Source organism: Sagittula sp. SSi028, assembly GCF_048553715.1.
Lineage (GTDB): Bacteria > Pseudomonadota > Alphaproteobacteria > Rhodobacterales > Rhodobacteraceae > Sagittula.
Genome location: NZ_JBLZNC010000001.1, coordinates 112,982 through 339,942, shown reverse-complemented (window position 1 = coordinate 339,942; position 226,961 = coordinate 112,982). Strand labels below are relative to the sequence as shown.

213 protein-coding genes, 2 tRNA genes and 1 pseudogene (2 of these 216 running past the window's edge) are annotated in these 226,961 nt (G+C 61.0%); 66 read left to right on the top strand and 150 right to left on the bottom strand.

Annotated features, from left to right (window positions below):
- Both ACN5AZ_RS01590 and ACN5AZ_RS01585 read right to left on the bottom strand, forming a co-directional pair.
- On the bottom strand, positions 1-148 hold the 5' portion of the coding sequence (locus tag ACN5AZ_RS01590) for a glycosyltransferase (protein ID WP_419427092.1). The gene continues 1,013 nt to the left of window position 1, outside the view; the window shows 148 of its 1,161 coding nt (coding positions 1-148); the start codon lies at positions 146-148; its stop codon lies off the left edge, out of view.
- A gap of 2 nt (positions 149-150) precedes the next feature.
- Positions 151-2,190, bottom strand: a complete 2,040-nt coding sequence (locus ACN5AZ_RS01585; RefSeq protein WP_419427091.1) for an HAD family hydrolase — start codon at positions 2,188-2,190, stop codon at positions 151-153.
- A 202-nt stretch (positions 2,191-2,392) separates the two neighbouring features.
- Between ACN5AZ_RS01585 and ACN5AZ_RS01580 the strand changes: the two genes are divergently transcribed.
- Positions 2,393-3,190 (top strand): sulfotransferase family protein, encoded by a 798-nt coding sequence (locus tag ACN5AZ_RS01580; protein WP_419427090.1) that lies wholly within the window; start codon positions 2,393-2,395, stop codon positions 3,188-3,190.
- Here ACN5AZ_RS01580 and ACN5AZ_RS01575 read toward each other — a convergent pair.
- Positions 3,166-3,951 (bottom strand): hypothetical protein, encoded by a 786-nt coding sequence (locus ACN5AZ_RS01575; protein ID WP_419427089.1) that lies wholly within the window; start codon positions 3,949-3,951, stop codon positions 3,166-3,168. The two genes, ACN5AZ_RS01580 and ACN5AZ_RS01575, sit on opposite strands and share 25 nt — an antisense overlap.
- 151 nt (positions 3,952-4,102) lie before the next feature.
- On the opposite strand from ACN5AZ_RS01575, the gene ACN5AZ_RS01570 reads away from it, so the two are divergent.
- Complete coding sequence (locus ACN5AZ_RS01570) at positions 4,103-4,432, top strand: DMT family transporter (protein WP_419427088.1); 330 nt, start codon at positions 4,103-4,105, stop codon at positions 4,430-4,432.
- 87 nt (positions 4,433-4,519) lie between these two features.
- On the opposite strand, the gene ACN5AZ_RS01565 is transcribed toward ACN5AZ_RS01570, so the two are convergent.
- Positions 4,520-5,113 (bottom strand): outer membrane protein, encoded by a 594-nt coding sequence (locus ACN5AZ_RS01565; protein WP_419427087.1) that lies wholly within the window; start codon positions 5,111-5,113, stop codon positions 4,520-4,522.
- Between the two features lie 329 nt (positions 5,114-5,442).
- On the opposite strand from ACN5AZ_RS01565, the gene typA reads away from it, so the two are divergent.
- Entirely contained in the window at positions 5,443-7,260 is a 1,818-nt protein-coding gene (typA, locus tag ACN5AZ_RS01560; protein WP_419427086.1) for a translational GTPase TypA, read from the top strand.
- A gap of 87 nt (positions 7,261-7,347) precedes the next feature.
- Here the strand turns inward: typA and ACN5AZ_RS01555 are convergent, their stop codons facing one another.
- The 6 genes from ACN5AZ_RS01555 to katG form a co-directional block, all read right to left on the bottom strand.
- A complete protein-coding gene (locus ACN5AZ_RS01555) occupies positions 7,348-7,692 on the bottom strand; it encodes a hypothetical protein (RefSeq protein ID WP_419427085.1) in 345 nt (114 codons plus the stop codon).
- Positions 7,693-7,891: 199 nt separating this feature from the next.
- Positions 7,892-8,161 carry a hypothetical protein gene (locus ACN5AZ_RS01550; RefSeq protein ID WP_419427084.1) on the bottom strand — a complete coding sequence of 90 codons (270 nt, stop codon included), beginning with the start codon at positions 8,159-8,161 and terminating at the stop codon, positions 7,892-7,894.
- Positions 8,162-8,582: 421 nt separating this feature from the next.
- Positions 8,583-8,870 carry a DUF1330 domain-containing protein gene (locus ACN5AZ_RS01545; protein WP_419427083.1) on the bottom strand — a complete coding sequence of 96 codons (288 nt, stop codon included), beginning with the start codon at positions 8,868-8,870 and terminating at the stop codon, positions 8,583-8,585.
- A 101-nt stretch (positions 8,871-8,971) separates the two neighbouring features.
- Positions 8,972-11,644, bottom strand: a complete 2,673-nt coding sequence (gene alaS, locus ACN5AZ_RS01540) for an alanine--tRNA ligase (protein ID WP_419427082.1) — start codon at positions 11,642-11,644, stop codon at positions 8,972-8,974.
- Positions 11,645-11,892: 248 nt separating this feature from the next.
- Positions 11,893-12,300: a GNAT family N-acetyltransferase gene (locus ACN5AZ_RS01535; RefSeq protein ID WP_419427081.1), complete on the bottom strand. Its 408-nt coding sequence runs from the start codon at positions 12,298-12,300 to the stop codon at positions 11,893-11,895.
- Positions 12,301-12,402: 102 nt separating this feature from the next.
- On the bottom strand, positions 12,403-14,601 hold the full coding sequence (gene katG, locus ACN5AZ_RS01530; RefSeq protein ID WP_419427080.1) for a catalase/peroxidase HPI: 2,199 nt from the start codon (positions 14,599-14,601) through the stop codon (positions 12,403-12,405).
- 228 nt (positions 14,602-14,829) lie between these two features.
- Between katG and ACN5AZ_RS01525 the strand changes: the two genes are divergently transcribed.
- The gene (locus ACN5AZ_RS01525; protein ID WP_419427079.1) at positions 14,830-15,741 is read left to right on the top strand and encodes a hydrogen peroxide-inducible genes activator; all 912 of its coding nucleotides are present in this window, start codon (positions 14,830-14,832) and stop codon (positions 15,739-15,741) included.
- Between the two features lie 37 nt (positions 15,742-15,778).
- Here ACN5AZ_RS01525 and ACN5AZ_RS01520 read toward each other — a convergent pair whose 3' ends face one another.
- From ACN5AZ_RS01520 to ACN5AZ_RS01485, 8 genes are all read right to left on the bottom strand, one after another.
- Complete coding sequence (locus ACN5AZ_RS01520; RefSeq protein WP_419427078.1) at positions 15,779-16,765, bottom strand: zinc-dependent alcohol dehydrogenase family protein; 987 nt, start codon at positions 16,763-16,765, stop codon at positions 15,779-15,781.
- 141 nt (positions 16,766-16,906) lie between these two features.
- Positions 16,907-18,571 (bottom strand): S8 family serine peptidase, encoded by a 1,665-nt coding sequence (locus ACN5AZ_RS01515; RefSeq protein WP_419427077.1) that lies wholly within the window; start codon positions 18,569-18,571, stop codon positions 16,907-16,909.
- A gap of 30 nt (positions 18,572-18,601) precedes the next feature.
- Entirely contained in the window at positions 18,602-18,865 is a 264-nt protein-coding gene (locus ACN5AZ_RS01510; protein WP_419427076.1) for a hypothetical protein, read from the bottom strand.
- Positions 18,866-18,958: 93 nt separating this feature from the next.
- The gene (locus ACN5AZ_RS01505; RefSeq protein ID WP_419427075.1) at positions 18,959-19,393 is read right to left on the bottom strand and encodes a hypothetical protein; all 435 of its coding nucleotides are present in this window, start codon (positions 19,391-19,393) and stop codon (positions 18,959-18,961) included.
- A gap of 306 nt (positions 19,394-19,699) precedes the next feature.
- Entirely contained in the window at positions 19,700-20,335 is a 636-nt protein-coding gene (locus ACN5AZ_RS01500; RefSeq protein WP_419427456.1) for an ATP-binding cassette domain-containing protein, read from the bottom strand.
- A 5-nt stretch (positions 20,336-20,340) separates the two neighbouring features.
- Complete coding sequence (locus tag ACN5AZ_RS01495; RefSeq protein ID WP_419427074.1) at positions 20,341-22,053, bottom strand: ABC transporter permease; 1,713 nt, start codon at positions 22,051-22,053, stop codon at positions 20,341-20,343.
- Positions 22,050-23,237: an ABC transporter substrate-binding protein gene (locus ACN5AZ_RS01490; protein ID WP_419427073.1), complete on the bottom strand. Its 1,188-nt coding sequence runs from the start codon at positions 23,235-23,237 to the stop codon at positions 22,050-22,052. The genes ACN5AZ_RS01495 and ACN5AZ_RS01490 overlap by 4 nt, the downstream gene beginning before the upstream one ends.
- Positions 23,238-23,262: 25 nt before the next feature.
- On the bottom strand, positions 23,263-23,895 hold the full coding sequence (locus tag ACN5AZ_RS01485; protein ID WP_419427072.1) for a CDP-alcohol phosphatidyltransferase family protein: 633 nt from the start codon (positions 23,893-23,895) through the stop codon (positions 23,263-23,265).
- A 266-nt stretch (positions 23,896-24,161) separates the two neighbouring features.
- Between ACN5AZ_RS01485 and ACN5AZ_RS01480 the strand changes: the two genes are divergently transcribed.
- Positions 24,162-24,638, top strand: coding sequence for a PaaI family thioesterase (locus ACN5AZ_RS01480; RefSeq protein ID WP_419427071.1), 477 nt, complete (start codon positions 24,162-24,164; stop codon positions 24,636-24,638).
- 183 nt (positions 24,639-24,821) lie between these two features.
- Positions 24,822-27,389, top strand: a complete 2,568-nt coding sequence (locus ACN5AZ_RS01475) for an ATP-binding protein (RefSeq protein ID WP_419427070.1) — start codon at positions 24,822-24,824, stop codon at positions 27,387-27,389.
- Here ACN5AZ_RS01475 and ACN5AZ_RS01470 read toward each other — a convergent pair.
- The 7 genes from ACN5AZ_RS01470 to ACN5AZ_RS01440 form a co-directional block, all read right to left on the bottom strand.
- Positions 27,382-28,989: an ABC transporter ATP-binding protein gene (locus ACN5AZ_RS01470; protein WP_419427069.1), complete on the bottom strand. Its 1,608-nt coding sequence runs from the start codon at positions 28,987-28,989 to the stop codon at positions 27,382-27,384. The two genes, ACN5AZ_RS01475 and ACN5AZ_RS01470, sit on opposite strands and share 8 nt — an antisense overlap.
- Positions 28,990-29,004: 15 nt before the next feature.
- On the bottom strand, positions 29,005-29,820 hold the full coding sequence (locus tag ACN5AZ_RS01465; RefSeq protein ID WP_419427068.1) for an ABC transporter permease: 816 nt from the start codon (positions 29,818-29,820) through the stop codon (positions 29,005-29,007).
- Positions 29,821-29,833: 13 nt separating this feature from the next.
- A complete protein-coding gene (locus tag ACN5AZ_RS01460) occupies positions 29,834-30,790 on the bottom strand; it encodes an ABC transporter permease (RefSeq protein ID WP_419427067.1) in 957 nt (318 codons plus the stop codon).
- A gap of 108 nt (positions 30,791-30,898) precedes the next feature.
- Positions 30,899-32,467: an ABC transporter substrate-binding protein gene (locus tag ACN5AZ_RS01455; protein ID WP_419427066.1), complete on the bottom strand. Its 1,569-nt coding sequence runs from the start codon at positions 32,465-32,467 to the stop codon at positions 30,899-30,901.
- A 40-nt stretch (positions 32,468-32,507) separates the two neighbouring features.
- Complete coding sequence (locus ACN5AZ_RS01450; RefSeq protein ID WP_419427065.1) at positions 32,508-33,992, bottom strand: aldehyde dehydrogenase family protein; 1,485 nt, start codon at positions 33,990-33,992, stop codon at positions 32,508-32,510.
- Positions 33,989-35,164 (bottom strand): mandelate racemase/muconate lactonizing enzyme family protein, encoded by a 1,176-nt coding sequence (locus tag ACN5AZ_RS01445; RefSeq protein WP_419427064.1) that lies wholly within the window; start codon positions 35,162-35,164, stop codon positions 33,989-33,991. The genes ACN5AZ_RS01450 and ACN5AZ_RS01445 overlap by 4 nt, the downstream gene beginning before the upstream one ends.
- Positions 35,161-36,774 (bottom strand): GMC family oxidoreductase, encoded by a 1,614-nt coding sequence (locus tag ACN5AZ_RS01440; protein WP_419427063.1) that lies wholly within the window; start codon positions 36,772-36,774, stop codon positions 35,161-35,163. The genes ACN5AZ_RS01445 and ACN5AZ_RS01440 overlap by 4 nt, the downstream gene beginning before the upstream one ends.
- A gap of 50 nt (positions 36,775-36,824) precedes the next feature.
- On the opposite strand from ACN5AZ_RS01440, the gene ACN5AZ_RS01435 reads away from it, so the two are divergent.
- Entirely contained in the window at positions 36,825-37,142 is a 318-nt protein-coding gene (locus ACN5AZ_RS01435) for a LysR substrate-binding domain-containing protein (RefSeq protein WP_419427455.1), read from the top strand.
- Here the strand turns inward: ACN5AZ_RS01435 and cysG are convergent.
- The 13 genes from cysG to ACN5AZ_RS01370 form a co-directional block, all read right to left on the bottom strand.
- Positions 37,139-38,524, bottom strand: coding sequence for a siroheme synthase CysG (gene cysG, locus ACN5AZ_RS01430; protein WP_419427062.1), 1,386 nt, complete (start codon positions 38,522-38,524; stop codon positions 37,139-37,141). The two genes, ACN5AZ_RS01435 and cysG, sit on opposite strands and share 4 nt — an antisense overlap.
- Positions 38,525-38,546: 22 nt before the next feature.
- Entirely contained in the window at positions 38,547-39,488 is a 942-nt protein-coding gene (locus tag ACN5AZ_RS01425; protein WP_419427061.1) for a glycosyl transferase family protein, read from the bottom strand.
- Positions 39,485-42,118 carry a molybdopterin-dependent oxidoreductase gene (locus ACN5AZ_RS01420; RefSeq protein ID WP_419427060.1) on the bottom strand — a complete coding sequence of 878 codons (2,634 nt, stop codon included), beginning with the start codon at positions 42,116-42,118 and terminating at the stop codon, positions 39,485-39,487. Before ACN5AZ_RS01420 ends, ACN5AZ_RS01425 begins: the two co-directional genes overlap by 4 nt.
- Positions 42,115-42,444 carry a nitrite reductase small subunit NirD gene (gene nirD, locus ACN5AZ_RS01415; RefSeq protein ID WP_419427059.1) on the bottom strand — a complete coding sequence of 110 codons (330 nt, stop codon included), beginning with the start codon at positions 42,442-42,444 and terminating at the stop codon, positions 42,115-42,117. The genes ACN5AZ_RS01420 and nirD overlap by 4 nt, the downstream gene beginning before the upstream one ends.
- Before the next feature lie 151 nt (positions 42,445-42,595).
- A complete protein-coding gene (gene nirB / locus ACN5AZ_RS01410) occupies positions 42,596-45,031 on the bottom strand; it encodes a nitrite reductase large subunit NirB (protein ID WP_419427058.1) in 2,436 nt (811 codons plus the stop codon).
- Positions 45,028-45,450, bottom strand: coding sequence for a globin family protein (locus ACN5AZ_RS01405; protein WP_419427057.1), 423 nt, complete (start codon positions 45,448-45,450; stop codon positions 45,028-45,030). The genes nirB and ACN5AZ_RS01405 overlap by 4 nt, the downstream gene beginning before the upstream one ends.
- Before the next feature lie 5 nt (positions 45,451-45,455).
- Positions 45,456-47,141, bottom strand: a complete 1,686-nt coding sequence (locus ACN5AZ_RS01400; RefSeq protein ID WP_419427056.1) for an ABC transporter ATP-binding protein — start codon at positions 47,139-47,141, stop codon at positions 45,456-45,458.
- 28 nt (positions 47,142-47,169) lie between these two features.
- Complete coding sequence (locus ACN5AZ_RS01395; RefSeq protein WP_419427055.1) at positions 47,170-48,246, bottom strand: ABC transporter permease; 1,077 nt, start codon at positions 48,244-48,246, stop codon at positions 47,170-47,172.
- Positions 48,247-48,591: 345 nt separating this feature from the next.
- Positions 48,592-49,959 (bottom strand): CmpA/NrtA family ABC transporter substrate-binding protein, encoded by a 1,368-nt coding sequence (locus ACN5AZ_RS01390; protein ID WP_419427054.1) that lies wholly within the window; start codon positions 49,957-49,959, stop codon positions 48,592-48,594.
- A 63-nt stretch (positions 49,960-50,022) separates the two neighbouring features.
- Positions 50,023-50,172 carry a hypothetical protein gene (locus ACN5AZ_RS01385; RefSeq protein WP_419427053.1) on the bottom strand — a complete coding sequence of 50 codons (150 nt, stop codon included), beginning with the start codon at positions 50,170-50,172 and terminating at the stop codon, positions 50,023-50,025.
- Positions 50,173-50,220: 48 nt separating this feature from the next.
- Entirely contained in the window at positions 50,221-51,390 is a 1,170-nt protein-coding gene (locus tag ACN5AZ_RS01380) for an ABC transporter substrate-binding protein (protein ID WP_419427052.1), read from the bottom strand.
- On the bottom strand, positions 51,387-51,971 hold the full coding sequence (locus ACN5AZ_RS01375; RefSeq protein WP_419427454.1) for an ANTAR domain-containing response regulator: 585 nt from the start codon (positions 51,969-51,971) through the stop codon (positions 51,387-51,389). Before ACN5AZ_RS01375 ends, ACN5AZ_RS01380 begins: the two co-directional genes overlap by 4 nt.
- Positions 51,972-52,082: 111 nt before the next feature.
- A complete protein-coding gene (locus ACN5AZ_RS01370; RefSeq protein ID WP_419427051.1) occupies positions 52,083-53,096 on the bottom strand; it encodes a YHYH protein in 1,014 nt (337 codons plus the stop codon).
- Positions 53,097-53,287: 191 nt separating this feature from the next.
- On the opposite strand from ACN5AZ_RS01370, the gene ACN5AZ_RS01365 reads away from it, so the two are divergent.
- Positions 53,288-53,488, top strand: coding sequence for a hypothetical protein (locus ACN5AZ_RS01365; protein WP_419427050.1), 201 nt, complete (start codon positions 53,288-53,290; stop codon positions 53,486-53,488).
- 31 nt (positions 53,489-53,519) lie between these two features.
- Here the strand turns inward: ACN5AZ_RS01365 and ACN5AZ_RS01360 are convergent, their stop codons facing one another.
- A complete protein-coding gene (locus ACN5AZ_RS01360) occupies positions 53,520-53,840 on the bottom strand; it encodes an ArsR/SmtB family transcription factor (RefSeq protein WP_419427049.1) in 321 nt (106 codons plus the stop codon).
- 117 nt (positions 53,841-53,957) lie between these two features.
- Between ACN5AZ_RS01360 and arsB the strand changes: the two genes are divergently transcribed.
- From arsB to ACN5AZ_RS01345, 3 genes are all read left to right on the top strand, one after another.
- Positions 53,958-54,971, top strand: coding sequence for an ACR3 family arsenite efflux transporter (arsB, locus tag ACN5AZ_RS01355; protein ID WP_419427453.1), 1,014 nt, complete (start codon positions 53,958-53,960; stop codon positions 54,969-54,971).
- A gap of 2 nt (positions 54,972-54,973) precedes the next feature.
- Complete coding sequence (gene arsH, locus ACN5AZ_RS01350) at positions 54,974-55,702, top strand: arsenical resistance protein ArsH (RefSeq protein ID WP_419427048.1); 729 nt, start codon at positions 54,974-54,976, stop codon at positions 55,700-55,702.
- Between the two features lie 72 nt (positions 55,703-55,774).
- Positions 55,775-56,761, top strand: coding sequence for an NADPH:quinone reductase (locus ACN5AZ_RS01345; protein ID WP_419427047.1), 987 nt, complete (start codon positions 55,775-55,777; stop codon positions 56,759-56,761).
- 40 nt (positions 56,762-56,801) lie between these two features.
- Here the strand turns inward: ACN5AZ_RS01345 and ACN5AZ_RS01340 are convergent, their stop codons facing one another.
- On the bottom strand, positions 56,802-57,449 hold the full coding sequence (locus ACN5AZ_RS01340) for a DsbA family oxidoreductase (protein WP_419427046.1): 648 nt from the start codon (positions 57,447-57,449) through the stop codon (positions 56,802-56,804).
- Positions 57,450-57,758: 309 nt separating this feature from the next.
- Here ACN5AZ_RS01340 and ACN5AZ_RS01335 point away from each other — a divergent pair, with 309 nt between their 5' ends.
- From ACN5AZ_RS01335 to ACN5AZ_RS01315, 5 genes are read left to right on the top strand one after another with little or no spacing between them, the layout of a single operon-like run.
- On the top strand, positions 57,759-58,778 hold the full coding sequence (locus ACN5AZ_RS01335; protein ID WP_419427045.1) for a BMP family protein: 1,020 nt from the start codon (positions 57,759-57,761) through the stop codon (positions 58,776-58,778).
- Position 58,779: 1 nt separating this feature from the next.
- Positions 58,780-60,327 (top strand): ABC transporter ATP-binding protein, encoded by a 1,548-nt coding sequence (locus ACN5AZ_RS01330; protein ID WP_419427044.1) that lies wholly within the window; start codon positions 58,780-58,782, stop codon positions 60,325-60,327.
- Positions 60,317-61,366, top strand: a complete 1,050-nt coding sequence (locus ACN5AZ_RS01325) for an ABC transporter permease (RefSeq protein WP_419427043.1) — start codon at positions 60,317-60,319, stop codon at positions 61,364-61,366. The genes ACN5AZ_RS01330 and ACN5AZ_RS01325 overlap by 11 nt, the downstream gene beginning before the upstream one ends.
- Positions 61,367-61,369: 3 nt before the next feature.
- Positions 61,370-62,314, top strand: a complete 945-nt coding sequence (locus ACN5AZ_RS01320; protein WP_419427042.1) for an ABC transporter permease — start codon at positions 61,370-61,372, stop codon at positions 62,312-62,314.
- Positions 62,314-63,582 carry an amidohydrolase family protein gene (locus ACN5AZ_RS01315; protein WP_419427041.1) on the top strand — a complete coding sequence of 423 codons (1,269 nt, stop codon included), beginning with the start codon at positions 62,314-62,316 and terminating at the stop codon, positions 63,580-63,582. Before ACN5AZ_RS01320 ends, ACN5AZ_RS01315 begins: the two co-directional genes overlap by 1 nt.
- Before the next feature lie 60 nt (positions 63,583-63,642).
- Here ACN5AZ_RS01315 and ACN5AZ_RS01310 read toward each other — a convergent pair whose 3' ends face one another.
- The 4 genes from ACN5AZ_RS01310 to ACN5AZ_RS01295 all read right to left on the bottom strand — a co-directional run bounded on the left by ACN5AZ_RS01310 (position 63,643) and on the right by ACN5AZ_RS01295 (position 67,828).
- Complete coding sequence (locus ACN5AZ_RS01310) at positions 63,643-64,740, bottom strand: ABC transporter ATP-binding protein (protein ID WP_419427040.1); 1,098 nt, start codon at positions 64,738-64,740, stop codon at positions 63,643-63,645.
- A gap of 4 nt (positions 64,741-64,744) precedes the next feature.
- A complete protein-coding gene (locus ACN5AZ_RS01305; RefSeq protein ID WP_419427039.1) occupies positions 64,745-65,644 on the bottom strand; it encodes a carbohydrate ABC transporter permease in 900 nt (299 codons plus the stop codon).
- Positions 65,637-66,506, bottom strand: coding sequence for a carbohydrate ABC transporter permease (locus ACN5AZ_RS01300; RefSeq protein WP_419427038.1), 870 nt, complete (start codon positions 66,504-66,506; stop codon positions 65,637-65,639). Before ACN5AZ_RS01300 ends, ACN5AZ_RS01305 begins: the two co-directional genes overlap by 8 nt.
- Before the next feature lie 80 nt (positions 66,507-66,586).
- The gene (locus ACN5AZ_RS01295; RefSeq protein ID WP_419427037.1) at positions 66,587-67,828 is read right to left on the bottom strand and encodes an ABC transporter substrate-binding protein; all 1,242 of its coding nucleotides are present in this window, start codon (positions 67,826-67,828) and stop codon (positions 66,587-66,589) included.
- Between the two features lie 243 nt (positions 67,829-68,071).
- Here ACN5AZ_RS01295 and ACN5AZ_RS01290 point away from each other — a divergent pair, with 243 nt between their 5' ends.
- The 3 genes from ACN5AZ_RS01290 to ACN5AZ_RS01280 all read left to right on the top strand — a co-directional run bounded on the left by ACN5AZ_RS01290 (position 68,072) and on the right by ACN5AZ_RS01280 (position 70,442).
- Positions 68,072-68,800 carry a response regulator gene (locus ACN5AZ_RS01290; RefSeq protein WP_419427036.1) on the top strand — a complete coding sequence of 243 codons (729 nt, stop codon included), beginning with the start codon at positions 68,072-68,074 and terminating at the stop codon, positions 68,798-68,800.
- On the top strand, positions 68,800-70,260 hold the full coding sequence (locus ACN5AZ_RS01285) for a sensor histidine kinase (protein ID WP_419427452.1): 1,461 nt from the start codon (positions 68,800-68,802) through the stop codon (positions 70,258-70,260). Before ACN5AZ_RS01290 ends, ACN5AZ_RS01285 begins: the two co-directional genes overlap by 1 nt.
- Before the next feature lie 106 nt (positions 70,261-70,366).
- Positions 70,367-70,442, top strand: a tRNA-Val gene (locus ACN5AZ_RS01280).
- Positions 70,443-70,593: 151 nt separating this feature from the next.
- Here the strand turns inward: ACN5AZ_RS01280 and ACN5AZ_RS01275 are convergent.
- The 21 genes from ACN5AZ_RS01275 to ACN5AZ_RS01175 form a co-directional block, all read right to left on the bottom strand.
- The gene (locus ACN5AZ_RS01275; protein ID WP_419427035.1) at positions 70,594-72,261 is read right to left on the bottom strand and encodes a ribonuclease J; all 1,668 of its coding nucleotides are present in this window, start codon (positions 72,259-72,261) and stop codon (positions 70,594-70,596) included.
- A gap of 24 nt (positions 72,262-72,285) precedes the next feature.
- On the bottom strand, positions 72,286-73,068 hold the full coding sequence (locus ACN5AZ_RS01270) for a type III pantothenate kinase (RefSeq protein WP_419427034.1): 783 nt from the start codon (positions 73,066-73,068) through the stop codon (positions 72,286-72,288).
- A gap of 14 nt (positions 73,069-73,082) precedes the next feature.
- Positions 73,083-73,817, bottom strand: a complete 735-nt coding sequence (locus ACN5AZ_RS01265) for a biotin--[acetyl-CoA-carboxylase] ligase (protein WP_419427033.1) — start codon at positions 73,815-73,817, stop codon at positions 73,083-73,085.
- 96 nt (positions 73,818-73,913) lie between these two features.
- Positions 73,914-75,365: an NADH-quinone oxidoreductase subunit NuoN gene (gene nuoN / locus ACN5AZ_RS01260; RefSeq protein WP_419427032.1), complete on the bottom strand. Its 1,452-nt coding sequence runs from the start codon at positions 75,363-75,365 to the stop codon at positions 73,914-73,916.
- An 11-nt stretch (positions 75,366-75,376) separates the two neighbouring features.
- Entirely contained in the window at positions 75,377-76,948 is a 1,572-nt protein-coding gene (locus ACN5AZ_RS01255; RefSeq protein WP_419427031.1) for an NADH-quinone oxidoreductase subunit M, read from the bottom strand.
- Entirely contained in the window at positions 76,948-79,035 is a 2,088-nt protein-coding gene (gene nuoL / locus ACN5AZ_RS01250) for an NADH-quinone oxidoreductase subunit L (protein WP_419427030.1), read from the bottom strand. Before nuoL ends, ACN5AZ_RS01255 begins: the two co-directional genes overlap by 1 nt.
- Before the next feature lie 4 nt (positions 79,036-79,039).
- On the bottom strand, positions 79,040-79,345 hold the full coding sequence (nuoK, locus tag ACN5AZ_RS01245; protein WP_183969833.1) for an NADH-quinone oxidoreductase subunit NuoK: 306 nt from the start codon (positions 79,343-79,345) through the stop codon (positions 79,040-79,042).
- A gap of 108 nt (positions 79,346-79,453) precedes the next feature.
- Positions 79,454-79,651: a hypothetical protein gene (locus ACN5AZ_RS01240; RefSeq protein WP_419427029.1), complete on the bottom strand. Its 198-nt coding sequence runs from the start codon at positions 79,649-79,651 to the stop codon at positions 79,454-79,456.
- The gene (locus ACN5AZ_RS01235) at positions 79,648-80,250 is read right to left on the bottom strand and encodes an NADH-quinone oxidoreductase subunit J (RefSeq protein WP_419427028.1); all 603 of its coding nucleotides are present in this window, start codon (positions 80,248-80,250) and stop codon (positions 79,648-79,650) included. Before ACN5AZ_RS01235 ends, ACN5AZ_RS01240 begins: the two co-directional genes overlap by 4 nt.
- On the bottom strand, positions 80,247-80,651 hold the full coding sequence (locus tag ACN5AZ_RS01230; protein WP_419427027.1) for a carboxymuconolactone decarboxylase family protein: 405 nt from the start codon (positions 80,649-80,651) through the stop codon (positions 80,247-80,249). The genes ACN5AZ_RS01235 and ACN5AZ_RS01230 overlap by 4 nt, the downstream gene beginning before the upstream one ends.
- Positions 80,652-80,769: 118 nt before the next feature.
- The gene (gene nuoI, locus ACN5AZ_RS01225) at positions 80,770-81,264 is read right to left on the bottom strand and encodes an NADH-quinone oxidoreductase subunit NuoI (RefSeq protein ID WP_419427026.1); all 495 of its coding nucleotides are present in this window, start codon (positions 81,262-81,264) and stop codon (positions 80,770-80,772) included.
- Entirely contained in the window at positions 81,265-81,657 is a 393-nt protein-coding gene (locus ACN5AZ_RS01220; RefSeq protein WP_419427025.1) for a hypothetical protein, read from the bottom strand. It abuts the gene before it with no gap.
- A gap of 119 nt (positions 81,658-81,776) precedes the next feature.
- On the bottom strand, positions 81,777-82,814 hold the full coding sequence (gene nuoH / locus ACN5AZ_RS01215) for an NADH-quinone oxidoreductase subunit NuoH (RefSeq protein ID WP_419427024.1): 1,038 nt from the start codon (positions 82,812-82,814) through the stop codon (positions 81,777-81,779).
- A gap of 7 nt (positions 82,815-82,821) precedes the next feature.
- On the bottom strand, positions 82,822-83,190 hold the full coding sequence (locus ACN5AZ_RS01210) for a hypothetical protein (RefSeq protein WP_419427023.1): 369 nt from the start codon (positions 83,188-83,190) through the stop codon (positions 82,822-82,824).
- 24 nt (positions 83,191-83,214) lie between these two features.
- Entirely contained in the window at positions 83,215-85,200 is a 1,986-nt protein-coding gene (nuoG, locus tag ACN5AZ_RS01205) for an NADH-quinone oxidoreductase subunit NuoG (RefSeq protein ID WP_419427022.1), read from the bottom strand.
- A gap of 243 nt (positions 85,201-85,443) precedes the next feature.
- Complete coding sequence (locus tag ACN5AZ_RS01200; protein WP_419427021.1) at positions 85,444-85,836, bottom strand: DUF5333 domain-containing protein; 393 nt, start codon at positions 85,834-85,836, stop codon at positions 85,444-85,446.
- 115 nt (positions 85,837-85,951) lie between these two features.
- Complete coding sequence (locus ACN5AZ_RS01195; protein ID WP_419427020.1) at positions 85,952-86,314, bottom strand: hypothetical protein; 363 nt, start codon at positions 86,312-86,314, stop codon at positions 85,952-85,954.
- Between the two features lie 187 nt (positions 86,315-86,501).
- Positions 86,502-87,800, bottom strand: coding sequence for an NADH-quinone oxidoreductase subunit NuoF (gene nuoF, locus ACN5AZ_RS01190; RefSeq protein ID WP_419427019.1), 1,299 nt, complete (start codon positions 87,798-87,800; stop codon positions 86,502-86,504).
- Positions 87,801-87,803: 3 nt separating this feature from the next.
- Positions 87,804-88,022, bottom strand: coding sequence for a DUF5337 domain-containing protein (locus tag ACN5AZ_RS01185; RefSeq protein WP_419427018.1), 219 nt, complete (start codon positions 88,020-88,022; stop codon positions 87,804-87,806).
- Positions 88,023-88,048: 26 nt separating this feature from the next.
- Entirely contained in the window at positions 88,049-88,651 is a 603-nt protein-coding gene (locus ACN5AZ_RS01180) for a hypothetical protein (protein ID WP_419427017.1), read from the bottom strand.
- A 161-nt stretch (positions 88,652-88,812) separates the two neighbouring features.
- Positions 88,813-89,805, bottom strand: coding sequence for an endonuclease (locus ACN5AZ_RS01175; RefSeq protein ID WP_419427016.1), 993 nt, complete (start codon positions 89,803-89,805; stop codon positions 88,813-88,815).
- Here ACN5AZ_RS01175 and ACN5AZ_RS01170 point away from each other — a divergent pair.
- Positions 89,795-90,112 carry a hypothetical protein gene (locus tag ACN5AZ_RS01170; RefSeq protein WP_419427015.1) on the top strand — a complete coding sequence of 106 codons (318 nt, stop codon included), beginning with the start codon at positions 89,795-89,797 and terminating at the stop codon, positions 90,110-90,112. The two genes, ACN5AZ_RS01175 and ACN5AZ_RS01170, sit on opposite strands and share 11 nt — an antisense overlap.
- A 37-nt stretch (positions 90,113-90,149) precedes the next feature.
- Here the strand turns inward: ACN5AZ_RS01170 and nuoE are convergent.
- The 17 genes and pseudogenes from nuoE to ACN5AZ_RS01085 all read right to left on the bottom strand — a co-directional run.
- Positions 90,150-90,863, bottom strand: a pseudogene (gene nuoE / locus ACN5AZ_RS01165) (NADH-quinone oxidoreductase subunit NuoE); the annotation flags it as partial.
- Between the two features lie 47 nt (positions 90,864-90,910).
- On the bottom strand, positions 90,911-91,240 hold the full coding sequence (locus ACN5AZ_RS01160) for a hypothetical protein (RefSeq protein ID WP_419427014.1): 330 nt from the start codon (positions 91,238-91,240) through the stop codon (positions 90,911-90,913).
- Between the two features lie 39 nt (positions 91,241-91,279).
- Complete coding sequence (locus tag ACN5AZ_RS01155) at positions 91,280-92,500, bottom strand: NADH-quinone oxidoreductase subunit D (RefSeq protein ID WP_419427451.1); 1,221 nt, start codon at positions 92,498-92,500, stop codon at positions 91,280-91,282.
- 2 nt (positions 92,501-92,502) lie between these two features.
- Entirely contained in the window at positions 92,503-92,988 is a 486-nt protein-coding gene (locus tag ACN5AZ_RS01150; RefSeq protein ID WP_419427013.1) for a hypothetical protein, read from the bottom strand.
- Positions 92,989-93,099: 111 nt separating this feature from the next.
- Positions 93,100-93,705 carry an NADH-quinone oxidoreductase subunit C gene (locus ACN5AZ_RS01145; protein ID WP_419427012.1) on the bottom strand — a complete coding sequence of 202 codons (606 nt, stop codon included), beginning with the start codon at positions 93,703-93,705 and terminating at the stop codon, positions 93,100-93,102.
- A 49-nt stretch (positions 93,706-93,754) separates the two neighbouring features.
- Complete coding sequence (locus ACN5AZ_RS01140) at positions 93,755-94,288, bottom strand: NuoB/complex I 20 kDa subunit family protein (RefSeq protein WP_419427011.1); 534 nt, start codon at positions 94,286-94,288, stop codon at positions 93,755-93,757.
- A complete protein-coding gene (locus ACN5AZ_RS01135) occupies positions 94,279-94,644 on the bottom strand; it encodes an NADH-quinone oxidoreductase subunit A (RefSeq protein WP_419427010.1) in 366 nt (121 codons plus the stop codon). Before ACN5AZ_RS01135 ends, ACN5AZ_RS01140 begins: the two co-directional genes overlap by 10 nt.
- Positions 94,645-95,044: 400 nt before the next feature.
- Positions 95,045-95,851: a crotonase/enoyl-CoA hydratase family protein gene (locus ACN5AZ_RS01130; protein ID WP_419427009.1), complete on the bottom strand. Its 807-nt coding sequence runs from the start codon at positions 95,849-95,851 to the stop codon at positions 95,045-95,047.
- On the bottom strand, positions 95,848-96,696 hold the full coding sequence (locus tag ACN5AZ_RS01125; protein WP_419427008.1) for a hydroxymethylglutaryl-CoA lyase: 849 nt from the start codon (positions 96,694-96,696) through the stop codon (positions 95,848-95,850). Before ACN5AZ_RS01125 ends, ACN5AZ_RS01130 begins: the two co-directional genes overlap by 4 nt.
- A gap of 27 nt (positions 96,697-96,723) precedes the next feature.
- Positions 96,724-97,392 (bottom strand): glutathione S-transferase family protein, encoded by a 669-nt coding sequence (locus ACN5AZ_RS01120; protein ID WP_419427007.1) that lies wholly within the window; start codon positions 97,390-97,392, stop codon positions 96,724-96,726.
- 31 nt (positions 97,393-97,423) lie between these two features.
- The gene (locus ACN5AZ_RS01115) at positions 97,424-99,358 is read right to left on the bottom strand and encodes an acetyl/propionyl/methylcrotonyl-CoA carboxylase subunit alpha (RefSeq protein WP_419427006.1); all 1,935 of its coding nucleotides are present in this window, start codon (positions 99,356-99,358) and stop codon (positions 97,424-97,426) included.
- Between the two features lie 24 nt (positions 99,359-99,382).
- Positions 99,383-99,802 (bottom strand): ASCH domain-containing protein, encoded by a 420-nt coding sequence (locus ACN5AZ_RS01110; RefSeq protein ID WP_419427005.1) that lies wholly within the window; start codon positions 99,800-99,802, stop codon positions 99,383-99,385.
- 12 nt (positions 99,803-99,814) lie between these two features.
- Positions 99,815-101,413 (bottom strand): carboxyl transferase domain-containing protein, encoded by a 1,599-nt coding sequence (locus ACN5AZ_RS01105; protein WP_419427004.1) that lies wholly within the window; start codon positions 101,411-101,413, stop codon positions 99,815-99,817.
- A 22-nt stretch (positions 101,414-101,435) separates the two neighbouring features.
- Positions 101,436-102,074: a hypothetical protein gene (locus ACN5AZ_RS01100; RefSeq protein WP_419427003.1), complete on the bottom strand. Its 639-nt coding sequence runs from the start codon at positions 102,072-102,074 to the stop codon at positions 101,436-101,438.
- Positions 102,075-102,103: 29 nt separating this feature from the next.
- Positions 102,104-102,604, bottom strand: a complete 501-nt coding sequence (locus ACN5AZ_RS01095; protein ID WP_419427002.1) for a lysozyme inhibitor LprI family protein — start codon at positions 102,602-102,604, stop codon at positions 102,104-102,106.
- A 67-nt stretch (positions 102,605-102,671) separates the two neighbouring features.
- Complete coding sequence (locus ACN5AZ_RS01090) at positions 102,672-102,950, bottom strand: hypothetical protein (protein ID WP_419427001.1); 279 nt, start codon at positions 102,948-102,950, stop codon at positions 102,672-102,674.
- Between the two features lie 90 nt (positions 102,951-103,040).
- A complete protein-coding gene (locus ACN5AZ_RS01085; RefSeq protein ID WP_419427000.1) occupies positions 103,041-104,204 on the bottom strand; it encodes an isovaleryl-CoA dehydrogenase in 1,164 nt (387 codons plus the stop codon).
- 339 nt (positions 104,205-104,543) lie between these two features.
- Here ACN5AZ_RS01085 and ACN5AZ_RS01080 point away from each other — a divergent pair, with 339 nt between their 5' ends.
- Entirely contained in the window at positions 104,544-105,791 is a 1,248-nt protein-coding gene (locus ACN5AZ_RS01080) for a sensor histidine kinase (protein WP_419426999.1), read from the top strand.
- Entirely contained in the window at positions 105,788-106,189 is a 402-nt protein-coding gene (locus ACN5AZ_RS01075) for a response regulator (RefSeq protein WP_419426998.1), read from the top strand. The genes ACN5AZ_RS01080 and ACN5AZ_RS01075 overlap by 4 nt, the downstream gene beginning before the upstream one ends.
- 4 nt (positions 106,190-106,193) lie before the next feature.
- Here ACN5AZ_RS01075 and ACN5AZ_RS01070 read toward each other — a convergent pair whose 3' ends face one another.
- From ACN5AZ_RS01070 to ACN5AZ_RS01050, 5 genes are all read right to left on the bottom strand, one after another.
- Positions 106,194-107,408 (bottom strand): DegT/DnrJ/EryC1/StrS family aminotransferase, encoded by a 1,215-nt coding sequence (locus ACN5AZ_RS01070; RefSeq protein ID WP_419426997.1) that lies wholly within the window; start codon positions 107,406-107,408, stop codon positions 106,194-106,196.
- Between the two features lie 221 nt (positions 107,409-107,629).
- A complete protein-coding gene (locus ACN5AZ_RS01065; RefSeq protein ID WP_419426996.1) occupies positions 107,630-107,962 on the bottom strand; it encodes a hypothetical protein in 333 nt (110 codons plus the stop codon).
- Between the two features lie 127 nt (positions 107,963-108,089).
- Complete coding sequence (locus tag ACN5AZ_RS01060; RefSeq protein ID WP_419426995.1) at positions 108,090-113,456, bottom strand: peptidoglycan-binding domain-containing protein; 5,367 nt, start codon at positions 113,454-113,456, stop codon at positions 108,090-108,092.
- A gap of 158 nt (positions 113,457-113,614) precedes the next feature.
- Complete coding sequence (locus ACN5AZ_RS01055; protein WP_419426994.1) at positions 113,615-114,700, bottom strand: SH3 domain-containing protein; 1,086 nt, start codon at positions 114,698-114,700, stop codon at positions 113,615-113,617.
- Between the two features lie 283 nt (positions 114,701-114,983).
- Positions 114,984-115,667 (bottom strand): HAD-IA family hydrolase, encoded by a 684-nt coding sequence (locus ACN5AZ_RS01050; protein WP_419426993.1) that lies wholly within the window; start codon positions 115,665-115,667, stop codon positions 114,984-114,986.
- 121 nt (positions 115,668-115,788) lie between these two features.
- On the opposite strand from ACN5AZ_RS01050, the gene glmU reads away from it, so the two are divergent.
- The 4 genes from glmU to ACN5AZ_RS01030 all read left to right on the top strand — a co-directional run bounded on the left by glmU (position 115,789) and on the right by ACN5AZ_RS01030 (position 120,285).
- Entirely contained in the window at positions 115,789-117,138 is a 1,350-nt protein-coding gene (gene glmU, locus ACN5AZ_RS01045) for a bifunctional UDP-N-acetylglucosamine diphosphorylase/glucosamine-1-phosphate N-acetyltransferase GlmU (protein WP_419426992.1), read from the top strand.
- A gap of 15 nt (positions 117,139-117,153) precedes the next feature.
- Entirely contained in the window at positions 117,154-118,971 is a 1,818-nt protein-coding gene (gene glmS / locus ACN5AZ_RS01040; protein ID WP_419426991.1) for a glutamine--fructose-6-phosphate transaminase (isomerizing), read from the top strand.
- Positions 118,972-119,072: 101 nt separating this feature from the next.
- Positions 119,073-119,576, top strand: coding sequence for a DUF2569 domain-containing protein (locus ACN5AZ_RS01035; protein ID WP_419426990.1), 504 nt, complete (start codon positions 119,073-119,075; stop codon positions 119,574-119,576).
- Positions 119,577-119,583: 7 nt separating this feature from the next.
- Positions 119,584-120,285: a DNA alkylation repair protein gene (locus tag ACN5AZ_RS01030; protein ID WP_419426989.1), complete on the top strand. Its 702-nt coding sequence runs from the start codon at positions 119,584-119,586 to the stop codon at positions 120,283-120,285.
- Between the two features lie 17 nt (positions 120,286-120,302).
- On the opposite strand, the gene ACN5AZ_RS01025 is transcribed toward ACN5AZ_RS01030, so the two are convergent.
- Complete coding sequence (locus ACN5AZ_RS01025) at positions 120,303-120,809, bottom strand: hypothetical protein (protein WP_419426988.1); 507 nt, start codon at positions 120,807-120,809, stop codon at positions 120,303-120,305.
- Between the two features lie 110 nt (positions 120,810-120,919).
- Here ACN5AZ_RS01025 and moaA point away from each other — a divergent pair, with 110 nt between their 5' ends.
- Positions 120,920-121,927, top strand: a complete 1,008-nt coding sequence (moaA, locus tag ACN5AZ_RS01020) for a GTP 3',8-cyclase MoaA (RefSeq protein WP_419426987.1) — start codon at positions 120,920-120,922, stop codon at positions 121,925-121,927.
- A 43-nt stretch (positions 121,928-121,970) separates the two neighbouring features.
- On the opposite strand, the gene ACN5AZ_RS01015 is transcribed toward moaA, so the two are convergent.
- Positions 121,971-122,843, bottom strand: coding sequence for an NAD(P)-dependent oxidoreductase (locus ACN5AZ_RS01015; protein ID WP_419426986.1), 873 nt, complete (start codon positions 122,841-122,843; stop codon positions 121,971-121,973).
- 101 nt (positions 122,844-122,944) lie between these two features.
- Here ACN5AZ_RS01015 and ACN5AZ_RS01010 point away from each other — a divergent pair, with 101 nt between their 5' ends.
- Together ACN5AZ_RS01010 and ACN5AZ_RS01005 are read left to right on the top strand one after the other, a co-directional pair.
- Positions 122,945-125,410, top strand: coding sequence for a penicillin acylase family protein (locus ACN5AZ_RS01010; RefSeq protein WP_419426985.1), 2,466 nt, complete (start codon positions 122,945-122,947; stop codon positions 125,408-125,410).
- Positions 125,407-126,258 (top strand): phosphotransferase, encoded by an 852-nt coding sequence (locus ACN5AZ_RS01005; RefSeq protein ID WP_419426984.1) that lies wholly within the window; start codon positions 125,407-125,409, stop codon positions 126,256-126,258. Before ACN5AZ_RS01010 ends, ACN5AZ_RS01005 begins: the two co-directional genes overlap by 4 nt.
- A 33-nt stretch (positions 126,259-126,291) precedes the next feature.
- On the opposite strand, the gene hflX is transcribed toward ACN5AZ_RS01005, so the two are convergent.
- The 10 genes from hflX to dusB form a co-directional block, all read right to left on the bottom strand.
- Positions 126,292-127,482 carry a GTPase HflX gene (hflX, locus tag ACN5AZ_RS01000; protein WP_419426983.1) on the bottom strand — a complete coding sequence of 397 codons (1,191 nt, stop codon included), beginning with the start codon at positions 127,480-127,482 and terminating at the stop codon, positions 126,292-126,294.
- Between the two features lie 80 nt (positions 127,483-127,562).
- Positions 127,563-127,799, bottom strand: a complete 237-nt coding sequence (gene hfq, locus ACN5AZ_RS00995; protein ID WP_419426982.1) for an RNA chaperone Hfq — start codon at positions 127,797-127,799, stop codon at positions 127,563-127,565.
- A gap of 128 nt (positions 127,800-127,927) precedes the next feature.
- A complete protein-coding gene (locus ACN5AZ_RS00990; RefSeq protein ID WP_419426981.1) occupies positions 127,928-129,436 on the bottom strand; it encodes a potassium transporter TrkG in 1,509 nt (502 codons plus the stop codon).
- A 39-nt stretch (positions 129,437-129,475) separates the two neighbouring features.
- Positions 129,476-130,852: a Trk system potassium transporter TrkA gene (trkA, locus tag ACN5AZ_RS00985; protein ID WP_419426980.1), complete on the bottom strand. Its 1,377-nt coding sequence runs from the start codon at positions 130,850-130,852 to the stop codon at positions 129,476-129,478.
- A 64-nt stretch (positions 130,853-130,916) separates the two neighbouring features.
- Positions 130,917-131,525, bottom strand: a complete 609-nt coding sequence (locus ACN5AZ_RS00980) for a hypothetical protein (RefSeq protein WP_419426979.1) — start codon at positions 131,523-131,525, stop codon at positions 130,917-130,919.
- Positions 131,526-131,552: 27 nt separating this feature from the next.
- The gene (locus tag ACN5AZ_RS00975; RefSeq protein ID WP_419426978.1) at positions 131,553-132,971 is read right to left on the bottom strand and encodes a sigma-54-dependent transcriptional regulator; all 1,419 of its coding nucleotides are present in this window, start codon (positions 132,969-132,971) and stop codon (positions 131,553-131,555) included.
- On the bottom strand, positions 132,968-135,238 hold the full coding sequence (locus tag ACN5AZ_RS00970) for an ATP-binding protein (RefSeq protein ID WP_419426977.1): 2,271 nt from the start codon (positions 135,236-135,238) through the stop codon (positions 132,968-132,970). The genes ACN5AZ_RS00975 and ACN5AZ_RS00970 overlap by 4 nt, the downstream gene beginning before the upstream one ends.
- A gap of 152 nt (positions 135,239-135,390) precedes the next feature.
- Positions 135,391-136,764 (bottom strand): response regulator, encoded by a 1,374-nt coding sequence (locus ACN5AZ_RS00965; protein WP_419426976.1) that lies wholly within the window; start codon positions 136,762-136,764, stop codon positions 135,391-135,393.
- A complete protein-coding gene (locus ACN5AZ_RS00960; RefSeq protein ID WP_419426975.1) occupies positions 136,764-137,837 on the bottom strand; it encodes a two-component system sensor histidine kinase NtrB in 1,074 nt (357 codons plus the stop codon). Before ACN5AZ_RS00960 ends, ACN5AZ_RS00965 begins: the two co-directional genes overlap by 1 nt.
- A gap of 10 nt (positions 137,838-137,847) precedes the next feature.
- The gene (gene dusB, locus ACN5AZ_RS00955) at positions 137,848-138,771 is read right to left on the bottom strand and encodes a tRNA dihydrouridine synthase DusB (RefSeq protein WP_419426974.1); all 924 of its coding nucleotides are present in this window, start codon (positions 138,769-138,771) and stop codon (positions 137,848-137,850) included.
- Positions 138,772-139,011: 240 nt separating this feature from the next.
- On the opposite strand from dusB, the gene ACN5AZ_RS00950 reads away from it, so the two are divergent.
- Genes ACN5AZ_RS00950 through ACN5AZ_RS00940 form a run of 3 tightly spaced genes read left to right on the top strand, consistent with a single transcriptional unit; the run spans position 139,012 to position 141,091 of the window.
- Entirely contained in the window at positions 139,012-140,142 is a 1,131-nt protein-coding gene (locus ACN5AZ_RS00950; protein ID WP_419426973.1) for a bifunctional 2-C-methyl-D-erythritol 4-phosphate cytidylyltransferase/2-C-methyl-D-erythritol 2,4-cyclodiphosphate synthase, read from the top strand.
- Positions 140,139-140,621 carry a phosphatidylglycerophosphatase A gene (locus ACN5AZ_RS00945; RefSeq protein WP_419426972.1) on the top strand — a complete coding sequence of 161 codons (483 nt, stop codon included), beginning with the start codon at positions 140,139-140,141 and terminating at the stop codon, positions 140,619-140,621. Before ACN5AZ_RS00950 ends, ACN5AZ_RS00945 begins: the two co-directional genes overlap by 4 nt.
- A complete protein-coding gene (locus tag ACN5AZ_RS00940; protein ID WP_419426971.1) occupies positions 140,621-141,091 on the top strand; it encodes a CinA family protein in 471 nt (156 codons plus the stop codon). The genes ACN5AZ_RS00945 and ACN5AZ_RS00940 overlap by 1 nt, the downstream gene beginning before the upstream one ends.
- A 45-nt stretch (positions 141,092-141,136) precedes the next feature.
- Here ACN5AZ_RS00940 and ACN5AZ_RS00935 read toward each other — a convergent pair whose 3' ends face one another.
- Entirely contained in the window at positions 141,137-141,682 is a 546-nt protein-coding gene (locus tag ACN5AZ_RS00935; protein WP_419426970.1) for a hypothetical protein, read from the bottom strand.
- Between the two features lie 162 nt (positions 141,683-141,844).
- Positions 141,845-142,288, bottom strand: coding sequence for a type II toxin-antitoxin system RatA family toxin (locus tag ACN5AZ_RS00930; RefSeq protein ID WP_419426969.1), 444 nt, complete (start codon positions 142,286-142,288; stop codon positions 141,845-141,847).
- 78 nt (positions 142,289-142,366) lie between these two features.
- Here ACN5AZ_RS00930 and hpt point away from each other — a divergent pair, with 78 nt between their 5' ends.
- A complete protein-coding gene (gene hpt / locus ACN5AZ_RS00925) occupies positions 142,367-142,912 on the top strand; it encodes a hypoxanthine phosphoribosyltransferase (RefSeq protein ID WP_419426968.1) in 546 nt (181 codons plus the stop codon).
- Positions 142,913-142,966: 54 nt separating this feature from the next.
- On the top strand, positions 142,967-143,848 hold the full coding sequence (locus ACN5AZ_RS00920) for a c-type cytochrome (protein ID WP_419426967.1): 882 nt from the start codon (positions 142,967-142,969) through the stop codon (positions 143,846-143,848).
- A 15-nt stretch (positions 143,849-143,863) separates the two neighbouring features.
- On the opposite strand, the gene lipA is transcribed toward ACN5AZ_RS00920, so the two are convergent.
- Complete coding sequence (lipA, locus tag ACN5AZ_RS00915) at positions 143,864-144,826, bottom strand: lipoyl synthase (RefSeq protein WP_419426966.1); 963 nt, start codon at positions 144,824-144,826, stop codon at positions 143,864-143,866.
- A gap of 208 nt (positions 144,827-145,034) precedes the next feature.
- Between lipA and ACN5AZ_RS00910 the strand changes: the two genes are divergently transcribed.
- Complete coding sequence (locus ACN5AZ_RS00910; protein WP_419426965.1) at positions 145,035-146,528, top strand: catalase; 1,494 nt, start codon at positions 145,035-145,037, stop codon at positions 146,526-146,528.
- A gap of 36 nt (positions 146,529-146,564) precedes the next feature.
- Here the strand turns inward: ACN5AZ_RS00910 and ACN5AZ_RS00905 are convergent, their stop codons facing one another.
- Both ACN5AZ_RS00905 and ACN5AZ_RS00900 read right to left on the bottom strand, forming a co-directional pair.
- Complete coding sequence (locus ACN5AZ_RS00905) at positions 146,565-147,155, bottom strand: hypothetical protein (RefSeq protein ID WP_419426964.1); 591 nt, start codon at positions 147,153-147,155, stop codon at positions 146,565-146,567.
- A 192-nt stretch (positions 147,156-147,347) separates the two neighbouring features.
- Positions 147,348-148,196 carry a DUF6456 domain-containing protein gene (locus tag ACN5AZ_RS00900; RefSeq protein ID WP_419426963.1) on the bottom strand — a complete coding sequence of 283 codons (849 nt, stop codon included), beginning with the start codon at positions 148,194-148,196 and terminating at the stop codon, positions 147,348-147,350.
- A gap of 519 nt (positions 148,197-148,715) precedes the next feature.
- On the opposite strand from ACN5AZ_RS00900, the gene ACN5AZ_RS00895 reads away from it, so the two are divergent.
- Positions 148,716-149,003: a DUF6477 family protein gene (locus ACN5AZ_RS00895; RefSeq protein ID WP_419426962.1), complete on the top strand. Its 288-nt coding sequence runs from the start codon at positions 148,716-148,718 to the stop codon at positions 149,001-149,003.
- A gap of 69 nt (positions 149,004-149,072) precedes the next feature.
- On the opposite strand, the gene ACN5AZ_RS00890 is transcribed toward ACN5AZ_RS00895, so the two are convergent.
- Entirely contained in the window at positions 149,073-150,617 is a 1,545-nt protein-coding gene (locus ACN5AZ_RS00890; protein WP_419426961.1) for a trimethylamine methyltransferase family protein, read from the bottom strand.
- A gap of 245 nt (positions 150,618-150,862) precedes the next feature.
- Here ACN5AZ_RS00890 and guaA point away from each other — a divergent pair, with 245 nt between their 5' ends.
- Together guaA and bmt are read left to right on the top strand one after the other, a co-directional pair.
- Positions 150,863-152,428 carry a glutamine-hydrolyzing GMP synthase gene (guaA, locus tag ACN5AZ_RS00885; RefSeq protein ID WP_419426960.1) on the top strand — a complete coding sequence of 522 codons (1,566 nt, stop codon included), beginning with the start codon at positions 150,863-150,865 and terminating at the stop codon, positions 152,426-152,428.
- Positions 152,429-152,554: 126 nt separating this feature from the next.
- Positions 152,555-153,568, top strand: coding sequence for a betaine--homocysteine S-methyltransferase (gene bmt / locus ACN5AZ_RS00880; RefSeq protein ID WP_419426959.1), 1,014 nt, complete (start codon positions 152,555-152,557; stop codon positions 153,566-153,568).
- Between the two features lie 5 nt (positions 153,569-153,573).
- Here bmt and ACN5AZ_RS00875 read toward each other — a convergent pair whose 3' ends face one another.
- Complete coding sequence (locus ACN5AZ_RS00875; protein ID WP_419427450.1) at positions 153,574-154,659, bottom strand: PA0069 family radical SAM protein; 1,086 nt, start codon at positions 154,657-154,659, stop codon at positions 153,574-153,576.
- A gap of 169 nt (positions 154,660-154,828) precedes the next feature.
- Between ACN5AZ_RS00875 and ACN5AZ_RS00870 the strand changes: the two genes are divergently transcribed.
- The 3 genes from ACN5AZ_RS00870 (at position 154,829) to ACN5AZ_RS00860 (ending at position 156,453) form a co-directional block, all read left to right on the top strand.
- A complete protein-coding gene (locus ACN5AZ_RS00870; RefSeq protein ID WP_419426958.1) occupies positions 154,829-155,539 on the top strand; it encodes a corrinoid protein in 711 nt (236 codons plus the stop codon).
- Positions 155,540-155,636: 97 nt separating this feature from the next.
- Entirely contained in the window at positions 155,637-155,813 is a 177-nt protein-coding gene (locus ACN5AZ_RS00865) for a hypothetical protein (protein WP_419426957.1), read from the top strand.
- Positions 155,794-156,453: a DUF1638 domain-containing protein gene (locus ACN5AZ_RS00860; RefSeq protein WP_419426956.1), complete on the top strand. Its 660-nt coding sequence runs from the start codon at positions 155,794-155,796 to the stop codon at positions 156,451-156,453. Before ACN5AZ_RS00865 ends, ACN5AZ_RS00860 begins: the two co-directional genes overlap by 20 nt.
- Here the strand turns inward: ACN5AZ_RS00860 and ACN5AZ_RS00855 are convergent.
- Positions 156,450-157,598: a divergent polysaccharide deacetylase family protein gene (locus tag ACN5AZ_RS00855; protein ID WP_419426955.1), complete on the bottom strand. Its 1,149-nt coding sequence runs from the start codon at positions 157,596-157,598 to the stop codon at positions 156,450-156,452. The two genes, ACN5AZ_RS00860 and ACN5AZ_RS00855, sit on opposite strands and share 4 nt — an antisense overlap.
- A gap of 417 nt (positions 157,599-158,015) precedes the next feature.
- Here ACN5AZ_RS00855 and ACN5AZ_RS00850 point away from each other — a divergent pair, with 417 nt between their 5' ends.
- The 7 genes from ACN5AZ_RS00850 (at position 158,016) to lexA (ending at position 163,494) form a co-directional block, all read left to right on the top strand.
- Complete coding sequence (locus tag ACN5AZ_RS00850) at positions 158,016-158,597, top strand: anthranilate synthase component II (RefSeq protein WP_419426954.1); 582 nt, start codon at positions 158,016-158,018, stop codon at positions 158,595-158,597.
- Positions 158,594-159,610 carry an anthranilate phosphoribosyltransferase gene (trpD, locus tag ACN5AZ_RS00845; protein WP_419426953.1) on the top strand — a complete coding sequence of 339 codons (1,017 nt, stop codon included), beginning with the start codon at positions 158,594-158,596 and terminating at the stop codon, positions 159,608-159,610. Before ACN5AZ_RS00850 ends, trpD begins: the two co-directional genes overlap by 4 nt.
- Positions 159,607-160,254, top strand: coding sequence for a uracil-DNA glycosylase (locus ACN5AZ_RS00840; RefSeq protein WP_419426952.1), 648 nt, complete (start codon positions 159,607-159,609; stop codon positions 160,252-160,254). The genes trpD and ACN5AZ_RS00840 overlap by 4 nt, the downstream gene beginning before the upstream one ends.
- Positions 160,251-161,054, top strand: coding sequence for an indole-3-glycerol phosphate synthase TrpC (trpC, locus tag ACN5AZ_RS00835; protein ID WP_419426951.1), 804 nt, complete (start codon positions 160,251-160,253; stop codon positions 161,052-161,054). Before ACN5AZ_RS00840 ends, trpC begins: the two co-directional genes overlap by 4 nt.
- 6 nt (positions 161,055-161,060) lie before the next feature.
- Complete coding sequence (gene moaC, locus ACN5AZ_RS00830) at positions 161,061-161,537, top strand: cyclic pyranopterin monophosphate synthase MoaC (protein WP_419426950.1); 477 nt, start codon at positions 161,061-161,063, stop codon at positions 161,535-161,537.
- Positions 161,534-162,700, top strand: coding sequence for a molybdopterin molybdotransferase MoeA (locus ACN5AZ_RS00825; RefSeq protein WP_419426949.1), 1,167 nt, complete (start codon positions 161,534-161,536; stop codon positions 162,698-162,700). The genes moaC and ACN5AZ_RS00825 overlap by 4 nt, the downstream gene beginning before the upstream one ends.
- A gap of 98 nt (positions 162,701-162,798) precedes the next feature.
- Positions 162,799-163,494 carry a transcriptional repressor LexA gene (gene lexA, locus ACN5AZ_RS00820; RefSeq protein ID WP_419426948.1) on the top strand — a complete coding sequence of 232 codons (696 nt, stop codon included), beginning with the start codon at positions 162,799-162,801 and terminating at the stop codon, positions 163,492-163,494.
- Positions 163,495-163,504: 10 nt separating this feature from the next.
- Here lexA and ACN5AZ_RS00815 read toward each other — a convergent pair whose 3' ends face one another.
- Positions 163,505-165,469 (bottom strand): ComEC/Rec2 family competence protein, encoded by a 1,965-nt coding sequence (locus ACN5AZ_RS00815; RefSeq protein WP_419427449.1) that lies wholly within the window; start codon positions 165,467-165,469, stop codon positions 163,505-163,507.
- Between the two features lie 165 nt (positions 165,470-165,634).
- Between ACN5AZ_RS00815 and gltX the strand changes: the two genes are divergently transcribed.
- The 3 genes from gltX (at position 165,635) to ACN5AZ_RS00800 (ending at position 170,848) form a co-directional block, all read left to right on the top strand.
- A complete protein-coding gene (gene gltX, locus ACN5AZ_RS00810) occupies positions 165,635-167,041 on the top strand; it encodes a glutamate--tRNA ligase (RefSeq protein ID WP_419426947.1) in 1,407 nt (468 codons plus the stop codon).
- A gap of 85 nt (positions 167,042-167,126) precedes the next feature.
- Positions 167,127-168,422: a citrate synthase gene (gltA, locus tag ACN5AZ_RS00805; protein WP_419426946.1), complete on the top strand. Its 1,296-nt coding sequence runs from the start codon at positions 167,127-167,129 to the stop codon at positions 168,420-168,422.
- 257 nt (positions 168,423-168,679) lie between these two features.
- Positions 168,680-170,848 (top strand): hypothetical protein, encoded by a 2,169-nt coding sequence (locus ACN5AZ_RS00800; RefSeq protein ID WP_419426945.1) that lies wholly within the window; start codon positions 168,680-168,682, stop codon positions 170,846-170,848.
- A gap of 69 nt (positions 170,849-170,917) precedes the next feature.
- Here ACN5AZ_RS00800 and ACN5AZ_RS00795 read toward each other — a convergent pair whose 3' ends face one another.
- The 5 genes from ACN5AZ_RS00795 to ACN5AZ_RS00775 all read right to left on the bottom strand — a co-directional run bounded on the left by ACN5AZ_RS00795 (position 170,918) and on the right by ACN5AZ_RS00775 (position 175,519).
- Positions 170,918-171,694: an enoyl-CoA hydratase-related protein gene (locus ACN5AZ_RS00795; protein WP_419426944.1), complete on the bottom strand. Its 777-nt coding sequence runs from the start codon at positions 171,692-171,694 to the stop codon at positions 170,918-170,920.
- Positions 171,695-171,811: 117 nt separating this feature from the next.
- The gene (locus ACN5AZ_RS00790) at positions 171,812-172,291 is read right to left on the bottom strand and encodes a cytochrome c-type biogenesis protein (protein WP_419426943.1); all 480 of its coding nucleotides are present in this window, start codon (positions 172,289-172,291) and stop codon (positions 171,812-171,814) included.
- Positions 172,288-174,252, bottom strand: coding sequence for a heme lyase CcmF/NrfE family subunit (locus ACN5AZ_RS00785; protein WP_419426942.1), 1,965 nt, complete (start codon positions 174,250-174,252; stop codon positions 172,288-172,290). Before ACN5AZ_RS00785 ends, ACN5AZ_RS00790 begins: the two co-directional genes overlap by 4 nt.
- A gap of 110 nt (positions 174,253-174,362) precedes the next feature.
- Positions 174,363-174,908 carry a holin family protein gene (locus tag ACN5AZ_RS00780; protein WP_419426941.1) on the bottom strand — a complete coding sequence of 182 codons (546 nt, stop codon included), beginning with the start codon at positions 174,906-174,908 and terminating at the stop codon, positions 174,363-174,365.
- On the bottom strand, positions 174,899-175,519 hold the full coding sequence (locus tag ACN5AZ_RS00775) for a holin-associated N-acetylmuramidase (protein ID WP_419426940.1): 621 nt from the start codon (positions 175,517-175,519) through the stop codon (positions 174,899-174,901). The genes ACN5AZ_RS00780 and ACN5AZ_RS00775 overlap by 10 nt, the downstream gene beginning before the upstream one ends.
- A gap of 101 nt (positions 175,520-175,620) precedes the next feature.
- Here ACN5AZ_RS00775 and ACN5AZ_RS00770 point away from each other — a divergent pair, with 101 nt between their 5' ends.
- Positions 175,621-176,043, top strand: a complete 423-nt coding sequence (locus ACN5AZ_RS00770; protein ID WP_419426939.1) for a cupin domain-containing protein — start codon at positions 175,621-175,623, stop codon at positions 176,041-176,043.
- Between the two features lie 48 nt (positions 176,044-176,091).
- Here ACN5AZ_RS00770 and ACN5AZ_RS00765 read toward each other — a convergent pair whose 3' ends face one another.
- From ACN5AZ_RS00765 to zwf, 4 genes are all read right to left on the bottom strand, one after another.
- Positions 176,092-176,877 carry a PRC-barrel domain-containing protein gene (locus tag ACN5AZ_RS00765; RefSeq protein ID WP_419426938.1) on the bottom strand — a complete coding sequence of 262 codons (786 nt, stop codon included), beginning with the start codon at positions 176,875-176,877 and terminating at the stop codon, positions 176,092-176,094.
- Between the two features lie 105 nt (positions 176,878-176,982).
- Positions 176,983-178,560, bottom strand: coding sequence for a glucose-6-phosphate isomerase (gene pgi, locus ACN5AZ_RS00760; protein ID WP_419426937.1), 1,578 nt, complete (start codon positions 178,558-178,560; stop codon positions 176,983-176,985).
- A gap of 29 nt (positions 178,561-178,589) precedes the next feature.
- Complete coding sequence (gene pgl / locus ACN5AZ_RS00755) at positions 178,590-179,267, bottom strand: 6-phosphogluconolactonase (RefSeq protein WP_419426936.1); 678 nt, start codon at positions 179,265-179,267, stop codon at positions 178,590-178,592.
- A 29-nt stretch (positions 179,268-179,296) separates the two neighbouring features.
- On the bottom strand, positions 179,297-180,751 hold the full coding sequence (gene zwf / locus ACN5AZ_RS00750; protein WP_419426935.1) for a glucose-6-phosphate dehydrogenase: 1,455 nt from the start codon (positions 180,749-180,751) through the stop codon (positions 179,297-179,299).
- Between the two features lie 250 nt (positions 180,752-181,001).
- Between zwf and ACN5AZ_RS00745 the strand changes: the two genes are divergently transcribed.
- The 3 genes from ACN5AZ_RS00745 to ACN5AZ_RS00735 are packed head-to-tail and all read left to right on the top strand — an operon-like array spanning position 181,002 to position 183,846.
- Positions 181,002-181,943: a nucleoside hydrolase gene (locus tag ACN5AZ_RS00745; RefSeq protein WP_419426934.1), complete on the top strand. Its 942-nt coding sequence runs from the start codon at positions 181,002-181,004 to the stop codon at positions 181,941-181,943.
- Entirely contained in the window at positions 181,940-182,386 is a 447-nt protein-coding gene (locus ACN5AZ_RS00740) for a GNAT family N-acetyltransferase (protein ID WP_419426933.1), read from the top strand. The genes ACN5AZ_RS00745 and ACN5AZ_RS00740 overlap by 4 nt, the downstream gene beginning before the upstream one ends.
- Positions 182,387-182,427: 41 nt before the next feature.
- Positions 182,428-183,846 carry a protein adenylyltransferase SelO gene (locus tag ACN5AZ_RS00735; protein WP_419426932.1) on the top strand — a complete coding sequence of 473 codons (1,419 nt, stop codon included), beginning with the start codon at positions 182,428-182,430 and terminating at the stop codon, positions 183,844-183,846.
- Position 183,847: 1 nt separating this feature from the next.
- On the opposite strand, the gene ACN5AZ_RS00730 is transcribed toward ACN5AZ_RS00735, so the two are convergent.
- Positions 183,848-184,756 carry a DMT family transporter gene (locus ACN5AZ_RS00730; RefSeq protein ID WP_419426931.1) on the bottom strand — a complete coding sequence of 303 codons (909 nt, stop codon included), beginning with the start codon at positions 184,754-184,756 and terminating at the stop codon, positions 183,848-183,850.
- 99 nt (positions 184,757-184,855) lie between these two features.
- On the opposite strand from ACN5AZ_RS00730, the gene ACN5AZ_RS00725 reads away from it, so the two are divergent.
- Positions 184,856-185,269 carry a Fur family transcriptional regulator gene (locus tag ACN5AZ_RS00725; RefSeq protein WP_419426930.1) on the top strand — a complete coding sequence of 138 codons (414 nt, stop codon included), beginning with the start codon at positions 184,856-184,858 and terminating at the stop codon, positions 185,267-185,269.
- Here the strand turns inward: ACN5AZ_RS00725 and ACN5AZ_RS00720 are convergent.
- From ACN5AZ_RS00720 to ACN5AZ_RS00695, 6 genes are all read right to left on the bottom strand, one after another.
- Positions 185,266-185,991, bottom strand: coding sequence for an alanyl-tRNA editing protein (locus tag ACN5AZ_RS00720; RefSeq protein WP_419426929.1), 726 nt, complete (start codon positions 185,989-185,991; stop codon positions 185,266-185,268). The two genes, ACN5AZ_RS00725 and ACN5AZ_RS00720, sit on opposite strands and share 4 nt — an antisense overlap.
- Positions 185,988-188,378: a DUF3772 domain-containing protein gene (locus ACN5AZ_RS00715; RefSeq protein WP_419426928.1), complete on the bottom strand. Its 2,391-nt coding sequence runs from the start codon at positions 188,376-188,378 to the stop codon at positions 185,988-185,990. Before ACN5AZ_RS00715 ends, ACN5AZ_RS00720 begins: the two co-directional genes overlap by 4 nt.
- A gap of 59 nt (positions 188,379-188,437) precedes the next feature.
- Positions 188,438-189,466, bottom strand: coding sequence for a cysteine synthase A (locus tag ACN5AZ_RS00710; RefSeq protein ID WP_419426927.1), 1,029 nt, complete (start codon positions 189,464-189,466; stop codon positions 188,438-188,440).
- A gap of 190 nt (positions 189,467-189,656) precedes the next feature.
- Positions 189,657-190,772 carry a gamma-glutamylcyclotransferase gene (locus ACN5AZ_RS00705; protein ID WP_419426926.1) on the bottom strand — a complete coding sequence of 372 codons (1,116 nt, stop codon included), beginning with the start codon at positions 190,770-190,772 and terminating at the stop codon, positions 189,657-189,659.
- A 2-nt stretch (positions 190,773-190,774) separates the two neighbouring features.
- A complete protein-coding gene (locus tag ACN5AZ_RS00700) occupies positions 190,775-191,215 on the bottom strand; it encodes a TrgA family protein (protein ID WP_419426925.1) in 441 nt (146 codons plus the stop codon).
- A gap of 3 nt (positions 191,216-191,218) precedes the next feature.
- The gene (locus ACN5AZ_RS00695) at positions 191,219-192,427 is read right to left on the bottom strand and encodes a class I SAM-dependent methyltransferase (RefSeq protein ID WP_419426924.1); all 1,209 of its coding nucleotides are present in this window, start codon (positions 192,425-192,427) and stop codon (positions 191,219-191,221) included.
- A 179-nt stretch (positions 192,428-192,606) separates the two neighbouring features.
- Between ACN5AZ_RS00695 and ACN5AZ_RS00690 the strand changes: the two genes are divergently transcribed.
- Entirely contained in the window at positions 192,607-193,029 is a 423-nt protein-coding gene (locus ACN5AZ_RS00690) for a hypothetical protein (protein WP_419426923.1), read from the top strand.
- 7 nt (positions 193,030-193,036) lie between these two features.
- On the opposite strand, the gene ACN5AZ_RS00685 is transcribed toward ACN5AZ_RS00690, so the two are convergent.
- From ACN5AZ_RS00685 to ACN5AZ_RS00615, 15 genes are all read right to left on the bottom strand, one after another.
- Positions 193,037-194,455, bottom strand: a complete 1,419-nt coding sequence (locus ACN5AZ_RS00685; RefSeq protein ID WP_419426922.1) for a cryptochrome/photolyase family protein — start codon at positions 194,453-194,455, stop codon at positions 193,037-193,039.
- 66 nt (positions 194,456-194,521) lie between these two features.
- A complete protein-coding gene (locus ACN5AZ_RS00680; RefSeq protein WP_419426921.1) occupies positions 194,522-195,046 on the bottom strand; it encodes a DinB family protein in 525 nt (174 codons plus the stop codon).
- 132 nt (positions 195,047-195,178) lie between these two features.
- Positions 195,179-195,255, bottom strand: a tRNA-Arg gene (locus tag ACN5AZ_RS00675).
- Between the two features lie 63 nt (positions 195,256-195,318).
- On the bottom strand, positions 195,319-196,332 hold the full coding sequence (locus ACN5AZ_RS00670) for a methyltransferase (RefSeq protein ID WP_419426920.1): 1,014 nt from the start codon (positions 196,330-196,332) through the stop codon (positions 195,319-195,321).
- 103 nt (positions 196,333-196,435) lie between these two features.
- On the bottom strand, positions 196,436-197,656 hold the full coding sequence (locus ACN5AZ_RS00665; protein ID WP_419426919.1) for a cysteine desulfurase: 1,221 nt from the start codon (positions 197,654-197,656) through the stop codon (positions 196,436-196,438).
- Positions 197,649-198,242: a YIP1 family protein gene (locus tag ACN5AZ_RS00660; RefSeq protein ID WP_419426918.1), complete on the bottom strand. Its 594-nt coding sequence runs from the start codon at positions 198,240-198,242 to the stop codon at positions 197,649-197,651. The genes ACN5AZ_RS00665 and ACN5AZ_RS00660 overlap by 8 nt, the downstream gene beginning before the upstream one ends.
- Entirely contained in the window at positions 198,239-198,742 is a 504-nt protein-coding gene (locus ACN5AZ_RS00655) for a YIP1 family protein (protein ID WP_419426917.1), read from the bottom strand. Before ACN5AZ_RS00655 ends, ACN5AZ_RS00660 begins: the two co-directional genes overlap by 4 nt.
- Positions 198,743-198,772: 30 nt before the next feature.
- Positions 198,773-200,050, bottom strand: a complete 1,278-nt coding sequence (locus tag ACN5AZ_RS00650; RefSeq protein ID WP_419426916.1) for a SufB/SufD family protein — start codon at positions 200,048-200,050, stop codon at positions 198,773-198,775.
- Entirely contained in the window at positions 200,051-200,806 is a 756-nt protein-coding gene (sufC, locus tag ACN5AZ_RS00645) for a Fe-S cluster assembly ATPase SufC (protein ID WP_419426915.1), read from the bottom strand. It abuts the gene before it with no gap.
- A gap of 37 nt (positions 200,807-200,843) precedes the next feature.
- Positions 200,844-201,440 (bottom strand): hypothetical protein, encoded by a 597-nt coding sequence (locus ACN5AZ_RS00640; RefSeq protein WP_419426914.1) that lies wholly within the window; start codon positions 201,438-201,440, stop codon positions 200,844-200,846.
- Between the two features lie 25 nt (positions 201,441-201,465).
- Complete coding sequence (locus ACN5AZ_RS00635; RefSeq protein WP_419426913.1) at positions 201,466-201,675, bottom strand: hypothetical protein; 210 nt, start codon at positions 201,673-201,675, stop codon at positions 201,466-201,468.
- 139 nt (positions 201,676-201,814) lie between these two features.
- Entirely contained in the window at positions 201,815-202,126 is a 312-nt protein-coding gene (locus tag ACN5AZ_RS00630; RefSeq protein ID WP_419426912.1) for a heavy metal-binding domain-containing protein, read from the bottom strand.
- Between the two features lie 130 nt (positions 202,127-202,256).
- Positions 202,257-203,777 (bottom strand): Fe-S cluster assembly protein SufB, encoded by a 1,521-nt coding sequence (sufB, locus tag ACN5AZ_RS00625; protein ID WP_419426911.1) that lies wholly within the window; start codon positions 203,775-203,777, stop codon positions 202,257-202,259.
- Positions 203,778-203,791: 14 nt separating this feature from the next.
- A complete protein-coding gene (locus ACN5AZ_RS00620; protein WP_419426910.1) occupies positions 203,792-204,943 on the bottom strand; it encodes a cysteine desulfurase family protein in 1,152 nt (383 codons plus the stop codon).
- Between the two features lie 97 nt (positions 204,944-205,040).
- On the bottom strand, positions 205,041-205,505 hold the full coding sequence (locus ACN5AZ_RS00615) for an Rrf2 family transcriptional regulator (RefSeq protein WP_419426909.1): 465 nt from the start codon (positions 205,503-205,505) through the stop codon (positions 205,041-205,043).
- 247 nt (positions 205,506-205,752) lie between these two features.
- Between ACN5AZ_RS00615 and ACN5AZ_RS00610 the strand changes: the two genes are divergently transcribed.
- The 3 genes from ACN5AZ_RS00610 to ACN5AZ_RS00600 are packed head-to-tail and all read left to right on the top strand — an operon-like array spanning position 205,753 to position 207,881.
- Positions 205,753-206,406 carry an alpha/beta hydrolase gene (locus ACN5AZ_RS00610; protein ID WP_419426908.1) on the top strand — a complete coding sequence of 218 codons (654 nt, stop codon included), beginning with the start codon at positions 205,753-205,755 and terminating at the stop codon, positions 206,404-206,406.
- Between the two features lie 15 nt (positions 206,407-206,421).
- Entirely contained in the window at positions 206,422-206,703 is a 282-nt protein-coding gene (locus ACN5AZ_RS00605) for a hypothetical protein (RefSeq protein ID WP_419426907.1), read from the top strand.
- Positions 206,700-207,881 carry an HD domain-containing protein gene (locus ACN5AZ_RS00600; RefSeq protein ID WP_419426906.1) on the top strand — a complete coding sequence of 394 codons (1,182 nt, stop codon included), beginning with the start codon at positions 206,700-206,702 and terminating at the stop codon, positions 207,879-207,881. The genes ACN5AZ_RS00605 and ACN5AZ_RS00600 overlap by 4 nt, the downstream gene beginning before the upstream one ends.
- Positions 207,882-207,884: 3 nt before the next feature.
- Here ACN5AZ_RS00600 and ACN5AZ_RS00595 read toward each other — a convergent pair whose 3' ends face one another.
- The 4 genes from ACN5AZ_RS00595 to ACN5AZ_RS00580 form a co-directional block, all read right to left on the bottom strand.
- On the bottom strand, positions 207,885-208,472 hold the full coding sequence (locus ACN5AZ_RS00595) for a DUF924 family protein (protein WP_419426905.1): 588 nt from the start codon (positions 208,470-208,472) through the stop codon (positions 207,885-207,887).
- A gap of 138 nt (positions 208,473-208,610) precedes the next feature.
- Positions 208,611-209,861, bottom strand: coding sequence for an MFS transporter (locus tag ACN5AZ_RS00590; protein ID WP_419426904.1), 1,251 nt, complete (start codon positions 209,859-209,861; stop codon positions 208,611-208,613).
- 153 nt (positions 209,862-210,014) lie between these two features.
- Positions 210,015-211,067 (bottom strand): tRNA preQ1(34) S-adenosylmethionine ribosyltransferase-isomerase QueA, encoded by a 1,053-nt coding sequence (gene queA, locus ACN5AZ_RS00585; RefSeq protein WP_419426903.1) that lies wholly within the window; start codon positions 211,065-211,067, stop codon positions 210,015-210,017.
- A gap of 18 nt (positions 211,068-211,085) precedes the next feature.
- Positions 211,086-214,367 carry a DUF3971 domain-containing protein gene (locus ACN5AZ_RS00580; protein ID WP_419426902.1) on the bottom strand — a complete coding sequence of 1,094 codons (3,282 nt, stop codon included), beginning with the start codon at positions 214,365-214,367 and terminating at the stop codon, positions 211,086-211,088.
- Between the two features lie 85 nt (positions 214,368-214,452).
- On the opposite strand from ACN5AZ_RS00580, the gene ACN5AZ_RS00575 reads away from it, so the two are divergent.
- The 4 genes from ACN5AZ_RS00575 (at position 214,453) to ACN5AZ_RS00560 (ending at position 217,790) form a co-directional block, all read left to right on the top strand.
- Positions 214,453-214,914 (top strand): peroxiredoxin, encoded by a 462-nt coding sequence (locus tag ACN5AZ_RS00575; protein ID WP_419426901.1) that lies wholly within the window; start codon positions 214,453-214,455, stop codon positions 214,912-214,914.
- An 84-nt stretch (positions 214,915-214,998) separates the two neighbouring features.
- Positions 214,999-215,799: a ferritin-like domain-containing protein gene (locus ACN5AZ_RS00570; protein WP_419426900.1), complete on the top strand. Its 801-nt coding sequence runs from the start codon at positions 214,999-215,001 to the stop codon at positions 215,797-215,799.
- 193 nt (positions 215,800-215,992) lie between these two features.
- Positions 215,993-217,300, top strand: coding sequence for a DUF5930 domain-containing protein (locus ACN5AZ_RS00565; RefSeq protein ID WP_419426899.1), 1,308 nt, complete (start codon positions 215,993-215,995; stop codon positions 217,298-217,300).
- On the top strand, positions 217,290-217,790 hold the full coding sequence (locus ACN5AZ_RS00560) for a bactofilin family protein (protein WP_419426898.1): 501 nt from the start codon (positions 217,290-217,292) through the stop codon (positions 217,788-217,790). The genes ACN5AZ_RS00565 and ACN5AZ_RS00560 overlap by 11 nt, the downstream gene beginning before the upstream one ends.
- 68 nt (positions 217,791-217,858) lie before the next feature.
- Here ACN5AZ_RS00560 and ACN5AZ_RS00555 read toward each other — a convergent pair whose 3' ends face one another.
- Positions 217,859-218,443, bottom strand: coding sequence for an HNH endonuclease (locus ACN5AZ_RS00555; protein ID WP_419426897.1), 585 nt, complete (start codon positions 218,441-218,443; stop codon positions 217,859-217,861).
- A gap of 271 nt (positions 218,444-218,714) precedes the next feature.
- Between ACN5AZ_RS00555 and ACN5AZ_RS00550 the strand changes: the two genes are divergently transcribed.
- Positions 218,715-219,410, top strand: a complete 696-nt coding sequence (locus ACN5AZ_RS00550; RefSeq protein ID WP_419426896.1) for a fumarylacetoacetate hydrolase family protein — start codon at positions 218,715-218,717, stop codon at positions 219,408-219,410.
- Positions 219,411-219,449: 39 nt separating this feature from the next.
- Here ACN5AZ_RS00550 and ACN5AZ_RS00545 read toward each other — a convergent pair whose 3' ends face one another.
- Positions 219,450-220,115 (bottom strand): alpha/beta hydrolase, encoded by a 666-nt coding sequence (locus tag ACN5AZ_RS00545; RefSeq protein WP_419426895.1) that lies wholly within the window; start codon positions 220,113-220,115, stop codon positions 219,450-219,452.
- Positions 220,116-220,207: 92 nt separating this feature from the next.
- Positions 220,208-220,840 (bottom strand): DNA-3-methyladenine glycosylase family protein, encoded by a 633-nt coding sequence (locus tag ACN5AZ_RS00540; RefSeq protein ID WP_419426894.1) that lies wholly within the window; start codon positions 220,838-220,840, stop codon positions 220,208-220,210.
- 125 nt (positions 220,841-220,965) lie between these two features.
- Between ACN5AZ_RS00540 and ACN5AZ_RS00535 the strand changes: the two genes are divergently transcribed.
- On the top strand, positions 220,966-222,183 hold the full coding sequence (locus tag ACN5AZ_RS00535) for an MFS transporter (protein WP_419426893.1): 1,218 nt from the start codon (positions 220,966-220,968) through the stop codon (positions 222,181-222,183).
- Here the strand turns inward: ACN5AZ_RS00535 and ACN5AZ_RS00530 are convergent.
- The 4 genes from ACN5AZ_RS00530 to mltG form a co-directional block, all read right to left on the bottom strand.
- A complete protein-coding gene (locus ACN5AZ_RS00530; protein ID WP_419426892.1) occupies positions 222,180-222,956 on the bottom strand; it encodes a squalene/phytoene synthase family protein in 777 nt (258 codons plus the stop codon). The two genes, ACN5AZ_RS00535 and ACN5AZ_RS00530, sit on opposite strands and share 4 nt — an antisense overlap.
- A 1-nt stretch (position 222,957) precedes the next feature.
- The gene (gene cimA, locus ACN5AZ_RS00525; RefSeq protein ID WP_419426891.1) at positions 222,958-224,574 is read right to left on the bottom strand and encodes a citramalate synthase; all 1,617 of its coding nucleotides are present in this window, start codon (positions 224,572-224,574) and stop codon (positions 222,958-222,960) included.
- Positions 224,575-224,703: 129 nt separating this feature from the next.
- Positions 224,704-226,065 carry a cysteine--tRNA ligase gene (cysS, locus tag ACN5AZ_RS00520; protein ID WP_419426890.1) on the bottom strand — a complete coding sequence of 454 codons (1,362 nt, stop codon included), beginning with the start codon at positions 226,063-226,065 and terminating at the stop codon, positions 224,704-224,706.
- A gap of 269 nt (positions 226,066-226,334) precedes the next feature.
- On the bottom strand, positions 226,335-226,961 hold the 3' portion of the coding sequence (mltG, locus tag ACN5AZ_RS00515; RefSeq protein ID WP_419426889.1) for an endolytic transglycosylase MltG. Its footprint extends 531 nt past the window's final position; the window shows 627 of its 1,158 coding nt (coding positions 532-1,158); its start codon lies beyond the right edge, outside the window; the stop codon is at positions 226,335-226,337.

Genomic DNA, 226,961 nt, shown 5'->3' with positions numbered 1-226,961 from the left:
GGAAAATATCGTCGCGCGCGCAGAAAATGGTGAGGGGGCGCGCCTCGGGCAACGCGTTGACCACGGCGGCACAGCGCTCCGCATGGCCCCGCCCCTGATGGTGGACGAAGTAGCCGAAGGGCCGCAGGCTTTGGGGAAAATCACGCATGGCTATTCTCCGGCCAGAAGCAAGGGCGTCTGGCCCACGCGGAAATGGTTCAGGCCGTCGAGCACACCCGCAGCATGGGCGCTGCGCGAGCGGTAGCCCTGCGCCAGCGTGTCGAGTTCGGCCAAGGCGTTGGACGGCAGGATCGCCTGACCAAAGGTTTCCAGCATGTCGCGGTCATTGCCGCTGTCACCGGCCACGGTCACGGCGCTGTCAGGCAGACCACGGCGGGCGGCCTCGAACCCGATGGCGGCGGCCTTGCCTGCGAACGGCGGCAAAAGATCGATGAACCGCCCGTGCGATGCCACAACCCGCACCGCCAATCCGGCCTGCGCGAGGCGTGTTTCGATCCGTTGGGCGTCTGTCTGCGTTCCGAACAGGCTGATCTTCCAGCGGCGTTGGTCGTAGACGGGTTGGAACTGCGCGCCACTGTCCTGCAGCGCGCGGCGTACCTCCTGTGCCGACCACCCGGCCGAGACATGCGCCGCGTAATCACCGCACAGCTGATACTGGTGGCCATGACGCCGCCAGATCTCTGTTCCGGTCGACGAGATGATCGTGTCCGGCTCCGGCAGGTGCCATTCCGACAGGATGCGGCGCGCCTCGGCCACGGATCGGCCGGTGGCGACGACGAACCCGGACTGCCGGTCCTCCTGCGCCAGCCAGCGGGCAAACCGCGATGCAGACGGGCCGCAACCGGTCAGCGTATTGTCGATATCGCAGGCCAGCAGGAAATCCGCGTGCCCCGCGACCGTGGACCGCTGCGCGGCACGCAGACGGCGCATCATCGGCAGGCTTTGCGCCGCCCATGTGTCCCAATCATACACACGCTCTGCCACAAGGCGCGCGGTTTGCGCGCGGGTGTCGCGTGCCGGTGATTCCAGCGAACGGCGAAGCCCTTGTGCGATGGATCGGTCATCGCGTGGATCGACCAGCTCGCCAAAGCCCAATTCGGGGAGGATATCGCTCGGGCCGCCGCTATGTGTCGCGACGATGGGCACGCCGCTTTTGGCGGCCTCGATCAATGTCAGGCCAAAGGGTTCGTGCAGGGCCGGATTGCAGAACACGCCCCCGCGCGCGGCCAAGGCATACAAATCGGCAACATCGCGACTGCTGTGTTCACGCGGCAAGGCGACCTTGCCCCACAGATCGTTGCGGTCCACCAGATCGAACAGCTCGGTGATGATTGCGTCCTGCGCGGCACCGGCAGTAATCCCCTGTCGCAGCCCCGCGACGATGACCAGATTGCAGCGTTCTTGCAGCACCGGATCGCTGGCATAAGCGCGCAGCAGGCCCGCGAGATTCTTTTTCGCGATGGGCCGCGCGATGGCCAGAATGACAGGTTTCTGCGGATCACGCAAAAACGGAGCAAGGAATTCTGTGGCGCGATCCGCGTCCCCCGAAGCCTCGAGCATTACGCCGGGCGCGATGCGGTGTGTCTTGCCCTCCGCTGCGGGATCGAGATTAGGAAGCTGGCGTTCGACCTCGTCGCGCGAGGACGCGATGATGGCATCCGCTTGCTGGATGGCGCGCCGTTCCCGCGCAATGCGCGCGGCCAAGGCTCCGGTGGCCGTCTCGCCCGGCTGCAGCTTTTCCGCAGCAAGGGAATGGGCCGTGTAGATCACCGGAATGCCAAAGCGCGCGCGCACGTCAAATGCGAGCGATGCGGCGTCGGCGAAATGCGCGTGGATCACATCGGGACGCTCACGCCCCATCCCGTCGACCAGCGCGATCAAGGCGCGCCCCAAGGCGGGAAGCTCGGCAAACAGCGCATCCTTTTCCAGATACGCCGCGCTGTCAGAGCGCAGCCGCAGAATGTGACACTTGTCGCAGACTTGCTCCTCTGCGGCGGCAAAGCCTGCCCCCAATTGCGGATCATCGAAGCCACGTGTGACGATGCTGACGCGATCAATGTCGGGCCGCGCGGCCTGTGCCATGGCGGCACCCAACACATAAGCGATGTGGCCGCCCGTATCCTCCGTCAGGCCATAGCGTACCGGCGGGGCGGTCAGGCAACCACCCAGCGCCACATGCATCACGTGCATATGAACCTCCTGCAATTGTTTGGATCGCAGCCTCCCTTGGGCGGTGCGAGGGTGTAACACCGCAAATCACGCTTGGTTCCCAAATATTTGAAATCAATTACTTGCAGGCGTGATACCCGCATGGCGGGCAATTCTGGCGGCATTTGTCGCGCAGACGCGGCGCGCTAGATCGCAGCGCTGACACCACAGGAGACAACCGCTTATGACCGGCCATCGTTATGTATTCGTGGGCGGATTGCACCGTTCCGGCACCAGCCTTGTGGCGCGGATGATCGCCAGCCTGCCGCAGGTCAGCGCCATCGAAAACGCTCCCGTTCCCGAAAACGAGGGCGTCTATCTGCAAGGAGCCATTCCCCATACCGCGCGCGACGGTGCGCCGATGCAGTTTGCCACCGACCCCGCCCAGCATCACATCGAAGGCAGCCGGTACGACAATTTAGAAACCCGCCTAAGGATCGAGGCTGACTGGGCGCCCTATTTCACCGATGCCCCGTGGCGGGTCGAGAAATCGCCGGTGAACCTGACGCGCATGCGCCTGTACCAGCAACTGTTTCCAACCGCGCAATTCGTGGTTGTGATGCGCCATCCCGAGGCGGTCGCCGCCGCCGCCGCCAAATGGGTCGATCAGACGGGGGCGGCGATGATCGATCACTGGCTGGAGGCCCATGACATCGTGGCCCGGGACCTAAGCTATCTGCATTCGGTGATGGTCCTGCGGTACGAGGATCTGGTAGTCGACCCCCAGCGGGCGCAGAACCGTCTGGCGGCCTTTTTGCAGGTGCCGGAAACCGGTCTGCGCGAACCGGTGCAGGACGGAAACCAGCGCTACGCAGGCCGGTTGACCATGACGCAAGAACAGGCAGACCGCGCGCGACGCTGGGGCTATGCCACTGGGATGATCACGCGTCCCAACCCGCTTTATGTGCGCCACGCCCTGCGCGCGGTGCGCGAGGCCACCGCTACCTGCCCGCCCAGCTACGACACAGGCGTCAGCGTGTAGCGGCGCACCCAATCGTCAAACGCCGCCTCAAAGGCATTGCCGCTCAGCCCCTCCAACCCCGGCATCTCTGACAGCAGCACCTCCAGCCGGACCTGCTGGTCCTGCGTCAGGCGAGTGTCACCGTGCAGGCGAGCCAATGCCTCTGGCAGCCGCCGCTCTGGCCGCACGGTGCTGAAATACAGGCTGAAGGGGATCGCCTTGACCTGCGCCACAAGGGTCGCGATCTGCGGCAACAGCACCGTATCAAAATGCCCCGATCCAGGCCCGTGCGTATCCGCCAGCGCAAGGATCGCCCGCCCGGTCGAGACCGCCTGCGTGGTCGAGTAGACAAAACTGACCGACAGCGTCAGCACCACCATGCCGGAAACACCGATCATCGTGGCCACAGCGCCCCAAAGCTCGGACCCCGTTTGGTGCTGCCCACCCCCCAGTGTCGACAGCAAATGCCCCGCAAAAATCGCCCGCCCTGCAAGGCTTGCGGGGCTTTGGTCGCTTTGCTGCAGCACGGCGCTGTCATCGGCCATCAGGATCATGGTCCAGCTGGCGCACATGGCCACCACCCAGACGCCCCCGACGCCGACCATAACCGCCGGTCCACAGATCCGGTGCACCACCGGACGGTCCGGCAACAGCTTTGTGACGGCAAAGACACTCTGCGCCACGCGCGGGGCCAGCGGACCCTTTGCCCCCGCCCCGAGCGAGGACAGGATAATATCGACCGCGACAAAGCCCAAAAGAACGACGCCCACCAGCGCTATCATGCCTGCTGCTCCTGTTTCCAACGCATTGAAATTATTCACCTAGTGCGGATTTCCTGCGGGAAAACCGTGCAAGACGTCAGGCATGGGTCTTAAGGCTTGACCGATAGGTAACGCGCGTCCAGACCGGAGAGGACATAAACGGAGGCGTCCCTTGCCCTATCTTATTCTCGCATTGGCTGTACTGGCGGAAACCATCGGCACCACGGCGCTGCAGGCCAGTCAGCAGTTCACGCGACCGATCCCGTCGGTGATCGTGGTCGTGGCTTATGGGGCCGCGTTCTATCTGCTGGCTTGGGTGCTGCGGGTCATGCCGGTGGGGATCGCCTACGCCATGTGGTCGGGGCTTGGGATTGTGCTGATCTCGGTCATCGGGCGTCTGGTGTTCGGGCAGAAACTGGATTTGGCGGCGGTTGCTGGCATGGCGCTGATCATCGCGGGCATTGCCGTGATCAACCTGTTCTCCAACAGCGCAACGCACTGACCCCTAGAAACGGAAATGGCCCCGACGCGCATCGCGCGCCGGAGCCACACCATCAGATCGATCCCTGATCGATCTATCTCAAGCTTATCAGAAGCGGTATGTGCCGCGCAGGGACAGGCTGTTGTTTTCCAGATCGATGGAGCTGTCGCCCACATCGTCGAAGGATTCGTAGAGATATTCGGCACCGATGCCGAACTGCTCGGTCACACGGTATTCCGCACCGATGCCGCCCACTGCGGTGGATTCGGAACCGAAGTTGGTGTCGATCTGCGACACACCTGCGGTTGCATAAAGCATGGTGTTGCCGAGGTCGTAACCGCCGCGCACTTTGAAGCGTGCGAGGTTGTCGATGTCCACGTCACCGACGCTCAGGTCATCGTTGCCGGAGTATTCGACTTCGGCACCCATGATCAGGCCGTTCTGGAACTGGTAGTCGTAACCGCCGAAGACGCCGTAGGTGGCAGCGCTTTCTTCTTCGTCATCGGTTTCCGCCTGCAGGCCGCCGAAGCTCAGACCACCGTATGCGCCGGTCCAGTTGCCGACCGGTGCCACGGGCTCGACCACAACCGGAGCTGCGGGAGCGGGCTCGACAACAGCCACATCTGCGTTGCCGGCAAATACGGCGGTGGAGGTTGCGAGGGTGGCAAATGCGGCGGTGAGGCCAAACATACGCGTTTTCATTTATCTTTCCTTTCACTGTCTACACCCGAGGTTTCCGTGTCCGCGTCTGGACTGTCGGGCGTATCGGTGCCTGATGTGGCATCCGATCGTGGGGTTACAACGGTCCTGCCCCCGGTTTTTGTTCCGCGAAATATGCTTTCCCCTGCGTCACCGGCTAAGCTCAGCCGAAGACCGCATGGATTTCAGCATAAACATGCCGGTTTCATTAAATTCTGCGACTGCATCATATCGTGACAATTCGACAACAGCGCGATTTGCGACCGTTTGCCACTGGCCTTTTGGCCCCTTTGGCGCTACGCGGAGCGCAATCCGGACAAAGGAACACAGACATGGAATTGCGCAACGTCGCGATCATCGCGCACGTCGACCACGGGAAAACCACCCTCGTTGACGAACTGCTCAAGCAATCGGGCGCGTTTCGCGCCAACCAAGCCGTCGCCGAACGGGCGATGGACAGCAACGATCTGGAACGCGAGCGCGGGATCACCATCCTTGCCAAAGCGACGTCGGTCGAATGGAAAGGCACGCGGATCAACATCGTTGATACGCCCGGCCACGCCGACTTTGGCGCCGAGGTAGAACGCATCTTGTCGATGGTCGACGGGGTTGTGCTGCTGGTGGACGCCGCCGAAGGCCCGATGCCGCAGACAAAATTCGTGACCTCAAAGGCCCTTGCCCTTGGCCTGCGCCCCATTGTGGTGCTCAACAAGGTCGACAAACCCGACGCCGAGCCCGATCGCGCGCTCGACGAGGTGTTTGATCTGTTCTCGAACCTCGACGCGGACGAAGACCAGCTGGACTTCCCGCACCTCTACGCCTCGGGCCGCTCGGGCTGGTGTGATGCAGAACTGGACGGCAAGCGCGAAAACCTCGACGCGCTGTTCAACCTGATCGTCAATCACGTGCCGGAACCCAAACAGGTCAAAAAGCGCGACGACGATTTCCGCATGCTGGCGGTGACACTGGGATCGGACCCGTTTGTGGGCCGCATGCTGACAGGCCGTGTGGAATCGGGTCGCTGCAAAGTGGGCCAGACGGTGCAGGCGATTTCGCGCATCGGTCAAAAGATCGAACAATTCCGCGTCACCAAGATCCAGGCCTTCCGTGGTCTGCAGCAACAGGACATCGATGAAGCCGAAGCTGGCGATATCGTCTCGCTGGCCGGTATGACAAAGACGACCGTGGCCGACACCATCTGTGCGCTCGCCGTCGAAGAGCCGCTGGAAGCGCAGCCCATCGATCCGCCCACCATCACCGTGACCTTTGGCATCAACGACAGCCCGCTGGCGGGCCGAGATGGCAAGCACGTGCAGTCCCGCGTGATCCGCAACCGCCTGTACAAAGAAGCCGAGACCAACGTGGCGATCCGCATCGCGGACACCCCCGGTGGCGAAGCCTTTGAAGTGTCGGGCCGTGGCGAACTGCAGATGGGCGTTCTGATTGAGAACATGCGCCGCGAAGGCTTTGAGCTGTCGATCTCGCGCCCGCAGGTGATCATGAAGGAAGAAGACGGTGTCCGTATGGAGCCCGTCGAAGAAGCCACCATCGACGTTGATGACGAATACACCGGCGCCGTGATCGAAAAGCTGACCGGCCCGCGCAAAGGCGAGCTGGTGGAAATGCGCCCCGCAGGCGCAGGCAAGACCCGCATCATCGCACATGTGCCCTCGCGCGGTCTGATCGGCTACCACGGGGAATTCCTGACCGACACCCGCGGCACAGGCGTTCTGAACCGTGTGTTCCACGGCTGGACCCCGCACAAAGGCCCGATCCCCGGCCGTCGTGCGGGCGTGCTGATTTCCATGGAAAACGGTGAGGCCGTGGCCTTTGCCCTGTGGAACCTTGAAGATCGCGGCAAGATGATGATCGGCGCGCAGGCCCCCGTCTACACCGGCATGATCATTGGCGAGCATTCGCGCGAAAACGATCTGGAAGTGAACCCGCTGAAAGGCAAGAAGCTGACCAACGTGCGGGCTTCCGGCACCGACGAAGCCGTGCGCCTGACCACGCCTGTCACCCTGTCGCTGGAAGAGGCCATTGCCTACATCAACGACGACGAACTGGTGGAAGTGACGCCCAACGCGATCCGTCTGCGCAAGAAGTATCTTGATCCGCATGAGCGCAAACGTCAGGCGCGCTCCGCTTGATTATGGTCGCGGGGGTTTCACCCCCGCACCCCCAAGGTATTTGAGCCAAGAAAAAGCAAAGCGGCGCCCCGATCGGAGGCGCCGTTTTCAGTTTATGGTCAGGGGATTGGCGGGATCTATTTCCGTGCAGCCTTTGGTGGCCAGGCATTCCTCTGCAGGAAGTCGGTCCGCCTTGCGTATGATCGCCTTTGTGCAGCGGACCTGCTTCAGAACCACATGGGCGGGGCTGATGAGGGTCTTTTTCTCGATATATATCGCGGGGAAATGGGTCATGGCGATTTGACCGGAGGCGGTTTCATCGTGGACCAGGCGCGCTTTGCGCAGCAGGCGTTTGCTGCGCTCGTAGACGGCGGGCACGTGATGTTTGCGGAAGCACTGCGGCGCGGGATCGCCTTCGGGCTGTGCCTGCGCGGCGGGCGCGAGCAGAGCCATACAACATACTGTAGCGATCCAGCGCATCGATGTTTTCCATTTCGTAATCCGCAGGGAGATTTCAACATTTTCGGTGGTTTGGCAAGTTATCCACCGATTGCGGCGATTGAAGATGCGGCCTGTCGGGCACAGATTGCAAAAAGGGCGCGAGGTGGCAGTCCTCGCGCCCTTCGTTTTTTTAGCGTCGGTTAACGCCAGATTACTTGCACGGTGCCTTTACAGCGACGTAGTGGCCGGGGGCTTTCATGTGCTTGTTTTCTTTGTACACAGCCGGGTAGTGCATCTTGACCATCTGGCCCAGAGCGTTGTGCTCCCATTCAGTGTGGGCCGCCATGATCAGCGTTTTGGAGGTGCTGTACTTGGCCGGAACCCAGACTTTGTCGTAGCAGGCCACAACCTGACCTTCCCATGCGAATGCCGGGGCAGCCAAAGCCGCCAGAACTGCTGCGCTTGCGAATACCTTTTTCATGATCTTTCTCCCAAGAAAAATTGTAGGTGCGAGAACCTTAGCCAAACATTCTTCGGTGAGGCGACAGGAATTCCTGACTTGCTGGGAGAAAAACCGCCGATCCGGCGGGAATCGGGGGGCAAACCGGTAAAATGTGACTTGTAAGCCATGATTTCGCAGCAAAGTCGGGCGCTTGGCGGGTTAAGTTCGCTCTATGTTGCGGGAAACAGCCCTCATATTCGGGAATTGACTGGGGATAAGTCGGGAAAATTGGTCCACGCATGCGAATCAGAGGCACCCGAATACGGGCACCGCAGCACAAAACCGCCGATGGCAAAGAAACTGTTGAAATGGGTAAATGCGTGGCGCGTTGAAATGCGCCGAACCTAAAAAGGTGGCAGGTAAATCTGCCGTATGCGTCAGATCGCAGAGGAATTGCGACCTATTCGGTGGTTTCGACCACCATCAGTTCCCGCTCTGACGCGTTGCGGGCATGGCTGAGCGCCTCCTGGTAGGCATCGGAGTGGTAGCAGTCTACGGCTGCCTCCACCGATGGAAACCGTGCCACCACATTACGCGCCCTGTCTTTGCCTTCAAGCTGGACGTAACGTCCACCGCGCGCGACGAATTTGCCGCCATGGGCCGCAATGGCCGGACCGGCAAGGGCCGCATATTTGCCGTAGGCCTCTTCATCCGTGACGGTGACATGAGCGATCCAGAGCGCGGGCATGGGTGTCTTCCTTTGGTATGGCTCCGGACCAACCGGTCCGGAGCGTTCTTTGTGCGGTGTTGCACGGGATCGGTCAAGGGGCGGCCGCCGCCCCTGCCCGCTTAACCCGCGATAACCTGACGCGCCGCTGCGATGGCCGCCTCGGCGTTGTCTACAGACGCGCCGCCGCCCTGTGCCATGTCGGGACGGCCGCCGCCGCCCTTGCCGCCCAGTTCCGGCACCGCCGCCTTCACCAGATCCACGGCGGACACGGTCCCCTTGAGGTCATCGGTGACACCGGCAGCCACAGCCGCCTTGCCACCGGCGTCGGCGATCAGAAGCACCGCGCCAGAGCCCAGACGCGACTTGTGCTCATCGATCAGCGGCGGAAGATCCTTGCCTGTCACACCAGAAACCACCTGCGCGATGAATTTCACGCCGTTGATCTCTTCGGCCTCTGGGGTCCCAGCACCGCCACCGCCGGACATGGCGAGTTCACGGCGCAGCGTGGCCACCTCGTTTTCCAGCTTCTTGCGATCGTCCATCAGGCTGCGCACGCGGGCGGGGACATCGGCGGCCTGCGCCTTGAGTTCGGACGCCACTTGCGCCAACAGCTTGTCCTGTGCCTCGAGATAATCGAGCGCCGCCTGACCGGTCAGCGCCTCGATCCGGCGCACGCCCGAGGACGAGGCCGTATCCCCAAGGCACACAAAGGCGCCAATATCGCCGGTCTGGCGCACATGCGTACCGCCGCACAGCTCCAGCGAATAGGTCTGGCCATCGCTGCCCTTGCCCGAGCCGGTCTTGTGCCCCATGGACACCACGCGGACCTCGTCGCCATATTTCTCGCCAAACAGTGCCTGCGCGCCGATGGCCCGTGCGTCATCGGGGGTCATGATGCGCGTGGTCACAGCCGTGTTCTGCCGGATATAGGCGTTCACATCTGCAGACACTTTGGCCACCTCTTCAGCGCTCAGCGCTTTGGTGTGGCTGAAGTCAAAGCGCAGACGGTCCGGCGCGTTAAGCGAGCCGCGCTGTGCCACGTGATCGCCAAGCGCCTCGCGCAGGGCCTCGTGCAGCAGGTGCGTGGCCGAGTGGTTGGCCCGAATGGCAGACCGGCGGGCGTGATCAACCTCCAGCGCCATGGCGTCGCCCTTGGCGAAGGTGCCTTTGTCGACGGTCACGTGATGCGCGAACACGCGGCCTGCGGCCATCCTTTGCGTATCGCTGACGGTGGCGCTGTCGCGTTCGTTTTCAAGACGGCGCAGAATGCCTGTGTCGCCCACCTGACCGCCGCTTTCGCCGTAGAATGGCGTCTGGTTCAGAACCACCCAGCCGCTGTCGCCTTCGGCCAAGCTGTCGACCAGCGCGCCGTCCTTGACCAGCGCCAGCACCTGCCCCTCGGCACGTTCTGTGTCGTAGCCAAGGAAATCGGTCGCCCCAAAGGTTTCAGCAATGTCGAACCAGACCGCGCCATCCGCAGCCTCGCCCGAACCGGACCACGCCGCGCGGGCACGCGCCTTTTGTTCCGCCATCGCCGCGTCAAAGCCGTCGGTGTCCACCTCGCGGCCCTTCTCGCGCAGCGCATCCTGCGTCAGGTCGAGCGGGAAGCCAAAGGTGTCATACAGTTTGAACGCGGTCTCGCCGGGAAGCTGGGCGCCCTCGTCCAGCGTGCCCAACTCGTCGTCGAGCAGTTTCAGGCCGCGATCCAGCGTCTGCTTGAAACGGGTTTCCTCGTTCAGCAGGGTTTCCTCGATCATCTTCTGGCCCTGCTGCAGCTCGGGATAGGCCTCGCCCATCTGGCGCACCAGCGCCGGAACCAGCTTGTGCATCAGCGGGTCCTGCGCGCCCAGCAAATGCGCATGACGCATGGCACGGCGCATGATGCGGCGCAGCACGTAGCCACGGCCATCGTTGGACGGCATCACGCCATCGGCAATCAGGAACGACGTGGAGCGCAGGTGATCGGCGATCACGCGGTGGTGCATCTTGCCGGGGCCGTCAGGGTCTGCGGAGGTCGCATGTGCCGAGGCCTCGATCAACGAGCGCATCAGATCGGTGTCGTAGTTGTCGTGTTTGCCCTGCAGCAGCGCGCCGATGCGTTCCAGCCCCATGCCGGTGTCGATGGACTGCATGTCCAGTGCCTTCATCGAGCCGTCCTCGAACTGCTCGTTCTGCATGAAAACGACGTTCCAGATTTCGATGAAGCGGTCGCCATCTTCCTCGGGCGATCCGGGAGGGCCACCCCAGATGTGGTCGCCGTGATCGTAGAAGATCTCGGTACACGGGCCGCAAGGACCGGTCGGCCCCATTTGCCAGAAGTTGTCAGAGGTATCGATGCGGATGATCCGGTCCTCTGGCACGCCGACCTTTTTCCAGATCTCGAACGCCTTGTCATCGGTGTGATACACAGTGGTCAGCAGGCGCGTCGGATCGATGCCGAATTCCTTTGTCACCACTTCCCAGGCGTAGGGGATCGCCTCGGTCTTGAAATAATCGCCGAAGGAGAAATTCCCAAGCATTTCAAAGAACGTGTGGTGGCGCGCGGTGTAGCCCACATTGTCGAGATCGTTGTGTTTGCCACCGGCGCGGACGCATTTCTGCGAGGTGGTCGCGCGGTTGTAATCGCGCTTTTCGACGCCGGTGAAGCAGTTCTTGAACTGCACCATACCGGAGTTGACGAACATCAGCGTCGGGTCGTTGCGCGGCACCAACGGGCTCGACGGCACGATCTGGTGACCCTGCTTTTCAAAATAGTTCAGAAAGGTCGAACGGATGTCGTTCAGGCTGGCCATGGCGCGCCCCTCATGCATTAGGTTTCGCGCAGGTGTATCGCCGGGCGCGCCGCATGTCCACACAGGGCAAAGCCACCTTGACCGGTTTGCCGCAACGGCGGTCTGTGATGCGCGTGGGTGGAGGTGTTGAGCGCGGTGCGTCGGCAGTTGATCTCGGCCCCTGAACACCACACAAACGCCCACTAAATTCATTTTAAATCAGAATGTTGCCACCTGTTTCTCAGCAGACGCGTGAAGCGCGGCAGATGTCACAAGCGCCGCGATGCGATCACATAGGCCTTGCCGGATTTGTGGAACACCTCTGTCCCGATCTCGAAGCCGGTTTTGCGATAAAGCCCCACCGCGCTGCAGCGCGCGTCACACCACAGCTCTGTCACATGGGCGCGGCGCAGGTCGGCAATGGCGTGATCCAACAAGGCCGTGGCCAAACCCCGCCCCTGATGGTCCGGTGACACCGCCAGTTTGCGCAACCGGCAGCGCGTGTCGGTGGTGAAGAAACTGCCAACACCGCAGAGCGCCCCGTCGACAAAGGCGCCATAGTGCCAGCCCTGCGCATCGTCCTCCAGCATGACCGCCGCGCGCGGCAGGTCAGGCCACATGACACGGTGGCGCAGGTCTATGGTTTGCTCAGGGGTGATCCGTCGAATGTCGCACATAGGCGCGTTAAGCCACAAAGACGCACGCCCGCCAATCCGAAGAAACAAAAAAGGGCCCGACCAAACGGTCGGACCCCTCTTTGACTGCGCAAGCGTGCGGGCTTAGGCGCGGTCGAAACGATCTGCGTTCATGACCTTGGTCCATGCCGCAACGAAGTCGTTGACGAACTTCGCCTTGTTGTCGTTCTGGGCGTAGACCTCGGACAGCGCACGAAGCTGCGAGTTCGAGCCAAAGACCAGATCGACGCGTGTGCCGGTCCAGCGTGCGCCACCGTCGGTGCGGTTGGTGGCCTGATACAGCCCCTCTTCACCTTCGACCTTGGCCCATTTCACGTCCATGTCGGTGATGCCTTCAAAGAACTTGGTGTCCAGAACACCGTAGTCCCCGTCAAACATGCCGTGCTGCGTGCCGCCGTAGTTGGCACCCAGCGCGCGCATCCCGCCGACCAGAACGGTCATCTCAGGTGCGGACAGGCCCAGAAGCTGCGCCTTGTCGACCAGCATTTCCTCGGCAGAGATGCTGAACTGCTGGGTCGAGTAGTTGCGGAAACCGTCAGCCTGCGGGTTGAGCGGTTCAAAGGACTCGGCGTCGGTCTGTTCGTCCGTGGCATCGGTGCGCCCCGGTGTGAACGGCACGGTCACGTCGTGGCCGCCGGCTTTGGCTGCCTTTTCGATGGCCGCGTCGCCGCCCAGCACGATCAGATCCGCGATCGAGATCTTCTCGGCGCCCTTGGCGTCGAACTCTGCCTTGATGCCTTCGTACACCGCCAGCACTTTGGCCAGCTGCTCGGGCTGGTTGACCTCCCAGTCCTTCTGGGGCGCCAGACGGATGCGCGCGCCATTGGCACCGCCGCGTTTGTCCGAACCACGGAAGGTCGAAGCCGACGACCACGCGGTGTAGACCAGCTCTTGCACGGTCAGACCGCTGTCGAGGATCTGCGCCTTGAGCTCGGCCACTTGGGCGTCGGTCACCAGCGGGTGATCCACAGCCGGAACCGGGTCCATCCAGATCAGCGTCTCTTCGGGCACTTCCTCACCCAGATACAGGCACTTGGGGCCCATGTCGCGGTGCGTCAGCTTGAACCATGCGCGGGCGAACGCCTCGGCCAGCTCTTCGGGGTTCTCGTGGAACCGCTTGGAGATCGGGCCATAGATCGGGTCCATGCGCATCGCCATGTCTGCGGTGGTCATCATCGGCTTGACCTTGTCGCCCGAGCCGTCGACTTCGGGGGCGTAGTGGTCTTCGGCCAGATCGATCGGGGTCCACTGCCATGCACCGGCGGGGGATTTGGTCAGCTCCCATTCGTAGCCGAACAGCAGGTCAAAGTAGCCGTTGTCCCACTTGGTCGGGTTCGCGGTCCACGGACCTTCGATGCCGCTGGTGATCGTGTGCTTGCCCAGCCCGGTCTCGTAGGTCGAGGCCCAGCCAAAGCCCATGGCCTCCATTTCACCGGCTTCCGGATCAACACCCACATGCGCCGCATCACCAGCACCGTGGGATTTGCCGAAGGTGTGACCACCGGCGACCAGCGCCACGGTTTCCTCGTCACCCATGGCCATACGGGCAAAGGTGTCGCGGATGTCACGGCCAGACGCGATCGGGTCGGGCTTACCATCGGGACCTTCGGGGTTGACGTAGATCAGACCCATCTGCACGGCGGCCAGCGGGTTTTCCAGCTCACGCTCGCCAGAGTAGCGCGAGTTTTCCTTGTCAGAGGTCGCCAGCCATTCGACTTCGGAGCCCCAGTAGACGTCTTCCTCGGGCTGCCAGTTGTCTACACGACCGCCGCCAAAGCCAAAGGTGCGACCGCCCATGGATTCGATGGCCACGTTGCCCGCAAGGATGAAGAGGTCGGCCCAGGACAGGGAGTTGCCGTATTTCTTCTTGATCGGCCACAGCAGGCGGCGGGCCTTGTCGAGGTTGCCGTTGTCCGGCCAGGAATTCAGCGGCGCGAAACGCTGCTGACCGGTCGAGCCACCACCACGGCCATCTGCAGTCCGGTAGGTGCCGGCCGAGTGCCACGCCATACGGATCATGAAGGGGCCGTAATGGCCGTAGTCTGCGGGCCACCAATCCTTGGAATCGGTCATCAGCGCGGTCAGGTCGGCTTTGACCTCTTTGAGGTCGAGCTTTTTGAACGCTTCGGCGTAATCGAACGACTCACCCATCGGGTTGGACGCCGGAGCATGCTGGTGCAGGATGTTCAGGTTCAGAGCATTGGGCCACCAGTCGCGGTTGCCGCGAACAGAGTGGTTGGTTGCGCCGTGAAACGGGCATCCTGCCATCTTGTTTCCGTCCATTTTCGATCTCCCTCAGATCAACGGGTTGGTGAGGAATGGCGCGTAAGCCATTCCGTTACAAAACTTTTACCTCGTGGGCCTGCGCAGCGAAGCAAGACAGCGGCGTCCCGTTCCCCGCAGGTGGCAAACAAACAAATCTTCGCCTGCCCATCAAGTCTGGAATGCTTCTAACCCGCCCGGACAATATGTTTAAGTTGAAACTTCCCATGATTGCGATAATTAAAACCTATGATAAATGTGACCCTCAAACAGCTTCGCTATTTCGAGGCTTTGGCCCAACACGGCCATTTCGGACAGGCCGCAAACGCCTGTGCCATATCGCAGCCTGCGCTGTCGGTGCAGATCCGCGATCTTGAACTGGAATTGGGCCAGCCGCTGGTGGAACGCGGCGCGCGGCAGGTGCGATTGACGGCGTTCGGGGAGAACGTGCTGCAACGCGCCTCTGCCATTTTGCGACAGACAGAGGAGCTTGGGGATTTCTCGCGCAGCGCGTCGGGCAGCATGATGGACCGGCTGCGGCTGGGCATCATTCCCACCATCGCCCCCTATCTGCTGCCGCGCCTGATCGGCAATCTCGCTGCTGAATTCCCGGGGCTAGAGGTCAGCGTGCGCGAAACCGTCACCCCGCGTCTGATCGAGGAGCTGCACGCTAGCCGAATCGACGCGGCTTTGGTGGCGCTGCCGGTGTCAGAACCGGGGCTGACGGAAATGCCGCTGTTCGACGAAAGCTTTGTTCTGGTGCGCCATCAGTCCGAGGCCAACCGCCCCGTCCCCGATGGCGAGGCACTGGCGCAGATGCGGCTGCTGCTGTTGGAAGAAGGCCATTGTTTTCGCGATGCCGCGCTGTCCTTTTGTCAGATCGGCAGCGCCATGCCGCGTGATGGCTTGGATGGATCGTCGCTCACGACGTTGGTGCAGATGGTCGGTGTGGGGCTTGGCGTGACCTTGATCCCTGAAATGGCCGTCGCCGTCGAAACCCAATCCGCGCCCGTGGCGGTCACTCGCTTCGAGGCACCGCAACCCTCGCGCAGCATCGGCTTTGTCTGGCGCAAGGCGTCACCGCTGGCCGAACAATTTGCCCGCATCGCGGATGTGGCCAAGGAAGTGGGACTGGCCCAACAAGAAACCGCCGCCCTGTGACAGGCGGCGGTATTGCCGTCCGCATGCGCGGGCGGACTTAGACCTCGACCACGACCTTGCCCAAGGCCTGACCGCTTTGCAGGCGGGCATAGGCGGCCCCGACCTGATCGAGCGTGAACTGTTCGGCGTCCAGCAGCGGCTTCACCGCACCGGCATCGACCAGTTCAGCCAGTTTTGTCAGGATCTCGCCGTGGGCGGCACGGCGGAAATCATTCAGCATCGGGATCAACATGAACACGATGTGCAGCGACAGACCTTTGAAGTGCGCGGGCGACAGGTCCAGCTCAAGCAGGGCCACGGTGGTCACGACCTGACCGTTCAGCGCCGCAGCGGCGAAGGAGTTGGTCATATTCGCGCCGCCCACAGTGTCGAACACCACGTCAAAGCCTGCGCCACCGGTATGACCCGTGACATAAGCAACGACCTCTTCCGCTTTGAAATCAATGGATTTTGCACCGTAGCCTTCGATGATGCGCATCTGGTCGTCGCCGGTGCCTGTGGCAGACACATCGGCGCCGAGATGGCGCGCAATCTGCACTGCCAGATGGCCCACGCCCCCTGCGCCGCCGTGCACCAGAACCGACTGGCCCTCGGCCACGCCACCGCGGGTCAGCCCCTCGTAAGCGGTGATGCCCACCAGCGGCAGCGCGGCTGCTTCGCGCATGGTCAGCGATTTGGGCTTGTGCGCGATCAGGCGGGCATCGGCCAGCATGAATTCGGCCAGCGCACCTTGCAGATCGGCCAGACCGCCCGCACAGCCATAGACCTCATCGCCCACGGCGAAGCCCGTCACGCCTGCGCCCACTTCGGTGATGATGCCGGCAAAGTCCATGCCCAGCACCGCAGGCAATTCCGGCGACAGCGGCAGGTCGCGGCCCATGGCGCGGATCATCGTGTCGACGGTGTTCACACTTGTCGCTTTTACCTCGACAACCACATGGCCATCGGTGGCCACAGGTTTCGGCAGCTCGGCGGCGGTAAAGGCGGCGTCGGGACCATAAGAGGTCAGGGTCATGGTTTGCATCGGTCTCTCCCGTTGTTGCCGAGAGACAGATAGATCACGCGGGATAGCAGTATAATCCGCCAATCGTGGATTTCAGTTTTCGGAAAAGCGATAGAAACGCGCGGGGAGCACAGGCGTCCCTATCGCTTCCGCGACCGGGCCTCAGGCGGGCTCGGTCAGCAGCGTGATGGCCGCGTCGATCATATCGACGGCGCGGGATTCCGCGCTGGCCACCGTGTCGGGCGTAGGTGGTGCAGGCGGCGGCGGCAGATCGCTGCGCAGGCTGGGCAGACCGGCCCCCTGATACTCGGGCGGCAGTCCCAGATCGACACAGCTGTCCTTGACCGCCTGAAACAGCGCCTTGGCGCGGCTGGCATTGCGCGGCATGTCCCGCAGATCGGACCGCTCCTGCAGCAGACGGGCGGCAAAGGCCGCCACATGCGGACAGGCCATGGAGGTGCCGCTCCACGGGGCATGGCCGCCCCCCGGAAGCGTCGACACGATGGCCACACCGGGCGCGCAGACGTCGACCTCGGGGCCAAAGCAGGTAAAACTGGCGGCGAAATAGGCTCCCGCTGTCTTGTCGCTGACCTGCCCGGCAAAGCTGCTGTCGTCAGGAAAGCTGCCAAGCTTGCCCAAGGCCGCCACGGCCAGCACCGACGCATATTTGGCCGGATACATCACATCCGTCGCCGCATTGCCCGTGGCCGCCACGCATAGGATCCCCGCATCCTGCGCATCCAGCAGAGCATCCTCGAACCCCTGATCCGAGGCTTTGCCCCCCAGCGACATGTTCACCACGTCGATCTCGTTGTCGATGCACCAGTCAATCGCGGCGATCAGCTTCGAGATGCGGGCGTTCGGGAACACGCGATTGGCAAAGACCTGCGCCCCGGCGGCGGTGCCGCCCACAACGCCCATCGCATTGTCCAGCCCCGCGATCATCCCCGCCACATGGGTGCCATGACCGGAGCCATCGTTGGACCAGCTTTGATCAGGCGCATCGCTTTCGCCGAAATCACGCCCCGTGCCGGGGGCCAGATCGGGATGGCTGGCATCAATGCCGCTGTCGATCACAGCCACTCGCACAGGGACAGCCGCAGCGGTCGAGGGTGTCAGCCCCATGTCCGTCATCCCCCAGCTTTGCAGCTGGGTTTGCGGAAAATTTGGCTGGCCCAGCCCCTCTCCCAACGGCACAAGCTTGATCGTATTGATCTGTCCCGCCACCAGCGCAGGGCGTTCCACCACCCGCGACCAGTAGCCGTCCACCGGCTTGATGATCAGGCGGCGCAGGCTGTCGGGGGTTTCCTCGTACATGACCAAGGTCACAAGGCCCTTTGCGCTGGTCAGCCCCTCGTCATACCAGATACCGCCCTGAAGCGACACTTTCGCGCCAGAGATCTTCTGCCCATCCGGCCCCTCGACGCGGATCTTGAATGACAGCTCTTGGTCGGTGTCGACGGGAAAGTGGTTCATCGGCAGGACCATTTCATCGAATGTCCCGCCGCGCATGGGATCGATCACCACGTCCTCGACCACCAACAGGCTGTCGCCATGGAGTTTTTCGATCTGGCTGCGCACCTTGTCGGTCATTTTCGCAACGATGGTATGCTTGCCACGGCGGCTGTTTTCCAGGGTCTGTTCAACCTCGGCGGCGGGGATGGTTTTGCCATCCTCGTCCAACATGCCAAAGGCCTGAGCGAGGCTTTCGATCTGGGCGGCCACCGCGTCCAGATCCACGTCATCGACGGCATGAGCCGCCTGCGCCCCGTCCACGCGGGGTTTGCTGATACGATAGGTTTTCGGAAGGGATGTAATCTCCGGCATTTCAGGTCTCCTGTTTGGCAGGTTTGGCGCTTAGCCAAAGAAATCTTCGATTGCGCTCAGCCGCTGTTCGATCTGGTCGAGCCGCGCCGCCACATCGGTGGGCGGGTCGGTGTCCGTGGGCTCTGTTTCCAGACTGGCAAGCAGGTCGCGCGCCTCGTGCAGGGCCGACAGTGCGCGCGCACGCGGGTCATCGGCGGTGTCAGGGTCGTCCCCGTCCTCGGCGAGAAACGCATCGAGATAGGCAAGCTGGTCGCCCAATGGGCTAAAGGGGGTTACGTCATCCAAGGCAGGCATGGCGGGCTCCGTTTGAATATGGGGAAAGTCGGGCCGCGTAAGGGGACGCGGCCCGATCGGTGCGCGCACAAGGCACGCACCACCAGATACGCCTCAGTCCTTGGCGCACTTCTGGATGCAGCGGAACGCGTCGTAGGCGGCCTTGATCGCGGCGGCGTATTTCTTTTGCTTGAACAGCGCGACGGCCTTGGTCACCTTGGACACGCACTGGACGCAATCGCCGTAGCGCTTCACCAGTTTGACCAGCGTCTGGATCAGCTTCTTTGCCTTGGAGGCGATGAACGAGAAAAAGAACGCGTCCACTTCGGGGTCGGCGCCAAGGCCCATCATGTCATAGGACATGCCCGACACGCCCATCGGGGCCAGATCGGTGCCCGCCAGCTCTGCGTCGAGTTCCGAGAACGCATCCGCGCTTTTGTCGTCGGTGGACATCAGATCAAAGCCCAGATCGCCAAATTCGGATTCCAGCGTGGCCAGATCCATTTCGACTTCTTTGCGCTGTTCGGCGGAGAGTTGAGAAAGGGACATAATAAGTCTCCAGAAAGATTGCTAAAAATGGTTTCGAGTTATCGGCAGGCCGGAAATTGACCCGCAGTTGCAGTCGCCAGTCTGTAATTGGCTGGCTCGGTCAGACTGTCAGACCGCGCTACCGCGCTGAAGGCGGGAAAGCTGGACTTGATCGCACAGGAAATACGTGTAGCGGCTGTGACAAAGGTACGGTTAAGCTTTAACTTAACCCCACAGCACCATGTAATTATTATGAATTTATGCGACGATCACACATCTTCAGCAAGGCAGGTCGAATCAACCCAAGTGGGCGCGTGATCGGTGAATTCACGCAAAGGGGGAAAGATTCACGCAAATTCCCCCAACGGCCTCGGCGTCGGCGTGATCATGGGTCACCAGAAGGCATGGAATACCCAACCTTGTGACCTGCGCATGGGTAAAGCCGCGCATCTCCGCCCGCAGCCCCGCATCCAGAGCCGAGAACGGCTCGTCCAATAGCAGCGCCCCGGGTTCGGCCAGCAGCGTGCGCATGAGTGCGGCCCGTGCGCGCTGTCCCCCTGACAGCGAGGCGGGATCGCGCGCGGCCATGCCAGACAGCCCCGCCTGATCCAAGGCCGCATTGACGGTGGCGCGACGGGCTTCGCGTCCGCGCAGGTCGCGCCGCAGACCAAAGGCCAGATTGTCCCCCACCGACAGGTGCGGAAACAGCGCCGCATCCTGGAACACGATCCCGATGCGGCGCGCCTCGGGCGGCAGCGCCGTCACGTCGCGACCGTCCAGAACGACACGCCCCTCGCAGTGAAAGCCATGTCCCAGATGACCGCCCACCGCATCCAGAAGCGTGGATTTGCCCACGCCCGACGGTCCCATGACGCTGGCAAAGCTGCCCGGTCCGACGCCCAGCGTCAGCGGCGCAAACAGCCCCGTCCCGTCCTTGCGGCGGACCATCAGGTTTTCCAGCATCAGGCTCACGTGTCATTTCCTTTCAGGGCGCGGCGGTTGTGATGTGCCACAGCGGGGATGGCAAAGGCCAGAGCGTAGCCCGCCAGCGGCACCAGCGCCTGCAGCACCGCGTAGACGGCGGTGATCCGTCGGTCAGAGCCCGACGACAGCGCCACCGCCTCGGTCGTGAGGGTGGCAACCCGCCCTGCCCCCATGAACAGCGTCGGCAGATATTGCGCCACGCTGACCGCAACGCCGACGGCCGCCGCCGTCAGGATCGGGCGCAGCAAAACCGGCAGTTTTACCGCAAACAAGCGCCGCCATGGTCCCGCCCCCAGCGCGCCCGCCGCCCGCACCAGATGCGGGTCGAGCGCCCGCCAAGGCCCGGTCATCGCAATCATAACGTAGGGAAAGACAAACAGCGTTTGCGCCCAGACCACAGCCCAGAAATGGATCATCACACCGGTGCGCAGAAACAGGATGTTCAAGCCATACAGAAACCCGATCTGCGGCAAAAGCAGTGGCAGATAGACCAGTGCCTCCGCCCATGTGGCGCGGCCCCGCCCGGCACGATCCTCGCCTTCGAGCCATGCAATTGTTACGATCAGGGCCAGCGCCGTGGTGGTCAGTGCAAGTCCCAGCGTGGTGCCCAACGCCTCCAGCCAGCCGTCACTGCCGCGCAGCCATGCCTTTGTCGACCAGCTTTGCGGCAGTATATGCGGCCACGACCAGCGCCATGCCAGCGACCATACCGCAAGGGCCGCAAAGCCCGCGACACCCAATCCGAACAGCGCTGTGGCGGCGGCGGCGGCGGCCTTCAGCCCCGGCTCTGCCGACGCACCGCGCCCCCCGCGCCGCAACCACCACAGACCGATGGGCCGCAGCGCGCGTTCGACCAGCCACAGCGCGCCAAAGGCCGCAACCACCAACACCAGTTGAACCAGCGCCCCGGCAGAGGCCGGCAACAGCATGGCAATGTCAGGATCGGAAAACAGCCGCATCAGCATCACCGCCAGCGTGGGCGGGTTCGACGGGCCAAGGATCAGCGCCATATCCACCACCGACAGCGCATAGGCGATGACCACCAGCATGGGCAGCCTGATCAGGGGCCAGATCTGCGGCAGGATCACCTTGATCCACACCAGCCCGCGCCCGTAGCCCAAGGACCGCCCCACCGCCATGGTCTGACGCAGCCGGATTTGCCCCAGCGCGGACAGGATCATCAACAGCAGGAACGGCATCTCTTTGAGCGTCAATCCGACCATCAAGGCTATGCCGTAGGGATCACCGACGCTGGCGATCCCCGGTGGTGCGGTCAAGCCCATCACCGGCGCGATCAGACGCGCGATCCAGCCTGATGGGGCGAGAACAAAGGCCAGCCCGATGGCAACGGCGGCATGCGGGGTGGCAAGAAACGGCACCAACAGCCGCGCGCCCAGTCCCGCTTGCAGCCTGCGCTGCGCCACAGCGGCGAGGCCAACCGCCAGCCCCAGCGCCAAGACGGATGATCCGATGCCGCTGATCAGCGTGGCGCGCAGACTGGCCCACAGACCCGGCTGCGACAGAAACACCTGCAGGGGCGCAAGGCTTGGCTCCGTGGCGCCGATGACCGGCAGCACGCCAAAGCCTGCGCGCGCCGTTTGCCACAGCCCCGCCATGATCGGGGTCAAAAGCCCCGCTGCGACCACCGCCAGCACAATGGCCCGCAGCAGCCGCCCGTTTGCGGGGCCTTGGCTCACCGGGTGTAGCGCGCCGCGAAATCGTCAACCAGACGGGTCATCCAGCTGGGATGCGGCTCGATCAGGGTCGCACCAAGATCCTCCAGCGCAGGCAGCGCCGGTGCCGTGGGCAGCGCATCAAACGCGGCCTGGCCCTCGGCATCCAGCTTGGACGGGTCCAGCACGGAGAAAGATCCCAGCACCTCGATGTTTTGCATATGCGCCTGTGTCGCTGGCGCCAGCAGGAAGTTCGCCACCACTTCGGCACCTTCGCGGTTGGCCGCGTTGTAGGGAATGCCCACAAAGCTGATGTTGCCGATGGTGCCGCCCTCGGGGACAAAAACCCGCGCGCTCTCAGGCAGCAGACCCTGTTCGATCGCAGCCGCAGTCGAGGCCGGATCAAACGACATGGCAATGTCGATCTCGCCGTCGTTCATCATCTGCTGCTGCACGGATTCATTCTCGGGAAAGGCTTCTCCGCCGAGCCACATGTTGGGACGCAAGGCATCGTACCACGCCCACAAGGGCGCAACCGTCGCGTCATAGCTGTCTTCGGTGACCGGCTGCTGCAACGCGCCCCGCTCCGGTGCCAGTTCGACCAAAGCCTGCTTCAGAAAAGTGGCCCCCATGAAATTCGACGGATCGGGATGGGTGAACCGGCCGGGATTGGCCTCGGCCCAGCTGACAAAATCGGCCATGCTGGCGGGCGGTGTCTCCACCCGCGCGGAATCGTAGGAAAAGACAAACTTTGCCAGCCGCCACGGGCTTTCCATGCCCTCGACCGGCACGGTGAAATCCACCGCAGCCGCTGCGCCGTCAGACAGGTCCAGATACTGCGCATTGGGCAGATCCGCGACAAATGGGCCATGCAGCAGCCCCTGTTCTTTCATAGTCAGAAAGTTCGGACCGTTGATCCAGATCATATCGACCGCGCCGCCCTCGTCACGGCCGGCGGCCTTTTCCGAGATCACGCGGGTCACCGCCTCGGCGGTGTCGCTCAGCTTGACCTGTTCAACGCTGACACCGAACTGTTCCTGCGTCTGTTCACTGACCCATTCGATAAAGCCGTTGGTGCGCGCATCGCCGCCCCAGGCATGCCAATACACGGTCTGGCCGCGCGCAGCCTCCAGCGTGCTTTGCCAATCGTCCGCATAGGCGGTGGTGGCCAGCGCAGCCGCCAGGGCTGCGATCATCGGTGTACGCATCAAAGTCTCCTCGGTCGTTGATGGCTTAGGTCTTGTCGTGCGGCGTGTCCTGCGGGCCAAAGGCGACCCAGCCCTGATGCCAGCGGATGGCTGTGGTCAGCGCGCAGGCGGCAGCGAACCCGTAGGCCATCGGCGCGAAATACTGCGGCAGCAGGCAGATCAGGATGAAGAATACGATGGTTTCGAACCCTTCGGTCAACCCGCCAAGGTAATAGATCCCCTTGGACGGATAGGCGTCGGCGGTCAGCCCCTTTTGCGCGGCGATGGTCGAAAACGCCAGAAAGGACGACCCCGTCCCCACAAAGGCCGCGATCAGAACGGCGGCAGGCAGTGCATTGGCCGCAGGATCGGCAAAGGCCACGCCCACTGGCACCAGCGCGTAGAAGGCAAAGTCCAGTGCGATGTCCAGAAATGCCCCCCGGTCTGTTGTGCCCACACGTCGCGCCAAGGCACCGTCCAGCCCGTCACACAGCCGGTTCAGCAAGATCAGAACCAGACCCACCGACCACAGCCCCCACGCGATGGCGAACACCGCCAAAAGGCCGATGGCGAATCCCGTCACGGTCACCTGATCGGCGGCCACACCGCGTGCCGCCAGCCAGCGGGCGGGCGGGTCCATCAGGCTGCGCTGCATAGGCAAAAGCGCGCTGTCGATCATTGGTCGGTCTCGCTGCGGATCATGGACGGTAACGGCATCTTGGCCACCTTTGCGGTCCTTCGGTCATGGTTGTGCGCTCATCTTTTGGCGCTTGATACCCGCCAAGTGGCTGTCACAAAAGTGACGTTCGCTTGATCTGTGCGTGACACACCTGCCGCGCGTTGATTGTACCATCAACCTTTTCAACCTTTGCACATAAGTTGCCGTGTCGTCATAGCTAGGGCGCGTTAGACGCGCTTGAAACACAGCTAGAAGGATCGCCCCCGATGACCACCCGCCCTGACCGTCCGCTGGGGTCCATTCCCTTGGACACAATGATGTCCATGTCGGGCCTCGAGCTGTTTCGCAAAATGATCGCCGGAGAGCTGCCCTCGCCCCCGGTGTCGGAGATCTCGAACCAGTGGATGACCGAGGTCGCAGAAGGCCGCGTCATCTGGACCTGTTCCCCGCCGGCCAACTTTATCAATCCTATGGGTGGGGTGCACGGCGGCTGGGCGATGACGGTGCTGGACAGCGCATTGGGTTGTGCGGTGCATTCAGCCCTGCCTGCGGGCATAGGCTATACCACCGTCGAGGTGAAAACCAACCTGACCCGCGCGCCAAAGGTCGGCGAGACCTATCGCTGCGAAGGTTTGTTGATCTCACTGGGGCGGCGCACCGCCACATCCGAGGCCAAGATTTACGACGTTCAGGATCGTGTGGTGGCTTTCGGCACGACCACCTGCCTGATTTTGGGCAACTGATCCTGCATCCAAGCGTATTTGGACCCTATGCCCGTGCAGGTTGTTAAAAATGTAGATGAGACAATGGTTAACTGATACGGTTAACGCATTGGGCGCACGAAAGCGCGCCCCCGTGGCTGTTCGGGCATCACGATCCGGTGTCGCGTTCGTTCAAACCGCGCGCGGCTGGTGCAGCGCTCAGCCTTGGAAGCCAGTTTTATGTTCTCCTTTGTCATCGACAGTCTGCTGGCCCTGCCATTGCTCGGCGGGCTGTTGCACTTCGCCTATGTCTATCGCGGCTTTGACGGCAGAAACCTGATGTCACGATTGGCCTTGGGCGCGGCCTTTGGCATCGCCGCGCTGGTTGTGATGCGCGCCGGTCTGATCATGCCCGATAGTGGCGGCAGCATTAACGCCGTGGCCGGTGTCGTGCTGTTTGCGGGCTATATCGGCGGGCTGCGCGTGGGATTGGTGACACTGGCCGTGATGGCCCTGTGTCGAATGGTACACGGTCCCGATATGGCACATGGCGGCATGGCACTGGTCGGGATCGGCACGCAAGCTGCGTATCTGGCGGCGGGGCTGGTGATGCGCCGCTGCGTCTATGCCCCGCGCTGGCCCGACCCGCCGCTGGCGGCGCTCGGCTGGGCCTTGGGCATCATGGTGGTTTTGCACAGCGCCGGTATTCTGACAGCTTTTGCCGCAGGGCTGGTGCCGGACACGGCCGCTGCGCTGCCAAGGATCGCGCTGTCCTATGTGGTGACCGGCTGCTCTGTCATTCTGGTCTGGGCCGTCCTGCGTCTGAGCGCGCGGCTGTCGGGGGACATCCGCATGGGCGACCTGCGCGCCCGCCAGATGAGCATGCTGTATGACGCGGCCAAGGTCGGCGCCTGCCGCTATGACCGCGCCACAGGCCGCATGCATCTGGATCGCAACCTGCGCCGGATGTACGGCCTGCCGCCCGACCAGTGCGACGTGGCAATTCAGGACTGGATGGAGATGCAGCATCCCGATGATCGCGACGGTCTGCTGGCCACCATTGAAAAGCTGCGCGGCTCGGACGGAACACCGGTGGCCCATGTGTCGCGCCTGTACCGCGCCGACGGCGAGGTCATCCACGTCAAACGGATCTGGCAATGCGCCGCCCCCGATGGCCCCTATGCCGGTCTGGACATCGGGTTGCATATCGATGTGACCGATGTGGAACAGCTTGCGGCCGATCGTGACACCCTGCTGCAACGGCTCAACATCGCGGCGCAGAACTTTCCCGGCATGATCTATCAAGGCATCTGGTCCACGACGCGGGTGGTCCAGCACCTGTACCTTAGTGACAAATGTGTGGATTACTGGGGGGTGACCCCGCAACAGGCCTATGACGATCCAGCCATTCTGGACCACGACAAGCCGCAAGAAGAGATTGAAAAGGCCGCGCGGCTGATGCTGGAAAACGTGGCCACGGGCAAGCCGATCCACAATCGCGCCCGAACGCCCAACGCATGGATCGATTTCTACGGCAATGCCACCGATCTGGAAGACGGCACCTACCGCATTGACGGGGTGGTCTTGGATGTCACCGCAGAGGTCACCGCCCTGCAAGAGGCAGATCGCCAATCGGACATGGCCGAAAAAGCGCAGCGGCTGGAAAGCATCGGCAAGCTGACCGGTGGCATCGCCCATGATTTCAACAATCTGCTGGCCGTGATCATGGGCAATCTCGAATTGCTCCGGGACCGCCATCCGTCTTCCGAGGATCAACAGCTGATCGGCGATGCGATCACGGCCAGCCAGCGCGGCGCGCAGTTGACCGGCTCCATGTTGTCCTTTGCCCGCCGCGCTCGGCTGGTCCCGAAACCCCATGATCTGAACGCGGTTATCTCGGAGGCACGCAGCTGGATGCAGCGCGCCCTGCCACAGACAGTGGTCCTGAACACCGATACGGCCCCCGATCTGTGGCGGGCGAAGCTGGATGCGGGGTCATTTGAGAACGCGCTGCTGAACCTGTTGCTCAATGCCAGCGATGCCATGGACGGCCACGGGACCCTGACCCTTGCCACCCGCAATCTGGTGGTGGACGAGGACGATGCAGAGCTGCCGCCGGGCCGCTATGTGGAACTGGCGGTGACCGACACGGGCAGCGGGATCGACGCAGCCACCCTGCCCCATATCTTTGATCCGTTCTTTTCCACCAAAGGTCCGGGCAAAGGATCGGGTCTGGGCCTGTCCATGGTCGAAGGTTTTGCCAAACAATCCGGCGGCACGGTGCGCGTCACCAGCACGCCCGGCAAGGGCACGACGTTCCGGCTGGTCTTTCCCGCCTCCACCAAGCCCGCATCGCGACACACGACCCCGTCAACGGCATCGGGACCCGAAGGCGCCGACCAACACATCCTGCTGGTCGAAGACGATCCCGCCGTGCGCAAGGTGCTGTCCACGACCCTCGCCGCAGCGGGGTACCGCGTGTCAGAAGCCGCCGACGGCGCTCATGCCATGACCGTGTTCGATGCTGGCGCGGGCATTGATGTGGTGGTCACAGATATGGTGATGCCCGGCCCGCTTCAGGGCGAGGCATTGGCCGAAAAGCTGCGGCAAAAGCAGCCCGACCTGCCGGTCGTCTTGCTGACAGGTTTTGCTGAACCGCATGAGGATGGCCCCCCGGCCCTGAGCGCCCCGAACATCATCCGCATGCAAAAGCCCGTGGCGCGCGCAGACCTGCTGCGCGCGATTTCAAGTGTTCTTACGGCCACATCCGCAAAGGAACAGGCGCTTAGCTGACGGCAGTGCCCGCCCGCACGCGCGTCAGCCAGCCCGCATCCATCTGCGGCACGGATGCCAGCAGGTTGCGCGTGTAGGCCTGTTGCGGCGCGGCAAAGATGCGAGCGCGCGGCCCCTCTTCGACGATGCGCCCCTTTTGCATGATCACCACATGGTCGGCGATGGCCTCGACCGTGGCCAGATCATGGGTGATGAACATATAGGTCAGGCCCAGCTCTTCCTGCAGGCGCAACAACAGCTTCAGGATGCCCTCGGCCACCAGTTGGTCCAACGCGCTTGTGACCTCGTCGCAGATGATAAATTCCGGCTCGGCGGCCAGCGCACGGGCGATGCCGATCCGCTGCTTTTGCCCGCCCGACAGTTCAGGGATACGCCGGTCCAGAAAGGTCTCAGGGTCAAGCTCGATCAGCGTCATCAGCTGATGCACACGGTCGCGCAGGGCGCGGCCCTTCAGCCCCGTGAAATAGCGCACGGGACGTTCCAGCGTTTCGCGCACGGTGTGGCGCGGGTTCAGCGCCGTATCCGCCATCTGGTAAACCATCTGGATGTGGCGCAGCGTGTCACGGTCACGGTCCTGATAGCGCCCGGCCAAAGCCGCGCCCTGCCATTCTACGGTGCCACCGCTGGGCGGCAGAATGCCCGCGATCACCTTGGCCAGTGTGGATTTCCCCGATCCGCTTTCGCCCACAATGGCCGTGGTCCGGCCCGGCATCAGATCCAGACTGACATCATGCAGCACCGGAACGGTGCCGTAGCTGGCGCTGATCCCCTTGAGCGAGACCACCGCCGGTTCTTCAGTGTCTGCACGGTCGGGACAGGAGAGCGACCGCACCGCCCATAGCGAACGGGTGTAGTCCTCGCGCGGGTTGTCCAGCATCTGGCGCGTCTCGGCGGTCTCGACCTCATGGCCGTCTTTCATCACGCAGATGCGGTCGGCCATCTGGCTGACCACGGCAAGATCATGGGTGATGTAAATGGCGGCTGTGTTGTAGCGTTCGACAATGTCGCGGATCACGCCCAGCACCTCGATCTGGGTGGTCACATCCAGCGCTGTGGTGGGTTCGTCAAAGACAATCAAATCAGGACGGCAGGCCATGGCCATCGCCGTCATGGCGCGCTGCAACTGCCCGCCCGACACCTGATGGGGATAGCGAAAGCCGATCCCCTCCGGGTCCGGCAGGTGCATCTGGTGATAGAGCTCGATGGCGTCGGCCTGTGCCTCCGCCCGGCTGGACGAGCCGTGCAGGGCCGGGGCCTCGCAGAACTGGTCGATCAGGCGGTGCGCCGGATTAAACGACGCTGCCGCCGATTGCGCCACATAGGCCAGACGCCCACCGTGCAGCGATTGCAACGTGGCGCGGTCGGCCTGTGCAAGGTCGATCCCGTCGAACAGGATCTCGCCGCCCGCGATCCGCACACCGTCACGGGTGTAGCCCATCGCGGCCAGTCCGGCAGAACTTTTGCCCGCGCCGCTTTCGCCCACAAGGCCCAGAACCTCGCCCTTGTTCAGGGTCAGGTCCAGACCGTGCAGAATGGTCGTGGGGGATTTGACCGGCCCCGCCTCGAGGCGCAGACCACGGATATTCAATAGCTGTTCCATGTCGTCATCCTCTGCTTAGCTTTTCAGACCGCTGGCGCGATGCAGCATCCAGTCGACGATGAAATTGATGCCGATGGTCAAAAGCGCGATGGCCCCCGCCGGGATCAGCGGCGTGATGTCACCGAATGTGATCAGCGTGGCGTTTTCCTTGACCATCGATCCCCAGTCCGCCGTGGGTGGCTGAATCCCGATCCCGAGAAACGACAAGGCCGCGATGAACAAAAAGACAAAGCAAAAGCGCAGACCGAATTCCGCCACCAGCGTCGAGGAGATATTGGGCAGGATCTCGCGGCGCAGCAGCCATAGGGTGCCCTCGCCGCGCAGTTGTGCCGCCTGAACAAAGTCCTGCGAGACAACGTTCATCGCCGCCGCCCGCGACAGGCGGTACACCGGCGCGATGTAGATCACGGCAATCACACCCACCATATTCGGGATCGACGGGCCGACAATCGCCAGCAGCATAAGCGCAAGGATCAGCGGCGGCACCGCCAACAGCACATCGATGGCGCGCGACAGGATCTGGTCGATCCAGCCGCCTTTGAGCGCGGCAAACATGCCCCCCGCAGCCCCCAGACAAAAGGCGATCGCCGTCGTCAGCAGCGCCAGACCCACGGTGTTGCGCGCGCCAAAGATCATACGCGACAGCATATCCCGGCCCAGATTGTCGGTGCCCAGCGGGTAGGCCGCGCTCCATGGTTCGTACTCCATGGCGACGATCTCGGTCTCGCCATAGGGGGCAAGCCACGGCGCAAAAACACCTGTAATCAAAACAACCGCGACGATGATCATGCCCAGCCACGCGGTGACGGGCGCGGATTTCAAAGCTTTCATAGCAGCACCTCCTTTAGCGCGCGTGCCGCAAACGCGGGTTCGACAGGATCGACAGAATATCCGCCGCCACATTCAGCAAGATATACGTACCGGCAAAGAACAGCCCCACCGCCTGCACCACGGGCAGGTCACGGTTGGCCACCGCATCGACCAGAAGCTGGCCCAGACCGGGGTAGGAAAACACCACCTCGACCACGACCACGCCGACGATCAGATAGGCGAGGTTCAGCGCGACCACATTGATGATCGGCGCCAGCGCGTTGGGCAGCGCGTGATGGGTGATGACGCGCCAGCGCGGCACGCCTTTCAGCCGAGCCATTTCGATGTAGGGCGCGGCCAGCACGTTGATGATTGCCGCACGGGTCATCCGCATCATATGCGCAATCACCACCAGGATCAGCGTCAGCGCGGGCAGGAAGCTACGGTACATCGCATCCAGAAGCGAGCTTGCCTCGTCCACGCGGGCCAATGTCGGGAACCAGCCGTAGGTGATCGACATGACCAAGACCAGCAAATAGGCGACAAAGAACTCCGGCATGGAAATCGCGCTCAGCGCCCCGATGTTCACCGTGCGATCAAAGATGGAGTTGCGCCACAACGCGCTGAGCAACCCCAGCGTGATCGCCACCGGCACCGCAATGACCGCCGCATAGACGGCCAAAAACATCGTGTTTGCCAAACGGCTGCCCAGCAGGTCGGCGACAGGTCGGCGGGACGCCAGCGAGTTGCCGAAATCGCCCTGCGCGGCCCCCGCCAGCCATTCAAAATAACGGATATGCGCCGGTTGATCGAGCCCGAGCTCAGCCCGGAAGGCCGCCAGAGTGTCCGGCGTGGCAGACTGTCCAAGGATCTGCTGCGCCAGATCCCCCGGCAGCAATTCGATCCCCACAAACATCAATGCCGAGACCACCAAGAGGGTCACCACCCCCAAGGCAAGGCGACTGAGTATCAGCTTCAACAATGGCGGCAAACCTGCGTCCCTCTCTTAGGTAAAATAACGTCTCCCCCTTGGGGGACATGGCCCCGAGATCCCCCCGGAGCCATGGTGTTCATGCGCGCGCTGTGACGCGGGTCAGCCTCAGGCCATCCACCAGCGTTCGATGAAGCGCACGGAGTCGAGGTCCCACATCTCCGAGATCTCCTCGGGCATCTGGACCTTGGTGCTCATGGCCGACACATACTGGCCAAAGGCCGGGATCAGCGCGCCGCCGTCGGTGGCACAGATCTGCTGCATCTCGCCGTACATTTCGGCGCGCAGCTCCTGATCTAGCTCGGACCGGGCGGTCAGCAGCAGCTCGTTAAAGCGGGCGTTGTCCCACTTCGTGTCGTTCCAGTCCGCGCCCGCCGCATAGCCGGCAGAGAACATCAGATCCGGTGTCGGACGGCCGCCCCAATAGGCGCAGGCAAAGGGCTTTTGCAGCCAGACATTGGACCAGTAGCCGTCGTTCGGCTCGCGGGTGACGTTGATGTTGATGCCTGCGGATTTGGCGGCTTCGGCAAACAGAACCGATGCATCCACAGCGCCGTTGAACGCCGCATCTGCGGTGTGCAGCGACACATCCAGCGTGCTCAGCCCCGCCTTGGACAGGTAATGCTTGGCCTTGTCGGGGTCATAGCTGTGCTGTTCCAGATCAGCGTTGTAGTAGGGCATGGACGACGCGATGGGCTGGTCGTTGCCAACGGTGCCGTAACCTTTGAGCACCTTTTGCACGATCGCCTCGCGGTCGATGGCGTGTTTCAGCGCCATACGCACGTTCACATCGTCAAACGGCGCGGTCGTGGTGTGCATCGGCATGGTGTAATGCAGCGTGCCGTTCTGGGTGTGGATCTTGACGTTGCGGTTGCGTTTGAGCAGGTGGATCGTTTTCAGATCGGGGCGGTCGATCAGGTCGACCTCGCCAGTCATCAGCGCGTTCATGCGCGCCGCCGGATCGCCCACCTTGAGCAGGACCACCTTGTCGAAATGGGCGCGGCCCTCTTTCCAGTAGTCATCACGGCGGGTCAGTTCCACGCGCACGCCGGGTTCAAAGTCGTCGATGACATAGCCGCCGGTGCCGATACGGCTTTCGGGGTCGATCTTGCCGTCCACGTCCTGACGGATGGTCAGGTGGTAGTCGTTGAACACGTAAGGGAAGTCGGCGTTGCCGTCTTCCAGTTCAAAGATCACGACCTTTTCGCCGTCGGCCCGAATGTCCTTGATCTGCTCTAACAGGGGTTTGACGCCGGATTTGCTGTCAGGCCCCATGTGGTGACGGATCGAGGAAATCACGTCCGCCGCCTTAATGGTCTTCCCGTCCGAGAAAGTCGCATCGTCGCGCAGACGGAAGGTCCAGACACGGGCGTCGGGCGTGGCCTCGTAGCTTTCGGCCAGATCGCCCTTGGCAGAGCCATCGGGGGCCACTTCGACGAGGGTCGAAAACACGCCGTAGCTGATCGCGAACATGAAATCGTTGGCGTAGGTTGCCGGATCCATGGAGTCCGACGTGCTGCCCTGCGTGTAGCCCACCCGCAGTGTGCCGCCCTTCTTGGGCGTTGCCGCCTGTGCCCGGCCACCAAGGCCCAGCCCCAGCGCCACGCCGCCTGCCGCAGCCCCCGCCATAAAGCCGCGCCGCGTGGGCGCACCTAGGGTCGTCGATGTCTTTAGCATGTCTTCCTCCTGAGTATCCATTTTGTTTTCAAACAGTCACTTACACCGCAAGGGTGATCGCTTTGGGTCGCGTGTAGGCATCCAGCCCCTCAAGGCCTTTCTCACGGCCGAAGCCGGATTTGCGATTGCCGCCAAAGGGCAGCTCGATGCCGCCCGCCCAATAATCGTTAACAGTGACCTGGCCCGCGTCGATCCGCCGGGCCATCCGGATCGCGGTAGAGATGTCACTGGTATAGACACCGGCTGCAAGGGCAAATTCCGTGCCATTGGCAAGTAAAAGCGCCTCTTCTTCGGTTGCAAATTTCTGAACCGCCAGAACCGGGCCAAAAATCTCCTGAATCACTGCGTCATCGTCGGGCGACAGCCCGCCAAGGATGGTCGGCTCAAAGAACCAGCCCTTGCCCGTCTCGGGGTCACAGGCCGGTTTGCCGCCGCACAGAATGTCGACACCGCGATCACGGGCGCGGTCCACATGGGCTGCGATACTGTTGAGATGCTGCGGCGAGTTCACCGCTCCCATATCGGGGCCACGCAGCCCGTGACCGATGCGCAGGGCGCGCGCCTTGGCCACCAGCTTGTCGAGCACCTGATCGTGGAGATCGCGGTGGATGACCAGCCGCGACCCTGCGGTGCAGATCTGGCCCGCGTTCGAGAAGATCGCCCACAGCGCGCCGTCGGCCACCGCCTCCGGGTCCGCATCGGCAAAGGCCACCAGCGGGGATTTTCCACCCAGCTCCAGCGTCAGGCCGGTGACATTGGGGGCCACCGCCTGCATCACATGGACACCCGTGGCGACCGATCCGGTAAAGGTCACATGGCGCACGCGCGGGTCGGTGACCAGCGGGGCCCCCGCCTCAGCCCCCGTACCGGTGACCACATTGACCACACCCGCAGGCAGGCCCGCACGCACCAGCAGATCTGCGATCAAAAGGGCGGTAAACGGCGTGGTTTCCGCCGGTTTCACCACCGCCGAACAGCCCGCCGCCAAGGCGGGCGCGATCCCGCGCACCAAGGTCGAGGTCGGATAATTCCAAGGGATGATATGCGCCGTGATGCCCACCGGTTCGCGGATGGTAAAAGCCGCGTTGTCATTGCCAAGGTTCACGCTGCGCCCGTCCAGCTTGTCCGCCGCACCGGCATAGTATTCAAACAGCCGCGCCGAGCTTGCGACATCGCCCTGCGCCTCGGCCAGTGTCTTGCCACTGTCGAGCGTCTCTACCACCGCCAGCAGATCCGCTTCCGCCCGCATCAGACGGGCCACGTTGTTCAGGATCGCACAGCGCTGCGCCGGCGGTGTGTCCCGCCAGACAGCCAAGCCACGCGCGGCACTGCTGACAGCAGCATCGACATCCGCTGCGGTCCCTGCGGCAAAATCGCCAAAGGCCGTGCCCGTCGCGGGATCGAAGCTGTCCATATAGGCGCCAGCCTGCGGGGCGATGAACTGGCCGTCGATGAAATGGTCGCGCGGCAGATCCGGCAGGGTGCCGGTGTCGAAATAGGTCTGGATCAGGGCGTCTAGGGTCATTGCGAAAGCTCGCTGCATTTGTAGGTGGATTTGGCCAGCCACTCCGGTGCGATCTCGATGCCCCAGCCGGGGGCGTCGGTCACATGGGCCTGGCCGTCGATGATGTCGTAGGGATCGCGGGTGAACAGCCCTGCCTGCCACGGGTAGTAATCCGGCCCTTCGATAGAGAATTCCAGATAGCGACCGGGCATGGGCACCGCGCGCAGCAGATGCATGGTGAACAGCGTCACAAGCGACAGGTTCGCCGCATGCGGTGTACAAGGCAGACCGGCCTCGGCCCCCATGCGCGCCACCTGCATGCTGCGCACCATGCCGCCCAGATACAGAACGTCCGGCTGGATGATGTCGACGGCGCGGTTGGCGATCATGCGCTTCCAGTGTTGCAGGTCACAGTCCTGCTCGCCTCCGGCCACATCAATCGACAGCGCACGGGTGACCTCGGCGGTTTGCTCCTGCTCCCAATAGGGACAGGGTTCCTCGAAATGCTCAAAGCCTTCCGTCTCGAGCATGCGCCCCACCTCGATCGCGCGGGCCGGACTGAAGCCGGAATTGCCATCAACCAGAAGCGCCGCATCGGCCCCCATGGCACGGCGCAGCGTGGGAATGATCTCCTCGGTGCGGCCCGGCCATTCGTCGCGGTCCTGCCCGCATTCGGCCCCCACCCGCACCTTGAAGGCATCAAACCCGTGCCGGTCGCGCATCTGCTGCATGCGCGCAGCCTCTGCCTTTGGGGTGATGTCACGCCGCATGGAGGACGCATAGGCCCGCACCGGCCCTGCCGATCCACCCAGCAGCGCCGCCACAGGCTGTTGCGCCTGCTTGCCGCGCCAGTCCCAGACAGCAGTGTCCAGACCCGCCATGGCGCGCCGCAGGTAGGTGCCGGGGAATTTATGCTCCCGCCGCGGGATCTCGTCGATGATATCCTCCAGCGCGTCCATCCCCCGCCCCAAGGCCCAAGGCGCGACCTGCCGGTGCAAAATCTCGCAGGTGATGTCGCTGGAATAGGTCGACACCTGCCCCCAGCCGGCGGCCCCGTCCTGCGACGTGACGCGCACAAAGCCGATCACCGGCGTGCAAAAGGTCTCGATCCTGGTAATGCGCGGGCCTGTGTCCCCTGCCCCGCGATCATGGCGCAACGGGACCGCACCCGATGCGGAATACGGCATGCTCATGCGGCGTCCTCCAGGATCAGGTCGGCGGCGCGGTAGGCCAGCATCATGGTCGGCGCATTGGTGTTGCCCGAGGTCAGGTTCGGAAAGACCGAGGCATCGACCACCCGCAGCGCGGCCACGCCATGCACCCGCAGGCGCGGATCAACGACAGAGCTTTCCGCATCCGCCCCCATCCGACAGGTTCCGATGGGGTGGAACACGGTGCCGCAGCGGGCGCGGAAATCCTCCAGAATCTCCGCATCATCCAGATCGCGGATATCCACATCCATCGCGTTTTTAACAAGCGCGCCCATCGCCTGCGTGCGCATGATCCGCTGGCACAGCCGCCCGCCGTCGATCACCTGTTGGCGATCCGTCGGCGTGTCGAGCGAGTTCGGCCGGATCAGCGGCGCGGCCTCTGGATCGGGGGAGGAGATATCGACGCGCCCGCGACTGGTGGGCCGCGCCGGTTGGAAGCCGATGATGAACCCCGCAAACGGGTCGGGCTGGATCACGGTCCGCCTGCCCTTGGGCGTGGTGGTATAGGTGACCGGATTGAAATAAAGCTGCTGGTCCGGCTGGGCCATATCAGGGGTCGAGCGGAGATAGCCACCGCATTGATTGACCGAAAGCGCCAGCGGACCACGTCGCGCCACAGCGTATTGCAGCGCCGCACGCAGCTTGCCATGCCACGGGCGCAGCATGTTATTCAGCGTGGGTTGCGTGGCGCGGAAATAGTAGCTGATGCCCAGATGGTCCTGCAGGTTGCCGCCCACATGCGGGGCCGCCAGCACCGGCGCGATCCCATGCTGACGCAGCACGTCCACGGGACCGATCCCCGACAGTTGCAACACACGGGGCGAGCTTACGGCCCCGGCGGACAGGATGACCTCGCGCGCGGCGGCCAAGGTTTTGACCTCCCCGCGATGGACCAGCTCGACCCCCGTGGCACGCTGCCCCTCCAGCGTGATCCGGTTGACCAAAGCGCCGGTCAGCACCACCACGTTGGACCGTTTCGCAGCAGGTGCCAGACAGGCCCGCGCCGAATGCATCCGCCGCCCGCCAGAGGTGTTGATCTGATAGGCCGCCGCCCCCTCGGGTCGGTCGCCATTGATGTTGTCGGTGACAGGCAGACCCAATTCCCGCGCCGCCGCAAAGTAGCTTTGGTTGACGGGATGGATCTGGTCGGACACGTCCTGCACGTGAACCGGGCCGGAGCCGGTGCGCGCGCCGCTGGCATCAATGCGCGTCTCCAACCGGTCATAGGTGGCGCGCACGGTCTCCCAGTTCCAGCCGGTGGCTCCTGCCGCCTCCCAATCGTTGAAATCCTGCGGTAACCCACGGGCGTAGACCAGCGCGTTGATCGCGCCCGACCCACCGATCCCCTTGCCCCGGGGCCAATAGCCGCTGCGTCCGCCCAAGGCCGGCTCTGCCTCTGTCTGGTATTTCCAGTTCACACGCGGATTGTAGAACGTCTTTCCATACCCCAAGGGCAGCGCGATCCACGGCGACCGACCTGCGCCACCGGCCTCGATCACCAGAATGCGGTGGCGACCGCTGGCGCTCAGCCTGTCCGCCAGAACGCAGCCCGCCGATCCCGCACCGATGATGATGTAGTCAAATGACGCCACGTTGCCCCGCCGATGAAAAAGATATGTGACAGGCGTATCGAAACGAGCGGCTGAACCTAAAACGAAAAATAATTTGCCGAAGGGTTAAAAAATTTTGTCGGTCTGCTAAAGCGCAGCCCCCGCCCGCCTATACGGTGGATCAATCGCTGATGGCGCTGGAATTGGCGGCGCAGGGCGTGGGCATCGCGTTGGTTGCCCGTGTTTTTGCGCAGCCCTATCTGGATCAGGGCCGGTTGCGGCTCGCGTCAGCATTCACGCTGCCGAAACAGCAAGGCCACCACACCGTGCTGCCGTCAGGGCGCAGCGGTTTCCGCCCCGAGGTCTCGGCTCTTGTGGCATGGTTGGTGGCAGAGGCAAACGCCCGTTAAACAGCCGCCAAGCCGCGCCGCGCCTGTGTCAGATCCTTGGGCCAGGACACCAACAGGATGGCGCAGCCTTCGATCTTTTCGTCGGACAGGACCTGCGCCAGTGTCTCCACCGTGGCGGTCAGATGGCGTTCGCCCTTCTTGGACACCTCCAGCGCCACATCCACCGGCGCATGTGGCGGCAGACCTTTGGCCATCAACCCATTGGCCAAACGATCCGCATGGCGCACCGACATGTAAAACGCGGTCACTGTGCCCGGACCGGCCAGCCGCGTGCATTCGGGTTCGGGATCGTCGGCGCAGCCTGTGCCCGTGGCCAGCACCAAAGCATCGGTCACATTGCGCTGGGTCAGGCTGCGCCCCAAAGACGCGCCCGCCGCACAGGCCGCCGTGATCCCCGGCACGATCTCTGTGGCGATGCCCGCAGCCTCTGCCGCTTCCAACTCCTCGGTCGCGCGGCCAAAGATACCGGGATCGCCCGATTTCAGACGGACCACGCGACGGCCCTTGGCGGCCTCTGTCACGATCATCTGGTTGATCCGCTCCTGCGGCCAGCTATGCGCGCCCACGTGTTTGCCCACAAACACCCGTTCTGCATCGCGGCGCGCCAGTTCCAGCACCTCTTCGTCCACCAGACGGTCGTAAAAGATCACATCCGCCTCTTGCAGACGTTCCACCGCGCGCAGGGTCAGCAAATCCCGCGCGCCGGGGCCTGCGCCCACAAGGCTGATTAGACCGGCACTGTCGGACTGAGGTGCCGCCCCTGCGGCGATGGCGTCCTTGATGGCGCGGGCCGCGTCACGTTCCTGCCCTCGGGTCCAGATGGCGCGCGGTGCGCCCTTGAAAACCCAAGCCCACAGCGCGCGACGCTGGGCGCGCGGCACCTGCCGTTCAACCGACGGGCGCAGACGCCCCGCTAGGGCTGCGAGCCCTCCGATGGTCTGCGGCAGCATCTGTTCCAGTCGGGTCTTGATATCGCGGGTCAACACAGGGGCCGTCCCCTCGGACCCGATGGCCACCACAATCGGATCGCGGTCCACGATGGCCGGTGTGGTCATGTCACACAGGTCGGGCTGGTCGACGACATTCACCATGGCCCCTGCCGCCTTGGCCAGCGCATGGGCGGCGGCGTCATAGCCCGGACAGCCGGTGCCGATAAAGACCATGGCCGCATCCGACAGCACTTCCTGGGTCAGATCGGCTGTGGCGCGCGCGCGCCCCTCGGCCACCAAGGCCGACAGCTCGTCATCCAGCTCCGGCGCGACCAGCACCAGATCCGCATCGGTTTTCAGAATCAGACGCGCCTTTTGTGCGGCCTGCTCGCCCCCGCCCACGATCACAACGCGGCGACCGGAGGTGCGGATAAACATCGGAAAGGCTTTCATAGCGCGGTCCTTTAAATCAAATTCAAGCGGGGAGCAGCGTCGGCCGGGTCGACCACAGGGTCTCGGCGCGGGTGTCTACATCGCCCAAAGTCTGCAGCGCAAGGGAGGCGGTCCCAAGCACCAGTTCACGTTCAAAATCCGCCTCTTGCCCGTGCCACAGATCGCTGAGCCGCAAATCATCGCTCTCGGACATGCGGCGCACCTGCGCCACAGAAGCAGGCGCGGGATCAGCCCAAGGCTGCCCATCGCGAAGGCCAAAAACGGCGATCTCCTTGGCCGGGTTGCGTTCGAATTCACCGCCTGCACCCTTGATAACGCTCATCCCGTGCCAGCCCAAAAGCTGCGCCGCATCACGCTGCAATTCGCGGTACGAGGGGTGGAACACGCCTTGGACGCTGGCGCGCGCCTGCGCGGGGTTCAGCATCCGGCAGACGGTGTTCACACAGGACCGCAGCCCCAGCACCGACCGCAGACCCAGCAGATCGAACAGCGGCGGGCACAGGGTTTCCAGCGGCAGATAGGCGATCCCGCCCTGATCAAGCAGCGCGCCCGCGTCCTCGGTTGAGGTGGCGCAGGGGATCCCTGCCTCTGTCAGACCGGCGCGCACCTTTGTGTCCGCCCCGTTCCACCCGTGAAGCAAAACGCGGTGGCCTGCCTGTGCCACCAGCTTGGCCGACAGCAAAAACCACGGCTCCCCCCGCGTGCGCCCTGCGGCATAGCTGGGCCAATCCAGATCCACGACCGGCAGCGCGGGCAAGGCCGCCTGTGCGGCACTGGCAAATCCTGCGATCTCCTCGGCAGTTTCGCCCTTCATGCGCAGCAACATCAACAGCGCGCCGGTGGCCTCTGCCGCGGCCTGCCCGGACAACATTTGCGTCATGGCGTCAAAGGCTTCGGCCTGCGTCAGGCTGCGCGACCGGCCCGGCCCTCGCCCCAATGTGCGCACATGTTCGGCAAGGCTCATTCTGCGGCCTCCCGCGCGATCAGCCCTTGCAACAGTTCCGCGATTTCGGGGCGGCAGGAGCCGCAGTTGGTGCCCGCGCCCAGCATCTCGCCGATGGCATCCACGCTCATCGCGCCACGGGTTTCCACCGCATCGATGATGGTGTTCACACCAACGCCAAAGCACGAACACAGGATCGGTCCGGGGTTGGGCATATCCGCAGGCGGACGGCCAATCAGCGCATCAGGCGTGTCGCTGCCCGGAAGGCTCGCGAGGTAGTCGCGCATCACCGCCACAGGACGCGCGGCCACAAACAACGCGCCTTTGATCACGCCATCATCGTGCAGCACGATCCGTGCGGTGCCGCGCGCCTCATCCGTCAGAACGGCAGCGGTGGCATCGCGCGCGCGCAGCAGGCGGCGGGCCTCGGCTTCCCAGTCGGAGGTGGGTGCAGAGCCCGCCAATTCCGCGCGATAGCCCTGCGCCGTGCGCGCCAAGGCCCAGTAGTCACAGTCGGGCTGCATCTCTGTGGCCGACACCGCAAAGCCATACCACGCCGCATCAAACCGCGTCACAGCCACCACGGCGGCCTTACTTTCGGGCTGGCCGGAGACGGGATCGACCTCGCCTGGGACCAGCGCATCAATGCGCGCCGACGGCGCGGTCTCGCCCGTCCAGTGCATCGGCGCAAAGACCTGTCCACGGCCCACCGCATCTGTAATCCGCGCGCGCAGGATAGAGGCACCGGTGGGGCTTTTGACCTGCACCAGATCGGAGGCGCCAATCTCAAGCGCGGCGGCATCCTCGGGGTGGATGTCGAGAAAGGGTTCGGACAGATGCGCCGACAGGCGCGGGCTGAGCGCGGTGCGTGTCATCGTATGCCACTGATCACGAAGCCGGCCTGTGTTCAAGCGGAACGGATAGCGCGGCGCGGTCTTGGCCGCAGGCGCGCGCCAACGTACCGGCAACAGCCGCCCCCGCCCGTCTGCATGGAAAAACGCCCCGTCGGCAAAGAACCGACCGCCCTTGCGTTCTGCGGTCACAGGCCAGCGCTGCGGGGGCATCTTGGCATAGTCCGTATCGCTCAGGTCCGAGAGCGCCGAGATGTCGAAGTCGCGGCCAAAGCGGCTGCCCAAGGCAGACAGCGCCGCATATTCGCGGAAGATCTCGACCGGCTTTTGGAAGTCAAAGGCATCCGCCCAGCCCATCCGCCGACCGACCTCTGCCAGAATATCCCAATCGGCACGGGTGCCGTCCGGCGCGGGCAGCACCGCGCGCTGGCGGCTGATGGTGCGGTCCGAATTGGTGACGGTGCCGTCCTTTTCACCCCAAGCGCTGGCGGGCAGGATCACATCGGCCAGACGCGCCGTATCGGTCCGCGCGGTAATGTCGCTGACCACGGTGAAATCGCAGCCTTTGATCGCGTCGCGCACCGCATCCGCGTCGGGCATCGACACCGCCGGGTTGGTGTGGATGATCCACAGCGCCTTGATCCGCCCCTCGCCCACGGCGCGGAACATATCGACGGCCTTTAACCCCGCCGCAACCGGCATGTCGGGGGCATCCCATGCGGCGCGTACCGCCGCGCGATGTTCGGCGTTTTCCAGATCGAGATGACAGGTCAACATGTTGGCCAGCCCGCCGACCTCGCGCCCGCCCATGGCGTTGGGCTGGCCCGTGACCGACAGCGGGCCGCAGCCCGGCGTGCCAATGCGCCCTGTGGCGAGGTGGCAATTCAGGATCGCGTTGACCTTGTCCGAGCCGGAGGTCGACTGGTTCACCCCTTGGGAATAGATCGTCACCACCTTGGGCGTGTCGATCCAAAGGTCGCAAAAGGCGTCAATCTCGGCTTCGGGCAATCCGGTGACAGAGGTATCCGCCTCGACCGCTGCCTCAAGCGCGTCAGTGAACCCACTGGTATTGCGCAGATAATCGCCGTCCACAGCCCCCCGATCCGCAATACGGGCCAGCAGGCGATTGAACAGCGCCACATCCGATCCCGGCTGCAGCGGCAGATGCATGTCGGCGCCATCACAGCTTGCGGTGCGGCGCGGATCGACCACAACGATCTTTGTGCCGCGTGCCGCGCGGGCCGCCAGCAGCCGCTGGTAAAGCACGGGATGACACCACGCGAGGTTCGACCCCACCAGCACCACCAGATCGGCCTCGTCGATATCCTCGTAGGTGCCCGGCACCGTGTCCGTGCCAAAGGCGCGTTTGTGCCCTGCCACCGACGACGCCATGCACAGGCGCGAGTTGGTGTCGATATTGGCCGAGCCCATGAACCCTTTCATCAGCTTGTTGGCGACATAGTAGTCTTCGGTCAGAAGCTGGCCCGAGACATAGAACGCCACGCTATCGGGTCCGTGCTCTGCGATGGTCTGGCGGAACCGGTCCGCCACCAGTTGCAGCGCGTCGTCCCAAGTGGCCTCTGCCCCGTTGACCCGAGGCGCAAGCAAACGGTGGCCAAGGCCCACCGTTTCGGCCAAGGCGCTGCCTTTGGAACACAGGCGCCCCTGATTGGCGGGGTGATCGGGGTCGCCCTTGACCTCGATCCCGCTGTCTTGTGTTGCACGCAAAAGGACACCGCAGCCCACCCCGCAATAGGGACAGGTGGACCGTGTCCAGGGCTGCTGTGTCCCTTCGGTCATGCGGCGCTCCGTCCTGACAGTTCGCGTGCGTCGATCAGGACGCGGTCGCCTTCGATGCGCAGGGCGTAGGTGGCGATCTGCCCGTCCTCGCCCTTGGCCTGTCCGGTGTTGAGGTCAAACACCCAGTTGTGCAGCGGGCATGTCACCGACTGGCCATGCACGATGCCCTCGGACAGGGGACCCGCCTTATGGGGGCATGTGTCGGAGGCGGCAAAGACCTCGGCCTCGGCGGTGCGGAAGACCGCCACGCAGCCCATGGCGGTTTTCAGCTTGCGCGCGCCGCGCAGGGGAATGTCGTCAAGGGCGCAGATATCGATCCAGCTCATGTCAAAAGACCTTTCATCACGGCGGCGACGCACAGGCCAAACCCCGCCATCACACTAAACATCGGCAGGCGCGCGGGCGGGGCTGCCCGGCTTTGCGTTTGTATCTGCCCGGCGGGCTGGCCGGGCAGACGGTGGTGACCGAGACGGAACATCATTCCGCCGCCTCCAGCGTCAGATCGGCCAGCGGCTGATAGCGTTCCGCCTGTGCGGCATGTTCCGCCCAAGGATCCTTGCGGTAGATGCTTTGCGACAGCTCGAACGCCTCGACCAGACGGGCGCGTTCACCCGCGTCATCCAAACGGTCCTTCACCCAGTCCAGCCCGACCTTGGCGACCCATTTATAGGGCCGGTCAAGATACTTGGCGTTCTCGCGGTACAGCTGGACAAAGGCCGTGGTCCATTCGATGGCCTCTGCATCTGTGGCCACATCGACCAGACGTTCGGTTTCCTTCACATCCATGCCAGCCGCACCGGCCACACCGATTTGATAGCCGCTGTCGACGCAGATGACGCCCACGTCCTTGCAGGTGGCCTCGGCGCAGTTGCGCGGACAGCCCGAGATGCCCAGCTTGACCTTATGCGGTGTCCACGAACCCCACAGGATCTGCTCCAGCTTGATGCCAAGCCCGGTACTGTCCTGCGTGCCAAAGCGGCAATGGTCCGTGCCGACACAGGTTTTGACCGTGCGCAGCCCCTTGGAATAGGCGTGGCCCGACACCAGACCGGCCTTGTTCAGATCCGCCCAGATATGCGGCAGGTCCTCGCCCTTGACGCCGAGCAGGTCGATCCGCTGGCCGCCGGTGACCTTGACCGTGGGCACCTTGTATTTGTCAGCCGCATCCGCGATGGCGCGCAGCTCGGCGGCATTGGTGATGCCCCCCCACATGCGCGGCACAACGCTGAAGGTGCCGTCTTTCTGGATGTTGGCGTGTTTGCGTTCGTTGACGAAACGCGACTGCGGATCGTCGCGGTATTCCAGCGGCCAATCCGCCAGCAGGTAAAAGTTCACCGCAGGGCGGCAGACGTGACAGCCGTTGCGTGTTTTCCAGCCCAGCTCCTGCCAGACGGCCTCCTGGCTTTTCAGCTCTTGGGATTTGATCAGGCGGCGCACGTCCTCGTGGGTCAGATCACAGCAGCCACAGATCGGCTGAGCCGTGGGCATCTGGAACTCATCGCCCAGCGTGACCTGAAGCAGTTGTTCCACCAGACCCGTGCAGGTGCCGCAGGATGCGCTGGCCTTGGTCGTGGCCTTCACCGCGCCCAGATCGGTTGCGCCCGCGTTGATTGCGTCAACGATGGTGCCTTTGCAAATGCCGTTGCAGCCGCAAATCTCCGCCTCAGGCGGCAATGCTGCAACGGCTGACAAAGGGTCCGCGGCGGCACCCCCTTGATAGGCGGGGCCAAAGATCAGTGTCTCGCGCATCTCGGAGATGTCTTCGCCCGACTGGATCAGGCCAAAGAACCAGTTGCTGTCGGCGGTGTCGCCATACATCACCGCGCCGATCAGACGGTCGGCTTCGATCACGAGACGTTTGTAGACCCCGCGCGACGGGTCGCGGAACACGATATCCTCGCGGCCCTCACCTTCGGCGAAATCGCCGGCGCTGAACAGATCACAGCCCGTGACCTTGAGCTTGGTGGACAGGGATTTCTGTTTGAACGCCGCTTCCTCGCCCAGCAGGGTCTTGGCCAGCACCTTGGCCTGATCGTACAGCGGCGCCACAAGGCCGAACAACGCGCCGTCATGTTCGACACATTCGCCCACCGCGTAAACATCCGCGACAGAGGTCATCATCTGGTCATCCACATGGATGCCGCGCCCCACCGCAAGGCCTGCGGCCTGTGCCAGCGCCACATTGGGACGGATGCCCACGGCCATGCACAACAGATCGCAGGGAAGCTCTGTCCCGTCGTCAAGCAGCAGCGCCCGCGCGCGGCCGTTCTCGCCCAGAATTTCCTTGGAGTTGGCGCCGGTCAGGACCGTGATGCCCTTCGCCTCCAGCGCCTTTTTCAGCAGATAGCCTGCGGCCTCGTCCAACTGGCGTTCCATCAGGTGACCCATGATGTGGACCACCGTGACGTCGACACCGCGCGCAGCCATCCCTGCCGCCGCTTCCAGACCGAGCAGACCGCCGCCGATGACGACCGCGCTTTGACCTGCGCCGAGATCCATCATCGCCTGCGTGTCTTCGAGATCGCGATAGGCGATCACGCCGTCCAGATCATGCCCCGGCAGCGGGATCATGAAAGGGTTGGACCCCGTACCAAAGACCAGCTTGTCATAGGGCAATGTCTCGCCCGCGTCGGTGGTGACGGTCTTGGCCGTGGTGTCGATGGCGTCGACCTTGGTGCCGAATTTGCACGTCACGTGGTGGCAGGCATAAAACGCATCGTCATGGGTGACGATTTCCTCATAGGTCTTGTCCCCTGCCAGAACCGGGCTGAGCATAATGCGGTTGTAGTTGCCGCGAGGCTCTGCGTTGATCAAAGTGATGTCGTAGCGGCCCGGAGCCTCTTCGACGAGATGTTCGATCATCCGCCCCGAGGCCATCCCGGCGCCGATAACAATTAGACGCTGCGCGCTCATGCGACGTTCTCCTTCGGATAGGCTGCGGCGATCATCACACCGGACAGCGTTGCGTAGGCTTCTTCCCATGCGGCCTGCACGTCGGGGGTGAATGCCTCCCCCAGACCGGCGGCCAAAGTGTCGATCAAAGCCGCGCCCACCGGCGCGTAGTGATCCGGCTTCACCCCGTAGGCCACATGCCCACGGGCAAGGTTTTCGGCCACTGGGACAATTTTCGGCAGATCAGTCAGACCCTTGACCACCACGCCCAGCGTGGTCATCAGCTTGCCCGCCTGTTCGGTCACATCCGACTTGAACATCGGACGCACCTCGGGGGCGATTTCAAACAGCCGCGCGTAAAAGGCTTCTCCCGCCTGCGGGGCGATGGGGGCGACACGCGCAAAGCTGTCCTGCACCAATGCGATTTGTTCCGGTGTCATCGCGCTCACTCCGCCGCAATGGATTTGGGGGCCTGCGCCTTGGACTTGGGCTTGGCGCCGTGTTCGTATTCCTCAAGGAAATCGAGCACTTCCTGACGGTAGGCGTAATAGTCGGGATGGGCGAGCAGCGCCTTGCGGGTGCGCGGACGCGGCAGATCGACCTCTGTGATCTTGCCGATGGTCGCCTGCGGGCCGTTGGTCATCATGACCACGCGATCCGCCAGCAAAATAGCCTCGTCCACGTCATGGGTCACGCAGATGGCGGTGACCTTGGTCCGGCTCCAGACCTCCATCAGCACTTCCTGCAGCTCCCAACGGGTCAGGCTGTCCAGCATGCCAAAGGGTTCATCCAAAAGCAGAAGTTTCGGCGACAGCGCAAAGGCGCGCGCAATGCCCACCCGCTGCTGCATGCCGTTCGACATCTCGGAAGCGGGTTTGTCCATAGCATCCGCCAGCCCCACCCGTTCGAGGTAGTATTCCACCACGTCCTGCCGCTCCGCCTGCGAGGCGCGCGGATAGACCTTGTCCACGCCGATGGCACAGTTCTCGCGCGCCGACAGCCACGGGAACAGGTTGGGCGACTGGAACACCACGGCGCGTTCGGGATCGGCGCCTTCGACGTGGCGTCCGTCGAGCTTGATCGCCCCCTTGGAGATCTCGTTCAGACCGGCGGCCATGGTCAGCACTGTGGATTTGCCACAGCCCGAATGGCCGATAAGGCTGATGAATTCGCCACGGTCGATCTTGAGGTCAAAATCCTCCACCACGGTCAGCGGCCCCTTGGGCGTGGGGTAAATCTTGTGCAGTTGGCTGAAATCAAGGAAGCGGTTGTCGATCATGCCCTTTTGCGCGTCCTGTACGGCTGCGGGCACACCGTGGATCGGCGTCACCTCGGGCAATGCGCGGGTGCCTTCGACCTTGGCCTCGATCCCCACATCCATCAGGTATTGCGTCACATCTGCGCGCAGCGCCTTGAACGTGTCGTTGGTGTTCATCTCCATCCGGTCGCGGGGACGCGGGATGGTGACCTTGAACTCCTCGCCCAATGTGCCGTCAGGGTTCAGGGCGATGATGCGATCGGCAAGAAGGATCGCCTCGTCCACGTCGTTGGTGATCAGCACACAAGTCTTTTTGTCCGCATCCCAGATCCGTTCGATCTCGTCCGCCAGATTGGCGCGTGTCAGGGCGTCGAGCGCCGAAAGCGGCTCGTCCAGCAGCAGCATCTCCGGCGACATCGCCAGCGCGCGGGCCACGTTCACCCGCTGACGCATGCCACCTGACAGCTCTGCCGGGCGGCGGCTGGCTGCGTGGCCAAGGCCCACCATTTTGACGTAATGGGCGACTTTCTCGTCCTTTTCCGTCTTCGACAGGTTCGGGAACACGGTGTCCACCGCAAGCCGCACATTGCCGCTGACCGTCAGCCAAGGCATCAGCGAATAGCTTTGAAAGATCACGCCGCGCTCCGGGCCCGGGCCGGTGATGGGCTTGCCACGATAGGTGGCGCGGCCCTTGGTCGGCTGTTCCAGACCGGCCATCAGATTGATCAGCGTGGTCTTGCCTGTCCCCGAGAAGCCCAGCAGGACGAGGAACTCCCCCTCCTGGACGTCAAGGTTGATGTCTTTGAGCACATGGCTGGCGTGTGTTCCGGTGCCAAAGCTCTGGCTGACGTTTTCGAGTTTGAGAATGCTCATGGCGTATCCTTTCGCGCGGTCAGCCCGCTCACCGGTGGTTGGTGAAGGTGAAGAGCGATTGCAGCGCGTACATCACACGGTCCAGCAGGAAGCCGATGATGCCGATGGTCAGAACCGCAACCATGATCTTGGCAAGGCTGGAGGACGACCCGTTCTGGAACTCGTCCCAGACGAATTTGCCAAGGCCCGGGTTCTGCGCCAGCATCTCTGCCGCGATCAGAACCATCCAGCCCACACCAAGGCTGAGACGCAGACCGGTAAAGATCAGCGGCAGCGCCGAGGGCAGCACCAGCTTGGTGATCTTGGTCCAGGTGTTCATTTTCAGAACCTTGGAGACGTTCACCAGATCCTTGTCGATGGAGGCCACACCGAGCGAGGTGTTGATCAGCGTGGGCCACAGCGAACACAGGGTCACGGTAACAGCAGAGATGATGAAGGATTTCGGGAACAGCCCGCCCTCAGTCGCGGCCAGTGCCGAGACGATCATGGTCACGATGGGCAACCATGCCAGCGGCGAGACCGGCTTGAAGATCTGGATCAGCGGATTCAGGCCTGCGTTGGCCGTGGGCGACAGACCGGCCAAAATACCAAGCGGCACGGCGACGACGGTCGCCAGCAGGAAGCCAAAGAACACGGTCTGGATCGACGTCCAGATCTGTTGGTAATAGGTCGGCGCGCCGGTGTAGGCGCGGGTCTTGGGCTCTTTGCCCTGCGCAATCAGACGCTCGTTCAGCTTGGCCACCTGCGCGTCAAAGGCCGCGCGCTTTTCAGCCTTGGCGACCGCGTCTTCATGCAGGTTGACCGCCTCGGTCCAGACCTGCGCCGGTCCCGGCACCGCGCCAAGGCTGGTCTGTACCTTCGGCGCCAAGACGCCCCACAGCACCAGAAATCCCGCGATGGCCAGCAAAGGCACCGCCAGCAGACGCCAGATGTCTTTCATCTGCGCGCGCGGGTTGTCACCGGCCGCCGCACGCAGCATCGGGGTCAGCCACGACAGGCCCAGCACCTGAAACCACTTGTCGGCGGCATTGATGCGGGTGAACAGGCGCGCGCGGCGTGCCTCGCGGTCGGCGCTTTCAGAGAAATTCGGATCGGCGGTGGTCATGGCTGTGGTCCTCGCGGGAAAAACTTGGCTCGGGTCATGTGGCTGCCCGGACCCCATGGGGGCGACGGGCCGTAGGGTGGGTTTTCAACCCACCGCCCGACGCATCTGATTGGCGGGGCGGTGGCGTGAAAGCCCATCCGTCGGGGGATGGACGCATCTGCCGAGGCCGGCAGATGCAATGGTTCGGGTCGGGCAGCGGACCATCGGGGAGCAAACCTTGGGCCCCTGCCCTGTCACGCCGCGCAGCATCCTGTCAGACGCTGAGTGGCCTGCGCCGGGGCGCTGCCCGTTCGGCACCCGGACCTTCCACTGGAAGGTCCGCCGCCTTACAGGCGGTGCGGTGCCTCACCCCTCGACTTCGGTGCCGACGACTCTCTGGTCGCCCTTCAGACCGATCGGCAGGCTGTCGAGGTAGGCATTGGGTGCGCGGCCGTCATAGGCGATGCCATCGATGATATCCTCGGACGGGGTCGGCGCTTTGTAGCCGTCGCTGTCCCAGGGGAAGTCCGCCTCGTTCGCCAGCCCCTCGTCGACCAGCAGGCGGGCCGCTTCGAGATAGATCTCGGGCTTGTAGACCGACTTGGCGACCTCGTCGTACCAGCTGTCGGCCTTCGGCTCGGCAATCTGGCCCCAGCGGCGCATCTGCGTCAGATACCAGATCGCGTCAGAGTAGAACGGATAGGTCGCGTTGTAGCGGAAGAACACGTTGAAGTCGGGGACATCGCGCTTGTCGCCCTTCTCGTACTCGAAGGTGCCGGTCATGGAGTTGGCGATCACCTCTGCGTCTGCGCCCACATATTCGGGACGCGACAGGATCTCGACCGCTTCCATGCGGTTTTCGTTGTCGTTCTCGTCCAGCCACATGGCCGCGCGGATCAGCGCCTTGGTCACGGCCAGCGTGGTGTTGGGATACTGTTCCGCGAATTCGTTGGTGATGCCGAACACCTTCTCGGGGTTGTTCTTCCACAGCTCGTAGTCGGTGATGACCGGAACGCCGATGCCTTTGAACACGGCCTGCTGGTTCCACGGCTCACCCACGCAGTAGCCATAGATGGTGCCCGCTTCGAGCGTTGCAGGCATCTGCGGCGGGGGCGTGACGGACAGCAGCACATCCGCGCCGATCTGGCCGGAGATGTTTTCTTCGGAGTAGTAGCCCGGGTGCAGACCACCTGCCGCCAACCAGTAGCGCAGCTCGTAGTTGTGGGTGGACACCGGGAACACCATGCCCATGTTGAAGGGCTTGCCCTGTGCGGCATAGTCTTCGACGACAGGCGCCAGCGCCTCGGCCGAGATCGGGTGCTGCGGGCGACCGTCATCCATCTTGGGGATATGCGGCAGCATCTGTTCCCAGATCTCGTTCGACACGGTGATGCCGTTGCCGTTCAGGTCCATCGAGAACGGTGTGATAATATGCGCCTCGGTGCCAAAGCCGATGGTCGCAGCCAGCGGCTGACCGGCCAGCATATGCGCACCGTCAAGCTGACCGTCGATGACGCCATCCAGCAGAACCTTCCAGTTGGCCTGTGCTTCGAGCGTGACAAACAGGCCCTCGTCCAGGAAATACCCCTGCTCATAGGCAACGGCGAGCGGCGCCATATCCGTCAGCTTGATAAAGCCAAAGGTCAGTTCGTCTTTTTCCAGTTCCAGAAGTTCCGCAAATGCCGGAGAGGCAAGCGCTGTTGTGGCTGCAAGGCCGAGGAGGAGCTTTTTCATGGCTGGTCCCTGTTGTTGGGCCCGCCGTTTCTGTGACAACGGGCTAAACGCAAAAAAGGCCGATCACTGACCACCGACACACATCGGCAGAAAGCGAGCGACCTTGCTCAGAATATCCCTGTCAGTGGGAGAAATTCGGATCGACCCACCCCGTTGCAGGTCGATGAAACTGTTTTGCGGCAGCGCAGCGGTAAGGACCAGAACTTTCGTCATGATTGTGGTGATTTTCTGCAGCGCAGCGGTTGCCTGCACAACATTTCATCACTCCGCACCGTCGGGGTCGAAAATCGCGCCATCAAAGAATCGATCCGGCAGCAAAGACAGCCGCCCCTTGGTCGACGCCACAGCCGTCGGATGCGCCAACGCCCCTTCCAGCTTGGCCGACGCGCCGGGCAAATCCGCATCGGTGCGGGTCATGTGCTGGCGGTAGATATCGGCGCGAAAAGCATTGATGCCGCCGGACAGATCGCCCGTAACCCCATGGGACAGACGCAAGCGGTCCGCGATCCATGCCGACTGGCTGCGCCACGGAAAGCTGGCGGCCGCCCCTTGGAACCGGAGGAACCCGGGGCATTCCCGTTGCTCCCCCTGCCCTGAAATCACCATCCGGCCCGTCAGGGCCCGGTCGATCAATTCAGAGGGCAGATCAAGAAAGCCCTTGCGCGACAGGATCTCGGCGGCCGCGATATGACTGTTGGGCTGCGCCAACCAGCGGCTGGATTTCCAGACGGCGCGCATCAGCCGCCCCAACAGGTCCGGCTCTGTCTCGGCCCAGTCCTGACGGACCGCCAGCACCTTTTCCGGCGCACCCTGCCAGATCGCCTGACCGGGCAACAACAACGCCCCCAGCCCACGATCCACCGCGACAGAGCCCCAAGGCTCCCCCACGCAGAAGGCATCGATGTCACCGGCCTCCAGCGCTTCGGCCATCAGCGGCGGCGGCACGGTGCGCACCTCGACACTGTCGAGCCCCAGCGGACTGCGTTCTGCCCAGTAGCGCAGCAATTCCACATGCATCGAAAACGGGAACGGCACGCCGAACGTGATCTTTCCCTGTCCCGCATCCTTGAGCGCGCGGGCCGCGGCAAAGGCATCTGTGAAGTCGAACCCGTAGCCCTGCGCGCGCAGCCGGTCCTGCAAGACCCGCCCCACGCCAATCACATTGCCATTCACCGACAGCACGGACACCGCAGCCAGCGGCGTGGTCATACCACCCAGCCCCAGCCCCATGGCCACAGGTGCGACCGACAGCATATGCGCCGCGTCGACCCGACCAAAGGACAGCATGTCCCGCAGTGACGACCACGACGGCGCTGGGATCAACTCAAGCGCAATCGCCTCGGATTCGGCAAACCCCATCTCTTGCGCGACAATCAGCGGTGCCGCGTCGACAAGCGGCATATAGGCCACGGGCAGTGTTACCGTCCTCATCCCAACAGCCCCGCCGCGGTGACCAGTGCCTCGGCCACATCGGCCACCTTGCGCCCCTGATCCATCGCCGTCTTGCGCAGCAGCGCATAGGCCGCGTCCTCGTCGATGTTGCGGGCTTTCATCAACAGGCCCTTGGCGCGGTCGATGACTTTGCGTTCTTCCAGCGCGCGGCGTGTCTCGGCCAGTTCCTGCCGCATCTGCCGGATCATGCCAAAACGCGCGATGGCGGTGTCCATGACCGGCTTGAGACGCTCGGGCGCCAGACCGTCCACCACATAGGCGGAAACACCCGCCTCGATCGCGGTTTGGGCAAGCCCGCCCGCCGCGCCAGAGACAAACATGGCCACAGGGCGGTCCAGCGGACCAGAGGCCAGCGTAAGCTCTTCCATCATGTCGCGTGTGGGATTGTCGACGCCGATCAACACGATATCGGGCGCATGCGCTGCGATGCGGGCCGCAAGACCGCGCGTATTGCTCACCACGTGCACGATACAGTCATCATTGCGCTGGAGCGCGCCGACAATATCGGCGGCGCGGTCACGATCTTCTTCGACAACAACAACGGTCAGGCGGCTTTGCATGATCCTGAGGTGCATCGCCGCTTTGCCCTGCACAATACGTCAGTGGCGTCACACCGTTTGACGCGGCAACATTTTCGGCACCGCGCCTGTTTTTTGGGCAGATGGCGGGGATTAGTCGTTGCGCGCCGCCGGGGGCGGACCACGACGGTCCATGGCGGAGGCATCGCAAACGCCGCCTTCGGTCTGCAGGGTGCAGCCGACCTCGCCCATGTGACATCCAAGGATGGCGTTCGATCCCGGCGCGCCCGCGTAATAGCGGTAGTGGCCATCCTCATCGGTCAGCCCGTTGCAGGAATCGAGCAGCGCCACCAGATCCGCGCGGTGGGCCATGATGGGAAAGCCGTCCATCGCAATGCCGATCTGGCGGTCTTGATCTGCCACCTCGGTGGTGGTGGCGGGCGCGTCGTTCAGACAATCGGTCACAGCATGATAGTGATACCCCACATGGGTGTTCACATGCCCGCCGCAGTCGTCAAAGGCTGCGATGGTATGCGCGGACAGGATGGCGTCCAGCGGCGCAGGCCCGTCAAGGCGCACCCCGTTATAAGCAAGACCCGATCCGGCCATGTTTGTTGGGGTTGGCGTCTCGCCCATCTGCGGCTGCAACGGTATAACATAAGTAATCACCGTGTCATCGGGCACATAGTCGGGCAGACACTGGACACAGTAGTTGTTGTAGGCCTCGTCTACATCCGGTCGCGCCGCAGCCTCGCAGCCCTCCAGCGTGCCGGTGTAGCGCACCTCTCCCGTCTCTTCGTCATAGAGCTTCCATTCACTGTCTCCGTAGATCTCTGCAAGGCGGGTGATAAAGTCGCCGGTGACGTCCTCGACAGTGCCGTCGACAATCCAGATCCCGCCCTTGTCCGCACCGTCGGTGATATGGGTGGGACACCACGGTCCGGGCGTATAGGTGGTGGGTTCAGGCCGCAGGGTGATCGAGAAACAGCTTGTCTTGGTGCCGCTGGACAGGGTGCAGTCTACCAGCTCAGGCTCGCTGACAGTGTTGGCGTCCTGAAAAAAGGTCTTCAGCCCGTCGATCTGCGCAGCGGTGTCTGTCTCGTGGGCGTGGGCGGGGATGGCTGCGCAGACCAGCAAGGCAGCAACGAATGGGGATCGGGGCATCATGGGTGTCTCCTGTCCGTATGGGGTCGGTTTGGGGCGGGGTGACGTAGAGTTAGCGCAATCCGCGCGCCGAGCTAGCGCAACAAAGCTGTCAAAATATGCAGGTCCCCAAGGCCGACCACCCCCTTGCGCCGTGGTACACGCACCGCGTCCCATAGGGTTAAACCATAGCAAATCATGCGAGAGGACACGTCTTGCCCATCCAGACCCCAGACCCCGCCAGCATTCCCAACCTTGATCCGGGGACCCTTCGCATGGACGCGAGCGAGGCGCTCAGCCTCACCGCCGCCGACATCACGCTGTCTCACGAAGAGATCGCGCGGATCGACATGCTGGCGCGTGCGGATGGCCGGATGGTGTCCCCTGACAGCCTTGCCCCGATCTGGGACGACTGAGTTTCAGGCACCCCGCCCACCTTGGGCGGGGTCAGCCACGCAAGACGACGCCCTGACAGGCGGTCGGATCCCCGCCACAGCAATCCTGTAGCAAGAAATTCACCAGCCCGTTCACGGCGGACAGCTGCGGCGCATACAACACCTCGCGGTGCTGGCGCTCTGCGCTGACCAGCCCTGCCCGCTTGAGCGTCGCGAGATGGCCCGACACAGTCGAGGGTTTGAGATCCAGCAGGCGGCCGACCTCCATCGCGGGCACACCGTCCGGCCCGCGCTGTACCAACAGGCGAAAGATCGAAAGCCGCGTGTCATGCGCAAGCGCCGAGAAGGCATCAATGGCGGTGGTCTGCTCCATACTTCGCAATTACGCGAAATGACGGATATTGACAAGCCACCGGCCCAGCCCCTAGACCGGCATCACTTCGTGATTACCCGAAATGACAAACAGACAGGAGCCATCATGTCCGAACCAATGGGACGTTTCGAACGCCTGCTGACCCTGTGGGTCGGGCTGGCGATGGTCGCAGGCATCGCAATCGGCGTGGCGGCACCGGGTCTGGTTCAGGCCATCGCCGCCGCCGAGATTGCCTCGATCAATCTGGTGGTGGCGGTTCTGATCTGGGCCATGGTCTATCCGATGATGGTGTCGGTGGATTTTGGCGCGGTTCGTGACGTGGCCAAACAGCCCAAAGGCCTGCTGGTCACGCTGGTCGTCAACTGGGGGATCAAACCCTTTACCATGGCGGCGCTGGCGGTTTTGTTTTTCGATCATGTCTTTGCCCCGTGGATCGCGCCCGAGGACGCGGCACAATACATCGCAGGGCTGATCCTGCTGGGGGCGGCCCCCTGCACGGCCATGGTCTTTGTCTGGTCGCAGCTGACGCGCGGCGATGCCACCTACACGCTGGTGCAGGTATCGGTGAACGATCTGATCATGGTTGTGGCCTTTGCCCCGATTGTAGCCCTTTTATTGGGTGTGACCGATGTGGTCGTGCCGTGGGACACGCTGGTGCTGGCGACCGTGCTGTATGTCGTGCTGCCGCTGATCGCCGGATTTATCACGCGCAAGGTTCTGGGATCGGATGCGGCCATCGATGGCTTTACCGCGCGGATCAAACCTCTGTCGATGCTGGGGCTGATTGCCACCGTGGCGATCCTGTTCGGGCTTCAGGGACAGACCATTCTGGCCCGCCCTGCCGTGATCGCGCTGATCGCCGTGCCGATCATTATTCAGTCCTACGGCATCTTTGCGCTGGCCTATGGCGCGGCCTGGGTCTTGCGCGTGCCGCACCGGATTGCAGCACCTTGCGCGATGATCGGGACCTCGAACTTCTTTGAACTGGCGGTGGCCGTGGCGATTTCACTGTTCGGGCTGAACTCCGGCGCGGCGCTTGCCACGGTGGTGGGCGTGCTGGTCGAGGTGCCGGTGATGTTATCGCTGGTGGCCTTTGCCAACCGCACCCGTGCACGTTTTACCGGAGCTTGACCATGACCGATCTGTCCCCCAACACGCCGCAGATGAATGATGACTGTTTTGCCCCCATCGACCCGGAGGCGCTGTTTGCGCAATCGCGCAGCACCCACGCTGCGCGCATCCTGATCCTGTATGGATCGCTGCGCGAGCGCAGCTTTTCACGCTTCGCCGCCGAGGAAGCCGCCCGCATTCTGACCCGGCTTGGCGCGGAGGTGCGGATCTTTGACCCGCGCGACCTGCCCCAGCCCGACAGCTGCGACGCCGACCACCCAAAGGTCGCGGAACTGCGCGACCTCGTCACATGGTCCGAGGGCATGGTCTGGTCGTCACCGGAACGCCACGGCGCGATGACCGGCATTATGAAAAGCCAGATCGACTGGATCCCGCTATCCTTGGGCGGAGTGCGCCCGACGCAGGGCAAAACCCTTGCCGTGATGCAGGTCTGCGGCGGCTCGCAATCGTTCAACACCGTCAACCAGCTGCGCATTCTGGGCCGCTGGATGCGGCTGCTGACCATCCCCAACCAATCCTCTGTGGCGCGGGCTTGGGATGAATTTGACGATGCGGGACGGATGAAACCATCGCCCTATTACAATCGCATCGTCGATGTGATGGAGGAGCTGGTGAAATTCACCTTGCTGACCCGCGACCTGAAGGACCATCTGACCGACCGCTATTCCGAACGGGTCGAAAGCCACGCGGCCCTGTCGGCGCGGGTGAACCAGACGAAGGCTGTCGACTAGGGCGCGGGGGTTGCTCTTGGCGCGGGGGAATGGTGATCTGGCGCAAAGTCCCCCGACGCGAAAGACCCGCCTATGAAAGCCATCACCTACGACCGTTTCGGACCCGCAGCCGAGGTTTTGCAGCTGTCTGATCTGCCAACCCCCACCCCTGCGGCGGGCGAGGTGCTGGTGCGGATTGAGCGGTCCGGCGTGAACCCGTCAGACATTCGCGCCCGCGCCGGAGGCCGCCCCGGTGTGACCGCCCCGCCCTTTCCGGTGATCGTGCCGCACAGTGACGGCGCAGGCACGATCGAAGCGGTGGGCCAAGGCGTCGATCCCGCCCGTGTGGGCCAGCGCGTCTGGCTGTGGAACGGCCAATGGCAGCGCGCCTTTGGCACCGCCGCCGAATACATCGCCTTGCCTGAGGCGCAGGCGGTCCCCCTGCCCGATGCGGTCAGCGTGGACCAAGGGGCGTGCCTTGGCATTCCGGGGCTGACGGCGGCGCATACGGTTCTGGGGGCCGGTCCGGTGGCGGGCAAAACGGTGCTGGTGTCGGGCGGTGCGGGATCTGTGGGGCGCATTGCGGTGCAGATTGCCGTGGCCTCCGGCGCGCGGGTGCTGAGCACGGCCAACCCCAAAGATCACGCGGACATTTTGGCCTTGGGCGCAGAAGCGGTGTTCGACTACCGCGCCGAGGATCTGGGCGTGCAGATTCTGGACCACACCGGCGGGCATTTTGTGGATCGCATCGTCGAGGTCGAATTTGGCCGCAACGTGCAGACCAACACCGGCATCATCGCCCCCGGCGGACGGATCACCGCCTATGGGTCAGCGCAGGATATGACCCCGCAGCTTCCGTTTTATCCGCTGATGTTCAAGGCGGTCACCATCGAGCTGGCGCTGATCTACTTGCTGGACGACCGGCTGCGCGATCAGGCCATCGCCCACCTGCACAATCTGCTCAGCCGTGATGCGCTGGATCTGCGGGTGGCGGACACCCTGCCCCTGTCGGACTGCGCCAAGGCGCATGATATGATCGCCACGGGCACGCGTCAGGGTGCGGTGCTGCTGCGGGTATAACCCCGCGCCCGAAAGCTCGGACGCGGGGCCGGTTGCCAGATCAGGCGGCTTCGGCGGCGACTTGCTGCAGAATTTGCAGGTAGTTGTCGACGCCTTGCGCGCCGGTCACCAGATATTTGCGCGCAAACACCATCGACGGCACACCGGAGATGCCTTGCTGCGTCCAGAACTGCTCTTCCTGCCGGACGGTTTGGATCAACCGCCCGCTGTCGAGCATCTCTGTCACCGCGCCTGCGTCCAGCCCGATTGAGGCCGCAACATCCGCCAGAACCTCGCGGTCCGACACATCGCGCTGATCGGTGAAAAAGGCCTTGAGCAGGGCCAGCTTCATCTCGTGCTGCTTGCCGGCTTCGCCTGCGAAATGGATCACCTGATGCGCCTCAAAGGTGTTACGCATGCGGCTGTCATCGCGATAGTTGAAGGTGAAGCCCAACTCCTCGCCTAAGGCCGTCAGCCGCGCGCGCGCCTGCACCGATTCCTCGGGCGATGTGCCGTATTTCTGCGCGATATGTTCGCGCAGGTCCTGCCCCTCGGGCGGCATTTGCGGGTTCAGCTCGAACGGGTGCCACGTGATCTCCAGCGGCTGGCCGATCTGTTCGGCGGCAATGCGCAGCTGGTTGTAGCCGATGGCGCACCACGGGCACACCACGTCGGATACGATGTCCACTTTCAATGGGGCTAAGGTCATATGTGTCTCCTGCCTTGGCCGCCTGTCACGACCTGCTTGCGTGCGATCAGGGCCTGTCGCCCTTTGGATCAGCCTAGTCACCTGTGCCCCACACCCCCCAAGGTCAAGCCCTGCGCGTTCACAAGCCGGTGTCACAGCCCGCCTCCACACTCGCGCCAGCCGATGCCCGTTTTTTCACCACACGCCACCTGAAACGGCATGGCCAGATTTCTCCACCACGCCGAGATGGTGAATAAATCTTTACCGGTTGATCAAATCCGTGTCAGGCTCCGCAACATACCGAACATCGACAGCGAAAGAGACCAGCCAATGACCAAAGCCCGCGCCTTGCATCCCTCGCGCCGCCAGATACTGAAAACAGGGGCCTCGCTTGGGGTGATCGCAGCCGCCACCCCCTTTGCCGCCATGGCCCAGACCCCGCTGAAGGTGGCGGGCATCTACACCGTACCGGTGGAGCAGCAATGGGTGAACCGCATTCACATCGCAGCTTTGGCCGCGCAAGAACGTGGCGACATCACCTACACCTATTCGGAAAACACCGCCAACACCGACTACCCGCGTGTGATGCGTGAATACGCCGAACAGGGTGTCGATATGATCGTGGGCGAGATCTTTGGCGCCGAGGCAGAGGCGCGCGAGGTCGCCGCCGACTACCCCGAGGTCGCCTTTCTTATGGGGTCGTCGTTCAAACATGACCCCGCCCTGCCCAACCTGTCGGTCTTCGACAACTACATCCAGGACGCGTCATACCTGTCGGGGATCATCGCAGGGGCGATGTCCGAGACCGGCAAGATCGGCATGGTCGGCGGCTTCCCCATCCCCGAGGTCAACCGCCTGATGCATGCCTTTATGGCCGGTGCGCGCGAGATGAACCCGGATATGGAATTTCAGGTCTCGTTTATCGGGTCGTGGTTCGATCCGCCCAAGGCCAAAGAAACCGCCTTTGCCATGATCGAGAACGGCGCGGATATGCTTTATGCGGAACGTTTTGGCGTGTCGGACGCGGCGCAGGAAAAGGGCATTCTGGCCATCGGCAACGTGATCGACACGCAGGCCGATTACCCCGAAACCGTCGTCGCATCGGCCATCTGGCATTTCGAGCCGACAATGGATGCCGCGATTGCCGCCGTCAAAGCGGGCGAATTCACCGCTGCGGACTACGGGGTGTATTCCTTCATGAAGGAAGGCGGCTGTTCGCTGGCCCCCTATGGCACATTCGAGGGCAAGATCCCCGCAGAGGCCACAGCCCTTGTCGAGGAAAAGACCGCTGCCATTTTGGACGGCTCCTTCGTGGTCGAGATCAACGACGCCGAACCGAAATCCAGCTGACATGACCCAAGACGACAAGGCGCAGCCGGTGGTGCTGCGCCTTTCCAACATCACCAAACGCTTTGGGCCAGTCGTCGCAAATGACGACATCAGCTTTGATCTGGCCCAGGGCGAGGTGATTGCCCTGCTGGGCGAAAACGGCGCGGGGAAATCCACGCTGATGAATATTCTGTTCGGCCAATACGCCGCCGACGCAGGCGAGGTCGAGGTCTTTGGCCAGCCCTTGCCACCGGGCAATCCGCGCGCCGCACTGGATGCGGGCGTGGGCATGGTCCACCAGCATTTCACGCTGGCCGCCAATCTGACGGTCTGGGAAAACATCGTTCTGGGGACCCAGAAGTTGGGTGCTGGATCGCTGTCTGCGCGTGCCGCCAAGGCCAAGATCCGCGCGCTGGCAGAGTCTTTCCAGCTGCAGGTCGATCCCGACGCCCGCATCGCCACGCTCAGCGTCGGAGAGCGGCAGCGGGTCGAAATCCTCAAGGCGTTGTACCGCGACGCCCGTGTTCTGATTCTGGATGAACCCACGGCGGTGCTGACCCCGCAAGAGGCCGACGGGCTCTTTGCCACCCTGCGGCAGGCCATCGCGCGCGGGCTGTCGATTGTCTTTATCTCGCATAAACTGCACGAGGTCATGGCGATCTCGGACCGGGTGGTCGTGCTGCGTCATGGCAAGCTGGTCGCCACCCGCACCACCGCTGACACCACCCGCGAGGAGCTGGCCCGCCTGATGGTCGGCGGCGAGGTGCAGCGCCCCGCCTTTGACGCAGCCCCGGCCGGGCCGGTGGTGCTGCGGCTGGACCGCGTCAGCACCAAGGCGCGCGGGACACAGACCCCGCTGCGGCAGGTGTCGCTGGATCTGCATGCAGGGCAAATCACGGGGCTTGCGGGCGTGTCGGGCAACGGTCAGGCCGCCCTGTCCGATCTGCTGTCAGGCATGATCGCCCCCAGTGCGGGGCAAATGACGCTGGGCGATGCCCCGGTGGATCGCTGGTCGCCGCGCGACGCCATCGCCCGCGGCATTGCCCGCATCCCCGAAGACCGGCATGCCACCGGCACCATCGCGGATTTCGATCTGACCGAAAACGCCATGCTGGAAACCTACGCCACGCGCTTTGCCAACAAAGGCTGGATCGACTGGCGCGCGGCGCGGCGCAATGCGCTGGCGCTGATCGATGCCTATGACATTCGCTGCCCCGGTCCTGACATCCGCATTCGGTTGCTGTCGGGCGGCAATATGCAAAAGCTGGTGCTGGGTCGCGTTCTGGAACAGGCGCCTCACATCATCCTTGCCAACCAGCCGGTGCGCGGCTTGGACATCGGTGCCGTCAATGACATCCATGCCCGTCTCAAGGCCGCCCGCGATGCCGGGGCCGCCGTGCTGGTCATATCCGAGGACCTCGACGAAATCATGACCCTGTCGGACCGCATTCACGTCATATCGGAGGGGCGGCTCAGCCCCGTCTTTGCCCGTGGCACGGTGGACGCTGACGAACTGGGCGTCTGGATGGCCGGTGACGGCTTTGCTGCGGAGATCCGCGATGCGTCTTGAACCCATTGCCGCCCCCAGCTTGGCGCGGCGCGTGCTGCCGATCATGGCGGCGATCCTTGCCAGCTTTGTGATCGCCGCCCTGTTGGCCATGGTGGCGGGGGGCGATCCGCTGCGCGTCACCGGCGCGATCCTGACGGGGGCCTTCGGGTCCAAATTTGCCCTGCTGGAGACGCTGAACCGGGCCACTCCCCTGATCTTTACGGGATTGGCGGTGGCCGTGGCCTTTCGCGCGAAGCTGTGGAACATCGGGGCCGAGGCGCAGCTGTATATGGGCGCGGTGGTTGCGGTGCTGCTGGGCACCGGCGCGCTGGCGCTGCCTGCGGGCGTGCTTTTGCCGCTGATGGGGCTGTGCGCCCTGCTCGCAGGCGGGCTGCTGTTGCTGGTGCCGGCCTTGCTGAAAACGCGGCTTGGCGTCGATGAGGTGGTCACCACCCTGCTGTTCAACTTTATCTTTCTGCTGTTCGTGTCCTACCTGCTTGAAGGGCCGCTGAAGGACCCGATGGGCATGGGCTGGCCCAAGTCGGCCCGCCTGATCCCCGAGGCCCGCCTGCCCCGCATCGTTGAAGGCTTGCGGCTGCATTGGGGGTTTGGACTCGCGCTGATTGCGGCGGTGGCGGTGTGGATCATCGACACACGCACCACGCTGGGGTTCGAGATGCGCGCCGTGGGCCAGAACGCCGAGGCTGCGCGCTTTGCCGGTATTCCTGTCACAGCCGTCATCCTGAAAACCGCTTTGCTGTCGGGCGGCTTGGCCGCACTGGCGGGCTTCTCCGAGGTGGCAGGCCTGAAAGGATCGCTGACGCTCGATCTGTCGCCGGGCTTTGGCTACACCGGCATCGTGGTGGCCATGTTGGCACTGCTGCACCCGCTGGGCGTTGTGGTCGCGGCCCTGTTTGTGGCCGCCATTTCGGTGGGGGCCGACGCCATGAGCCGTGCCATCGGCGTCCCGCCCTATTTGGCGCATATCCTGTTGGCCACGGCGCTGTTGCTGGTCGTGCTGGCAATCCTTGTCACCAAATTCCGCCTGCGAAGGGACTGAGCGATGGAGATGCTGGATATCCTGCTGTCGGCCTCTTTCTGGGCAGCCACCGTGCGCATCGCGGCCCCGTTGATCTTTGCCACCATGGGCGAGCTCTTGTGCGAACGCGCGGGCGTTCTGAACCTCGGGATCGAGGGGATCATGGTCGCGGGGGCCTTTGCGGGCTGGATCGCTGTCTGGGCAGGTCTGCCGCTGTGGGGCGGTGTGGCTGTGGCGATGCTGGCGGGCATGGTCTTTGGTCTGATCCATTCGCTGCTGTCGGTGCCCTTTGGCCTGTCGCAACATGTGGTGGGGATCGGGATCACGCTGCTGGCCACGTCGCTGACGTTCTACAGCTACCGGGTCATCCTGCCAGAGGTGTCATCCCCCCCAAAAATCGACACCTTCGCCGTATGGGAAATCCCGCTCATGTCAGACATTCCGCTGCTGGGGCCCGCGCTGTTTGCACAGACGCCGCTCGTCTACCTCGCCTTTGGGGTGGTGATCGCCCTGTCCTATGTGATGTATCGCACGCCGCTGGGCCTGGCCGTGCGCGCCGCCGGTGAAAGCCCCGCTGCCGTCGCGGCCCAAGGTCTGTCAGTCACCGCCATTCGCATGGGGGCTGTGATCGTGGGAAGCGGGCTGATGGCGGTTGGTGGTGCCTTTCTGACGCTGTCCGCCTTTGACAGCTTTTTCTTTGACATGGTCAACGGGCGCGGCTGGATCTGTATTGCGCTGGTGGTCTTTGGCGCGTGGCGTCCGGGCAAGGCACTGCTGGGCGCGGTGTTGTTTGCGGGCTTTGACGCTTTCCAGATCCGTCTGCAGCAGACCGACATCGGCGCAATCGTGCCCTATCAGATTTTTCTCATGACGCCTTATGTGCTGTCCATTCTGGCGCTGATCCTTGTGTCGCGCCGCGCCGAGGTGCCCGCCGCCCTCATGGTTCCGTTCAACAAAGGAGAACGCTGATGTTCGATATTCTGGTCAAAGGCGGCACCCTGCCCGATGGTCGCGTGGCCGATATCGCGATCAAGGGCGACCGCATCGCCGAAGTCGCGCCCGACATCACCGCAGAGGCGGGCGAGACCATAGACGCCAGCGGCGATCTGGTCAGCCCGCCCTTTGTCGATCCGCATTTTCACATGGATGCGACGCTATCCTATGGGCTGCCGCGTCTGAATGCCTCTGGCACGCTGCTCGAAGGGATCTCGTTGTGGGGAGAACTGCGAGACCTTGCCACCGTGGACGAGATGGTGGAACGCGGTCTGCGCTATTGCGATTGGGCCGTGTCGATGGGGCTGCTTGCGATCCGCACGCATGTGGACACCACCCCCGACCACCTCAACACGGTCACCGCCATGCTGGAACTGCGCGACAAGGTCAAAGACTATCTTGATTTGCAACTGGTGGCCTTTCCACAAGACGGGCTGTATCGCAGCGCCACGGGGCGGGACAATGTGTTGCGCGCGCTGGATATGGGCGTGGATGTGGTGGGCGGCATCCCGCATTTTGAACGCACCATGACCGATGGCGCGGCGTCGCTGACCGATCTGTGCGAGATCGCCGCCGCTCGCGGCCTGCCCGTCGACATCCATTGTGACGAGACCGATGATCCGCTGAGCCGCCACATCGAGACGCTGGCGTTTGAGACACAGCGCCTAGGGCTGCAGGGCCGTGTAGCTGGCAGCCACCTGACGTCGATGCATTCGATGGACAACTACTATGTCTCGAAGCTGCTGCCGCTGATCGCCGAGGCCGAGATCGCGGCCATTCCCAATCCCTTGATCAATATCGTGCTGCAGGGGCGTCACGACACCTACCCCAAGCGGCGCGGTCTGACACGGGTCAAGGAAATGCAGGCCTTAGGCATCACCGTGGGCTGGGGTCAGGACTGTGTGCTGGACCCGTGGTATTCGCTGGGCACCGCCGACATGCTGGATGTGGCCTTTATGGGGATGCACGTCGCGCAGATGACCCATCCAGATGAAATGGCCCGCTGCTTTACCATGGTGACCGAAACCAACGCGCAGATCATCGGGCTTCGCGATTATGGCCTGCTCAAGGGGGCGCTGGCCTCGCTGGTTGTGCTGGATGCGACAACACCGGTCGATGCCTTGCGCCTGCGGCCCGCGCGTCTTGCGGTTGTGTCAAAGGGCCGTGTGGTGGCGCGCAGCCCCCGTGGCGACGCCGGCCTGTCCCTGCCCGGTCGTCCCGACAGCGTACGCCGCCGCCGCTGAACGAAAAAGCCGCGGCCCCACATTCGGGGCCACGGCCATTGTCCTGTCCTGAGGGAGGCGTCAGTTCAGGCGTTTTCCGGTCTCGGGCTCGAAGTAGGACACTTTGCCCAGATCAAAGGACAGCTTTTGCCGCGCCCCAGCCTGTGCGGTCGTCTCTGCATGCAGGCGCGCGGTCACCGGTTTGCCGCCCAGACGCATCACCACAAAGGTATCCGCGCCCGCCGGTTCGACCATGTCGATCATGCACTCGGCTTCTTGCAGCGCCTGCCCGCCCCGCAGCCCCTGCTCCGAGATATCCTCGGGGCGGACGCCGATGATCACATCCGCAGGCAGGTTGCTGGTGGCCTCGTCCTTCAGCACGACGGTCTCGCCATTGTCGCCCGCGATTTCGATGTAGCTGCCGGTGCCGTTGGGCTTTGTTTTCGCGGGGATCAGGTTCATGGCCGGGCTGCCCATGAAATCCGCGACGAACATATTGGCGGGCCGGTTGTAGATCTCGGCGGGTGTGCCGATCTGCTGGATCACGCCGCCCTTCATCACCACGATCTTGGTGGCCAGTGTCATCGCCTCGATCTGGTCGTGGGTCACATAGACCATTGTCGCCCCAAGGTTCTGGTGCAAGGCCTTGATCTCTGTGCGCATTTCCACGCGCAACTTGGCATCGAGGTTGGACAGAGGCTCGTCGAACAAGAACAGCTTTGGATCGCGCACCAGCGCCCGCCCCATGGCCACACGTTGACGCTGGCCACCGGACAGTTGGCCGGGACGGCGGTTGAGCAGCGGCTTGATCTGCAACTGATCCGCCACTTTGGCGAGCTTTTGTTCCTGCACTGCCGGATCGACGCCGCGCACCTTCATCCCGAAGGTGATGTTTTTCGCGACCGTCATCGTGGGGTACAAAGCGTAGGATTGGAACACCATCGCAATGTCGCGGTCCTTTGGGCTGACGTTGGTCATATCCTGCCCGCCGATGCTCAGCGTGCCGCCAGTGATCGGCTCAAGCCCCGCAATGCAATTGAGCAATGTGGATTTACCGCAACCCGAGGGGCCAACCAGCACAAGGAAATCCCCCTTATCGATAGAGACATTGATGTCCTTGAGGATTTCGGTGCTGCCGTAGTTTTTATACAGCCCTTGGATGTCAAGAATAGGAGCCATGGGATCAGCCTTTCACAGAACCGGCGGTCAGCCCGCGGATGAAGTATTTGCCGGCGACGACATAGACAATCAGTGTGGGCAAGGCTGCGATGATCGCGGCGGCCATATCCACGTTGTATTCTTTGACGCCGGTGGTGGAGTTTACGATATTGTTCAGCGCGACCGTCACAGGCTGCGTGCCCGATTGGGAAAAGGACACGCCAAACAGGAAGTCATTCCAGATCTGCGTGAATTGCCAGATGATCGTCACAACAATGATCGGCAGCGAAAGCGGCAAGAAAATCGACCAGAAGATGCGAAAGAACCCTGCCCCGTCGACTTTGGCCGCTTTGACCAGCTCTGCCGGAATTGACACGTAGTAGTTGCGGAAAAACAGCGTGGTAAAGCCCAGACCGTAGACCACGTGGACAAAGATCAGCCCCGGAATGGTGCCCGCAATGCCCATCAGCCCCAGCATCCGCGCCATTGGCAAAAGGACCACTTGGAACGGGATAAAGCAGCCGAACAACAACAGCGCAAAGAAAATATTCGCCCCTTTGAAGCGCCATTGCGCCACGACGTAGCCATTGATTGCACCGATCACCGTCGACAGCAAAACCGCAGGCACCGCAATCAGCACCGAATTCCAGAAGAAAGGTCGCACGCCTTCGCACTGGATGCCTGTGCAGGCACCGGACCAAGCGGTCCGCCACGCATCGAACGTCACTGAACGCGGCAGGGAAATCAGATCGCCCGTGCGGATTTCCTCAAGGCTTTTCAATGACGTGGTCACCATCACGAACAGCGGCGCAAGGTAGAACAGCGCAAAGGCAATCAGCAGCACATACAGCAGCCAGCGCAGCACGGTCTTGCCGACACGGCTTTGCGTGCGGGCCTGACCGTAAGAAAGTGTTGCATCAGTCATTTTTCACTCGCAATTCTGAGTAGAGATACGGCACCACAATTGTGAAAACGACGGCCATCATCACCATGGCAGAGCTTGCCGCCTGACCGATATCGCCGCGCGAAAACGCCATGGAGAACATATAGGTCGCGGGCAAATCGGTCGCGAAACCCGGGCCCCCGCCGGTCAGCGCAATCACAAGATCAAAGCTTTTGATTGCCAAGTGGGCCAGCACGATAAAGGCGGACAAAAAGATCGGTGCCATCGACGGAATGATGATCGCGGAATAGATCCGCCATGTGGGGATGCCGTCAATCTGCGCGGCCTTGATGATCTCGCCATCCACGGACCGCAGACCCGCAAGAAACAGCGCCATCACAAACCCCGAGCTTTGCCAGATCGCCGCCAGAACCACCGTGTAAATGGCCATGTCGGAATTCACCAACCAGTCGAAGGTGAAGTTTTCAAAACCCCAGCTGCGCACCATGGCCTCCAGCCCCAATCCGGGGTTCAGAATCCATTTCCATGCGGTGCCCGTGACAATCATCGAAAGCGCCATCGGATAGAGGTAGATCGTGCGAATGGCCCCTTCGGCGCGAATATCCTGATCAAGGAAAATCGCCAAGGCCAGCCCAAGCAGCATCGAGATGCCGATAAATAGCCCGCCAAACAGGAACAGGTTGCCAAAGGCCGTATCCCAACGCAGCGAGCTGAACAGCCGTTCGTATTGGATAAAGCCTTCGATTTCATATTTCGGAAGCAGGCGGCTACGGGTCAAAGACACCCACCCGGTCCAGGCAATAAAGCCGTAAACAAAGATCAGGATCGCCACAAAGGACGGCGCCAGCATGATCTTTGGTAAGTTGCGTTCTAGGAATTGCATCCTGCCCCCTCGCACGTTTGGAGATCCTGCCGCCCGCGAAGGGGCGACAGAATAGGTTTACTAGATTGTGAACGAAGGTCTTAGAGGCTGTTTACCACAGCTGCTGCGAGCTGTTTGACCGCCTCTTCCGAGCTCATGTCGGAGTTGAAGTGCGAGGTCACCACATCGGTGATCGCGCCGGACTGCGCGCCGCGCAGCGCCATGCCGTGGGCATAGCTCGGCAGCAGGCTGCCGCTTTCGCTGGAGGCTGCCATGTCCTCGGACGAGGTGATCGCGCAGCTGTCAAAGGCCGACAGGTCCACATCGGTGCGCGCGGGGATCGACCCCTTGTTGAGGTTGAACACCTCTTGGAAGTTCTCGCCCACGATCAGCTCTGCCAGCAGCGCCTGACCTTCTTGCTTGTCGTCGCCGTCCACCTCGAACATGGCAAAGCTGTCGACGTTATACAGGAACCCCTCACCGGGCACGGAAGCGCAGAGGAAATCCTCGCCTGGTGCCTTGCCTGCGGCGAGGAATTCGCCTTTGGCCCAGTCACCCATGATCTGGAACGCCGCTTCGCCGTTCATCACCATGGCGGTGGCAAGGTTCCAGTCACGACCGGGGAAGTTCGGGTCCACGTAGCCGCGCATCAGGCGCATCTGGTCAAAGACCGCGACCATCTCGTCCGATTTCAGAACCTCCTCGTCGAGCTCGACAAAGGCCTTGCGGAACCCGTCGGCGCCCAGAATGCCAAGCGCGACTGCCTCGAACACTGTGGCGTCCTGCCAGGCCTGACCGCCGTGCGCCAGCGGGATGATCCCCGCCTCTTGCAGCTTGGCTGCGGCGGCGTTGAATTCATCCCATGTGGTCGGCATCTCGATGCCGTTGCTTTCCAGAACGTCGGCGTTGGCCCAGATCCAGTCCACGCGGTGCACGTTCACTGGCGCTGCGCACCATGTGCCCTCGCACTTCATGTGGTTGGCAATAGATTCAGGCAGCACATCCGCCCAGCCCTGCGCATCAGCCACGTCAGAGATATCGGCCAGAACGCCCTCTTCGTACCATTCCTGAATGGCGGGGCCTTTCAGCTGAACCGCTGTGGGCGCGTTGCCCGACAGCACGCGGGCGCGCAGGGCCTGCATGGCCGCATCACCGCCGCCACCGGCCACGGGCATGTCGGTCCATGTGCCACCCTTGGCGGCGAATTCCTCTTGCAGGACAGCGACGGATTTCGCCTCGCCGCCGGATGTCCACCAATGCAGGACCTCGGCTTGCGGTTCGGCTTGCGCGGCACCGGCGACGGCAAGCGCCAGCGCGGATACCGTAAATACGGATTTTTTCATTTTGAAGTTCCTCCCAAAACACACATCCGGCCGGATGTGCGCCCCTAGCAATGCCAATGCAGCTTTTTCTTTCAACAGCGGATCGCGTAGAATTTGCCAAGGGCTGCAATTTTTGTCAGCCCCTGTTACGGGCTGTTACAAAACCGTTGAATTTGTTGCTGGTTGTTACATCAACCTGTCGCAAGGCGCGGGTTTCTGGAGGGGAGCCCAGCGGTTTATCAATGACAAAAAGGGGGGAGCCTTGTGTCTATCTTGCGGATTCTGGTCGTAGATGACGACAGTGAAATGCGGCAGATCCTGACGCAGTTCCTGCAGCAAAGCGGCACCATCGCCCTGCCCGCCGCCGGTGAAGCCGACATTCGCAAGCATATGGCCAGCGGTCGCATCGACCTGATCCTGCTCGATGTGATGCTGGGTGACGAAAGCGGCATCGAAATCTGCGCCCGCCTGCGCGAAGAGGACGACGTGCCCATCATCATGGTCTCTGCCCTGTCCACGGACCAACAGCGCATGGATGGCTATGCCGTGGGCGCAGACGACTATATTGCCAAGCCGTTCAACACGCAGCTGTTGCTGGCGCGCATAAAGGCCGTGATGGCGCGCACCCGCCGCACAGCTTCGCTGGCCCATCGTCGCCGCGTGTCACGGTTCAGCTTTGCCGGTTGGACCTATGACGGGCGCACGGACGAGGTCACCTCTCCCCAAGGGTATCAGGTCACCCTGTCTCGGCGTGAAATCGCGCTTTTGCAAACCCTGCTGGCGCATCCGCACATTCCCCTCACCCGGGAAGAGATCGCCGCCGCGCTCGACAACAGCGGGGGTGATGCGGATGCCTCGGGGCGGGCCATTGACGTTTTGGTCGGTCGCCTGCGCAGCAAGATCGAGGACAACCCGAAGGCGCCGCAGCTGATCAAGACCCAACGCGGCATGGGCTATATCTTTGCCACCGACGTGATCCAGAGCGACGCGTGATGGTCGCCATGCACAGCATTCGCTGGGGTGGCCCCGCGCTGATCCTTGCGGCCTTCGTCACGGGCGCTGCGTCGGCGTCGATGTGGCTGGGGGCCTCACATCGCTGGCAGGCGCATCTGGTCGGCGCGCGCCACACCGGCGAGATCCTGTTTGATACGCTGACCACCAACGCCCCTGCCCCCAATGGCATCACCGTCCAGATCCCGCCACCGCCCGTGCAACGGCTGGCGCACGCGGGCGAGTTCGAACGGGCGCCCGCCGTGCCCCGCCCCGCCCTTGTGACACAGCTGACCCTGCGCCACGCCGAGGCGGATGCCCTGACCAGCGGCGCGGTCAAGCTCGCGGTGGTGTCCTCAGCCTTGCGCTATCCGCTCTCCGAACTGGACACCGACAGCACCGCCACGGGACGTGACACCATGGGTGCGGTTGTGGCGCTACTTGCGACCTATTGCAGTGACGCGGTGATCTTCGCCACTGTCACCGATGGCAGTTGGCGGGTCGTGTCGGGGCCGGATGTTTGGGGCTGCCATGCGAAACCCGGTGACAGCCGTTTGGGGGCCGTTCTGCTGGCGCTGATCGCCTTGGGGATGCTGTACGGGGCGACCACCGGCGTCTCCGCCCGTTTCACCGGTTTTGCCGAACAACTGCGGTCCAAAAAACGCGTGGGCGGCGCGGATCCCTTTGTCCCTCACGGTCCCGCCGAGCTGCGCGCGTTGATCGGCGCGGTGAATGACTACCGCGAGGTCGAACGCGCCCATCTGGCCGAACGCGCGCTGGTCCTGTCCGGCGTCAGCCACGATCTGGGCACGCCCGCCACGCGTCTGAAACTGCGCGCGGCGCTGATCGCCGATGACGCCCTGCGCCACAAGTTCGAGGCCGACATCGACCAGATGACCGGCATCATCGAAAGCGTGCTGACCTACACCCGCGCCGAGCTCAACACCGAAGAGCCGCGCCGCATCTCTTTGATGTCCTTGGTGGAAACTGTGGTGGACGACTACCGCGATATCGGCAGCCCGGTGGTCTTTGGCGGCAGCGCCCGCGTGGTGATCGAAGGCGGGCATTCGATTTTCATGTCCCGTCGCAGCCACACGGAGATCGGCGAAGACGTGCAGTTGGTCCTGCCCGCCCGCCCCATCGCGCTGCAACGGGCGCTGTCCAACCTGATCGACAATGCGTTGAAATACGGCCGCCGCGCCGAAGTCCGTGTGGAAACCGATGCCGACCAAGTGCATGTGCTGATCGAGGACGAAGGCGCGCGCAGCCCCGACGTGGACCTTGACCAGATGAAAGCGCCGTTTCGACGCGGCACAAATGCGACCCCGATCAAGGGGTTTGGCATGGGGTTGACCATCGCCTCGACCATCGCAATCGAGCATGGCGGCCAGCTGTCCTTTGAACCCGGTCGCACAGGCTGGATCGCGCGGCTGAGCCTGCCCCGTGGCTGGCCAGAGCTGTGATCCAGCGCCGCCCCGTCCGGCATCCGCAGGTCGCAAAAGATTTTGCCGAAAAACCGAATTTCCTCTCTTGCAGCCGCCCGAGGATTTCTCTAAACGCCATCGGACCGGGTGATTAGCTCAGTTGGTAGAGCGCTTCGTTTACACCGAAGATGTCGGGAGTTCGAGTCTCTCATCACCCACCACTCCCCTTCTAGGTAAAAGTCTATTGCGCACGGCCAGACCAGTTCGGGCATGGGCGAAGGGCGCGAAAAGCGCTGCGCAAGATGGTCCGTGCGCAGAAAAAGCCGGATGCCTGACTGGCACCCGGCGTAGGATCTTTGCGAAAGCCAGATCTTAGCTCAACCGGCTGACAACCACGGTGACTTCGGGCTTTTTGCCGATTTCATTCTGGCAAGACTGGCGCACAACGCGGCGCAGCCCTTCTTCGAGCTTGTCGTCATCGGTCAGGGTTTTCTCACCCGCGCGGCCAATGAACTGCGACAGGTCCGCCTCCAGCACATCGGTCAAAGGCACATGGCTGGAACCGGTTTCCGCCAAGCCCATCAGATCCACCCAAGGCTCGCCCAACGGCTCGTCATCTTCGTCCATGATCAGCGTCACGACCACATGCCCGTTCAGCGCCATGCGGATACGGTCCCGCACGATGCCGTCCATCGCGCCGATCTGCACCGACCCATCCAGATAGGTGCGCCCGGTCTCGATATATTCGGCCACTTTCGGAGCATTGCCGGTCAGGTCGATCATCATCCCGTTGACGGCCAACACGGCCTGCCGGTTCCGTTGTTCGGACAGTTTGACGTGTTCGCGCAAATGGCGATGTTCGCCGTGCATCGGCACCACGATCTGCGGCTGCACCACATCCTGCATGGTTTCCAGATCGGGGCGGTTGGCGTGGCCGGACACGTGATAGTCGCCCATGCTGTCGGTCACCACATCCACGCCCTTTTCCGAGAGCGCGTTCATAATGCGGATCACGTCTTTTTCGTTGCCGGGGATGGTTTTGGACGAGAACAGGAAAGTGTCCCCTTCCTTCAGCTCGATCCCGTTGAACTTGCCACGCGACAGCTGGGCCGATGCGGCGCGGCGCTCGCCTTGGGAACCTGTGACCAGAAGCATCAGGTTTTCACGCGGGATAGAGGTCGCATCCTCCACCGGCACCACGGTCGGGAAACGGTCCAACACACCGGTTTCTACCGCAGCCTCGACCATGCGGCGCATGGCGCGCCCCAGCAACACGATGGACCGGCCTGCGCGCTCCCCAGCTTCTGCCAAGGTGCGCACCCGGGCCACGTTCGACGCAAATGTCGTGGCAACGACGAGGTTCGGCGCCTCTGCCACCAGCTTTTCCACCGCCGGGCCAACCGTGACCTCGGACCGGCCGGGGTTGGGCGAAAACACATTGGTCGAATCGCAGATCAGCGCCTTGACCCCGCCCTTGGACACTTCGCCCCAAAGCTCCGGGTCCCATGCCTCGCCCACCAGCGGCTGTGTGTCGAGCTTGAAGTCGCCGGTGTGGATCACGCGGCCTGCGGGGGTGTCGATCACAAGACCCGAGCTTTCGGGGATCGAATGCGAGATCGGCAAAAAGCCCAGTTTGAACGGCCCGATCTGGACCTGTTCCGGCCAAGGTGAACAGGTTTTGACCGCCTGCCCCTCGATCCCGTATTCCGCCAGCTTGTGGCGCGCGATATTCGAGGTAAAGGCCCGCGCATAGATCGGCAGGCCCAGATGTTCGAACGTATGGCCGACTGCGCCCACGTGGTCCTCATGGGCGTGGGTGATGACAAGACCCTCGATCCGGTTCTTGTTTTCTTTCAGCCACGTGATGTCGGGCAGGATGATGTCCACGCCCGGTGTCGTGTCCATGTCGGGAAACGCCACGCCCATGTCCACCACCAGCAGCCGTTCCTCGCCCGGTTTGCCATAGCCATAGACGTAGCAGTTCATGCCGATCTCGCCGGCGCCGCCCAAGGGCAGGTAAATCAGTCTTTCGTCGCTCATGCTTAAGCCTCTGTTACAGGCACATTACTCCGCATGAGCGTGCGCCTTGTTATGTTCGTAAATCACGGTCAAACCGTGCATCGTCAGGAATTCGTCAAAGGCATCAAATAGCGGCACCGACGCCTGGAACAAGGGCGCAAGCCCCCCCGTGGCGATGATGCGCATATCGCGCCCGCGTTCGTCTTTGATCCGTTCGCAGATCTCGCGTACCAGACCAACATAGCCCCAAAACACGCCCGATTGCATACAGGCCACGGTGTTTGTGCCCACAACCTGCGCCGGTTTGGATATATCCACATGCGGCAGCGCGGCGGCGGCCTGATGCAAGGCCTCCAGCGACAGGTTCACGCCCGGGGCAATCACGCCGCCCACATAGGCCCCGTCGCGCGCCACCACGTCAAAGGTCGTGGCTGTGCCAAAGTCGACAATCACCAGATCGCCGCCGAACTTGTTAAAGCCCGCGACAGTGTTCACCAATCGGTCCGGCCCCACCGCCGTGCCCGCATCCACGCGGGTCTCAATCGGCAGCAGACAGTCAGGCTTGCCCACAACCAAAGGACGGGTGCGGAAATAGCGGTCCGCCAGCACACGCAGGTTCCAGACCACGCGCGGCACCGTCGAGGAGATAATCACATCGGTGATGTCGGCGTCGATCTTCTGGAACTCCATCAGCGTCGACAGCCAGACGTAATACTGGTCCGCCGTGCGCTGGTGTTCCGTCGCCGTCCGCCACGTCGCGATAAAGCTTTCCCCATCCCAGATCGAGAAAACCGTGTTGGTGTTGCCGCAATCGATGGCAAGCAGCATTCGGCTAAGCCCTTTCAGAAAAACACATCTGCCGCAGCGATGTGCACACGGCCTGAGGGGGTGTTTAGGACAAGTTGCCCTGTGGCGTCCACCGTCTCGAAGACGCCGATGGTTTCCTCACGCGACGTCCGCGCGGTGATGGTATCGCCGATCCGCGCGGCACGGGCCAGCCAAGCCTCGCGGATGGCGGCAAATCCGTAGGTGACAAAGGCCTCTTCGCGGATGGCCCAGGCCTGCGCCAAGGCATCGAGCATCTTTTCGGGCTGGATGCGCACGCCGGTTTCGCTCAGCACGCTGACAGGGGCGACCGCGCGCGCCTCCAGCATCGCACGATCCGGCGCGGCGATCAGGTTCACGCCGATGCCAACGGCCAGTCCGCCATGGGGCAACCCTTCGAGCAGGATGCCCGCGACCTTTCCGCCGTTCAACAGCACATCATTGGGCCATTTCAGCGCGAGCCCGGCCTCTGTCCCGGTCAGATCTGACAGTGCGTCATACAGCGCCAGCGCCGCCACAAAGGACCGCAGCGCCACGGTCTCGGGCGGCTCGGTCGGACGCATCACCAAGGTGGCCGCAAAATTGCCCGCCGGGCTGTTCCATGCGCGGCCCCGCCTGCCCCGCGCGGCGGTCTGGGACAACGCGCAGATCCACGCAGGTCCCGCCAGCCCATCCATGCGGCGGGCTGCCTCGGCGTTGGTGCTGTCCACCTCCACCAGGACGTGGCGGGCGTAAGTTTCGGGCCATGGCATGCGGGCGTTCCTTCAACGGGTATTGTGTCCCCGTGACACAAACGGCGCGCCCCGAACAGGGCGCGCCGCTCAATTCATTGCAAAATCGGTCGGTTTTTAGCGGACCAAGGCAACCGCAGCCGCCCGAGCGCTGTCCTGCAGATCCACGGCCAGCCCCAGCGGGTTGAACACCAGCACCACGATGATGCCAGCGGAGGCGCTGAGGAACACCGACAACACGCGGGACTTGGATGTCTCCAACGCGTCGGTGCGGTCTTCGCCGAAGTACATAAAGAATACGATCCGCAGGTAGTAGTAGGCCCCGATCACCGAGGCGATCACACCCAGCACCGCCAGCCAGACCATGTCCGCCTCGACCGCGGCCATCATGACACCGTATTTGGCGAAGAAACCCAACAGCGGCGGCACGCCGGCCAAGCTGAACAGCAGCACCAACATCGCCAAGGCACGGGCCGGTTCCTTGCTCGCATACATGCCGAGGGCGGAAATATCCGTGACCGGCTGGCCGTCGCGTTCCATCGACAGGATAAAGGCAAAGGTGCCGACGTTCATGGTGACGTAGATCACCATGTAGATCAGCATGTTCTGCACACCCATCTCGCTGCCCGCCGCCAGACCAATCAGCGCGTAGCCCATATGCGCAATCGAGGAATAAGCCATGAGACGTTTGATGTCGGTCTGCCCGATCGCGGCAAGGGAGCCGAGGAACATCGACAACACCGCCAACAGCGCGATCACCTGACTCCAGTCCGGGATGGCACCGCCGAAGGCGTCAAACATAACGCGGGCAAACAGACCCATCGCCGCCACCTTGGGTGCGGTGGCAAAGAAGGCCGTCACCGCGGTGGGCGAGCCCTGATAGACGTCCGGTGTCCACATGTGGAACGGCACAGCCGAGACCTTGAACGCCATGCCGGAGATCATCAGCACCAGACCGATCAGCAGACCAATGGTCAGATGACCGTCCGTCGCCGCCAGAATAATCCCAGAGAACAGCGTTGTGCCCGCGAAGCCATACACCAGCGATGCACCATACAGCAGAAGCCCCGAAGACAGCGCACCAAGCACAAAGTATTTCAGACCCGCTTCGGTAGATTTGACGCTGTCACGGCGCAGGGACGCCACGACGTAAAGCGCCAGCGACTGCAGCTCCAGCCCCATGTAGAGCGACATCAGATCGCCTGCGGACACCATCACCATCATGCCGACGACCGACAGGGTCACCAGCATCGGGTATTCAAAGCGCAGCATGTCACGCTTCGCCATGTAGCCCTGCCCCATGACCATGACCGCCGCAGCCGACAGCAGTATCACCACCTTGGCAAAGCGCGAGAACGCATCGTTGTGGAACATGCCGCCAAAGGCCGCCTGCGCACCGTCGCCGGTGGCACCGATCCACAGGGCCAGTACCGTAAACAGCCCGGCGGTCACCCAGACCAGCATCGGGGCCAGATTGTCTTTGGCGGTGTAGACCGCCCCCACCAGTGCGATCATCGCGTAAAGCGACAGAATGATCTCCGGCAGGATGATGTTCAGATCAGCCGACATCAATTAACCCCTCAGTGTGCTTCGTCTGCTTCGGCCACTTGCGCATCCGCGCCGCGGCCCGCGCTGTCGAGCGCAGAATCGTAATTCGCCACCAGCGCCTCGACCGACGGTCCGATCCGGTCAAGGATCGGCGCGGGATACACCCCCATCCACAGCGTCATGGCCACCAGCGGCGTGAAGATCAGCTTTTCACGGCTGGTCATGTCCTTGATGGTCTTCAGGCTTTCCTTGATCAGATCGCCCATGACCACACGGCGGTACAGCCACAGCGCATAGGCCGCCGACAGAATCACGCCGGTCGTGGCCCCTGCGGCCACCCATGTGTTGACCTGGAACACACCAGCCAACGTCAGGAATTCACCGATAAAGCCGGAGGTCCCCGGAAGGCCCACATTCGCCATCGTGAAGAACAAGAAGATCAGCGCATAGGCGGGCATCCGGTTGACCAGACCGCCGTAGGCGTCGATCTCGCGCGTGTGCATCCGATCGTAGATCACACCCACACACAGGAACAGCGCGCCCGAAATGAACCCGTGGGAAATCATCTGAAAAATCGCCCCGTCCACGCCCTGCTGGTTGGCCGCAAAAATCCCCATGGTCACATAGCCCATATGCGCCACCGACGAATAGGCGATCAGCTTTTTCATGTCATCTTGAACCAAGGCCACCAAAGACGTGTAGACGATGGCCACCACCGACAGTGCGAACACAAAGTTCTGCATCACGTCAGAACCGACCGGGAACATTGGCAAGGCAAAACGCAAGAAGCCGTAGCCGCCCATCTTCAACAGGATCGCCGCCAGAACAACCGAGCCTGCGGTCGGCGCCTGAACGTGCGCCTCCGGCAGCCATGTGTGCACCGGCCACATGGGCATCTTCACCGCGAAGGATGCAAAGAACGCAAGAAACAGCATCGTTTGCATGCCGCCAACCACATGAATGCCCAACACGCTAAAGTCGTCGAAGGCAAAATTATGCTTGAGCAGCGAGAGATCACATCCGCCGATACAGGTCGTCCCCGCATCCACATACATCGCAATCATCGCGATCAGCATCAGCACCGACCCGAGGAACGTGTAGAGGAAGAATTTGAAGGATGCGTAAATCCGGTCTTTGCCGCCCCAAATGCCGATGATCAGGAACATCGGGATCAGGCCGGCCTCGAAGAAGAGGTAGAACAGGATCAGGTCCAGCGCCATGAACACGCCCAGCATCAGCGTTTCCAGCAGCAGGAAGGCGATCATATATTCCGTCACGCGGTGTTTCACGTCCCAGGAGGCCCAGATCACCAGCGGCATCATGAAGGTCGTCAGCATCACAAACAGGACCGAAATCCCGTCCACGCCCATCCGATAGGACAGACCCATGATCCAGGCGCCTTCCTCGACCATCTGGAAGCCGGTGTTGGCCGGGTCGAATTGCGCCAGAATGAATAGCGAAATCAGGAAGGTCGCACCCGACGCGATCAGCGCCAGCCATTTGGCGTTGCGCTGCGCTGCTTCGTCACTGCCGCGCAGGAACACCGCAAGGATCAGTGCCGCGAGCGCAGGCAGAAAGGTGACGATGGAGAGAAGGTTCGACATCAGTGTGCCCCTCCGGAGATGGTCATCCATGTGATCAGCGCCGCAATGCCGATCACCATGGCAAAGGCATAGGTGAAGATGTAGCCGGACTGGGCCCGCCCTGCGAGGCGCGTCAGGAAGGGGACAATCCCCATGGCAAGACCATTGATCGCGCCCTTGATCACAGCCTCGTCCCCCTGTTTCCAAAGGATGCGGCCGAGCTTTTTGGACGGGTTGACGAAGAGGAAGCCATAGACCTCGTCAAAGTACCATTTGTTCAGCAGGAACAGGTACAGCGGACGCTGCTGTTCGGCCAGACGTTTGGGCAGTGACGGGTTCACGATATAGAACCAGTAGGCCGTGATCAGACCCAGCAGCATCGCAATAAAGGGCGAGACCTTGACCCATTTGGGCGCGTGGTGCGCGTCATCCATCACCGTGTTGTCAGGCGCCATGTAGATGGCCCCCTGAGGCGCGCCGTGATGATCGGTCGCGTGCTCTTCTGCCGCGTGATCCTCGCTCGCCTCTGCCTCGGCATGTGCTGCGTCGTCACCATGCGCCACCTCTTCGTGGTGCGCCGGAATGCCGAAGAAACTGTTGACCGAGTTATGGTCACCGAAGAAAGAGCTGTACCACACCATCCCCGAGAAGATCGCGCCAAGGCTCAGCACACCAAGCGGCACCAGCATGACCGTCGGGCTTTCATGGGCGTGTTCATGGGTGTGCTTGTTGCCGCGCGGCTTGCCAAAGAAGGTCAGGAAGATCAGCCGCCACGAGTAGAACGACGTGAACAGCGCCGCGATCACCAGCATCCAGAAGGCATAGCCCCCCGCTGTCCCGGCCCAAGCGCTTTCGATCACAGCGTCCTTGGAAAGGAAGCCGGCAAACCCGATATGGGTCAGCGGGATACCAACGCCCGTGATGGCCAGCGTGCCGATCATCATCGCCCAGAAGGTATAGGGCAGCTTTTTGCGCAGCCCGCCATAGTTCCGCATGTCCTGTTCGTGGTGCATGCCGTGGATCACCGAGCCCGCACCGAGGAACAGCATCGCCTTAAAGAAGGCATGCGTAAACAGGTGGAACATGGCGACCGAATAGACACCCACACCTGCGGCCACGAACATGTAGCCCAGCTGCGAACAGGTCGAATAGGCGATCACGCGTTTGATGTCGTTCTGGACAAGCCCCACGGTGGCGGCAAAGAAGGCCGTGGTCGCGCCAAGGAAGGTCACGAACGCCATGGCGTTGGGCGCATATTCCATCAGCGGCGACATACGACACACAAGGAAGACACCCGCTGTCACCATGGTCGCTGCGTGGATCAGCGCCGACACAGGCGTCGGCCCCTCCATCGCGTCGGGCAGCCAAGTGTGCAGAATAAGCTGCGCCGATTTGCCCATCGCGCCGATGAACAACAGCACCGCCGCAACCTCTGCCGCGTTCCAATCCCCCCAGAGGAAGGAAATCTGCGTCTGCGCGATCTCTGGCGCGGCGGCAAAGATGTCATCGAACCGCACGCTGTCGGTCAGCATGTAAAGCGCAAAGATCCCCAACGCGAAACCGAAATCACCCACGCGGTTGACGATGAACGCTTTCATCGCGGCGGCATTGGCAGACGGCTTGCGGTAGTAGAACCCGATCAGCAGATAAGATGCGACACCCACGCCTTCCCAGCCAAAGAACATCTGGACCAGATTGTCCGAGGTCACCAGCATCAGCATGGCGAAGGTGAAGAACGACAGATAGGCAAAGAAACGCGCCTTGTAGCTTTCCTCGCCCTTCTTGAAGTTGTCGTCATGCGCCATGTAGCCAAAGGAATACAGGTGCACCAGCGACGACACCGTGGTCACAACGATCAACATGATCGAGGTCAGACGATCCAGCCGGATCGACCAGTCCGTGCTCAGCGTGCCGGATTCGATCCAACGCATGATCTGGATATGCTGGGTTTCCGGCCCGTGGGACAGAAACACCACCCAAGAGAAGAAACAGGCCAGAAACAGCAGGCCCGTGGACACCCATTGCGCCCCACGGATGCCGATGGATTTCCAGCCAAAGCCGGCAATCAGGCTGCCCACCAACGGGGCAAAGAGAATGATGCTCTCCATCAGGTCAGCCTTTCATCACGTTGACGTCTTCTACGGCGATGGTGCCGCGGTTGCGGAAGAAGCAGACAAGGATCGCGAGGCCAATCGCTGCCTCGGCGGCAGCCACCGTCAGCACGAACAGGGTGAACACCTGCCCTGCCAGATCCCCGAGGTAGCTGGAGAAAGCGACCAGATTGATGTTCACGGCCAGCAACATCAATTCGATGCTCATCAGCAGGATGATCACGTTCTTTCGGTTCAGGAAAAGCCCGAATATCCCGATGACAAACAACGCCGCAGCGACGGTCAGGTAATGTTCCAATCCGATCATACGTGTCCCTCCGGGCCTCTTGCCCGCTCGTTTTCGCATTCCGTAGCCTTGGGCAGAGATCCCAAAGCCAAATTCCACCGGACCAAGGCCCGTATTAAGCGATCTGCCTTAGCCAAGCGGATCGGTCGGTCGTTTCATCAGCCGCATGCGAACCAGTCTTTGTTCGGTCCACAGCCGTTGGCGCAGCGGCAGTCGCGCGACGATGCGCGCGATCACCCAGACGCCGACCGTCAGTTTCAGCGCCCAGAAACCGGCGTATAGAACCAGTCCCATCGGCGAGAAGACGATATCCCAAACTGCGTTCACAGCCCCTGCCCCGGTTTAACATCGCGCAGTTCCATCGCTTTGGCAGGATCGCGGTACATCTGCGCCAGCACGTCCTGACGTTTGACATCCTTGCGGTGCCGCAGTGTCAGCACAATCGCCCCGATCATCGCCACCAGCAGGATCAGACCCGCCAGTTGGAACAGCAGGAAATACTGGTCGTACAACACCAGACCAAGGGCCGCGGTGTTCTGGACATCCACAGGCGTCGGCGCAGACAGTTGCCCCGCGGCCAGCTCGGACGCTTCCCAGACGCCAAAGGCCATGGCGAGCTGCATCAGCACAACCAAGCCGATCAACAGCCCGAGCGGCAGATATTTTGCCATCTCGGCCTTTAGCTCGGCAAAGTCCACGTCCAGCATCATCACGACAAACAGGAACAGAACCGCAACCGCGCCCACGTAGACAATGATCAGCAGCATGGCGACAAACTCTGCCCCCAGCATCACGAACAGCCCCGCGGACGACAGGAAGGCAAGGATCAGCCACAACACGGAATGCACCGGATTGCGGCTGATCACCGTGAACAGGCCGCCGGCGATCACGCCAAGAGCAAACATATAGAAGGCAAAGACGGTCATTCTTCGTCATCCTTTTTATCGGCCATGACCTCGCGGGCCAGTTCCATGGCGCGGTTCATGGCGGGTATGCCTGCGAACATTGACATTTGTGCAATGGTCTCGGCGATCTCTTCTTCGGAGGCACCGGCCTCCATCGCGTGGCGCACGGTCATACGAAACGGTGTCTCAGCCTGCGCGCCCTGCATCGTCAGCCCGGCCAATGTGAGCAACAGCCGCGTCTTGGCATCCAACCCGTTCTTGGACAAGCCCTTGCCAAAGAACATCTCCATCGAATCCTTGGTCATGGTCGGCCAGAGCTTTTCAAATCCCTTGGGATCAAAGGTGGTCATGGCCGGGTTGAACGCCTTGGCCATTTCCTGCGCCTGTTCCATCATCAATTCGAACGGGGTCTTGGTGGTCATGACACGATCTCCTGCCAGCGCGCTGTTACATTATCTCGTGTCGCCAAATCACACGCACGCCGCGCCCGCCGGACCGACGTCCGTCGCACAGCACACAGGGCAGAGGCGCGTGTCGTGATCATCGGTACGGGGCGTCCAGTTCAAGGTTGCGGGCAATCTCGGCTTCCCAGCGGTCGCCGTTTTCCAACAGTTTGGCCTTGTCGTAGAACAGCTCTTCGCGCGTCTCGGTCGAGAATTCGAAGTTCGGCCCTTCGACGATGGCATCCACGGGACAGGCTTCCTGACAAAAACCGCAGTAGATGCATTTGGTCATGTCGATGTCATAGCGCGTGGTGCGGCGCGAGCCGTCCTCGCGCGGCTCGGCATCAATGGTGATCGCCTGCGCGGGGCAGACCGCCTCGCACAGTTTGCAGGCGATGCAGCGCTCTTCCCCGTTCGGATACCGCCGCAGCGCGTGTTCACCACGAAATCGGGGCGACAAAGGCCCCTTTTCATGCGGGTAGTTCAGCGTCGCCTTCGGCGAGAAGAAATACTTCAGCCCGAGCTGGAACCCCTTCACGAAGTCCGCCAGCAGAAAATACTTAACGGCACGCCTGTAATCGATGGTGGCCATCTACGCGTCCTCCTGTTTCACGGCTTCGCGCGCTGCTTCGAGCCGCTCCGCCTCTTCGGCGTCCATCAGGGGATCGCCAAATTCGTCAAATTCACCAAGCCCGGCGGTGATGTCGGCAGGGTCTGCGATAACCTCGCTGGCCTCGTCGCCGATCACTTCCTGCGCAATCGCCGCACCGATGGCAGACGCCGCCGGTTTGGATTTCGCCTCGCTGCTCATGGCCTGCATATCGGCGGCCCAGCGGAAGATCGCGGCCGCGATCTCATTGGCCTGCGGCATAAGGTTCCCGTCGCCATCCACATCCGGCAAGCCGCAATCACGGACAACAAAGTCCCCAAGCGCGACCATATCGATGTATTTTGCGTCCAGAATGGCCTTCTTCAGATCTGTCATCAGACGTCTCCCTGCTGTCCGGCGGGCGACATGCCAGCCCCCCAGCGAAACCATAGCAACCGAGCCTACCCAGTCCGTTGCGGTCCTAGAAACAGATCGTTTCCAAATCACCGACACGATCAGCCCCCTACCGCCCAGCGGGTGTAAAAGCCCCAGAACCATTCGAACCGCGCGGCAAAGGCCACAAAGACCACCCAAGCCAGCGACATCGGCAGGAAGACCTTCCACCCCAGACGCATCAGCTGGTCGTAGCGGTAACGCGGGGTGATCGCCTTCACCATCGAGAACAGGAAGAAGACGAAGACCATCTTGATGCACATCCAGAAGATGCCATCGGGGATGAATTCGACCGGCGAGAGCCATCCGCCCAAGAACAGAAGCGACACCAGCGCACACATCAGCACCACCGCTGTCAGTTCACCGATCATGAACAGCAGGAACGGGGTCGAGGAGTATTCCACCTGATAGCCAGCAACCAGTTCCGATTCCGCCTCCGGCAAGTCGAACGGCGGGCGGTTGGTTTCCGCCAAGGCCGAGATGAAGAACAGGAACATCATCGGGAAATGCGGCAGCCAGTACCACGACAGGATGCCTGCCCCGTCTTGCGACGCAACGATCTCGCCAAAGTTCAACGAACCGGCAGAAATCACGACACCGATGATGATCAGGCCGATTGACACCTCATAAGAGATCATCTGCGCGGCAGAGCGCAGCGAGCCGAGGAACGGGTATTTGGAGTTTGACGCCCAGCCCCCCATGATCACCCCGTACACCTCCAGCGACGAAATCGCGAAGACATACAGAATGGCCACGTTGATGTTGGAAATCACCCAGCCATCCCCAAAGGGGATCACCGCCCAGGCGATGAACGCCATGACCAGCGACACCATCGGGGCGAGGAAGAACACAAACCGGTCCGCCCCCGCAGGCACCACCACCTCTTTGACGATGTATTTCAAGAAGTCTGCAAAGGATTGCAGCAGGCCGAAGATCCCGACCACGTTCGGACCGCGTCGCATCTGGACAGCCGCCCAGATCTTGCGGTCGCCCCACATCAGAAAGGCCAAAGAAACCAGCAGCGGCACCAAAAGCGCGAGGATCGTGAAGACGATCCAGATCGCGATACCCCAAGGATTGTCGGAAAAGAAATTTGCCATCAGGTCCTCACACCATCGGTATTCCGTTCTCGGCACAGGCCATGGTGGTGACCTCTGCGTCGATTGTTCTCAGCCCTCGGGGCAGCGCGGCAGAAATTGTATATACCGCATCGCCCTGCCATTGGCCGCCCGTTTCGTTCACATTTGTCCGAACGTGCCGGGCAAAGCCGTAACCTCTGATCAATGCATATTGCGCTGCCGCACATTCGGCGTAGGCCTCTACATCGAAAGGGCCGCGCGCACCGCGCATGGCCACATGGAAATTCACCAGATCACCATCCAGCAAGCGGGTTTCGATTCCCTGATAACGCGGGGCAAAAGGCGTCCGCTCGGGCTGCGTCGGTTCGCATCCTGCAAGCGCCATCGCCCCGGCCATGGTTATCGCCCCCGCCAAACGCACTTATTCGGCTGCCATCGGCGCCTGATCGCGCAGCTTCTGGTTCTTGGACAATTCGGCCATTACCTCGGACGCGCGGGCAATCGGGTTGGTCAGCCAGTAGTCCTTGATCGCGTAGCGGAAATCCGCATTCCCCAGATCGCCCGTCTCCAACGGCTGCCATGGGTTTTCCGGCACCTCGTCGATCTGGGCCAGATGGGGCACATCGGCGACCAGTGTCTGGCGCAGCTGTGCCAGAGAATCCCACGGAAGGGTCGCGCCCATCTCTGCCGACAATGCGCGGAAGATGGCCCAGTTTTCCTTGGCCTCGCCAGGGGCGAACCCGGCACGCAGCGCCAATTGCGGACGCCCCTCGGTGTTCACAAACAGACCTTGTTCCTCGGTATAAGCTGCGGCGGGCAGGATGATATCTGCGCGATGCGCGCCACGATCGCCGTGCGAACCTTGATAGATGACAAAGGCACCCTCGCCGATTTCCACCTCATCCGCGCCATGGTTATAGATGACATCGGCCTCAGACACGGCATCCATGCCACGGTCGTTCACGGCGCCCACGTCCAAGGCACCAACGCGAGAGGCGGCACTGTGCAGCACCAGCATCCGCCCCGACGCAGCCATCGCCGCAGCAAGAACCGCCGCGCCGTCCGCCTCGTTCAGGGCGCTTTGACCGACGATCACAATGGTGCCCTCTGCCACATCCGCCTTGGCCAAGGCATCGCGACCGGCGCCGAGCTCCGTCACATCATAAGTCAGGTCAACCGGCGCACCGATGCGCGACACCTGCGCGCCACGGGCCCATGCGGCCCGAATGCGGGCGTTGAGAACCGGCGCTTCTTCGCGCGGGTTGGTGCCGATCAACAGGATCGACTCAGCGGCATCGATATCCTCGATCGCCACGTTGCCCACATAGGCAGAGCGATTGCCCGCAGGCAGTTTTGCGCCATCGGTGCGGGATTCGACCACACCGCCCTGCCCTTCGATCAGGGTTTTCAGGCTGAATGCGGCTTCGACCGGGGCAAGATCCCCCACCAGACCGGCCAGCTTTTCCGCGCCCGCAATCGCCTTGGCCGCTGCGGCCAGCGCCTCCGGCCATGTGGCGGGCTTCAGCTTGCCATCGACGCGCACATAAGGACGATCCAGCCGCTGGCGGCGCAGACCATCCCAGACAAAGCGAGTCTTATCTGAAATCCATTCCTCGTTCACGCCATCGTTGTTGCGCGGCAGGATGCGCATGACTTCGCGGCCTTTGGTGTCCACACGAATGTTCGACCCCAAGGCGTCCATCACATCGATGGTCTCTGTCTTGGTCAGCTCCCAAGGCCGCGCGGTAAAGGCATAGGGTTTCGACACCAGCGCGCCTACAGGACACAGGTCAATGATATTGCCCTGCATGTTCGATTCGAGCGTCTGGTTCAGGTAGGACGTGATCTCTGCATCTTCGCCACGCCCCGTCTGCCCCATCTGGGTCAGACCGGCGACCTCTGTGGTGAAGCGCACGCAGCGGGTGCAGGAAATGCAACGCGTCATATGCGTTTCGACCAGCGGGCCCAGATCCAGATCGGTCACAGCGCGCTTGGGTTCGCGGAAACGCGAGAAGTCCACGCCGTAAGCCATGGCCTGATCCTGCAGGTCGCATTCGCCGCCCTGATCGCAGATCGGGCAATCCAGCGGGTGGTTGATCAGCAGGAATTCCATCACCCCTTCCCGGGCCTTTTTGACCATGGGAGAGTTGGTTTTGATCTCCGGCGGCTCGCCATTGCGACCGGGGCGCATGTCACGCACCTGCATGGCACAGGACGCTGCAGGTTTCGGCGGACCGCCGACAACCTCGACCAGACACATGCGGCAGTTGCCCGCGATCGAGAGACGCTCGTGATAGCAGAAGCGCGGAACCTCGATCCCGACCTCCTCACAAGCCTGGATCAGGGTCATGGCCCCATCCACCTCGATTTCCTGACCGTCGATGATGAGCTTGCGCAAGTCTGACATGCCGGTGCCTTTCCAGATTGCAAATAGCTGCGCTGCAACCAAAGCCGCGCGCCACCTGCGCCGGTTCTATCGCCACCAGCGCCACGACACCAGATGCAGTAAGCGGAAATTGCCCCCAAAAATCGGGAAAAATCGACGCGGCTACGGCAGTTTGGGCGCTAGAACGCCCAAATTTGACCGACTAAAATACTTGGAAAAAGGAGCGCCGCGCAGGTTTCTCTGCACGGCGGCCCGAAGGAGATGTTAGCGCAAAAGGGATCCGATGTAGGTGCCCTTGGAAATCTGCTGACGTCCGAAGGCACAGAACGAATCGTTGTTCTTCGAATTCACGCCCTGACCCGACAGCCATGCCTCGGCGCGTTGACGCATCCGCTTCTTCTCAGATTTCGAGGTCACGTAATCCTCGATCTCGTCATTGCTGTAGCCCATCGATTTCGCCTGCGAACGCAGCTCGTTCAACTGGCCCAAGCCGCGGATCATGCGCGCATCAATATCGTCGCAGGTTTTGCGCAATTCATCGGCAATCGCGATTTGCATCAAGCGATCATCAATCTCTTTGACCTCGCTCAGATGGGGTTTGGCCATCGCGGGCGCGGCCAGCGCCACGCACAAGGATACTAGGGGAATAAGCCGCATCAGTGGCCTCCTTCACTCGAAACACTTGTGCTGAACAAAGGCAGTCTGGCGGTGATATTCAATATCAGTCGCGGGTTTTGATCCGCGTCGGCGGGTTTTCCCCGAACAGCCGCAACTACCTGTCGCGGCATTGCCCCGACAAACGCAGGACCTGATCGCTGACCGGAAGCTGCGCAGGCGGCGTATCCGGCCCCACCGTCCAGTCAATGTCCGAGGTGCCATAGGTCGTGATGCAGTATTTCACCGCCTGATAGGATGCGGCCTGAACCGCGCCGTCGAGAGATTTCGCGGGGTTATGCGCTGTGGCTACAAACATTGTCCGGTCCGTCTTGTCGCCTTTGGCGGAGGCGCGAAAGCTTTGCCCGTCAAAGGTCGCCGTTTGGGTGCGTCCGAAGTTGGGCGCTTGCCCGCAAGCCGCCACAGAGGCCACCAACACCACGCACAGGCCGATCCGAACCACAGCTTTGCCTACAGCCATCACATTGACGTCCTTCAATTAACCAGTTCCCGCTTGTCACCCGCCCAAGGGGTTAACGTCAAGCCTTCAGCCCTGCGCCTTAATCAAACCGGCGAAATCGCCCCAATTGTTTGAAGCAGGCTGCCGAAACCAAAAAGCCCCCGACACCGTAGGGCGCAGGGGGCTTAGGCTCATTTGACAGGCGCGATTATTCGGCCGCAACCGCGCTGAGCCGCCCGGCCTTTTGCGCCTTGATCCGGTCCTCGATCTCGTCACGGAAATTGCGGATGAGACCCTGAATGGGCCAAGCCGCAGCGTCGCCAAGCGCGCAGATCGTGTGGCCCTCGACCTGCTTGGTCACATCCCAAAGCATGTCGATCTCTTCATCATCCGCCTCGCCACGCACCAGACGGTCCATGACACGCATCATCCAGCCGGTGCCCTCGCGGCACGGTGTGCACTGGCCACAGCTTTCGTGTTTGTAGAACTTCGACAGCCGCCAGATCGCTTTGATGATGTCGGTGTCCTTGTCCATCACGATCACCGCAGCGGTCCCCAGACCGGAGCCCAGCTCGCCGCGCAGATAGTCAAAATCCATGATCGCGTCGCGCATGTTCTCGCCACGCACACAAGGGACCGAAGACCCGCCGGGGATAACCGCCTTGAGGTTGTCCCAACCGCCACGGATGCCGCCACAGTGCTTCTCGATCAACTCCTCAAAGGAGATCGACATCGCCTCTTCGACAACGCAGGGTGTGTTCACATGACCGGAAATGGCGAACAGCTTGGTGCCCGCATTGTTTTCGCGACCAAAGCCCGCGAACCACGACGCGCCACGGCGCAAGATCGTCGGCACGACAGCGATGGATTCGACGTTGTTCACCGTGGTCGGGCAGCCATACAGGCCCGCGCCCGCCGGAAACGGCGGTTTCATGCGGGGCATGCCCTTCTTGCCTTCAAGCGATTCGATCAGCGCGGTTTCTTCGCCACAGATGTAGGCGCCAGCCCCATGGTGCAAAAACAGCTCGAAATCCCAACCGGAACCAGCCGCGTTCTTGCCCAGAAGCCCTGCGTCATAGGCCTCGTCAATGGCGGCCTGCAGCGCCTCCTTCTCGCGGATGTATTCGCCGCGGATGTAGATGTAGCACGCATGGGCCTGCATCGCGAAAGAGGCGATCAGCGCCCCCTCGATCAGCGTGTGCGGATCATGGCGCATGATCTCGCGGTCCTTGCAGGTGCCGGGCTCTGACTCGTCAGCGTTGATCACCAGATACGCCGGACGGCCATCCGATTCCTTGGGCATGAAGGACCATTTCAGGCCCGTCGGGAAACCCGCACCACCGCGACCGCGCAGACCGGAGGCTTTCATCTCGTCGATGATCCAGTCACGGCCCTTGGCGATTATGTCCTTTGTGCCGTCCCAATGGCCACGCTTTTTCGCCCCATCAAGGGTGCGGTCATGCATGCCGTAAATGTTGGTAAAGATCCGGTCCTGGTCCTGAAGCATCGCTTATCCTTCATGTTCCTGGCGCGCGCGCCAGAGCCCGTATATCATCCAGATCGCCCAGATAAACCCTGCCAATGCAACAAGATCGAACAAAGCGCGCAGGCTCTGGCTCCATCCCAGAGCCTGCCCCAAGGCTGTTATGACAATCCAGAATATGCCGACACCGGCAATTGTCAACGCGACCTTACGTCCCCGCCGGTTAAGTTCTTCTTTGTTTGCCATAGCCTTGGGTCGTCCGTGGTCAGTGTTCAGGCCAGAAGGTCAGTGGCCTGCGCGACCCAAGCGCCCTTGGAGGCGCGACCGCGCACACCGGCCACATTGGCGTCAACCCATGCCACATTGGCATCGGTCCAGCCAGCAATCTGGTTCAAATGGTAAATACCTGCCTCGTTCAACGCAGCGGCGAGCTTTGGGCCCACACCATTGAGAACGGTCAGATCGTCCGCCGCCCCCTTGGCCGCGTCGAGCAATTCGGGTGCGTCCATTGCGCCGGCCACAACCAGATCGGCTGCGGTGGGCGCGTCCGATACAGCTGCTGCCGGTTCGGGCGCGGTCTCGGTGGGCTCCGCGACAGGCGCGGCCTCTACAACAGGCGCGGCTTTCGGCGCAACAGTCTCAGCCTTGGCAGCAGGCGCGGCGGATGACACGCCGCGCGGATTGCAGATGGACGCGAATCCTGCGGTCATCGCAGGCAAAGTCGGCATCTTGCCCACCGGCATGTTCTGCCAAGGCAGCATCGCCAGATCCATCATGGCCTGACCGGTTTCGATCGCCAGCTTGGTCTGCAGTTCCATCATCTTGATGACGGGCGAAAAACCGGGGGTAAAGGTGGTCATAGGGGTCTTCATCATGGCTCAGTCCTCGCATGTTCCGCGGCCGCAGATCACCTGCACCGCGTGCTTCGAAGCGCCGTTCCTCCCCAACAGTGCCACCTCCACGGGTGACACAACGGAAGCGACTTGGCAAGCCATGGCAATGTCGCAGGGCGCCCGAAGGCGCCCCGCAATCCGGGTCAGTACACGCCGCCCTTTTCGACGCGCTTGGAGAATTCCGTTTCCCCGCCAGAGGCAAGCGTCGCCGCCTGATCACGCCATTTGTCACGGCTGACACGGCCACGGAAGCCCATCAGATTGGCATCCACCCACGCGATTTCATCGTCGCTCCACGCGGCGATCTGGTCAAAATGGTAAACGCCCATCTCGTGGCACATTTTTTCCAGTTTGGGGCCAATGCCCTTGATCTGCTTGAGGTCATCCGCCGTGCCATCGCGAGGGCCGTCGAGAAGCTGAGGTTTCGCACCTTCATCCTTGCCCTCCATCTTGCCGTCGCCGTCGAAATCACGCGCGCCACCATCCAAAGATGCCGCGGCAGCCGCAGAGGCCGAAGCGGTCACAGGCGCGGCCTCAGGGCTGACGGCGGGGATCGCTACATCCTCCGCCGCAGCTTCGGCAGAAGCAGCCGCAGGATCTGCGCCGTCTTTTTCATAGGTCCAGCTGCCCTTGCGCTCGGCCAATTCGGCCTCGCCCGCCAATGGTGTCGAGGGTTTGATGACCGGGCTTGCATCCGTGCTGGCCGGCGTCGGATCGGTTGCAACAGGTTCTGCGTCCTGCGTCGCAGAGACCGCTTCGGAGCTGGCATCTTCGTCAGCAGCCTTATCGTCAACAGTCTCGCCAGTCACAGGTGTCGCATCTTCAGCCGCCATCGCCGCTGTCACATCCGCGGCCACCGCATCGGCAGCCTCTTGCGAGGTTTCCGGCTCAGCTGTTGTTGCCACACTGTCGTCGGCTGTGACCGTATCGGCAGCCGGGGTCGCAGCGCCGTCCGCAGCCCCGCCAGTCGCGACACCAGCCGCAGCCGCAGCCCCTGCGGTGCCTGCCACACCCGCAGCCGACGCGCGCGCGCTGGTGCCTGCGTCAAATCCGTCCGCCTGAGCCGGCATTGCCACCCCACCGGTTGATGTCGAGGCCTGCGGGATCGGCGCGCAGAACAGCCAGGTGAACAGCAATCCCAGCAATACGACGGTTAACAACCCCAAGATCAAAGCAGGTCCAAAACCCGCGCCCAAACGAAACAAAAACACCAATGCGCCAAACACCGCTGCCATGCTCCAGCATTTCATCGTACAATTGCCATCCAATCGCATGTCCACAATTCTCCCTTGTCGTTTCCGCTCTTACGGCTTTGTTTTGTATCCCTTAACACTTTTGCCGGAAGTCTTCGCGGTGGCAATTCCTGAATTGTTCCCCCGCAACAAAACAAAAGCGCCCGATACGGAATATCGGGCGCTTGAAACAAGTTTGTCACACAAATGATTGTGGATGTCGGAAAGCCTATTCAGGCACCGCGTGTTCCGGACTGGTCGCCCCACGGCGCGGCCAAGGGCACTTCGGTGCCGTCGATGCGCTTTACCGTGTCGCCAATGTCCGAGGCCAATTGCGCGCTGGCATTCAATTTGATCGAGGCGTTGACGTATTCGGTCAGCGTGGTCGCACCGCCCTTGGGCTCGGACCCCATGCGCCCGTTTTGCGGGCCGACCTGCGGAACCTCGCCATTGGCCAGTGCGTCCAACAGCGCACTAAGGCTCTCGACCGTCAGATCCTCGTAGTAATCCTTGCCGATCTGGGCCATGGGCGCATTGGTACACGCGCCGAGGCATTCCACCTCTTCCCAAGAGAATTTGCCATCCGCCGACAGAACATGCGGTTTGTCGGCGATCTTCTCACGGCACACGGCAACAAGATCCTCTGCCCCGCAAATCATGCAGGACGTGGTGCCGCAGATCTGGATATGCGCAACGGAACCAACGGGTTGCAGCTGAAACATAAAGTAGAAGGTCGCCACTTCCAGCGCGCGGATATAGGCCATGCCCAACATTTCCGCGACATATTCGATGGCAGGACGGGACAGCCAGCCCTCTTGCTCCTGCGCGCGCCACAACAGCGGAATGATCGCGCTTTGCTGACGCCCTTCGGGGTATTTGGTGATCTGCTCTTTCGCCCAGGCAAGGTTTGCCTCGGTGAATTCAAAGCTCTCGGGTTGGTCCGGGTGCAGCCTGCGCAGCATATCTATCGTCCCTTGTCTGGCGCCGATATCCTTGGCGCTCGCATTGCTTAGCCCGCTTGGGCCACCTGTTCCGCTGCCGGTTCCGCCACAGGTGCGCACACCCCGACCACCGACTCCACGCCGCCATTTTCGAGCGAGACAGCCTGCTCGCGGGCGACCTTGTATTGCGCGATTTCGATGACCTTTTCGCGCGGCAATCCGGTCTGCAATTCCACCGGCAGGTAGTCTTTCTCGGAGATCAGCGAGCAGCCGACCGAGGCCACTGCCGAATCCCATGCTGCCAGAATTTCAGGCGTCGTGCCTTCGGGCGCCATGCCCAATTCGACGCAGCCCGCCGTCAAAACCACCAGCGACAGACCTGCCAACGCGTTCTTCATCGTCATCTTCCTTACTTCGGCCCTTCTAGACCATACCGCTTAACGGTCGATTTCACCGAACACCACGTCCATCGTCCCGATGATCGCGGCCACATCGGCCAGTTGGTGACCGCTGGCCACGTGATCCATTGCCTGCAGATGCAGATATCCCGGCGCACGCAGCTTGGCGCGGTACGGTTTGTTCGTACCATCCGCCACGAGATACACGCCGAATTCACCTTTCGGCGCCTCGACGCAGGCGTAGACCTCACCCGCAGGGACATGGAACCCTTCGGTGTAGAGCTTGAAGTGATGGATCAGAGCTTCCATCGAGGTCTTCATTTCGCCGCGCTTGGGCGGGGTGATCTTGCCGCGGGCCAGCACATCGCCCTGCCCTTCGGGCGCGCGCAGCTTGGCAATGGCCTGTTTGATGATCGACACCGACTGGCGCATTTCTTCCATGCGGACAAGATAGCGGTCGTAGCAATCGCCATTCTTGCCAACGGGGATCTGAAAGTCGAATTCGTCATAGCATTCATAGGGCTGCGCACGCCGCAAATCCCATGCCAGACCGGACCCGCGCACCATCACGCCAGAGAACCCCCAGTCGAGGATTTCCTGCTCGCTCACCACGCCGATGTCAGCGTTGCGCTGTTTGAAGATACGGTTTTCCGTCAGCAGCCCGTCAAGATCGTCGACCACCTTCAGGAAAGGATCACACCACGCCTCGATGTCGTCGAGCAGTGCAGGCGGCAGGTCCTGATGCACACCGCCGGGACGGAAATAGGCCGCGTGCAAGCGCGCGCCACAGGCCCGCTCGTAGAAGATCATCAGCTTTTCGCGTTCTTCAAAACCCCACAGCGGCGGGGTCAGCGCGCCGACGTCCATCGCCTGCGTGGTGACGTTCAGCAAGTGGTTCAGAACACGGCCAATTTCCGAATAAAGCACGCGGATCAGGGAGGCACGGCGCGGCACCTCGACGCCGGTCAGCTTCTCGATGGCCAAGCACCATGCGTGTTCCTGATTCATCGGAGCGACGTAATCCAGCCGGTCAAAATACGGCAGGTTCTGCAGATAGGTGCGGCTTTCCATCAGCTTTTCGGTGCCACGGTGCAGCAGGCCGATATGCGGATCGCAGCGTTCGACGATCTCGCCGTCAAGTTCCAGCACCAGACGCAACACCCCGTGGGCCGCAGGGTGCTGCGGACCAAAGTTGATGTTGAAATTGCGGATCTTCTGTTCGCCGGTCAGGGCGTCATCGAAACCTTTGGAGCCGTCCATCATCAGTGCCTCCTTCTGCCGGATTTCGCGGCGCGCAGAATTGCGAGCCCTTCCGAACCATAATGATGCGCGAGCAGGCCCGCGCGATCCTCAATCATCGTGCCCGGCAGCCGTGCCGCCAGTTCATCCAGACACATCATGCCGACGTCGGACTGCGCCACCTTGCACAGGAACCCGATCAAGGCGGGCTTTTCCAGCTCGGCCTCGCCGCTTTCGGCGCAGTTGAGCACAAAAGCAAAGGCCCGCGCCGTGAATTCGTCATCCGCACGGGACACGACGTTTTCCAGCAAATCCCAGATCAATCCGCGCGCGGATCCGTCCTCGGCAAAATAGCCGGTGCAAACCAACGCATCAGACAGGTCGATCATCTCGGGCAACAGTTCGTTGGCCCAAGCAACCCAATCCTCGCCGCTTTCCAGCGTGGCGATGGCCTTTTCGGGTTCCCACCCCTCGCGCTCCAGCGCTTCTATGTCCGTCTCGAAGCTCACGTCGCCCCGTATCCTTTCAAATCCCCCCGACGCGGTCGTCGTGGGCAGGTCTTCTGCATCACAGGCAAATGGCGCACGGCAGACACGATATGTGGCCGCCGCTTCCATGGCTTACTTTGCCTCGTCTGTCTTTTCGTCACCGGGCAGCACATATTGCGCGCCTTCCCACGGGGACATGAAATCGAACTGGCGGTATTCCTGAACCAGCGAGACCGGCTCGTAGACCACGCGCTTTTGTTCCTCGTCGTAGCGGACTTCGGTGTATCCCGTTGTCGGGAAGTCCTTGCGTAGCGGATAGCCGCGAAAGCCGTAGTCCGTCAGGATCCGACGCAAATCCGGGTGGCCGGAGAACAAGATCCCGAACATGTCAAAGACCTCACGCTCGAACCAATTGGCCGAGGGGTGCACCGGAACGATCGATGGCACCATTTCATCCTCGCGGATCGACACGCGCAGGCGAATGCGGTGGTTCTGGTACATCGACAGGAAGTGATACACCACGTCAAAGCGTTTGGGCCGCTCCGGGTAGTCCACCGCCGTGATGTCCACCAGCGAGGAGAACCGGCAGGTTGCGTCGGTTTTCAGAAAATCGACAAGGCCGCGAATGTTCGCCGGTGCCACATCGATGTTCAGCTCTCCGTGGGTCACGTCCCACGCCAGAACGCAATCGGGGCGCTTCAGCTCGATATGGCCGCCCAGTTCTTTCAAAGCATCCATTCCGGTCACCTTTCTTCAACGACCTTTGGACCTGCAACGGTCCTTCAGATCAGCGCACCAACGTGCCGGTGCGGCGCATTTTCTTTTGCAGGGCCATGATCCCGTAAACCAGCGCCTCCGCCGTGGGCGGGCAGCCGGGGACGTAGACGTCCACAGGCACAATCCGGTCGCAGCCACGCACCACGGAGTAGGAATAATGGTAGTAGCCGCCACCGTTGGCACAGCTGCCCATGGAGATCACATAGCGCGGCTCCGGCATCTGGTCGTAGACCTTGCGCAGCGCGGGCGCCATCTTGTTGGTCAGCGTCCCGGCCACGATCATCAGGTCCGACTGGCGCGGCGAGGCCCGCGGCGCGGTGCCAAAGCGTTCCAGATCGTAGCGCGGCATAGAGGTATGCATCATCTCGACCGCGCAGCAGGCAAGGCCAAAGGTCATCCAGTGCAACGAACCGGTGCGCGCCCAGTTGATGATATCCTCGGTCGAGGTCAGCAAGAACCCCTTGTCCTGCAGCTCGGCATTCAGGGCCTGGGTGGCGTGTTCACGATCACCGCCAGCGGTATTCACGCCCGTCATCACTCCCATTCCAGTGCCCCTTTCTTCCATTCGTAGGCAAAGCCTGCGGTCAACACGCCCAGGAACACCATCATCGCCCAGAACGCCACATCGCTCAGCCCCTGAAAGGCCACGGCCCAGGGGAACAGCATCGCGATTTCGAGGTCAAAGATGATGAACAGGATCGACACAAGATAGAATCGCACGTCGAACTTCATCCGCGCGTCATCAAATGCGTTAAAGCCACACTCGTAGGCCGACACTTTCTCAGGGTCGGGATTGCGCACAGCGACCAAGATCGCCGCAAATATGAACACAAGGCCGATCACAATGGCAATGGCCAGAAAAACCAAGATTGGCAGGTATTCCCGCAGCATGTCTTCCACGAGGCAGCTCCTCAATTACGGGGGCGCGCACTGCACGGGGTGCAAGTGTGGCTTTTGTCCGTTGTCGACTTATCGCTGCAGCCCCTCAGGGTCAACAAGCGCTACCCATATTCAAAAGATTGATAATAAACAGGTTCCGCCCCGATTTCGGCAAGATTTGACCAAGCGATTTTGTCGGGTAGCGCTAACAGGAACCCGGCAATCGCTGCGCCGGCGTTTAGTCTCAAGGCCTTACCGGATTGGCGCCTGTGGGCAAACGCCCCTGCGCCAGCCATTGCGACCTTGACCGCCGCCCTGACTGCGCCGGGCGCGGTATGTCGTCGCGCACGGCTCTTTGCCCGTTTGCGTGGCGATCAGGGGCAAGGCGCCCTGCCCCGCGCCTTGGCTGATTCCATGTGGGTCAGCCCTGCCGCCAAGGCGGATCGCGTTTCTCGAAGAAGGCCTCGATGCCGGCGCGCGCTTCCTCGGTCTCCCAACGGTCTGCCAGTGCCGCGATGGCCATGTCCACATCCGCCTGCGCCACCTCGCCGGACAACCGGCGCAGCAACCGTTTCGCATCCGCAACCGCCCCGGGCGCGCAGTCCAGATACGGGCGCAGCTCGGCGGTGATCGCGGCGTCCAGCTCGTCCGCTGCGACTGCGCGGTTCAAAAGCCCCAGCGCCACCGCCTCACTGCCTGTGAATATCCGCGCATTCATAAACACCTGCCCCGCCGCGCGGCCACCAAGTCGCGCCACAACATAGGGCCCGATATTGGCGGGGATCAGGCCCAGACGCACTTCGGTCAGGCCGAACTTGGCCTCGCTGACACCAACGGCCACATCACAAACAGATATCAGCCCCAACCCGCCACCAAAGGCATTGCCCTGCACCCGTCCGATCAAAGGCTGCGGCAACCGGTAGAGCGCCCCGAGCGCCTCGGCAATGCGACCCGATTCCCGAATGCGGGTGGCGCGATCCATATCGAACTGCGCACGCATCCATGCCAGATCACCCCCGGCGCAGAAACTTGCCCCTTCGGCCTCCAGCACCACCACACGTACGGACGGGTCGGCCGCAACCTGCGCGGCGGCGTCGACCAGCTCTGTCATCATCCGCGCCGACATGGCGTTGTGTTTTTCCGGCCGCGCAAGGGTGATCCATGCCACCCGATCGGCGTCTATGCGCAGTTTGACCTCTTGCATGTCCTGCCTTCCCTGTTTCGTCATGGCCGCATGGCCCGCGCCATGGCGGCGGCCTCTGTCAGCACGGCGCGGTCCAATCCGGTGGCAAAGCCATTGGCGGTCAGGAAGTCATGCACCTGTTCCGTGGCGACATTACCGGCAGCACCGGGCGCATAGGGACAGCCGCCCAAGCCACCCACAGCCGCATCGAACACCTGCAGGCCCCGTTCCAGCGCCACCTCGATATTGGCCAGCGCATGGCCTGCGGTGTCGTGGAAATGCCCCGCAAGCCGGTCGGCGGGAAGCTCGTCCAGCACAGCGGCCAACATACGATCTACCGCATCCGGTGCCCCGCGCCCGATGGTGTCGCCCAGCGAGACCTCGTAGCACCCCATATCCCGCAAAGCCGCCACGACCCGCGCCACGTCCCCAGGCGCAACCGCCCCGTCGTAGGGGCATTCCACCACGCAGGACACATAGCCCCGCACCGGCAAGCCCGCCTCTCCAGCCGCCGCGCAAACCGGCGCGAACCGGTCCAACCCTTCGGCAACGGTCGCGTTGATATTGGCCTTGGAGAATCCCTCCGACGCTGATCCGAATACAGCGATCTCACTGACTTTTGCGGCCACCGCCCCCTCAAAGCCGCGCATGTTCGGCGTCAAAGCGGCATAAGACACGCCCGGGGCACGCCGGATCCCGGCCAGAACCTCTGCACTGTCGGCCATCTGCGGCACCCACTTGGAGCTGACAAAGGAGGCACATTCGATCCGCGCAAACCCGGCCCGCGACAAACAATCAACCAGCGCGATCTTGTCCGCTGTCGCGATGGCGCGCGCTTCGTTTTGCAGACCGTCGCGCGGCCCGACCTCGAAAATCTCGACCCTGTCCATATCACCCCTCCCGTGATGCTGCGCCGCTCAGGCCTCGGGCACAGGATAGAAATCCTGCGCGTAAAACCGCTGCGGCCCTTCGCGTTCAACACAGCGCTGATAGGCAGGCCGCGCCTGCATCCGCGCGACGTAAGCGTTGAGCTTGGGAAACTCGTCCATGCGCACGAAAAACGGCGCGGCAAACAGGTTGAACCCAAGCATGATATCAGCCGCACTGAACCCGCTGGCCAAGAGCCAGTCAGATTGCATGGCCTTCTCCAACCCGCGCAAGGTCTGGCGCAGGCGCGCCACTTGCAGTTTCACCACCACAGGCGAAGGCTTGGCGGGCGGGCGCAGAAACACCATCTGCAGGTTCAGGTTCTCGATCAGGCTGGCCTGCGTTTCCGCGTAATGCAGCCATTGCAGGTAGGCGGGGCCTTCGGGATGGTCCGCAGGCCGTGCGAGGTCAGGCGCATAACGCGCTGTCAGATATTGCACGATGGCTCCGGATTCAGACATACGCACGCCGTCCGACGTCTCGATCGCCGGAATGCGCAGCGCGGGCGACAGCCGCTGCAAATCGCTTTGCGCCATCTCGGGCGTGCCGATGCGATGTTCGACCAGCTCCAGCCCGCCGACACGGTCGAGGCCGATTTCCTCGAGCAGCCACAGAACCCGGAAGGACCGCGAATATTGCACGTGATGCAGGGTGATCATGCCGGATCCTTTGTCTGATGTGTGGTCGGGGTCATTCGGCTGTCTCCTCCATCATCACCAAGGCCGCGCCTGCTTCGACCTGATCGCCCTCGGCCACCAGAACTTCGGCCACGGTGCCATCGGCCAAGGCGGTCAGGCTGTGCTCCATCTTCATCGCCTCCAGAACGGCCAGACGGTCGCCCGCCTGCACGGTTTGCCCTGCCACCACATCGACGCTGACCACACGGCCCGGCATCGGGGCAAATGTTGCGCCACCCGGCGCCACATCGCCCTCGGCATCCAGTGGATCATGCAGGTCGAATACCAGCCCCTCACGCGCGAAGAGCGTGATCTGTTGCGGCCCGATGTGGGCGCCCTGCCCCCGTTGGCCGTCAAACAACCAGCCCGCAGGTGACGCTGTGCAACGCACCGTTTGCCCCGCAACGTCGACAGAGGCGGATTTGCCCGCGATCTCAACGCTCACCTGTCGCGTGTCATCACCGTGGGTCAACGTCACGTGATGGCGCAGCGGCTGCCACAGGGTGAACCCCTGCGCCCAGTCCCCCGACGCCGCCACGCCCAGCGCGGCCAAGGCGACCTCGGCCCAGTGCTGCGGTGTGATCTCGGTCGGCGCGGTCAACAGGTCCAGATCGCGGGCGATCAGGCCGGTGTCCACCTCCCCACGCCCGAACCCCTCGTGTTCGGCCAAGGCCCCGAGAAAGGCGAGGTTTGTCACCGTGCCCGCCACCCGCGTCTGCCGCAAGCCGCGTGCCAGCTTGCGCAAGGCCACCGCTCGCGATGGCCCATGCACCACCAGCTTGGCGATCATCGGGTCATAATGCGGGCTGATCCGGTCGCCGCTGCGCACGCCGGTTTCGGCGCGCACGCCTTCGGGGAAGCTCAGCTCGGCCAGTTGGCCTGTCGCGGGCAGGAACCCCGCTGGCACGTCCTCGGCGTAAAGCCGCGCCTCAAAAGCGTGACCTTTGATCGACAGATCGTCTTGCGCACAGGGCAAAGCCTCGCCCAGCGCCACACGCAATTGCCATTCCACCAGATCGACGCCGCAGATTTCCTCGGTGACGGGATGTTCCACCTGAAGGCGAGTATTCATCTCCATGAACCAGAACCCGTCGGGCCGCAGACCGTTTGCGCCATCGACGATGAATTCCACGGTGCCCGCCCCACGGTAGGCAATCGCCTCGGCGGCGCGCACAGCGGCCTGCCCCATGGCGGCGCGCATCTCGGGCGTCATGCCCGGTGCCGGGGCTTCCTCGATGACCTTCTGGTGACGGCGCTGGAGCGAGCAGTCGCGTTCAAACAGGTGCACCGCCTGCGTGCCATCGCCAAACACCTGCACCTCGATGTGGCGCGGCTGTTCGATGAATTTCTCGATCAGCACACGGTCATTGCCAAAGGCGGTCTTGGCTTCCGCCCGGGCGCGGTCCAGCGCGTCGGGGAAATCACCGGCGCGTTCGACCAGCCGCATGCCCTTTCCGCCGCCACCGGCGACCGCCTTGATCAGAACGGGATAGCCGATGCGCTCCGCCTCTAGCGCCAGCAGATCAGGGGTTTGATCGTCGCCCATGTAGCCGGGCACCACAGGCACGCCTGCCTGTTCCATCAACTGCTTGGCTGCGTCCTTCAGCCCCATCTTGCGGATCGCATCCGCCGATGGGCCGACAAACACCAGACCGGCGGCCTCCACCTGTTCGACGAAATCGGGGTTCTCCGACAAAAAGCCATAGCCGGGATGGATCGCCCCGGCGCCCGTGTCGCGGGCCGCCTGAATGATGCGATCCGCACGCAGGTAGCTGTCCGCGGGCGCAGCCCCCCCGATACAGACTGCCATATCCGCCATTGCCACATGCATGGCGTCCGCATCCACGTCACTGTGCACCGCAACACAGCGCAGCCCCATGGCGCGCGCGGTGCGTATGATGCGACAGGCGATCTCTCCACGGTTGGCAATCAGCAGCGTATCAAACATCGTCTCCCCTCCCCCTCGTGACGGTCACGCGTAGTCCTCCACCACGCGGAACCGCTCGCACATAATTTCCATGTCTTCACTCACCCCGCCATTGCGCGAGAAATACGCGCGGTAGGCTTTGCGCCAATGCGCCAGATCACGGAACTCTCCCTGTGCTGTGACCAGATCCTCGGTCATCTCGTCAAAGCGCATCACCTTGACCTCGGTGGTCTCGACCATCACGGCGGGACTGCCATCCCAATTCAGCGCCACGTCGCGCCGCCCGACCTGTGGCAGCGCATCCCCGCCTTTGCCGTAGACGCGCATCGCCTCCACCGTGGCGGTCTTTTTGCCAGAGCGGACAAGATCGATGATCTGCGCCGACAGCTTGGGCGTGTCCCCGAAACGAAAGGTCTCTGCCTCGGGGTTGGCGTCGATGATCTGCTGTAGTGTCTGTTTGGGCATGGCTGTCTCCGTTCACATGCGAAACACGCCAAAGCGCGTGTCCCCGATCGGTGCGTTCAGCGCCGCCATCAGCGACAGCGCCAGAACGTCGCGCGATTTGCGCGGATCGATAATGCCGTCGTCCCACAAACGGGCGGTGGCATACAGCGGATGTGACTGGCGTTCGAACATCTCCAGCGTGGGACGTTTGAAGTCCGCCTCCTCCGTGTCGGACCATGTGCCCCCCGCCCGTTCGATGGCATCGCGTTTGACCGTGGCCAGAACACCAGCTGCCTGCGGGCCGCCCATGACGGAAATGCGGCTGTTCGGCCAGGTCCACAAAAAGCGCGGCTGATAGGCGCGCCCCGCCATCCCGTAGTTGCCCGCCCCGAAGGAGCCGCCCACAAGCATGGTCACCTTGGGAACAGCTGTGCTGGCGACCGCGGTCACCATCTTGGCCCCGTGGCGGGCGATGCCCTCGTTTTCGTATTTCCGCCCCACCATAAAACCAGTGATGTTCTGCAAGAACACCAACGGGATCTTGCGCTGGGAACAAAGCTCCACGAAATGCGCGCCCTTCGCGGCACTTTCGGAAAACAGCACCCCGTTGTTGGCGATGATGCCGATGTCCATCCCCCGCAGTTTGGCTAAGCCACAGACCAGCGTTTCGCCAAAACGCTGTTTGAATTCATCAAAGTACGAGCCATCCACCAGACGGGCGATCACCTCGCGAATGTCATAGGGCGTGCGCAGATCGGCGGGCACCACGCCCAGCAGTTCGTCGGGGTCAAAGGCGGGCTCTTCTCCGGTGGGCAGCGCCGTGCCACCCGTCCCACCCAGAGCGCCTACCGCGCGACGCGCCAAGGCCAAAGCATGCGCATCATCATCGGCCAGATAATCCGCCACCCCCGACAGGCGCGTGTGCACATCCCCGCCGCCCAGATCCTCGGCTGTGACAACCTCGCCCGTTGCGGCCTTGACCAAGGGAGGCCCGGCCAGAAAGATCGTCCCCTGTTCACGCACAATGATCGACACATCCGACATGGCGGGCACATAGGCCCCCCCCGCCGTACAGGACCCCATCACCACAGCGATCTGAGCGATCCCTTTGGCGGACATGCGGGCCTGATTGTAGAAAATCCGGCCAAAGTGGTCGCGGTCGGGAAAGACCTCGTCCTGATTGGGCAGGTTCGCCCCCCCGCTGTCGACCAGATAGATGCAGGGCAGTTCGCATTCCTCGGCGATCTCTTGCGCGCGGAGGTGCTTTTTCACCGTCATGGGGTAATATGTGCCCCCCTTCACAGTGGCATCATTGCAGATCACCATGACCTGCCGCCCCTGCACCTGTCCGATGCCCGCGATCACCCCCGCGCAGGGGGCGACATCGTCATACATCCCGTGGGCGGCCAATGCGCCGATCTCCAGAAAGGCGGTGCCGGGATCAAGCAGCCCGGCCACGCGGTCCCGTGGCAGCATCTTGCCCCGCGACAGGTGGCGCTCCCGCGATTTGGTCCCGCCGCCGTGTGCCGCACGGGCTGCGACCTCGGCGATCTGGTCCAATGCCTCCAGATGCGCGGCACGGTTTACTTTGTAGCTGTCTGATCCCGTCAGGACCGCTGATTTCAACCTCATCCCTGTCTCCTCCCCCGATCCCTTAGTCTGTTGCGCGGGCCTGTGGCCGCTGTGGCGGCGGGGTCTCGGCCCAGCCTGCGACAACCGCCGGCTCCGCAGCCCCCAGAAAGCGCGCCAGCTGCCACGCAAGAATGGCGTTGGACAGCCGGTTGTTGGCCTCCCACGCGGTGCACCATGTGCGGCGCTGCGGGATGTCTCCGGCGCAGTCCGGCCCCGCCGAGGAGCCATGCGCCAGCGCATAGAGCCGTTGGTACAGCTCCCTTTCGACATCCGTGCCTGTTTCGCCCAGCGCGTCTGGCACCGGCAATCCCGCGCGCACTTTTGACGCCAGCACATCCTGTTCCAGCGCAAACAGCGACTGGCAGTTTTGCACGCGGGCCAGATCGCCCTTGCGGTCACACAGCACAAAGCCGACCGATCCGCAGTAGCCGGTGCCACGTGTATCGCCGATCTCGAACTTTTGCGGCGTGGACATGCCTTGCGCCGCACGCAATGCCCGCTCGTACCGCGCGGCTTCTTCGTTCATACAGTCGGCAAAGCTGGGCAGTGGCATCAGATCCTCGGCCGGATCTGCATCCTGCGCCGCGCTTTGCATTGCACCAAACATCACAATCGCCGCGCCCAGCGCGATCTGGCGCAGTCCCCCAGCACCTCGATGCAAAGCGTGATGTCCGTGGCGCCGCATTCCCATCACCGCACGTAGTTTTCCAAATAAAGCGCCTGTTCCCCCGTGGTCAGCATCAAACAGCCCAAGGTCGCAGGCCCCGCGCCGGTTCCCCCGGACCATAGCGCCGACGCCCAAGCGCAGCGTTTGTCCCGAAAGCCGATCCACGCGCGCTGCATCTCGCGCAGGGCGGTTTCCTGCGAAGGGGCGCTCACATTCTGGCTGGCCGCCTCGGCATCCGCCTCTTGCGCCTCCGACAGGCGCGCGCCAAAGGCCGCGTTCAGCCGCGCGTCCCAGTAGGCGCGTTCCGCATCGAGACAGCCCCCCATGCCAACGGTGGTGTCGCCCCCGTCCGTGTCGATCATACATTGATCCGCAGAGGCCCCGATACAGGCCACCCCGTTGGTCAGATCCTCTTGCAGGCATTGCATCGTGGCCTCAGGGCTAAAGGTCACTTCCTGAGCGAAGGTCGCCGCAGGTGCGGTCAAGCTTAGGCACAGAACGGCGCAGGCGCGAAGGGTCATCATGGTGTCCTTTCCAAGACAGGTGTATCGGAACCAACCCCGCGCCGCACAGCCGGTTCCCGCATGACGCCTATTGCACTGTCTCGCGCTGCAGCCCCCCGAAGCGGTTGATCGCATAGGTGTAGAGACGCCCGTTGCTGGAACAGCGCAGTTCCAGCCAAGTGTCCCGTCCGGGCGTGGCCAGACACTCGCCCACCGCGCCGCCGGTGATGCGGGCGTGACGCTGGGCGTAATGCATGATCGCATCGCTTTCGGTCAGATGCGCATCGATGAAGCCCAGCCGGAATGCCACCAGCGCGCCTGCCACCACCAACAGCCCGAACGGCACCCACCAGATCCAGCGCGGCATGGCCCGCCCCCTTCGCATGCGATACAGCACCAAAGGTGGCGCAGTCCCCCGCGCGGGTCCAGTGCGAAGCGCGCTGTGTGGCAGCCTGTCTCACCCCATGGTTCCCATCAGCTCGCGCCCCACCAACATGCGACGAATTTCAGAGGTGCCCGCACCGATCTCCATCAGCTTGGCATCGCGGAAGATCCGCGCAACCGGCGCATCATTGAGAAAACCCGCCCCACCCAGCGCCTGAACGGCCTGATGGGCCTGCACCATAGCCTGTTCGCTGGCATACAGACAGCAGGCCGCCGCATCCTGCCGCGTGACATCGTCACGGTCACAGGCCTTGGCCACCTCGTAGACGTAAGCGCGGGCCGAGTTCATGGCCGTGTACATATCCGCGATTTTGCCTTGCATCAGCTGGAACGACCCGATGGGTTTGCCAAACTGGTGACGGTCACGCAGATAGGGCATGACCTCGTCCATACAGGCGGCCATGATCCCCAGACCGATGCCCGCCAGCACCACCCGTTCATAATCCAGCCCCGACATAAGAACAGCAACACCGCGGCCTTCTTCGCCTAGCACATTGTCAAAGGGCACTTCGACGTTATCAAAGATCAGCTCGGCCGTGTTGGAGCCGCGCATCCCCAGCTTGTCGAAATGCGGCGAGGTAGAAAAGCCCGCCATCTCTTTCTCGATCAGAAAGGCCGTAATCCCCTTGGGTCCGGCATCGGGATCGGTTTTGGCATAGACCACCAGAGTATCCGCATCCGGCCCATTGGTGATCCAGTATTTGTTGCCATTGAGCACATAGCGGTCGTTGCGCTTCTCCGCCCGCAGCTTCATCGACACCACGTCAGATCCGGCAGAGGGCTCGCTCATTGCCAAGGCGCCGACGTGTTCGCCGGAAATCAGGCGTGGCAGGTATTTCGCCTTTTGCGCGTCATTGCCGTTCAGGCTGATCTGGTTGACGCACAGGTTGGCATGCGCCCCGTAGGACAGCGACACCGAGGCCGAGGCGCGTGCGATTTCCTCGACCGCGACGGTGTGGGCAAGATAGCCCATCCCGGCCCCGCCGTAGGCCTCATCGACGGTGACACCCAGCAGCCCCAGCTCCCCCATCTCGCGCCACAGCTCGGGCGGAAATTCATTCTTGCGGTCAATCTCTGCGGCCATGGGTTTGACGCGCTCCTGCGCCCAGCGATGCACCATATCGCGCAGATCGCCCACTTCGTCGCCCAGATCGAATGTCATGCTAGACAGAAACATATGACGCCCCTCCCCCGGTTGCCATGCGTTTATTGAACATGTGTTCATTAAAGGCCGCAGATGGGCGTTCGTCAATCCCGGATTTAGAAAATTCGAGGCACAGGACGCGGCACGCGTTTCCAAAAAATTAATATGTCCCAAGGCAAGGTTTGCGCGAGATCCAAACCCGCGGTGCAATGATCCCGCGCGGCGTTCCCCGCCACATCGGAGCCCCTTTTGCCGGAAGCCTTTTCCTTTCGATTTCAATCTGCGGCGACTTTGGTCTGCGTCGTTCTATCCGCCATAACATCGGTGTTCTTATGGTCGCGCACAGAGGATCTTCGCGCAGACTGGAACGCGGTGATCAATGCAACGGTCGAGATCGAACGCGCCCTTGGTTATGCGGGGTTTATTCATGATTTCAAGAATGCGGTGCTGCGCCCGAAGGATCGGACCTATATCACGCGGGCCCTCGAAGATCTCGAAAGCATCGACAAAGCGCTTATGCGGCTCGACACGCTAGGCCAATCCAGAGGCATCCAGATCGAAACCCGGTTTCTGACAGATACCCTGGACCGCTATCGCGAAAATTTGCTGTATCTGCGGGACGAACGTCATGATTATACAGATATCCACTGGGTGGACAGCATCGTACGTGTCCCGGACGGTGCCGCCCGTCGACAACTGACCCGCGCCACCGCCGATGTGAAACAGGCCTTTGCCGACGATTACTGGCCGCTGCGCAACACGTTATGGGCCAGCACGGCGGCCTTTGCAGTGTTCTCGTTGATGTACTGGCAACAGATGCGGCGCTTTGCCCAGTCGCGTCTTGAAGCGGCGCGGTTGGACACACAAACGCAGCTTCTGGCGGCTGAACGCGCCCATAACGTCAATCTGACGGCGGCAAACGGCATGCTGGCACAGATCAACCGTGAACAGGCGGAAATGGCCTATGCCATCTCCCACGATCTGAAATCGCCAACGAATACGGCCCGCATGTTGCTGGTCGCGCTCAAAGAAGACCTGAGTGAAGGACTTGATGAGGACAGTCGGGAGCTGATGGCCGATCTGGACAGCACGCTCGACCGGATGGGTCAGATCATCGAAGACATGCTGGAATACACGACGTCGCTGGATCAACAAAAATCCAAAGAGCCGATTTCATTGGATGACGTTTTGACAACGGTGATCGATGACATGCGTGCCGATATCAGCGCTCAGGACGTCACCATCGAGCGCGCGCCGCTTGGATCTGTGTCCGGTGATCCGCGGCTGTTGAACCATCTGATGCGCAACCTTCTATCAAATGCGATCAAATTCCGCGATCCTAGGCGCAAACCCGTGGTGCGCATTTCGCCTGCTGACGCGCCGCAGGGGTATATCGCATTTAACATCTCGGACAACGGGATCGGCATCGCGCCCGAGCATCACGATAAGATATTCGGCCTGTTTCGCCGTCTGCATAGGCACGACGAGATCGACGGCACGGGTCTTGGCCTACCGATCTGCCTGCGTGTGGCCAAAGCGCATGGCGGGGACATTCACCTGTCCTCCACCCCCGGTGAAGGATCGACATTCACAGTAAAGCTAAGGATGGACAGCACATGATTGGCACTTTGATGGCGATCGATGACGAGCCCATTGATCAAAAGCTGAACAAACGGATCGTCTCCAAATCGGGGCTGGTCGAGAATTTTGTGCAATATCTGGATGCCAAAAGCGCGCTGGAATATCTGGAAAATCCCGCCAACAGGCCGGTTGATGCGATCTTGCTCGACATAAACATGCCGGTGATGAACGGGTTCGAGTTTCTCGAAACCGCCTACGCGCGTTTTGGTCGCAACTTCTGCCGTGTGACTGTTGTCATGCTGACGACATCGGTATCAGAGGCGGACAAGGCGCGCGCCTCACAGTTCAACGTCGTGCAGGACTACCTCAGCAAACCTCTGACGCTGGAGCATTTGCAGCGCGTGGACGCCCTTTTGGCGCAGGCACAGGATGGGTGAACAGCTAGCCTGTGGTTGCCTGCCAGACGGCAGAGACTTCGGCACGGATGATCCGTGCGATCAATGCGCAATCCTCTATGCTGAAGGTCAGCGGCAGGCGCATGTCCAGCAACCCCGCCAGCACGCGGTCCGTGACGGGCAAAGGTGTTGTTTCGGCATAGCGCCAGGAATCGTAGCGGGATGTGAAACCTGCAGGCTCGACTCCTCCGAACCATTTCAGTTCCACCCCACGGACACGGCATCGGTCCAGCACCTGTTGCACCGCCTCTGCCGGCCAGTCCAGCAGCATAAACTGGATTGATGACCCGACGATCTTCCCGCGTGGATCGCGCATCACCCGTTGCAGCCCCGGCGTACCACCAAGCCCCGCCTCCACAGTCTGATACCGCTCGTTCCACCGCGTGATTTGCGCGTCCAACGCCTCCAGCTGCGGGCGCAGGATGGCCGCGCGCAGGTTATCCATACGGCCAGAGACATTCGGCGTGTGATATTTCACCCGCTCGAACACCTCCGCCGGGGGGGCGGCCAAATGGCGATCATACAGCATGTACGACCCCGACAGCAGGATCGCGCGGGCGGCGATTTCCTCGTCATCGGTGACGAGCAGCCCGCCCTCGCCCGAGTTGATATGCTTATACGTCTGCATCGAAAAACAGCCCACCGCGCCATGCCGCCCCGACGGGGTGCCGTTCCAGCTAGCCCCCATGGTGTGGGCGCAGTCCTCGATCACCAGAACGCCGGCTGCAGCGCAGATCTCGGACAGGCGGTCCATGTCACACAGATGCCCGCGCATGTGGCTGAGCATGAGCACTTTGACACGGGGGTCGCTTGCTTTTTCAGCCAGATCATCCAGATCGATCACAAGGTTTTCGGTCACCTCGACAAACACCGGCTCTGCGCCCAGACTGGCAATGGCCCCCGGCACCGGCGCTAGCGTGAAGGCATTGGTCAGCACCCGCTCTCCCGCGCGCACGCCCACCGCCCGCAAGGCACAGGCCAGCGCATACCCCCCCGAGGCGACAGCGAGGCAATATTTGGCCCCGATCTGCGCCGCGAATTCCTGCTCCAACAAGGCAGTCTGCGCGATTTCGTCCCCTTGGGTGTTGTAGCGGTGCAGTCGCCCGTGCTGCAGCACCTCGAGCGCCGCGTCGATGGCCCTTTGCGGGATCGGCTCTTGTTGCGTAAAGCTGCCGGTGAAGACGTCAGGCGTGTCGGTCATGGTCCATCGCTTTTGTTCTGTCAGAAGGCCCCCAAAGCCCCCATTCCCGGACCGTTGCTAACATTCGGACAGCGGTCGGGTCGATGACATTCCGCCGAACAAAGCGGATTTTGCATCTGTCCCCCGCGACAGGCGTGCACAAGAAAAACCCCGCCCGGCGCAGCAGCACCGGACGGGGCGGTTTCGAACCCATGCAGGCAGGCGTCTGAATTCGGGGCAGTTTACTTGCCTTCCAACTGCGACTTCAGGCCTTTTTGATAACAGGCTGTCTTGGCCTTGCCCTTTTGTTCATCGCATTTCTCCGAGACGATCTTGATCGTCTCCATGACCCGGTCCTCTCCGTCTTTGAAATCGGCGCGGAGGAAGCCGAATGTCTCCTCGACCTCTTCGGGGGCAACAATCGACCCATCGTCCCATGCCAGCTCGCCCAGACAGGTGAACCAATTGCCGCCCCCGTTCATGCACCGCTGGTAAGTGTAATAATTGGCCGACGCCGTGGTGGGCGCCGCGAGAGCCGCGGCAAAAAGTGCGGAGGCTACGAATGATGTCTTCATGATATTTCTCTTTTGATATGTCGTTTCAAATGATCGGCCCGGTGTTGCGCCGGACTGATCTTTTTCTCGGCCATCCGCGCCAAAAGCGCGATAGCAGGCGGTTGTTATGGGATAACCGCCGCTTGGTTCACTGCCATTTCAGACAGATGTCGTTGAGACGCAGCACACAGTTCTTACCGTTGTCCTGTGTGCCGACCGGGCTGTCGGGCGTGTCTTCACGCGGGGTTGGCTTGACCTGAATGGGCAGGCATCTGCCGTTGACCATGGGCAATCCGTTTTTGCACCCGCATGTGGTCTTCGATGTCTGCACCGCATTCTGGCTGTCGATGCAGACACAGCGGTCGCCCCGCAGCCGGGTGGAGCGTTTGTCGCAAGTCAGCGTTTCCTCCAAAAGCGGTGGCGGCGCAGGGACCGGATCGGGCGCAGGTCGCACGACCTCTTTGATACAGCCCTCGCCCGCGACAAAGGCATAGCCGCCCTTACACTGGCACGCCGTCGCATTGCGCCGGACCATGTTGTCATAGCGACACTGACAGCTTTCTCCTTTTTTCAGGGTGGTGGCGGCCTCGCACTGCAGGGGTGGTTTCGGCATACGCGGAAGATCCACGAGAACGCAGGATTGCTCGCCCGGTTTTGCCAAAGGCAGGCCCAGCGCCGCAAACAGCGCGTCGTCGAATTCGCGCTTGACCGGCAGGCCCAGCGACCTTTGCAGCGCCTTCAGCGCGGCGTAGGTTTTGCGGCCGGGTTTGCCGTCGACGGGCCCTGCATTCAGACCACGCGCATTCATCGCCTGCTGAATGGCGGCGACACGCTGCGTGCGGTCATCGGGGATGCCCACGGCGGCGCAGTTCTCCCACTGCCCGCCGTTGACCAGCCCTTGCACTTCCATCTCCAGCGCGATTTGCGACGATGCCGCAGGCGGAAGCGTCAGGCCCGCGTGCTCGCAGGACACTGCCCCGCCGACAGGCTGGGCACAAAGCCACCCGCCCTGCGACTGCTGCGTGATCGCCTGCGCCCACGGACTGCCGAAGGTGTCAGTGACCACAAGCGGCCCGCTGAACGGCGTGGTGCTGTCGTTGCGCACGCTTAGTTCGAACCCGCAGCTGTATCGCTGGGTGTTGCGGTTGGCCACGCAGTCCGACGTCTGCACCTTTTCTATCGTCAGACTGTGTTCGACGAACGGCGTGGGGGCCGGTGCCGCATCCGGCGCAGGCTCTGCCGCCTTCTGGTAGGCGATCTCGAACGGAGCACAGGCGCTGACCGTCGGGCCCGGCCCGACGGAAAGCCGTGCACAGTTTTCCAGCCCGCGATGCTGGGTCACATCATCGCGCGCCAAAAGAGCGGTCCACGTGGCCGTCACAGTGTTGCCCAGCGCAATCAGATTGCTGCTGTCCTCAAAGCATTCGCCCACAGCCGTCGGAGAGGCAAAGTTGTTACACGCCCAGTTGAGGCCCGGCGACGTTATGTTCGTAAAGTTGCCCATGAACGGGACAGAGTTCGACCCGTTCGGCAGGAACAGCGCATCGGACAGCCGCACCACCTGACCCGGCATCAGGTTCTGCGTGGTGATCTGGATCTCGCATTCCGCCTGCGCCACTTGGGCACCGGCTGCGAAAACCAAAGGCGCGCAGGTCTTTGTCACCTCATACGATGGCGGGGTGTTGATGGCCCCTGCTGTGCCATCCAAGGGCGGACCCGTCACAACGGGACGGCCCGGCGTGGGAATGTCCGGATTAACCGCAATGCCGCCCGTGCCGGTGTTTGCCGTGACCTCGAATTCAATCGGAACACAGGATTTGCCATTGCCGGTTGTGGGACCGTGCAGGCCAAGGCTTGCCACATCCACAAAGGCGCAGTTCATCGCCTGCGCACCATTGATCGGGCGTCCGACAGGCCCCTCAAAAGTGCCGGTGTAGGGAATGGTGATGCTGCCCGAGTTGAGCGTGTCAGTGGTCAGATCACAGCTTGCCGTGACACCGCCCGACATCTGACCACCGCCACAGGCGTTGGTCGCTGCGTTCATCTGCCCCGACAGCGCGGTCTGCGTCGTGGATGACATCAGCTCATCGGTGACACGGAACAGGTGACCGGCAGGCAGGTTCTGCCCCGTGATGGTCAGTTCACAATCGACGCTCCACTGGCCGTTGCCCGTGGACACCGCTGGCGCACAGGTCTTGACCAGATCAATCGCAGGTTCCTGCGACACAGGCACGATCTCGGTGCAGGTTTCGGCCACGATGTCGTCGGGATCGCTGCTTGGCGCATCACCAAGCGAAAGCGCCACGCAGTTCTCGGCGCCATAGGGGTCGGCCAGCGTACCAAACAGGTTCAGCGTCACATCCACGGTAGAGGTCGTGTGCGGAAACTGGCTGCCCTGAATTCCACAGGCAGGCTGCACCGCAGAGCCAAAGGGCGGCTGGGTGCATTCCCACGGATCGTTCGACGTCATGCCAATGATAGACTGGCTGCCGTCATGCGGCCCGTAGAGCATGTTTTCATCCAGCCAAAGCATGTCGTTGAACGGCACACCGTTGGACGTGACCGTGATGGTACATTGCATCTGCTGGAACCACGCGGTCGGCCCCATGGTCTGCCGATCACCCAGAGGTTTACAGTCTTTCGACACCTCGAACGCGGGACCGTCGGGCTCGTCAATCGCAACACAAGGCGCGCTGGCGACGGTCTGATCCCCCATGGTCAGCGCGGCGCAGTTCTCGAAATCCTGCTCTGCCAGAACGCCATTGGGGATCAGGAAAAAGCCCCCGATCTGATGGCCGCCGGTGCCGTTGAAATCCGCAGGCTGGATCGTGCAGCTTGCTGTTGGAACATCGCAGGCCCATCCGGTCGTGCCCATCAGGGCGATCAGGTATTGCGAGGCAGATTGTCCCGTGGTGGTGGAGCTGAACAGCTCGTTCAATGTCAGCGGCTGGGTGATCGGATCACCCCCCGTCTGCGTGACATAGATGATACAGTTGTACTGCTGCGCGTCGCCCTGCTCATAGGGTCCGCGACAACTTTTCTTGAGCGAGAACTCAGGCGGAGTGCTGTCGTCCGGTTTCCACGTGGTCGTCTGGCAGTTGCCCCCCACTTCCTGAGGCTCGGCCCCTTCGGCGGCGGTATAGACCCCGCTGGCGCAATTCGTCCAATCGATGGTCTCGCCATTGCTGGGCGCGAACAGGGTAAAGCCGACCGTCTCGGAACCGCTGCTGTCAAAGCTTGCCCCCGAAATGGTGCAATCGGTGCTTTGGGTCGGCAAACCGGGCAGACAGGACCAATCCGCAGGCTGCGCCTGATCGATGCCAATGATCTGCCCGCTGCTGCCGCTGATCGCGGTGGCGTCCTCGGTAAAGGTGAAGCTGCCCGCGAATGGCGCGGGGCTGGCCGTCACCTCGATCCTGCAGTCCCATGCCATGCCGGTCTCACCGTCATGGGTGATCTCGCGGCCATTGGCCTCGCAGATCTTTTCAAGCTTCACCTCCTTGGCCGGAGGGAGATCGATGTCGTCGCCCGGCTTGATGAAGCGGGTCACACACATCGGCACGCTTGGGAATGTTCCCGCCGCTGTCACCGCCTCGCCGCGGATACAGTTTTCCCATTCGATGGCTTCCTGCGTGCCGGTGAAGGGCGTGAACAACTCATATTGGACGGTATATGGCGAGGCAAAGCTCGCCCCTGCAAAGCTGCAGCTCAGCGTGTCGGTTCCCAAACCCTGACAAACGGTCGGCGTAGGCTCCGAGACGGAAATGAAAGACGACGTTCCGACCGAGATTTGCGATCCATCATCGGTAAAGCTGACATCCCCCGCAAATGGTGACGGAGCGACGCTGATGTTTGCCTCGCACTGCCAGACGTAGCCCGTCACCCCGTTATGGCTGCTTAGCACGGGCTGGTTGCAGGACTTCTTGATCTCGGGCGCGACCTTGGTTTCCAGCTGCGGGCCGGGCACATCTACATACACACAGCCATCAGGCATTTGCGGCCAACCGTCGGCTTGCGGCGCGATGCCCTTAAGCGGAGACCGCAAAGCGCTGCGCTGCCCTGATGCCTGATCGATATAGCTGTCTTCGAGGATTTCGGAGAAACGGCAATTGGCCACCTGCGTGGGCGCGGTATCCACATCAAACTGAAAGGTGATGTCCAGCGTGGATGTTCCGCCCGCATTCATCAGGTCAGCGGCGGGAAGTTCACAAACGCCCATCGAGGACGGCTGGTTCAATGCTTGATCAATGCAGTTCCAGTTCTCTGTCGAGGTGACATTCATGAACGTCGGGGCCACGGTCGCCACGCTGGGCGGCTGCGCGGCGAAAGCATCGATCACACTGACGAAACTGCCGCCCACGAGGTCGCTGCCCGTGACCGTGATCCGGCAGTTCATGGTATAGGGGGCCGTGGCATCTTCGGGGATCGGGTCGCAGGTTTTGACCACATCGACACCGGGCGCCCATGTGGCCGTCGTGCAGGCGGGCGCAACGGGCGTCATGGTGCCCGCGCCGTCGTCGATCTCTGCCGACGCACAGTTTTCCAACGGGTAGCTGTCGGCGGTATCCGTCGCCTCGACAAACACGTCGAAGGTAAAGCTTTCCGTGCCTGAACTGTCGAAATTCGCGCCCTCGATCAGACAATCGCCAGCAAAACACGATCCGTTGCCGCTGACCGATTGGCCGAGCAGGATTTCGCCATCGACAAGCGGTGTGTTCGTGAACACGTCATGCACAATGATGTCGCCGGCGAAGGGGGCAACAGTGGTGGTCACATCCACCTGACAGTCCCACCGCTGGCCCCATATGCCGTTGTGCATATGCGGCACCGGAGCTTCGCAGGTCTTGGTCAGCGAGACATCCTGAGCCTCCAGCGGCGGGAAGGTGCAGTCCTCGACGACCGTGATCTGGTCGACGTTCATCTGGGCGCCGATTTCCGCGACCACTGCGTAGGTCTGGCCCGCCTGAACTGTGGCCGATGTCGTATAGGGCAGCCAAGGGTCGGTTGCCGAATTCCCCGCTGGCAGGCCGTAGTCCTGCCGTGCGGCGATGTGATCGGTGATCAAAGGTTGCACAATTGCAGCTTGCGCCGCCGTTGGGGCGACCGCCGTCCCTGCGGGCTGTTCCATCAACATGTCTGTGACGGGCACGATTGACAGTGCGCCGGTGCCTGTGCGGTTCGGCGCATTGCCGTTGTGATTGTGGCGGCTGGTCGCAAAGACCGTGCCCACCACCGTTCCGTTGCAGCTCGGGGTAAAGTACTGCCAAGCATAAGCTGTCTCTGTGCCCCAACTGTCGAGATAGAATTGGCTGGGCCCGTTGTTTGTCGCGTCCTCTTCGGGCGCTTGCGCAACCAGGGTTGGCCCGCCCGGCCCATCGACATGCACCAGATTATGCCGGTTCAGCAGCAAGTTGGTCGGGGCATCACTTGAAACTGTGAACCAGCCCGGAATGATAAAGGACCCCAGATCGCCATAGGGTAAGCCCGGATCGACGTTCAGTTCGGAATTAAACAATAGGTTCTGCTGGGCAATGACCGGTGATGCGAGGCTGCTTAACACAGCTATGGTGCAGATTGTGTTTTTCATAAATTCACTTTCGTTAAATTTTAGCCGCGAAAGACGGCTGGAAACCAAAAACGGGCGGCAAACCTGCTGCCGCCCGTCGGGGAAACTCAATTCAAATTACAGCAGCCATAATGGGTGCCGGGAACGCCGCCCGACAGCAGCCGATCAAAGGATATTGTCATCGAGTAGGACGTATCCGACATGCCGTCAGAGCAGCTTTGCTGGTCCAAAGACCCTGTGTAGGGACCGGCCACAAAAGCAAACGGGTAGCCGCCACCGGAGGCGGGTGTGGTTTGCACCAGCGACACCATAGGGTCCGCCCCGCTGTTCAACTCGGTGTAGGTCACGCTGCGATCATCGGCGATGGACAGGGTCCAGAAGGGTTCGGTCCCGCGGCAGGTTACCCCTAAGGGGAAACCATTCGCGGTCTGGCTGCCGGATTGGCTGGACTGTCGGGTCAAAAAGCGCGCGTTCACATAGGCGCTTTGTCCGTTCACGCTTACACTGACCCAATTGCCGGTGGCAGGGCCGTTGACGAAAACCGACGCGCCCGGTGCGAGTGACGAAACAATGTCGCTTCCCGCATTCGGGGCGGCCCGCACATTCAACCTGTCATTCTGCGCCACACCGCTGACGGTGTAATATCCCGGCGACACCTGCGAGCCATCGGATTGCGAAGGTGCCTCTGGGGGAGCACTGCCGAGATAGGCGGTCGAGACAAACCCGATACCTGTCCCGAACCTGATCATGGCCCAGTCCCCGCCCTGCCTGCGTTCGATCACATGGACCGCTGTCCCCTGAGGCAGCACGCCGATCTGCGGATGGGAGGTCCCATCGCCCGAGCGCACGACCAGCCCCCCATCGGGATCATTCGCCGGAATGCCCGAGACAAAATGCGGCCCCAAGGCAGAGGACACCACAGGGACCACGCGCAAATAGCTGTGCGAGACCCACGCCAGTTGGCCGCGATAGCGTATCTGCGCCCATTTCCCGCTTTCGTCGACACTGAGAACATTTACGATAGCGGCGTTTTGCAGATCTCCGATATCGGCATGGGTCGCGCCGGGACCAAGCCGGACATTCAGGCTGTCCCCGGATGTGATGTTGTAGACTTCCATCAATTCGCTACGGGCGCTTGTCGCGGCGCAGAGCGCGACGATAGCGGCAGATAATACTGCATTCGCAATGTTCATAACAAAACCTTTCAAAGCTGCTGGAAGCCTTGCAGCAGCCCGGTCGTTATTCAATAACATTGTTGCCCCATTAACTAACGTTAGGGAAATATACGTTTTATTTTCGGTATAATGGCGCGGCCTGCAGGCGGGCTGATGCGGGTTTATTGCATCGGGATCGCTGGATTCGGGAGGGTGGACGGCCCGAGTTTGACACCAAACCGCCTCCACCCCAACGGCGTGGGTGCCCAGCCCGACGGCAGGGATTTAGGTATTTGGCCAAGGAAAAGCGGAAAGGCGCGCCTTACCGCAACAGGGCGTCGACCACCGCAGGCAGTTCGTCGAAGTGATCAATCGTCGCCTCGGGCGTGAGGTCTTTGACGCCGCAGCCTTCGGGCGAGAAGGTCACAAGGATGCTGGGCACACCCGCATTTGCAGAGGTGGTCCGGTCCGTGTCGCTGTCCCCAACCAGCAACGCGGCTTTGCGGTCGCCACCGCTTTGATCAACGGCGGCCCAGAAGGGAGCGACGTCAGGCTTGCGGGTGGGCAATGTATCGGCGCCGATCAGGGCGTCGAACAGGTCCCGCGCCCCGAGAGCACGCATGAGCTTTTCGGCCATCGCCTCGGGCTTGTTGGTGCAGATGCCTGTGGCGTAGCCATTGCGGCGCAGGGTTTCCACCGCCGCGACCGCGCCGGGGTAGAAATGGCTGTGAACGTCCAATGCGCTATCATATGCGCGCAACAGCGGCTGATACCAGGCTTCGACCAGCGCATCTGAATAGCAGCCGGCGCGTTCCAGCCCGGCTGTCAGCATACGTCGCCCGCCGCGCACGGCGATGCCCGCATCGCGGGTGGGGTCCAGACGTGCCATTTCACGCTGCGCTGCCGTAAGGTCCATTTGTGCGAAACAGACGTTCGCCGCTGCGATCAGATCACCGCTGGTGTCCGCAAGTGTCCCGTCAAGGTCGAAAATCACGCAAGGTTTCATAGCCCGCCCCGTTCTGTTTCGTCATGTCACAGACCGAAATCAACCGTGAGGGGCTTCGGCTTGCCATGTACAGGCAAACCTATAAAACGGCGCCGTTGGAAGAACAAACCGGATTGCCATTATGCCTGTTGCCCTGATCGTCCTTGCTGCCGGAAAAGGTACGCGCATGCAGTCTGATCTGCCCAAGGTGCTGCACAAGATCGCCCATGCGCCGATGCTGTGGCATGCGATGCGGGCCGGTCAGGCGCTGGAGCCGGACGCCTGTGTGGTCGTTGCGGGGCATGGTGCCGAGGCTGTGGAGGCCAGCGCCAAGAGCTTGGACGACCGGGCCGTGATTGCGCTGCAGTCCGAACAGCTTGGCACGGCGCATGCAGTGGCACAGGCCTTTCCCGCGCTGGAGGATTTTAGCGGGGATGCCATCGTTTTGTACGGTGACACGCCGTTCATCTCGGAGCATACGCTGGCCCGGATGGCTGAGGCGCGTGCCCGCCATGACGTGGTTGTTTTGGGGTTCGAAGCGGCCGATCCCGCCCGCTATGGCCGCTTGATCACCGATGGCGATGCCCTTTTGCGGATCGTCGAATTCAAGGATGCGAGTGCCGAAGAGCGCGCCATCCGTCTGTGCAATTCCGGCGTGGTGGCGGCGAATAAGACGACATTGGCCGCATTGATCGATGCCGTGGGCAACAACAACAGCGCAGGCGAATTCTACCTGACCGACATCGTCGAAATTGCCCGCGCGCGCGGATTGTCGGCGACGGTGGTGCGCTGTGACGAGGCCGAGACCATGGGGGTCAACTCTCGCGCGGATCTGGCGCAGGCGGAGGCCGCATTTCAGGCGCGCGCGCGGGCGGAGGCGTTGGAGAACGGCATCACGCTGGCTGCGCCGGAGACCGTGTTTTTTGCCTGGGACACTGTCATCGGGCGCGACACCGAGGTTGAGCAGAACGTGGTTTTCGGGCCTGAGGTCACAGTGGAATCCGGCGCGCGGATCCGGGCTTTTTCCCACCTTGAGGGATGCCATGTGTCGCGCGGCGCGGTCGTTGGTCCCTATGCCCGTCTGCGCCCCGGTGCCGAACTGGCCGAAGACGTGCATATCGGCAACTTTGTCGAGGTGAAGAACGCGATCCTGCATGAGGGCGTCAAAGCCAACCATCTGACCTACATCGGGGATGCGGAAATTGGCGAGCGCACCAATATCGGTGCTGGCACCATCACCTGCAACTACGATGGCGTTTTCAAACACAAGACAACGATCGGCAAGAATGCCTTTATCGGGTCGGACACTATGCTGGTGGCCCCAGTGACAGTGGGCGACGGTGCCATGACCGGGTCGGGATCGACCATCACCAGGGACGTGCCTGACGGTGCGCTGGCGCTGGCGCGGCCGCAACAGGTGACCAAGGACGGGTTTGCCACAAAGCTATTTACCATGCTCAAGGCCAAAAGGGCCAAGCAGTCGAAGCAGTAAAGAGGATAAGAGGTCATGTGCGGGATTGTTGGTGTTCTGGGCTCTCACGAGGTCGCCCCCATTCTGGTCGAGGCGCTGCGCCGTCTTGAATATCGCGGCTACGACAGTGCAGGCATCGCGACGGTGAACGCAGGTGTTCTGGACCGCAGGCGCGCGGTGGGCAAGCTGGCCAACCTGTCCGATCTGCTGGTTCACAGCCCGCTGGCCGGAAAATCCGGCATCGGTCACACACGCTGGGCCACCCATGGTGCGCCGTCTGAGGCCAATGCCCACCCCCATCGGGCCGGCAAGGTCGCGGTCGTGCACAACGGTATTATCGAGAACTACAAAGAGCTGCGCGCGGAATTGGCGGCAAAGGGCCTGACCCCGCAAAGCGACACAGACACGGAAACCGTGGCCATGCTGACGGCGATGCATCTTGACGCAGGCAAAGCGCCGGTTGAGGCTGCCATGGCGACGGTCGACGCGCTCGACGGGGCCTTTGCCCTCGCCTTTTTGTTCGATGGCGAAGAGGATCTGATGGTGGCCGCGCGCAAGGGGTCTCCGCTGGCGATCGGGCATGGCGACGGCGAGATGTTCGTAGGCTCCGATGCGATTGCGCTGGCCCCTATGACAAACCGGATCACCTATCTGGAAGAAGGCGACCGCGCGGTGCTGACGCGGAGCTCGGTAGAAATCCGAGATGCCTCCGGCCATGTGGTCACGCGGGATGCGCGCACAATCTCCATGGATGCCGCCCGCGTCGACAAGGCGGGTCACAAACACTTTATGGCCAAGGAAATCGCCGAACAACCTTCGGTGCTGTCGGACACGATCACCGCCTATCTGACGGACAGCGGCATCGCCCTGCCCGATCCGGGTATCGATTTTGCAGCGCTCGACCGGCTGACGATCACGGCCTGTGGCACAGCCTATCTGGCCGGGTTCACCGCGAAATACTGGTTCGAGCAGATCGCCAAACTGCCTGTGGAGATCGACGTCGCATCGGAATTCCGCTATCGTGAACCGCCGATCACCCCGCGCACCGCCGCCCTGTTCATCAGCCAATCGGGTGAGACCGCGGATACGCTCGCCGCGCTGCGCTATTGCCGCGGTAAGGCCGAGGCGATCTACTCCGTGGTCAACGTGCCCGAATCCTCGATTGCGCGTGAAAGCGATCTGGCCTTGCCGATCCATGCCGGTGTCGAGATCGGGGTTGCTTCGACCAAGGCGTTCACCTGCCAGTTGACGGTCCTGTTGCTGCTGGCGTTGAAAGCCGCCGAGGATCGGGGGCATCTGAGCGCCGAGGCCCGCGACCGCATCCTTGGACAATTGCGCGCCCTGCCCGGTGTGTTCAACACGGCACTGGGCCGCGACCAAGCCATCGAAGCCGTCGCGCAAGAGCTGGCAGAAGCCCGTGACATCCTGTTTCTGGGCCGTGGCGCGATGTACCCACTCGCCCACGAAGGCGCATTAAAACTTAAAGAAATCAGCTATATACATGCCGAAGCTTATGCGTCTGGCGAGTTAAAACACGGCCCCATCGCGCTGATCGACCAGCATGTGCCCGTGGTCGTCTTGGCCCCGCGCGACCGGCTGTTTGAAAAGACCGTATCCAACATGCAAGAAGTCATGGCACGGGGTGGGAAGGTTCTGTTGATCACCGACGCCGCCGGTGCGGAATCGGCGGGTGCTGACGCGTGGCGGGTGATCCAGATGCCCGAGGTGGACGACCTGCTGGCACCGATCCTTTACGCCCTGCCCGCGCAACTTCTGGCCTATCACACAGCCGTGGCCAAAGGCACGGATGTGGACCAGCCGCGCAACCTTGCGAAATCGGTCACTGTTGAATGACCCCTTGGGTGGCGGTCTGCCCCGCCACCCTAACCTTCTGCGCCCGTAGCTTGAGCAAAAACACGCTTTAACCAAACCCGGGTTCGTCATAATTTCGCGCAATGACGGCCCATGACACAGCAGACATCCCCCCAAGCAATATGCGCCCTCCCGCCATTGGCGGGCTTTTGTGGCTGCTGGCGGTCGCGGTGGTCTTTGCCCCCTTTAACGCGGCGCTGTCGCTGCTCGGGGTCTGGAAAAAGGTCTACGCCTCCGGCCTTGCGGAACGTTTGACAAACCCCGCTTCCGGCGAATTCCACCCCTACTGGTCAGAGCTTTTGTCCGTTGAACTGGGCTATCACCTTGTGCTGGTGCCACTGTTGTTGATCCAGCTTTGGCTGTTTACGCGCCGCAGCCGTCTGTTTCCGATCTTCTATGTCGGCATTCACACGCTGACCGCCCTTTTCCTGATGGGAAACATCTGGGCCGTGAAACAGATCCTGCCAGACGCGATGATGCTGGACGACGCGACATTGAAATCGCTGCTGGCGCTGGCTGTGGCCTTTGGGGTCTGGACGCCGTATCTGTATCTCTCGGACCGCGCCCATAACACATTCATTCGATAGGCCTGCCATGACTGACACTACGCTCACTGCCGCGCAGGCCATTGACGCCCTGCGCGCGGCCTCTGACCCGGCGAAAGCTGTCGATATGGCCGCCTACCACAAGGTCGACCGCCCCTATCTGGGCTGCCCCATGCCCGCGTTGAACGATCTGGTCCGCGACTGGCGGAGCGCTCTGACACTGGCGCAGCGGATCGATCTTGCAGCCGCGCTGTGGGATACGAACATCCACGAGGCCCGCGTGACTGCGGCCAAATTGCTGATACAGGCACGGATGCGGCCCGACGATGCAGCCGCATGGGCGCTGATCGAAACATGGGTGCCACAGTTTGACGGGTGGGCTGTAGCCGATCACGTGGCCTCTGCCGGTGGGCGCCGGATCATGGCCGACCTGTCGCGGCTGGACACGCTGGAGACTTGGACCACCTCGGACCACCTGTGGACCAAACGCGCCGCTTTGGTGATGACATTGCCGCTGACCAAGCTCAACCACCTGTCGGCAGAGCAACTGGTCGCACGGGACCGCGTTCTGCGGTGGGCCGCTGATTACGTCGGCGACCCGCAATGGTTCGTCCAGAAAGCCGTGGCATGGTGGCTGCGCGAACTGTCCAAACATGACGCCGATGCGGTGCGCGGGTTTCTTGAGGCGCACGGATCGGGGATGAAAGCCTTCGCCCGCAAGGAGGCAGCGCGCCTGCTGCCCCCCGCGTAGACCGTAACGCCGCCGGTTCAGCCGCCGGCAAAGACCTCGACCGTGGGCAGATCTGTCAGCGGTGCGCCAACCAGTTGCATGGCCGACAGCGACATCCGGCTGCCTGCGGATGCGGGGCCATCAATCGGGCGCAGCTCTACCTTGGCGCTTTGCCCGTTATAGGCCACCCGCCCCGACTGCACGGATTTGACCAACGGCGTCTCCAGCCAAAGCCCCGGCTTGGACGGATCCCCCAAAGAGGCCACCGTGCTGCCCAAAGCCTGTTCGCCCGCAGGGTCAGCGGGCGCGGCCTTGGCCGCCGCTTTTTCTTCGGCAGAAACGGTATCGAACTGCGCCGCGGTGCGCGCACCTGCAGGCGGCTTGGGCGCGGAAACCGTGGCCGGGCGCGCCTCGGGACGGCTTTGTTCTACCTCGCCTTGGACCGGATCGACCGGCGCGGGCTGCGCGTTTCGTTCAAAGGGTGTGCCCGAACAGGCCCCAAGCGACATCGCCGCCATCACACCCGCCATCATCGCAATACGCATATGCAACCTCTTATGCCTGTCATCTGAACCCTACCTACACATATTGGCCTTTTGTACACAATCACGCAGCAGGGCTTGCTCAGTTTCATGCCGAGCCCTACCTTGGGGTCATGACAGCACCTCTTATCGACCCGTTCATGCGCCCGATCTCTTATCTTCGGGTTTCCGTCACCGACCGCTGCGATTTCCGCTGCGTCTATTGCATGTCGGAAAACATGACGTTTCTTCCCAAAAAGGAACTGCTGACGCTGGAGGAGCTGGACCGGATGTGTTCGACCTTTGTGCGGCTAGGGGTCGAAAAGCTGCGCATCACCGGGGGCGAGCCCTTGGTCCGTCGCGACATCATGACGTTTTTCAACCGCATGGGGCGGCATCTGGACAGCGGCGCGCTCAAAGAGCTGACCCTGACCACCAACGGCAGCCAGCTGGCCCGCTTTGCCGATGATCTTTATGCGGCCGGGGTGCGGCGGGTGAACATCTCGCTCGATACGCTGGACGAGGCCAAATTTGCCGAAGTGACCCGCTGGGGGCGCCTGCCGCAAGTGCTCAAGGGGATTGACGCGGCGCAACGTGCGGGCCTGCGGGTGAAGATCAACGCTGTCGCCCTCAAGGGGTTCAACGACGACGAACTGGTGTCGATCACACAATGGGCGGCTGAGCGCGACATGGATCTGACGTGGATCGAGGTCATGCCGATGGGCGACATCGGCAATGAGGACCGGCTGGATCAATACTGGAAACTGACGGACCTGCGCGCGCAACTGGCGCAAAGCTACACGCTGACGGATCTGCCGGAGAACACAGGTGGCCCTGCGCGCTATGTCCGACTGGAAGAGACCGGTCAGAAGATCGGCTTTATCACGCCGCTGTCGCATAACTTCTGCGAAAGCTGTAACAGGGTGCGTCTGACCTGCACCGGTGAGCTGTTCATGTGTTTGGGGCAGGACGACAACGCAGACCTGCGTGCGGCCCTGCGCAACCATCCCGAAAGCGATGCAGCGCTGGAAGATGCCATTCGGGCTGCGATCCGGCTTAAGCCCAAGGGCCATGATTTCGACTATTCACGCCAGACAGTCGATGGTCGCGTCACCCGCCACATGAGCCACACAGGCGGGTAAGTGCGTGATCGGGCGCGCTGTCAAAGCGCCCGATTAACAATTGTTACTCAGAGATTTTGCGCAGGCGGGCAAACAGGCTTGAGGTGTCCCAGCGCCCGCCGCCCATGTTTTGGACATCTTTGTAAAACTGGTCGACCAGCGCTGTGACGGGCAGAGAGGCCCCAGTTTCCTCAGCCGTCTTCAGACAGATTGCCAAATCCTTACGCATCCAATCGGTGGCAAACCCGTGGTCAAAATGGCCGTCCAACATGGTCTCGAACCGGTTTTGCATCTGCCACGATCCCGCAGCACCGCCTGCGATCACCTCGACCACCGCGCGCCCGTCAAGACCGGCCTTCTCTGCGAAATGCAGCCCTTCGGACAGGCCCTGCACCAGCCCCGCGATACAGATCTGGTTCACCGATTTGCACAACTGGCCCGCGCCCGTCTCTCCCAGCCGTTTGCACAGTTTGGCGTAGGCCGCGATCATCGGCTCTGCCGCGGCGTAGGCGTCCTCTGACCCGCCACACATGACCACCAATTGACCGTTTTCGGCCCCCGCCTGACCGCCAGACACCGGCGCATCCACAAACGCAATGCCATCGGCGGCGGCTTGATCGTGCAACTCACGCGTGACCTGAGCCGAAACGGTTGTGTGGTCGACAAAGATGCCGCCGGACATTCCGGCGAACGCGCCGTCTTCGCCCAGACACACCGAACGCAAATCATCGTCATTGCCGACGCAGCACATAACAAAATCCGCATCAGCAACGGCCTCGCGCGGGGTTCTGCCAACCGCGCCGCCGTGCTCTGCCGCCCATTTTTCCGCTTTTGCCGTGGTTCGGTTGTAAACCGTTACTTCATGTCCAGCCGTGACCAAATGGCCGGCCATGGGATACCCCATAACGCCCAACCCCAGAAATGCTATCTTCGCCATTGTGCTCTCCCCACTGGCTGAGGGGATGCAGCCCTTGGCAACATGTCCCCTGCAAGTTAATCCTTCGCACCTGAATTAACCCGATTTCGCAGGAGAGTGAAATGGCCCGAGTGTTCCGCTGGCTTTTCAGACTGACCACAGTTGTTTTGGTCCTCGCTCTGCTTGCGGTGGGTTTGGTCCGGCATCTCGCACTGCGGTCCCTGCCCGACTATGACAAGACCCGCGCCGTATCGGGTATTACGGCTGACATCGAAATTATTCGCGATAACAACGCGGTGCCGCATATCATGGCGCTGTCTGACCGGGATGCGTTTTTCGGTTTGGGCTATGCGCACGCGCAGGACCGCCTGTGGCAGATGATGCTGCTGCGGCGCACCGCTCAAGGTCGCCTGTCAGAGCTGTTTGGCCAACGAACCGTACACACCGATACGCTTTTGCGTCGTCTGGATCTCTATCCTTTGGCGGTCGCCTCCGTCGAACATCAAGATGCCCAAACTTTGGATGCGCTCGAGGCCTACGCCGCGGGGGTTAACGCTCGTATCGAAGAGATTAACGCCGATGCCTTAGGACGGGGTGCGCCAGAGTTCTTCTTGTTTGATGCTGCGATTGCCCCGTGGCGGCCGGCCGACTCCATCGCATTGGTCAAACTGTTGGCCCTGCAATTGTCGGGCCATATCGGAGAAGAGGTCCTGCGGCTGCGCACCGCGCTGATGTTGGGGGATGAAAAGCGTTTGTCCGACATCTTGCCCGATATTCCCGGCGATGGTGTGGCTGCCCTGCCCGACCTCGCCTATCTAGATCAACTGGATCTGCCCAAGTATGCCGAAAGCCGTGCACCAAACACCCGGTTTTTGCCCGCCACACCGCCACGGGGCTTAGGCGGCGCCTCCAACGCCTGGGCCGCCGCTCCTGACCGATCGGCCTCGCGCGGGTCGCTGCTGGCCAACGACCCGCACCTTGGCCTGACCGCCCCCTCTGTCTGGTATCTCGCACGAATGGAGTTGCAAACCGGTGGGGTCATTGGCGGCACGATTCCGGGCATTCCGGCGATAATGGTGGGCAGATCGGAGCGATTGGGCTGGGGTTTAACCTCGTCTTACCTCGACGATCAGGATTTGTTCTTTGAACAGCTCAATCCGGAAAACGCGGAACAGTATCGCACGCCAGATGGCTGGAAACCATTTCGCACACGCAAGTCGATCATAGACATCAAGGGCGAGCAGCCCATCACCATTACATTGCGTTTTACTGACAATGGGCCGGTGCTGCCCTCTACGCATTTCGATCTCGACACGATAACCCCCGCAAATCATGTTGTGTCGCTTGGCTGGACCGCCCTGTCACCACAAGACACATCCATCTCGGCCGCCGTCGGGTTGATGATGGCCCAGGACGTACCGCAAGCCATTGATATTTCGCGTGCGTATGTCGCCCCCTCTCAGAACCTGACACTGGTCGATCGCGATAGCGTGGCCATGAAGCTTGTGGGCCATATGCCGATCAGGGACGAAGCACACCAAAGCCTTGGCCGACTGCCCGCCCCCGGATGGTTGGAGCAAAACCGCTGGCAAGGCACCTTTGCCTATTCGTCGAACCCTGCTTTTGTGGCCCCATCGGGTGGGATCGTCGGCAACACGAACAACAAGACCATCGACCGCCCGTTTCCACGCCATCTTTCGTTCGAATGGGGTGACAGCCAGCGCGTTCAGCGGTGGCGAAGCCTGATGCAAGGTCGGAAAGTTCACACTCGGGACAGTTTCATCGAGGCCCAGCTTGATACCGTTTCGCCCGCCGCACGCACTTTGTTGCCGCTGATCGGACGCGACTTGTGGTTCACCGGCGAATCCGCCCCCGAAGGCACGCCGGAGCGTCAGCGGCAACGCGCCTTGGCACTTCTCGCCGATTGGAATGGAGAGATGAACGAACACTTGCCAGAACCTTTAATCTACTCTGCGTGGATAAGGTTCTTGCAAGAGAGGTTAATCCGCGACGATCTGGGGCCGCTGGCGGAAAGCTACACCCATGTCGAACCGCTGTTCATCGAACGTGTGTTTCGCAATGTCGATGGTGCCGCCGCGTGGTGTGATGTCATAAGATCGGCGCGTATTGAGAGTTGTTCGGATATTGCTCGTCTGGCTTTGGATGATGCCCTGGTCTGGATATCCGAGACCTACGGTGGCCAGCTGGAATCCCTGCGCTGGGGCGATGCCCATGTGGCCATCCACGAACATTCCGTACTGGGCGAGATCCCTCTGCTGCGGAATATTGTGAACATTCGGCAAAACACCTCTGGCGGTGATTTTACGCTCCAGCGCGGCAGAACTGCTGGGACCGGGCCGGAACCCTTTGCCAATGTGCATGCCGCTGCCTATCGCGGGGTTTACGATTTCGCGGACCCCGACAGCTCTGTCTATATTTCGTCCACCGGGCAATCGGGGCATCCGCTGTCCCGTCATTACGACGATCTTGGGCAACTTTGGCGGCGCGGCGAGTATATCCCCATGTCTTTGGATACAGATCTCGCACGCGCGGCCGCAACAGGCATCACACGCCTGATCAAGCCATGATCACCGAGGCCGAAGCGCGCGTTCAGTTGTCACGCGTGCTTAACGTACACGGCATTACGGCAAACGTCCTGCCATTGAAGCCGCAGACAGGCCCCGTGGACGCATATGTCTTTGCCGACGAAACTAGGGTATTCAAAGTTTTCTCGCCCCTGCTTCGCGAACGCGCAGACCTCCAAGCGGCGCGCCAAGCGGAGGTTTCATCGCATGGCTTGGCCCCGCAGGTCTTGCTGTATGACGATCTCGTTTTCGCGATGCCGAGATTAGACGGCCCAGACATTTCACATTCTCCACAACTTGAGGATATTCAGGCTGCGGGACTTTGGCTCAACACGTTCCACGGACTGACCGAGCGCAAATTCCCCTTCCGCCCCATTGGTCAGCTGCGCTGGATTGCCCGCCTTCTACAGCAGGCAGACGCCCGAACCCGGTTCATTCCCGATCCGGACAGCTTTCGATTGGCAGCCAAGCGTACAGAGGATTACGCCCAGGACACACGCAAACAAAAATCACGGCGCGCTGTGACTCACCGCGACATGACGCTCACCAATCTGGTCCGGCACGGAAACCGGCTGTACGGTATAGATTTTGAAAACAGCCTTGAGGACGAGCCCCTACGCGATCTGTTCACCCTCTTGCTTGATCTCGCCACAATGGAACAGCTGCACTTATTGGCGCCTTTGCGGGAGAGCTATGGGGACAAGCACACCGCTGCGCCGGTCCGCCTGTTCCTCCAGAGATGCTTTTGTCTGTGGGTTTGGGCAAACACACCGGAACACCCATCCCGACGACACCTACGGCGGCTCGCTTTCGCCAAAGAGTTGCTGGCCGAAGATGTTCTGATCTTGTAGTCACAGATCGACTGGGCGTGCCGATCGCAAACCCTAGAGTGTTTCGAACCGCGCGCGATCCCTAGCAGACCAGCTTACGTTCACAGTATAGCCGTCCTCGCCCTGCTCTTCCGCAGTGACCAATCCCTTTTCATACAGCCACGCCCTTTTCCGGCCTTGGTCAAACCCCAGCACAAGCTGCTCTTCCCGGCGCTCTTCTCCGAGCGCTGCGGTCACAGCCTCAAGGAATGCGTCCAGCCCATCACCCGTGATCGCGGAGATTGCGAAGACATGCTCCTCCCGTTGCGCGCGCGCCAGAATTGCTGCTTGAGCTTCCCCGTCCAACTTATCAGTTTTGTTCCACAATTCCAGTTGAGGGGTTTCCTCGCCGACACCCAAACCGTCCAGAATAGAGCGCACATCCTTTGCCTGCGCCTCGGTCTCGGGGTGGGAAATGTCACGGACATGGACGATGACATCTGCCGCCAGCACCTCTTCCAAAGTTGCCCGGAAAGCGGCAACCAGCTCGGTGGGGAGATCACTGATGAAACCAACGGTGTCAGACAGAATGACATCCGCGCCTGTGGGCAGCTGCACAGCCCGCATCGTCGGGTCCAAGGTGGCAAAAAGCATGTCCTTTGCCATAACCTCGGCCCCGGTCAAGCGGTTGAAAAGCGTCGACTTTCCGGCGTTTGTGTAGCCCACCAAGGCAACAATCGGATAAGGGACTTTGGCCCGCGCCTTGCGATGCAGCTCTCGGGTTTTAACAACTTTCTCCAGCTGACGCCGCAACCGGACGAGCTGCTCATCAATCGCGCGGCGGTCTGCCTCAATCTGCGTTTCGCCGGGACCACCGACAAAGCCCAAGCCCCCCCGCTGGCGTTCAAGGTGGGTCCATGCGCGCACCAAGCGCGTACGCTGATAAGACAGCGCGGCCATTTCCACCTGCAGAACCCCCTCCCGGGTTGCTGCACGATCACTGAAGATCTCGAGGATCAAACCGGTCCGGTCGAGCAGCTTAACCTTCCATTCTTTCTCAAGGTTGCGCTGCTGTACTGGCGTGACAGGACCATCCACCAAGACCAGTTCGACCTCATTATCGTGTAGCAAGTCACGGAGTTCGCTGATCTTTCCGGTCCCAAACAGATGTCCGGGATGAGGGTCTCTCAAGGGCACAACCGTAGCTCCCGCAACCTCTAGGTTGGGGAGAGCAACGGCCAGAGACACGGCCTCCTCCAGCGCCATATCGGCATCTCGCCGAAGGCCCGGAGCTTTAATATCGGGATGCAGAACCCATGCGCGGGTTACTGGCGTATCGTGTTCTTTCAGTTTTCTTCACCGTCATAAAGATTGATCGGCTGACCGGGCATGATCGTGGAAATGGCATGCTTGTACACGAGTTGAGATTGACCATCGCGACGCAAAAGCACGCAAAAATTGTCAAACCATGTAATCACGCCTTGAAGCTTAACGCCGTTAATCAGAAAGACCGTCACCGGCACCTTCGTCTTGCGCACATGGTTCAGGAATGCGTCCTGGAGATTTTGTTTGTCGGAAGCCATTGGTTTCTTTGCCTTTGTTCTTGCCTTTGGCCCGTCCCTCGGGGCCGCCCTATTGTTCAGAGTATGTCCAACCCACGCCGGAGTTCCAGTCGAAAGTTTTAGTCTTTATTCACGCTGTTGCCACAAGGTCAACCACGCCAACTGTCCGGGCTCAACATCACAATTACTGCGAGCAACTCCAACCGTCCCAAGACCATCGCTGCGCAGAGCAACACCTTGGCGTGCCAAACATGGGCCGAAATATCCAAAGGCACTTCCGGCGCGACTTCGATCAACGGCCCTGCGTTGGCTAACGTCGCAATGGCCAAAGTGATCGAATGTTCGAGATTAAAACCGTAAATTCCCAAAATCATCGTCAAAGCGGCCAATATCACTGCGAAAAGCATGAAGAAGACCCATGCGATAAAAGCCCCCTCGCGCCGAAGTCTCCGCCCCATAAGGCTCGCGCCGCCGACCGACGATGGGTGGACAAGCCTTTCGATTTCACGCGTCCCGTTCAGATAAAGCGCGTAAACCCTCAGCAGCTTAACGCCACCAGCGGTGGTGGCCACTCCGCCCCCGATCAGCGCCAGTCCCATCAGAATAATCCCGGGCGTTGGCAGCCCGGACCAGCCTTGCGCGGTATCCCACTCCGAACTGACAAACCCATTGGTCGTGAGGAAATTTGCGGCCGTAAACAAAGCCCCCCACAATGCACGGACACCAGCAAGCCAGTTCTGCTCATCCCCCACTTCAAAAGCGGCCGCCCAATGGCGTAAAAAAAGAGTCAGCGGTACCACGGCAACAATCATCAACCCCATTCGAAATTCTGGGTCGAACCAAAGCCCTCTTTCCTGCCGCGTATCGTTCGAGAACGTCTGCCGTGACAAGGCAAATGCCAGAAACACAAAAAGGATAATTTCGCCACCAATTCCGCTGGGGGCACTTTCTACGCCGCCCAACGGGGAAATACCGGAAGTTGAAATAACCGCCATCGCATGGGTCAAAGCGATTAATGGTGGATCTCCAGCCACCAATAAAAGGATCGTTAAAGCAAGCGTCAAACCGCAATACAGCGGGACCAACGCTTCGATTCCGCGCCACAATCTTTGCTGTGGTTCGGTCACCTCACCTCGGGCAACGCCCGACAAAATAGATTGCCCAGGCTCCCCACTGGCCGTAACTTCGAACCCGCCAAGCGCCAAAGGCGCCATGATCGCGGCAGCTGCGACCCACATTAACATTCCGCCCATCCAACCGACCTGTGCCCGCCAAAGGTGTTCTGGGGCGGATAGACGTGGCGCGTCAAACAAGCTTGCCCCAGTGGTCGTGAAAGCCGAAACCATTTCAAAATATGCACTGGCAAAGGTGGTTGTCCGCACGGCCTCTTGGAACGGGACCGCCATTAACGCAGGTAGAAAAGCAAACGCTGCGGCAAGCGCCAAAAGCTGGCGCAGCGCGCTTCGGTTGTGGCTTCGATTGGACAGGGCAATTCCTACGAGCGTCGTGATGATCACTCCGATCAAGCCTGCGTAGAAGAACGTCCGCGCGTCATGGAACTCTTCAATGGCCAAGCCAAAAGCTGCCGGCAGAAACATCGACAATGAAACCACTGCGGTTAGAGAAAGGAACAGCGGCAGACGTACAATTGCGTTCATCCCAGCTTTTCCCCTGATGCGGCTAATTCGTCGTTTTGCTCAGAAAAAATCAATTGAGACCTGAAGCAATCGTTCAACCTCGGGCACGTCGTTCGAAAGACAGAACAATACAATTTGATCGCCCTCATCTATTCGCAGGCTGCCCGTCGGTTTGACCACCATGTCGCCTTTTCGCACGGCACCGACCAATACCCCTTCAGGAAAATCGATATCTCGAATCAAGGCACCACTGATCGGAGAGGTGGATAATACTTCCGCCTCGATCACCTCGGCCTCTGCATCTCCAATAGAATACACCATTCGCACTTTACCATGACGAATGTGCCTGAGGATGGATGAAACTGTGGTAGATCGCGGATTGATATAGGCGTCAATTCCCAAGGGCTCCATAAGTGGAACCAAGGTCGGATCGTTGATTAGCGCAATAACCATCGGACAGCCGGCAGCTTTTGCCCGAACGGCCGTCAACATGTTTACCTTGTCATCATCCGTCACGCAAAGCGCAGCATCGGCGCGCTCAACGCCCGCTTCGGTCAGCAGGGATTGATCCAAACCATCGCCATGAAGAACAATAGTCCGCTCTAGCTCTTCAGCGGCAAATTCGGCATTTTTCCGATTACGCTCAATGACTTTTGCACGAACGCGCTCTGTCCGTTTCTCCAACTGGCGTGCGACCGATAAGCCGACATTTCCCCCACCGACGATCACCATCCGTTCCAGCTTACGGACCTGTTTACCAAAGATTTCCAGTGTTCGCCGGACGTCTTCGCTGTGTACGGTTACGTAGCAGGAATCACCCGGGAATAGCTGATCGGCACTTTCAGGTGCGAAAAGCGTCCCTTCGCGACGGATTCCCACCACAACGGCTCGGAGAGTGGAGAACAGATCCGTTAACTGACGTAGTGGCGTATTAATAATTGGACAGTCGTCATCGATAGAGAGCCCTATCAACTGCGCACCACCGTCGAGAAATTTTTCGGTATCGAACGCGACCGGGGCTGAAAGCCGTTGCAAAGCAGCCTCGGCAACTTCCTTCTCCGGCGAAATCACAACATCAATCGGCAAATGTTCGCGGCGATAGAGGTCGGAATAGATCGCCTGCAGATAACTTTGCGACCGTAGCCGCGCGATTTTTCGCGGTACCGAAAACACCGAATGCGCGACCTGACAGGTCACCATATTCACTTCGTCCGAAAATGTTGCGGCAATGATCATGTCCGCATCGCGTGCGCCCGCGCGGTCCAAAACGTCAGGATAAGATGCAAAGCCACTGATCCCTTGAACGTCCAGACTATCGGTCGCACGCCGCACGAGATCGGGATTATTGTCGACGATCGTTACGTCGTTGCGCTCCCCGGACAGGTGACGCGCAATTTGCCAACCGACCTGCCCAGCACCGCAGATGATGACCTTCATGGTCTTCTCCAACTATTTCCTTTGGGATGGCACGCTTGCGCCACCCCGTCAACGCGCCGTCTGCTTAACCACCTTCGGCGACCCGAGCCTTCCATTCGCGCTTCCAGGCGAAAACGTCTTCGCGTGCTTCCCATTTGTACCTGGGATCCTCCAGAACAGCTCCCCACCAAAGACGTCCCAAACCCTGACGCCACGGATCCAGAACAATCCCCGCCTCCATCGGTGCCCCTTTCGCAGAAATGATCAAAACAGAATGTTCGAGTTTTATATTCCGCGAGTTAGCAATTGCTCTATGCAGATCAATGGTTTGCAGATCTTCACGCCACATGCTGACTTGTAGATCGTCTGCCCAATCCTTGCATAAACCGCGCTCTCTAAGGCCGTGGTTCACTTTCATGTTGTGGATGAGTGGCGGATCTTCGACGCGCCATTCCTTCGCCCATTCCAGGGGTTTCAAAACCGCGATCTCGGCAACACGCTGTGCTTCATGCGGATCGATGGCTGGCGACAGGGCCAAAATATCCGCTTGGAGCGCCGCAATCTTTTGCTCCAATGGCGCATTTTGTTCGGAAAAGGCGATTTCCGGCATTTTCACGTCTGTGCCGGGCATCGAACAACCCGCCAAACCGGCAACCAGCACACTGAACCCCAGTGCGCGCAGTTTCACTAACATCTCTCTAATCCTGCCCAATTTAGGTCTTCAACTGACCTCTTGTACCCGCTCTTCGTCAACATGCGCCACGCGGGCGCCAGTCTTCGCCGAGGTCACGACACCAAGCGATTTCAATTTACGATGCAAGGCGGAACGCTCCATACCAACAAAAGAAGCCGTCCGCGAGATATTCCCACCGAAGCGGTTGATTTGTGTTAGGAGGTACTCGCGCTCAAAGGCTTCGCGCGCTTCTCTCAAGGGGAGCGTGGCCAAGGTACCCGACAAGACCACTCTCTCTTCGCCGGATTCATCCGGGACAGAATCCTGTGGCAATTCCCGTGCCTCAATTGGACCGTTACCATCGCCTAGGATCAAAACCCGTTCGACCAAATTTTTGAGCTGGCGCACGTTTCCGGGCCAAACCATTGTCTGCATCAAAGCGATTGCATCATCTGTGAGATTTCTGAGCGGCAAACCCTGAGACGCATTGCACGCCTCAATAAAATGTTGCGCGAGAACAGGAATATCTTCGCGCCGCTCCGCCAAAGAAGGGACTGCAATAGGTACAACATTCAAGCGGTGATAAAGCTCCTCCCGGAACCGACCCGCAGAGATTTCTGCTTCCAAATCTCGATTGGTGGATGAAATAACTCGCAAATCTACTCTTACTTTATCGTTTCCACCAACACGTTGAAATTGCTGATCCACGAGAACACGCAGTATCTTCGACTGCGTTCCGAGCGGCATATCGGCCACTTCGTCGAAATATACCACACCGCCGTGCGCTTGTTCCAACAACCCCGGTTCAACACCCCGTTGCGCGGTTTCGCGACCGAACAACATCGTCTCCATCATATCCGGCTCAACTCCGGCACAATTTACGGTTACGAAAGGAGCATTCGCGCGATTGGAATTGGAGTGGATGTAACGGGCCGATACCTCCTTTCCGGATCCGGCAGGACCGGTCAACATCACCCGACCGTTGGATTTTGTTACTTTATCAAGCTGGCTGAGCAAGCTGCGGAAGGAAGGGCTGTCGCCGATCATTTCGGCCTGCTTCACCTCGCCGCGTTTGAGTTTCAAGTTCTCTCGACGTAGGCTCGAAACCTCCATCGCGCGCCGGATCACCACAAGAAGCTGGTCAATATTAAACGGCTTCTCAATGAAATCATACGCGCCTTGTTTGATAGCCGCGACAGCAATCTCGATATTGCCATGACCAGAGATAATAACGACCGGAACGTCCGGGTTATCCCGCTTTACCGCCTTCAGAATATCGATGCCGTCCATTTTGCTGTCTTTCAGCCAAATATCCAGTATCAGCAACGCAGGCGGTTCATTGTTGATAGACGCCATAGCGTCACTAGAATTCCCGGCCAAACGAGTTGAGTAACCTTCATCCTCCAGAATATCGCCGATCAACTCTCGAATATCGCGCTCATCATCGACAATCAGAATATCACTCATGCCGTTTTCTCCATGGTTCCGTGTTCAAACTCGTTATCAGATTGAATTGCCGCAGGTGTTAGCGGCAATCGAATAGTTGCCATCGCGCCGCGATGTGCACCGTCTTCAAATGCGGGAGCGTCTTCCAAAGCCAACGTCCCGCCGTGTTCTTCGATAATTTTTTTGACAATAGGCAATCCCAGGCCCGTGCCTTCGCTTCGCGTAGTAACGTAAGGCTCGAACAACCGCGCGCGGTCCTCCGGCAATCCGATCCCATTGTCCATAATTCGGAATACCGCGTCGCCGTCTGTAACACGCCCATCGATTTTTATCTGCGCCACGTATCCGTCCGGAGCATTGCCGGCACGATAGCTCTCCGTGGCCTCACCCGCGTTTTTCAGCAAGTTCGTAAACGCCTGACCGATCATTCCGGCATCCACCTCGGCGGGCATAACACCTTTCGGAATATCACTTGAAAACCGCACGTCAGGCTGGCCGCTGTCTTGCAGCAAAACGGCCCCACGCATGAGATCACCGATGTCCTCAGCCCGGCGTTCGGGTTCAGGCATCCGTGCGAACTTGGAAAACTCGTCGACTATTCGACGCAAACCGTCCGTCTGCCGAACAATGACGCCTGTCATCTCTTCAAGTTTGTCCGCATCATCTTCATCTAGCTTACGCGAAAATTTACGCTTGATGCGCTCAGCAGACAGTTGGATCGGTGTCAGCGGGTTCTTGATTTCGTGCGCAATACGCCGCGCGACATCCCCCCAGGCAGCCATTCTTTGAGCTGAAACCAAATCGGTCACATCATCGAATGCAATGACATATCCTTCGAGGCTTTCGTCGGCCCGACGACGTGTCGAAACGCGTACAAGGAGGTTTTCCAATCTCCCTTCACGCACGACTTTGATCTCTTCTTGCACAGTTTCCCGGTTTTCGTTGCGCAGACGGTCAAAGATATCGCCGAACTCCGGAACAGCGACCATAATCGGATCCGTTGAATGCGCCTCATCCCAGGCGAGGAGACGTTCTGCGGACCGGTTAACAAAAGTGACCCGACCAACAGCATCCAAACCGACCACACCGGACGTGACCGAGGTCAGCACCGAGTCAAAAAGACGCTGACGACGTTCAATCTGGCGCGTATTTTCCAGCAGGGTATCGCGTTGGACCTTTAACTGTTCAGTCATTCTGTTGAAGTATGTCCCGAGCATCGAAATTTCGTCGCCGGTGTCTTCTTCTGGGACCTGAACATCCAGATCGCCGCGCCCCACGGATTGTGCCGCCCCCGCCAAACGTCCGACCGGGCGGGCGAGCCGCTCTGCGAACCACAGCCCTGCCAGGGTCGCTGCAAGTATCAAAAGTACCGCGAAGCCGAGATATAGCAGCGCAAAGTCGAACAAACGGCGCCCGCGTTCACTCTCTTGCTGTTGGTAGAACCGCGCCGTTTCTTGTGTTTCATCCAACAGATTCAGGATCTTACCATCGACGTCGCGGCTAACATACAGATATCGGTCAACAAATGATGCCAGCGGCACCAAAGCGTGAAGCTCATTGATATCAAAATCAGAGATAAAAACGATGCCATTCGCATCCGCTTCGGCAAAGGCCGACGCGGAAGGTTTTTCATAATCGAACAGATAAGAACGTTCGCCCCGCGCACGAATTTCCCCGGCACCATCGATGACGAAGGCCTCTCTTAACCCGCGCTGAATCTGATTTTGCCCCTGCCCCAGCCAGCGCCGCAATTGCCCGTCATCGACAATGGTTGCAGCGCTCCGGTTCGCGTCAAGATACTGGGCGAGCGCAATAATATCCTCGCCCAAACCCTCTCTCGTCTGCGTTTCATAAGCTTCGGCCGCTTCGCGCGACGCGCTTACGACGTTCTGAACGCGCGTCGAAAACCAGGTTTCCAGACCAATATTGATCGTCAGTACGGCGAAAACAGCAACACAGATTGTCGGAAGTAGCGCCATCATCACGAAAGCACCGGTCAGCCTAAGGTGGAGCCGCGAGCCAGCCGATTGCCGCCGTCTGGCCGAGACCATCCGCGCAACGCGGAACAGCACAACCCCCGCGAGCAGCAACACATAGACAAGATCAGCCAGCAGAACCAATCTCAGGCTAAGTGCTGAGACACCTTGGTCAAGAGGCCCAAGAACCATAAAGGTCGCCAGCGCCAGCAACGGGCCAAGCGCGACCAGCATAAAGGTCATGAGGTTGTTGAACCACCTCTTCCGACGCAACCGCATGATCAATGCCCATGTCGGTGACCGAAAGGTCATTCGTGCCCGCGTGGCCACAGCCTACCCTCGCCAATAAGCCGCAAGACCCCTGATTTTCAGGTGATCTTGCGAAAACCGCCATTTAATGTGCGCCTTCTCACCGCGTTGGACGAACCAAGCATTGCGGCGGGGTCACACTTACTGTGGCGGTTTTACATCAACTTACGGCGTCGTGTCACGCGAATATCTAAATCTGTGATCTTTTTGCGCAAAGTATTTCGGTTGATGCCGAGCAAATCCGCACATTTCGCCTGATTCCCACCTGTGGCTTCTAGTGCGATTTCAATCAAGGGTGCTTCCACTTCGCGAATGATCCGGCCGTGCAAACCGGCAGGCGGCAGCATCGCGCCGTGCAAATCGAAATAGCGACGCAGATGGCGCGCGACGCTTTCACCAAGCTTATCGCTATCCCCGCCCCGGATGGTAGGACCGGTTTCTGGCTGATTGCCCAGAATGGTTTCAGCTTCCGCGCGTGTGATTTCTTCGGAACGGCTGGTCAGGCTCAAACGGCGCACCGCATTCTCGAGCTGACGCACGTTCCCCGGCCAAGAGTAGACCCGGAACAGATCGGCCGCCCCCTCAGACAGCCAGCGCTTCGGCGCCCCTTCCCGCTCGCCTCGGGCAAAGAAATGATCGGTTAACAAAGCAATATCTTCGACACGTTCGCGAAGGCTTGGCACCTGAATGGCAGCACCGTCCAATCGATAGAACAGGTCTTGGCGTACGCGGCCATCTTCGATCAAAGACTGAGCATCCATCTGGCTGGACGCAAGGAACCGCGGAACGTGATCGCCCGGCACATCCATCATTCGCACGATCCGAGCCTGAATTTCGTCCGGGACATCCGCGATTTCGTCAACCAGCAATGTGCCACCCTTAACGCGGGCGAGGATGCGCGCGGGACCGTCCAGATCGGACAAGTCGCTCGCAGTAACGGTGACGAAGGGCAAAGTGCGCCGATCAGAAAAATCATGCAACGCCTTGGCAATAAGGGATTTTCCGGTTCCGCTTTCGCCAGTGATCAGCACGGGAAGATCGGTGTTCATGACTTTCGCGACAAGGCGATAAAGCGCCTGCATCGCAGGCGTCTTGCCAACAAGCGGCAGCTCATCGGGCTCATCGGCGCCGACCACTTGCTCTTCACGTCGTGGCGCCGCCCGGCCCCGGGTGTCCAATGCCTTGGCAGTGCGTTTCATCAGGTCCGGAAGATCGAAGGGCTTTGGCAAGTAATCATATGCCTCAGCTTCCGCCGCCTGAATGGCCGTCATAATGGTATTCTGCGCTGATATAACAATCACAGGCAGGTCCGGGCGGTCTGCCTGTATCTTCGGAAGCATTTCCAATCCGTTCCCATCGGGCATCATCACGTCTGATATGACAACGTCACCTTTGCCTTCGCCAACCCAGCGCATCAGCGTCGTTAACGAAGATGTGGCATGAACCTTACATCCAGCGCGCGTCAGGGCTTGGGTCAATACAGTGCGGATCGTGCGATCATCATCTGCAACCAGAACGGTACCGTCCATCAGAGTGTCTCCTTCTTAGCCCGCGGAGGGCGCGGCAGGGAAATTCGAAATGCCGTACGTCCCGGCACAGATTCTACGGAAATCCAACCATCGTGATCGGAGATGATTTTGCTGACCAATGCCAAGCCGAGCCCCGTTCCATTTTCTTTGCCAGACACGAAGGGATCAAAAATATCTCCCTTGATATCAGAGGGTAGCCCGGGGCCATCATCGATGATCTCGATTTGCAGCGGCAATGCTTGACCGGAGCCGTCTTTGCGGCGCAAACGGAAGCTATGCTCGTAGTAGGTATGAAGCCTGATATTGCCGCCGTTGATGGGGTCGGCTGCTTCGGAGGCGTTTTTAACAAGGTTCAAAACAACCTGAAGGAGTTGGTCCGTGTCACCCCAAGCCATCGGCAGAGACGGGTCGTAGTCCTCTTGAATACGCATATGCGCGCCGAAGCCCAGCAGCGCAGACCGTCGGGCGCGGTCAAGAACATCATGTATGTTAACCTCGCGGCGATCTGGCGCGGATAGGTTTCCAAACTGCTCGACCTGCTCCAACAGCTTTACGATGCGGCGGGTCTCAGCGACGATAAGATCGGTAAACTCCAGATCTTCAGACGGCAGATTCATACTTAACAGCTGGGCTGCGCCCGTAATCCCGGCCAATGGGTTCTTGATTTCATGCGCAAGCATCTCGGCCATACCGATTGCCGATTTGGCCGCCGATTTGACGCTATGGTTCTGGGTCATCCGCCCTGCCAGCTCTCGGGGGGAGATCAGCATGATCATCCACCCCTCCTTTCCCTGCAGCGGCGCAATCTGAAGGTTGCAAACCAAAGGCGCACGGCTGCCCGTACCGACATCCACGTCATTCACGAACAGCGGCGTTCCATGCTCTCGCGCGCGCACCAAACTTTCTTCAAGCGGAGCATCAACGGCCAGACGATCCCAAATCGGCTGCCCGCGCAAACTTTTGGCCGAATTATTCAGGAAACCTTCGGCCGCAGGATTGAGGTCACCGATGTTCTCATCCGCATCGATCAAAATCGCGGGCACCGGCAAAGAAGACCAAATTGCAGTATCCATCCCTTACTCCTTAGGCCGCCATCGCTTGCGGGATCATGCGCATGACATTGGCGGGCACCTTTTCGGTCAGGATCGCCTTGCGAATGTCACCCGGCGGATTTGATCGGTCCATGTACCAACCGAGGTGTTTTCGGGCGACGCGGTTTCCCAACTCGCCACCATAAAAGGTCAGCATCGCCTCGTAATGCTCTGAAATCATGTCGATCAGGTCCGTTCCTTCCGGAATTTTCGGGCGTGGCGTACCGTAAAGTTCGGCTGCGACTTCCGCCAACACCCATGGCGCACCCTGCGCGCCCCGACCGATCATGACACCGTCGGCCCCAGACTCTTCCAGAGCCGTACGCGCCGTTACGGCATCCGTGATATCCCCATTGGCAACCAACGGAATATCTATTGCCTCACGGGTTTTACGGATCGCGGACCAATCCGCCTTGCCTTTGTAGAACTGGCACCGGGTCCGCCCGTGGATCACCACCATTTGCACACCGGCGCTTTCCGCGCTCCGCGCAATGTCTGGGGCATTCAATGCATCGTCGTTCCAGCCCAACCGTGTCTTTAGCGTAACCGGAACATCGACCGCCGCAACAACCGCTTCGATCAACCGCAAAGCGTGATCCGGCACCTGCATCAACGCCGAGCCTGACCATCCTCCAGTCACCTTTTTCGCGGGGCAGCCCATGTTGATGTCCACCACCCTTGCACCTAGATCAACCACCATACGCGCGGCTTCGGCCATTGGCCCGGCTTCGCGCCCGGCGATCTGGACGGACGTGTTTTCAACCTGTGCGCCAAGCTCTGCTTTTTCGCGCGTACCCGGCCGTGCGGTCAAAAACTCGCCTGAAGCAATCATTTCGGACACGACAAGCCCAGCCCCGAACCCCGAGACAAGATTCCGAAACGGCAGATCCGTGATTCCAGCAAGCGGTGCCAGCATCACAGGCGGCAAAATCTCTCGGTTTCCTATGGAAAGTGGCAATTGCCTAGTCCTTGTGCGACAGCATAGAGCTGCATCAGTATCTAACCGAGTTAGACTGTCCCTTGTTATTGTTCAATGTTTCAGCAGGAATTGCGCATTTGCGCAATACACCTCCGCCCATTTTTTAGGCACACCCCGAGAGCATTGCACCACCGCCTTTGCCGCCCTATGAACAGGAAAGTGAAGGATTCCAAGCCTATGGACATTGCAATCATCATCGTCGCGGCCGGACGCGGTCTCCGCGCAGGCGGCGATATCCCCAAACAGTGGCGTGAACTGGATGGCAAAACAGTCGCCCGCAGAACACTCGAAGCACTAAACCCCTACGGCTCCCTCATTTTGGTGGTTCATCCTGACGATGAAGCCACCGCTGCGTGCGAGACGGTCGGGTTGCAGGTCTTGACCGTTTCCGGCGGTTCTGACCGTCGGCAATCCGTCAAAAATGGATTGGAGGCAGCCGCCTCTCAGGGGGCAACGCACGTTCTCATTCACGATGTTGCGCGTTGCTGTATCACGCCGGACGTCATTCAACCGGTGATAGATGCTTTGGCATCGGCGCAAGCGGCTGCGCCGGCGTTGCCAGTGACCGACGCCCTATGGACTGGAATAGACAACCGCGTTTCGGGAACAAAGGACCGTAATGGCCTGTACAGGGCGCAGACCCCTCAGGGATTTCACCTTCAAACGCTACTGTCCGCCCATCGTACATGCGATTACGCCGCCGCCGATGATGTCGAGGTTGCCACAGCGGCCGGCATATCGGTGACGATCACGCAAGGCTCGGAAAACAACATTAAAATCACCACGCCCGAAGATTTTGCGCGTGCAATCAACATACTGCGAGGACAAATGGACGTAAGGCTTGGCAATGGATACGACGTGCATGCCTTTGAGGAAGGTGACCATGTCATACTTTGCGGGATCGAAATTCCGCATGATCGCGCGCTAAAGGGGCACTCGGATGCGGATGTCGGGATGCATGCTGTGACAGATGCGCTGTACGGCGCACTTGCCGAAGGCGACATTGGCCGACATTTTCCACCGTCAGATCCCCAGTGGAAAGGAGCGGCGTCTGAGATCTTCCTTAAGCACGCCGTCGATATCGCCCGTCAGCGTGGCTATACGATTGGAAATATCGACCTGACGCTTATTTGCGAACGGCCCAAGATTGGTCCGCATGCGACGGAGATGACACAACGCATGGCGGAGATTATGGCGCTGGAGCCAAACAGAATATCGATAAAGGCGACGACATCGGAACGCTTGGGCTTTACGGGACGCGAAGAAGGCATCGCAGCAATTGCCACAGCCACCTTGGTGCGGTCATGAAGTGGCTGGCATCCGTCGCCGGTGTTGGCTTTCTAAAGCCGGCACCAGGCACATGGGGGTCGTTCGCAGCGCTCCCCCTTGCGTATCTGATACATCAAGCCGGCGGTTTCTGGTTGCTGCTTACCGCCACGATTATTGCCTTTGTCGCGGGCTTGAAAGCGACGGAGACTGTGACAAGGACCGGCGATCACGATCCATCCTGGGTGGTGATCGACGAGGTCGTGGGACAATGGATCGCCCTTTTCCCGATCAGTTATGGGGCCGCAATGATGGGCGTTGATATTGTCCGCCTTTGGCCGGGTTGGATTGCTGCCTTTGTCATGTTCCGGCTTTTTGACATCTGGAAGCCTTGGCTTGTCAGCTGGGCAGATCGCCGTGGCGACGCGCTTGGCGTTATGCTGGACGATGTGATCGCCGGTCTTTTTGCAGCAATTGTCGTGATTGCTCTGGCAGCACTGGCGCATGGAGTTTTGATGTAATGTCTGCCGAACAGCTTATCACGCTGGCCAAACAGAAGGGCCTTAAATTAACCACTGCAGAGAGCTGTACAGGTGGCCTCGTGTCCGCGGCACTGACGGATATTCCCGGTTCTTCAGCGGTATTTGAACGCGGTTTTGTAACCTACGCAAACACCGCAAAGATGGACATGCTCGGCGTACACGGCATTACTCTGGAGCGCTTTGGCGCGGTTTCCGAAGAAACGGCCCGCGAAATGGCAGAAGGCGCGCTACAGCGCGCCGGCGCGGATATTGCCGTGGCGATCAGCGGAATAGCTGGGCCCGGCGGTTCTGAAACGAAACCCGAAGGTCGGGTTTGCTACGCCATCGCCACCAAGGCCGAAACCCTAAGCGAAACGATGGAACATGGCGCTTTGGGTCGGGCGCAAGTACGCGCGGCTGCGACACGCCACGCGCTGCAGCTACTGAAAGCTGCGACGCAAGAACAATAGTCGCTTCGTAAAGCGAACGCCTCCGTCGCACAGGTCAGGCAATGCTTAGGCGTCCATCAAAAGCTGCGCGGGTTCGGCCCCTGCTGTGGTCTCGTTCGCATCACGATACCCCTCCTCGGCCGCTATCCGCAGCAAATCAGCCTCAGCCGTCTCAGCGACCCCGAGGTCAGAACCTGCATCGCTTTCGGCAATCTCAGCACGATTTTCGCGGAAAGCGATTCCGCTTTGCTCCGTCCCGCGGGGCTCAGAGCTTGCCGCAATCTGCTCGGCCTGCTCCTCTGCGATGTCAGCGTCTGCCTGCTCGGCCTCAAGACGGGCATCACGCGCTTCGAGTGCGATCAGGGACGCCGCCGCTTGTCCGACTTGAGCATTCGAACCTGGCGCCACCACTGCAGGCTCCGCAGTAATGGCCGTAGCTTGTGTGATCGCGCCAGTCGCGCCACCGTTGGGTTTGCCCTCGGCTATCGAATATGAGCCTGTCGCCGCCCCGGTACGCGACCGGGACGCATACAAGGCATCGTCGCCTTCTGCACCTTTGCGGAGCGCATTGATCCCCGCCGTACCAGCTTGGGCTGAGAACAGTACATCCATTCCAGTTATCCCTTCGTAACCTTTATCAATCGATGAAGAAGATGACGGAGGAATCGGGCGAAAAGGGGGCTTTTGCCTTCTCCCATTGGGCATTTCGGTAAGCTAAGTGAACGCAGAGCTAAGGCCTACGACCAGACGATGCACCGGCCGCAGCAACGCAACCTACGCGTACAGCGTGTCCGCCCGCCGCTCGAATGCCCGGACAATCCTTTGCATCGCGTCGTAAAAGAACATGCCAGCCGCGCCTTGCAAGATCTTGTTTCTGAACTCGAAGTCCACAAAGAAAGAGACCTCGCATCCGCCATCGACATCCTGGAAGCCCCATTTCGACACCATGTGGTCGAAAGGCCCGTCGAGGTATTCTGTGTCAATGCGCAGATCGTCTGGCCACAATGTCACTTTGGACCCGAACTTTTCACGGAAAACTTTGAACGAAATAATCAGGTCCGCCAGCATAATTTCGTGATCCTCTTCCTGCGTGCGCGACCGGATGCGCGCGGCGGCAGTCCAGGGCAGAAATTGGGGATATGATGCAACATCCGCCACCAGATCGTACATCTGCTGCGCGGTATAGGGCAATTTGCGGGTCTCGGAGTGTGTCGGCATATGGTTGGCGGCGCGCTCTTTTCAGGTGTATGTACCCCGCGATGTCGTACGCCACAGGCGGAAAATCAAGAGGTTCTCATGACACAGCGCCCTTATGTCGTAGATGAAATGATCACGGCCAAGGCCATTGCCGCCCGAATCGAAGCGCTTTCGATGGAAATCCAGCGAGAGTTTTCGGACACAGACAAACTGGTTGTCGTCGGTCTGTTGCGCGGCTCTTTCATCTTTATTGCAGATCTGGTGCGAGAGCTGTCGCTCGCCGTCGAAGTCGATTTCCTTGAGGCGTCCTCGTACGGGAACGAGATGGAAAGCTCACGAGAAGTGCGCATTCTCAAGGACTTGCGCTCTGGCATCGAAGGCAGGGACGTGCTGGTGGTCGAGGATATTGTCGACACGGGCCACACGTTAAGCCACGTCACCGGTATGTTGCGCGCGCGCAATCCCAACAGGCTCAAGAGCATCGCGCTTCTGGATAAGCCCTCTCGCCGCGAAGTCGATTTCCGCGCCGATTGGATCGGCTTTGAGATCCCTGATGAATTTGTCGTGGGCTACGGCATCGATTTTGCCCAACGCAACCGTAACTTGCCTTTCATCGGCAAGGTCCGTTTCACCGACGACGGGTGACGCGGCCGCGAGACTGTCGTAGGCTGGAGCCACCCCCAGCCTAACGGAGCATTCATGTCGCGCATCACAAAGAGCATACTGCCCCTGATCGCGGTCGCGGCAGGCGTCGCCTATTGGCAAAGCGCGCCGGCCACCGTCGACGAAAACACCTATGCCGCGCTCTCCGGGGATGCCAGCGCAGGCGAAGGTATCTTTATTGCCGGGGGCTGCGCGTCCTGCCACGCGGCGCCTGATGCACAGGACAAGACGCTCCTGAGCGGAGGCCAAGCGTTTCCCAGCGATTTCGGAACCTTCTACGCGCCCAATATCTCCCCCTCTGATGCGGGACTTGGCGGATGGTCGTTAACCGAATTCGCCAGCGCCCTGACGCTCGGCACCGGCCGACAGAACGAACATCTTTATCCCGCCTTTCCCTACACGTCTTACGTGAAAATGGAACCGCAGCAGGTGGCGGATCTGTACGCCTATATGCAAACGCTCCCCGTATCAGACACGCCGTCCCTACCCCATGACGTGCAATTCCCCTTTAATATTCGCCGCGGAATCGGTCTGTGGAAGGCCCTGTTCCTCGAAAACGGCTATGTTGTTGCCGATCTTCCCGACGGGGTGACGGCGCGCGGACGCGAGCTGGTCGAAACACTGGCGCATTGTGCGGAATGCCACACCCCGCGCAACGCGCTTGGGGCACTGGACCGTGAACGCTGGATGGCGGGCGCCCCAAATCCCAGCGGACAGGGAAACATTCCCGGTCTGACACCCGCGCAACTGGATTGGTCCGCGGCGGACATCGCCTATTACCTCGAAACCGGTTTTACGCCGGACTTCGACAGTGTCGGCGGCCACATGGCTGCGGTGGTCGACAATTTCGCACAGCTGTCAGCCGCCGACCGAGAGGCCGTCGCCGCCTACATTAAAGCGCTGCCCGCGGCCGAATAAATGGGCCGCGCAACGTTAGACCGCGGCAGGTGCCTTGGCGAGCTGCGCCTCACGCGCGGCACGCAGCCGCGCGAAATCATCCCCCGCGTGATAGGATGAGCGCGTCAAAGGTGTGGCCGACACCATAAGGAAGCCCTTGCCGTAGGCCGCTTTTTCGTAGCCCGCAAATTCTTCGGGCGTGACGAAACGGTCCACACGGTGATGCTTTGGCGTCGGCTGCAGGTATTGCCCGATGGTCAGGAAGTCCACATCGGCAGCACGCATATCATCCATCACCTGACGGACAGAGGGCGCGTCCTCTCCCAACCCGACCATGATGCCGGACTTGGTAAAGATCGCCGGATCCAGCTCTTTCACCCGCTGCAGCAGGCGCAGGCTGTGGAAGTACCGCGCGCCGGGACGCACGGCAGGATATAGACCGGGTACGGTTTCCAGATTGTGGTTAAACACGTCCGGCTTTGCGGCGACCACGATTTCCAGCGCTTCAGGCGCACATTTCAGGAAATCAGGGGTCAGGATTTCGATCGTTGTGTCCGGCGCGCGGTGACGTACGGCCCGGATGGTCTGGGCAAAATGCTCTGCCCCGCCATCCTCAAGATCGTCACGGTCCACCGAGGTGATCACCACATGGTTCAAACCAAGCTTTTGCACGGCATCCGCCACACGTCCCGGTTCGAACACATCCAATGTGTCGGGTCGGCCCGTGGCCACGTTGCAGAAGGTACACCCACGGGTACAGATTTCGCCCATGATCATCATGGTCGCATGTCCCTGGTTCCAGCATTCGCCAGCGTTGGGGCAGCCCGCCTCTTCGCAAACCGTGACAAGATTATGCTCTCGCATGATCCGACGGGTCGCGGCATAGCCTTCGCCACCGGGGGCTTTAACACGAATCCAGTCGGGCTTTTTCGGCTGTGCGTTGTCGGGGCGGTGCGCCTTTTCGGGGTGGCGTTCGCCGGGGATCTTCAGATCACGCATGGCTGTTGTGCCTTTCGCAAATGCTGCTTTGGGGACCTATCTACGCCCATTGCATGAACAAATCCACCCCACCGCGTGTGTTTGACGGACATGCGCCCCATGCAACCCAAAGGGCAATAGATAAATCTTATTGCCGAATGACAAAACGCCGATGGAACGGACTGCCTGACCCTTCGTTAACTTTGCATCTGATTGAAAGGAGAGTTCAATGTCCCCTCGTCAAACAACAACGGCCGGCGCCCCGGTCCCCACGAACGAGACGTCGAAAACCGCAGGTCCGCGCGGCCCGCTTCTGCTGGAAGACTACCAGCTTTTGGAAAAACTGGCGCACCAGAACCGTGAGCGCATTCCAGAACGCACGGTTCACGCGAAAGGCTGGGGTCTGCAGGGGACATTCACCGTCACCCATGACATCACGAAATACACCCGCGCCAAAATGTTCTCGGAGATCGGTAAGAAAACCGAAGTGCTGTCGCGCTGGTCCACCGTTGCGGGCGAAGCCGGTGCCGCCGATGCCGAACGCGACGTGCGCGGCTTCAGCCTGAAATTCTACACCGAGGAAGGCAATTGGGACATGGTGGGCAACAACACCCCCATTTTCTTTGTCCGCGACGCCTATAAATTCCCCGATTTTATCCGCACCCAGAAACGTCACCCCAAAACCAATATGCGTTCGCCCGAAGCGATGTTCGATTTCTGGGCGGGTCAGCCGGAATCCGTTCATCAGGTCACGATCCTGATGTCGGATCGGGGTATCCCGAAAAACCCTGCCCATATGAATGGATACGGGTCACATACGTTTTCACTGTGGAACGCGGACGGCACCCGTTACTGGGTGAAGTTCCATTTCAAAACGCAGCAGGGTCACGAAACCTACACCAACGAAGAGGCGCAGGATCTGATCGGCAAAACGCGCGAAAGCTATCAGGAAGACTTGTGGAATATGATCGAGGCTGGTCAACACCCGAAATGGACGATGTTCATTCAGGTGATGGAGGAAGAGCAGGCCAACACGCTCGACTTTAATCCGTTCGATCTGACGAAAGTTTGGCCGCATGCCGATTTCCCGCTGATCGAGGTGGGTGAACTCGAAATGCACACAGTGCCGGAGAACTACTTTCAGCTCGTAGAGAACGCCGCATATTCTCCCTCGAACGTGGTTCCCGGTATTGGTTTTAGCCCCGATAAGATGCTCCAGGCCCGCGTCTTTTCCTACGCGGATGCGCACCGTTATCGTTTGGGCACACATTACGAGGCGTTGCCGGCAAATGCGCCAAAGGCAGCCCCGGTGCATCACTATCACAAAGATGGCGCGATGCGTTTCTTCCAGAACGATACTGGGAATCCGAACGCCTATTACGAACCCAACCAGTATGAAGATGCGCCACGGCCCGATCCCTCGGTTATGGAACCGCCGTTGAAAATTGACGCAGACGCATTCCGGTATCCTCAAGAAGTCACGGATGGCGATTTTGTCCAGCCGCGTAAGTTGTACGCAGAAGTTTTGAGTGACGACGAACGCAAGCGCTTGCACCAGAATATGGCGGGCGCGATGTCCCCATGCTCGGACGCGGTTAAAGAACGTTGGTATGCCGTTTTGGAACGGGTTCATCCCGATTATGCCAAAGGCGTAAGGGACGCCGTCGAAAGCGCCCCTGCCCTTCCGGTCACGGATGATACGCCGGTAAAATCAGATTCATAAACTAAAAAGGCGGCCCATTATAGGGCCGCCTTTCCCTTAAAGCGCCGGCAATTTGGCTCGTTGCCTCGCCTCGATGGAGGCTCGCGCAGCGAATGCGACGGTAAGAGAACCGGCTATGACACAGACATAAATGAGGGCCAAAACAAGCCCCAACACCTCCCAAGGTGCGGTTTTCAGATAAACACTTGCCCCTAAGGTCAAAGCTGAAATCCAACTGGCAACCGAAACGCCGGTGGCCATTGCCATCTGGAAATAATCCGACACCGGCAAATCCACTATCCGTCGCCCTGCTGCCAAATCGAGTTTGGTCCGTACGAACCGGCCAATGATAAATGCATTCGCCGTCAGGATCGTAACGACGAACAATTTGCACCATAGCTTCGGCGAAAATTGCGCGACGTCCAATCCTGTTCTCACATACAGAAGCACGAAGCCGGACAGCCACAAACCACCCACAGCAAAAAACACGAACTGATGCAGGGCGCGAAATTGTGCGATTTGTCGGTTTGACAACTCCTCCTTCGCGCACCTTAGGGCTTGCCAGTCAAAGAAACTTCCCGATCCAAGACCAAGCGCAAAGAAAATCAAATGTGCAATCCGCACCGCATCCAAATACTCAACCGCCATGGGCCCTTATGTCCTCGCATCAAAAACCTTCCCCAAGGCGTAGCAATCGAAGCGAGAATCACGGCAACTTGATTGATCTGTCAACACGATGCGCTTTCAGCTCCAGCATACTCGCACAAAAGTTGCAGTTAAATCACATACACAACCGACGCTTTGTCCGGATGTGTATGCAAGTGCATCGAGGCCAATTGATTAGGCGATTAAATCACCACCAGAGCGACCGCGCTCTTCGTAATGTCGGCGCAACCTTTGCAAAGCGATGCGCAGGACTATTTTCCCCGACCGCGCCGACCACCCCAATTGCCGTTCCGCAGTCTCAAGGCCCTCCAGGTAGCAACAACAGCGCAATGCGACATCCCCAAGACCGGCTCCTAAGTCTGTCAAAGCGGATTGCAGCCTTTCGTGCGCTGCGGTTTGCCCTCCTTCCGTCGGCGTCTTGATGCCCAATACTCCGTTGGTCAGAAACTGATCCCAATTCTGGGTGACGCGCGGGCCAATTTGCGCAAGCTCGAAATCTTCGCGCAGGCGCTCACCAGCGGCGATCAATTCATCAGACAAAAACGGCTGGCCATCTTTATCCCGGCGTCGGCCCAGAACTGTCAAAGGACTTTCCGCCAGCATGTAGCGGCTTTTCCGCTGGCGTGGATCGCGCTCGACCTCCTCCAAGGCAGCCTCTGCAGCGCGCCCGGTATCAAAGCCCGCCTGCGCTTCGGCAAATCCACGGACCTTATTTTCCTGATCCGCCATCAACTTACTTAGCGCGGCCCGGCCAACCGGTGTAATCCGGTATTTTGAAATACGCGCTGGCTTTTCGCAGGTAATCCACCCCTTCAATGCCATCGCCTGTGCAATTGAAACGTCTATGACGGCGGTGCGTGCACTTCCACCGCTGTCACTGTCACGCACAACAACGGCTTTTTCCATTTCGGCGGCCACCGCCAGAACGGCGCCCTGCTCGCACAATCGGCGCAAAACACGGCGCGCTTCTCGCGCAAAAGTAGCTTCATCTGGCGGCACCGGCATGTTCACGGCAGCGGTCATGGGCTCTTGGTCCTTTCTCGTCAATTTTGCCGGATCCCCAAATCCGGCGGCCCCCAGGTTGCATAGCGCTGCATCGATCAATGGGTCGTCTCTGCGTGTTTCGATCTTCCTGACCTGGCGTGACACGGTAGAGGCGTTCAGCCCCGTATGTCGCGCCAGTGAACGGATCGATTGCCCGCGTTCGGTATGCGCAAGATAGGTCCGCACCTCCAAAGGTACCCACCCGGGCAACGGTCGACCAGATGTACCCGGTGTCGCGGCCATCATTCGCAAAATCCCGTCTGCATTAGTTGTACACAGAGTTATCCCCATTTACCGATCAGCAACCTATGGGTGTGTTGGTTACTCATTCGTTAATGCAAAACTTCTCCGTCGATCTTTTCTAGTGAATGATAACCAATGGTAAATCCTTCGAACGGACCGAACGCACGTCATGCAACACCCGCCTGACGGCTGATATTTCTCCAATCTCCCACCGCAGTTTTCCACAGGTGGGCGACCACTCAACGGAGTTCTATCATGAAGGATATTCTAGGAGTATTGGCCGACATCAGACGCCCGCGCTTGCTGCTTTCAGCCGCGCGCGAAGTTGCGAAGAATGGTCGCCGTTCTGACAATTTGCAGCGCTTGCTTGGACCGCAGCGCGGGACGTCTACGGACGCGACGCTTTTGCAACTGTTGGAGTTGGAAGCCGGTTTGGACGACATGCGCCGCAAGCATATCGGAGGCTACAGCCCAAAGCGCCATATCGAGGTCTTAGCCGCCGTTCTTGGACAAGCAGAACAACTAAAAAGGGCGGCTGTTTGATAGCCGCCCGTTTCCGTTACGTGATCCCGCGAGATCTACGTTCCATTGGACGCCATTGCAAAACCCCGATCAGGTAAAGCTATCTGGCATAGAGGCCTTCTTTTCAGCCACATATTCCGTCAGTGCTTCACGGATTGACGGGTCCATGGCCGGCTCGGAATAGCTGTCGAGAAGCTTCTTCATGCGCGCCTGCGCCAAGCTGACAGTGTCCCGCGCGCCCTCTTCGGACCATGTCTCAAACGGTTTATAATCAAGCACTTCGGAGCGCCAGAATGCGTTTTTGAAGTTTGCCTGCGTGTGTGCACAGCCCAAGTAGTGACCGCCCGGCCCCACTTCTCGGATAGCATCCATGGCCTGCGCGTTATCGTCCATCGCTACGCCTTTCGCGAGACCATGCAACGCGCCCAGCTGATCGGCATCCATAACGAATTTCTCGAACGAAGCGACCAGACCGCCCTCCAGCCAGCCGCAAGCGTGGAGCATGAAATTGACACCCGAGAGCAACCCCATATTGAGCGAATTCGCAGTCTCATAAGCTGCCTGTGCATCCGGCAATTTCGAGCCACAGAAAGACCCCGCCGACCGGTACGGCAAACCGAGCCTGCGCGCCAGTTGACCCGCGCCATAGGTGATGTTGGCAGCTTCCGGCGTTCCGAATGTCGGCGCACCAGAGTTCATGTCGATCGAGGTCACAAAAGCACCGAAAATCACAGGCGCGCCGGGGCGGATCAGCTGGCTGTAGGCCACGCCCGCCAGCACCTCTGCCAAAACCTGTGTCAGCGTGCCTGCGACGGACACAGGGGCCATTGCCCCGCCCACAATGAAGGGCGAAATGATGCAGGCCTGATTGGCTGCGGCATAGACCTCCAACGCGCCCATCATCACGTCATCAAACGTCAGAGGCGAGTTAATATTGATCAGAGAAGTCATTACCGTGTTTTCGGAAACAAACTGTTTCCCGAACAAAATCTCGCACATTTCGACAGAATCGGCGGCGCGACTGGGATCGGTCACCGACCCCATGAAGGGCTTGTCCGACAATGTCATATGCGCGAACAGCATATCCAGATGCCGTTTGTTCACCGGCACATCTGTCGGTTCACAGACCGTCCCGCCAGAATGATGGAGCCATTTGGACTGTTGGCCGAGCTTCACGAAGGTGCGGAAATCCTCGATCGTGGCGTAGCGACGGCCACCGTCGATGTCACGGACGAAGGGCGGCCCGTAGACCGGCGCAAGCACGAGGTTCTTGCCGCCAATCTCCACATTCCGCGCGGGGTTGCGGGCATGCTGGGTGAAGCTGGAGGGCGCGGTGGCGGCCAGCTTGCGGGCCAAACCGCGCGGGATGCGCACCCGTTCGCCTTGCACATCGGCACCGGCTTCGCGCCAGCGCTCCAGCGCGGCCGGATTATTGACGAAGTTGACGCCGATTTCCTCAAGAACAGTTTCGGCGTTATGCTCGATGATATCGAGCGCCTCTTCATTCAAAATCTCGAAATTCGGAATGTTGCGTTCGATGAAACGGGCGGTTTCGATTGCGGTCGAGGTCCGCTCGGCACGACGCGCTGCGCCACCGCCACCTCTGCCCCGTCTGCGCGCTGCTGCTTCTGCCATGCTCTCTTGCCCTCGTGGCTGTGTGGACGCGCCTGTCGCGCCCGATGGTTCTGCGGGTTTATCGCTTACGCCGACCCGTGCCTTTGACGTTTCCGGCGATTCAGACCCGAAAACGACATATGGCGCATCGCTTACGGCGTTTGATGGCAATTCTTGACCAGTCGGGACCACATCTTGCCGCTGCAGGTCTTAACAATCGGTGCAAACACTTGCGCGTGACGCAGGTGCGGCCTATTGCAAGCGCCATGACCCAGCACCAGCGCCTTCTTATTATCGACTTCGGCTCTCAGGTGACGCAGCTGATCGCGCGTCGCCTGCGTGAATTGAACGTCTACTGCGAAATCCATCCCTACCAGAACGTCACAGACGCGTTTCTGGCCGATTTCGCACCCAAAGCCGTCATCTTTTCGGGCGGCCCTGACAGTGTGACCCGCGAAGGGTCACCGCGCCCGCCCAAATCCGTCTACGACCTCGGCGTGCCGATCCTAGGCATCTGTTATGGCCAGCAGGTCATGATGCATGACCTTGGTGGTCGCGTCGAAGCCGGTGAAAGCCATACCGCGGAATTTGGCCGCGCCTATGTGGCCCCCACTGAACGCACTACCGATTTTTTCACCGGTTGGTTCATGGATGGCACCGGGCGCGAACAGGTCTGGATGAGCCATGGCGATCACGTGGCAGAGCTTGCCCCCGGTTTCGAAGTCTACGGCACCTCTCCCGGCGCGCCCTTCGCGATGACCGCCGATCTGGACCGTCGTTTCTACGCGGTGCAGTTCCACCCCGAAGTTCACCACACGCCCAACGGTGCGACCTTGTATGAAAACTTTGTCAAATTGGCAGGGTTTTCCGGCGACTGGACCATGGGCGCCTACCGCGAGGAAATGATTGCGAAAATTCGCGCGCAGGTCGGCGACAAAAAAGTCATCTGCGCCCTGTCAGGCGGCGTCGATTCCTCTGTCACCGGTATTTTGCTGCACGAGGCGATCGGCGACCAGTTGACCTGCGTCTTTGTCGACCACGGTCTGCTGCGCCTCAACGAGGCCGAGCAGGTCGTCGCAATGTTCCGCGACAACTACAACCTGAACCTGATCCACGCGGATGAAAGCGATCTGTTCCTCGGCGAGCTGGAGGGCATCAGCGACCCCGAGGTAAAGCGCAAGACCATCGGCAAGCTTTTCATCGACGTCTTCCAGAAATACGCCGATCAGATCGAGGGCGCGGAATTCCTTGCCCAAGGAACGCTTTACCCCGACGTGATCGAATCGGTCTCTTTCAGCGGCGGGCCATCGGTGACGATTAAGTCGCACCACAACGTCGGCGGCCTGCCCGAGAAGATGGGCCTGAAACTGGTCGAACCGCTGCGCGAACTGTTCAAGGACGAAGTGCGCGCCTTGGGCCATGAGCTTGGCCTGCCGGCGTCGTTCATTGGTCGCCATCCGTTCCCCGGGCCCGGTCTTGCGATCCGCTGCCCCGGAGAGATCACCCGCGACAAGCTGGAGATTCTGCGCAAGGCCGACGCGATTTACATCGATCAGATCCGCAAACACGGTCTCTACGATGACATCTGGCAGGCCTTTGCCGCGATTCTGCCGATGCGCACGGTGGGCGTGATGGGCGACGGACGCACCTATGACTACGCTCTGGCGCTGCGCGCTGTGACGTCGGTCGATGGCATGACCGCCGACTATTATCCGTTCACGCATGAGTTTCTGGGCGAGACCTCGACGCGGATCATCAACGAGGTCAAAGGCGTGAACCGCGTCTTCTACGACACGACCTCCAAACCGCCGGGCACCATCGAGTTGGAATAACCCACTGCGCCTGAAGGTTCAGAAATGGACCAGTCGTAAAAAACAACGGCTGAGGACGATCACGCCCTCAGACCATGTAGGCAAACAATTTTCGATTTGACGCCTGCAGCCATAAGGAGCGATGACATGACCGACGCACTTTCCCGTGCCCTGACGAGCCGCGAATGGCTGCTGGCCGACGGGGCCACAGGCACCAACCTGTTCAACATGGGACTGCAATCAGGCGACGCTCCCGAATTCTGGAACGAAAACGAACCGGAAAAAATCCGCACGCTGTACCGGAACGCCGTCAATGCCGGATCGGATTTGTTCCTGACAAACTCCTTCGGCGCGAATGCGTCACGGCTGAAACTGCATGATGCAGGGCATCGCGCGTATGAACTGTCCAAACTCGCGGCAGAACTGGGCCGAGAAGTGGCAGATGCTGCGGATCGCGATGTTATTGTTGCAGGCTCGGTAGGTCCGACCGGCGAAATCATGGGGGCAGCGGGTACGCTGTCGCACGAAAGCGCCGTAGAAATGTTCGAAGAAACGGCCAAAGGCCTCATGGACGGCGGCGCCGACGTCCTTTGGGTCGAGACCATTTCCGCCCCGGAAGAATACCGTGCTGCCGCCGAGGCTTTTGGCAATATTGGTGCGCCTTGGTGTGGCACGATGTCTTTCGACACCGCCGGCCGCACGATGATGGGCGTCACCGCCCCTGCCATGGTCGAGATGGTTGATACGCTGCCAAACGCGCCAATCGCGTTCGGTGCCAACTGCGGCGTGGGTGCATCAGATCTCATGCGCACGGTTCGTGGCTTTGCGGCGACCGGCACCACCCGTCCGATCATCGCCAAAGGCAACGCAGGCATTCCCAAATATCACGACGGCCATATCCACTACGATGGCACGCCGGAATTGATGGCCGAATACGCCTGCCTTGCGCGCGACGCGGGTGCGCGAATCATTGGCGGCTGTTGCGGCACATTGCCTGAACACCTTTCCGCGATGCGTGCAGCGCTAGAAACTCGGCCAAAACAAGGCATGCCGACGCTGGAAGAGATCGCCGCCAAACTTGGCGGGTTTTCCTCTGAAACGGATGGCACGAACCCTGCCGCGGGGAAAATCCGCGAACGCCGCGGCAGACGTCGCGGCTGAACGGGTCAGAACAAATCAAGTTGATCGCCGGTGCGCGGAGGAATGCGAAACAGATCGCACCGCAGCGCCGGCTGAGCCGCATCTATCCCTAAACGTCGGATAACACGACGAAAACGTTGCGCGATCAGATCGGCGTAGCTTCCTTCGCCCCGCATACGTTTATGCCACTGGGCCGAATAGACTGCGCCGCCGTGCATGTCGCGCAGATGACCCATCACGCGATTAAATCGATTGGGATAGTGATGCTTGAGCCAGTCCTCCCAAAGGCCAGCGACTTCCCGAGGCAGGCGCAGCATGATGTAGCTGGCCGATGTCGCCCCCGCCTCCGCCGCACGCTCTATGATCTGTTCCAGTTCGTGATCCGTTAATCCCGGCACCAACGGAGATGCCATAACGCGGACAGGGATGCCCGCCTCGACCAACTGTTCAATAGTTTGAAGTCGTCGTTGCGGCGAAGGGCACCGAGGCTCCATCCGGCGCGATAGTTTTGCATCCAGACTGGTGACAGAGATGCCAACCCGCACCAATCCCGCCTCCGCCATCGGCGCGAGGATGTCCAAGTCACGTTCAATCATTGCCCCTTTGGTGACAATCGCCACCGGATGCTGGTGGTCTGCCAGCACCTCAAGGCAAGCCCTCATGACCCCCTCATCGCGCTCGACGGGCTGATAGGGGTCCGTGTTTGTGCCGATCGCAATCGGCGCGACCTTATAGCCGGGCCGAGACAGTTCTTTGGCCAATTGCTCCGGCGCGTTGCGTCGCACCGTCAAACGGGTTTCAAAATCCAGACCCGGCGACATTCCCATATAGGCGTGGCTTGGTCGCGCGAAACAGTAAACACATCCATGCTCACACCCGCGAAACGGGTTAATGGAACGGTCAAACGGGAGATCCGGAGAAGAAACGTAGTTAATGATTGACCGTGCCCGTTCCTCCCTAATTTCAGTGCGCAGTGGCGTGAGCTCCTCCGCGATGTCCCACCCGTCCTGAACTGCCACCCGATCATGCCGTTCGAACCGACCCGGCGCGCAAGTCAATGCACCACGTCCGCGCCGGCGTTCCTGTTCCAATATCCTGTCGCTCTGTTCCATCCAATACATATAGAACATTAAGCGAACATTTACAAACGCTGTATAATAATCGCGCGATACGTCGGAATGCCCATGTGCAATGTCGCAAAGCAACAATTGACGATGGCGCTTAATGCCGAGTAATCGCTCAATGGGTTACGCCCAGAAGACCGACACAGGGAATCGCGCCATGTCTGATGAAGAAGACGATATCATCCTCTCCGAACTCGATGACGAGGAACTTGTTCAACAGATGTTCGACGACCTCTATGACGGTCTGAAGGAAGAGATTGAGGAAGGCGTAAACATCCTGCTCGAACGCGGATGGCAACCCTACGATATCCTGACCAAGGCCCTGGTCGGCGGTATGACGATCGTGGGTCACGACTTCCGCGACGGGATTCTTTTCGTCCCAGAGGTTTTGCTGGCCGCAAATGCGATGAAGGGCGGCATGGCCATCCTGAAACCGCTGCTGGCCGAGACCGGTGCCCCGAAACAGGGCAAAATGGTCATTGGCACTGTGAAAGGCGACATTCACGATATCGGCAAAAACCTTGTCTCCATGATGATGGAAGGCGCGGGCTTCGACGTGGTCGATCTTGGGATCAACAACCCTGTAGAATCCTACCTCGAGGCGATTGCCCGCGAAGAGGCCGATATTCTTGGAATGTCCGCCCTGCTGACCACGACCATGCCGTATATGAAGGTTGTCATCGATACGATGGTCGAACAGGGTATTCGTGACGACTATATCGTTCTGGTCGGTGGCGCGCCCCTGAATGAAGAGTTCGGGAAGGCCATCGGTGCGGACGCATACTGCCGTGACGCTGCGGTTGCTGTGGAAACCGCTAAGGAATTCATCAGTCGCAAGCACAATCAAATGGCCGGCGGCGGCGCCTGATTACGGTCACAAATACTTCAGATAGGGCTCCGGCAAATGCGCGGGGCCTTTTACTTTCTCCGTATGTGCCCCATACTATGTAGCAGAGGAGAACGGTATGCCTGTCACGTCTTTCGCCCTTTTGGTTTTGTCCGGCTTGGTCGCCTTGATTTTCGCCGGATGGGCGTTCGTCAACTGGGGTTCTTTGACCTTTGCGGCTGTCGTTTTGGTGGTGATTGCCATCGCGCGATGGGCGGCCGCGCCGATGCCCCACCATGACGACCATTCCTTCTGACCACACACTTGACGATCAGCGACTGACAGATTGTGGGCTTCGCGCCCGCGGTTCGGGAAGGTTGCTGCTCATAGCCTGCGGCGCTTTAGCCCGTGAGATCCTGTCTCTCATCAAGTTGAACGGCTGGGACACGGTGGACGTCACTTGTCTGCCGGCAATTCTCCACAACCACCCCGAACGGATCACTGCAGCGGTTCAAGCCTCTGTTGTCCAACATAGATCCAAATACGATAAAATTTTCATCGTATATGCGGATTGCGGGACTGGGGGAACCTTGGCAGCGGCCTGCGCGGACCTCGGCGTCGAAATGGTGGCGGGCCCTCATTGCTACGCCTTTTTCGATGGAATCACGCAGTTTGAAGCGCGCGACGAAATCACCAGTTTCTACTTGACCGATTTCTTGGCCCGTCAGTTTGAGACCTTCGTTTGGAAACCCCTCGGGCTGGACCGGCACCCCGAGCTACTGCCGATGTACTTCGGACATTATCAGACGGTTGTTTACCTCGCTCAGACCGAAGATCCCGAGCTGACCGGAAAGGCACAGGCCGCGGCTCACCGGATGGGGCTGAATTTCGAAAGACGGTTCACCGGCTACGGTGATTTGGCACGAATTCTGGAAAAATGGGTGTCCGACAATTAGGTCGGTGGCTCAACCGTTTCCTTTAAGATTGTGGAGATCGGCACCAGAGTGATCGTGTTGCCGCGATCTTGCAGCCCCCACAACAAGAGCGCGGACACCGTATCGGCGCGGATGCGTCCCAACATCACAGCCCCCCCATCTTGGCGGGCCCGGAAAGACGCCTGATCCAATGTGCGACGAATGGCTGCCTGATCTTGCCCGTCGCTGTCGAGGTCGCGGAAAACAGATACGGAGGGCACGCCTTCTTTCAGCGCCAGTTTCTGCGCGGTATTCAGCCCTTTCGGCATCATGACCATACCGTGACCGGACGCGCCCAAAAACGCCGTAGCCTGTGCGGAAACTTCCCGGCTCTGTTGGAGGCTTCCACCCGGCGTCTCCAGAACGCCCACCGCCTCTGGGACGGTATCGAGCACACCATTTAACGACACTTCAACGTCTGTCGGTTCCGCCCCTTCCGGCAAACGCGCCAAAGCAAGAACCTCAAAGCCGCGCTGCCGATAGCCCTTGGCCACTTCTGCCGCATTTGGATGGCTGGGATCGACGGCAAAAGTCACAGGGAACGGAAAAGTTTCAAGCTCAGCCGGTCCCATCGGCCCGGATCCGTCGTCGATCAAAACAATTGCCATCCGTGGCACGTCGTCCTCCGGTGTGAAGGGCGAGGCAAACCGCACCAAGGGGCTGTCTCCAGAAAATGCTTCTGGCAGCGCCGCGCTATCTTCACTGTTTTCCGGCACTGCCTGCACGATGGAGGGAAGCCGCCCCTGAGGCACAGCTGGTGTGCGGTCAGTGAGGGGTTGAACCGCATTCCCGATACGCGGCGCAGCCGGATCAGACGCTGTTGACACCTCCGGAGCACTGTCGGCGACGACATCGGGCAATGGCGCGGGTTCTGTCTCAGCGACCTCCTCATCTGCGACAGGAGCCTCTTCCAACGGTAGATCTTGCTCGGGAACAGAAGCAAGACCGCTAGGCTCGCTTTGTGTCTCAGGCTCTGGCGCGGGCGCCTCAACCGCTAGAGGTTCACTGTCCCCGGCGGTCAAATCGGGAATGGAAACCGGCTTTTCCTGAACAATCTCAGCATCGTCGCTAAGGGGTTCAGGCAGTTCAGCCTCTATTTCGGGCACTTCCTGCACAGTTTCAGGCATATCATCTAGTATTACTGTGGTTTCAGGCTCAGACGCGGCGCCTAACGAGGTTTGATCGTCGGGCGTTGGTGAACTGTCCTCTCCTATCACTGGAGCTGCGGACTGCTCAGTGGCGTCTGACAAAACCGAGCCGGACATGGCGGCCGTTGCATCCCTCGTGGGCATCTCCAACCGGTCAGTCGACAATGACAACGCCCCTGCCCCGATTGCAGTCACTGCCGTTCCGCATAGAATTCCGGACAAAAAACCACGTGCCATCTTGCCTGTGCTCCCATCGTGCGCATTTTATCGAACTGTTCGTTTCGCCATCCGAACAGCGCTTTATCTCCGCCACTTGACCTCCCGAGCGGCGCCTGCGCATGTATACCGCGACGTGGGCCGCGCCCGCCAGTCCAGATCAACCTTGAAAGGCCAGCAATGCTGCTTCTGATCGATAACTACGACAGCTTTACCTACAATCTTGTTCATTTTCTGGGTGAACTCGGCGCTGAGGTAGAAGTCTGGCGCAATGATGCGATTGATGTACAGCAAGCGATGGCGTTAAAACCTTCCGGGATTGTTTTGTCACCGGGTCCGGGAACGCCGTCTCAGTCGGGAATTTGCTGCGCCATTACCGAGGCTGCTGCCGAGACCGAAACACCTCTGTTTGGCGTTTGTCTTGGGCATCAGACCATTGGCCAAGTATTCGGCGGAACTGTGCAGCGGCATACCGAAATCGTGCACGGAAAGATGGGGCAGATCCTGCATGACGGCAAATCCGTGTTCGCGGGCCTTCCCTCCCCTCTTGCTGCAACCCGGTACCATAGTCTGGTCGTAGATCGCGAAACGCTGCCAGACGATCTCGAGATCACAGCCGAACTTGAAGATGGGACCATAATGGGTCTGCAGCACAAAACACTACCGATTCACGGTGTGCAATTCCACCCCGAAAGCATCGCGTCCGAGCATGGCCATGCGATGCTTCAGAACTTTCTAGAATTCCTTAAGGTAACGGCATGAGCAACGATCTAAGACCCTTGATCGGCACAGCGGCCGACCGTGCGCTCACACGAGAAGAGGCTGAACGCGCCTTTACGATCCTGTTTGAAGGCGAAGCAACCCCTGCCCAAATCGGCGGTCTTCTCATGGCTTTGAGAACCCGCGGTGAAACCGTTGACGAATACGCGGCCGCGGCATCTGTTATGCGCGCAAAATGTAAGACTGTCCGCGCGCCAGCAGGGGCAATGGACATTGTCGGAACCGGCGGGGATGGAAAAGGAACCCTTAACATATCAACCGCGACCGCATTCGTGGTCGCGGGTGCGGGCGTCACTGTCGCGAAACACGGAAATCGCAACCTGTCGTCAAAATCCGGTTCAGCCGATGCGCTGGCGCAGATGGGAATTGATGTGATGCTATCCGCAGACCGGGTCGAGGCGGCATTAACAGATGTTGGCATTTGCTTTATGATGGCGCCCATGCATCACCCTGCTATGGCGCATGTAGGTCCCGTACGCGCCGAGCTGGCGACGCGCACAATCTTCAATATCTTGGGGCCTTTGACAAACCCAGCCGGGGTCAAACGTCAATTGACCGGCGCGTTTTCAAGAGATCTGATACGCCCGATGGCTGAAGTTTTGATGCAACTCGGCTCCGAGCGCGCTTGGTTGGTTCATGGCTCAGACGGCACGGATGAGTTAACGATTACCGGGCTTAGCTGGGTCGCCGCATTGGAAAATGGCCAGGTCCGAGAGATCGAAATTCATCCGGAGGACGCGGGGCTTCCCGTCCATCCTTTCGAAGCAATTATCGGCGGCTCGCCTGAAGAAAACGGTCAAGCCATGCGGGACCTGTTTCATGGAAGCCGATCCGCGTACCGTGATGCTGTTTTGCTGAATGCAGCGGCCGCGTTGACCATAGCGGGCAAAGCACCGGACCTGAAAGAAGGCGTCACAATAGCGGCAGAGGCGATCGACAACGGATCGGCCTTGGCCAAGGTTCGCGGATTGGCACGCGCGACGACTGGCGCATGACCCCGCCCAAAGCTTGGTCGCATCTGCCGTTTTTCGAGCAGGATTTCCCTACAATTGCAGGGGAACTTGCAGAAAACTCCGATATTCTGCCTCCTGCTGACGTACGATTTTCTGCTCTAGAAGCCTGTCCGCCGGAGAAAACGCGGGTTGTCATTCTAGGACAAGACCCCTACCCGACGCCCGGACATGCCAATGGCCTTGCCTTCTCGGTCGCACCCGAGGTCTCTCCACTGCCTCGATCGCTTGCCAACATCTACGCAGAACTGCAATCGGATCTGGGGTCTTGCCCAAGCAACGGTGATTTAACGTTCTGGGCCGAACAGGGCGTGTTGTTGCTGAATACAGCGCTAACCGTACCTGCTGGAAAAGCCGGCGGCCATGCTCGCATAGGATGGGGTTCATTGGCTCGCCAGGTCATACAGGAAGTATCCAAGCACCCAACCGCGTTCCTTTTGTGGGGCAGGCACGCGCAGTCTTTTGCGAACAATATACACGGATCCGAGCATATGGTTCTCGAAAGCGCGCATCCTTCCCCGCTATCGGCGCGGCGTGGATTTTTCGGCTCCCGCCCCTTTTCGCGGATCAACGACTGGCTTAGAACCCAAGGCCAAACCCCGATCAACTGGACCGGAGAGGCCCAATGACCCATACGATCCTAGACAAGATCAAAGCATACAAGCTCGAGGAAGTGGCTGCCGACAAGCAAGCCCGGCCGATGTCTCAGATCGAGGCAGAGGCCAAGTCTGCAAGTCCCGTGCGCCCCTTCGCTTCATCATTGGTCGCCGCCTGCGAAACGGGATACGGGCTGATCGCAGAAGTGAAAAAAGCAAGCCCATCCAAAGGGTTGATCCGTGAGGATTTCGATCCTGCTACCTTGGCAAAGGCTTATGAAGCAGGCGGCGCGACCTGCCTTTCAGTCCTGACAGACACGCCGTCGTTTCAAGGTGCTAAACCGTTCCTGACCGAGGCACGGTCGGCGACAGACCTGCCTGCCCTGCGTAAAGATTTTATGTACGATACTTACCAAGTAGCCGAGGCGCGCGCCTTGGGAGCTGACTGTATATTGATCATCATGGCCAGCGTTTCCGACAGTCAGGCGGCTGAACTCGAAGATGCCGCCGCCCATTGGGGAATGGATGCATTGATTGAGGTGCACGACCAGGCGGAACTGGACCGGGCGCTGCGCCTGAAATCCCAGTTGATCGGTGTGAACAACCGCAATCTCAAGACTTTTGAAACCACGCTGGAGACAACGCGCACTCTTTCCAAGAACATCCCGGCAGATCGTCTTTTGATCTCGGAGTCCGGATTGACCGACGCTACCGATTTGGCCGAAATGGCGAAATACAATGCACGTGCATTTTTGATTGGTGAAAGCCTTATGAGACAAGAGAACGTGCAGAAAGCGACTGAAACCCTGCTGAAAAATCCAGTAATGGTGTAAGACGATATGACCGGACTGACCCATTTCGACGATTCAGGCGCCGCGCATATGGTGGACGTGTCCGAAAAGCCCTCGACCGCACGTGTTGCCACAGCGACAGGTTGGATCAAAATGTCGCCGGAGACATTTTCGGTCATCACTTCCGGACAGGCTAAAAAGGGTGATGTCATAGGTGTGGCACGCCTCGCCGGCATCATGGGCGCGAAAAAAACACCGGATCTTATCCCTCTATGTCACCCTCTCGCGATCTCGAAAGTGACAATCGATATGACGCCGGACGAGGAATTACCAGGCATTCGAATTGCAGCCACAGTCAAAACAACAGGGCAAACCGGCGTCGAAATGGAAGCGCTTACCGCTGTTTCGACCTGCGCTTTGACAGTCTACGACATGGTGAAAGCCATCGACAAGACAATGGAAATTGGCGGCATTAGGGTCGTTTTGAAGGACGGTGGGAAATCCGGGCGCTTTGAAATCGCATGATATCGGTCAACGAAGCGTTAGAGACTCTGTTCTCCTTGGCCACAGTCCAAGATGTCGAGTTTGTTCCTTTGCGAAATGCCGTGGGGCGGGTTTTACGACATCCCGTGCGAGCGAAACGCGATCAGCCGCCCTTTGATAGCTCCGTCATGGATGGATATGCCGTGAGTTCTGCGCGGCCCGGAGAGCGATTGAAAATTATAGGTGAGAGCTCTGCGGGCCATGGCTTTGAAGGGAGCGTCTCGGAGGGGGAAACGGTTCGCATTTTCACCGGTGCACCGCTTCCCGAAGGCGCAACACGTGTGGTTATTCAAGAAGATGCGCAAAGCGACGGAACGCATATAACTATACGCGAAAATCCTGAAACCGCGCTCTATATCCGCAGTATTGGTGCGGATTTTGCCCAAAACGACCTTTTTCCAGCGCCAAAAACCCTGTCCCCGCAGGATATCGCCCTGCTTGCAGCCATGAATATCGAAACCGTGGCGGTGTCCAAGCGTCCACAGGTTGCCTTGATCTCCACCGGCGACGAACTGGTTATGCCCGGTGAAGCCCCGAAACCGGATCAGATCATCGCGTCGAATGCACTCGGCCTGATGGCGTTGCTGCAGCAAAATGGAGCAGATCCAAAGCTCCTTCCCATTGCCAAAGACAACGAGGCCTCTCTCCGCCAAGCGTTCTTTCTTGCCGAAGGCTGCGACCTAATTATTACGATCGGGGGGGCATCTGTCGGCGATTATGATCTGGTTGCCCCTGTCGCGCGCTCATTAGGCATGCAACTGGGCTTTCATAAAGTCGCAATGCGCCCCGGAAAACCTCTAATGTCCGGACGGTTACGCGACACGATGATGATTGGCCTGCCCGGTAATCCCGTTTCGGCAATGGTGTGCGGCCATGTCTTCGTGCTTCCAGTCATCAGATCCATGCTCGGCCTGCCCCGCGAAGCGTCTAACTGGAAACGTGCGCCCACCCTGACCGACTTGCCGGAGAATGGACCCAGAGAGCACTATATGAGGGCAACGCAGACCGCCGAAGGTTTGACTGTCGCGCCGCGGCAGGATTCCTCGCTGTTGTCTGTATTGGCAAGTTCCAATGTCCTCGCCATCCGTCCGCCTCATGCCCCTGCGGCGAAGGCCGGTCAGCTCATACCTTATCTGGAATTGTAATCGAAACCTACGCAGTTGACACAAAACAAGAACATGCGTAGAACAAAAGTTAACGAATACCGTCTATCTTAGTTTTGTACTGCACATTGGGGACGTCTATGCTGACCAAGAAACAATTGGATTTGCTTGATTTTATCAACAAACGCATGCAGCAGGACGGCGTACCGCCCTCTTTCGATGAAATGAAAGACGCTCTGGATTTACGCTCCAAGTCCGGAATTCATAGGCTCATCACCGCTTTGGAAGAACGCGGCTTCATCCGCCGTCTGGCACATCGGGCACGTGCGATCGAGATTGTTAAGCTTCCTGAAACTTTGGGCGGTCAACCCTCGGGGTTCACACCACAGGTGATCGACGGGGACCGCCCCGACAGCCTCCCTGCGCAAGCAACGGAAATCTCCGCTGCAGGCGTGGCGGAACTGCCGCTGATGGGTCGTATTGCGGCCGGTGTTCCCATTCAGTCCATCAACGATCAACCGCAGGCGATCACAGTTCCAGGCGGCATGCTGCAAGGCGTCGGCCGGCATTATGCGCTTGAGGTCAAAGGCGATTCCATGATCGATGCCGGGATCAATGACGGCGATGTCGTGGTTATCCGCGAAACCGAAAGCGCCTCTGAGGGCGATATTGTCGTGGCCCAGATCGAAGGATACGAGGCGACGTTGAAACGGTTCCGCGAAAAGGGCGATATGATCGTTCTCGAAGCCGCAAACCCGGCGTATGAATCGCGCATGCTGCCTAAAGGTGCCGTTTCTGTGCAGGGTCGATTGGTGGGACTGATCCGCACCTATTAAGCTGTCATCGCTACGGCGCTAAGCTCCAAAGACGGTGACCACTGGTTTGCGACGCAGTGGTCACGACCACATTTCCATCCTGAAAAGCTAGCGCGACAGCCCCCGTGCGACTCAAACCGCCGATGTCATACACGGTACACTCCTCGTCGCTCGGGTAATCGACGCTGGCCACGATAATTTGGTGGGGTTGGCATGGTCCAAAACCGTCGACGGCCCGCTGTCCTTGCAGATGTACCACCTCATGCGTACCGATCCGCGCCCGAACTATGCTCCCCTCCCGAATGCCCGGCCAAAGCTCTGCGGCGTCCCCTTGGGTAAGCCCGTGGCCGTCATTCTCCAGCCAGTTTTGAGCAATGAAACTGGCTCCTTTTGATCGTGATATAGCGCGTCCCTGTTCTGTCATTATCCCTACGAGTGTCCCGTTGTCGGCGATCAACACCTCTGGACGGTCGGCCATAGCCCAAAACGCACACCCAATTCCGATAGGTAGAACCCCAGCGACCCGCCCAACGCCGCGCCATAAGCACAAAATCAGCCCCCCGCAGGCAATCACCGCCAGCACCGTTGGTGGCGGCGCCATCACCGCCCGTGTCGCCCCCGGCCAAGATGCCACCGCTTTGGCGACAGCCAGTATCCAGTCCAACCCCCACCCCATGACCGTAAGTGCCAGAACATCCACGCCGAACGGCATTAGCAGCACTGCACATACGCCAACTGGTACGACCAAAAGACCCATCACCGGCACGCTCACCAGATTGGCCAGCAATCCATAGACTGATGCTTGGTTAAAGTGGGCCATACCCACGGGCGCGGTGGCAGCACCGGCAACAGCAGACGACACGACCAACGACAATACGCCGGACAGAACCTTTGGTAGAGAGCCGAGAGCGTTCCGCCGCGACAGCCCTTCGAACACCGCGACCAAGGCCACCGTCGCCGCAAATGACATCTGGAAACCCGGGCTAAGCAATGCCTCAGGGCGCAGCAGCAGGACCATTAAGGCAGCAATTGCAACAGTACGCAAAGAAATGGCGCGGCGGTTTACCATGATTGCTGTCAACGCGACTGCCACCATGATGAAAGCACGTTCGGTGGCGATATTTCCGCCGGACAAGGCGAGGTAACCCGCCGCGACGATCAGGGCGCCTCCGGCGGCGAGTTTCTTAACCGGCCAATGATGGCGCACGGTCGGCACAGTCAGAAGCAGCAACCTTAAAGCCGCGAACACAAAGCCTGACAAAAGTCCCATATGCAGACCAGAAATTGCCAGCAAATGCGCGAGATTACTGTCGCGCAGCGCCTGCAACGTCGCTTGCCCCACATCAGAACGATCACCGCTCATAATCGCCGCAGCGAACGCCCCGGTTTCCCCGGGCAGCTTCTGAGTTACATAAGACGACAAAGCCCGACGGGCACGGAATACGAGCAACCCGCCAGACGGTTCGTCCAGCAGCAAAACCGGAGACCTCGTATATCCCACAGCGCCCAGCCGCAAAAACCATGCATGACGTCGAAAATCGAAGCCGCCCGGTTCAACCGCACCGCCAGGCGGACCTAAATGACCGGTCAGAATCGCGATCATTCCGGGCGTTGGCTGCACATTGGGCCCGCCATGCAGCGAAACGCGCACTCTTTTGGGAACATCCTTAGGGTCCGTGCGCTCCAACACCACGCGGTCCAGTGTCAAACGCACAGCGTCCGATGCCGAGCGGTCTATAGCAACGACACGCCCCTCAATCGCACCGTAATGGCGATACTTGATGACGGGACCGCTTACCGCATGCGCCCTTAACCCCGCGATTCCAAAACCCAGAGATGTCAGGCACATGCCGGTCAACAAAAGGCCAGCTACAGCGCCAAACGCAAAACGCCGGTGCGCGACAACCAAAAGCCCAAACGCCACGCACGCGCAAAGCATCCAGAAAGCAGGCTCAACCCGGAGGCTGAAATATGTCCCTATTCCGACCCCTAGCATTACAGGAGACCAGACAAACAGATGCCCGCTTTGCACCATAAGTGCCTGCTCGGCCAAAGCAATGAACCGTCGCACCAATCCGGGCCTCCGCTTGCCCCGATGCACGGGGCTGGGTATGGAACGCCCAAAGGCTAGCTCGCCACTGTTAGAATAAGGTTAACCAAGATGACCCAAGTCGTGACCCGTTTCGCGCCCTCGCCCACCGGCTTTCTTCATATCGGTGGCGCACGCACTGCGCTGTTCAATTGGCTGTATGCACGCGGTCGGGGCGGAAAATTCCTGCTCCGTATCGAGGACACCGACCGCGCACGCTCCACCCCCGAGGCGACCGAAGCCATTCTGAAAGGTTTGGATTGGCTCGGGCTCGACCACGACGGCGAGGTGATCAGCCAATTCGATCGGGCGGATCGTCATGCAGAAGTCGCGCATGAATTGCTCGCCAAAGGCGCCGCGTACAAATGTTTCGCGACGCAGGACGAGATCGAAGCTTTCCGCGAGGCCGCCCGCGCCGAGGGGAAATCGACCCTGTTCCAGAGCCCTTGGCGCGACGCTGATCCGGCGACCCACCCAGATCTTCCCTATGTCGTGCGCTTAAAGACCGCGCAAGAGGGGGCAACCGTCATCGACGATCAGGTGCAAGGCACGGTCACGATCCGCAACGACCAACTTGACGACATGGTCCTGCTGCGCTCGGACGGCACGCCGGTGTATATGCTGGCCGTGGTGGTGGATGATCACGACATGGGCGTCACCCATGTCATTCGCGGCGACGACCATCTTAACAACGCCGCGCGCCAAATGGGGATCTATGAGGCGATGGGCTGGCCTCTGCCCGTCTACGCCCACATTCCTTTGATCCATGGGGCCGACGGCAAAAAGCTGTCGAAGCGCCATGGTGCTTTGGGCGCGGACGAATACCAGAAAATGGGCTACCCCGCCGCGGGCATGCGCAATTACCTGGCCCGCCTCGGGTGGAGCCACGGCGATGACGAATTCTTTACCGATGATCAGGCAAAAGAATGGTTCGATCTGGAAGGAATCGGAAAGTCGCCTGCGCGCTTCGATTTCAAGAAGCTTGAAAATCTGTGCGGCCAGCATATCGCCGCCAGCGAGGATGCCGCATTGCTGCATGAACTGGAGGCATTTTTACAAGCGACCGGCGCACCCGCGCTGACCGAAGGTCAACGTGACGGGATACTGACAGGTATGTATTGCTTGAAAGAGCGGGCCAAATCCTTCCCCGAACTCCTTGATAAGGCACATTTTATCCTGACCGAAACGCCCATCGTCCCAGAGGAGAAAGCGGCCAAGTCACTGGATTCGGTATCCCGTGGTATACTGGGCGCGTTGACGCCGCATCTGCAAAATGCTAGCTGGAGCCGAGACGAACTGGAGGCGGAATTAAACCGCTTCTGCGAGGAACAGGGGATGAAATTCGGCAAGCTTGCAGCGCCAATGCGCGCCGCTTTGGCCGGCCGAGCCGCCACCCCTTCCGTCTTTGATATGATGCTGGTTTTGGGCCGCGACGCCTCTATCGCGCGCCTGTCCCAGGCGGCCGAAACGACAGCCTGACGGCGGTGGTGTTCGGCCATGTAGGAATTCACGCTTGGGCCGCGGAGGAGCGGCCCTGCCCCCATTTTGACGAAGGATGACAAGCATGGCTGAGACCGAAAAGACCGCAACACTGACCTTGGATGGTCAGTCCTACGAGTTGCCCGTGCACTCGCCCACCGCTGGCCCGGACGTCATCGACATCCGCAAGCTGTACGGTCAGGCGGGTGTCTTCACCTATGATCCCGGCTTTACCTCGACCGCGTCCTGCGACAGCACCATCACCTTTATTGATGGCGGCAAGGGCGAGCTGCTGCACCGTGGCTACCCCATTGATCAGCTTGCGGAAAAGTCCAACTATCTCGAAGTGTGCTATCTGCTGCTCTACGGAGAGCTGCCCTCCGCTGCAGAGATGGAGAAGTTTGAAAACACCATCACGCGTCACACAATGATCCACGAGCAGATGGTGAACTTCTTCCGTGGTTTCCGCCGGGACGCGCACCCGATGGCAACCATGGTGGGTGTTGTGGGCGCGATGGCCGCGTTCTATCACGACAGCACCGATATTTCGGATCCGCGCCAGCGCGAGATCGCGTCCCACCGTCTGATCGCGAAAATGCCGACGATCGCGGCATGGGCGTATAAATATTCTGTGGGCCAGCCCTTTGTTTATCCCCGAAACGACCTGACCTATGCAGAAAACTTCCTGCATATGTGTTTTGCTGTTCCGGCCGAACAGTATAACGTGGATCCGGTTCTGGCCCGCGCCATGGACCGCATCTTTACCCTGCACGCCGATCACGAGCAGAACGCCTCGACCTCGACCGTGCGTCTGGCGTCTTCCTCGGGCGCGAACCCCTTCGCCTGTATCGCAGCGGGCATCGCCTGCCTGTGGGGTCCGGCGCATGGCGGTGCGAACCAGGCCTGCCTTGAGATGCTCAAGGAAATCGGTTCGGTCGACCGCATCCCGGAATTCATCGCCCGCGCCAAGGACAAGAACGATCCGTTCCGCCTGATGGGCTTTGGCCACCGCGTCTACAAGAACTTTGACCCGCGCGCCAAAGTGATGAAGCAGTCCGCGGACGAGGTGCTGGATCTGCTGGGTGTCGAGGACAACCCGATTCTGCAGGTTGCGAAAGAACTGGAAAAGGCCGCTCTGGAAGATCCGTATTTCGCAGAGAAAAAGCTGTTCCCGAACGTCGACTTCTACTCGGGCATTATCCTCGAAGCGATGGGCTTCCCCACCTCGATGTTCACCCCGATCTTTGCGCTGTCGCGCACGGTTGGCTGGGTCTCGCAGTGGAAAGAACAGCTCAACGATCCGCAAATGAAAATCGGGCGCCCGCGTCAGTTGTACATGGGCGAAACAGCTCGTGATTACGTGGATATCGAAAAGCGCTAACTCGCTGCAAACGAGACAGAATCAATGGCCGCTCCACCTTGGGGCGGCCATTTCTGTTAAGGGGGAGTTTTCACGTAAAGTAACCAATGCATAAACAGTGCAGATATTGTTAACCATTTGCGCAGCGCCTAGCGCCAAATATGGCGGTGAATGGGCGGAAACGCACTGTTTCCGGCAAATGTCGGGAACCTGTGGCGAAATCGGGGCAAAAAGGTGCCGAACCTGCCTCTCCTTGCCGCATTCAACGGAGTTAACGAATGTCTACGTCACCCAGTACCGAGATCCTGCTCGGTTGCGATCCTCAGGTCCGCCTTGTCGTTATCGAAGACGGCGGCAACCTGCTGCTTCAGGTCTTTGCAGAAGACCCCGAGAACACCGATCTCGACGCGCTGTTCTTTAACCTGAACGATCCGTCGCTGGTCGATACGCTGACCATCTATCCGGGCTTCGATGAATCGATCGGCTCGAACGGCGAGAATGTGACCGGTTTTGATGTGGCCACCGGGTCGCTCAACCAGATGAACAATGGCGCGCAGATTCAGGACAACTATGACGTTCGTCTGGAATTCGGCACCGTGCCCTACTCGTCGAACGGCGATGTCGATCAGGCCATGCTGACCATGTACATGGACGGCGGCGACTACAATCTCGACATCTCGGATCTGGATCTGACCAACCTGACTGCCGTGGTGAACACGGAAACCGGCAACGGTCTGGCCCTGACAGGCGGCGTCGGCACGTCCACCGACACTCCCGGCGGCGTTTACGAGACCACCACCGTGCTCACCGCAGATTTCGAGGGCATCGCCCATGCCACCGACAGCGCGCAGGTGCAGTACAACGATGGCTGGGACATCACCAACGGGCAGCTTGAAACCAACGGCCACGACGACGGCAACATCTGGTTCGAAGCGGTCGATATCTCTGGCAATGCGACCGTCTCCTTTGACGCACGTGCCCCGCACACCGAATATTTCGAAGCTGGTGGCACCGCCGGTGACAGCCTTGCGGTTTGGGTCCAGATCGATGGCGCCGAATGGGAGCTGCTGGACACCTTCACCGTGAATGCCGATGGCACCGCGCTTGTGGGTGACACCACCGGCCAGACGATCACCGCAGACACCCAGACGCTGACCTATTCCGGCGGCGCGCTGGATGGTGCAAACACTGTGCAACTCGTTCTGTCGGCTGATATTTCCGCCGCAAACGAACAGATCTTCGTCGACAATGTCGAGGTGTCCGACACCGTCTGGACCGGGGCAACCGAAACCGTCGTTGAAGAGAACGAAGTACTGGTCGAGACCTTCGATTCCGGCTCCAACACCTCTGCAGCCCATGCTGATGCGGTCGACGGTCGCACCGGCTGGGACATGCGCCACGGCGAGCTGCAGACCGACGGCTATGACGACGGCGGCATCCGGTTCCAAGAGGTTTCTGTCGATGGGCCGGCCACAATCTCGATCGATGCCCGCACCCCGAACGCGGCCAACTTCGAAAACAGCGGTCATCACGCCGATACGCTGGAAATGTGGGCTTTGATCGATGGGTCCGAATGGGTCCATCTGGACACCTTCATGGTGAACGATGCCGGAACCGCGCTGGTGGGCAACACCACCGGCCAGACAATTGATGCCGACGGCGAAACGCTGACCTATGAAGGCGGCGCCTTGGCCGAGGCCAGCAGCGTGCAGTTCTACATGCGCTCGGACATCAGTGCCAGCAACGAACAGATCTACTTCGACAACCTGACCATCACTGAAACCGTCGAAACCGAAGTTCCGGTCGAAGGCGGCGACAGCGGCTCCGGCGTTGAAGTCGTTCAGGACTTTGACGAGGGCCAATCCGGTGACACGGTCAGCGATCAATACGCAGGCGTCACTGTCACGGCGCAGCGCACAGGCGATGCCGCCGACAGCGAAAACGACGCGATGCTGTTCGACACCGCGAACCCCACCGGCGGCGACAGCGATCTGGCGTACACGGGTCAGGGCAACGCCATCATCATCTCCGAGGACAACGACGCCTCTGATGCGGATGACAACGCCCATGGCGGCACGATCAGCTTTGAGTTCGACACCGTGGCAGATGTGGCCGGTCTGACCATCCTCGACGTCGAGGAAGAAGGCGGCTCCATCGATCTGTATGATGTCGACGGCGAATTGATCAACTCCGTTGCCATCCCCGGCGCGGGCAACAACTCGCTGCAAGAGATCGAGCTGAACGCCGAAGGTGTCGCCCGTCTGGACGTAAACCTGACAGGTTCCGGTGCCGTGGATGATCTGCGCTATACCGACAGCAGCTCGGCTGAGCATGCGGAATGTGCCCAATATGCGGTTCTGTTCGACGATCTGACCAAGGACGACGAAGAAGACGGTCTGGCCGAGGAAGAAGCCCAGCCCGCCGAAGAAGAGCTGGTCTTTATGTAGGACCGGCACATCGCCAAACACAAAGGGGCGTCCATTCGGGCGCCCCTTTCGTTTGCATCACGGTTTGGATCAGCGACCTTCGTACACCGGCGCGCGTTTTTCCATAAAGGCGACCACGCCTTCTTTGAAATCACGGGTCTTGCCGCATTCCCCCTGAAGCCGCGCCTCGACCGCCAGTTGTGCCTCAAGATCATTGCCAAGCGAGGCAAACATCGCCTCCTTGACCTTGGCATAAGCGGCTGTCGGGCCTTTGGCCAGATGCGCCGCGCGCCTCGCCACATGCGCCTCGAACTGGTCGTCAGGCACGTGCTCCCAGATCATGCCCATGGCATCGGCCTGCTCTGCGGTGATCCGGTCGGCAAACAGGGCCGCCCCCATCGCCTTGGCCATGCCGATCTGACGCGGCAGGAACCATGTGCCGCCCGCGTCAGGGATCAGGCCAATCTTGGTAAAGGCTTGCATGAAAAACGCGCTTTGCGTGGCAATTACCACATCCGCTGACAGGGCGAGATTGGCCCCCGCCCCCGCCGCCGCACCGTTCACGGCACAGATCGTCGGAACGGGGCAGTCGTAAATCGATTTCAGCATCGGCACGTATTCATCGCGCAAAATGCGTTCCAGATCCAAAGACGCCACGGTTTCGCGATCCCCCAGATCCTGACCCGAACAAAAGGCTCCGCCCTTGCCGGTCATCACCACCACGCGCGCCTCGCGCCCGCCACGGCCAAAGGCGTCCGTGATCTCGGCGCGCATCTGGGTGTTCAGCGCGTTCATCACCTCTGACCGGTTCAGGGTGATGGTGGCGATATCATCGCTTAGATCATAGGTGATCGTGTCGTAGATCATTGGGGGGCTCCTCTTGGCGTCGCAGCACGCCAAGCGGCCGCTTTGGCGCCATGAAACACCCCCGCCAAGGCCAAGGCAATGTGAAAGCCGTGTCAGGACGTCACGTCCCCGATGGCCCTAGTCTTCGAGAATTTCGGACAGGCGGCGCTGTTCCTCGGGACTAAGCGCCCCCTCACCCAGATCGTTGCCAGACCGTGACCGACGGCGGACATAGACCGCGCCCATCCCCAAAGCCGCCACAAACATCGCGGGCCCCGCCGCCCAAAGCAGCCAGTTCCATCCGCCTGCCGTGGGTTTGAGCAGAACAAACTCGCCGTAGCGTGCGACGATATAGTCGACCACCTCGACGTCCGTGTCCCCCGCCACAAGCCGTTCACGCACCAATAAACGCAAATCCCGCGCAAGCGAGGCATTGCTTTCGTCGATGCTTTCGTTCTGGCAGACCAGACACCGCAGACCTGCGGAAATGTCGCGCGCCCGCGCCTCTAGCGCCGGATCGTCCAGCACCTCGTCGGGCTGAACGGCCAGAGCGGCGCTGGCCAGCAGGGCGAACACCGCACCCTGCCCCCAACGCATGAACTGGGATCGAGACGTCATTGTGCAGGCACCCCCGATGCGGTTGTCTTGCGCGCACCGGCCGCAACACGGTAACGGCGGTCCGACAGGCTGATCGCCCCGCCGATCGCCATCAGAATACAGCCCGCCCAGATCCAGTTGGCCAGCGGTTTGATGTAGATGCGCATGACCCAGCCGCCATCGGGTTGCGGATCACCGATCACCACGTAGATGTCGCGCAAGAAACGATAATCGATTGCGGCCTCGGTGGTGGGCATTTGCTGCACCGGATAATTGCGCTTTTCCGGCGCCAGTCGTGCGATGAACGCGCCATCGCGGCGCACCACCACATCACCGCGCGTGGCGATGTAGTTCGGTCCCTGTTCGCGGGTCACATCCTGCAATTCAAAGGTGAACTGCCCGACCTCCCACGGAGCGCCCAAATGGACAGTCCGAATGTCCTCCTGCTCCCAGGCCATGAGACCCGCAATGCCAAGCATGGTGATCCCCAGCCCACCATGGGCCACGGATTTTCCCCAATCGGCACGCGGCAGCCGCAGCAAGCGTGACAGATCCCGATTGCGGCCTGTACGGCTCCACAAATCGGTGATGGCACCGGCCACCAACCACGCGCCTAGAAACACACCGACCGGCCCGAGCAGGCTGCGCCCCGTCTGCATCGCCCAGACAAGCCCGGCCAATGCCAGTGCAAGACCAAAGGCCGGCACAAGCTGGCGCATGACGCGGCCCGCCGTCGCCCGCTTCCACGGCAACATGGCACCGATCGGCAGCAGCAGTCCCAGCGCCACCATGAAGGGGGTAAACGCCAGTTCGAAAAACGGCGGCCCGACTGACAGTTTGCGGTCAAATGCCATCTCGGCCACCAGCGGCCAGATCGTGCCGACAAACACCACAAAGGACGAGACCGCCAAGAGGATGTTGTTGGCCACCAAAGCGGATTCGCGGCTGACCACACCGAAGACGCCCTTCGCCTCCATCACCGTGGCGCGCGCGGCAAACAGGGTCAGTGCCCCACCGGTGAACACCACCAGAATCCCAAGGATGAACACCCCACGCTCCGGATCATTGGCAAAGGCGTGTACAGAGGTCAGCAGCCCGGAACGCACGATAAATGTCCCGATGAGCGAGAACCCAAAGGCAAGAATGGCCAGAAGGATGGTCCAGCTTTTCAGCGCCTCGCGCTTTTCAACCACAATCGCGGAATGCAGCAGCGCCGCCGCGAACAGCCACGGCATGAAGGATGCATTTTCGACCGGATCCCAGAACCAGAAACCGCCCCAGCCCAATTCGTAATAGGCCCACCACGATCCCAAAGCGATCCCGATGGTCAGGAACACCCAAGCTGCCAGCGTCCAAGGGCGCACCCAGCGCCCCCAAGCCGCATCAACCCGCCCTTCGATCAGGGCGGCGACGGCAAAGCTGAAACATATGCTTAGCCCCACATATCCGAGGTACAAAAACGGTGGGTGGAAGGCGAGACCGGGATCCTGCAGCAGCGGGTTAAGATCCTGCCCATCCATCGGCGGCACCGAAAGCCGGATAAACGGGTTCGACGTGAACAGGATAAAGGCAAAGAACGCAGCCGACACCGACGACTGCACCGCCAGAACCCGCGCCCGCAAGGTCGGTGGCAGATTGCCCCCGAACCATGCCGCCATCGCGCCGAACAGGGCAAGGATCAACACCCACAGCAGCATCGACCCTTCGTGATTGCCCCAAACGCCGGAAATTTTATACAGCATGGGCTTCGCCGTATGCGAGTTTCCGACCACAAGACTGAGTGAAAAGTCCGACACCACAAAGGCATAGGTCAGCGCCGCAAAGCTGCCTGCGGTCAGCAGGAACTGCGCCGTCGCCGCCGGTTCAGCCACAGACATCCAGCCCGGCCAGCGTTTATGCGCCCCGATCAGGGGCACAATCGCCTGAACAAGCGAGACCAGAAATGCAAGGATGAGGGCGAAGTGACCGAGTTCTGCTATCATGGGGCGGTTATAGTTTGCCCGCAGACCAGCGCCAACGCCAAATGCCACGCCCCCCTATTCACAATGTCGCAGGGCTGCGCCATGCCGCCCCGCGACAGATCATTCAGCGCTCAAACGGAATGGCGCTTCCAGTCGGACAGGGCGGGGTTGTCGCCCGGGGTCACATCTTCGGCAGCCTCCGGTGTGATGTCGCGCATCGCCTCGACATTGCGAACCGTGTCCACGACGTTTGGCACTGCCGCCATGGTTGCCGCGATCTCGCGCTGGAAATCCTGTCCTTTGGCCTGATGTCGGGCCCCAAAGTAGAAGGACACGATCGCCCCCAACAGCCACCACAGCGGCTCTGGCACCAAGGCGATGCCCGCCATACGCGCTGCGAACCAGACAGGGTCCACCATGGCCGTCACAAACAATCCCAATGTGCCCAAAGCCATGGCGGGGCGCGGGATACGGTTCAACGCATCCATCAGCCGATCAAACCACGACCTTTGGACCACACGAAACTCATTGCCGAATTGCGCGAGGGCCGCAGCCTGTGCCGCAGCGCCCCGCACGGCCTGCTGTTCGGCATTCACGCGGAACACCTCGGCCGTTTCGGCCACAACATTGCGCCCCGATCCGAACAGCAAACCGGTCAAAGTCTGTATTAGACCCATGCCGCCACCCGTGCGCGGAATTCGGCCTCGGTCATGTGATAGCGTGGCGAGATGAACTCTTCGGCGCGTTTGATCCACCCACCCTTGGCCCCCGCCCGCGTGCGCGCATATTTGCGTGACGACGGGCGTTGATCCGCAAGGCGGAAATAGTAATTGCGCCGCGCAATGCCATAGGCATCGGCCAGATGATCTGGCGCTTTGCCGTATGCCCGTGCACAGGCCGCAATGGTCTGCGGACCGATTGCCCCGTCGACAGAGCACCGCTCGTCCATATCATTCAACAGCCGTTGGAGAATGCGCACCGCATGGGCTCCGGCGTTGACATACATGTCAAATACCGTCGCATGTAACACCTCCGGCAATTCCGCGATACGGGGCCTGTGAAAGTAATGGTCGATGTAGATATCCACCGCCTGCGCGCGGGTGATCCGTTTGACATCGGCAACATCGACCCGCCCGTTGCCATCCAGATCCAGACCCAAGCGGCGCATGGTGTGAATGGTCACACCGTAATTTGTCGCCCCACCGGGATCGTCGGGGTCGTTGACATAGCCGCCCTCGCGGGCAACGATTTCTTCGGCCATCTGCCGAACTGTTCGCTTGTTTGACATCTTTGTGCCTCCTGCTCGTCAAGCAATGCTTGATGCAGGCAAGCTGACCACGCAGGGTTAACCCATCTTCACAGGAGCGCACGTTGCCCCCTTACAGCCCCATGACAGCGGAAGAGATCATCGCCCTGCTGGACCTCCAACCGCACCCCGAAGGCGGCCATTACAAGCAGACATGGATCGCCGAGGCCGAAGCCGGTGTGCGCCCCTCCGGCACCTGCATCTACTTTCTGCTCAAGGCGGGGGAACGCAGCCATTGGCACCATGTAGATGCGGCCGAGATCTGGCACTGGTACGCGGGAGGCCCGGTGATCCTGTCGACGGCGGCAACGTCTGCCGGACCACGGGTTGATCATATGCTAGGGCCGGATCTGGCAGCAGGCCAGCGCCCCCAACAGATCGTCGAAACGGGCCACTGGCAAGCTGCTCGTGGCTTGGATCACTGGGCCCTTGTGGGATGCACCGTATCGCCGGCGTTTCAGTTCAGCGGCTTTACCCTTGCACCGGAAGGCTTTGATATCACGTGAAAAGACCCGCCGAAGGGCGGGCCTTGAACAGTCAATTCGATGCGCCGGTCATTCCAGATTCGCGGCATCATAGGCATCGCGATCCTCAAGCTGTTCCTCGGAATAGAATGTCACCACATCGTAGTTGCCGTCCTGCAGCGGGATCAGTTTGGCCTCATCAAGGGTCAGCATCACAAACTTGTCGCCAAGACCCAGAAACCCGCCGATCTCGGCCACCATGCCGGTGACTTTGCCATCGGCATCAATCACCAGATCCTGCACCGAACCGGCGCGTTCCCAATCCTCGCTCACGGCGTCATAGATCGCGGTCTCGTCCCACGTCTCGCCACCGCCGCGCATCACATAAAAGCGGCTGCCCACAATATCCTGCGCGGTGATCGTGCCAGAGATCCCCATCGGCGCAGGATGCCCTGTCGATGGATCAGGCCGCCCGTCGTCAAGCGGCTGGTTGCGCATGCCTGCGGTCATATCACGGTCCGCAAGCGTCGGGTCCATCTCGGTGTTCACGATTGTGTCGTCTCGGCTCGGCGCATCGGCGGAGCCGCTGTCAGGCGACAAACCGTTCTGCCCAGAGGACAGTTCAGGGGATTGGTCAAAGGATTGGTCGCCCTCCGCCCCGCCTGATTGCACCGGGCCATTCGACATCATCTCGCCGGACATACCATCCGATTGCATCATGTCCCCCGACGGCATCGCACCATCAGGCGCAGACGCGCTGTCGTTTTCCATCATCATTCCAGTGCCCTCGACACTGCTTTCATTCGATGCGGCTTGTGACAGGACGGCGACAGGCATCAACGCGACAAGCGCGCTGGTCAGAAAAATGCGTTTCATCTCAGGGACCTCCTAGGCTTGAGGATGAAACGCAACCGCTTGGAAATTGTTCCTGGTCAATCTTTGCCCAAGGCAAAGGAGGGGCAACAAGCACCTCCTCACAGATCACGCCCGCGCGCGCACGAAGGACAACAACTGGCTTGTGGATCCGTCCTTGCCCTCGATCGGGGCGTCGCCGGACACCAATGGACCCAAGGCAGTGGCCAGTTCCTTGCCCAGTTCCACGCCCCATTGGTCGTAGGAATTGATGCCAAGGATGACACCTTCGACAAAAACGCGATGCTCGTACAGCGCCACGATCTTGCCCAGCGTTTCAGGATCCAACTTGTCGTAAATCAGCGTCGTCGACGGGCGGTTGCCCGAGAACACACGATGGCGCGCCTGCCGCTCCAGCTCGGCCCCGTCGAACTTATCCGCGACCTTGGCGCGCGCCTCGTCCAGCGACCGTCCCCGCATCAGTGCCTCGGACTGCGCCAGACAGTTGGCAACCAACAGCTCGTGATGATGGCGCAGATCGGCTTCGTGCCCTTGTGCTGCCACCATGAATTCACAGGGCACAATCCGCGTCCCCTGATGGATCAGCTGATAAAACGCGTGCTGCCCGTTGGTCCCCGGCTCACCCCAGACAATCGGGCCGCTTTCAAACGGTAAATCGGCCCCATCCATGCTGACCCCCTTGCCGTTGCTCTCCATTTCGAGCTGCTGCAAATAGGCCGGCAGGCGCATCAGGCGGTTGTCATATGGCAGCACCGCGCGGGTCGCATGCCCCTGCCCCTGATTGTGCCAGATCCCCACAAGGGCAAGCATGACGGGCAGGTTTTCCAGCGGTGCCGCCTGTTGAAAGTGTTGATCCATAGCTTGCGCACCGCGCAGGAAGGCGCGGAAATTATCAGGGCCAACGGCAATCATCAGCGACAGACCAATCGGGCCCCAAACCGAATAGCGCCCGCCGACCCAATCCTCGAAGCCGAACACACGCTCGGCCGGAATGCCAAAGTCAGCAGCCGCCGCTTTGTTGGTCGACAGGGCGATGAATTTTCCCGCGTCGGACACGCCCGCCCGCTCCAGCCACGCTTTGGCGGTGCGCGCATTGGTCATTGTCTCGATCGTGGTGAATGTTTTGGACGCCACGATAAATACGGTTTTCGACGGATCGCAGTGTTTCAACGTGTCGGCAATATCGGCCCCGTCGACGTTGGACACAAAATGCGTGCGCGGTCCGTCATGATACGGTGCCAGCGCCAGTGTCGCCATGACAGGACCAAGGTCGGATCCACCAATGCCGATATTGACCACATCGCGCACGTCCGAGCCGCGCAGCGTTTGTGCCACCTCTTCCATACGGCCCAGCGTGGCCAGCACCTCGGGCATGACATCCGCGCCATCCACATGGATCGGCCCGCCATCCAGATTGCGCAGCGCCGTATGCAGAACCGCGCGCCCTTCGGTTTCGTTGATCTTTTCACCGGCGAACATCGCCGCCCGTCGCCCGGCCACATCCGCCCGGTCCACCAGATCAAGCAAGGCTTGACGGGCCGCGGCGTCCATTTGTGTCTTCGAGTAGTCGAACAGCATGCCCAACGCCGAGACACTGAAATCCGCCGCACGCCCGCTGTCGTCGAACAGCGCTTCGATCCGTTGCTGCGCGAGGCGCGCGGCCTCCACCTTGACCTTGTCGAACATCTTTATCCCCTGTCTTGCCGGTCTGTGGATCAGACGGCCCAATGCACTTTGGCGTCGGAAATCACTGCGTTGATGGGTGCTTCGGTTGCCGGGCGGCCCTTTGCATTGTCCAGTGCGGCGCGCTTTTCATCACCGAAAATGAGCACATGCTTGGCAAGCGCCCCATCCAGCACAGGCGCGGTCAGCGTGATCCGGGGCTCTGGCGCACCCGGTGCGCGCATGGCCATCAATGTAGAAGCATCGGGCTTCAATGCGTCTTCAAGCCGGTCCGCGCCGGGAAAAAGCGAGGCCGTGTGCATATCGGCCCCCATCCCCAGCAAAACCACGGCCAAGGGCAGCACGGCCTCAATCGGCTTTTGCAGCTCGGGCAAACCCTCTTCCGGTGTGTCGAAGGGGGCATATAGCGGCAGGAAACGGGCACTTGCAGCACGATCCTGCAGCAAACGAGACTTTATCAGCGCGGTATTGGACCTTGGGCTGTCTTCCGGAACCCAGCGTTCGTCGCCCAGCAACACATCGACCCGCGACCAATCCAGATCCGCCGCGCACAGATCGTCGAAGATCGGTCCCGGCGAAGTCCCGCCCGGCACGACCAGGGCAGCGCGATCGCGTTGCTGCAAAGCCGTGCGCAAATCGCCCGCCAAACGCTGCGCCAGCTCAATGGACAGCATTTCGCGGTCCGCATATTCGATAAATTCATACGCCATCGGTCAAATCCTCCCGTTTGGCAAAAGCGTCAGACGCGGATGTCGCGCCATTTGCGGCCGTCGCGATGCATCAACATCAACGCATCCTCGGGGCCATTGGACCCGGCCTCATACTCCTTGGGGACATCGCCACGGCGCTTCCAGCCTTCGATGATGGGGTCGGTCCAGCTCCAGGCGGCCTCGACCTCGTCCCCGCGCATAAACAGGGTCTGGTTGCCGCGGATCACATCCATGATCAGCCGTTCGTAGGCGTCCGGAATATCCTCGGCATCCGGCCCCAGAGCATCGGCAAATGTCATGTCCAAAGCCACATCTTTCAGGCGCATGCCCCCCGGTCCCGGTTCCTTGATCGTCACGCCAAGGTTCATGCCCTCGTTCGGCTGCAGCCGGATCGACAGCACGTTGGCATGGCGGCCCGCTTCGGGACCAAAAATCGAATGCGGGGCGTCCTTGAAAACCACGGCGATCTCGGAGGCGCGCGCTTTCAGCGCCTTGCCCGTGCGCAGATAAAACGGCGTGCCCGCCCAACGCCAGTTCGACACGCCGACCTTCATCGCGACAAAGGATTCCGTGGTCGAACGGGGGTCCTCGACGTGGCTGCGGTAGCCCGCCTGCTTCTCGTCAGGCCCGTACTGGCCGCGCACGATGTGATGCCAGTCCACGGGGTCCAGCGCACGGATCACCTTCAGCTTTTCGTCGCGCACCGCATCGGGCTCAAAGCGTGCGGGCGGCTCCATCGCGATCAGGCACAACAGCTGCATCAGGTGGTTTTGCACCATGTCCCGCATCGCGCCGGATTTGTCGTAATAGGCCCCACGCCCCGACACATCGACCGTCTCCGCCACCGTGATCTGGATATGGTCAACGTATTGCGCGTTCCACAGCGGCTCGAACAGCATGTTGCCAAAGCGGACCGCCATCAGGTTCTGCACTGTCTCTTTGCCCAGATAATGGTCAATGCGGTAGATCTGGGTTTCGTCGAAATGCTCCGCCAGCGTCTGGTTCAGCGCGCGCGCGCTTTCCAGATCCTTGCCGAACGGCTTTTCGACCACCACGCGGCTGTCGTCATCAGCCAGACCGAAACCGCGCAAACGTTCCGCCAGCGCACCAAACAGCGAGGGCGCGACCGAGAAATAGAACGCCCGCACCATATCCGGACGCAGCCGTCCTTTCAGCTGCTCCCAGCCGCCGTCGCCCATGGCGTCCACGTGTTCATAGCCGATCATCGACAGGAAATCGTCCAGCGTGCCGTCCTCGCAGGCCTGTCCACCGCCGAATTCCGCAATAGCCTCGCGGACCATTTGGCGGAAACCGGCATCGTCCATCTCTGACCGGGCCGCGCCGATAATGCGCGCCGCCTCCGGCATTTGGCCAGAACAGAACCGGCGGAACAAGCCCGGAAGAATCTTGCGTCGCGCAAGATCCCCGGTCGCGCCGAAAATCACCAGATCGAAGGGGTCCACAGGAATGACGCGTGACACCATGACGGATGGTCCTTTTTCTAGGGCGAACTGCGTCCACCTGCCCTGCTAAGGGACATGTTAGCGATAACGCAGCCTGTTGCCGCTGATCTACCCCATGTTCGCCGCAGAGTCTAACAGCGATATGGCGCTTCTCAATGGATATCGGTGATTTTTATGGCGAGCTTTTGGCAATGCCCCGCCAGCGCGCCCGCCATGGCTTGCGCCGGTCCCGCCCGCATGTCACCAACCTGTCCGACAGGAGACCAAGCATATGACCCAAGCCCGCAAAATCATCATCGACACAGACCCCGGTCAGGACGACGCCGTTGCCATTCTGCTTGCGCTCGCCTCGCCGGAGGTAGAGCTTTTGGGCATCACCACCGTCGCGGGCAATGTGCCGCTGGATCTGACCACCCGAAACGCGCGCATTGTCTGCGAGCTGGCCAACCGGCGCGATGTGGCAATCTACGCCGGGTGCGAGCGCCCCTTGGGCCGCACCTTGGTGACCGCCGAACATGTGCACGGCAAAACGGGGCTCGACGGTCCGGTGCTGCCGGAACCCACCATGCCCATCAAGGACCAGCACGGCGTCGACTACATCATCGACACGCTGCGTGCGGCCCCGGAAAAGTCCATCACGCTGTGCCCATTGGGGCCGCTGACCAATATCGCAACCGCCTTGCAAAAGGCCCCTGATATTGCCGAACGCATCCAAGAGATTGTGTTGATGGGCGGGGCCTATTTCGAGGTGGGCAACATCACACCCACTGCGGAATTCAACATCTACGTCGATCCCGAGGCCGCCAAGATCGTCTTTGACTGCGGCGCGCCGATCACTGTATTGCCGCTGGACGTCACGCATAAGGCGCTGGTCACCCCCCCGCGCAACGACGCCTTCCGCGACCTTGGAACCCCCGTCGGCCGCGCCGTTGCCGAAATGACCGATTTTTTCGAGCGCTTCGATCTGGAAAAATACGGTTCCGAAGGCGCGCCTCTGCATGACCCTTGTGTCATCGGCTACCTGATCGCGCCGAAGCTGTTCTCGGGCCGCAAGATCAACGTCGAGATCGAAACCCAGTCGGATCTGACACGCGGCATGACCGTGGCAGATTGGTGGGGCGTGACAGACCGGCCCGCAAATGCCTACTTCATCGGCGATCTTGATGCCGACGGGTTCTTTGCCCTGCTGGCCGAACGATTGGCCAAGCTATGAAGTCGCTGCACCTTGCCGGCGTGGATGATGCGCCAAAGCTCTTGCCTCTGGTGGCCGGATTCCATCAGGAGATGGGCTTTGGCACCAGTGCAGAGCATCAGGAACTCGCCGTCAGCCCCCTGCTCGAAGGCTCGCCCCACGGGGCGATCTGGATGGTGGGGCTACGCCGCGCGCCGGTGGGATATGTAACAGTCACCTTCGGCTGGTCGATCGAATATGGCGGGCTCGATGCCATCGTTGACGAGCTTTACATCCGCCCCGCCGTGCGCGGACGTGGCATGGGCCACGACGCCCTGGATGGCATCGCAAAAGCGCTGCGCGACGCGGGTGTGCGCGCCCTGCATCTCGAAGTGCGGCGCAGCGATGAGCGCGCACAGGCGTTCTACGCCCGCGCAAGGTTCAAGCCACGTGATGATTACATGTTCATGTCGCGGGTGCTGTAACCCCCTGTCAAACGGGGGCCGCGCCGCCTATATCCACGGGCATGACCCTGCACATCCCCTTTGACAACAGCTTTGCCCGGCTTGACGGTCCGCTGTTCGCCCGCCTCGATCCGACGCCTGTTTCCAACCCCGGCCTGATCGCGTTCAATCATGCTTTGGCGGAGGACTTGGGCATCTCGGGCACCGACGACGCGCACACGCTTGCGCAGGCGTTGTCCGGCAACCACCCCCCCGAGGGGGCCGAGCCTTTGGCGCAGGTCTATGCGGGGCATCAGTTCGGCGGCTTTTCTCCGCAACTGGGCGATGGACGTGCCCACCTGCTGGGCGAGGTGGTCACCCCGCAGGGCCGTTTCGACATCCAGCTCAAAGGGTCCGGCCCCACCCCGTTTTCGCGACGCGGTGATGGGCGCGCGTGGCTTGGCCCGGTTCTGCGCGAATACCTCGTGTCCGAGGCGATGCACGCGCTTGGTGTGCCGACCTCCCGTGCCTTGGCCGCCGTGCGCAGTGGCGACGAGGTGATCCGCGAACGCCCGTTGCCCGGTGCGGTGCTAACCCGTGTCGCTTCAAGCCACATCCGCGTGGGCACCTTCCAGTATTTCGCCGCACGGCGCGAAACCGACACCCTGCGCACCCTGTTTGACTACACCCGTGACCGACACGCTCCGAATGCCGATGGGCCAGAGGCCCTGTTGGCCGCCACCATCCAAAAGCAGGCGGCGCTGGTGACACAATGGATGGGACTTGGGTTCATCCATGGGGTGATGAACACCGACAATTGCACCCTGTCCGGCGAAACCATTGACTACGGGCCATGCGCCTTCATGGATGCCTATGATCCGCGCCGCGTGTTTTCGTCGATTGACCGGCAGGGCCGCTATGCCTTTGCCGCGCAGGCTGACATCATCGTGTGGAACATGGCGCAACTGGCCTCGGCGCTTGTTCCCTTAATGACGGACGAGGAGGCCGCCGTGACGCGGTTCCAGTCCATGATCGAGGAGATGCCCGACCTGTTGCGCCACGAATGGCTGACACGTTTTGCGGCCAAGCTGGGGATTGACGCCCCACGTGATGAGGACGGCCCGCTGATCGGCGAGCTGTTGTCGTTGATGCACAAAGGCGGCTCTGATTTCACCAACACATTCGCGGCCTTGACCGACGGCTCTGCCCGGGACGAGATTGCCGACCGCGCCGCCTACGATGACTGGCACGCCCGTTGGCAAAAGCGGCTGGAGGCAGAACCGGATGCCCAGGATGTGATGGCCGCGGCCAACCCTCGGGTCATTCCGCGCAACCACCAGATCGAGGCTGTCATCGCCGCCGCCGTAGATGGCGACGACGCCCCCTTTCACCGGCTGCACGCGGCGCTGGCCCAGCCCTACGATGCGCGGGCAGACAACCACTGGCTGCGCGCGGCCCCTGCCCCGGACGAGCGGGTGCAGGCCACATTCTGCGGGACCTGACCTAAACGGTCGGCTGGGACGGTGGGCGCGGCTTACGGCGGCGATTGATCAGCACGATCCCCACCGCCACCAAGGTCAGAGCGATCAGAAATTGCACACCCACCGGCTCGCCAAAAACCAGCCAGCCGAACACCACCGCCAAAACCGGCGATAGAAAGCTGAACGATGCCACATCCGATGCCGGATAGATCGTCATCAGGTGCAGCCAGAACAAAAAGCCAAGGCTCGCCACAACCACGCCATAGCCCATCGCGGCCCATGCCACGGCATCCGGCGCGCGCATCAGCAGCCCCATGACCGGCGCGAGCACCAGCAACACCACCGCCGAGACCGCCAACTGCCAGAACAACTGCCCCTCGGCGGGCAGGTCTGACACCCGCGTCATCCGCACGGTCAGCGCGATCCCAGCCCAGCACCAGCTTGCCCCCAAAGCCGCAACATCGCCTAGCAATGAGCCTTGCGTGCGGCTGCTCGGGTCCGTCAAGGCCAGAACCACGCCCCCCATGGCAAGACCCAGACCAATGGCACGGCGCAGCGACAGGGCCTCTCCCGGCAAAGCAAAATGCGCGATCAGCGCCAAAGACACCGGCATGGAATAAAAGATGATCGACCCGCGCGACACGGTGGTCAGATCCAACGCGGTGAAAAGAAGGATAAACTCCAGCGAAAACAGCCCGCCGAGAACCAGCCCCGGCCACAGTGTCGCGCGCAAGGACCCCAACCGTGCACCGCGCCACCAGACCCAAACACCCAGCACCAAAAGCGCCAGCAGCGACCGCAGCCCTGCCCCGAAAACGGGTCCGAATCCGCCATTGCTCAGCTTGATCACAACCTGATTGAACGCCAAGGCGACGGCAAAGCCTGTCAGCCCCAAAGCACCGGCCATATCCATGGAATCTTTACGTTTCATGGGCCCATGGACACTGAGCTGCCGATAAGGTCAATGGCTGCACTTGGCCTCGGGCGGACCAAAGTTTAAAAGAGAGAACAGCACAGAAAACGCGGGCCCATGACAGACACCATCCTAGAACGCTGCGCAGCACAGGGGCTGCGCATGACCGACCAGCGGCGCACCATTGTCGAGGTGCTCGAAACCGCGGCCGATCACCCCGATGTGGAGGAACTGCATGCCCGCGCCGCCGCGCTGGACGCGCGGATTTCTCTGGCGACGGTGTACCGGACCGTCAAACTGTTCGAGGAAACCGGCATACTGGAAAAAGTGGATTTCGGGGACGGGCGCGCCCGCTATGAAGACGCGGAACGCGAACATCACGACCATCTGATCGACGTAACCACCGGCGATGTCATCGAATTTGTCGACCCCGAGATCGAGGCCCTGCAGGAAAAAATCGCTAAAAAGCTGGGCTACAAGCTGCAAGGACACCGTATGGAATTATACGGTGTCCCGCTGAAAAAGCCTTAACCGAAGGCGATCGACACACGCCGGTTCTGCTTGCCCTTATTCTCGATCTTGCCCAGCGTCAGGTGACCGATTTCCGCCGTGCGCGCCACATGGGTGCCACCGCAGGGCTGCAGGTCAACCTGTTCAGACCCCCGCCCGATCCGCACCAGACGAATACGCCCCGCGCCCCGTGGCGGCTGAACGGACATGGTTTTCACAAGCTCGGGGCGGGCCGTCAATTCGGCCTCGCTGATCCAGCCTTCGCTGACTTCCAGATCACGATCCACCAAGGCATTGAGTTGCTCGGCAATGGCCTCGCGGTCGCTGGGTGGCTCCGGCATGAGAAAATCCAGACGTCCCGTTTGTGGTCCGATCTGCCCACCTGTCACCGGCAAGGGAATCACAACGCTTAGCAGATGCAGCGCCGTGTGCATCCGCATATGCCGATAGCGCAGATCCCAATCCAGCACCTGCACGACATGCGCCCCCATCGGCGGCAGCGCCATCGGCTCGGCCGGCACCAATACAGACCGCTGGCCATCTTCCGACTTAACCGCCGTGGCGATGGGCAGGCGTATGCCGTCCCATTCCAACCAGCCGCTGTCGCCGGGCTGGCCACCGCCCTTGGGGTAGAACAGCGCAGGTTCGACGATCACCCCACCCTCGGGCGTAATGTCGACCACGCGCCCCGGCGCTTCGCGCAGGTAGGCATCCTGTCGATACAAGGGGGTTGCATCTGTCATCTGTCAGCGTCTCCTTCGCCTGCCGTCTCGCCGTCGCCGCGCCCTTCGGGCAAATCCAGACCGCCGCCTGCGACCTTATCCGGTGTCTCGGGGGGGACTACGTCCTCGGGCGCGTCCTCAGCGGGCGCTGCCCTTCCTCCGGTCAGGGTTTCAGGATTGCGCAGCCAGACATCACGCTGCGCAAACGGCACCTCGATCCCTTCCTTGGCAAAGGTCTCGACGATCTGATGGCGGATCTCAGTCCGTACCGCCAGCCCCATCGTAATGTCGTACAACACGGCGCGGATCTGGAAATCGAGAGAATCCGCCCCGAAGCCAATGAAATCCACCCCCGGTTCAGGGTTCAGCAACACGTCATCATGACGGCGCACAATGTTCATCAACAACCGCTGCACTTTGCGCGTGTCGCTGCCATAGGCCACGCCGACGGGGATCACGATCCGCCCCATCATATTGCCACGGGTGTAGTTGGACACAGTGCCGGAAATCAGATCTGCATTGGGCACGATCATCTCGAAGCGGTCAAAGGTCTCGATCCGGGTGGAGCGGACAGAGATATCCTTGACCGTTCCATGTGTGCCGTTGACCTCGATCCAGTCGCCTTCGGAAATCGGGCGCTCCACCAGCAGGATGATCCCGGAGACAAAGTTCTGCACAATAGTCTGCAAGCCAAAACCGATACCGACAGACAGCGCACCGGCCACAATCGCCAATGAGGACAAATCCAGCCCGCCAGAGGTGATCGCCACGATGGCCGCCAGAAAAATCCCGATATAGCCCACGCCAGAGGTGATGGCCGTCTGGCCGCCCTTGTCGATCTTGGTCTTGGGCAGGACCGACGTCCTCAACGCCCCCTGCAGCAGACGTGTCAGCATGTAGCCGATGACAAAGACCACGATCACCACAAGGAAATCCGTGGGCGAAATGCGCGTCTCGCCAAAGACGAAGCCCTCGCGGAAGCGGGTCCAGAGTTCCAACAGATCGGCGGTCCGCGCGCCCCATATCAAGGCAAGGAACGGCAGCGCCGCGGCACAAAGCAGGAATGCCGCAAGCACCGGAAAAAGCCCGTCGTTTTCCGTGTTGAACCGATCCGACACCAGATCGCTGACGTCAAAGATGAACCGCTGCAGCACCATCAAAAGCGCGGCCAGCCCCAGCGTCGCGACAAAGGGGTAGACCGTCGCCTCGCCAAATTGTGCGTAACCGATCGCGGACATGGCGGTACCCACCACGGCCACCCCCTGCCCGATCCGCCCCAAAAGACGCATCATACGGGCGCGGAAAACGCTGGCTTCTTCGTCCTCTGGAACCTCGACGCTGTCCTCGCTGGCAAGGATGCGGCACAACCGGAATAGCGCCAGCGCGCTCAGCAGCAGGATCGGGAATTCGATCACGGCGGTCGAGGCCTCGGAATAGCCGTCCAGCTCACCCTGCGCGCCAACCACGTCCCACGCCACATAAAGCCACGCCAGAGCGTTGGCCAAACGCCGCCCCTCTTGGCGGGCGCCATCTGTCAGCTGAACCGTCCGCCGGTCCCCGATTTCGAGGAACAACTGATCTGCCAGCCAGCGCGTGCCCAGCAGCAACGCCGCCCAGAATTGCAACTGACCCAGCAAGGCCTCCCAACGGGTGCCGCTGAACCCTGTGGCAGACACCGCCTCAATCAGCGCATAAATACCTAAATAGGGCAGCACGATCGCGCCCAAGGAGACGAAGAACCGGAACACGCCGGTGCCACGCCGTGCGCCGCCACGCAAACGGTCTACCCCCATCTGCGCCCATGTCTTGCCGCGCGTGATCAGCATCACGCCGACCGCTGTCAACAACAAGACCAGCGGCAGATTGCGGCGCGCTTCGCTTTGATAAGACGGCGATTTTGCGTTGGCCACGACCTCGTCCCATGTGGCGCGGAGCGAGCCCATAAAGGCGCCAAGCGCCGTCGGCCAATTGGTCGGATTAAGCGGCGTCGGCCCCAGTTCCAAAAGCTCGCGGGTCTGGCGGTCGCGGATGATAGCATCAATCTCGCGGATGATCCCGTCGGCGCGGGTGTAGGCCTCTTCGGCCTGCAGCACCGGCGCACGCAAGTCGGCAAGCTGGGCGTTCAACTCGCTACGGCGCGCGGCGATGTCCTCGGGCTCTTCCTCGCCTTCTTCGGGGGCAGCCCCCAATGCGTCGATCTGCGCCCGCACGGTGCTGATGCGCGAGGCGTTGGTGTTCTGCGCCTCCAGAAACTGGGTCCGCCACGCGACCATGCGCGACCGGATGTCTTCCAACTCGGCGCTGGAGGCCGCACCAAGGTCCAGCTTCACCTCATCGGCGCGGGCGCGCAGTTCCCATTCCGCATAGTCCGGCTGCGTCACATCCTGCGCAAAGGCCGGAGTGTCCATGCCAGAAACAAAAAGGCACGCCGCAAGAAGCAGCGTGCCCAAAAATCGTGTCAAACAGCTCATGCGTCCTCAAATACGCCGGGGATCGACGCAGGCGCACGTGTCATCCATGGCGGTGTCGGCAACCCTTTGTCGCGCAGGAAATCGGGGTTGAACAGTTTCGACTGATAGCGCGTGCCATAGTCACACAGCACCGTTACGATGGTGTGGCCCGGTCCCAGCTCGCGCGCCATCTGGATCGCGCCCGCGATGTTCACACCGCTTGAACCGCCAAGGCACAGCCCCTCGTCCTGCAGCAAATCGAACACAATGGGCAGCGCCTCTTTGTCGGCGATGCGCCAGCAGAAATCGGGTGTGAACCCTTCGAGGTTGGCCGTGATGCGCCCCTGCCCGATGCCCTCGGTAATCGAGTTTCCGGGGTTTTCGGTGCCGGTGTAAAGCTTGAACAAACCGGCCCCTTCAGGATCGGCCAGACCGATCTTTACGCCTTTGGGCTGCAGCGCCATTCCGACACCGGCCAAGGTGCCGCCCGATCCGACCGCGCAGACAAAGCCATCGACCTTGCCGTTGGTCTGTTCCCAGATTTCGGGGCCGGTGGTTTCGATATGCGCCTGACGGTTGGCCACGTTGTCGAACTGGTTCGCCCAGATCACCCCTTCTGGCGTGGTGCGCGACAGCTCTTCGGCAAGCCTGCCTGAATACCGTACATAGTTGTTCGGATTGCTGTAGGGCGCTGCGGGCACCAGAACCAGCTCGGCCCCGGCCAGACGCAACATGTCTTTCTTTTCCTGACTTTGCGTCTCGGGCATGACGATCACCGTCTTAAAGCCCATCGACGCCCCGACCAGCGCCAGACCAATGCCCGTGTTACCGGCGGTCCCTTCGACGATGGTGCCGCCGGGTTTCAACAAGCCCTTTTCCACGGCGTCCTTGATGATGAACAGCGCGGCGCGATCCTTGACCGATTGACCCGGGTTCATGAATTCCGCCTTGCCCAGAATCTCGCATCCGGTCTCTTCAGAGGCTTTCTTGAGTTTGATCAGCGGGGTGTTTCCCACCGCCTGTGCGAGGTCGGCTGCGATACGCATGTGGCGATCCTTTTTCATCTCTTGCCAAAGGGTGTAGGGCTGCGGTCACCGGAACTCAAGGCCTGCGCGATGCCATCACCCCGCCTGTGCGCGCCGTACGTTCGCGGCAAGCCCTGCAGACGGGACCTGATGTCCTGCAGGATGCAAACGTTTGGCAAAATATTTCCCGTCTAAAGCGCAATCAGAGACGCTATTTCTTTCTCAGGCTTTCGCGACGTCCCGCCAAGGCAAAGATCAACATCTGCAGCGGCACTGCGTTGATCTCTCCGCTGGCGACCAAGTCCAGTGCTTTATCGAAGCTAATAACGTGGTTGCGAATATCCTCATTCTCGCTGGCCAGCCCCGCCTGACTGCGGCTTGCGCGATTTGATAGATCACACAACCCGATGAAAGTGTGATAGAATTCAGTGCTGTATCCCGGCGAGGCATAGCCCGTCGAAATGGGCAGGAGTTCATCCAGTTGAAGGCCCGCTTCTTCAACGGCCTCGCGTCGCGCGGCCTCTTCCGGCGTCTCGCCCGCGTCAATCATGCCTGCCACAGGCTCCAGCACCCAAGGCGCAGAATCCCCCCGATGGATTGGCCCGAACCGGCATTGTTCTGTCAGCAAAATTTGGTCCGAGATCGGATCATAAGGCAGCACCAGCGCCACGTCATAGGCCATGAAACACTCGCGGCGCAGAGGTTTGCCCCAGCTCCCGTCGAATTGTCGATACCGAAGTGTAAAGGGCTGCAGGCGAAAGAAACCGTCGTATCCTTCGTGCAGATCCAGGATTTCAACATCGCGCTCTTGTGTCAGATCCGAACGGATGGAACGCGCGGTTGGCGCTCCGGCCAGTATCTTTGACCACGCACGGTTGCGAAAAAACGGCAGCAAGGTCGCCACACTCTCGCCACCCGTTTTTCCGAAACGCGACATGGCTTCTGTGGCGGCCAGACAGGACATCCTTCCCCATGTGTCCTGCCAATCGCTCAAGGACCACGGGCCGCCAACGGGCATCGGAGCATCGGGAAAATAGACGACCGTATCAACCGGACCGATGTCCGTAACCACCTGTACGGCGCGAAGAGAATAGCCAAAGCCACCCTCATAAAAGTTAAGCCGATCAAGGTCTTCTTCGGTGAGCCCCTGCAACAAGGTCCCAACGATGGATCCCTCACCCTCCCGTATTGTCGGGTACGGCTCGCCGGGCACCTCCAGCGCGAGATACCCGCATAGCGTCGCGTCACGAGAGTCGACATCGCGGCCCAAAACGATCGCCCTCAGATCGGGGCACCGCAATGTGCCGTAGCAAAACAAACTGTTCAAATTCAGCTCCAGCGCCTACCGGCGATTTCAGCGATCAACCCGCTGATGATCCCTCCGACGAGCACCGCCAAGATGATCTCCGCTTGAAAAATGCGGGCGCCAAATTCCAAAGCGAGCTCGAAAATGGCGCCAACCGCCTCGAACGGGCTGTCATAAAAACGCCGGAAGGACCGGTCGACCATTTCCTCGGTCGCATACACAAACACGCCCCAAATAACGACCATTACAGCCGCTGTTGTGCCGTTAGATATCGACGCCGCAAAGCCCCGCCCGGTCCGCGGACCAAGCAAAATCCAGCCGCATAGAAACCCAATCAGCGCATTCCAATAATCGAAGTTGTGAAAATCGGTCCCCTCCGGCCAGAGGGGACGCACCAGTTGCGAAATCACAAGCGCCATAACCGCCAAACACAGACCAGCGACGAGTTTGGAGGCAGTGGGCATGGATCAAGCGGGCCTTTGGATCGTGATTTGTGTCACGTCACAATTACCGCTGTGAAAGGTCGCCGCGCAAGAGGCGAGGTAGAAATTCCACATCCGGCGGAAACGATCATCGAAACCCATGTTCGAAATTTCATCCCAATGATCGTTGAACGTATCATGCCAACGGCGCAACGTCTGGCTATAGCTCTCTCCGAATTCAAGGCTTCTAACAACTTGAAGCCCTGCACGTTCCACTTCACCACGAAGGATTTCCGGGCTGGGCAACATGCCGCCGGGAAAGATGTACTTCTGAATAAAATCGACGCCCCGACGGTACACTTCCCAACGTTTGTGCTGCAAAGTGATGATCTGCAGCGTTGCATGCGCCCCGGGTTTTAGCCGCTCACGAACCGTCTCAAAATAGACGGGCCAATATTTCTCGCCGACGGCTTCGAACATCTCAATACTGGCAATCCCGTCGTATTGCCCACGTTCATCACGGTAATCCTGCAATTTCAGGTCCACCATATCGGTCAAACCTGCACGCTTCATACGATCCTGCGCGTAAGCCAGCTGTTCCTTCGAGATCGTCAAACCCGTCACACGAAGCCCGCGTTCTTTTGCTGCGTATTCCGCGAAACCGCCCCAGCCACAGCCGATTTCCAGAATATGGTCGCCGGGCTTTGCGCCCATCTGGTCCACCATGGATTTGTATTTCGCGATCTGGGCCTTTTCGGTGCTTTCCTGCCCTGTCTCGAAAAGCGCCGAACTGTAGGTCATCGTTTCATCCAGCCAGAGGCTGTAAAAGTCGTTCCCCAAATCGTAATGGTGCGAGATGTTCTTTCTGGCCTGACGTTTGGTATTGCGCTGCATCCAGAAACGAAACTTCTCCCAAACCCGCACCAGCCCCTGCCCCGGAAACCCGTCGAATAGGCTGTCTTCGTTTGCGTGGACGAGATCGAGAAAGGCCATCAGGTCCGGCGAGGTCCAGGATTGATCCATGTAGGCTTCGCAGAACCCCAGATCGCCCTCGCGGATCAATCTGCCAAAGATATCATCGTCGTGCAGGTGAACTTCGGCGACTGGTCCGGGCGCGGCACCGTCCGCGCGAAACCGGCGCCCGTCGCGCAAAACCATATCCAACCGCCCCTTTTCCATGCCCTGTGCCATGCGGAACACATGTCCGAAATAGCGCGGCAGATCAGTTTGGTGGTCAAGGGACGTCAGGGCCATGTGGTGCTTTCATATCACGAGGAATGTTCGGGAATTTTATGCCAGATAATCAATGCGGCAAGTGTTCTTAGTTTGGAATTCCCGCAAAGAGGTGGTTTACTTGATACATACGCGGGGCCCGGCTGAGCGGATCATAGATTTTGAATGCCCCCTCAAAGAAATTTACAGGAGTGCACGTCGTGACACGGCAAATGTTAGTATCAGGCCTGCTGGCAATTATTTTGGTGGGTTGCGGCGAAATACGCAACGTTGCGCTTCCGACCGGTGGGAATACGGACGCCCCGAATACCCGTGGCCCGATCACGCTTTCCGGCGGGGGATCTCCCAATCTGTCCAGCCCTGCGCCAATCCAGCAAACACCGGCAAGCGCACAAAACTGGCGCCGTGACCTGCCGCGTAACATCGCTTATTTCAACTTGGGCAACACCGCCGTGACCATTTACGATTCCGCCGAGCAGACGTCTTCGACCGGTACCCTGTTACCCGGCGAAGGTGGCTATATCCGGACCTGTGACGATACCAAACCCGTGTGTCGGATGGATTTTGGCAACGGCCGCCAGGGTTGGGTACAGATGTCATCTATGGCCGGTGTTTCCGGCTGACCCGAATTCAGAAATCGCGGTTTTGATAAGCTTCCAATGCCCTTTGCCGCCCCTCTTTTACGTCGACAATCGGGTCGGGATAGGCATCATCCGGAGACAACGGCCAGCTTTCGGGAATAGCGTCGAAATAGCTAAGGGCCGTCGCGCTTGGGTTGCGGCGATCCTCGGCAATCCAGCGGTCAATATAGGACCGGTCCGGGTCAAATTTTTCACGCTGCGTGACGGGATTGAAAACGCGAAAATATGGCGTCGCATCCGGTCCCGATCCCGCTGACCATTGCCACCCCATTGCGTTCGACGCAGGGTCCCAATCGATCAGACAATCGTCAAACCATTTCTGTCCGATTTTCCAATGGCACATCAGGTGTTTGGTCAGATAGCTGGCAACAATCATCCGGACACGATTGTGCATGCGGCCCGTGACATACATCTCTCGCATGCCCGCGTCGACAAAACGAATACCGGTTCTGCCCTGTTTCCACGCCTTCACTTCGCTCAGACGCTCGTCTTCATTCCACGGGAAGGCATCCCAATCCTCGCGCCAATTGTCGGTCAAAAGGCGCGGCGTATGCCACATCAAATGATATGCAAACTCCCGCCAAACCAGCTCTTTCAAGAAGGTTTCCGCGCCTGCTTTGCCGGCCTCCATGGCCCTGCGGCCCGCATGCCAACATTGCGCAGGTGAAATCTCGCCCACGGCAAGGTTCTCGGACAACCCCGACGTCCCATCCACCGCCACGCGGTCACGCGCTTGCGCGTAGTCATCAATCTTGTCACGGACGAACACAGACATACGGTTCATCGCTTTTTCTTCACCGACATGAAGATAAGGGTACACCACATCAGCGCCGCGCCTCATCGCGGCGGCCAAACCCCAATCCGTGATCTTTTCACTTTCAGGCCAGCTACTTGGGGCCATAAGCTCATGTGGCGCTGGAAGCGGTGCGGGGACGTCTCTGTCTTTGACCGACTTCCAGAATGGCGTGTACACTTTGTAGAATGCGCCCTGCTTAGTCTCGACGGTCCATGGCTCGAACATGATGTGGCCCGTGTGGCTGGCGGCGTCCACGTCGAGGTCCTTTATTGCCTCTTTTACCCGACGATCCCGGTCGACGCTGTCGGGGTCATAAGCGCGCGACCAGTATACAGCCCCGGCACCGGTTTCCCTGACCAACTCCTCTAGCACTTCGCGCGCAGGCCCGGACCGCAAGATCAATCGGCTTCCTTTGGCCTCTAGGGTCTTTGCCAAATGCTCGACGCCCAGACCCAGCCGCCATTTCGGCGCGGCCCCCAGTTGATCGACCAGAGCATCCCGGATGAACACCGGAATGACCGGCCCGCCCCGTTCCACAGCAGCCGTTAAAGCCGCATTATCACCCAGACGCAGATCACGCCTGAACCATACCAGCGTCGGAGATTTGCTCATTCTATTCCCTCGTTTCCGCAGACACTTAGCGCGCAGTCGCTGGAGACAAGATCACAAATGGACGTATCAACCGTTTTCCTCGGTCCGGGTTTCCAGATCGGGCATAAAAACCAGATCGGACACCGGCGCAGCCAAACCCGCCGATGTCAGCATGGCGTGGATTTGCCCGCGATGATGGGTTTGGTGATTGAACATATGCGTCACGCATATTGCCATCGCGCGTCGAATGTCGGATTGGGCGGAGCCCGAAAACCAAACAAGATCGCGGTCGAGGTCGCTGTGGGTGAGCGCTGCGGCCCAATCTAAAATCCGCGCATCCAGATCGCGCCTGCGCCCACCCCATCCTTCTGCATTTGCCGTCAATCGCGGGCTGTCAGGCAAAGGCACAGATGGGGGCGCCACATCCGCAAAACGCGACATCCACATCTGATCCGCCCAAAGAACATGGTTCGCCGTGCCAAGGATCGAGCCGAAAAACGCGCCCCTGTCAGCGCACAGATCCCCTGCCCCGGCGGTCGCGAATATGTCGATCAGCTGCGCGTTTTGCCAAGCATTATAGCGCGCCAAGGTTCGTACGTGATCGGGTGTCATGCAATGCGTCCTATCGAGGAATAGCTTTGATCAAAGCTAGCCCCGTTGGCCCGCCAGAAACAATGTTTCTATACGCCATCTGCGGGCTTGCAGCATATCCAACTGCATCAACAACCATGTTCATCAAGGAAATGGCGCACCCGATAGGATTCGAACCTATGGCCTCTGCCTTCGGAGGGCAGCGCTCTATCCAGCTGAGCTACGGGTGCCTGTGGGTGCATCTACCGTGCCCCGCCACAGGCTGCAAGCGCGATCTTCATGACCTGCGCGCTTCAACCCGGTTTCTCCGCCACCGCCAGCATGGTCATCTCCGGGATCATGTCAGAGACCGAGATATCAACAAAGCCAGCCTTTTCCAAAGCGGCCGTCAGCCCACCGACATCCAGCGACCTCGCGTGGGGGGTAAAGGCCGTGTGCTGCAGCTGCCAAAGCGCCGCCAGTTTGGGCCCTGTGCGATCCGCATGAACCACGAAATCATGCAACAACAGCAAACCGCCGGGCTCCAACCGGTCAAAGGCTTGCGACAGTAGCCCCGAATGGCTCTCGCCCGGGACACCGGAAAACAAGTAGGACATTAGCACAAGATCCTGCCCCGCTGGCCAATCGACCTCCAGAGCATTACCGTGATGATAGCGGATACGGTCTGTCAGCCCTGCGGTCGCTACGTAGTCCTGCCCGAGCGCTGCAACATTGGGAAAATCCACGATGGTCGCGCTCAGGTCCGGCAGCGCCGAACACAGTGTGATGGACCACGCCCCTGTGCCACCGCCCACGTCCAGCAAGCGGCGCGCCCCGCTAAGGTCGACCTTGCGCAGCAATTGCCGCGCCGGTCCCAGCGATCCGGCATGCTGCGACTGGGAATAAAGACGTGCTTGTTCCGGGTCGGAAAACCACTCTGCATAGGACGCAGTCGCGCCCTCGGGCAAACGGTCTGTCAGGGCATCCTCGATCTGATCAAGCAGACCGTACATCTGGCGCCCCACTTGCAAGCGCAGGTAATCGCCGAAATCGTATTTCGCACCTTTGACCAAAAAGGCCTCCGCCGCGGGGGAGTTCGCGTAACACCCATCCGTCCGCGTGACCAAGCCAAGGCCCGTCAAAGCGGTCAACAGGGTTTCAGCCCGGTCGCCATCCACCTCGGTGCGTGCGGCCAGCCCCTGTGCCGACAATGGTCCCTCGGTCAATGCGGTAAAAACGCCGATTTCCAGTGCCGCAAACAGCGCCTTTGATCCCATGAAGCCGAATGCAATATCCGACACCTGATCCGCAGTTTCCAAGACAGCCATGATCCCCCCTAGGTCAGCTTCACTGACACAGTAGCGGGGGGATCATCACTTGGAAAGAAACGACATTGAAATGTCGCAATCAGACATTGGCAGTGATCAAGGCTTAGCCAAACAAATCATGCGCCAGTTCAAGTGCATCCACCAAGGCATCGACTTCGGCCGTCGTGTTGTACAGGCCAAAGGACGCGCGGCAAGTCGCACTGACCCCCAGATGATCCATCAGCGGGCCCGCGCAATGATGGCCTGCGCGCACGGCAACGCCCTTTTTGTCCAAGATGGTCGAGATATCATGCGCATGCGCCGCCCCTTCCATCGTGAAGGAAAAGATCGCCGCCTTGTCCGCCGTCGTCCCTTGGACGTTGATCCAGTTCAGCCCGCCCAGCCGGTCCACGGCGTAGTCGCGCAAGGCGGCCTCATGCGCGGCAATGTTCTCCATCCCCAGATCCATCATATAGTCCAGAGCCACCCCCAGACCGATCTGCTGCACGATACCGGGGGTGCCGGCCTCGAACTTCATCGGCGGATCGTTGTAGGTGATGTGGTCCTTGTGAACCTCGCGGATCATATCCCCGCCGCCCATAAAGGGCCGCATCTCGTCCATGCGCGCGCGTTTGATCCAGATCGCGCCCGAGGCGGACGGACCATAAAGCTTATGACCGGTGATGGCATAGAAATCACAGCCAAGGCTTTCGACATTGACCGGCATGTGCACTGACGCCTGCGAGCCATCGACCAGCACCGGCACGCCTTTGGCCTGCGCCGCGTCACAAATCGTTTTGACGTCCACGACCGTGCCCAACACATTCGACACCTGCGTGACAGAGATCAGTTTGGTCCTGGGCGTGATGGCATCAATCACCTTTTGCGGATCAAGCGCGCCGGTGGCATCCACATCGACCCATTTGATCACCACCCCCTGACGTTCCCGCAGGAAATGCCAAGGCACGATGTTGGCGTGATGCTCCATCACTGACAGGATGATCTCGTCCCCGGCCTCCAGATGCGGCATAGCCCAGCCATAGGCCACCAGATTGATGCCCATCGTGGTGCCGGTGGTGTAGACGATCTCTTCGGGGTCAGAGGCCCCGAGGAACCGCGCAATGGTGCTGCGCACGCCCTCGTATTTGTCGGTGGCAAGGTTGCTGAGATAGTGCAACCCACGGTGAACGTTGGCGTATTCCTCGGCATAGCCACGGGTGACCGCATCGATCACCACCTGAGGCTTTTGCGCCGACGCACCGTTGTCAAGATAGACCAACGGCTTTCCGTTCACCTCGCGGGACAGGATCGGGAAATCCTTGCGGACCTCGTTCACGTCATACATTGCCAATCAATCCTTCCGGTGAGACGCCGGCCAGTGTCATCAGCATCGACAGCGCAAACCCCAGCGCCAGCAGCGCCAGAATGAACACGCCAAACGCTTTTAACAAAGTACCGTAACCATGCGCCTCGGCTATAAAGTTCAACAGGATCCAGAACCCGATCACCATGGCGACAAGGCTCATCAGACCTGACAGCGGCGGGATTGCCACCAGTAAAATCAACGATGCCGCCTGCACTGCTGCGTTGAGCGCCTGCAACCAGATCAGCAGCAGGGCCACGTCCTCGAACCGGCCCGCACCGCCCATCAAGCGCCCGACAAAGGTCAAAGACGCGATCATACCGGCAAGCGAGACCACCTCGACCACCGCATAGCCCACGGGCTGCGCCAGAAAGATCGACGTGCCCGCAGGTGGCGGCGCCAGCAGCAGCGTCAGACCGTAGAGCACCGCATTCAGGGTGATCACCAACGCAAAGGCTGTGGCCAGCACCTCGCGGCTGAGGTGGGCGGCCATCAGCTGCTGCGCCACGCGGCGGGGGCCGGTGATCGTCTCCAGCGCCATACGTACAAGGCCTTGGGTCAGGGTCATTTCGGCTCTCCTGCCATTCGATGTGCTTCGCGCACCCCGGTGCTTACGAACCACAAAACCGCCATCAGCCACAAGACACCCACCAGCGTCAAAGCGACGCCGGAGCCCACAAAACCGCCGGTCAATCCGCCCAGCAACGCCAAGGGCACCGCCGACAGCAGCCCCCAGAACAGGCTAAGCCGCACGTCATACCCCGTGACCCTGCGCCGCGCGAGACGCAGCAGCAGGTGGATCACTGCCGCCAGCGCATACAGGATCAAGGGCCAGAAGATCATGGTCGCCAACAGCGCCCCACCCAGTGCAGGCTGTAGCGCGGCGTTATACGCCGCGGGCTCTGCCGCCCAACGCGCGGGGTCCGACAGGGACACCTGCCGCGCCACGGTCGGAAGTTGCGCCACGAACATGAACCCGCATGCGCCCATCAGATACGCCAGCGCGCGAGGTTCGCTTTCCTCGCGCGCCAGTTTCCGGCGAAGCACCTCCGCCGGGCGTCGGTACATCGACGCGATATCGCTTGAGACCGGCAAGTGTCAGCCCCGACGCCGTGCCAGCCATGCGGCCACACGTTCGTTCAGCTCTTCCTGCAAGGTCTCGTCTTCGATCTCCTGAACCGCCTCGGCGATGAACGCGATGGTCATCATGTCCTCGGCCGCGCCGCGCGGCACGCCACGGGCCCGCAGATAGAACAGGCTGTCCTCGTCGATCGCGCCCGAGGTCGAGCCGTGCGAACAGGCCACATCATCGGCGTAGATCTCAAGCTCGGGCTTGGCGAGGAACTGGCTGTCGTCGTCCAGCAGCAGCGACTGGCTGATCTGGTAGCCATCGGTTTTCTGCGCGCCTTCCTTGACAAGGATCTTGCCCTGGAACACGCCGACCGCACCGTTGCGCAGCACCTTTTTGAACACCTGACGGGATTCACAGTTCACCGCATCATGGGTGATGAACACCGTGTCATCGTGGTGGAACGCGCCGTCGCCCATGCAGGCACCTGCCACGTGGGCCACCGCATCGTCGCCCGTGAACTCGATGATCGCCTCGTTGCGCGTCAGCACACCGTTCACCGTCAACGTAAAGCTCTTGAACGTGCTTTCCGCGCCCAGACGGGTAAAGGTATGCGTCACCGCGCGGCGGTCGTGGTCACGGCCCTGCGCCCGCACATGATGGAGCGCCCCGCCATCGGCGATATCCGCCTCCATCACGTGGTTGAACCGCGCCGCCGCCGCCCCGTTTTCGAGGATCGTCAGCTCGGCACCGGCATCGACCTTGACCACATGGTGCAGGATCGCGTCGGAACGTGCGTCCTTGTGCACATAGTTGATGTGCAACGGCTTCGACGCCTTGCCTGTGACGTGGATCAGCAGACCATCGCTGGCAAAGGCGGTGTTCAGCGCTGCCAGCGGACGGTTGACCGGGGTCTGGCCGTTGCTCTCCAGAACGCCGTAGATGTCCTTGGCCCAGTGGATGTCGCTCGCATCCGCGAGACGTTCGATGGTCACACCCTCGATCGCCAGATCATCAGACGCCTCGGCATCAAAGACACCGTCGACAAAGACCACTTCGACCCGGTCCCGCGCGCCAAAGATGGGGGCCTCATGGGCCTCCATCGCCGCCGCCTCGGGGGCATCGACAGACACCAGCGCATCGGGGCGGGTGTACTTCCAGTATTCATCACGCGCGGTGGGCAAGCCCATGGCCTGCACGCGGGACAGCGCATCACGGCGCGCCGCCTCGGCCCAGCCGCCTTCGGGCAGGGTCAAAGCGTTCAAACGCGCGTCGGTTGCATCCTGTTTTGCTTTGGGCAGCGACATTTACGCCTCCTCTGCCAACAGATCGGCATAGCCGTTGTTTTCAACTTCCAACGCCAGCTCGGGGCCGCCGGTTTTGATGATGCGACCGTTTGCCATGATGTGCACAACATCGGGTTTGATGTGGTCCAGCAGGCGTTGGTAGTGGGTGATCACAAGGAAGGACCGGCCTTCCTCACGCAGGGCATTCACACCGTCCGACACCAGTTTCATCGCATCGACATCCAGACCGGAGTCTGTCTCGTCAAGGATGCACATTTTCGGCTCCAGCATAGCCATCTGCAGGATTTCGTTACGCTTTTTCTCACCACCGGAGAAGCCCACGTTCACGGGACGCTTCAGCATCTCGGCATCGATTTTCAGCGATTTCGCTTTCTCGCGGATCTCTTTGAGGAAGTCGGCTGCGGACAGTTCTTCCTCGCCACGCGCTTTGCGCTGTGCGTTCACTGCCGTGCGCAGGAAGGTCATGTTACCGACACCGGGGATCTCTACCGGATACTGGAAGGCAAGGAACAGGCCAGCGGCGGCGCGCTCTTCCACTTCCATCTCGAGGATGTCCTCACCCAGAAGCGTCGCGGACCCATCCGTGACCTCATAGCCGTCGCGGCCGGACAGAACATAGGACAACGTCGATTTACCGGACCCGTTTGGGCCCATGATGGCATGCACCTTGCCCGGCTCGACCTTCAGATCGACGCCTTTGAGGATTTGCTTGTCCTCTTCTTCCAGCTTTACGTGCAGGTTTTTGATTTCCAACATAGTTCTCTTCCTTCTTGTTCGATGTGCCAGCAGCGCGTCAGGGGTTTTGCATCAGCTTGATGACCCACATCAGCCGCTCCGGCGGGATGGGACGGGGCGTGACGCACCAATGCGCCATGCGCCCGATGATTTCGGGTTGGCCGAGGATCTCCTCGACCTTGTGATAGTGTTTGCGTTGCACATAATCGTCGAAGAACAGCGTAACAGGGGCCTTCGACATAAAGGCGCAGGCCAGCGCACAGCCCTGCCGGAACCGCCCGTCCACCAGAACCACATCGGGCTGACGGAAATGCGGCTCTCCCCAGACCTCCAACGGATAGCGGGCAAAGCGTTTCCATTCCGTATGGTCGACCGGATGGCCCCATTGCTTGGTGGCTCCGATGTCGGACCAGATGATGTCGACCTCACTGCCCTGCGCGGGTGGGTGGCTGTCGAACCATTGCCGCATCATCTGCGCCCAGGCACGGTCGGATTCCACGCTAAAGACCGTCTTGCCCGCCATTTCAGCGGCCATGACGGTGGACCCACCGGAGCCGTACTCTAGGATCACATCGGCCGCCTCATAAGCGGCGCGCAAAGCGCGACCTTCGGCCTCTGGAAAGGTAAGTTCGGGGCGTTGCAGAGTCTGGGTCATGCCACCCTCCGCCACGGCCCGCGTGTCAGATCAGCGCGCCGATCCCCAAAACAGTGGCCGCCAGAACAAGTCCCCCTGCCCCCGCCAGAACGGGCAACCGCAGATGGGTCCGTTGCGGCTCGGGCTCCAACGCCTCGTCCGCAAGCATCGCCTCGCGCAGACACACCTCTTGTTCGCGCTGGATTTCCCAGCTCTCCAAGGCATCCTGCCCGGACAAAGTCACGGAATTGGTCATAACGACATCCACGTTGAAACGCGCCCCCACGCAAGGCCACATTACGCCGCAAAAGTGGCGCAATTGTGGCTTTGACAAAGGATTTTCCGAAAACCGACAAGATTTCGTCCCGTTTCACTGAATCGTAGGTGTTTTTTCGTTAGCCCAACACCACAGCGGTGCCAGATGCCGATACCATCAGCATGTTGTTGATGACTTCGTAATCCAGATCGACACCCACAACCGCATTGGCCCCAAGCGCCGTGGCGCGCTGTTCCAGCTCGGCCAAGGCGGTCTCCCGCGCCTCGCCCAGCGATGCCTCATATGCACCGGACCGGCCGCCAAGAATGTCGGTGATGCCGGCAAAGACATCGCGGAATACATTGGCGCCAAGAATGGCCTCGCCCACCACGATGCCCTTGTAGTCGGCAATCTGGTAGCCTTCGACGCTCGGTGTGGTTGTCACGATCATGATGTCATCCTTTCGCAGTCTCCGGCGGGTCGGCCCGCCCTGTAAGGCTTGGATACCGGCGGCGATGCCAGCGCACCGCCGCACCGGATAAGCGCGTCAGGTCACGTAGGTCGGGGCTTCGCGCCCCGACTTAGCCCACCGACCCTTCGAGAGAGATGGCAACAAGCTGCTGCGCTTCCATCGCAAATTCCATCGGCAGCGCCTGCAGAACCTCGCGGCAGAAACCGTTGACCACCAAGGCCACCGCTTCTTCCTCGTCCATGCCGCGCTGACGGCAATAGAACAGCTGGTCGTCATCCACCTTCGACGTGGTCGCCTCGTGCTCACACCGGCTCGAGTTGTTCTTCACCTCGATATAGGGAACCGTGTGCGCCCCGCATTTGTCACCGATCAGCAGCGAGTCACACTGCGTGTAGTTGCGCGAGTTCTTCGCCTTCGGGTGCATCGACACCAGACCACGGTAGGTGTTCTGCGCCACACCGGCAGAGATGCCCTTGGACACGATGCGCGACTTGGTATCCTTGCCCAGGTGGATCATCTTGGTGCCGGTGTCCGCCTGCTGGTGGTTGTTGGCAATCGCGATCGAATAGAACTCGCCTTGCGATTCATTGCCGCGCAGGATGCAGGACGGATACTTCCACGTCACAGCCGATCCGGTTTCCACCTGCGTCCACATCACTTTGGCCCGGTCGCCGCGGCAATCGGCGCGCTTGGTCACGAAGTTGTAGATGCCGCCCTTGCCGTTTTCATCCCCGGGGAACCAGTTCTGAACGGTGGAATATTTCACCTCGGCGTCTTCTTCGACGATGATCTCGACGACAGCCGCGTGAAGCTGCGCAGTATCGCGCTGCGGCGCGGTGCAACCTTCAAGGTAAGAGACATAGCTCCCCTTGTCCGCGATGATCAGAGTGCGTTCGAACTGGCCGGTGTTCTCCGCGTTAATGCGGAAATAGGTCGACAGCTCCATGGGGCAGCGCACCCCCGGCGGCACGTAGACAAACGAGCCGTCCGAGAACACCGCCGAGTTCAGCGTCGCATAAAAGTTATCCGACTGCGGAACCACAGACCCGAGGTATTTCTTCACCAGCTCGGGATGCTCCCGGATCGCCTCCGAGATCGAACAAAAAATCACACCCGCCTTCTTCAGCTCCGCCTGAAAGGTCGTGCCAACAGAGACGGAATCAAACACCGCATCCACGGCCACCTTGCGGCCCTCGGAGGGCGCATTCTCGGCCCCCTCGACACCGGCAAGGATCATCTGCTCTTTCAGCGGAATGCCCAGCTTTTCATATGTCGCCAGCAGTTTGGGGTCCACCTCGTCCAGCGACTTGGGCTTTTGCGTCATGCTTTTGGGGCGCGCGTAGTAATATTGCTCCTGAAAGTCGATCTCGGGGTAGTCGACCATCGCCCAGCTCGGCTCTTCCATCTTTGACCAACGTTCAAAGGCCTGCAGACGCCATTCGGTCATCCACTCGGGCTCTTCGTTCTTCTCCGAGATCAACCGGACAATATCGGGGTTCACGCCCTTGGGCGCATATTCCATCTCGATCTCGGTATCCCAGCCGTATTTATAGGTGGACACCTGCTTGACCGCGTCGACGGTTTCCTGATCGACACCTTCTTTGACATTGACGTCTTCTATCACGGACATGTTCATTTCCTCTCTCATGCGGCCCGCGCGCGGAACCGCTGGTATTTCTTCCGCCACGCTTCAACAAAGCGCGACACATCCTCTTCGGTACTGTCCAGCCCCAGGCTCACCCGAATGGCCGAACTGGCGACATCATCGCCAAATCCCATGGCACGCAGCACGCGGCTGGCGCGCACCTTGCCCGACGAACAGGCCGACCCTGCACTCACGGCAAACCCCGCCAGATCCATCTGCATCACCTGCGTCTCACCCTTCCATCCAGGAACGGCAAAACAACTCGTGTTGGGCAGACGGCGCGCCTCTTTGCCGATGAAAATAGTGTCTTGTGCGACGGCTGCAATCTCATTTTCTAGAATGTTTCTAAATTTCTCGATCTCGGCCCAACGCCCCGACGTCACATCGGCCAAAGCCGCCTCGGCCGCCGCGCCAAACCCTGCAATCCCGACAACATTCTCGGTGCCGGACCGGCGCCCCATCTCCTGACCGCCGCCACGCAGAATCGCTTGCGGGTCTTCAGCGGTAAAATTGATCAACGCCCCGACCCCCTTGGGCCCCCCGAATTTATGCGCCGACAAAATCGCATAGGACGGCGTTTCCGCCCCATAATCCACCGGCACCTTGCCCGCCATCTGCGTGATATCACACAGCGCGGACACCGCAGGCGCACCCCCAAACAAGCCATCACCACTGCCAACCACAAGACCGTCCGGCATCATCACGCCGGTTTCGCTATTGGCCGCCGATACAGCCAGCAAAGCGGCCCGTGGCCGCCCCGCCTGCTCAGCGATCCAGCCAGCCACCTCGCCGACCCCGGCACCAAGCGCGCCATCCGTCCCGTGGATCGCCGGCAACGCCGCCTCGCTCCAGCTGTGGACGGCGTCATGCTCGGTCTCCAATGCGGCAAACACACCCCCGTGCTGCGCCTTCTGCGCCACGGCCAAGGCCGCCGCCTCCGTCGCAGAGCCGGTAAAGACCACCTGATTGACCTTGCACCCCACCAGCGCCGCCACCTGCGCCCGGGCATGCTCGACCAGCATCTTGGCCGCACGCCCTTCCGCATGCACTGACGACGGGTTGCCAATCACATCCATCGCCGACATCATCGCGGCTCGCGCTTCCACGCGCAGCGGCGTTGTCGCGTTATGATCCAGATAGACCCGTGTCACAGCCTTTTCCCATCAACCAAAAGCGCGCCTTTGCTTTTTCTTGGCGCAAATACCTCGGGGGACGCCCGCAGGGCGGGGGGCAGCGCCCCCATTGCCCTCAATCTTCGTCTTCCACCACATCAAACAGGGCCGGAACCGCCGGACAGGGCACCAAGCCGGCCTCGACCACATCCGACAGGCGGGTCTGGTGCAAAAACACGTAGACATGCGCGGAAAGCGACTGCCACAGCCGGTTCGACAGCGATTGCGCCTTTGACCCGGACAACCCGCCAGAGGCCCCCGCCCCCTTGTGCATCGCGTCCACCGTTTCATCGACCGCCGCCAGAACATCCACCACCCGGATCTCGGCCGCAGGCCGCGCCAGACGGTAGCCGCCACCGGGCCCGCGCACCGATTCCACCAGCCCCGCACGCCGCAGCTTGACGAAAAGCTGCTCCAGATAGGGCAGCGACAGACTCTGACGTTTGGACACATCGCCCAGCGTCACCAGCGTCTCGCTGGGTTGCAGCGCGATATCGACCAGCGCGACCATCGCATAACGCCCCTTAGTGCTCAGCTTCATCTGTCTTCTCCTAACTCAGGGGCATCCATCCAAGATGCATTCCGGCCACGTTCGCCAATCCGCGCAGCACTCACAGGCGCAGGGCAATTGACGTTGCGCGCCTGATTGCCTATCTGCATCCAAGCCCGTTCCGGCCCCACGGCCTCTTTGGAACGTTTCTAAGTTGGCTGAGTGAAGTTGTCAAGTTTCTCCGGCCCGCAACGCAGCGCCGCTTCCGGCGCATCAGATCAGGAGCCCGCGCGCACACATGCCCGAGGTCATTTTTCCCGGACCCGAAGGTCGTCTCGAAGGCCGCTACCACCCGCAAAAAGACCGCGACGCGCCCATCGCCATCGTGTTGCACCCCCATCCGCAGTTTGGCGGGACCATGAACAACAAGGTGGTCTACAACCTGCACTACGCCTTTTATAACATGGGCTTCACCGTGCTGCGGTTCAATTTCCGCGGTGTCGGCCGCAGCCAGGGCGAATACGATCAGGGTGTGGGCGAACTGTCGGATGCGGCATCGGCGCTTGATTACCTGCAGTCGATGAACCAGAACTCGAAACACTGCTGGGTGGCCGGTTTCTCTTTCGGTGCCTGGATTGGCATGCAGCTTCTGATGCGCCGACCCGAGATTACGGGCTTCGTCTCGGTCTCGCCGCCTGCGAACATGTACGATTTCTCGTTCCTTGCCCCCTGCCCTTCTTCGGGTCTGGTGATCAACGGCGCCGCCGACCGCGTGGCCCCGCCTGCCGACACCCGTACGCTGGTCAACAAACTGCACGAACAAAAGGGCATCACGATCACCCATCAGGAGATCGAAGGCTCCGGTCACTTCTTTGAAGAGCCGCACATGGACACGATGATCGATTCTGTCACCGGCTACGTCAAACGTCGCCTGACGGAAAACTCCCGCTAACCCGGAGCCACGCCGATGTCTGTCGTCGACGACCTTGCCGATAAACTCGCTCAGGATGTCATCAAGGCGATGGACGCTTTGGGGGATGAGAACCTGCCCGATCAGGTGGCCAATGTGCTGGGGGCTTCGTCCCCCTCCTCCGAAGAAGTCTTTCGCGCGGCGGTGCGTATCCGCCTCGCGGAACGCCGCGCCCGCACTTTCCTCACCGACCACGTCCAACAGGCGCTGGAGGCCAAAAAGCGCGGCGAGGCCATTCCCACCGCCCTTGCCCCCGGCAGCGACAACGAAAACCTATGACCTTGCCGGCCGCTGTCACCGACCGGCTGGATCGTCAGATGGCCTTTCTGACAGAGGCCGACAAGCTCAAGAGCGTGCTGCGCCATAACGTGCTGATGGATCTGTCCCGCGCGGAAAACGTGGCCGAACATTCTTGGCACGTCGCGCTTTGGGCCATTGTCCTTGCCCCCGATATGCCCGCCGGTTGCGATCTGGCCCGCGCCATCGCCATGCTGCTGATCCATGACATTGTCGAAATCGACGCGGGCGATCATTCGGTCGCAGTGGCCTATGATCCCGACGAGATTGCGGCCAAGGAACAGGCCGCCGCCGCGCGGCTGTTCCCGCTTCTGCCGCCCGATCAGGCCAAGATGGTCGACAGCCTGTGGCGAGAGTTCGAGGCCATCCAGACCCCCACCGCTGTTTACGCCAAACGCATCGACCACATGCAGCCGATCCTGCAGGTCTTTCTGGCGCCGTCATGGCACAACGGCCACCCCGAGATCGCGGGCCACACCCTAACCCAAGGCCGCGCAAAGCGCATGGCGCAGGACTGGCCGGAACTTGACCGGATCGCACGCAGCCTGATGCGGGGCGAGACACCGCCCGACAGCGATCTGATGCGCCGCCTTCGCTTTCTGGCCGAGGCGGACCGTCTGAAATCCGTCACCCGCGCGACCCGTGTGCTGTCCGGCGCACGCCACGAGAACAGCGCCGAACACAGCTGGCATGTGGCCTTATATGCGCTTTTGCTGGGCGAGCACGCGAAACGCCCCGTTCGAACCGACCGCGTTGTGCAAATGCTGATCCTGCATGATCTGGTCGAGATCGACGCCGGCGACGCCCCTGTGTTCGGCACCTCGGACGCTGCCGCCACTCAGGACGCGGAACAAGCCGCCGCAGACAGGCTATTCGGCCTCTTGCCCCCTGCCGAAGGCACGCGGCTGCGCGCCCTCTGGCAAGAGTTCGAGGACAACCAGAGCGCGGATGCCAATTTTGCCAAATCGCTGGACCGCTTCAATCCGCCCAACCTGAACATCGCGGCGGGCGGCGGGTCGTGGGTGGATTACCGCGTGGACCGCGCCCGCTTTGACAGCGCCGTCGGTGCCAAGATCGAGGCCGGCGCGCCCATCTTATGGCAGTGGATCGCGCCGCGCGCCCATGCGATGATCGACCGCCTTCAAGCTGAACAGGCCTAACCGTCAGGCCGCTTCGCGTTCTGCCTGCATCTCGCGCAGGACACGGCCATAGCCCCCGTTCGTCAGAAAATCCGTCTCGGCTGCAGTGTTGTGACGGCCAAGCGCTGCGTTGCGATAGGGAAAGCGCCCGAAGCGTCGGATCACCTCGCGGTGGACCTGCGCATGCAACAGGTTCGACGCGCCGGTTTGCGGCATGCGTTCCTTCATCAGCCGCACACAGCGGTCCTGATCGCACAGGTTCTCCGAATGCATCATCGGCAGGTAGAAAAACTGCCGTGCCGGCTCATCGATCTTGAGATCCCAGCCGCGATGCACCGCCTGTTTGGCCGCTGCCAGCCCGATCTGGTCCGAGGCGAACGCCCTTGCCTGATCGCGGAACATGTTGCGTGAAAACTGATCCGCCAGAATGATATAGGCCAGAGTGCCCGCAGGATAGGTCAGCCACAGGCCAAACCGGCCCTGCATCATCCCCTCCCACGTGGTGCCGAACCGCGCGCGGATTGTGTCATCCAGCGCCGCATCCTGCTTGTACCACCCCTCTGGGCCGGTATCGTCCAACCAGAATGCCAGTATTTCCTCTGGCGAAGCCATGTCACCCTCCTTCACGGTGCACCGTATGTAACGTTACGGTAACCATAGGTGGGCGAAGCTGCCCAATCACGAATTCTGTCAATTTCTGACAGCGGACCGGGCAGCTATCCAAGCGCGCAAACGACACGTGTCCTGCGCTTACTCCTCTTCTTCTTCCTCGCTCTGCTCGATGAAATATTCCTGCGCGGCTTCGACCGCGATCAACGAGCCTTGCGGCGCCAATGGGGCGTAGGCGCCCGTATCCTCGACCGACGGTGCGGGGCGTTGTGTCATACGATACAGTGCGTAGACCGACACCAGTGCCAGCAACCCCGCAATCAGGGCAAAGAACGCCCAAGGGGCCACAAGCTGCATCAGGTAGCCGATAATCAGCGGACCGGCGATCGCCCCCACCCCGTTGATGAACAACAGTCCCGCCGAGGCTGCGGCCATATCCTCGACATCCATCAGATCGTTGGTGTAGGCGATCAGCAGCGAATACAACGGGTTGGAACAGCCGCCGATAACAAACGCCATGCTGGCGATCATGCCAAAACTGCCCGATGCAATCGCCACACAAGAGGCCGCAGCGCCCACGGCAGCCACCACAGTGATCAAGCCACGACGGTCCACGCGGTCAGAAATCCAGCCCAGCGGGTACTGCATGACCAAGGCGCCCACGTAAAACGCGGAGATAAAGATGGAAATCTGGCTCAGCGTCATGCCCGCCTCGGTGGCGTAGACCGCCGCCATACCGAATTGCGCCGCAAACACCCCGCCCAGCAGGAAGATACCGACCATGCCCAAAGGCGAGATGCCGTAGAGCTCTTTCAACGTCATCCGTTTCGTCGACTCAAACGCTGGCGTGGGCGAGATCGACAACAGGATCGGCGCGAAGGAGATCGAAACCAGCACAGACGGGATGATAAACAGCAAAAAACCCGAGGCATCCGGCACCAGCAGCAACCCCTGCGCCGCAATAATCCCCGCCATCTGCACGATCATGTAAGCAGACAATGTCTGCCCGCGTGTATCATTCGAGGCGGTGTTGTTCAGCCAGCTTTCCGCCGTGACGTAAACGCCGCAGAAACAAAAACCCAGAACAAAGCGCCCCAGAACCCACGCCGCCGGATGCTGCAGCGCGGGAAACAGGATCAGCACGGCCGAGATAAACGATCCCAGCGCCGCAAAGACCCGCACATGGCCCACACGCCGGATCATCGCCGGTGCCATGCGCGACGCGAACAAAAAGCCTGCGAAATAGGCCGACATGATGATCGACATGGTGCCCGCCGAAAAGCCCGCATCGGCCCCGCGCACACCCAGCAAAGACCCCTGCAGACCGTTGCCGACCATCAAAAACAGCATGCCCAGCAGCAATGCCCATGAATTTCCCAATACGCCCAGCATGCTGTGCTCCTTTGTCGGTCCGGCGGTCTGTTGTCGGTGCGCAGTGCCCGTGATGGACCACTGCCAATTGGCCTGTAGCGACCTTTGACACGATTCTATGTCGTTTTACGAACAAGTCCTGCTTTGCCGCGCGCACGCGGTGCAACCATCCGCCTATCGCGGTGGGAACAGCAAGGACGCGTCCCCGTAAGAGAAAAAGCGATAGTCCTGCGCGATAGCGTGGTCGTAAATCGCGCGGATGCGGTTTTGGCCCATCAGCGCCGACACCAACATCATCAGCGTGGATTTCGGCAAATGAAAGTTCGTCATCAACGCGTCTGCCACGTTGAAGGTAAAGCCCGGGTAAATGAAGATATCGGTCACGTCTTTGAACGGCGCGATGTCACCGCCACGGGCGGCGGTCTCGATCAGGCGCAAGGCGGTGGTGCCCACCGGAATGACCCGCCCGCCTGCCGCGCGGGTTTGCGCGATCTCGGCGGCGGCCTGCGGCGTCACCTCGCCCCATTCACCGTGCATTTTGTGGGTCGTCACGTCCTCGACCTTCACCGGCAGGAAGGTGCCTGCGCCGACGTGCAGGGTCACATGGGTGAATTCCACCCCCATCCGAGCAAGCCCGTCCAGAACGTCCTTGTCAAAATGCAGTGACGCCGTTGGGGCCGCCACGGCCCCGCTGTTGCGCGCCCAGACCGTTTGGTAGTCCTCGTGGTCCTGCGCATCCGCCGGGCGTTTCGCCGCAATATAAGGAGGCAAGGGCATGGCCCCTGCCGCATTCAACGCCGCGTCGAAATCGTCGCCGTCCAGATTGAACCGCAAGAGCGCCTGACCATCTTCTTTGGACACAAGCTCGGCTCTGAGATCATCGGAGAACCTCAAGCTTTCCCCCTCGCGCACTTTTTTGAGCGGCTTCAAAAGCGCGGCCCAGCTCCCATCCGCGCGCGGCTCCAACAGGGTCACATCAATCTGCGCCACGGTCTCGCCCTGTTCGGAGGTGCGGTGGCGCTGGCCGGTCAGACGCGCGGGAATAACTTTTGTATCGTTGAGCACCAGACGGTCGCCGGGCCGCAGCCATTTGTGCAGATCGAAGACACGGGCATCGGTGATGGCATCGCCTTCGGCCACCAGCAGTCGCGCCGAAGACCGCGGTTTGGCGGGGCGGGTCGCGATCAGCCGCTCAGGCAGATCAAAGTCGAAGTCATCAAGCTTCATCAGTGTAACCTTTTGATATCACTGGGACAGGTCAGGGGGCGGACGGCGGAAAATGTCGCGGAACATGCCGGGGGTCAAGGCCGAAAGCGGGTTGACCGACACACGCGGCTCGGCCACCGTGCCGCGCAAGTTGAAGTTGAAACCGATCAAGCCTTCGCCCTTGCGCGCAAACAGCCGCCCCACCGCGTTGACGACGTAGATCGGCGACAGAACGCCCTGCATGTCCATCGCGCCATTGGCCAGATTGTAATAGCCATCCAGCGAAATCCCCATCGACGGACCCACGGCGCTGCTTTCAGAAATGATGACCTGAGTTGGGGTCAGGCGAAAGCGGGCGTCGACCTCGGAAAAGAAGATCCCCGGCCCGTTCAACTGGTCCAATATGCCCACCACGGAAATCGCATCCAGCAGGGAGGCGATGGCAGGTGCTTTTTGCAGGCGCGCGCCGTTGACCTCCAGATAGCCGTCAAAACTGCCGGCCTGGCCACGCACTGGCGCAAGATCAAGGTCAAAGGTCCCGTCCTGCACGGTTTTCAACAGCCCCGCCGCCTTAAGGATATCGCCCGCATCACGGCCTTTGATCTGGAACGCGCTGCCGCCGTTTTGCGGCACCACGCGACCTTCGATCTTGGCCTTGCCGGACAGGCTGCCGGTAAAGTTCCCCTCCAGCCCGCGCGAAAGATCAAAGGTGCCGCGAAAACCGTAGACCTCGATGTTGTTGGTGACCTGCAAGCGGTCCAACGCCAATGTCAGCGGCCCGCCCCCGCCAGAGCTGCCGCCGCCCCCACCGCCGCTGGCCCCGAATGGCGCGCTGCGCAAATCGGCCCGGCCCGACGTGATCTCGACCGCGGGCGCGGCATTGGCGCCACGACCGCGCAAGACCCCCGCCACATCCAGCCAGTCCGCGATTTTCAGTTCGGACAGGGTCAGCCGGTCAAAGGCCCCGCCCGCCGTCAGCGCCAAGGTCCCTCGCGCCCGCAATCCGGCCCCGTCCAGCGCGATCCGGTCGACGCTGACAGGCTGCGTCAGACGGCCCGAGATTTCGAACTGTCCGGTGGTGTTGCGCGACAATCCCCAACCGATCTGCGGCAGGGACAGGGCAATTCCGGCAAGATTGCTTGTCAGCTTGAACGCAGGCGCAGCCCCTGCTGCCAGATCAACCGTCAGCTTGCCGGTGCCCGCACCGCTCAACATGCCCTGCGGCAGTTTGATGCCCAGTCGGGCCAGCGTGTCCGGCGTGACGGAGACATCCGCCACCACCTGCGATCCCCCGCCAAAGGTCTGCCGCCAGCGACCACTGGCGGGGACACCCGACAGGGTCACATCTCCCGTCAGGGTCAGCGACCGACTGTCCAGCGCCAGATCAAGCTCATCAGCGGCCAAGGGTTTTCCCGGCACGATCTTGGCGCTTTGGACATCGCGCAGACGCCCTGTCAGCGCCAGATCCACATCCGCAAAGGTCAGCCCTTTCTGCAACGGCAGCGTGACGCGCCCGGACACGTCTGCGGTGCCCGAGGCCAGCGTTGCATCCCGCCCTGCCCGCCGCAGAACGCGCCACTGATCGTTGTCCACATAGGCCAGAATGGCCGACAGCGGCCCCTGCGCCTTGACGGCCAGCTGTCCGGTGGCAGGCCGCGCGCGCAGATCGGGGATGGTGAAGGTCGAACCATCCAGCGCAACCGCGCCCGCCTCTGCCATATCCACCACGCCACGATCGAGCCGCAGGCCAAGCCGGTGGTCATAGATCGTCAGCCGTCCCGAGGCCGCGCTGACTTGCGGCAGATCGGGGGCGTATTGCACCCGCCCGTTGTCAAAGCTCAGGTCCAGAAACGTATCCGGCTTGGCCTGCCCCGCCGCCATCCGCAACGCAAAGGTCCCATCGCGCACGTCTCCGGCCAGCAGGTTGTTCATCACCCACTCCCGCGCGCGCGGCCCCACCGTCGCAGGCCAGAACGACCGAACTTGGGCCGCCGTGGTGCGCGCCACGCGGGTATCCAGCGCAAGCGCCCATCCGTCCTGATCCGCACCGGCCCAACCGCTGAGGCGCACGGGAAACGCAGGATCGGTGATCCGCAGCGACCCCAGATCCACGCGGAACGGATCCAGCGACAGGCGAAACGCCGTCTCTGCCCCGGACAGAACGATGGGGCGGTCCATGACGGTCCCTTGCGCCAAGGCGATGTCGCCCACGGTAAACTGTGCGGTCAACGCATCGGGCCAGCCGCGCGGAGACATGTCGATCTGTGTCACCCCGGACGCCCGCACCCGCAGGACAGACGACAGGACCTCTATCTCGTTGAACCGCAGGGTGCTCTCGGACGGATCATAGCTGAAACCGGTGCGGGCAAGTCGAAAACGGATCGGTTCCGCCCCTTGTGTGGGTTGCAGCACGCCCGGACCGATGTCCAGACTGGCCTGCATCTGCCCCAACGTGCCGTCCTGCGCAAAGGACGACGACAAAGAACCGGAAATCGGCGCCTCCAAGGCATCCAGCCACGCCAGAGCCGGGCTTTGCGTGGCGATATCGACAGAGAAGACATTGTCCAAGGCCACGGAGAAGGAAAATCCGTTCTCGCCAATCCGGCTTTGGGCATCCAGCGTGGCGGTGGCAACGCCGGTGCCGCCCGACAACAGCGCCACATCGCTGTTTACACGCAACATGTCCCCCTCGCGGGTCAGGGACAAACGCCCGCCGTCTGCGGTCCAGCCGCGACGGGCGCGCAGGTCCTCGTAGCGGATCGTCAGAGCCTCGGCCTCGAACCGGTCGAGCATTGACAGGCGGGTGTCCTGGGCCAAGGCATCCACCTGCGCGATGATGTCCGCCAGTTCCGGCACCTGCGTGCCAGAGCCGAAAGCATCCCCCAAAGCCAGTCCAAGCCGCCCTTCGCCATCGCGGCGCACCGTGACAAAAGCCCCCGAGACGCGTGCGAATTTCAACGCCCATTCCCGATCCAGCAAAGACACCGGCGCAATGCCCGCCTCCACATCGCCAAGTTGGACCGCGATCACCCCTTGATCGTTGCGCACGGTCACATCCCACAAGATGATCCGCGCCAGCCAGTCGTCTTCGATGCGCAGCCCCATGCGGCCAAACGTGACCGTCAGTCCCGGCAGGCTTTCGGCGATCCGCGTCTCGATCCGGTCGCGCAGCCAAAGCGGTGCCGACACCTCGCGCCCGACCATCGCCCATAGGCCAACCGCCACCATACCGCAGACCGCCAGAACGCAGCCCAATCCCCAAAGCACGATCTTGCGACGGCGTGGGATGCGGGTTTTCTGCTGTGCCTGCGGTTCACTCACTGGAAGCCTGCGCTCGCTGCGTTATTCTTGGGGTTCAAACGGCTTTGCCGTGAAGCATAGAGCAAATCAAGCGAGGTTCATACGCATGAGCGAACAGACGCCTTTCGAGGCCCCCGCCTTCACCCTTCCGGCCACCAATGGCGAGGCTTCCAGCGCCGCACTGGCGGGCAAACCCTATGTGCTGTTCTTTTATCCGCGCGATGACACCTCGGGCTGTACCAAGGAAAACATCGAATTTACGGAACTGCTGCCGGAGTTCGAAAAGGCAGGCATCGCGGTTTACGGGATATCCAAAGACACGCTCGCCAGTCATGAGAAATTCATGACCAAGAAAGAGCTCACCGTCCCGTTGATCTCTGATGCCGAGGGCGATCTTTCCGAACGCTATGGCGTGTTCAAAGAAAAGAAGATGTACGGCAAGACCTTCATGGGCATCGAGCGGTCGACCTTTCTGGTGGATGGCTCCGGTCAGGTCGTGCGCGCTTGGCGCAAGGTCAAGGTGCCCGGTCACGCGGCCGAGGTGCTGGAGGCCGCGCGCGCCCTATGATCTGGCGGCGCGGTGGACACCCCTCTGCCGCGCCCGTTGCCTGCGATATTGCCATTTGCCCCTGCGCCGTGGCACATCGCCACCATGATGACGCTTTGCCAAATGGCGGTGGATGTTCTGACCACCGCGGACGGTCGCGAAAAGACCGCCAAATCCCGAGACTACGCCGCGCAGTGGTTCGCGGCGCGCGACGCCGGCACGCCGATCGAGATCGGCGCGGCCAAGCCGCCGTTGCGTCCCGCGCGACCTGAAAAGCCCGAGCTTCTGAACCCGCGCGATGTGCCCAAACGCAAACCCGGCAGCCCGCAAGGCCGGATCGCCCTGCTGCACGCCGTGGCCCATATCGAGCTGAATGCCGTGGATTTGCATTGGGATATTATTCCGCGCTTTGCCCATATCAAGATGCCCATTGGCTTTTACGATGACTGGGTCAAATCCGCCGACGAGGAAAGCAAACACTTCAATCTGATGTGTGACTGTCTTGAAGAGCTGGGCAGCCACTATGGCGCGTTGCCGGCGCATGCGGGCATGTGGCGCGCCGCAGAGGACACCATCGATGATTTCATGGGCCGCCTTGCCGTCGTGCCCATGGTGCTGGAGGCGCGCGGGCTGGATGTCACGCCGGGCATGATTGACATCTTCCGCAAGGCCGATGCGACCTCTGCCGTCTCCGCGCTGGAGACGATCTACGCCGAAGAGGTCGGCCATGTGGCCTACGGGTCAAAGTGGTTCCACTTTCTGTGCGGGCGCCATGACGAAGACCCAAAAGACGCCTTTCACAGCCTCGTCCGCAAGTATTTCAAGGGCAACCTCAAGCCGCCCTTTAACGAGGAAAAGCGCGCCGAAGCCGGTCTGCCGCCGGACTTTTACTGGCCGTTAACCTGACTTATCCCGAAGCGAAGCCCTTGAATCCGCAGCAAATGGGCAAAATACCGCCCATTTGGCCGCTTCTCGCCCATCGACCGTCGGGTAAGGTCCAAAAATGTTGCACCAACTGCCCCACGCCGGTAAGCCCTTCCCTTGAAGCCGGGTTGGGGGACCTTTGGCTCGGAACGGGGACAACAAAGGGACGGTCAGGGTGCGAACACGTCTGGCAATAAAAACACATGCAATTCTCGAACGCTTCTTTCCGGAGCGTCGACTTTTCCTCCGATCAGATACCGACACGCGGTTTATCCGCCTGAAATCCGGCACACAGGCCGTGGGTTTCACAGGCGCGGTGCTTCTGATCTCTTGGACAACAATCGCCACCGCCATTTTGCTGATGGATTCCATCGGCGCCGGTAACTTCCGCGAACAGGCGAAGCGCGAACAGATCACCTATCAGCAACGGCTCAATGCCCTGTCCGGCGAACGCGACAGCCGCGCCGCAGAAGCCGTGGCCGCGCAGGACCGGTTCAACGCCGCGCTGAAACAGATCTCGGCCATGCAAAGCGAACTGCTGGATTCCGAGACCCGCCGCCGCGAGCTGGAAACCGGCATTGACGTGATCCAGACCACGCTGCGCGACACGATGAAAGAACGCGAGGAGGTTGCCGACCAACTGGCCAACCTGACCGAGCAGGTCGAAGGCGGTGTCGCCCTCGCCGGTGCCGCACAAGACGACGGCACAATGGACATCCTGTCCGATGCACTGGCCCGCACCGCTGCCGAACGCGACCGCGTTGTGGCAGACGCACAGGCCGCTCTGGTCCGCGCCGCTGAAATGCAGGCCGAGATCGAGCAGATGCAGGACAAGAACGACACCATCTTCCGCCAGCTCGAAGACGCGATGACCGTTTCGGTCAAACCGCTCGACAAAATGTTTGAAAAGGCCGGCATGGACCCCGACCGTATCCTGAGCCAGGTGCGCAAGGGATATTCCGGTCAGGGTGGCCCGATGGCGCCGCTGTCCTTTTCCACCCGTGGGGACGCGCCTTCGGCAGACACCCTGCGCGCCAACCGTATCCTGAACCAGATGGACCGGCTGAACCTGTATCGCATCGCGGCACAAAAGGCGCCCTTTGCCTCGCCGCTGAAGGATCCGTTCCGCTTCACCTCGGGCTTTGGTTACCGCTGGGGTCGCCTGCACGCTGGCACCGATTTTGCCGCGCCGCATGGCACACCGATCTACTCTACCGCCGATGGTGTGGTCGTTCACGCCGGTTGGTCCTCGGGCTATGGCCGTTTGGTCAAGGTCCAGCACGAATTCGGCATCGAGACGCGGTACGCGCATATGTCGAAAATTCGCGTTCAGGTCGGCCAAAGGGTCTCGCGCGGGCAGCGTATCGGTGATATGGGAAACACTGGACGATCGACCGGGACCCACCTGCACTACGAGGTCCGCGTCGGCGGAAAACCTGTCAATCCGATGACTTATATCAAGGCTGCGAACGATGTTTTCTAAGAGCAAAATCAACGAACCCGGTCCCGGCGGCGACACTGCTGCAAAGCCGTCCGTGCCCGAATCCCCGAAACCGTCCGCAGGCGATTTCAAACCTTCCGCGCCCAAGGCAAAGCCGCCGGCGTCGATCCTGTCGGCTGATCTGCACATCACCGGCAACATCAAGACCACCGGCGACGTTCAGGTCGAAGGCACCGTGGAAGGCGACATTCGCGCCCACCTGCTGACCATCGGCGAAAGCGCAACCATCAAGGGTGAAGTCATCGCGGATGACGTCGTCATCAATGGCCGCATTGTTGGCCGCGTCCGTGGCCTGAAGGTCCGCCTGACCGCCACCGCGCGCGTCGAAGGTGACATTATCCACAAGACCATCGCCATCGAATCCGGCGCCCATTTCGAGGGGTCGGTTCAGCGTCAGGACGATCCCCTGAACGGTGGCAAGGCGCGCGCAGCCGCCGCAGGTGCCGTCGCGGCAGACCCTGCTCAGGGATAACCCCTTCCCCATCACGCACATGACAAAGCCGCCCTTCCGGGGCGGCTTTTTGCATTAGGTGGCACAGATCAGGCTTCCAGTTCTGCATCCCAATACAGGAAATCCATCCAGCTTTCGTGTAAGTGGTTGGGCGGAAAGCGGCGGCCCATGTTCATCAACTCACCCGCTGTGGGCTGACGCGGCACCTTGCGTAGGGACAGCCCGGAATGGCGTAGGCTTTTGGATCCTTTGCGAAGGTTACAGGGCGCGCAGGCGGCGACGACGTTTTCCCAACTGGTGATCCCGCCGCGCGCACGGGGGATCACATGGTCAAAAGTCAGATCCGATTTGGTCCCGCAGTACTGGCAGCGGAATTCGTCCCTCAGAAATAAATTAAAGCGCGTGAAGGCCACGCGCTTTTGAGGTTTTACGAAATCTTTCAGGACGACCACACTGGGTATGCGTATCTCCATACTGGGACTGCGGACCACTTCGTCATATTCCGCAACAATGTCCACGCGGTCGAGAAAGGACGCTTTGACCGCTTCCTGCCAGGTCCACAAGCTCAGCGGATAATACGACAGCGGCCGATAATCCGCATTCAACACCAGCGCCGGATGCTGACGCAAGGCGCCTTGTTCTCTTACGAAGTTTGTCCTGAAATCGCCGTCCATGGGTGACTCGTCCTTCGCCCTGTCTGCTTCTGCCCGAAACACCAGAGCGGGAGCACCCCGCCCCAGCCTATGCAACCACTATATCTCGGGGATCACCCATGGCAAGCCTGACATATAAAGTGGTTGGTCAATGGCGTAAGACGATTCTGTTACGGCTACATGACAGGCAGCCCCAGCATTTATCCACAGTTTGATACACAACGCGCAGGGCTGGCGCCTGTGGCCGCCCCCGCATAATGTGCGCGCAGCATCTATTGGAAGGACCGCTTCGATGGAATTTGTCATCACGCCCCCGCCGCAGCCCAGTGCCGCCGTCATTGACGACAGCGCACGTTTTCCGATCCGACGGATCTTCTGTGTCGGGCGAAACTATGCAGCCCATGCGCGTGAGATGGGCAAAGATCCTGACCGCGAACCGCCGTTTTTCTTTACCAAACCGGCAGATTCGATTGCCCCCGATCAGGCCACCCTGCCCTACCCGCCCCAGACCGAGGATCTGCACTACGAAGGTGAGCTTGTCGTGGCCATCGGAAAAGGCGGGGTCGATATCCCCGAGGCGGACGCATTGAACTACATCTGGGGTTATGCGGTCGGCAATGACCTGACCCGCCGCGATCTACAGGCCGAAGCCAAATCGCTGGGCCGCCCGTGGGACTGGGGCAAGGGTTTCGACAATGCCGCCGTCATCGGACCGATCCACCCCGTCAGCCGCACCGGACATCTGGCCCAAGGGGCCATCACATCGCGGGTCAACGGGGTCCTGCGCCAAACCGGCGATCTGACCGATATGATCTGGTCGGTGCCAGAGGTGGTCTCGATCCTGTCGCGCAGCATGGCGCTGGCGCCGGGCGACTTGATCATGACCGGCACGCCCGCAGGCGTTGGCAGCCTGACCATCGGCGATATTTGCGTGGTCGAAATCGCGGGGCTTGGGGCGTTGACCACCACCATCGGGCCGCGCGCCTGAGGTCATGGGCGGGCCTGTCGCAGGCCCGCCGTCACCCGATCAAAAGCCGCATTTGTCGCGGATAAAGGCCAGTGCAACCGACAGGCCGTCGGGCGCGATGCCATGGGCGGTGCCCTTCATGACGTGGGCGAAAACCTCTTTGAAGCCAGCCGCTTGCAGCGCTTCTGCGGCGTCAGGCAAGGATTGCACCGGCACCACGTCATCCTGATCCCCATGCACCAGAAGAACCGGCGGCTTTGTCTGCACTTCGTCCGTCAACAGCTCCGGTTCCAGCAGACGCCCCGAAAACCCGACGATCCCCGCCAGTTCATCCTCGCGCCGCGGACCAACATGCAGGCTCATCATCGTGCCTTGAGAGAAGCCGAACAGACAGACCTGTTCCGGCAACAGATCCTCGTCTACCATCAGCGCGTCTAGGAACGCATTCAGATCATCCACCGCGCGGGTCATGCCCGCCATGGCCTCTTCTTCCGAGGAGCCGTCGATCCACGGAATCGGGAACCATTGGAACCCGAATGGCGCGCCCGCGCAGCTTTCAGGCGCATCGGGGGCCACAAACAGCGTATCCGGCAGATGTTCCCCCAAAGGGTCGGCAAGCCCCAGAAGATCCGCGCCATTGGCCCCGTAGCCATGCAGGAAGACCACGCAGGACCGCGTATCCCCGGAAACAGGCTCTTTGCGTTCGGTTTTCAAAACCCGTGTCATTGCGTCGGTCCTTTCTGCAGCGCCGGTCCAAAGCCGGCTTTGACACAAGCGATACCGCGCTTGGCCTATGACTGCGAGCAGGATTTTACGGCTCAGGCAATGCCTTCGCGTTGTTTTTCCACATGATACCACGCCCACAAAATGCGCGCCGCCACGGATTGCCACGGCGACCAATCCAGCGCCATCTGGCGTAGGGCGCGCTCTTTGGGCCGCTCGGGCAGCTCAAACAGGCTGCGCGCGCCTTCTTGCAACGCCAGATCGCCGGGCGCAAAGACATCCGCCCGCCCCAAACTGAACATGGCGTAGATCTCGGCCGTCCAGACACCGATGCCTTTGACAGCGGTCAGGATGCGCACCACGTCAGCGTCGGGCAAATGCCGCAAAGCGTCAAAGTCGATGCCCGCCTCGGCCAATGCCAGCGCATAAGACGCCTTTTGCCGCGACAGACCAAGCGCACGAAGCTCATCCTCGCCCGCCGTCAACACCGCCCGAGGGGTGGTCACGCCCGCGGTCTCTATCTTGGCCCAGATTGCACGGGCCGAGGCCACGCTGACCTGTTGGCTGACGATCGCGCTGAGCACTTGCGCAAACCCGTCGGGTCTGCGCCGCAATGGCAAGGGGCCTGTCGCGGTCAAAGCACGGGCAAATCGCGGCTCCTGCGCCGCAAGCCACGCGGCGCCTTCGGCCACACAGGCGTCGGTTTCAATGATACGTCCAATGGTCATACAACCGGTTTCGACGGCTCGACCCGCCCCGTCAACCCGAAGCCTGCGCATAGATAGCTGACTTGTGTAAGGTTTCGCGCCAATGATGCCTTGCGCCGTCTCGCCCGCGCTCCTACCAATTGCGCATGACGATCACCGCTCCCGCCCCGCGCGCCCGCCGCAATGTCACCGTTCTGGTTCTGGCTCAGGCTATCCTAGGCGCGCAGATGCCGATGATTTTCACCATCGGCGGTCTGGCGGGGCAAAGCCTTGCGCCCAACCCCTGTTTTGCCACCCTGCCGATCTCGCTGATCGTGTTGGGGTCCATGCTGGCGGCCACGCCGGTCTCTGCCATGATGCAGCGGTATGGGCGGCGTGCAGGGTTCGTTCTGGGCGCGATGAGCGGTGCGCTCGGCGGGGCCATTGGTGCTTACGGCTTGTTCACCGCGTCTTTCGGGATATTCCTGCTCGGCAGTCTGGTGACCGGTGTCTATATGTCGGCGCAGGGGTTTTATCGCTTTGCCGCAGCCGATACCGCGTCGGATGACTTTCGGCCCAAAGCGATTTCCTACGTGATGGCAGGCGGTCTGGCCTCCGCCATCATTGGCCCGCAGTTGGTCAAACTGACCGCTGACAGCTATGTCATCCCTTTCCTCGGAACATACGCGGCCGTCATTGCGATCAACCTTGTGGGCGCGTTGTTGTTCCTGTTCCTCGACATTCCCAAGCCTCCTGTGCCGGAGGAAGATGCCCCCAAAGGGCGCAGCCGTCTGGAACTGCTGCGCACACCGCGCATCGCCGTGGCGGTCATCGTCGGTGCGGTCTCCTACGCGCTGATGAACCTGGTTATGACCTCCACCCCCCTCGCCGTTGTGGGCTGCGGGTACGAGACGTCGGATGCCGCCAATGTGGTCACGGCCCATGTGCTGGCCATGTTCGCGCCCAGCTTTTTCACCGGCCATCTTATTGCGCGGTTTGGTGTGGAACGGATCATGGCCATTGGCCTTGCCATTCTTGCCTGTGCCGGTCTGGTCGGACTGTCCGGCGTGGCGCTCGATCAGTTTTTTGTAGCCCTTGTTCTGCTGGGGATCGGCTGGAACTTCGGTTTTATCGGGGCGACATCGATGCTGGCCGGTGCCCATGCCCCGCATGAGCGCGGACGGATGCAGGGGCTGAACGATCTGATTGTTTTCGGCGCGGTCACCTTCGCGTCCCTCGCCTCTGGCGGGTTGATGAACTGTTCCGGGGGCGCGCCGCAGGCGGGCTGGGCCTCGGTCAATCTGGCCATGATCCCGTTTCTCGCCCTTGCCGGTGCCGCACTCATCTGGCTGTGGTTGCGGCCAAAATCACCCTCGGAGGTCTAGAACCCGCCGCGCAAACTGGCCCGCAGCCGCGCCCAGCGAACCGCAGCCTCCGGCGGCATGACCGTCCCGTCAGCAACATGCGCGGGCCGCGCCCGAACACGGCGCAACATGGCCCCCGCGATCGACGCCGGCATCAAAGCCGCACGCGCCGTGCCGCTGACGCCCGGTGCCCGACGCGCCTGCTGCAGCAGATCCAATCCCCGCTGTGCCAAAGCGCGCAAGGCCTCCGGCCGCCCATCGGGCAAGGGCAACTTGCCCCGCGCCTCCAGCTCTGGCACGGCGCGCAGGTAATTGGCGAGCGCCAAAGCCGTCCCCGCCGCCTGCGCCCGACGGCCATAAGGCTCCCCCAAAGCGCGCGCAGATACGGTCATCAAACCACCGCCGGTGGCCTCCAGATAGGCCCACAACGCCGCCTCATCCCCGAAGGGCGCGCGTTCGATATCCGCCCGTCGCGCCTCGATCAACGCGTCCAGAACCGCACAGGCCTCTTTGTCCAGCAAAGCAGCCAACGGCGTGGCCACCTCGTGTCGGCGCACCGGACCGCCAGTGGCGATCTCATCCAGCACATCACGCCACCATTGCAGGCGCATTTCTGCGATCATAGGCTCAGCCGTGACCCAGGGCGCCCGCGACACCTCTGCGTTGAAGGCGTAGATCGGGAACAGAACGGCTCGCGCCGCAACCGGGGCCGCCATGACCGTGGCAAACCGTTCAGGATCAGACCGTTCGACCTGCACCGCACAATTCCAAAGATCGGAGCCTTCCTCGATCACCTCAGACCGCCTCCGCCCGGACCAGCTTCCAGCGCACCGCATCCAGCAGAGCCTCAAAGGACGCATCGACAATATTGGCCGACACCCCCACCGTGGCCCACCGCCGCCCCGAGGAATCCTCGCTGTCGATGATCACCCGCGTGACAGCCTCGGTGCCGCCTTGGGTGATACGCACCTTGAAATCCACCAGCCGCATGTCGTCGATGATATGCTGATAGCGCCCCAGATCCTTGGCCAGTGCCTTTGACAACGCGTTGACCGGCCCACGATCACTGCCCACATCATCCATGCTTTCGGACACCGACATTTTCTTTTCACCGTCGACCTTTACCACGACGACAGCCTCCGACAGCGACACCATCTGGTCATGCTTGTTCTTGCGCCGCTCGACCGTCACGCGATAGCGTTTGACCTCGAAGAATGCGGGCAACTGCCCCAGTTCCTCTCGCGCCAACAACTCGAAAGACGCCTGCGCCGTGTCATAGGAATACCCCTCGGCCTCCCGCGCTTTGACCCGCTCCAGAATCCGCGCCAGTGCCGGATCGCCCGCCGCTACCTCGAGCCCCGCCTCCGACAGACGGCGGCGCAGGTTCGACTGCCCCGCCTGATTGGACATGGGGATCACCCGCCGGTTGCCCACAAGCGCTGGATCCACATGTTCATAGGTCGAAGGGTCCTTCAGGATCGCGCTCGCATGCAAGCCCGCCTTATGCGCAAAGGCCGACGATCCAACATAGGCCACCTGTTTCGATGGCACCCTGTTCAGAACATCGTCCAACATACGCGACACCCGGGTCAGCCCCTCAAGCGCCTCCACGGTCACAGAGGTCTCGAACCGGTCAGCATAAGGCGCTTTGAGCAACAAGGTGGGAATCAAGGCGGTCAGATTGGCATTGCCACAGCGCTCACCCAATCCGTTCAGCGTCCCCTGTATCTGCCGCACGCCCGCATCGACCGCTGCCAGACTGCCCGCGACGGCCATCTCCGTGTCATTGTGCGTGTGGATGCCCAATCGTGCACCCGGCACCCCGTTTTCGATCACTTCGGTCACGATCCGCCCGATATCATTCGGCAAACACCCGCCATTGGTATCGCACAGCACGATCCACCGCGCGCCGGCCTCCAACGCTGCACGACAACAAGTCAACGCATACTCAGGGTTCGCCTTGTATCCGTCAAAGAAATGCTCCGCATCAAACAAAGCCTCCCGCCCCTGGGCTACAACATGCGCCACCGATGCCCGGATATTCTCGACATTCTCCTCCAGCGAAATCCCCAAGGCCGTCGTCACATGGAAATCATGGGTCTTGCCCACCAGACACACGGATCCGGTTCCGGCGTTCATCACCGCAGCCAGCACATCGTCATTATCTGCAGACCGCCCTGCCCGCTTCGTCATGCCAAAGGCCGTCAGACGCGCGCGGGTGTCACCCACCTCTTCAAAAAACGCCGAGTCTGTCGGGTTCGCCCCGGGCCAGCCTCCTTCGATGTAATCTACACCCAGGGCATCCAGCGCCGCCGCGATCTTCAACTTTTCCGCGGTGGAAAACTGTACACCCTGCGTCTGCTGCCCATCCCGCAACGTCGTGTCATACAGGTAAAGCTTCTCACGCCCCATCACCGGCTCCCCCCTCAGGGCCGCGCACCACGTCCCCTGCTTTTCCTTGGTCCAAATACCTAATTCCCACGCGCCTCAAACGCGCCGCGGTGGGCCGGAACACAACGCCGCCCCACAAACATCCCGACGTCACAGCGCGTCCAGCTTGGAGGCATCGAACTGCGCGCCCGGCACCAGTTCGACACCGGCCTTGGACATGCGCACCTCCACCCCTGCGGCGACCAACGCTTGCTTGAGTGCATCCACCGCCGAGAAATCCTTCGACTGCATCGCGGCATCCCGCGCCGCAGCCAGTTGAGCAGCATAGCGCGACAGGTCCACATCCGGCGTCTTGGCCCAATCAGGAACGGCCTCACCGATCAACCCCATCACGGCCAAGCCTGCCCGCAATCCGGCCGCATCCTTGAGCCCCGCCAAACGGTGCAGTTCGGCAATGGCGCCCGCCGTATTCAGATCATCGGCCAATGCCGCGACAACGCCGTCAGCCTTCCCCGGTGCCACCCCGTCAACCAACGCATACCACTTCCTCAGATGCATCGCGGCCTCAGCCGCCTTCTCCGCCGTCCAGTCCATAGGCCGGCGGTAATGCGTCGACAGCATCACGAAACGGATCACCTCACCGGCAACGCCCTGATCCAGAAGGTCCCGCACGGTAAAGAAATTGCCCAAGGACTTGGACATTTTCTTGCCCTCGACCTGCAGCATTTCGTTGTGCAGCCAGACATTGGCCATCCGGTCGGTCCCGTTCGCACAGCAGCTTTGCGCGATCTCGTTCTCATGGTGCGGGAACAGTAGATCATTGCCGCCGCCGTGAATGTCGAACACCTCACCCAACAAAGCTTTGGACATGGCCGAGCATTCGATATGCCAACCGGGCCGTCCCCGTCCCCAAGGGCTGTCCCACCCTGGCGTGTCCGCATCCGACGGCTTCCACAAAACGAAATCCATCGGATTGCGCTTATAGGGCGCGACCTCAACCCGCGCGCCTGCGATCATATCGTCCAAGGACCGCCCCGACAGCGCGCCGTAGCCGTCTTTCCACGAGTCGACCGCGAACAGGACATGCCCCTCAGCCGCATAAGCATGGCCGCTCTCGACCAGCCCTGCGATCATGGCGATCATCTCGGCGATATATGCGGTGGCGCGCGGCATGTGATCGGGTTCCAGAACCCCGACCGCGCCAATGTCATCAAGATACCATTGCGTGGTCTCGGCGGTGATATCCGCAATCGACCGGCCGCTCTCGGCCGCCCGGGCGTTGATCTTGTCGTCCACGTCGGTGAAGTTGCGCACATAAGTCACGTGATCCGCGCCATAGACGTGGCGCAGAAGTCGCGCCAGCACATCGAACACAATCGCCGGACGCGCGTTGCCCAGATGAGCGCGGTCATAGACCGTCGGGCCACAGACATACATGCGCACGTTATTCGGATCGATCGGGGCAAAGACCTCCTTCGATCGGGTCCGGGAATTGGTCAGCTTGATATCCATGGCACGTCCTCGGGCGGTGGCTCCCGGCGGGCTTAGCAACTTCAACTCTGAGAGGGAATAGAAGACCGGCCCGCCGAATGGTTCAGCGGGTAATGCAGCAAATGATGGTGGCTACGCGGTTCATGCTGCGGTGTTAGCAACCTTTCCCCTGCCTGCCTAGCCCCCAACGCAAAAAGCAGCCCCCTCGGGAGCTGCTTCTGTCGTGGCGAATGGGTCGGTGGGCGGGCGAATTGGCGCAGCCAAGAGAGCCGCCCCGACCCATTCATCCCTCAGTTGTCGCGTGCACGCTCCAGCGCGCGATAGGCCGCGACATTGCGGTTATGCTCGTCCAGCGTTTCCGCAAACAGGTGCCCGTCCGACGGATCCAGCGTCCGCGCGACAAAATAGATGTAGTCGGTGTTGTCGGGATCCAACGCCGCCTCGATCGACGCGCGACCGGGGTTGGCAATCGGGGTCGGCGGCAGACCGGCGATGACATAGGTATTCCAGGGCGTTTCCCGCCGCAGCTCGGATTGGCGCAGACCTCGTCCCAGCACGCCCTTGCCTTCGGTCACACCATAAATCACCGTCGGGTCGGTCTGCAGCCGCATCCCGCGTTCCAGACGGTTGGTGAACACCGACGCAACCACCCCACGCTCCTCGGCGTTTCCGGTTTCCTTTTCGATGATCGAGGCAAGGATCAGCGCCTCTTCGGGGGTTTCCAACGGCAGGCCATCCGCGCGGTTCGCCCAGGCTTCGGCCAGGATACGCTCCTGCGACGTCTCCATCCGCTCAAGCACGCTGGCGCGGCTGTCACCGGGCGATACCTCGTAGCTGTCCGGCGCAAGCTTGCCCTCTTCGGGCACCTCCACCTCGCCTTCGAGAATATCGATCGCTTTGAGTTCCTCGACCACCTG

Excerpts from the sequence above, each read along its gene's own strand:
- ACN5AZ_RS01585 (WP_419427091.1), bottom strand. The coding sequence starts at position 2,190 with ATGCACGTGATGCATGTGGCGCTGGGTGGTTGCCTGACCGCCCCGCCG.
- ACN5AZ_RS01580 (WP_419427090.1), top strand. The coding sequence starts at position 2,393 with ATGACCGGCCATCGTTATGTATTCGTGGGCGGATTGCACCGTTCCGGC.
- ACN5AZ_RS01575 (WP_419427089.1), bottom strand. The coding sequence starts at position 3,951 with ATGATAGCGCTGGTGGGCGTCGTTCTTTTGGGCTTTGTCGCGGTCGAT.
- ACN5AZ_RS01565 (WP_419427087.1), bottom strand. The coding sequence starts at position 5,113 with ATGAAAACGCGTATGTTTGGCCTCACCGCCGCATTTGCCACCCTCGCA.
- typA (WP_419427086.1), top strand. The coding sequence starts at position 5,443 with ATGGAATTGCGCAACGTCGCGATCATCGCGCACGTCGACCACGGGAAA.
- ACN5AZ_RS01555 (WP_419427085.1), bottom strand. The coding sequence starts at position 7,692 with ATGGCTCTGCTCGCGCCCGCCGCGCAGGCACAGCCCGAAGGCGATCCC.
- ACN5AZ_RS01550 (WP_419427084.1), bottom strand. The coding sequence starts at position 8,161 with ATGAAAAAGGTATTCGCAAGCGCAGCAGTTCTGGCGGCTTTGGCTGCC.
- ACN5AZ_RS01545 (WP_419427083.1), bottom strand. The coding sequence starts at position 8,870 with ATGCCCGCGCTCTGGATCGCTCATGTCACCGTCACGGATGAAGAGGCC.
- alaS (WP_419427082.1), bottom strand. The coding sequence starts at position 11,644 with ATGGCCAGCCTGAACGACATCCGTTCGACCTTTCTGAACTATTTTGAA.
- ACN5AZ_RS01535 (WP_419427081.1), bottom strand. The coding sequence starts at position 12,300 with ATGTGCGACATTCGACGGATCACCCCTGAGCAAACCATAGACCTGCGC.
- katG (WP_419427080.1), bottom strand. The coding sequence starts at position 14,601 with ATGGACGGAAACAAGATGGCAGGATGCCCGTTTCACGGCGCAACCAAC.
- ACN5AZ_RS01525 (WP_419427079.1), top strand. The coding sequence starts at position 14,830 with ATGATAAATGTGACCCTCAAACAGCTTCGCTATTTCGAGGCTTTGGCC.
- ACN5AZ_RS01520 (WP_419427078.1), bottom strand. The coding sequence starts at position 16,765 with ATGCAAACCATGACCCTGACCTCTTATGGTCCCGACGCCGCCTTTACC.
- ACN5AZ_RS01515 (WP_419427077.1), bottom strand. The coding sequence starts at position 18,571 with ATGCCGGAGATTACATCCCTTCCGAAAACCTATCGTATCAGCAAACCC.
- ACN5AZ_RS01510 (WP_419427076.1), bottom strand. The coding sequence starts at position 18,865 with ATGCCTGCCTTGGATGACGTAACCCCCTTTAGCCCATTGGGCGACCAG.
- ACN5AZ_RS01505 (WP_419427075.1), bottom strand. The coding sequence starts at position 19,393 with ATGTCCCTTTCTCAACTCTCCGCCGAACAGCGCAAAGAAGTCGAAATG.
- ACN5AZ_RS01500 (WP_419427456.1), bottom strand. The coding sequence starts at position 20,335 with ATGCTGGAAAACCTGATGGTCCGCCGCAAGGACGGGACGGGGCTGTTT.
- ACN5AZ_RS01490 (WP_419427073.1), bottom strand. The coding sequence starts at position 23,237 with ATGCGTACACCGATGATCGCAGCCCTGGCGGCTGCGCTGGCCACCACC.
- ACN5AZ_RS01485 (WP_419427072.1), bottom strand. The coding sequence starts at position 23,895 with ATGATCGACAGCGCGCTTTTGCCTATGCAGCGCAGCCTGATGGACCCG.
- ACN5AZ_RS01480 (WP_419427071.1), top strand. The coding sequence starts at position 24,162 with ATGACCACCCGCCCTGACCGTCCGCTGGGGTCCATTCCCTTGGACACA.
- ACN5AZ_RS01470 (WP_419427069.1), bottom strand. The coding sequence starts at position 28,989 with ATGGAACAGCTATTGAATATCCGTGGTCTGCGCCTCGAGGCGGGGCCG.
- ACN5AZ_RS01465 (WP_419427068.1), bottom strand. The coding sequence starts at position 29,820 with ATGAAAGCTTTGAAATCCGCGCCCGTCACCGCGTGGCTGGGCATGATC.
- ACN5AZ_RS01455 (WP_419427066.1), bottom strand. The coding sequence starts at position 32,467 with ATGCTAAAGACATCGACGACCCTAGGTGCGCCCACGCGGCGCGGCTTT.
- ACN5AZ_RS01450 (WP_419427065.1), bottom strand. The coding sequence starts at position 33,992 with ATGACCCTAGACGCCCTGATCCAGACCTATTTCGACACCGGCACCCTG.
- ACN5AZ_RS01445 (WP_419427064.1), bottom strand. The coding sequence starts at position 35,164 with ATGAGCATGCCGTATTCCGCATCGGGTGCGGTCCCGTTGCGCCATGAT.
- cysG (WP_419427062.1), bottom strand. The coding sequence starts at position 38,524 with ATGAAAGCCTTTCCGATGTTTATCCGCACCTCCGGTCGCCGCGTTGTG.
- ACN5AZ_RS01425 (WP_419427061.1), bottom strand. The coding sequence starts at position 39,488 with ATGAGCCTTGCCGAACATGTGCGCACATTGGGGCGAGGGCCGGGCCGG.
- ACN5AZ_RS01420 (WP_419427060.1), bottom strand. The coding sequence starts at position 42,118 with ATGACCGAAGGGACACAGCAGCCCTGGACACGGTCCACCTGTCCCTAT.
- nirD (WP_419427059.1), bottom strand. The coding sequence starts at position 42,444 with ATGAGCTGGATCGATATCTGCGCCCTTGACGACATTCCCCTGCGCGGC.
- nirB (WP_419427058.1), bottom strand. The coding sequence starts at position 45,031 with ATGAGCGCGCAGCGTCTAATTGTTATCGGCGCCGGGATGGCCTCGGGG.
- ACN5AZ_RS01405 (WP_419427057.1), bottom strand. The coding sequence starts at position 45,450 with ATGACACCGGAACAAATCGCATTGGTGCAGGACAGCTTTGCGCGTGTC.
- ACN5AZ_RS01400 (WP_419427056.1), bottom strand. The coding sequence starts at position 47,141 with ATGAGCATTCTCAAACTCGAAAACGTCAGCCAGAGCTTTGGCACCGGA.
- ACN5AZ_RS01395 (WP_419427055.1), bottom strand. The coding sequence starts at position 48,246 with ATGACCACCGCCGATCCGAATTTCTCTGAAAGCGCCGACCGCGAGGCA.
- ACN5AZ_RS01390 (WP_419427054.1), bottom strand. The coding sequence starts at position 49,959 with ATGAAAAAGCTCCTCCTCGGCCTTGCAGCCACAACAGCGCTTGCCTCT.
- ACN5AZ_RS01385 (WP_419427053.1), bottom strand. The coding sequence starts at position 50,172 with ATGACGAAAGTTCTGGTCCTTACCGCTGCGCTGCCGCAAAACAGTTTC.
- ACN5AZ_RS01380 (WP_419427052.1), bottom strand. The coding sequence starts at position 51,390 with ATGAGGACGGTAACACTGCCCGTGGCCTATATGCCGCTTGTCGACGCG.
- ACN5AZ_RS01375 (WP_419427454.1), bottom strand. The coding sequence starts at position 51,971 with ATGCAAAGCCGCCTGACCGTTGTTGTTGTCGAAGAAGATCGTGACCGC.
- ACN5AZ_RS01370 (WP_419427051.1), bottom strand. The coding sequence starts at position 53,096 with ATGATGCCCCGATCCCCATTCGTTGCTGCCTTGCTGGTCTGCGCAGCC.
- ACN5AZ_RS01360 (WP_419427049.1), bottom strand. The coding sequence starts at position 53,840 with ATGGAGCAGACCACCGCCATTGATGCCTTCTCGGCGCTTGCGCATGAC.
- arsB (WP_419427453.1), top strand. The coding sequence starts at position 53,958 with ATGGGACGTTTCGAACGCCTGCTGACCCTGTGGGTCGGGCTGGCGATG.
- arsH (WP_419427048.1), top strand. The coding sequence starts at position 54,974 with ATGACCGATCTGTCCCCCAACACGCCGCAGATGAATGATGACTGTTTT.
- ACN5AZ_RS01345 (WP_419427047.1), top strand. The coding sequence starts at position 55,775 with ATGAAAGCCATCACCTACGACCGTTTCGGACCCGCAGCCGAGGTTTTG.
- ACN5AZ_RS01340 (WP_419427046.1), bottom strand. The coding sequence starts at position 57,449 with ATGACCTTAGCCCCATTGAAAGTGGACATCGTATCCGACGTGGTGTGC.
- ACN5AZ_RS01335 (WP_419427045.1), top strand. The coding sequence starts at position 57,759 with ATGACCAAAGCCCGCGCCTTGCATCCCTCGCGCCGCCAGATACTGAAA.
- ACN5AZ_RS01330 (WP_419427044.1), top strand. The coding sequence starts at position 58,780 with ATGACCCAAGACGACAAGGCGCAGCCGGTGGTGCTGCGCCTTTCCAAC.
- ACN5AZ_RS01325 (WP_419427043.1), top strand. The coding sequence starts at position 60,317 with ATGCGTCTTGAACCCATTGCCGCCCCCAGCTTGGCGCGGCGCGTGCTG.
- ACN5AZ_RS01320 (WP_419427042.1), top strand. The coding sequence starts at position 61,370 with ATGGAGATGCTGGATATCCTGCTGTCGGCCTCTTTCTGGGCAGCCACC.
- ACN5AZ_RS01315 (WP_419427041.1), top strand. The coding sequence starts at position 62,314 with ATGTTCGATATTCTGGTCAAAGGCGGCACCCTGCCCGATGGTCGCGTG.
- ACN5AZ_RS01310 (WP_419427040.1), bottom strand. The coding sequence starts at position 64,740 with ATGGCTCCTATTCTTGACATCCAAGGGCTGTATAAAAACTACGGCAGC.
- ACN5AZ_RS01305 (WP_419427039.1), bottom strand. The coding sequence starts at position 65,644 with ATGACTGATGCAACACTTTCTTACGGTCAGGCCCGCACGCAAAGCCGT.
- ACN5AZ_RS01300 (WP_419427038.1), bottom strand. The coding sequence starts at position 66,506 with ATGCAATTCCTAGAACGCAACTTACCAAAGATCATGCTGGCGCCGTCC.
- ACN5AZ_RS01295 (WP_419427037.1), bottom strand. The coding sequence starts at position 67,828 with ATGAAAAAATCCGTATTTACGGTATCCGCGCTGGCGCTTGCCGTCGCC.
- ACN5AZ_RS01285 (WP_419427452.1), top strand. The coding sequence starts at position 68,800 with ATGGTCGCCATGCACAGCATTCGCTGGGGTGGCCCCGCGCTGATCCTT.
- ACN5AZ_RS01275 (WP_419427035.1), bottom strand. The coding sequence starts at position 72,261 with ATGAGCGACGAAAGACTGATTTACCTGCCCTTGGGCGGCGCCGGCGAG.
- ACN5AZ_RS01270 (WP_419427034.1), bottom strand. The coding sequence starts at position 73,068 with ATGCTGCTTGCCATCGATTGCGGCAACACCAACACGGTTTTCTCGATC.
- ACN5AZ_RS01265 (WP_419427033.1), bottom strand. The coding sequence starts at position 73,817 with ATGCCATGGCCCGAAACTTACGCCCGCCACGTCCTGGTGGAGGTGGAC.
- nuoN (WP_419427032.1), bottom strand. The coding sequence starts at position 75,365 with ATGTCGGCTGATCTGAACATCATCCTGCCGGAGATCATTCTGTCGCTT.
- ACN5AZ_RS01255 (WP_419427031.1), bottom strand. The coding sequence starts at position 76,948 with ATGTCGAACCTTCTCTCCATCGTCACCTTTCTGCCTGCGCTCGCGGCA.
- nuoL (WP_419427030.1), bottom strand. The coding sequence starts at position 79,035 with ATGGAGAGCATCATTCTCTTTGCCCCGTTGGTGGGCAGCCTGATTGCC.
- nuoK (WP_183969833.1), bottom strand. The coding sequence starts at position 79,345 with ATGATCGGATTGGAACATTACCTGACCGTCGCTGCGGCGTTGTTTGTC.
- ACN5AZ_RS01235 (WP_419427028.1), bottom strand. The coding sequence starts at position 80,250 with ATGACCGTCTTTGCCTTCTATATGTTTGCTCTTGGCGTGATCGCCGGC.
- ACN5AZ_RS01230 (WP_419427027.1), bottom strand. The coding sequence starts at position 80,651 with ATGACCACCAAGACCCCGTTCGAATTGATGATGGAACAGGCGCAGGAA.
- nuoI (WP_419427026.1), bottom strand. The coding sequence starts at position 81,264 with ATGGCCACCATCGATTACAGGCGTGCCGTTAAGTATTTTCTGCTGGCG.
- ACN5AZ_RS01220 (WP_419427025.1), bottom strand. The coding sequence starts at position 81,657 with ATGACAGATCTGAAGAAGGCCATTCTGGACGCAAAATACATCGATATG.
- nuoH (WP_419427024.1), bottom strand. The coding sequence starts at position 82,814 with ATGGCAAATTTCTTTTCCGACAATCCTTGGGGTATCGCGATCTGGATC.
- ACN5AZ_RS01210 (WP_419427023.1), bottom strand. The coding sequence starts at position 83,190 with ATGGCCGGGGCGATGGCGCTTGCAGGATGCGAACCGACGCAGCCCGAG.
- nuoG (WP_419427022.1), bottom strand. The coding sequence starts at position 85,200 with ATGTCAGACTTGCGCAAGCTCATCATCGACGGTCAGGAAATCGAGGTG.
- ACN5AZ_RS01200 (WP_419427021.1), bottom strand. The coding sequence starts at position 85,836 with ATGCGGCTTATTCCCCTAGTATCCTTGTGCGTGGCGCTGGCCGCGCCC.
- ACN5AZ_RS01195 (WP_419427020.1), bottom strand. The coding sequence starts at position 86,314 with ATGGCTGTAGGCAAAGCTGTGGTTCGGATCGGCCTGTGCGTGGTGTTG.
- nuoF (WP_419427019.1), bottom strand. The coding sequence starts at position 87,800 with ATGCTTCAGGACCAGGACCGGATCTTTACCAACATTTACGGCATGCAT.
- ACN5AZ_RS01185 (WP_419427018.1), bottom strand. The coding sequence starts at position 88,022 with ATGGCAAACAAAGAAGAACTTAACCGGCGGGGACGTAAGGTCGCGTTG.
- ACN5AZ_RS01180 (WP_419427017.1), bottom strand. The coding sequence starts at position 88,651 with ATGATGAAGACCCCTATGACCACCTTTACCCCCGGTTTTTCGCCCGTC.
- ACN5AZ_RS01160 (WP_419427014.1), bottom strand. The coding sequence starts at position 91,240 with ATGAAGAACGCGTTGGCAGGTCTGTCGCTGGTGGTTTTGACGGCGGGC.
- ACN5AZ_RS01155 (WP_419427451.1), bottom strand. The coding sequence starts at position 92,500 with ATGGACGGCTCCAAAGGTTTCGATGACGCCCTGACCGGCGAACAGAAG.
- ACN5AZ_RS01145 (WP_419427012.1), bottom strand. The coding sequence starts at position 93,705 with ATGGATGCTTTGAAAGAACTGGGCGGCCATATCGAGCTGAAGCGCCCC.
- ACN5AZ_RS01140 (WP_419427011.1), bottom strand. The coding sequence starts at position 94,288 with ATGGGAGTGATGACGGGCGTGAATACCGCTGGCGGTGATCGTGAACAC.
- ACN5AZ_RS01130 (WP_419427009.1), bottom strand. The coding sequence starts at position 95,851 with ATGACGAAACAGGGAAGGCAGGACATGCAAGAGGTCAAACTGCGCATA.
- ACN5AZ_RS01125 (WP_419427008.1), bottom strand. The coding sequence starts at position 96,696 with ATGGACAGGGTCGAGATTTTCGAGGTCGGGCCGCGCGACGGTCTGCAA.
- ACN5AZ_RS01120 (WP_419427007.1), bottom strand. The coding sequence starts at position 97,392 with ATGATCACCCTGCATCACGTGCAATATTCGCGGTCCTTCCGGGTTCTG.
- ACN5AZ_RS01115 (WP_419427006.1), bottom strand. The coding sequence starts at position 99,358 with ATGTTTGATACGCTGCTGATTGCCAACCGTGGAGAGATCGCCTGTCGC.
- ACN5AZ_RS01110 (WP_419427005.1), bottom strand. The coding sequence starts at position 99,802 with ATGCCCAAACAGACACTACAGCAGATCATCGACGCCAACCCCGAGGCA.
- ACN5AZ_RS01105 (WP_419427004.1), bottom strand. The coding sequence starts at position 101,413 with ATGAGGTTGAAATCAGCGGTCCTGACGGGATCAGACAGCTACAAAGTA.
- ACN5AZ_RS01095 (WP_419427002.1), bottom strand. The coding sequence starts at position 102,604 with ATGATGACCCTTCGCGCCTGCGCCGTTCTGTGCCTAAGCTTGACCGCA.
- ACN5AZ_RS01090 (WP_419427001.1), bottom strand. The coding sequence starts at position 102,950 with ATGCCGCGCTGGATCTGGTGGGTGCCGTTCGGGCTGTTGGTGGTGGCA.
- ACN5AZ_RS01085 (WP_419427000.1), bottom strand. The coding sequence starts at position 104,204 with ATGTTTCTGTCTAGCATGACATTCGATCTGGGCGACGAAGTGGGCGAT.
- ACN5AZ_RS01075 (WP_419426998.1), top strand. The coding sequence starts at position 105,788 with ATGATTGGCACTTTGATGGCGATCGATGACGAGCCCATTGATCAAAAG.
- ACN5AZ_RS01070 (WP_419426997.1), bottom strand. The coding sequence starts at position 107,408 with ATGACCGACACGCCTGACGTCTTCACCGGCAGCTTTACGCAACAAGAG.
- ACN5AZ_RS01065 (WP_419426996.1), bottom strand. The coding sequence starts at position 107,962 with ATGAAGACATCATTCGTAGCCTCCGCACTTTTTGCCGCGGCTCTCGCG.
- ACN5AZ_RS01055 (WP_419426994.1), bottom strand. The coding sequence starts at position 114,700 with ATGAACATTGCGAATGCAGTATTATCTGCCGCTATCGTCGCGCTCTGC.
- ACN5AZ_RS01050 (WP_419426993.1), bottom strand. The coding sequence starts at position 115,667 with ATGAAACCTTGCGTGATTTTCGACCTTGACGGGACACTTGCGGACACC.
- glmU (WP_419426992.1), top strand. The coding sequence starts at position 115,789 with ATGCCTGTTGCCCTGATCGTCCTTGCTGCCGGAAAAGGTACGCGCATG.
- glmS (WP_419426991.1), top strand. The coding sequence starts at position 117,154 with ATGTGCGGGATTGTTGGTGTTCTGGGCTCTCACGAGGTCGCCCCCATT.
- ACN5AZ_RS01035 (WP_419426990.1), top strand. The coding sequence starts at position 119,073 with ATGACGGCCCATGACACAGCAGACATCCCCCCAAGCAATATGCGCCCT.
- ACN5AZ_RS01030 (WP_419426989.1), top strand. The coding sequence starts at position 119,584 with ATGACTGACACTACGCTCACTGCCGCGCAGGCCATTGACGCCCTGCGC.
- ACN5AZ_RS01025 (WP_419426988.1), bottom strand. The coding sequence starts at position 120,809 with ATGCGTATTGCGATGATGGCGGGTGTGATGGCGGCGATGTCGCTTGGG.
- moaA (WP_419426987.1), top strand. The coding sequence starts at position 120,920 with ATGACAGCACCTCTTATCGACCCGTTCATGCGCCCGATCTCTTATCTT.
- ACN5AZ_RS01015 (WP_419426986.1), bottom strand. The coding sequence starts at position 122,843 with ATGGCGAAGATAGCATTTCTGGGGTTGGGCGTTATGGGGTATCCCATG.
- ACN5AZ_RS01010 (WP_419426985.1), top strand. The coding sequence starts at position 122,945 with ATGGCCCGAGTGTTCCGCTGGCTTTTCAGACTGACCACAGTTGTTTTG.
- ACN5AZ_RS01005 (WP_419426984.1), top strand. The coding sequence starts at position 125,407 with ATGATCACCGAGGCCGAAGCGCGCGTTCAGTTGTCACGCGTGCTTAAC.
- hflX (WP_419426983.1), bottom strand. The coding sequence starts at position 127,482 with ATGGCGCTGGAGGAGGCCGTGTCTCTGGCCGTTGCTCTCCCCAACCTA.
- hfq (WP_419426982.1), bottom strand. The coding sequence starts at position 127,799 with ATGGCTTCCGACAAACAAAATCTCCAGGACGCATTCCTGAACCATGTG.
- ACN5AZ_RS00990 (WP_419426981.1), bottom strand. The coding sequence starts at position 129,436 with ATGAACGCAATTGTACGTCTGCCGCTGTTCCTTTCTCTAACCGCAGTG.
- trkA (WP_419426980.1), bottom strand. The coding sequence starts at position 130,852 with ATGAAGGTCATCATCTGCGGTGCTGGGCAGGTCGGTTGGCAAATTGCG.
- ACN5AZ_RS00980 (WP_419426979.1), bottom strand. The coding sequence starts at position 131,525 with ATGTTAGTGAAACTGCGCGCACTGGGGTTCAGTGTGCTGGTTGCCGGT.
- ACN5AZ_RS00975 (WP_419426978.1), bottom strand. The coding sequence starts at position 132,971 with ATGAGTGATATTCTGATTGTCGATGATGAGCGCGATATTCGAGAGTTG.
- ACN5AZ_RS00970 (WP_419426977.1), bottom strand. The coding sequence starts at position 135,238 with ATGACCTTTCGGTCACCGACATGGGCATTGATCATGCGGTTGCGTCGG.
- ACN5AZ_RS00965 (WP_419426976.1), bottom strand. The coding sequence starts at position 136,764 with ATGGACGGTACCGTTCTGGTTGCAGATGATGATCGCACGATCCGCACT.
- ACN5AZ_RS00960 (WP_419426975.1), bottom strand. The coding sequence starts at position 137,837 with ATGGATACTGCAATTTGGTCTTCTTTGCCGGTGCCCGCGATTTTGATC.
- dusB (WP_419426974.1), bottom strand. The coding sequence starts at position 138,771 with ATGCTGGCACCGCTTGCTGGAATCACGGATCTGCCGTTTCGGAATCTT.
- ACN5AZ_RS00950 (WP_419426973.1), top strand. The coding sequence starts at position 139,012 with ATGGACATTGCAATCATCATCGTCGCGGCCGGACGCGGTCTCCGCGCA.
- ACN5AZ_RS00945 (WP_419426972.1), top strand. The coding sequence starts at position 140,139 with ATGAAGTGGCTGGCATCCGTCGCCGGTGTTGGCTTTCTAAAGCCGGCA.
- ACN5AZ_RS00940 (WP_419426971.1), top strand. The coding sequence starts at position 140,621 with ATGTCTGCCGAACAGCTTATCACGCTGGCCAAACAGAAGGGCCTTAAA.
- ACN5AZ_RS00935 (WP_419426970.1), bottom strand. The coding sequence starts at position 141,682 with ATGGATGTACTGTTCTCAGCCCAAGCTGGTACGGCGGGGATCAATGCG.
- ACN5AZ_RS00930 (WP_419426969.1), bottom strand. The coding sequence starts at position 142,288 with ATGCCGACACACTCCGAGACCCGCAAATTGCCCTATACCGCGCAGCAG.
- hpt (WP_419426968.1), top strand. The coding sequence starts at position 142,367 with ATGACACAGCGCCCTTATGTCGTAGATGAAATGATCACGGCCAAGGCC.
- ACN5AZ_RS00920 (WP_419426967.1), top strand. The coding sequence starts at position 142,967 with ATGTCGCGCATCACAAAGAGCATACTGCCCCTGATCGCGGTCGCGGCA.
- lipA (WP_419426966.1), bottom strand. The coding sequence starts at position 144,826 with ATGCGTGATCTGAAGATCCCCGGCGAACGCCACCCCGAAAAGGCGCAC.
- ACN5AZ_RS00910 (WP_419426965.1), top strand. The coding sequence starts at position 145,035 with ATGTCCCCTCGTCAAACAACAACGGCCGGCGCCCCGGTCCCCACGAAC.
- ACN5AZ_RS00905 (WP_419426964.1), bottom strand. The coding sequence starts at position 147,155 with ATGGCGGTTGAGTATTTGGATGCGGTGCGGATTGCACATTTGATTTTC.
- ACN5AZ_RS00900 (WP_419426963.1), bottom strand. The coding sequence starts at position 148,196 with ATGACCGCTGCCGTGAACATGCCGGTGCCGCCAGATGAAGCTACTTTT.
- ACN5AZ_RS00895 (WP_419426962.1), top strand. The coding sequence starts at position 148,716 with ATGAAGGATATTCTAGGAGTATTGGCCGACATCAGACGCCCGCGCTTG.
- ACN5AZ_RS00890 (WP_419426961.1), bottom strand. The coding sequence starts at position 150,617 with ATGGCAGAAGCAGCAGCGCGCAGACGGGGCAGAGGTGGCGGTGGCGCA.
- guaA (WP_419426960.1), top strand. The coding sequence starts at position 150,863 with ATGACCCAGCACCAGCGCCTTCTTATTATCGACTTCGGCTCTCAGGTG.
- bmt (WP_419426959.1), top strand. The coding sequence starts at position 152,555 with ATGACCGACGCACTTTCCCGTGCCCTGACGAGCCGCGAATGGCTGCTG.
- ACN5AZ_RS00875 (WP_419427450.1), bottom strand. The coding sequence starts at position 154,659 with ATGGAACAGAGCGACAGGATATTGGAACAGGAACGCCGGCGCGGACGT.
- ACN5AZ_RS00870 (WP_419426958.1), top strand. The coding sequence starts at position 154,829 with ATGTCTGATGAAGAAGACGATATCATCCTCTCCGAACTCGATGACGAG.
- ACN5AZ_RS00865 (WP_419426957.1), top strand. The coding sequence starts at position 155,637 with ATGCCTGTCACGTCTTTCGCCCTTTTGGTTTTGTCCGGCTTGGTCGCC.
- ACN5AZ_RS00860 (WP_419426956.1), top strand. The coding sequence starts at position 155,794 with ATGACGACCATTCCTTCTGACCACACACTTGACGATCAGCGACTGACA.
- ACN5AZ_RS00855 (WP_419426955.1), bottom strand. The coding sequence starts at position 157,598 with ATGCCTGAAACTGTGCAGGAAGTGCCCGAAATAGAGGCTGAACTGCCT.
- ACN5AZ_RS00850 (WP_419426954.1), top strand. The coding sequence starts at position 158,016 with ATGCTGCTTCTGATCGATAACTACGACAGCTTTACCTACAATCTTGTT.
- trpD (WP_419426953.1), top strand. The coding sequence starts at position 158,594 with ATGAGCAACGATCTAAGACCCTTGATCGGCACAGCGGCCGACCGTGCG.
- ACN5AZ_RS00840 (WP_419426952.1), top strand. The coding sequence starts at position 159,607 with ATGACCCCGCCCAAAGCTTGGTCGCATCTGCCGTTTTTCGAGCAGGAT.
- trpC (WP_419426951.1), top strand. The coding sequence starts at position 160,251 with ATGACCCATACGATCCTAGACAAGATCAAAGCATACAAGCTCGAGGAA.
- moaC (WP_419426950.1), top strand. The coding sequence starts at position 161,061 with ATGACCGGACTGACCCATTTCGACGATTCAGGCGCCGCGCATATGGTG.
- ACN5AZ_RS00825 (WP_419426949.1), top strand. The coding sequence starts at position 161,534 with ATGATATCGGTCAACGAAGCGTTAGAGACTCTGTTCTCCTTGGCCACA.
- lexA (WP_419426948.1), top strand. The coding sequence starts at position 162,799 with ATGCTGACCAAGAAACAATTGGATTTGCTTGATTTTATCAACAAACGC.
- ACN5AZ_RS00815 (WP_419427449.1), bottom strand. The coding sequence starts at position 165,469 with ATGCTAGGGGTCGGAATAGGGACATATTTCAGCCTCCGGGTTGAGCCT.
- gltX (WP_419426947.1), top strand. The coding sequence starts at position 165,635 with ATGACCCAAGTCGTGACCCGTTTCGCGCCCTCGCCCACCGGCTTTCTT.
- gltA (WP_419426946.1), top strand. The coding sequence starts at position 167,127 with ATGGCTGAGACCGAAAAGACCGCAACACTGACCTTGGATGGTCAGTCC.
- ACN5AZ_RS00800 (WP_419426945.1), top strand. The coding sequence starts at position 168,680 with ATGTCTACGTCACCCAGTACCGAGATCCTGCTCGGTTGCGATCCTCAG.
- ACN5AZ_RS00795 (WP_419426944.1), bottom strand. The coding sequence starts at position 171,694 with ATGATCTACGACACGATCACCTATGATCTAAGCGATGATATCGCCACC.
- ACN5AZ_RS00790 (WP_419426943.1), bottom strand. The coding sequence starts at position 172,291 with ATGACGTCTCGATCCCAGTTCATGCGTTGGGGGCAGGGTGCGGTGTTC.
- ACN5AZ_RS00785 (WP_419426942.1), bottom strand. The coding sequence starts at position 174,252 with ATGATAGCAGAACTCGGTCACTTCGCCCTCATCCTTGCATTTCTGGTC.
- ACN5AZ_RS00780 (WP_419426941.1), bottom strand. The coding sequence starts at position 174,908 with ATGGGTCTAATACAGACTTTGACCGGTTTGCTGTTCGGATCGGGGCGC.
- ACN5AZ_RS00775 (WP_419426940.1), bottom strand. The coding sequence starts at position 175,519 with ATGTCAAACAAGCGAACAGTTCGGCAGATGGCCGAAGAAATCGTTGCC.
- ACN5AZ_RS00770 (WP_419426939.1), top strand. The coding sequence starts at position 175,621 with ATGACAGCGGAAGAGATCATCGCCCTGCTGGACCTCCAACCGCACCCC.
- ACN5AZ_RS00765 (WP_419426938.1), bottom strand. The coding sequence starts at position 176,877 with ATGAAACGCATTTTTCTGACCAGCGCGCTTGTCGCGTTGATGCCTGTC.
- pgi (WP_419426937.1), bottom strand. The coding sequence starts at position 178,560 with ATGTTCGACAAGGTCAAGGTGGAGGCCGCGCGCCTCGCGCAGCAACGG.
- pgl (WP_419426936.1), bottom strand. The coding sequence starts at position 179,267 with ATGGCGTATGAATTTATCGAATATGCGGACCGCGAAATGCTGTCCATT.
- zwf (WP_419426935.1), bottom strand. The coding sequence starts at position 180,751 with ATGGTGTCACGCGTCATTCCTGTGGACCCCTTCGATCTGGTGATTTTC.
- ACN5AZ_RS00745 (WP_419426934.1), top strand. The coding sequence starts at position 181,002 with ATGACCCAAGCCCGCAAAATCATCATCGACACAGACCCCGGTCAGGAC.
- ACN5AZ_RS00740 (WP_419426933.1), top strand. The coding sequence starts at position 181,940 with ATGAAGTCGCTGCACCTTGCCGGCGTGGATGATGCGCCAAAGCTCTTG.
- ACN5AZ_RS00735 (WP_419426932.1), top strand. The coding sequence starts at position 182,428 with ATGACCCTGCACATCCCCTTTGACAACAGCTTTGCCCGGCTTGACGGT.
- ACN5AZ_RS00730 (WP_419426931.1), bottom strand. The coding sequence starts at position 184,756 with ATGAAACGTAAAGATTCCATGGATATGGCCGGTGCTTTGGGGCTGACA.
- ACN5AZ_RS00725 (WP_419426930.1), top strand. The coding sequence starts at position 184,856 with ATGACAGACACCATCCTAGAACGCTGCGCAGCACAGGGGCTGCGCATG.
- ACN5AZ_RS00720 (WP_419426929.1), bottom strand. The coding sequence starts at position 185,991 with ATGACAGATGCAACCCCCTTGTATCGACAGGATGCCTACCTGCGCGAA.
- ACN5AZ_RS00715 (WP_419426928.1), bottom strand. The coding sequence starts at position 188,378 with ATGGACACTCCGGCCTTTGCGCAGGATGTGACGCAGCCGGACTATGCG.
- ACN5AZ_RS00710 (WP_419426927.1), bottom strand. The coding sequence starts at position 189,466 with ATGCGTATCGCAGCCGACCTCGCACAGGCGGTGGGAAACACCCCGCTG.
- ACN5AZ_RS00700 (WP_419426925.1), bottom strand. The coding sequence starts at position 191,215 with ATGCCCACTGCCTCCAAACTCGTCGCTGGTCTGTGTTTGGCGGTTATG.
- ACN5AZ_RS00695 (WP_419426924.1), bottom strand. The coding sequence starts at position 192,427 with ATGGCCCTGACGTCCCTTGACCACCAAACTGATCTGCCGCGCTATTTC.
- ACN5AZ_RS00685 (WP_419426922.1), bottom strand. The coding sequence starts at position 194,455 with ATGAGCAAATCTCCGACGCTGGTATGGTTCAGGCGTGATCTGCGTCTG.
- ACN5AZ_RS00680 (WP_419426921.1), bottom strand. The coding sequence starts at position 195,046 with ATGACACCCGATCACGTACGAACCTTGGCGCGCTATAATGCTTGGCAA.
- ACN5AZ_RS00670 (WP_419426920.1), bottom strand. The coding sequence starts at position 196,332 with ATGGCTGTCTTGGAAACTGCGGATCAGGTGTCGGATATTGCATTCGGC.
- ACN5AZ_RS00665 (WP_419426919.1), bottom strand. The coding sequence starts at position 197,656 with ATGTATGACGTGAACGAGGTCCGCAAGGATTTCCCGATCCTGTCCCGC.
- ACN5AZ_RS00660 (WP_419426918.1), bottom strand. The coding sequence starts at position 198,242 with ATGACCCTGACCCAAGGCCTTGTACGTATGGCGCTGGAGACGATCACC.
- ACN5AZ_RS00655 (WP_419426917.1), bottom strand. The coding sequence starts at position 198,742 with ATGTACCGACGCCCGGCGGAGGTGCTTCGCCGGAAACTGGCGCGCGAG.
- ACN5AZ_RS00650 (WP_419426916.1), bottom strand. The coding sequence starts at position 200,050 with ATGTCGCTGCCCAAAGCAAAACAGGATGCAACCGACGCGCGTTTGAAC.
- sufC (WP_419426915.1), bottom strand. The coding sequence starts at position 200,806 with ATGTTGGAAATCAAAAACCTGCACGTAAAGCTGGAAGAAGAGGACAAG.
- ACN5AZ_RS00640 (WP_419426914.1), bottom strand. The coding sequence starts at position 201,440 with ATGACCCAGACTCTGCAACGCCCCGAACTTACCTTTCCAGAGGCCGAA.
- ACN5AZ_RS00635 (WP_419426913.1), bottom strand. The coding sequence starts at position 201,675 with ATGACCAATTCCGTGACTTTGTCCGGGCAGGATGCCTTGGAGAGCTGG.
- ACN5AZ_RS00630 (WP_419426912.1), bottom strand. The coding sequence starts at position 202,126 with ATGATCGTGACAACCACACCGAGCGTCGAAGGCTACCAGATTGCCGAC.
- sufB (WP_419426911.1), bottom strand. The coding sequence starts at position 203,777 with ATGTCCGTGATAGAAGACGTCAATGTCAAAGAAGGTGTCGATCAGGAA.
- ACN5AZ_RS00615 (WP_419426909.1), bottom strand. The coding sequence starts at position 205,505 with ATGAAGCTGAGCACTAAGGGGCGTTATGCGATGGTCGCGCTGGTCGAT.
- ACN5AZ_RS00610 (WP_419426908.1), top strand. The coding sequence starts at position 205,753 with ATGCCCGAGGTCATTTTTCCCGGACCCGAAGGTCGTCTCGAAGGCCGC.
- ACN5AZ_RS00605 (WP_419426907.1), top strand. The coding sequence starts at position 206,422 with ATGTCTGTCGTCGACGACCTTGCCGATAAACTCGCTCAGGATGTCATC.
- ACN5AZ_RS00600 (WP_419426906.1), top strand. The coding sequence starts at position 206,700 with ATGACCTTGCCGGCCGCTGTCACCGACCGGCTGGATCGTCAGATGGCC.
- ACN5AZ_RS00595 (WP_419426905.1), bottom strand. The coding sequence starts at position 208,472 with ATGGCTTCGCCAGAGGAAATACTGGCATTCTGGTTGGACGATACCGGC.
- ACN5AZ_RS00590 (WP_419426904.1), bottom strand. The coding sequence starts at position 209,861 with ATGCTGGGCGTATTGGGAAATTCATGGGCATTGCTGCTGGGCATGCTG.
- queA (WP_419426903.1), bottom strand. The coding sequence starts at position 211,067 with ATGAAGCTTGATGACTTCGACTTTGATCTGCCTGAGCGGCTGATCGCG.
- ACN5AZ_RS00575 (WP_419426901.1), top strand. The coding sequence starts at position 214,453 with ATGAGCGAACAGACGCCTTTCGAGGCCCCCGCCTTCACCCTTCCGGCC.
- ACN5AZ_RS00570 (WP_419426900.1), top strand. The coding sequence starts at position 214,999 with ATGATGACGCTTTGCCAAATGGCGGTGGATGTTCTGACCACCGCGGAC.
- ACN5AZ_RS00560 (WP_419426898.1), top strand. The coding sequence starts at position 217,290 with ATGTTTTCTAAGAGCAAAATCAACGAACCCGGTCCCGGCGGCGACACT.
- ACN5AZ_RS00555 (WP_419426897.1), bottom strand. The coding sequence starts at position 218,443 with ATGGACGGCGATTTCAGGACAAACTTCGTAAGAGAACAAGGCGCCTTG.
- ACN5AZ_RS00550 (WP_419426896.1), top strand. The coding sequence starts at position 218,715 with ATGGAATTTGTCATCACGCCCCCGCCGCAGCCCAGTGCCGCCGTCATT.
- ACN5AZ_RS00545 (WP_419426895.1), bottom strand. The coding sequence starts at position 220,115 with ATGACACGGGTTTTGAAAACCGAACGCAAAGAGCCTGTTTCCGGGGAT.
- ACN5AZ_RS00540 (WP_419426894.1), bottom strand. The coding sequence starts at position 220,840 with ATGACCATTGGACGTATCATTGAAACCGACGCCTGTGTGGCCGAAGGC.
- ACN5AZ_RS00535 (WP_419426893.1), top strand. The coding sequence starts at position 220,966 with ATGACGATCACCGCTCCCGCCCCGCGCGCCCGCCGCAATGTCACCGTT.
- cimA (WP_419426891.1), bottom strand. The coding sequence starts at position 224,574 with ATGGGGCGTGAGAAGCTTTACCTGTATGACACGACGTTGCGGGATGGG.
- cysS (WP_419426890.1), bottom strand. The coding sequence starts at position 226,065 with ATGGATATCAAGCTGACCAATTCCCGGACCCGATCGAAGGAGGTCTTT.